Raw genomic sequence first — 230,686 nt, 5'->3', positions numbered from 1 at the left:
GTCCGGCTGTGGGACAGGATCTGGGAGGCAGGCAGGCCGCACGATCTCCGGGTGATCGGCCCGTGCCACATCCGGCGTATCGAGGCCGGCATCCTGTCCTGGGGCAACGACATCACCTACGACACCAACCCGTTCGAAGTGGGTTACGGCTTCGAGTCCACCTGGATGGTCGATCTGGAACAGGAAGCGGACTTCGTCGGCAAGGAAGCGCTGCGCCGGATCAAGCAGGCCGGCATCAGCCGGAAACTCGTGGGAGTCGAGATCGGCGGCCCTGGCGTGGGTAGCTTCAACGACGGATCGATGATCGACGTGTTCGCCGTGTACGACCCGGGCGGCGCCCGCATCGGTGACGTCACCTCCGCATGTCACTCGCCTCGGCTGGACCGCAACATCGGTTACGCGATGGTCCCGGTCGGCTACCAGGAGATCGGCACCCGGCTGCTCGTCGAAACCCAGCACGGCATGCAGGACGCCGTGGTCGTCGAGAAGCCCTTCCTGGACCCGACGAAGGACATTCCCAAACGCCTCGAGCGCGAAGCCGCGCCGGCCTGACCGGGATACCCGTCCGATGAGTACCCACGAGAGTGCACTGTTGCGGCACTACCTGCTGAACGCGCGATTCGAGGTGCTGCCGCTGCGTGGCGTCGTCGAGCAGGCGTCGGACCTGCCCGCGGGCAGCACGGTGACCGTCACCTCCTCGCCACGCAAAGGTACGGAGGCCACTTTGGACACGGCGGAACGGCTGGCCGGAATCGGTATGCGTGTCGTTCCCCACCTGGCCGCCCGAATGATCGAGGATCGGCGTGCACTCGAGGCTCTGCTCGATCGGACGGCCGGTCTGGGCATAGACGAGGTGTTCGTGGTCGCGGGCGACGTCGACAAGCCCGTGGGGGAGTTCGGTGACTCGCTCGCGCTGCTGCGGGCGATGACCGAACTCGGTCTCAGGCCCGCACGGGTCGGCATCACGGGTTATCCCGAACGGCACTCTTTCATCTCCGACAACGCCACGATACAAGCGATGAGCGAGAAGGCGCACCACGCCGACTACATCGTCTCACAGATCTGCTACGACCCCACAACCATCGCGACCTGGCTGCGATCGGTACGGGCACGTGGAATAACGCTGCCAGTCCACATCGGTGCCCCGGGTGTGGTGGACGCGGCGAAGCTGCTCCGTATCTCACTGAAGATCGGTCTCGGCGACTCGGTCCGCTACCTGCGGTCCCAGCATTCCGTCCTCAGCAGACTTCTCACCCGATACACCCCGGAGGAGCTGCTGACCCAGCTCACCCCGGCTGTTCTCGATCCTGCCAACCGGATAGCGGGATGGCACTTCTTCACCTTCAACGAAGTCAACAGAACTCGGGAGTGGAGCCACCAGCTCGCCGCCCGGGTACAGGAGGTGCCAGCATGAGTATTCCGTCCGACCTGGAGATATCCCGCGCGGCGACGATGCGGCCTCTTGACGAGATCGCCGCTTCGCTCGGCTTGGGGCCACACCTGCTGGAAAACTACGGGCGCAACGTCGCCAAGATCTCGCTGGACGCGGTCGGCGAGTTGGCGACACGTCCACGCGGCAAGTACATCGTGGTCTCCGCGATCACGCCAACCCCGCTCGGTGAGGGAAAGACGACCACCACGGTCGGTCTCGGTCAGGCACTGCGCCAGCTCGGCCGAAACGCCGCCGTGACGATCCGGCAACCGTCCATGGGCCCGACGTTCGGCATCAAGGGCGGCGCTGCGGGTGGCGGTTACAGCCAGGTGGTGCCGATGGAGGCGATCAACCTCCATCTCACCGGCGACATGCACGCGGTCACCGCCGCGCACAACCTGCTGGCCGCGATGGTCGGCAACCATCTGCACAAGGGAAATCGGCTCGGTCTCGATCCACATCGAATCACCTGGCGGCGCGTGCTCGATGTCAACGACCGCGAGCTACGGTCGGTGGTCACCGGGCTCGGCGGCAGGGCGGACGGTACTCCACAGCAGACCGGGTTCGACATCACCGCGGCGAGTGAGGTGATGGCGGTCCTCGCGCTGGCCACCTCGTTACGGGACATGCGCATGCGGCTGGGCCGCATCGTGGTCGGCTACACGCAGGACGGACTGCCGGTTTCGGCGGAGGACCTCGGCGCCGCCGGAGCGATGACGGTGCTGATGCGGGAGGCGATCAAACCGAACCTCATGCAGACGGTCGAGAACACGCCCGTGCTGGTGCACGCGGGCCCGTTTGGCAACATCGCCCACGGCAACTCCTCGATCATGGCCGACCTGATCGCCACGCGCGGCGCCGACTACATGGTCACCGAGGCAGGTTTCGGCGCGGACATGGGAGCGGAGCGCTTCTTCAACATCAAATGCCGGAACTCGGGCCTGGTGCCGGACGCCGCCGTACTGGTGGCCACGGTGCGCGCGCTCAAGGCGCATTCGGGCCGCTTCCGGGTAGTGGCCGGGCGCGACCTGCCCGAGGAACTGCTGACGGAGAATCCGGACGACGTCCTGGCGGGCGCGGCGAACCTGCGCAAGCAGATCGACAACATCCGGTTGCACGGCGTGTCCCCTGTCGTCGCGATCAACGTCTTTCCCACCGACCATCCCAGCGAGCACGACGTCATCCGCGCGGTGGCCGAGGAAGCAGGCGCTCGTGTGGCGACGAGCCAGCACTTCACCGGAGGCGGAAAGGGAGCACTCGAACTGGCCGAGGCCGTGATCGAGGCCGCCGAGGAACCCAGCCGCTTCCGGCTGCTCTACCCGGACTCGGCCGACCTGCGCACGAAGATCGAGACGATCGCGACGCGCGTGTACGGCGCGGCAGGCGTCAGCTACGAACGCTCGGCGGCGCGGGCGATCGAGGACTACGAGGCAAACGGATTCGGCAGGCTGCCCGTGTGCATCGCGAAGACACACCTCTCGCTGAGTGCGGACCCGAGCCTCGTCGGCGCGCCGACGGGCTGGACCCTGCCGGTTCGGGAAGTCAGGGCGTCGGTGGGCGCGGGCTTCGTCTATCCGATCTGCGGGGACATGCGCACGATGCCCGGTCTCGGCTCGCACCCCGCGGCCGAACGCATCGACATCGACGAGCACGGAGAGGTGACGGGGTTGAATTGACTGACATGGCTTCCGAGAACGGCGGATTGCGCGACTTTCTTGCCGAGGTGGCGGCGCCGACGCCCGCGTGGAGTGCGGGCGGGGTCGCCGCCGTCACCACCGCCGCCGCGGCAGGGCTCGTCGCCATGAGCGCCCGGCTGTCGGTCGAACTGCATGATGCGGGCGAACGGGTCGCCGAGGCGGAGGCGCTCGCCGCGCGTGCCATGGAACTGGCCGCCGAGGACGCGACGGCCTACCGCGAGGTGTTGACCGCGCAGCGCGCATCGGCGGCCGGAGACGTCACTGCCGCGCTCGCCCGCGCCGCGCGGCCACCGCTCGAACTGGCCAGGATCGGCGAGCGGGTCGCGCGCATGGCCGAGTCGCTGGCGGTTCTGGGTAAACCCGTCACTCGTGGGGACGTAGTCGCGGCCGCGCTGCTCGCAGCGGGCGCCGCACGCAGCGCGGCGGTGCTGGTCCGCATCAACCTGACGGCCGCGCACTGCCCTGATGACGACGCGATCGAGCAGGCGAGAAAGGCGGCCACCGCAGCGGATGACGTGGCAAGGGCAGCCGCGGGCCCCTGACGTTATCGGCGGATGTACCCGAGTTGCGTGGACAGTTCGGCCGCGCCGTGGCGCAGTTCGTCGACGATCCATTGAATCCGGTCGTGGGACAACCGGTAGCCGGGCCCGGAGGCGCTGATCGCCGCGACGACGCCGGTCTGTTGCCCGCGCACCGGTACCGCGACGGCGTGCAGACCGATTTCCAGTTCCTCGAAGCTGGTCGCGTAGCCGTCCTCGGTCACGCTCCGCAGAATCTCCCTCAGCCTGGCCGGGTCCGTCACCGTGTTCGGGGTGTACGCGGTGTGCTCGGCGTTGATGAGCCGTTCCCGCTCCGGTGCGTCGACAGAAGCCAGCAGCACCTTGCCGCTGGACGTGGCGTGCAGCGGCGTACGTTTGCCGATCCAGTTGTGCGCGGCAACCGCGGCACCGCCCCTGGCCTGACTGATGTTGATCGCTACCGAACCGTCCAGCACCGCGATGTTGACGGTCTCCCCGAGTATGTCGGCAAGCGACTCACACACCGGCGTACCCAGCTGTGCCAGATCGAGCTGGCCGGTCGCCGCGCCGGCGAGCCGGACAATGCCGAAACCGATCGAGAACTTGCCCCGTTCCCCCTGCTGCTCCACCAGGCCACGCGCCTCCAGCACCCCGACCAGCCGGGACACGGTCGACTTGTGCACTCCCAGTTCGATCGCGATCTCGGTGATACCGGCCTCACCTTTGTGCGCGAGCAACTCGAGGACGCTGATCGCGCGATCCACGGACTGCACGAGTGCGGGTGCCTTGGCACCGTCCGAGTTTCCCATGACGCAACACCCTAGTCGGTCGCGGAGGCTCGGTGCAGCGGCTGTGGCCCCGGGCGTCGCTTCGGCGGCGGGTAGCATCGCGCACCGGGTGAGGATCGGGGCTGGGGAGTAGTGGAGAGGTCTGTGTCGGAGCGGAATTCTGAAGAGCACAGGCTGGTCGCGGGCAGATACCGGCTGCTGGAGACGCTCGGCTCAGGGGCGATGGGCGTGGTGTGGAAGGGCCAGGACCAGCTGCTGCATCGCGACGTGGCGCTCAAGGAACTCGTGCTGCGGAACGTTCCGGACCCCGAACAGGCGACCCAGGCGAAGAGCCGTGTGATGCGTGAGGGACGCATCGCGGCCCGGCTGATGCACGCGAACGCGATCGCGGTGTTCGATGTGGTGGAGGACGGGGGCGTCCCCTGGCTGGTGATGGAGTACCTGCCGTCACGGAGTCTGGCGGACGTGCTGGCCGAGCGTGGCCGGCTGAGTCCTGGCGAGGCCGCCGCGATCGGCAGGCAGATAGCGGTCGCGCTGGCGGCAGCGCATTCTTCGGGAATCGTGCATCGCGACATCAAGCCGGCGAACGTGCTGATCGCCGAGGACGGGACCGCGAAGATCACCGATTTCGGGATCTCCCGCGCCGCAGGCGACGTCACCGTCACCGCGACCGGCATTGTCGCGGGTACGCCCGGCTACCTGGCTCCGGAGGTCGCCAGGGGTGACGACGCCGATTTCGCCTCCGACGTGTTCTCCCTCGGCGCGACCCTGTACCACGCGGTGGAGGGCAGGCCCCCCTTCGGTCTCGGCGAGAACGCCATCGCCCAGCTGTACCGGGTCAGTTGCGGGGAGTTCGATCCGCCGCTGCTGGCCGGCCCGCTGACTCCGGTGCTGCAGCGTCTGCTTGACATCGACCCGAAGGCACGCCCGGGAATGGCCGAGTGCGCTGCCGCGCTGGCCGCGATCCGCGACCAGGTACCGCAGGCGGCCCAAGGCGGGCACGCAGCGGTCGGCACGAAAACCGGCCCCCGCAGAAAAATCGCCGCGCTCGCCGCGGCCGTGGTCCTGCTCGCGCTCGGCGGGCTGCTGGTGGCCTGGCTGATCCCAGCCGACCCGGCCGAGCCGGGAGCCGCCGACCCGCCGCCCCCGGCCAGCAGTCCAACCGAACCGGGCGCGGAGACGACGAGCACGTCGGCGCAGGAGGAAACCTCGGCCGCACCGTCGTCATCCGTACTGGATCGAGCGAGTCGACTCGAGAAAGCCGTAGCGGACTACTACGGGCTGCTGCCCGCGAACCTGGAGGAGGCGTATGCCCTGCTCTCCGACGGTTTCAAGGCCGCACGTGCTTCGACTTTCGGCGACTACCAGGGCTTCTGGGGGCGGATGAGCGCCGTTGACGTGTCCGAGGTGCAGGCGAGCGGTGACAACACGGTCACGGCGACGGTCACCTACACCGAGGCGGGCGGCGGCACCCAAAGCGAACGCCACACCTACACGCTCGTCGAGCAGGACGGCCGATGGCTCATCGACAGCCAGACCCAGGGCGGGTAGCGGTTCGGCGATGATCGCCGGGACGCCGGCACACCGGTGTCGGCTCGTGGATGCGAGTAGTTGGCTACTCGCATCCATCCGGCCCGGCAGCAGCACCATGCGCAGATGGCGACACCGACGACGGCAGTCGAGACCGGACGGCCGACCGTTCTCACGGGAACGTGGTTGTTCGACGGCCACGAGATGAAGCCCGACGCCGTCGTCCTGATCGAGGGACGCCGAATCGTCGCCGCGGGACATGGCATCGCCCACCCGCAGGACGCCGAGATCGTCGACCTCTCGGGAGCGACCTTGCTCCCCGGCCTCATCGACACCCATGTGCATCTTGCGTTCGACGCGAGCGAGGACCCCGTCGGGCGACTGGCCGCGCTTGACGACACCGAGGCGTTGGCCGCGATGGCCGAGGCAGCCCGACTGGCGCTACGGGGCGGTGTCACGACTGTCCGGGACCTCGGAGACCGCGACTACCTTTCGCTGAAACTTCGCGACTCCGCATCGCCGGAGTTGCCGACCATCCTGGCCTCCGGTCCGCCGATCACGATCCCCGAAGGCCACTGCCATTTCCTTGGTGGCGTTGCGATGCCGGGCCTGGACGGCATCCGGGCCGCCGTGCGGGAACACGCCGAGCGCGGCGTCGACGTCGTCAAGATCATGGCCAGCGGCGGGCAGCTCACCCCTGGTTCCCGGCAGGACCTGGCACAGTTCAGTCCTGGGGAACTGGCGGCCGCGGTGGCGGAGGCGCATCGTCACGGGTTGCCGGTCACCGCGCATGCACACGGCACTGCCGCCGTGGTCGACGCGGCCACCGCGGGGGTCGACGGGCTGGAGCATGTCAGTTTCTGGAGCCTCGACGGTGTCGACGAACCACCGCCGGACACCGTTCGGACGATCGTGGACCACCAGATCGTCGTCGGGATGACCTTGGGCATGGCGCCAGCTGCCGGCGCCCAACCTCCGGTCGAGATTCTCCGGCGGTTGCCGCTGATGCTCGCCAACCTCCGGGCCCTGCGGGACGCGGGCGCGCTGTGTGTGGTGGGCACCGACGCCGGACTCGGCCCGATCAAACCCCACGACGTGCTCCGCCATGCCGTACCTCAACTCGGCTCGCTCGGCTTCGACCCCACCGAGGCGCTGCGCACCGTGACGGCGGTGGCTGCCCGGGTGTGCGGGCTGGCCGACACGAAGGGCATGCTCGCGCCCGGGTTCGACGCCGACATCCTGGCTGTCGAGGGGAATCCGCTGACCGATCCCGACGTCATCCACCGGATCCGAGCGGTCTTCGCACGCGGTGTCCGGGTGCGCTGACGCCGGGTTGCCCGTTCATCCCTCCTGCCGCTCACCCGGAATCGCCGCCAGCAACGCTTCCGCTCGGGGATCACCGACTGCCGAAGTGGCTCGAATCGCCCTGACGAGCGTCTTCGCACGGACCGAGCAGGTTTGTACCCTTGCTCCTATGGCGCGCGACTGGCCGTTGGCCGGGCGGGATGAAGAGCTGCGGTTTATCGCCGCCGCCATGCGGCCTGCCACGGGCACTGCCGGTCTCGTGCTGGCCGGGGCGGCGGGTGTCGGCAAGACCCGTCTTGCACGAGAGGCCTTGGCACTGGCCGGCGAGCGCGGCGCGGCGGTGCACTGGGTACTCGGAACGGCATCGGCAGGCGCGATGCCCCTCGGCGCGTTCGCAGGGGTGCTCGACGTTCACGGCGATCCCGCGCGGTTGGTTCGCCGAGCAGTCGAGACACTGGCGCCGAGTCCGGAGTCGGGGCCGGTGGTGGTCGGCGTCGACGACGCACATCTGCTCGACGACCTGTCCGCGATGGCGGTGCATCAGTTGGTCGTTCGCAGCGCCGCGACCGTGGTGCTCACCCTCCGCACGGGCGAACCCGCGCCGGATGCCGTTACCGCGCTGTGGAAGGACGAACACCTCCAGCGGCTCGAGATCCAGCCCCTGTCGGAGGCCGAGACGGCCGCACTGCTCGAGGCTGTCCTTGGCGGTCCGGTCGACAGCGGCAGCGCGGGCCGGTTGTGGTCGTTGACCGGAGGAAACGCGCTGTTCCTCCGGCACCTGGTCGACGGCGAACTCGAAGCGGGACGGCTCGGCCGGATCCAGGAGGTGTGGCGCTGGTCGGACAGTCCGGCGATTTCCGCGGAACTCGCCGAGATCGTCCGCAGGCAGATGGGCGAACTCCCTGGCCGGATGCACGATGTCGTCGACCTGCTCGCGGTGGGCGAACCACTGGACATCGGGTTGCTGACCGGGTTGACCGACGGGCAGGCGGTCGAAGAGGCCGAGGCCAGGCGACTGGTCCGTACCGACATCGACGGCCGCCGCTTTCAGGCTCGGCTGGCGCATCCGCTCTACGGTGAAGTGCGCAGGGGCGAGATGGGGTTGGTGCGGGCGCGGAGGCTGCGTGGCCTGATCGCTACCGCACTCGCCGACGACGGCCGCAACCCCGACGGTCCGGACGGCGTCGTGCGCCGTGCCGTACTGGCCCTGGACTCCGACCTCGAACCGGATCCGGCCCTGTTCGTCGCTGCGGCGCACCACGCGATTCGTCTTTTCGACCTGGCACTGGGTGAACGGCTTGCCCGCGCCGCGGTCGTGGCCGGGGGCGAGTTCGACGCGAAGCTGACGTTGGCCTACGCACTCTCGTGGTTGAGCAAGGGCGTTGAGGCAGAACAGATACTGTCCGAACTGGACGCTGCTGCGTGCGGTGCCGGTGCGCGCGCACGCGTGGCCATCCCACGAGCGGCGAATCTGTTCTGGACGCTGGGCAGAGCCACCGAGGCCGAAGCCGTGCTGAACACCGCTGCGTCAGAGGCACACGACGAGCACGGCCTGGCCCCGCTGGCCGCCGTACGCGCGGCATTCGACGCCGCCCTCGGCCGGCCGCGACCGGCACTCGACGCCGGAATGCGTGTGCTGGCCTCGAGCCCCACGAATGACCAGACCGTGATCATGGCCGCCTGCGCCGTCGTGGCCGCGGCCGCGGTGATGGGGCGGATCGACGATGTCCGCCGCACGGCGCCCGTCGGCTACCGAGCGGCGGCGCGGTCGTTCGACGCCGGCGTCATGAGTTTCGGCCTCGGCGACTTCCATATTCTGGCGCTGAGGTTGTCCGGGGACCTTCGCGAGATCGAACAAGTGGCGCGCGATCGCCGGATGCACAGCGCGGACGTGCCCGGGCCTGCGTACCTGATGGGCCTGGTGCTGCTGGGACAGGCCGCGCTGGCCACCGGGCAGGTGCGCACCGCCGCGCGCTGGCTGCGCGAGGCCAGGGCGGGACTGACCTCGGTCGCGGCGCACGAGTTCCGGTTTCGCTGCCGCCTGCACCTCACGCAGGCACTCGCGATGGCCGGGAACGCTGTGGCCGCACGGGCGGTGCTGGCCGAGTTGGAAGCGGAACGGCACCCTGCGTACACCCTCCTGGAGCCGGACACGCTACTGGCCAGGGCCTGGGTGGCCGCGGCGGAGGGTGCCACGACCGAGGCGACCGCGGCCGCGCGTGGGGCGGCCGCACTCGCACTGGACCGGGGTGCTCCCGCCTACGAGATGTTCGCCCTGCAGACGGCTGTCTTTTTCGGTGACCGCACCGTTGCTGGGCGGCTCGCGGAACTCGCGACCGTGGTACGGGGACCGAGGTCGCCCGCCGCGGCCGCACATGCGGCGGCACTGGCCGAACACGACGGCGACGCGTTGATGTCCGTATCGGCGCGGTGGGAGCAGATGGGCGACCCGCTGGCGGCCGCTGAAGCCGCGGCCCAGGCCGTGGGGGCGTACAGCCGCAGGGGGCTGCGGGGTTCGGCGAATACCGCTGCCGGGCGGGCGCATCACCTCGCTTCGATATGTGAAGGTGCGCGGACCCCCAACCTGGTGGCCGCCGCACGGCCGTTGCCGCTGACCGGACGCGAACGCGAGATCGTCACGCTGGTCGCACAGGGTCTGTCCAATCGGGAGATCGCCGCGCGGCTTGTCGTCTCGGTGCGGACTGTCGAAGGGCACCTGTACCGGGTCGGGAACAAACTGGGTGTCAACGATCGTGGTGAGTTCGCGGCGCTGCTCCACGGCGAGTGAGTTGAGAAGCCGGTTCGAGTAGCCGGTTACTCGAACCGAAAGCTGCCGAGCGCCACACACTCGACGGAACCGACCGATCTGTGCAGGAGTCAGCATGACCACGACAGCGCACTACAGCGGACCGGGCGAGGGAGCCCGGCTGCCCATGATCGACGGCGTTCACATCGTCAAGGTGAGCGCCGAGGACACCGGCGGCGTCTACGAGGTGTTCGAGGTACAGGCGCTGCGCGGCCCGGCCGCGCCGCCACACCGCTCTCCGTGGGCCGCGACCCTGTATCTGCTCGAAGGCGCTGTCACGGTGCAAGTGGAGGGCCGGGCTTTCGAACTCGCCGCGGGTGCCACGATCAGCATTCCGGCTGGCACCGCGAACACGTTCGAGGTCACCAGTGAAAGCGCCAGGTTCCTTGCGTTCACCACCGGGGACGGCGCGGGTGCGTTCTTCGCCGACTTCGCCCGCACAGTGCCGATCGACAGGCCCTTCGAGGAGATCATGCCGCTGGTACTCGCCGTCACCGAACGCAATGCGGTGACCTTCGCCGAACCGGCAGGCCGATGAACGGCCAACCGGGAACGGTGTTGATCACCGGGGCGGGCCGTGGCATCGGGCGTGCCACAGCGCAGCAGCTGGCCGCCTCGGGGTGGGACGTCATCGCCGGTGTCCGCGACGAGGTGGCGGGCAAGACGCTCGCAGCCGAGTCGCCACGGATCCGCCCGATCGAGCTGGACATCACCGTCGCGGAGCACCTGTCCCGGCTCTCGGACGTGTTACCGGGGCGACTCGACGCGGTGGTCAACAATGCCGGGATCGCGGTCGGCGGCCCGGTCGAGACAGTCGCGCTCGCGGATCTGCGTCACCAACTGGAGGTCAACGTCATCGGCCAGGTCGCGGTCGTGCAGGCAGTGCTGCCACGGCTGCGGAAGAGCCGAGGGCGAATCGTGTTCGTCTCCTCGGTCAACGGGCGGGTGGCGATCCCGATGTCCGGCATCTACAACGCATCGAAGTTCGCACTCGAGGCGCTGGCCGACAACCTCCGGGTCGAGCTGCGCCCGTGGGACATCCGTGTGGTCCTCGTCGAGCCGGGATGCATCGACACCGATCCGTGGCGCGGCATGCTGGATCTGCTCGACGGGGTCGTCGAGGACATGAGCCCCGAGCACCGCGAGCTCTATGCCATCCACAACGCCGGGCAACGGAAGCTGTGCGAAAAACTTCAGCGGCAGACGAAACCAGCCGCGACGGTCGCCACCGCCATCGAGCGCGCACTCACCGACCGACGCCCGCACGCCCGCCACCTGGTCGGGCGCGACGCCCGCGCCCTGGCAGCAATGCGAGCCGCACTACCGACCCGCACGCTCGATGCCATATGGGCACGGGGGCTGGGTCTGCCCTAGGTGGGAAATGGCAACAAGTACGCTGCCTGTCGCGATGCCGCTACTCGTGGGGATTCCACTTGGATGTACCGAGGTAACGATCACTCCGCTGATCTGGCGTTTTTGTCACACCGTTTGCGGGTGCGACTCTGACTGGTGTCGAAGAAGGCAGGTTGGCGACGCACACAAGGCCAATTTTCCATCTCGTTCGCCTGTGATGATGCTGATCGCGTCCGCGGCGATCACGCTGAGGGCATCTTCCACGCAGGAAGCCGAGCTGAACCATTGACGGACTGGGAATCCACTTTCTGCACCGCCGGTCCACGCGCGCAGATGCCACTCCTCTGCTCCTGACCCACGGCTGGCCGGGCAGCATTGCCGAGTTCATTGATGTGGTAGACGAGCTGGCAGATCCGAAAGATGCAAACGCGCCAGCGTTCCACGTCGTGGTTCCATCGCTACCAGGCTTCGGTTACAGCGACAAGCCAGCCACCACCGGGTGGGGAACCGAAAAGATCGCGGCCACATGGGTGGAACTGATGGGCAGGCTCGGCTACAGCAAGTTCGTAGCCCACGGCGGCGACTGGGGCGGAAACATCACCACGGTTCTCGGCGGCAGGTTCCCGGCACACGTTCTCGGCATCCACACCACGTTCGCGGAGGCACCGCCCGGATTGACCACGGGCGGGCTGACAGCGGTCGAGCGCAAGTGGACCGAGGAAACCCGCTATCTCTGGCGCCACCACGCAGCGTACGCAAAGCAGCAGGCGATTCGGCCGCAGACCATCGGCTACTCGCTCGTCGACTCACCGGTCGGGCTTCTTGCCTGGATCCTCGACAAGTTCGCCGAGTGGTCAGACACCGAAGACAGCCCGTTCGAGACGATTTCCAGAGACAGAGTTCTTGACGACATCACCCTGTACTGGCTGACGCGGACCGGCGCATCGGCGGCCCGCATTTACTATGAAAGCCACAACTCGGTCAATCCCGAACTTCGGGTCGACGTCCCGTCAGCAATCAGTATGTATCCCCGTGACATCGAGAAGTCTCCGCGCCCCTGGGCACAGGAGCGGTACCGACAGATCGTCCGATGGAGGTCGCCCGAAAGCGGGGGGCATTTCCCGTCCCTGGAGGTTCCCGAGTATTCGTCAAAGATCTACAAGAGGGCCTCGCGGCAGTGCTGGCCGCTAATCGGTGAACGCGGCCGGGTTCCGGCACTCAAGGCGCGACGGAGAGCCGGGTTCATGATGTTCTCGCGAGAGCACGCCACTAGGGAATTGGGCTCGCGTGGCGCTGGCGCGGTATGCGTGGCACGCGTCGGCTGGGCAGATCATGGGCGGTGTTGCGGAGTGGCTGTTGCTCGGGATCCAGCCATTCGGGTGGGATGAATTCGGGGGTGCCGTGGCGGATGCGGACGGTCCAGCCGGTGTGATGCAACTCCCGATGGTGGCGAGCGCAGACGAGGATCATGTTGTCCAGATCGGACAGTCCGTTGTCGATCCACGAGATCACGTGGTGAACCTGACACCACTTCGGGCCGCGTGTGCAGCCCGGCCGGACGCATCCCCGGTCCCGGATGGCGAGGGCCCGTCTCTGGGCCGGGGTGGCGAGGCGCTGGGCACGGCCGAGGTCGAGGACCTCGCCCTGCCTGCCGAGCACGGCGGGCAGCACCTTCGCTTCACAGCACCAGCGCCGGAGCTGACTGATCGAGGTGTAGCCGCTCGCATTCAGCATCGCGGTCTCGGCGCGCTGCTCCAACTCCGCGAGCGACACGGTCACCGTCACCACGGCGCGTTCGCCGCCGGCGGTGGGCAGATCGTCGGCGCGGGCGGTGCGATCGATGATCTCCGCCAGCGCGTCGCCCTGCCGCTGCGCGATACTGCGCCGATCCGGGGTGCCGTCGGCATCCGCCGGGTCTGGCTTGGCCAGCGGATGCAAGACGCCTTCCAGCTCCCCGGCGGACTCCGGATCCAGCTGGCCGGAGAACACATACTGCCCATCCCGGCGATACCGGCCGTAAAACTCCCGATACGGCCCCGCAGACCGTTCCCGATCCTTCGGCGGGGCGTTCTCCACATCCCAGTGGCCCAAGATCCGCTGCCCCACCTTGGCAACCTCGGTCGCGCTGGCCTGCCGACCCAGCTCCACCAAGGTGTCCTCTGTCGCGAGCCGCTCAACCTCGGGAAGAGCATCCGGCGCCTGGGCAAGGACCTTCTGAATCTCCCGCACCTGCGCGGCACCGATCTCCCCCGCCCGCAAAGCCTCCTCCACCACCGGCATCGGAGTCGTCGCCTGCGCCACCCGGGCCTTCGCCTCACCTCGAGTCAGATGCAACGCCACCATCAACAACGACACCGTCCCCGCATACCCCTGCGCGACAGCGGCACCCCGCTTCTCCGTCTCTGCAACAAGTTCCAGCATCCGCCCGTACTGCTGGCGCAAAACCTTTTCGGACTCGAGCAGCCCACCGAGCAGCTCCCCCTCAGAGAGCTGCCACGCCGGAATCACCTGCTCGTCAACGTCCACACCACCGACGCTACTCGAACACCCGTTCTACCGACGGGCAATGTCGACAAGCGGTCATTCCCGCTCGACAAGCGGCACCGGCCGATCACCCCGACAGCGCGCCCGCACCCGCCGCCCATCGCACTTTCCCGGGAAAGTGCGAGAGGTCAACCCCATGACCAGGGGCGGAGAGTCTCAAGCCGTGCACTTTTGCGGGAAAGTGCCACCTGTAGTTTTCGTGCGATCCGCCACCCGTCCCCCGGACAGAAAAAAGCCCCAGGCCTGTGGCCTGGGGCGAGTGCTCCCCCGGTTGGACTCGAACCAACAACCCTCCGGTTAACAGCCGAATGCTCTGCCAGTTGAGCTACAGGGGAACGCTGTTGTGCTGGCCTGGATCGCTCCGTCCCAACGAGAAATACTCTAACGCATCACCTATCGGCTCCTGTCAGGCACCCCCGGCTGTCCGCTCACGCGCACGCCACCGCCATGTGAGGGACAATGAGTAGTCGAGCACACGAGGACGAGGAGGGGTGCGGAGCATGAAGAAGTTCCTACTTGGCGCGGCCGTGGGTTACGTGCTGGGTGCCCGAGCCGGCCGAGGGCGATACGAGCAGATCGTGCGCAACTACCGCCGGATCACCGACCACCCCGCCGTGCAGGGCGCGGCCGGGGTGGCCAGGGCGAAGGTCGGCGAGAAGCTCGGCGAGAAGGCCCCCTTCTCCCGGCGCAGGCCGGTGCACAGCGGCAACGGCTCAGGTGGACGGGGTGAAGCCCAGACCACTCAGGCCTGAGAGGGCGTCTGGGAACGGTGGAATGCGTGATCGAGGTGATCTGTGGAACTCGGCCGACGCAGTCCCGCTATCGAGGCGACAGGGCGTCATGCAGCAGGACTGGACAGTGACTGGAAGCCAGAGCCCTGGCGACTCGATAGCGGACCCGAGTTCTCAGAAAGGCACTGAGCCACGACGAACACCCGGCGGAACGAGAACCACGTGGTGCCGTCCGCTCTCGGCGGATAGGCCTCGTCGAGCAGCGGGGCAAGGCGCTCGCGAAACCGCGACCACCCCTCATCGTCCAGCGCGGCTCTGACCGGGCGCAACGCGGTTCCACTGATCCACTCCAGCACCGCGTCGCGGCCGGTCAGCCGCTGCACGTACGTCGTCTCCCAGGCGTCCACCGCGCACCCCGCCTCGGCGAGCAGTTCGGCATACCCGATCGGGTCATCGACGGTGTCCTCCGCGCGCAACCCCGCCCCGGCCAGCGCGTCCGCCCACTCCGGCTGCTCGGCCAGCGACCGCACCAGCTCGTGCGACGGTGCCCGGAAGTTGCCCGGCATTTGTACCGCCAGCCACGCACCCTCCGGCAACTCCCCGACCCAGCGCCGGAGCAGCTCCCTGTGCTCCGGCACCCACTGCAGCACGGCGTTGCTCACCACCACGTCGGTATCCGCGCGCGGCTTCCAGGTCCGGACGTCGGCCACCTCGGCAGCCACACCGGCCGCACGGGCGGCCGCCACCATCTCCGGCGAACTGTCCAGGGCCTCGACCTCGGCACCAGGCCAACGCTCACGCAGCACCCCGGTGAGATGCCCCGGCCCGCAGCCGAGGTCGACCACCCGCCTGGGCGCCCTCGCGCCAATTCGCCCGATCAGGTCATGAAACGGCCGGGCACGCAGGTCGTCGTAGTCCAGATACTTCCCCGGGTCCCACATGATCGCCTCCCGTCATACAGTACGAGCGTACTGCAAACCGGCGTGCCGCGCGGCGAGTGCCTGCACTACGTCCGTGGATCGCTCATGCCGGCCGCCGCCTCCCTGGCGATCGCGGTCACCACCTCCGGATCCGTTCCCGGGTCGGCCCGCACCTGCAACACCACACCGTCGCGGCCCGGCACCTTGCGCACCACGAACCACGCGCCGCCACCAGCCAGCTCCTTGTGGTATCGGGAGCGGATCGAACCGTCCACCCGCTGTCGGATCAGCTTCGGCAGTGTCCCAGGACGCTCCAGCTCGAACCGGACCGGTGACCGGTCGGTCAGCAGGACGGCCGCACCGGCTCGGCCCGATTCCTCGGCCTCGGTGACCGTCAGTGTGCCCGCCGCCCAAGCGGCCTTGCTGATCAGGTGCCAGCCGATCCGGCGCACTCCCCCACCGTCGGGCACCCAGAGACCGAGGTGCGTGACGGCCACGTAGCCACCGTCGGCCGTCGCGGCGTGACCGACGACGTGCTCCTCCCGGTCCATCGCCTCCGTCAGCACCTCGGGCACACCGCCGCCGAGCAGCCGTCGAATCCACTCCATCGCGTCTATTCCATTCCGCCCATGGCCTGATCCCGCAACGCCTTGCGGTACTGCTCCAGCGCCACCAGATCACCGAAGAGAGCCCGGTACTCCTCGGCGGCCTCGATCGGGGACAGTCGCTGCAACTTCGACTTGATCTCCCCGATCTGCCTGCCGACCAGGTTCTCCTGCACCGCGGCAAGCACACCACTGATGTAGCGCACGTCGACCTCGCCCTCCCCCTGGGCCTGCAACGGTTCCACCGCCAGCTCGGAGAGCAGTGATCGGATCGTCCCCTGTGGAGCATGCGCCGACGCCGCGTCGATCAGCGCCGGCCCTGCCAGACCGCACGCCGTCCCGCCCGCCGCGAGCACCGACCGGTGCACCGCCACGTATGCCGGGTGCGTGAACGCCTCCTCGGGCAACGCGTCGTACTCCGGACCCGCGATCGCCGGCTCCTGCAACGCGGCCTTGAGCACTTCCCGCTGCGCTCGCAGCCGTGGGTCACCGGGCGGGGGGCGGGGGATCTCGTTCGCGTCCCCGGTCGCCGCGCTCTGCGCCGTCTGGGCGCGGCGCGGCGCGGTTTTGACGCCGCCACCCGCGGACTCCCGCACCCGGCGCACCACCATGGCCTCGTCCTGCCAGCCAACCCACCAGGACAGCTTCGCGGCGTACCCGTCCCGCTTGGCTCTGTCCTTGATCTGCGCCACCAGCGGCACGGTCTGCTGCAACGCCGCCACCTGGCCGTCGACCGAGTCGAGGTCGTAGTTGCGCAGGATGCTCCGGATCACGAACTCGAACAGCGGGGTGCGCCGGGCCACCAGGTCCCGCACCGCCGCATCGCCCTTGGCCAGCCGCAGGTCACAGGGGTCCATCCCCTCGGGCGCCACCGCGATGTAGGTCTGCCCGGCGAACGTCTGGTCCCCCTCGAACGCCTTCAGCGCGGCCTTCTGCCCTGCCTCGTCCCCATCGAAGGTGAAGATCACCTCGCCGCGGAACGCGTCGTCGTCCATCAGCAGCCGGCGCAGCATCTTCATGTGGTCCTCGCCGAACGCGGTCCCGGAGGATGCCACGGCGGTGGGGACACCGGCGGCGTGCATGGCCATCACGTCGGTGTAGCCCTCGACGACCACCACCTGGTGCCTGCGCGCGATCTCCCGCTTGGCCAGGTCCAGCCCGAACAGCACGTGCGACTTCCGGTAGATCGGGCTCTCGCTCGTGTTCAGGTACTTCGCCTGGATCGGGTCGTCGTCGAAGATCCGGCGCGCGCCGAACCCGACGACGTCACCGCCGAGGTCGCGGATCGGCCACAGCAGCCTGCGGTGGAACCGGTCGATCGGGCCCTGCCTGCCTTCCTTGCACAGCTGCGCCTTGTACAGCTCGGTGAGCTCGAACCCCTTGCTCAGCAGATGCTTGGTGAGCCGGTCCCAGCCGCCCGGCGCGAAGCCGCAACCGAAGGTCTTCGCCGCGACGGCGTCGAACCCGCGCTCGTTCAGGAAGTCCCTGGCGAGTTGGGCGTCCGGCGACATCAGTTGCTCGGCGTAGAACTCCTGCGCGATCCGGTGCGCCTCCACCATCCGGGTCCTGGTGCCCCGGTCGCGCTGCACACTGCCGCCGCCACCTTCATAGGTGAGCCGGAACCCGACGCGGTCGGCCAGCCGCTCGACGGCTTCGGGGAAGCCGACCAGTTCCATCTTCATGATGAACTTGATCACGTCGCCACCCTCGCCACAGCCGAAGCAGTGGAAGGTGCCGTGCGTCGGGCGAACGTTGAACGACGGTGTCTTCTCGTCGTGGAAGGGACACAGGCCCTTCTGCGCTCCCCCACCGGCGTGGCGCAGCGCCACGTAGTCCCCGACCACCTCGTCGATCCGGTTTCGGTCGCGCACCTCCGCGATGTCGCTCTCCCGGATTCGTCCTGCCACGGACCCCACTGTAGTGCGCGGCTCGTGTTCCATACTGCTGGCATGCGCCTCACCCAGGACCAGCTGGCCACCGAGTTCTCCACCCACCGCACACACCTGGTCGCGGTCGCCTACCGCCTCACCGGATCGGTGTCGGACTCCGAGGACGCCGTGCAGGAGTCATGGCTGCGTCTTGCCGCGCTGCCCGAGGACCGGCGCGGCACGATCCGCGATCTCCGCGCGTGGCTGACGACCGTGGTGGGGCGAATCTGCCTGGACCGGCTGCGCTCGGCGATGGTCCGGCGGGAGCAGTACGTCGGCCAGTGGCTGCCGGAGCCGGTGGTCGCACCGGTCACCGGCGCACCCGGTGAGGACCCGCTCGACATCGCCGTTCGCGACGAGGGCATGCGGATGGCCGCGATGGTGGTGCTCGACCGGCTGACCCCGGAACAGCGGGTCGCCGTCGTCCTGCACGACGCGTTCTCGCTGCCGTTCGACGAGATCGCCTCGATCCTCGGCTGCTCCACCGCCACCGCCCGGCAGCACGGATCGCGGGGACGGCGCGCGCTGATTGACGCCGAACCGCCACCGCGCGCGTCGATGGCGCAGCAGCAGGAAATCCTCGAACGGTTCGTCGCGGCGCTGCTCAGCGGGGACGCCCGCACCGTCGCCGAGATCCTGCACCCCGACGTGGTCCTGATCGGCGACTCCAACGGCAAGGCCAGGACCACCCGGCAGATCATGGCCGGGACGGACAGGATCATCCGGTTCTTCACCGGCCTGCTCCGGCAGTACCGGCCGGGAGCGTTCGAAGCTGCCCGGCCGGTACTGGTCAATGGCGACCTGGGGGTCCACATTTCCGCCGCGCCCGGCGGCGACGGCTACCACGATCTGGACAACCATGTGAACGCCTTCGCGATCCGCGACGGCCGGATCGTGGCGATCTACGACCACGCCAACCCGGACAAGCTGAGCCGGCTACCCCTCCCGTGAGCGTTCGACCGGCATCGGCACCAGGCACGCGTCACCCGAGGTGAATCCCTGGTCGGTGATGTCCAGCGCGCTGTTCATCCGCGCCCGCATGTTCTCGAGCGCGACGAGGTAGGTCAGCTCCAGCACGCCTGCGCGGCCGAACTCTCGTTCCAGCTCGGCGACCTGCTCGTCGGTCACCGTCACCGGGCTTGCCGTCATGGCGTCGGCGTAGGCGACCGCCAGCCGCTCCTGCTCGCTGAACGCGGGTGATGTCGCATAGTCGTCGATCGACTTCAGCCGCTCGATGTCCAGCCCCTCGTGCCGTTGCAGCATCGTCCCGAAGTCGACGCACCACGAGCAGCCGAGCCGCACGGCCGTCCGGTACACCGCGAGCTCCCGCACCGGCGCGGGCAGGGTGGTGGCCGCCTTCTCGGCCAGCAGCTCGTGCACGGCACCGGCGCGGAGCAGCCGTGGGTGGTGGGCCAGCACGGCGAACGGCTCCGGGACCGCACCGTAGCGCCTTCGTGCGATCCGGTACGCGAGTCGGACCAGCATGCCGGCTTTACGGACCGGTACCTGCGGAATTCGTGACATGTCGTCCTCCCGATTCTTCGAACGTCACCCCATGGACGGGACAGCGCGAGCAGACGTGACAGCAGCTGTCACGGACGACGGCCGCCACGAGGTGGTTTGATAGACGGCATACGACGACGGGAGACAGGTCCATGGACATGCTCAGCCGTCCTGCCGATTCCCGTCGGGGCAAACGGGCCTGGCTCGGTCGTGCCTCGCTCGCTCTGGCCCTGCTCAGCTGGGTGCTACCCGTCGGGGAGCTCGTCGTCGGGGCGATCGCCATGGTGCTCGGCCTCGTGGCGCTGTTCAGGACGGCGAACGAGCGCACCGACTGGGTAGCGGCGGCCGGCGCCTGTGTGGCCTTCCTGCAGGTGCTGCTGACGGTGATGCTGCTCGCCGCGGACGCCTACGGCTGAGCTCCATCCCCTTTCACGGTGGAGTGAGGTCCCGGACATCCCAGAACCAAGCACCGTCCACCAGCCGTCCCGGCCGTTCCAGCAGCAGGTCGAGAGTCTCCCTGAGCTCGTCACGATGGCGCTGCTGAGCGAGCACGATGACGTCGGCCCGCCAGAACCGCAGGTCCCGCAGCGCGGTGGACCGCTCCTGCGCACCGATCTCGGGGATCTCCCCGGAATCCGCGACCTCGTCCAGCAGCACCGACGTCTCCCGGCGGACCGCACCGTACGTGCCCCGCTCGGGATTGGCGCCCGGACCGACGAAGTACCCCTCAGCGAGCGGGAACTCCAGTCCCGAGCGCACCTGCCAGTGCAGGGCCTCCGCGTTCCCCGGATCGGGCAGCGGGGCGATGACCACGCACCCCCCGTCATCGACGTGGCCGCGCCAGGCTCCCTCGGCGAAGAACTCGGGCACCTCGGGACGTTGGCTGACCCGCAACTCCGTGGGCACGACGGGCAGGAGCGCGGTAAGCAGCGCAGAGAACCAGATCACCTGCAGTGGGATGCGCCACTCCGGCAGCCGGGGTCGCGCACCGAGCACACGGTACGTCGCCAGCGCGAGCAGAATGCCGATCAGTGGCACACACGCCAGCGCGAACCGGGATTCGAGCACGGACTCCAGCAGCGGCAGCCGGGCCATGCCCAGCCACGGACCGGGTATCGAGGTGACCGTGCCGTCGATGGTGAGCAGCACCCCGGTGGAGATCCAGGCCAGCATCCACATCGACACCGCGACCGCCCTGGCCACCGCGTCGCGCCACAGCCAGACGGTCACGAAGATCATCAACAGCACCAGCGGCCAGCCGAAGAACGCGTTCTCCTCCGTCCGATTGATCGACAGTTCGCGGGCCGTCTCGGGGTTTCCCGCGGCCGACTCCGTCGCGAACGCCGTGAAGGCCGCCACGTCGTTGCCCACCGGGCCGTGCTCCAGCGCACCGTAACTCTGCGGGCCCGCGAACTGCCACCACAACGGGAAGGCCACCAGCGGCAGGCACACCGCGGCCGCCACGCCGATCCCCTTCAGCAGCGGGCGGGCCATGTCCTCGACCCGCTCCGGACGCGCCAGCGCGAACGCCACCGCGAACACCACGAACGCGAACGTGGCGATCAGCAGCGGTTCCTCGCCGAGAAAGACCTGCCAGGTGCCGAGAAGACCCAGCCACACCCCGGTCCGCACCGGCCGGCCGCCCTTCGCCAGCCGGAGGACACAGCCCAGCATCAGCGGCAGCACGAACAATGCGGTGAAGTTGGGGTGCGCGTTCGCGTGCGAGATGATCGGCGGCGCGAACCCGGCGAACAGCCCGCCGACCGCGGCGGCCGTCCGCGAGTCCACCACGTGCCGGGACAGGACCCAGTACCAGGCGAAGGCCGTGGCCGCGAGTCCCCCGGTCAGCACCAGCGCCCAGGTCACCGAGGGACCGAACACCCACGTCACCGGCGCGAACGGGATGCCGATGCCGAGCATCACCGTGTTCGACATCAGGTTCACGCCGTCCGGGAAGTTCTGCAGATCGGAGAACAGCGGGTTCGTCCAGGACGACACGGCGTCGGCGGACACCGCGAAGAACCACTCCCACATGTTCTGGTCCTGCCCGCTGCCGGTCAGATACCCGTGCCGCGGATTCATCCACAACGGACGGTAGACGAGGAACGCCGTGAGCAGGCTGCCGAACAGCACAAGCCCGTCGCCCAGCAGGCCACGCACGACAGGATCGCGCAGCCGACCGCCCCGCTGCGACATCCGCTCCCGATCCGCCCGTATTCCAGGCACCACACGTCCTGTGGTGGCCTGGCTCACGGGCGGACGACCCTGGCGAGGAAGTAGATCGCGCCGGTCTCCACGTGCCGGACCAGCAACAGGAACGGGCGGTCCACCCGTACGGTGACGGGATCGCCTGCGGGCATCATCACCAGGCGCATCATCACCGCCGTCGCCGCCGCGCCCTCCAGTCCCTCCTCGTCCATCCGGAGCACCGCCTGGTGGACAACATCGGACACGAGCAGCCGGGGATCCGCGCTCAGTCCGCCGAGGTCGGCGTCCGGCTGGAACATCCGGCGCACACCGAGGGCTCGCAGTACCGCGGTGAGATCGCTGCGGACGTCCACCGACACTCTGGGCAGGGCGAGATGCACCAACGCCTCGCGTGCGCCCGACATCAGCTCCAGCAGGGTGTCGGCGTCCAGAGTGGACTCCTGCTCGACGAGATCACCGTCGGGCAGCAGCACCAGCGCCTGCGCTCCTCCGGCCGCTGGCAACGCCACCAGCTGCCACCCGTGCGCCGCGGCGTAGGAGAACCGCTCGGACTGGTGCATGGTCGGCACCTGGCGTGGCCCGCCCGGAGCGCGGAAGGGGGCGTCCACGGTCTCGGACTTCTGGAACGGGAACGACCACCCTGTGCGCAGATACAGCGCGTTGACCAGCGCCGCCACGGTATCCGGTGTCACCGATCCTGGAAGAAGCAATTCCGGGATGAGCTCGCGAGTGGTCTCCGAGACGGACTCGTTGATGAGTTTGCGCGCGGCCTCGGGGTCGTCGGCGAAGGGAGCGCTCGCTACCGAGCCCCCGTTCCAGCGGCTCAGCTCCTCGCGAAAGTCGTCCTCGACCGGCAGCTTGTCCCACGCCCACAGTGTGTTCGCGACCGCGAGTTCCGGCTCCTCCTCGCTGGCCGAGGGCGCGCGCAGCGCAGCCGCGTCGAGCAGGAGCTGGTCCTGCACACCGGCATCGGTCCCCGTGCCGGCCAGCAACGCGCTCAGCTCGTCGGCCGTCTCACCCCGTGCCCCCTTCGCCACCAGGCTCAGGGCAACGGCAGCCGAGTACGGCGAGAAGCACGTGTCCGCATCGGGCGCGGCCAGCTCCCGGTGCAGGGCAAGGGCGAACTCCAGATGAGCGTGTTCGGACTCACTGTCAGCCATCCCCCGACGCTACCGTGCCCCAGTGGCCCTCGGCTGCTCCCGGCTCGAGTTTGCCGTGCGGGCAAGGGACAGCAGGACCGAGACCGGGATGTGGTGCAGCGAAGCCAGCTTCTCATGCTCCAGGAGTCCGGCGGGCTTCCGGGCGAAGTGGCTGGGGCATGTCCGGCATCCTGCGAATTCGGTCCCCCGTCATCCCGTAGTGGTCGAGGAACGCCTGCCGCAGGTTCTCCGCGGAGCGGAATCCGCATCGGCGTGCGATCGCGGCCAGCGACAGTTCGCTCCCACGCACCAGGTGCACCGCGGCCTCGGTCCGGGCAGTCCGCACGGCGCGGGCCGGGGTCGTGCCGAGATGCGTGGCGAACAACCGGGTGAGATGCCTGGTGCTCACTCCCACCCGGGCGGCGAGCACCGGCGGGCTCAGATCCTCGGCGACCCGGGCGGCGATGTACCCGAGCAGATCCCGCACCAGCCGGTCACCGGGCGGTGGAGCGGACAGGAACATGCTGATCTGCGCCTGGTCGGCCGGACGGTGCAGGTAGGTCACCAGCTCGCGGGCCACCTCACGGGCCAGCGTGGGACCGTGGTCGTCCTCGATCAGTGCGAGGGTCAGATCCAGCGCGCTGGTGACCCCTGCCGACGTGTAGACGTTGCCGTCCCGGACGTACAGCGGGGCCAGATCCACTGCCACATCGGGGAATACCGTCGCCAGCATGTCGCCGTACCCCCAGTGCGTGGTAGCCCGCCGCCCGTCCAGCAATCCAGCGGCGGCCAGCACGAACGCTCCGGTGCACACCGACGCGATCCTCCTGCTCCGGGCGACCAGCCGTCGCACCTGAGTCAGCATCCGCACATCTTTGGCGGCCGCCTCGGTGCCGTTCCCGCCAACCACCAGGATCGTGTCGATCCGCCCGGTCACCGAAGCCAGTCGCCGCGCGCCCGCGAGCACGATCCCCGACGACGTCCGAGCCCCCTGCCCGCTCACCGTCGCCAGTTCGATCGCATAAGGCGGCGAGGCCCCATGGGAGTTCGCGACCTCCAGCGCTCCACTCGGACAGGCCACATCGAGGATCTGCGCGTCGTCATAGGCGACGATCACCACACGGCGTTTGGCCTCCGGATCCGAGCTGCCCACACCGAGAATCCTCGCAGACCGAAACACCGGCCGGACGAGTTTCGCGAACTCGGGGCGCTGGTGTCGGGTGATTCTGTTTCCTTGCTGGCTGCTGGGGAATCAGGTGGTGCGTCGCAAGGCGATGTTTTCGCCTCACTCGCCGGCGGGCTGCACCACGCTCACTGCCGTGCCCGATTCAACCATCGGTGCCGGTCGCGTGCAGGAGGCCCGGATACCGCTGTTGTATCCGGGCCGACGACAACACCGCGAGGCGCCGCCTGAGCCCCAGCAGACGTAAGACGAGCAGAATCACCCGACACTAGTGCCAGCCGGTGTGCCAGGAATGCCAGGCGTGGGCCTGCGCGTCGGTCAGCGAGGCGATCTGATCGATCACCACCCGCAACCGCGCCTCGTCGTCACCCGCCCGCTCCCATGACGGGTGGAACAAGGGGTCCAGCGCCTCTGGTGCCCTCCTGCAGAGCACGTCGACGAGCTCAGCGAGCATCTGCCGCTGCCCGTCCTGCATCGCCAGCCGTCGTGGATCACTCATCACGTACCGCAGTGCCAGCGCCTTGAGCAGCGCGACCTCGGCCTCGACCTGCTCCGGTACGCACAGCTCGGCTCCGTACCGGCACAGTGGTCCCGCGCCGTGCCCGGCACGGGTCTCGCTGACCGCCGCGGTGGCGAACCGGCCGACCAGCTCGCTGGTCAGGCGTTTGAGCGCCACCTGGGCGGCCAGTGAGCCGTCGTATCCCGGCCGGGCGAGGTTCGCGACCACCGGCAGCCGCGACAGTTGCTCGGCGGCCCCCTCCAGTGCCGAGACCGGTTTGGTGGAGAAGTGCTTGGCCGCCAGTTCGGCCACCGCGGCACGCTCACCCGGATCGGTCAGCACACGCAGCGAGATCCGTCCGGACAGCACGCCGTCCTCCACGTCGTGCACCGAGTAGGCCACGTCGTCGGCCCAGTCCATGATCTGCGCTTCGAGACACCGCTGCCGATCCGGCGCCGACTCGCGCATCCACCCGAATATCTCGGCGTCGTCCGGGTAGGCGCCGAACTTGACGGCATCCTTGCCGAGGCCCCTCGGCCAGGGATATTTGGTGGCGGCGTCGAGACAGGCCCTGGTCAGGTTCAGCCCCGCGGCGGCGCCGTTTCCGGCGAGCACCTTCGGTTCCAGCCGGGTGAGAATCCGCAGGGTCTGCGCGTTGGCCTCGAAACCTCCGCAAGCCTGCGCGGCGAGGTTCAGCGCGTGCTCCCCGTTGTGGCCGAACGGCGGGTGGCCGATGTCGTGCGCCAGGCCGGCCGTGTCCACCAGATCGGGATCCGCGCCGAGTTCCTCGGCGATGCCCCTGCCGATCTGGGCCACTTCCAGCGAATGCGTCAGCCGGGTCCGCGGCACACCGGTGACCTCGGTGCCCTCCCCAGGGCCCACCACCTGTGTCTTACCCGCGAGCCGGCGCAGCGCGGCGGAGTGCAGGACCCTGGCGCGATCGCGGCCGAACGATGTGCGACCGTCACCGCCCGCCCCCGGCAGCCCGGCCTCCTTGGCCGATTCCGGCAGCCACCGCTCCTGGTCGTGCGCGCTGTACTGGTCCACGCATGCCAGCTTAGAGGGCACAGCGGCAGCGAGACCTCGCCAACGAACTCAGCCGAGGCCTGCACCGCCGATGTCGTCGGCCGGATTCTTCGACAGCCGGTAGTACAGCAGGGCGCCGGTCTCCCGGAAGATGTACTTGGCCTGCGTTTCCCTGGTCTGCACCACGGGTCCGGTGTGCGTCGGTGAGCTCCAGGCCGTCAGCCCGAGATCGTTCGCCATGGTCCTTGCCCGCAGGGAGTGCCAGGGATCGCTCACCACCACCGCGCTGCCCCAGCCGTTCTCCCGAGCCTGCTCGGCCACGGCCCGCAGTGTGCCGAGGGTGTCCCGCCCCTCACCCACCGCCACCGTGGCCGAGGCGGGCAGCCCCTGCTCCTGCAGCCACCGCGCTCCGGCTTCGGCCTCGGTGTAGGCGTCACCCGCCTTGCTGCCGCCGGCGGTGACCACCATCGGCGCGACCCCGTCCTGAAACAGCCGCTGGGCATGCTCGAGCCGCGCCTGCAGGATCTGCGACGGCCTGCCGTTGTACTGGGCCGCTCCGAGAACCACGATGACGTCGGCCTCGGCGCGGTCGTCCACCCTGGCGACCTGCCACACCCGGAACGCGGTGCCACCGATCACGAGCAGCACGATCAGCACGGCACCGAGCACGGTTCGGCGAACCCAACTCGCGACGCCGGGTCCGTTCGTCTGTGTGAACATCACCCGCTCCACTATGGCAGCAAATCCGTGACGTATGCCTGCCGTCGCCGTTGCCTCGTCAGCAGCCGATGAGCCGCGCGGCCAGATAGGACTCCAGCTTGTCGATGGCCACCCGCTCCTGCGCCATGGTGTCGCGCTCGCGGACCGTCACGGCGTGGTCGTCGAGCGAGTCGAAGTCGACGGTCACGCAGAACGGCGTGCCGATCTCCTCCTGGCGGCGGTACCGCTTACCGATCGAACCGGCGTCGTCGAACTCGATGTTCCAGTGCTGACGCAGTTTCGTGGCGATATCGCGGGCCTTCGGTGTGAGGTCTGCGTTGCGCGACAACGGAAGCACCGCGGCCTTGATCGGCGAGAGCCGGTAGTCCAGCTTCAGCACGACGCGCTTGTCCACACCACCCTTGGCGTTGGGCACCTCGTCCTCGGTGTAGGCGTCGAGCAGGAACGCCATCATCGGCCTGCCGACACCGGCCGCGGGCTCGATGACGAAGGGCCGGTAGCGCTGTCCGGACGTCTGGTCGAAATAGGACAGGTCCACGCCAGAATGGTTCGAGTGCGTGGTGAGGTCGAAGTCGGTGCGGTTCGCGATGCCCTCGAGCTCGCCCCACTCCTGGCCCGCGGAGAACTCGAAGCGGTACTCGATGTCCACGGTCCGCTTGGAGTAGTGGGAGAGCTTCTCCTTCGGGTGCTCGTAGTGGCGCAGGTTGTCCCGGTTGATGCCCAGGTTCGTGTACCAGTCCGTGCGGAAGTCGATCCAGTACTGGTGCCAGGTCTCGTCCTCACCCGGCTCGACGAAGAACTCCATCTCCATCTGCTCGAACTCCCGGGTGCGAAAGATGAAGTTGCCCGGAGTGATCTCGTTCCGGAACGACTTGCCGATCTGGCCGATGCCGAACGGCGGCTTCTTCCGGGACGTCGTCTGCACGTTGAGGAAGTTGACGAAGATGCCCTGCGCCGTCTCCGGGCGGAGGTAGGCGAGACCTTCCTCGCTCTCCACCGGGCCGAGGTGCGTCTTGAGCATCATGTTGAACTCGCGCGGCGCGGTGTACTCACCGCGCGTGCCGCAGTTCGGGCACGGCACGTCCGAGAGGTCGTCCTCGCTGACCTCCTTGCCGGTGCGCTCGGAGTACTCCTCGGCCAACTGGTCCGACCGGAAGCGCCGGTGACACGAGGTGCACTCGACGAGCGGGTCGTTGAAGGCGTTGACGTGACCGGACGCGACCCAGACCTGACGCGGCAGGATGACCGAGGAGTCAAGACCGACGACGTCGTCGCGGCCCTGCACCATCGTCTTCCACCACTGGCGCTTGATGTTGTCCTTCAGTTCGGCCCCGAGGGGGCCGTAATCCCATGCCGACCGCGTACCGCCGTAGATCTCCCCGCTCGGAAAGACGAAACCACGACGCTTGCACAGGCTGACAACGGTCTCAATGGTGTTGGCGGGCACCCACGCTCTCCAGACATGCGGGAACGGTCATTTGACTACAAGGTGTCAGAGTATCCCGCCGGTCACACCGGCTCCGCGAGGGGACTGGCTAGTGTCCCGACACTAGGGCCGCCGCACGAGTTCCGCGGTGGCGATCCGGTTGTCGGAGTATCCGTCCGTTCCGCCGACGTAGTCACCACCACAGGTGACCAGAACCAGCCGGTGCGGGCCGTCCTGCCCGAACAACCGCTCGGCGACGGACGGCAGATCGTGCTTGTCGACCGTGACCACCTCGGTGATCCGGTAGGTCCACGCTCCGCCCTCGGTGTCGACCACCCGCACCTCCTGCCCCGGCCGGTTGCGCCACAGTTCGTCGAACGGCCCCTTCACCCGGTTCCAGTTCACGTGTCCGGACAGCAGGGCCGCGCCACGCTCGGCTCCGAGACCGGCACCCCACCAGGTGGCCTCCTCGAGGCTGTCCGGGATCGGCAGCGTGCCGTCGTCGGTCAGCTCCCGGCGCACCAGCCTCGCGGTTCCGCCCTCTGGCAGTCGGACGGTCCCCGGCCGCTGGACCGTCGCCACCGGGCGCTCGACGGTTGCCTCGGCCGTCGTCTCGGCTGCCAGTTCGGCACCTGTCGTTGGCACCGCGCGAACCGGAGCCGGGGGCGGCGGCTCGGGGGCGCCGAGTACGACCACACCCGCGAGCGTGACGGCTACCGCGAGCAGACCGAGGGCCGCGGCGAGCCAGGCTCGCCGTCGCGGGCGGCGAGTTCGTCCGGATTCGTCCGGTGTGGACGGTGACACGCTGTCGTCCATCGGGCGCTACTCGCCGTTCTGCCGAACCTGCTCGCAACCGCGACGACGAGCCGGGCGCCGCACCAGCAACGCCGCGGCACCGAGTACGAGGCCGGCCCCGACCAGCGCGTACCCGAGCGGCTCCTGGCCGGACTCCTGCACCGAGACACCGGCGGGGATCTTGATCGGGACGGCCGGCCGCTGCTGCGACCGGGGAGGGAGCGCGGCAAACCCGTGTGGCAGGGAGCAGCTGACGCCGCCGAAGACCATCCTGGTGCGCACCACCTTGCCGAGGTCCTCACCCTCGGCGTCGCGGAGCTGACTGATGATCTCGACGTGCCATCCCGCGGCGGCGGTGACGTCACCCCCACGCCACTTCTCCTGGCGCAGCAGCTGGTCGAACTCGGTCACCCGGCGAACCACCACGTCGGACGTGGAGTGCTCGTCGTCGGCGTCCTGCAGGTTCAGCGGCGCACCCAAGGGCAGATTTTCCAGGCGCAGCTCGGCGTCCCCCCGCGGCAGTTCGGCGGGCGCGAGTTCGCCGTCCTCGCCGAGTACCCAGAGCGCGTCGGCGGTGGTCTCGGCGGTCACGTCGTCGGCGGCGGCGCACTCGACGGCGCTGCGTGCGCCCTCGAACGCCAGCACGGTGCTCGCCACCGAGGAGCCCGGCGCGGACTCGGCACCCCCGGAGGGCTCGGTGGTCTCGGCGGTCGTGGAGTCCTCGGTGATCGTGGAGTCCTCGGCGGTCTCGGCGCGGAGGTCGCGGAGGGCGTAGTTGCTCTCGGCCACGGCGGCGGGCACCGTCGTGTCCCTGAGCGTCGCGACGATGTTGTGCTCCCGGCTGGTGACGCCGGCCGGGAACGGGCTCGCGCCTGGCTCGAAGCGGCCGAGGTTGATCGCGTAGTGCGGGCCGATGGCGTTCTTCTCGCCATCCGAGGCGGGCACCGTGGAGCGATCCTGGGATAGCTTCGAACCGCCCGGACTCACCGGCGAACGCTGGGTCTCGGTGATCACCGTGCCACCACCCTGCCCGTCCTCGCCCACCTTCACGGCCACGGCGTTCGCGAATGCGACGGGACCGGTCTCCGCGTCCACGGTGCGGACGTCTTGGGCGGCGGCGACACCGGGCACTGCCGCCAGGGCGAGGACAGCGGCGCAGCCCACCATCCTGATCACGGAACGAGTCATGTCTCCTCGGCTTCTGGTCCCGTTCGTGGGCGTACCGGATCGCGGCGTCCCTCGAACTGCTCCTTCAGTGCCACCCCCACCTCCGGAGTACGACGATGACACAACTCGGGGCCGCCTGGCCGGATCACGCGACAAACTTTCACCTCTGGCGAAGACCGGACTCCAGTTACGTGGAAATTCGGCCGGATGTCACCCGAATGGAGTAGCTCTGCCGTGGCAACGACACCGGGCTGGCGCGACGGGCGGGGCACTCACCGGCACGACACTAGGATGGAGTGACAACCCCCGACACCGGTCATCCGCTCGCGACCGCATCCGGGGTCTGAAACAACGGCTGGAGATCGAATGGCGACGGTGAGTTCGGAGACGGCAACCGGCGGGCTGCCGCCCGGAGAGGCGGAACAACACGTGCACCCGCCGGACCGCCCGACGTCTCCGCCCACTCCCCCACCCCCCGCGGAAGTGCTGACCGACGCCGGTGAGCTGCTGCGCGCGCTGGCGGCCCCCGTACGGATCGCGATCGTCCTGCAGCTGCGCGACGGGCATCGCTGCGTGCACGAACTCGTCGACGCGCTGGACACCACCCAGCCACTGATCAGTCAGCACCTTCGGGTTCTCAAGTCGGCCGGTGTCGTACACGGTGAGCGGCGTGGACGGGAGGTCGTCTACCGTCTCGTCGACGACCACCTCGCGCACATCGTGGTCGACGCGGTCACTCACGTACAGGAGGGCGGGCACTCATGAGCGGTCCCATCACCCGCGGCCATGCGCCGGTGCCGGGACGCAGGGCGACGAAGCAGCGGGCCGCGGTCGTCGAACTCCTGGACGAGGTCGACGACTTCCGCTCCGCACAGGAGTTGCACGACGAGCTGCGCAAGCGGGGTGAGGGTATCGGCCTGACGACCGTGTACCGCACGTTGCAGTCGCTGTCCGAGGCGGGCGAGATCGACGTGCTGCGCACGGACTCCGGCGAGGCCATCTACCGGCGTTGCTCCTCGCACCATCACCACCACCTGGTGTGCAGGCACTGCGGATACACCGTGGAGATCGAGGGCCCGGCGGTGGAGCGCTGGGCGGACAAGATCGCCGACGGCAACGGTTTCTCCGACATCAGCCACACCGTGGAGATCGTCGGCACCTGCGCCACCTGCCGCGCCCGCTACTCCTAATCCCCCTTCCCACATCCCCCCACCCCTTCCCGCCCCTCCCGCCCCCTATCCCTGTTCGTCACCTGGGCGCGTGGCCGGTTGGAGCGTCTGCAAGTACCACCATGCAAGATCGACATGTGCCTCAACCACTACCAACACATCGACGTCCCCCGCGTCACGCGGCGCTGCCACAAGACGACAGCACCGCCGGGTTGGTAGCGGTTGGCGGCGTAGTTGATCTTGCATGGGGGTACTTGCAGACGCACCAAGCTGCGGCCGGGTGGTGAGTTGGGGGTCAGAACTCGTAGGGGTTCTGGGGAGTGGGGATCTGGCGCAGGGACTGCAGGGTGAGGTCCGGGGTGTAGCTGTTCTGCCGGGTCGCCGTCCCCGGCACCACCTGCCCGGTGACCTCGATCCAGCTGTCCTGCTCCAGTCCGGCCAACTCACTCCCGCTGCCACCGGCCAGATGTACCGTGACCGGGAAGGCATCCGCCGCGCAACAGCTGATCACCATGCGGGCCAGCCGCGTCGAGCCACCGTCCTGCACGACGAAGCCGGACAGCGACACGGTGCGGCCGGTCAATGTCCCGTTCTCGTCCCAGCCCGCCCTTGCCACGAAGTCCGACACGGCGAGCGGGACGACCTCCTCGTCCGGCAACGGCGGGAACGCCGCGGCGTCCCGAGCCGCCGAACTCTGCGGTGCCCTGGCCTGGGTCCTGGTGACGGAGTCGGACCCGAGTGCGGGCGGAGCGACCAGGAACACCGCCAGCACCGGCACCATCAGCAGCCACGCGGCGCGCGCCGAGTGGTGGTGCTCGGCGCCGCAACCGTCCCCTGTGGACTCCGCAGCGGCCGCCGCCCGTGCCGCCAGCAGGTCACGCCCTATGGCGATCGCGCCGAGCGCGACCATGACCGCGCCTCCACCGATGACCCACAGCTGCTGAGACGGCTTGACGTAGCGCAGGTAGTCGCCGGTGAACGCGATCTTCAGCAGGGCCCCGCCCAGCAGGATCAGCAGGATGTTCTGCGTCTCGCGTCTCATCGGACACCCCCCAGTACGAGCCAGCCGGCCAGCACGGCACAGACGATCGCCACCACGAAGGTGACCGGCGCGAACCGCAGCGCGAACGACCTGCCGAACGTTCCCGCCTGCAGTGCGAACAGCTTCACGTCGATCGCGGGGCCGACCACCAGGAACACCAGCTTCGGCAGCAGCGGCAGCGCGCTCAGGGACGCCGCGACGAAGGCGTCGGCCTCGCTGCACAGCGCCAGGACCACCGCGAGCACGGCCATCACCAGGATCCCGAGCACGATTTGCTCGCCCAGCACGCCGAACCACTCGCCGGGCACCAGCACGCCCATCGCTGCGGAGATCAACGCGCCCAGCACCAGGAACCCACCCGCGTCGACGAGGTCGGCCCGCGCCGTCTCGGCGAAGGTGCGCCAGCGGTTGCCCACAGCGATATCCGGCATACGGCGCAGCGCCCGCTCGGCGATCCACTCGAGCTTGCCCCACCGCGCCCACAACCAGCCCATCACCATCGCGGTCGCGAGCGAGCCGAGGAAGCGGGCGATCACCATGCCGGGTTCGCCGGGGAAGGCGACCGCGGTGGCGACGAGCACCACCGGATTCACCGCGGGCGCGGCCAGCAGGAAGGTCAGCGCCGCGGCGGGCGCCACCCCCTGGCCGATCAACCTGCGCGCCACGGGGACGGAAGCACACTCACACCCCGGCAGCGCAACACCGGCCAGGCCCGCGACCCCCACCGCGGCGCCCTCCCTGCGCGGCAGCACCCTGCGCAGGACCCTGGCCGGGACGAAAGCCGCGATACCGCCGCTGATCAGCACACCAAGCACCAGGAAAGGCATCGCCTGCACACACACCGCGACGAACACGGTGGCTCCGGTACGCAGCGCGGGGACGTCCAGCGTCGACTGCAACCAGGTCTGACCGAGAATCGCGATCAGCAGGACCGCGCACAGCACCTCGACCGAGGTGATGCCGCGCCGTCGCCGGTCCGGCTCACCGGGACGTACAGCGACATCGGAAACCGTTTCCATTTGAGGCATGATGCCAGTCAGTGCCCGGTCTCGGCACCCGGCTCTCCTGCTTCGGTCCCGAGCAGGTCGGAACGGACCTGCGAGGCGGTCGACACGACCAGCATCAGCAGCGTGCCCAGCGGCGCGAGGTCCATCCCCTGCGCGGGAAACGCATAGCGCAGGGTCAGATCGATACCCCGATCGGTGTGGACGGTACCCAGTGTCCCGAACAGTCCCTGCCCCGCGCGCTCGGCGACCGCGGCGGACAGCGCCGGATCGGCGGGCAGGTCCCAGGCCACAACGCAGGTCAGGCTGAGCATCGTCAGCCCCTCCGCGAGCCGGGTCGCCTGCACGACACACGGGACGTCGGCGTGGGAGAAGGTCAGCGCGCCGTCGTCGTCCACATGGACTTCGAGGTAACGCTCGAGCGACTCCCGCGCCCTGGTAAGCAGGTCCGCGGTGTCCGCGGCTTCCGTGGTCATGATGCGCCCTCCGGGAACGGTGCAGACGTCGCAGCCGTCCTGTCGGTTTCAGTTGTCAGATCCAGCGCCGCACCGAAGCGACGGTCCCGTTTGGCGTACTCCAGGCACGCCCGCCACAGGTGCGTTCGATCGAAATCGGGGAACAGTGTGTCCTGGAACACGAACTCAGCGTAGGCCGCCTGCCACAGCATGAAGTTGGAGGTGCGCTGCTCACCGGAGGGACGCAGGAACAGGTCCACGTCCGGCATCTCCGGCTGGTACAGATATCGGGCGATCGTACGTTCGTCAACCTTGTCCGGATTGATCTGTCCGTCGGCCGCCAGCTGCGCGATCCGGCGCACCGCGTCGCCGATCTCGGCCCGGCCGCCGTAGTTGACGCACATGGTCATGTTCATCGCCGTGTTGTGCTTGGTCTTCTCCTCGGCGACCTGCAGCTCCTTGATGACACTGCGCCACAGCTTCGGCCTGCGACCCGCCCAGCGGATCCGTACCCCGATCGAACCGAGATAGTCCACCTGCCGCCGGATCGTGTCGCGGTTGAAGCCCATCAGGAAACGCACCTCGTCCGGGCTGCGCTTCCAGTTCTCCGTGGAGAAGGCGTACACCGACAGCCACTTGACGCCCAGCTCGACGGCCCCGCTCGCGACGTCGATCATGACGGCCTCGCCGCGCTTGTGGCCCTCGATCCGCGGCAGTCCGCGCTGGTTGGCCCAGCGGCCGTTGCCATCCATGACCAACGCGACATGCTGTGGCACCAACTCCGGCGGGATGTCCGGTGGCCGCGCACCGGAGGGGTGCGGGTCCGGAGCCCGCAGATCTCCTGGTGACACCACGGTCGTGCGTCCCCTGCGCCGCACTGATACCTCCTCGCCGGCGAACCTGAGCAATTGCCGACCCTACTTGCCGCTCACCGGCTCCTCACGGGGACGCCGTTCGTGGGCCCTGCGCTCCACGAAGGGCAGTGACCGTAGCTGACGCTCCAAATGCCACTGCAGGTGCGCCGCGACCAGGCCGCTGGCATCGCGCCGGGTGCCCTGCACGCTCTGCTCCGCGACCGTCCACTCACCATTCAGCAGCGACTCGAGCAGGACGAGCACCTCGGGGGCGAGGTGGACGGAACCGGCGGTCCTGCACTGCACGCACAGCGAACCACCCGCCTGCACATGGAACGCCGAGTGTGGACCGGGAGCACCGCACCGGGCGCATTCGGCGATAGCGGGAGCCCACCCCGCGAACGACATCGCCCGCAGGAAGAACGCGTCCAGCACGAGGGACGCGTCGCGCTCGCCCGCTGCCAGTGCGCGCAGTGCGCCGGTGAGCAGCAGGTACAGCTTGAGCGCGGGCTCGCCCTCCTCCGCGGCCAGCCGGTCCGCGGTCTCGGTGATGGCGCTTGCTGCCATGTAGCGCTGGTAGTCCGCCACCAGCGGCAGCGCGAAGGCATCGACCGTCTCCACCTGCGTGATCACATCGAGGGTGCGACCCGTGTAGAACTGCACGTCGACGTGACCGAAGGGCTCGAGCCTTGCCCCGAATCGGGAGGTGGTACGGCGCACGCCCTTGGCCACGGCACGCACCTTGCCGTGCCTGCGGGTGAGCAGGGTGATGATCCGATCGGCCTCACCCAGCTTGTGCACCCGCAGCACCACTCCGGTGTCGCGATAGAGACTCACCGCACCATCGTCCCACCTCGGGGTGACAGCCGGGCGCTCAGCGTGCCGCCAGAGCGTGTCCCGGCACCCTCGCTACTGCGGCGGGTACTGACCGCCGAAACCGCCAGGCTGCTGGGGAAACCCGCCCGGCTGCTGGGGGTAGCCACCGGGCTGCTGCGGCTGCTGCGGGTAGCCGCCCTGCCCCGGGAAACCGCCGGGCTGCTGCGGCGCGAACTGCTGGGGGTAGCCACCTGGCTGGGCAGGAAAGCCTCCCGGCTGCTGTCCGCCACCCGGTCCTCCTGGACCCGCGGGAGACTGGACCACCAGGGTCGACATGACCTTGTCGGAGAACGTCTGGCGCTTCTCGTCCCACAGCGGCCACAGAAAGCCGATGTAGCAGGCGAGGCCGTCCAGGGCGTGCGCGAGATCGCGGACGAATGCCATACCGGCCCCGATGGGCCGGCCGGTCTGCTCGCCGAGCAACCGGATGCCCACCACCCGCTTGCCCAACGACTGGCCGGTGTTCCCACCCTGGATCCACCTGTTGTAGAGCGCCCAGCCGAACGTGCCGAGGTATCCGATGCCCATCACGATGACACCGACAGTGGTCGAGCCCAGCATCACCAGCGCGCCGATCAGGATGACGACGAACGGCGGTGCCATGTCGATCAGGTATGCCCCGGCGCGCTGCCCCCAGCTCGCGAGTCCCTGTGGCGCTACGGGCGGTCCGCCGAAGGGCGGCTGACCGGGAGCGCCACCGCCGAAGGGCGGCTGCTGGCCGGGGAACTGCCCGGGTGCGGCGGGGAACGCGCCGGATGGGTGGCCGTAGGCGCCCGGCGCCTGCTGCCCCGGCGCCGGTCCCGGCATCTGTCCCGGCTGTGCCTGGAATCCCCCGGACGGCTGCCCGAAACCGCCGGGCTGCTGCCCGTACGACTGGGGCTCGTATGGATTGGTCATGAGTCTCCCCCTGCTATGCACACCCGGTTCTGCACCCTGGCGTGCAGGAGCGTACATCGTCGATCAACGCCGGGTCCGGAAGGTCGATTCGGCTCACACGCGGAGCTCGACGAACGGGGCGAACGGCAGGTTACGCACGACGAACCACGCGAGCAGCACCACGGCGAAGGCAGGCGAAGTCCAGCGCTGGTGCTGCCAGCCTGCCACCGGTCGCCCCCGCAGCCGGGTGAGCGTCCAGGTGAGCATTCCCCAGACGAAAAGCACCGCGGCGGGCACACCGAGGGCGTTGTAGTGCAGCGCCGCAGGCACGTCGGCGTGCAGCAGGCTGTAGACCATCCGCAGACCACCACAGGCCGGGCAGGTGAGACCGAGCAGTGCCTTGGTCGGGCAGACCGGGAGCGCGCCTCCCGGCGTCGTCGGATCTGCCCACAACACCACCGCGCAGCACCCCGCGAGCCCGGCCAGCGCCGCCATCGGCGGTCCGAGTGCACGCGAGCCGCGCCGGAGGTTGCTCGACAGAGTCGGCCGCTCCATGTGTCAGACCCGCAGCGCGAGGAACGGCGCGAAGGGCAGGTTGCGCACGACCGCCCACACCCCCACCACGACACCCGTGGCGAGCGGAGTCCAGCGCCAGTGCAGCCAACTCGCCACCCAGCTGCCCCGCAGCCTGCCCGCGGTCCACGCGATCGTGCTCCACGCGAACAGGACCAGCACCGCGAGGCTCACCGCGTTGTAGTGCATCGCGGCGGGGATGTCACCGTGCAGGACGCTGTAGATCATCCGGAGCGCGCCGCAGCCGGGGCAGACGATTCCGAAGAACGCCTTCGTCGGGCACGTGGGCAGGATCCCGCCAGGCGTCGTGGGATCGGCGAGCGCGATGACCGCGCATCCCACCGCCGCAGCCCCCACGACGCCCATCGGTGGCGCCAGCGCACTGAGTCGCGAGCGCCAACCCGACGCGGGGACTCCGGTGTAGACGCCTGCCGTCACGGCCCGGCGTCCCGCAGCGATACGCCCGCGATCACCAACCCAACCACGATGAACGCGATGTAGAGCAGCACGCCGATCCCCGCCACGATCGCCGACCACATCGCCCACTTCTTGGCGTCGTCGGCGGCCTTCATCGCCTCGCCGGGATAGCCCTGTGCCCACAGCGTCTGCACCTGGTTGGACTTCACGATCGAGACGATCCCGAGCGGAAGGCAGCACAGCACCGTGGACAGGATCGCCCAGACCAGATGGTTCTCCGGGGGCGGCCCGTACCCGTACCCGCCGTAAGTGCCTGGCTGACCGTACGGCCACGGCTGCCCCATGGGCCCTGGCCCCATCGCGCCCGGCTGCGGCCCCTGTCCGTACCCGCCGTAGGGGTCCTGCCCCCCGTAGTTCTGTGGGTACTGCGGGAACTGGTCGCTCACTGAACCTCCTGGTCCTGCTGCCGCGCCCGGTGTCCTGTCGTTACCCCATGTCCGAAGTCGACAGACCAAAGGTGAGCACTCCGGCGACCATCAGGATCCCATAGATGACGCCGGATCCTGATGTGAACCGACGAACCGTAGAGCATCACCGCGCTCGGCCGCGGCCGGGTTCCGGATCACGAGACCACATCGAGACCTGACGGGATGTCAGAAGCCGAGCCTGCGCAGTTGTTTGGGATCGCGCTGCCAGTCCTTGGCGACCTTGATATGCAGGTCCAGGTACACCTTGCTGCCCAGAAGGGCCTCGATCTGCGCCCTGGCCCGCGCGCCGACGTCCTTGAGCCGCTCACCCTTGTGGCCCAGGATGATGCCTTTCTGGCTCGGCCGCTCCACGTAGAGAAACGCGTACACGTCAAGCAGGTCGTCGCGGCCCTCGCGGGGCAGCATCTCCTCCACGGTCACGGCGATCGAGTGGGGCAGTTCGTCGCGGACCCCCTCCAGTGCCGCTTCCCGGATCAGCTCTGCCACCAGCGTCTGCTCGGGCTCGTCGGTCAGGTCACCGTCCGGGTAGAGTTGGGGCCCCTCGGGCAGCCGCTGGACCAGCAGATCGGCGAGGGTGGCGACCTGGTAGCCGTCCACCGCGGACACCGGCACCAGTTCGGCGAACTCCATGACATCCTGCAGCGCCATCAGTTGCTCGGCCACCCGCTCGGGGCCCACCAGGTCGGTCTTGGTCACGACGCCGATCACCGGAGTGCGCTTGGCGATCTTGGCCAGTTCCGCGGCGATGTACCTGTCGCCGGGTCCGATCTTCTCGTCGGCGGGAACACAGAACCCGACGACGTCCACTTCGGACCAGGTGGCGTGCACGACATCATTGAGCCGCTGGCCGAGCAGCGTGCGCGGCCGGTGCAGGCCCGGTGTGTCGATGAGGATCAGCTGCGCGTCCTGCCGGTGCACGATCCCGCGGATCGCGTGCCGGGTGGTCTGCGGTTTGCTCGACGTGATCGCGACCTTGCTCCCGACAAGAGCGTTGGTCAGGGTCGACTTGCCCGCGTTGGGACGTCCGACGAAGCAGGCGAATCCGGACCGGTGCTCTGGCTGAGTGCTCACCCGCAGCATTGTCGCCTATGGCCCGCGCGCCGACCCGGAGGGTTACCGGGCCCGCACGGAAACGGCCGTCAGTCGGGCCGCAGAACCTCCTGGACGGTGCCGGACGGGTCGGCGAGATAGATCGGTGCCCTGCCGCCCATGTCCCGCAGCGCGTGCACCGACGCCTGGTCGAACAGGGGAGTCTCACCGACGATGGCGGCCGCTTCGATGCCCTCGGCCCCGCTGGACACCGCGGCCGCGATCGCCGCCTGGATGGCGGTGAGCGAGAACGAAGGCAGCGCGATGTTGCACGCCGCGTAGGTGCGCCCGTCGGTGTCCCGGATGGCGGCGCCCTCCAGCGCCTGGGTACGGGCCCTCGCGGACCTGGCGAGGATCACGATCTTCTCGTCCTCCGGCCCCAGCTCGATCTCCGCCAGCTCCTCAGGCATGTTCGACACTCCTGTCCCGCTCGTCGTCGTCGCCGGTCCCGGACACGCGCATCCTGCGGCCGGCGATCCGCTCATCGTTGGCGTGCACCACGACCGTGGTGATCCGCATTCGGCCACGCCGGTCCTTGCCGCCCTCCGCGTGCAGCCGCAGGCCCTCGACCTCGGCCTCCGCACCGGGCAGTGGCACCCTGCCGAGCCGCTGCGCCAACAGCCCCCCGACGGTTTCCACGTCCTGTTCGCCGAGGTCCAGACCGAACAGCTCGGCCAGATCGTCGACACCGAGGCGCGCGGAGACCCGGACGGTGCTGTCGTCGATGTGCTCAACGGGTGGGCGTTCTTCGGTGTCGGACTCGTCGGTGATCTCCCCGACGATCTCCTCGAGGATGTCCTCGATCGTCAGCAGCCCCGCTGTGCCCCCGTACTCGTCGACGGCGATGGCCATGTGATTGTGCGAGACCTGCATGTCCTTGAGCAGCTCGTCGAGCCGCTTGGAGTCCGGGACGTAGCTGGCCGAATTCATCAGCTCGCCCACCGCCGTGGCCGAACCGTCCTCGGCCATGGAGGACTGCACCAGATCCTTGAGGTTCACCACGCCGACGATGTCGTCCACGGACTCGCCGATCACCGGCAACCGGGTGAACCCGGTGCGCAGGGACAGCGCGAGCGCCTGCCGGACGGACTTGGTGTTCTCGATCCATACGATCTCGGTACGCGGGACCATGACCTCCCTGGCCACGGTGTCGCCGAGCTCGAAAACCGAGTGGATCATCTCCCGTTCCTCGGTGCCGACGACCCCGCGCTCCTCGGCCAGGTCGACCAGCTCCCGCAGTTCGACCTCGGAGCTGAACGGACCCTCCCGGAAGCCCTTGCCGGGGGTGATGGCGTTACCGACCACGATGAGCAGCTTGCTCAACGGCCCGAGGATCGTGCCGAGCACGCGAACCGGGCCGGCCACCAGCAGGCCGACGCGGTACGGATGCTGCCGGCCGATGGTGCGCGGACCGACCCCGATCAGGACGTAGCTGACGACGACCATCACCACGGCGGCGACGGTCACGGCCAGTCCGTCCGGATTGATCCAGCGCAGGCACACCACGGTCACGAGCACCGTCGAGGTGAGTTCGCAGCCCATCCTGAGCAGCAACAGCAGGTTGATGTGCCGCCTGCGCTCGTCGACCACCAGCGCGAGCTGCCGGGCGCCGGTGCTGCCGAGCCGGACCAGTCCGTCCGCGCGCGCCCTGGACACGGTGCTCACGGCGGCGTCCGCCGCGGCGAACACCCCACCGAGCAGCACGAGCACCACGGCGACGACCAGCAGGGTTGCGGAAGGGAGCACGGTGCGGACCTAGTGACCCGGCGGGTCGGCGGGGCCTCCGTCAAGGCCCACCGTGCCGAGCAGACGGTCGTCGGCGCTGCGCTGTGCGTCCCTGCGCTGCGCGGCCAGTGTGGCGGCCTGGAACTCGGCGAGGATGCGCTTCTGCAGGCCGAACATCTCGCGTTCCTCAGTTGGTTCCGCGTGGTCGTATCCGAGCAGATGCAACACACCGTGCACGGTCAGCAGGTGCAACTCGTCGGTCAGCGAGTGACCCGCCGCATGCGCCTGATCCTTCGCGAAGGCAGGGCAGAGCACGATGTCCCCGAGCAGCGCGGGGGAGGACTCGGGAGCGTCCGGCCGCCGGGTCGACTCCAGCTCGTCCATCGGGAAGGCCATCACGTCCGTCGGGCCCGGCAGGTCCATCCACCGTTCGTGCAGGTCCTCCATCACCTCGAGGGTGACCAGCATGACCGACAGCTCCGCGAGCGGGCTGACTTCCATCTTGTCCAGGGCGAACCGGGCCGCGGAGACGATGGACGTCTCGTCCACCTGCACGCCCGACTCGTTGGCGATCTCGATACTCATCCGGTTACCGGCGGCCCTTCCAGGACTTGCCCGACTCCCGCGAGCCCTCGGCCACCTGCCACTTCTCGTAGGCGTCGACGATGTCGCCGACCAGGCGGTGCCGCACGACGTCCTGACTGGTCAGGGTGGTGAAATGCAGGTCGTCCACACCCTCGAGGATCTCCCGGACGACCCGCAGGCCACTGCGCTGCCCACTGGGCAGGTCGACCTGCGTGACGTCGCCGGTCACCACGATCTTCGAGCCGAAACCGAGCCGGGTGAGGAACATCTTCATCTGCTCGGGCGTGGTGTTCTGCGCCTCGTCGAGGATGATGAACGCGTCGTTGAGCGTGCGTCCGCGCATGTACGCCAGCGGTGCGATCTCGATGGTCCCGGCCTGCATCAGGCGCGGAATCGACTCCGGATCGACCATGTCGTGCAACGCGTCGTAGAGCGGCCGCAGGTAGGGGTCGATCTTCTCGTACAGGGTTCCCGGCAGGTAACCGAGCCGCTCCCCCGCCTCGACGGCGGGCCGGGTGAGCACGATGCGGGTCACCTGCTTGGCCTGCAGTGCCTGCACGGCTTTCGCCATGGCGAGGTAGGTCTTGCCGGTACCGGCCGGGCCGATCCCGAACACGACCGTGTGCTTGTCGATGGCGTCGACGTAGCGCTTCTGGTTCAGCGTCTTGGGCCTGATCGTGCGCCCGCGGCGGGACAGGATGTCCATGCTGAGCACTTCGGCGGGCGATTCGGAGCTGCCCGCGGACAGCATGCCGATCGTGCGGCGCACCATGTCGGGCCCGACCTGCTGCCCGTGGCTTGCCAGCGTCACCAGCTCGGCGAACACCCGTTCCGCGAAGGCGATGTCGGCGGGGGCGCCGGTCAGGGTCACCTCGTTACCGCGGACGTGCACGTCCGCGTCCAGCAACTCCTCGACGATACGGAGGTTCTCGTCCCGGGAACCCAGCAGCGTGAGCACCGCGGCGTCGGGAACGGGGAACTTGGACTGTGCCGGTGGAACTGCAGCCCCGGACGTCGGCTGCGGAATGTTCTCCGGGACGTCGTCGGATCGGGCGGCTCCACCCTGTGCGGTACCGGCCACGTGCGCTCGGGCCTGCTTTCTGCGCGTTCGCTTGTCGTTGTTCGGTATGGACGCCCTCGATGCTAGCGGTACCGGAGGTGTGCGCGCAGTCGCGTTCCCGGTGTCCTACCCGTCGCGCCGACCCGCGCCTCAGCCCTCGTGCCGGCCGAAGAACCCGAGCTGCTCGCCGCCGAGGACGTGGGCATGCACGTGGAAGACGGTCTGACCAGCGTCAGCGCCGGTGTTGAAGACCACCCGATAGCCGGACTCGTCGATCCCCTCGAGTTCGGCCACGATCGCCGCCGTGCGCAGTACCTCGGCGAGCAGTCCGGCGTCCGCGGCCGCGAGTTCCGCCACATTGCGGTACCGCTTCTTCGGCACCACGAGCACGTGTGAACTCGCCTGCGGTGAAATGTCCCGGAAAGCCAGCGTGGTGTCGGTCTCGTGGACGATCTCCGCCGGTATCTCCCTGGCGATGATCCGCTCGAACAAGTTCTCGGCGTCGCTCATGCCCGAAACTCTAGTGCCCCGCTTTCACGGGGATGCCCCGGAACGTAGAACGCCGCGGGGCGGTGAAGCCTGGGGGTCGCTCCACCGCCGCCGCGGCTCCGCCGGACCGAGGGGGGAGGTGTCCGGCGGTGACATCGACGCACCGGAACCAATCCCCCGGAGCGCCAAAACCTGCGTGGCGTCAATCGCCAAGGATAAACGCGTCGCCGGACCTGCGCCAGGATTGGCCCCCGATTGCGAGCAAATAGCCGATGCCACATCCGCCGTACGTCCGCGTTCGGTGGAGGTTCGCGGCTCAGCCGGGATCAGCGCCAGCGACTGCTGAGCACGCCGATCGCGCCGAGCGCGACGGCAGCCGCGGTCGAAGTCCGCAGGACCGTGTGCCCGAGCCGCACACTGACAGCACCCGCCCCGGCGAGCGCGGCGAGCTCCTCGGCCGTGATGCCGCCCTCGGGGCCGACGACGAGCAGCACCTCGCCTCGCTCGGGAAGCACAGCCGCGCCGAGCGGCCCCGCTGCCGCCGCTTCGAGCACCAGCGTGCGGGCGCTGTCGCGAACGCGGTCCACGAGCTCACGCGTGCTCACCGGCGCGAAGACCTCGGGCACCCACGCACGCCTTGCCTGCTTTGCCGCGGATCTCGCCGCCCCCCGCCAGCGTTCCAGTGCTTTGGCGCCGCGCGGACCGTCGTCCCAGCGAGCGACGCTGCGCGCGGCTCGCCACGGGAGCACGGCGTCGGCCCCCGCCTCGGTGGCGAGTTCCACCGCGAGCTCTCCCCTGTCCCCCTTGGCCAGGGCTTGCACGACGGTGACGGTGAGTTCCGGAGCGGGTTCGTGGCGCCGCTGCCGGATCTCGAGAACCAGCTCGGCGTCCCGGCCCGGCCGCGCCTCGACGACGACGCAGTCGGCCAGCCCGCCCGCGCCGTCGGAGAGCACGAGCCGCTCCCCCTGACGCAGCCGCCGCACGGTGGCGGCGTGCCGGGCCTCCTCGCCGCCGAGCACGGCCTCCGTGCCCTCCGGCAGCCGCGGGACGAGGAACACCGGCGGAGTGGCTCCCCCCGCCTCAGGCACTACCGGGACCTGGCGCGCAGCTTCGAGAAGAGCCCGCCGTGCTTGCTGCCGTTGCTGGCCAGCGTCGCCGACTCCTCACCACGGCGCTGCGCCAGCTCGCGCAGCAACTCCTCCTGGCCGTCGTCGAGTTTCGTCGGCACCACGACATCGATGTGCACGTGCAGGTCACCGCGTCCGTCGACCCGCCCGGAGGAGCGCAGCCGCGGCATGCCGAGCCCGGTCAGCACGAGCTCCGTGTTGGGCTGGGTGCCCGGCTCGATGTCGATGTCGTGCTCGCCGTCGATCAGTGTCTCCAGCGGCACTGTCGCGCCGAGCGCGGCCGTGGTCATCGGAATGCGGAAGTTGCAGTGCAGGTCGTTGCCCTGCCGGACGAACACCTCGTGCGGGGCCTCGTCGACCTCCACGTAGAGGTCGCCGGCCGGACCGCCGCCGGGGCCGACCTCGCCCTGGCCGGAGAGCCTGATGCGCATGCCGTCGCCGACGCCTGGGGGGATCTTGGCCGTGACGTCACGACGAGAACGCACCCGGCCGTCGCCGCCACACTGCCTGCAGGGATCGGTGATCACCTCGCCGAAGCCCCGGCACACCGGGCACGGCCGAGCGGTCACGACCTGACCGAGGAAGGAGCGCTGCACGGACTGGATCTCCCCCGCGCCGCCACAGGTGTCACACGTCGCCGTGGTGCCGCCCTCACCGGTGCCCGCACCGCGGCACAGGTCGCAGAGGGTCGCCGTGTCGACGGTGATCTCCCTGTCCACGCCGGTGGCGCACTCCTCGAGCGTCAGACCGATCCGGATCAGGGCGTCCGAGCCGGGCTGCACGCGGCTGCGTGGCCCGCGGCCACGACCCCCGCCGCCACCCGCGGCGCCGAAGAAGGCGTCCATGATGTCGCCGAGCCCGCCGAACCCGGCGAACGGGTCCCGCCCGCCACCGCCGCCCGCGCCGCTGTCCATCGGGTCCCCGCCGAGGTCGACGATCTTGCGCTTCTGCGGGTCGGACAGGACCTCGTAGGCGCTGGTGACCTCGCTGAACTTGTGCTGCGCGTCCTCGGAGGGATTCACGTCGGGGTGCAGTTCCCGCGCGAGCTTGCGGTAGGCGCGCTTGATCTCCTGATCCGACGCGTTCTTGGCCACCCCCAGGGTGCCGTAATAGTCCCTCGCCACCGTCTTGCCGTCCTCCTAGGTATTCGGGCGCATGTGATCCCCCGGCTACTTGCCGGACAGGATCTGGCCCACGTAATTGGCCACGGCGCGTACCGCGGCGATCGTGCTCGGGTAGTCCATCCTCGTCGGTCCGATCACGCCGATGCCGCCCAGCAGCATGTCGTCCATGCCGTAGCCGATCGACACGACCGAGGTACTGCGCATCTGCTCGTCCTCATTTTCCTCACCGATACGCACGGAGATGGCACCGGGGTTGCGGGCCGCGGCGAGCAGCTTGAGCATCACAACCTGTTCCTCGAGCGCCTCCAGCACCTGTCGCAACGACCCTGGGAAATCCGCGACGTTGCGGGTCAGGTTCGCCGTACCGCCGAGCACCAGGCGTTCCTCCGGATGCTCGACCAATGACTCCACCAGCACGGTACAGACCCTGGTCATGGTGTCACGCAACTCGGCGGGCGACTGGTCCGGCAGTTCGGCCACCTTCGCGGCAGCCTCCGACAGTCGCTGCCCGGCCAGTGTCGAGTTCAGCACAGTGCGCAGCCGGGAGACGTTGTCCTCGCTGATGACGTCGCCGAGGTCGACGGTGCGCTGGTCGACCCGGCCGGTGTCGGTGATCAGCACCAGCATCAGCCTGGCCGCGGTGAGCGGCACCACCTCGACGTGGCGAACCGTCGAGTTGGTCAGCATCGGGTACTGCACGATCGCGACCTGCCTGGTCAGCTGGGCGAGTAACCGCACCGACCTGCGCAGCACGTCGTCCAGGTCGATCGCGCCGTCGAGGAAACTGGTGATGGCCCTGCGCTCGGCACCGCTGAGCGGCTTGATCTCCGAAAGACGATCAACGAAAAGGCGGTAGCCCTTGTCCGTCGGTATCCGCCCCGCGCTGGTGTGCGGTTGTGTGATGTAGCCGTCCTCCTCCAGCGCCGCCATGTCGTTACGCACAGTGGCACTGGACACACCGAGGTTGTGCCGGTCCACGATCGCCTTGGAACCCACCGGCTCCTGATTGGAGACGTAGTCCGCGACGATCGCACGCAGGACTTCGAAACGGCGTTCGTCCGAGTTGGCCACCGGCACCTCCTGCGTCGTCAGACCTGCTGCGTACCTGACAACGAGTTTACGTACCGGTTGGTGCCCACGGCGGCGGGTGCAATCAGCCTGCGCCAGTGTGCCCCTTGCCGACCGCGGCGATGCTCTCGCCGAGAACGTCCAGGGCCTGCTCGGCCTCCTCGCCGGTCAGCGTCATCGGCGGCGCCAGGCGAATGACGTTGTTGTGCAGCCCGCCCTTGCCGACGAGCAGCCCGCGCTCGCGGGTGTGCTCCAGTACCGCGCTCGCTGTCGCCGGGCTCGGGTCGCTGCCGCCTGGCTCCACCAACTCGATCCCGATCATCAGGCCCTTGCCACGGACGTCGCCGACGACGTCCGTGCGCGCGCCGATCTCCCGCAGACCGGCGAGCAGCCGGTCCCCGAGCTTCGCCGCGTTGCCCTGCAGATCGTGGTCGAGCAGGTAGTCCAGTGTCGCGGCCGCCCCCGCGGTGGCCAGCGGATTGCCGCCGAAGGTGGAGATCGAGTTGGCGGTGAGGCAGTCCATCAGCTCGCCACGGGCCACGACACCACCGATGGCGAGGCCGTTGCCCAGCCCCTTGGCGAACGTCATCGCGTCCGGGGTGACGCCGTGGGCGCCGATACCCCAGAAATGCTCGCCGGTCCGGCCCCAGCCGGTCTGCACCTCGTCGGAGATCAGCAGGATCCCGTACTCGTCGAGCACCTCCTTGAACGCGGCGAACAGGCCGTCCGGCGGCACGTTGAATCCGCCGACGCCCTGGATCGGCTCGGCGATCAGCGCCGCTACGTCACCGGAGGTGGTGGTCTGCAACACGTCGCGCAGGTCCTGGACACAGGCGGCGATGTAGTCGGCGTCGGACCATCCCGCGAAGGGCCCCCGGTAGCGGTATCCACCGTGCACATGACTGACCCGCACCGGGGACAGCGAGGTGGCCGACCAGCCCCGGTTCCCGGTGATACCGACCGTCGCGAACGCCCTGCCGTGATAGGAGTTGCGCAACGCCAGGATCTGGTTGCTCCGGCGGTACTGGGTGGCCAGCATCAGCGCCGTCTCGTTGGCCTCGGTACCCGAACTGGTGAAGAAGACCTTGGCGTCCGGGATACCGGACAGTTCGGCGATCCGCTCCGCCAGTTCGACCTGCCTGCGGATGAGGTAGAGCGTCGAGGTGTGCATGACACCGGTATCGAGCTGGCTGCGGACGGCGTCGGAGATCTCGGCGATGCCGTAACCGATGGCGTTGGTCAGAATGCCGGCGAAGAAGTCGAGGTAGGTTCGGCCCTGCGAGTCCGTCACGTGCCTGCCGTGCGCACGGACGATCTCGATCGGCTCCTGGTAGTACAGCGCGAGCCAGTTCGGTAACACCGCCCGGTGCCGGGCCAGCAGTTCTGCCTCCGTCATGCGCCGTTCCCTTCGCCGCGAACCGCTTCCCGCCCCCTTCAGCGAGTTTTGCCGCAGCGGTCTCGGCGCCGCCACCGACAACATGTACGGACTACGGGTCGCGGCCGTACAGTTTGTGCCTGATCGATCCCGTGTCTCGAGAAGTGCGCGTACTCGCGACTCAGCAGCATGGAGGGTGTCGATGTACCCGACCGTCGCGGACGTGTTGGCCCTGCCGGTGATCCGGCACGGTGGGCCGAGGGTCGCCGCCGGGGCCGAAGGGCTGGACCGCAGCGTCCGGTGGGTCCACGTCGCCGAGGTCGCCGACATCGCCCACCTGCTCAAGGGCGGCGAACTCGTGCTCACCACCGGCATCGCGCTCCCCGACGACGAGGTCGCGCTCGCGGGATACATCGAGGAGCTGGACGCGGTCGGTGCCTCCGGTGTGGTCATCGAACTGGTGCGGCATTGGAACGACGTACTACCGCCCGCGTTGCACAAGGCGGCCGACCGGTACGGCATCCCGTTGGTGACACTGTCGCGCGAGACCCGCTATGTCACGGTGACCGAGACGGTGAACGGGCTGATCGTCGACAACCAGGTGGCCGAGCTGCGGGCAGCGGAACAGGTTCACCAGGCGTTCACGGCACTGACGGTGGCGGGTGCGGAACCGGACAAGGTGCTGCGGGAGGTCGCCCGAAGCACGGAGCTTCCGGTGGTGCTGGAAACGCTCTCCCACGAGGTGCTGGCCTACGACACCGCGGGAAGTGATCCGGGGGAACTGCTGTACCGCTGGCAGACCCGGTCGAAGGCGGTTCGTCTCGGCGAGCGCACGGGGTACCACCACGGCGCGGGTTGGCTGGTGACGATCGTGGGCGCCCGCGGCCGCGACTGGGGCAGACTCGTGCTGGTCTCCGCGGAACCTCCGCCACACCGGCACGTCGTGGTCGCCGAGCGCGCGGCGTCGGCCCTCGCGGTGTACCGGCTGCTCGCCAGGGAGGGTGAGAGCCTGGAACGACAGGCGCACCGGGCCGTGCTCGCCGAACTGCTCCGCCGTCCCGCACCGTCGGCGGAGGTGCTCGCGCGTTCCGCCGCGCTGGCCGTCGACCTGACGGGCAGACGGCTGATCGGGGTCGCCATCCGGCCGAGTCTCACCACGGCCGCTTTCCCCGCCCCGGTAGCCGCGGTCCAGCCGCTGCTGCGCGACCTCGCCGAGGTCACCGCCCTCGCCGCGCGGAGGGCACGGGTCTCCGCGCTGGTCGCCGATACCGGCGACAGCGAGGTCAACGCCCTTGTCTCACTGTCGCCGGGTGCGGACGCCGATGCGGTCCTGCGCAGGCTGGCTCGGGAGTTGCACCAACACAGAAGCACGGTGCCCGCCATAGTCGCGGTAGGCAGTGTGGTCGAGGCGGCAGGCGAAGCGGGACGCACGCTCACCGAGGCCGGGCACGTCGCGGGGGCCACCACGGCAGCGGCCGGAGCCACCGGGATCGCCGAGGGGCCGGAGACGTACTACCGCCTCGAGGACGTCCGGCTCCGCGGCCTGCTGCACCTACTGGCGGACGACGACCGGGTGACGGCGTTCGCGGCGCGGGAGCTGAGCGCACTGCGGGCCAGAGATGCGGTTACCGGCAGCAGACTGGTACAGGCGCTGCGGCACTTCTGCGTACACGGTGGGAACAAGTCGGCCGCCGCCGCTGCCGCACACACCTCGCGGACCGCCTACTACCAGCAACTCGCCCGGATCGAGCAGGTGCTGGGAGTACCGCTGGAGGATCCGGAATCGATGCTCTCGCTGCATGTCGCCCTGCTCGCCCTCGACGTCGAAGAAGGCAGAGCGGGCAGGAACGGCACCGAACCGGCCTGATTCCCACGATCGGGTAGCCAAAGTTCACTCGGGCGAGTCACACAGTGACCAGTACCTGGCTGCCGATAGACGAAGTATGCCTTTGTTCCCTTTCGAACCCCTTTCCGCTTGCGCTCTCACCCTGATGTGCATCGGAGGGCCGGTGACCCCCGCCGACTCGGCGCTCACGCTGACGACTCACGACGTCAACGGCAGCGCGAAGTCCGTCGTCCTGCACTGCGACCCCGCGACCGGGAACCACCCGTCGCCCGCCGAGGCCTGCGACGCACTGGCCGACGCGGACGGGGACTTCGAGGACCTCGAGACCCAGGAAGTCGCGTGCGCGTTGATCTACTCGCCGGTACAGGCGACCGCGCACGGACACTGGCGCGGTGACCCGGTCGTCTTCGAGACCGTCTACCCCAACGCGTGTGTCGCGGGCGCCGAGTCCTCCGGCGTGTTCGGCTTCTGACCGACGGGATCGACCCCACCGACAACCACAGGGGCTCCGGCCGCCACGGCTTCCGCAGCGGGCGACCGGAGCCTCTCTCTCTGCTGCCGGAACTCCAGCAGCACGGGCCGACGTTAGGGCGTTCGGGGCAGTATCGGAACGTTCCTTCGTCGTAAAACCGCAGGCCTGTCATATTCGCAATCGGCACAATGTGCGGTGACCGGGCCAATGGTGAACACTCTGACAGTGCCGCACGGACGGACTCGAGCCGAGTATGCCGTGATGGAGCCAGCCCAGGTTCGACACCCCGATGGTCGCATCGAGCTCACCGATGCCTCTTCGGTACACGGTAGCCAGTACTTCAACCACGAGCTCGCGCCAGTGCCCATCGAGAAGCGCACCTGGAGCACCTACAACTACTTCGCGCTGTGGATGGGGATGGCGCACAACATTCCCTCCTACCTGCTCGCCTCCGGCCTGATCGCCATCGGCATGAACTGGGCGCAGGCATTTCTCACCATCACCCTCGGCAACCTGATCGTGCTGATCCCGATGCTGCTCAACAGCCATGCGGGGACCAAGTACGGCATTCCGTTTCCCATCTTCGCCAGGGCGTTCTACGGGATCAGGGGCGCGAATCTCGCCGCGTTGCTGCGTGCGTTCATCGCCTGTGGCTGGTTCGGCATCCAGACCTGGGTCGGCGGTCAGGCGATCTTCGTCATCCTCGGCAAGCTCATCGGTCCTGAATGGATCAACGCCGCTGAGGTGTTCGGGCAGCCGTGGACAATGTGGCTGGGGTTCCTGGTGTTCTGGGCGTTCCAGATGGCGATCATCTGGCGGGGCATCGACGCCGTCCGCAAGTTCGAGAACTGGACGGCCCCTCTGGTAACGGTGGGCTTCCTGATTCTGCTGATCTGGGTCCTGGTGAAGGCAGGCGGGCTCGGACCGATCTTCTCCCAGCCCTCCCAGCTGGGCTGGGGCGCGGACTTCTGGAAGATTTTCGCTCCCTCGCTGATGGGCATGATCGCGTTCTGGGCGACGCTGTCGCTGAACATGCCGGACTTCACCCGCTTCGGCTCCAGTCAGCGCAAGCAGGCGATGGGGCAGATCCTCGGCCTGCCCACGACGATGTCGTTCATGGCGATCGTGTCGATCATGATCACCTCCGGCGGCATCGTGATCTACGGGGAGGCGATCTGGGACCCGGTGGAACTGGCCTCGCGCTTCGACTCGCCGCTGGTGGTCGTGCTCGCGCTGTTCGGTCTCGGCCTGGCGACGGTGTCCGCGAACCTGGCCGCGAACGTGGTCAGCCCCTCCTATGACTTCTCCAACGCGTTCCCGAAGCGGATCAACTTCCGCGTCGGCGGCCTGATCACCGGTGTCATCGGGATCGCCATCCAGCCCTGGCGGCTGATCTCCGATCCGAACATCTACATCTTCGCCTGGCTGAACTTCTACGGCGGGGTCCTCGCCGCGGTCGCAGGCGTGCTGGTGGCGGGCTACTGGGCGCAGACACGAACCCGGTTGCACCTCGCCGACCTGTACGCGGACGGGCCGCGGGGGCGGTACTGGTTCACCGGAGGGTGGAACTGGCGGGCCCTGGTGGCGACCGCGGTGGGTGCGGTGCTCGCGGTCGGCGGCGCCTACTCCGCGCCGGGCGAAGGCCCCTTCCCCTCCGACGGCCTGATCCCGCTGTTCCGGATGTTCTACGACTACAGCTGGCTGGTCGGCCTGGTCGCGGCATTCCTGGTGTTCCTGGCGTTCTCCCTGCCCACGTCCCGTGACGCAGACATGCACATCCCACAGGAGGAGACAAGTGAGCGAAATCGTGCGAGCAGGCCTGATCCAGCAGCGGTGGACGGGTGACAAGGAGTCGATGATCGCGAACGCGGTCGAGGCGATCGCCAAGGCCGCTTCGCAGGGTGCTCAGGTGGTGTGCCTGCAGGAACTGTTCTACGGACCGTACTTCTGCCAGGTGCAGGACACCGACTACTACTCCTACACCGAGGCGATTCCGGACGGACCGACCACGAAGCTGATGCAGGAGGTCGCCGAGCGCCACGGCGTCGTGCTGATCGTGCCGATATACGAGGCCGAGCAGCCCGGCGTGTACTACAACACGGCGGCGGTGATCGACGCCGACGGCAGCTATCTCGGCAAGCACCGCAAGAACCACATCCCCCAGGTGAAGGGGTTCTGGGAGAAGTTCTACTTCCGGCCCGGCAACCTCGGCTACCCGGTCTTCGACACCGCTGTGGGTCGGATCGGTGTCTACATCTGCTACGAGCGGCACTTTCCGGAGGGCTGGCGCGCGCTGGGACTGGCCGGGGCGAAGATCGTCTTCAACCCGTCGGCTACGAGCAGGGGGCTGTCGGAGTACCTCTGGCGGCTGGAGCAACCCGCGGCTGCCGTCGCCAACGAGTACTACGTCGGCACCATCAACCGGGTGGGCGTGGAACCACTGGGCGACAACGATTTCTATGGCCAGTCCTACTTCGCGGACCCACGCGGGCAACTGGTCGGCGAGGCGGCGTCGGACTCCGAGGAGGAGGTCGTCGTACGGGATCTGGACATGACCAAACTGGCCGAGGTCCGGGACCTGTGGGCGTTCTACCGCGACCGCAGGCCCGACACGTACGGGCCGCTGACCGAGGCATGAGAGGAGTCGCATGCGGACACTGATCTCCGGTGGGACGGTGCTCAGCAGCACCGGTGCCCACCAGGCCGATGTACTGGTGGACGGCGAGACCATCGCGGCGGTCACCGCGCCGGGGGTGTTCGGCGCTGATGTCAAGGGCACTGTCGACTCCGTGCTGGACGCCACGGGGAAGTACGTCATGCCCGGTGGTATCGACGCCCACACCCACATGGAAATGCCGTTCGGCGGCGCGTTCTCCCATGACACGTTCGCGACGGGCACCACCGCGGCGGCCTGGGGTGGTACGACCACGATCATCGACTTCGCGGTGCAGAAGAAGGGCACGTCGTTGTTGTCCACGTTGGACACGTGGCACGGCAAGGCGGACGGCAACTGCGCGATCGACTACGGGTTTCACATGATCGTGTCGGACGTCAACGACACCTCGTTGAAGGAGATGGAGACCTGCATCGACGGCGGGGTCACCAGCTTCAAGATGTTCATGGCCTATCCCGGTGTCTTCTACTCCACCGACGGCGAGATCCTGCGGGCGATGCACAAGGCCCGGGAGACCGGGTCGACAATCATGATGCACGCCGAGAACGGCATCGCGATCGACGAGCTCGCCGCGCAGGCCGTTGCCGAGGGCAGGACGGATCCGGTGCAGCACGGCCTGACCCGCCCGCCGGAGCTGGAGGGCGAGGCCACCTCCCGCGCGATCGCCCTGGCCAAGGTCACCGGCTCGCCGCTGTACATCGTGCACCTGTCGGCGGCGCAGGCCCTCGCGGAGGTCGCCCAGGCCCGCGACACGGGACAGAACGTGTTCGCGGAGACCTGTCCGCAGTACCTCTATCTGTCCATCGAGGACATGGCGAAGCCAGGATTTGAGGGCGCAAAGTACGTCGCGTCTCCCCCGCTGCGGGACAAGTCGCACCAGGCAGACCTGTGGCGCGGACTGCGGACCAACGACCTCTCCGTGGTGTCGACCGATCACTGTCCTTTCTGCTTCAAGGACCAGAAGGAACTCGGGCGCGCCGATTTCCGGGCTATTCCCAACGGGATGCCGGGGGTGGAGCACCGGATGGACCTGCTGCACCAGGGCGTGGTGGCAGGCGAGATCTCGCTCGCCCGCTGGGTCGAGGCGTGCTCGACGACCCCTGCCCGGATGTTCGGGCTCTATCCCCGCAAGGGAGTCATCGCACCGGGCTCCGACGCCGATGTCGTGATCTACGACCCAGCTGCCCGTCAGACACTGTCCGCCGAGACCCACCACATGAACGTGGACTACTCGGCGTACGAGGGCTTCGAACTCACGGGCCGCGTCGAGACGGTGCTCAGCAGGGGCTCGATCGTGGTATCGGCGGACGGTTTCACCGGCAGCACGGGCCACGGCCGGTTCCTGTCCCGCGACCTCTGCCAGTACCTCAACTGAGAGCCGGGAAGAGGCAGGTGCAGGAGATTCCCGCAGTGAGGACAGAACGCGCGCCCGCCGCTGGCCCGCTATCGCGGGGGCAGGGCGCTCTCAGGCCGGACCGGAGGTTCGCTGCGGGGTCACGCCTGTGCACGCGATCGCGGTCGCGCGTGAAACCTCGACTAACTAGGAGCGTGTGATGGATTTCGGTGTGGTGCTGCAGACCGATCCTCCCGCACGGGAGGTCGTCCGGCTGATGGTCGCGGCCGAGGAGCATGGGTTCAGCCACGGCTGGACGTTCGACTCCTGTGTGCTGTGGCAGGAGCCGTTCGTCATCTACTCACAGATTCTGGCCGCGACCTCGGCGATGACGGTGGGACCGATGGTCACCAGTCCCGGCCCGCGGGACTGGTCGGTGACGGCGTCGCTCTTCGCCACGCTCAACGACATGTTCGGCAACCGGACCGTCTGCGGGATCGGCCGGGGCGACTCGGCGCACCGGGTGGTGGGAAAGCCGCCGTCGACACTGGCGACCCTGCGCGACGCGATGCATGTCATCAAGGAACTCGCCGAGGGCAGGGAGGTGGTGCTCGGGGAAACCGCCGTGCGGATCCCGTGGGTGCGCGACGGCAAGCTGGAGATGTGGATGGCCGGCTACGGGCCGAAAGCGCTGCGGACGGTGGGCGAGCACGCCGACGGGTTCATCCTGCAGACCGCCGACCCCGCCATCGCGCGGTGGACCATCGGCTCGGTCCGCGACGCCGCGCGGGCGGCGGGACGCGACCCGGAGGGCATCACCATCTGTGTCGCGGCTCCCGCCTATGTGGGCAGCGACGTGGCCCACCAGCGAGAGCAACTGCGCTGGTTCGGCGGCATGGTGGGCAACCACGTCGCGGACCTGGTCTCCCGCTACGGAGAGTCGGGCCCGGTACCCCGCGAACTGACCGACTACATCGCCGGCCGGGAGGGGTACGACTACGCACATCACGGCAGGGCCGGGAACCCCTCGACCGATTTCGTCCCGGACGAGATCGTCGACCGCTTCTGCCTGCTCGGGCCCGCCGAGGCGCACGTGCAACGGCTGCAGGAACTGGCCGCCCTGGGGGTCGACCAGTTCTCGCTGTACCTGATGCACGACCAGCGCGAGCAGACCCTGCAGGCCTACGGAAAGGTGATCCCCGCCCTGACCTGAGTTGGCAGTTCCAGCGCCCGAGTTTGCAGATTCGGCGGAATCTCCGAACTACAATAGGTAGTATTACGCACTCAAGGAGAAAACCAGCCGGAAAGGCGCAACACATTCCACCGTTCGCCGTGGCGAAGTTAGATCATCCAACCCATTTATGTGACTATTTATTGCCCACGCAGTAGCGCGGACCGTAACATCGCCGCCGGTCACTTAGGTGATCTCGATGGAAACTTCCATCGTATTCTGCGCTAACTGGGGAGTTTGTCATATGAATCGAAGAGTTTTTGCTGCGCTCGGAGCCGCTGTCGGCCTGACCCTCGGCCTTGGAACGGCCGTCGCACACGCGGATTCGTCAACAGAAGCCTTCCTCGAGGGCGCTCCGTCGATCACGGTCTCCGCCACGTCCGCGTCAGGGGACTTCACTGCGGCGGCGGAATGTTACTTCCCGGTCGTTTCACCTGACCGGGGTGCACTCGTCTGTTTCAATCCGTACGGCGAACACCTGTATATCTGCGACAACGCTCCTGATGGGCACCACCCGGCTGCACGGTACTATCGCAGTGACAAGTCCGGGCTGAAGGTAAAGCACGCGGCCGTCAAATCGGGCAACTGCTACGACCACAACCTGTCGATCCCAGAATCCGGTTGGGTCAACTACCAGGCCTGCAACTACGAGAAGGACACCCGGCTCAGCTGCAGCTCGTTCTCGGGTCGCATTTCCGCGGGCTGACCCGGTACCCGGTCACCGCGCGATCCGTTCTGCGCGCGGTGACCGTGCCCGCGTTCTCCCGTCCACTATGGGCCGACGAGCGCCTGACAGACGAGCTGGCGCAGTCCTCAATCTGCCAACTCGGGCCACTACAACTGCGAACTCGCCCGTCGGATCTGCGAAGTCGGGCGCTGGAAGTGCGAAGTCATGCGGGGGTGGTTTGGCGTTCGGCGGCTTTCTCGGCGCGCCAGGCCTCGTCGGCCTTTCCCCTGCGCCAGTAGCCGGAGATGGAGAGCATGTCCTTGCGCACGCCGCGATCGTCGAGCAGGTGGCCGCGCAGGTCGCGGACGAGGCCGGCCTCGCCGTGGACGAAGGCGTGCACGGAGCCGGAAGGAAAGTCCAGCGCCCTGACCGCGGCCACCAGGTCGTCGCCCGCGGCGCGATGCAGCCACCGCACGTGTGCGTCGGCCTTGGTCGCCAGCGCCTGCTCCTCCGCCGCGTCCTCGACCAGGATCAGGGTCCTGACCTGCGCGCCGGGCGGCATCGCCTCGAGCGCCGCCCCGATCGCGGGCAGCGCACTCTCATCTCCCACCAACAGATGCCAGTCGGCCGCCTGCGCCGGGGCATACGCGCCGCCGGGCCCGACGATCAGCATCTCGTCCCCCGGCCGGACCGCGGCGACCCAGGGACCGGCCAGACCCTCGTCACCGTGGTAGACGAAGTCGATCGCCAGCTCACCCGCGTGCTCGTCGTAGTAGCGGACCGTGTAGGTCCGCATCCGTGGCCATTGCTCCCTCGGCAGTTCCGCCCGGATGCGCTGCATGTCGAACGGCTCCGGATAACGCACGTCCGGCACTGGGAACACCAGTTTCACGTAACTGTCGGTGAACTCGTTCGGCCGGAAGTCCGCCAGCCCGTCTCCACCGGCGACCACTCTGATCATGTGCGGTGTCAACCGTTCGGTCCGCAGCACCCGCAGCCGGGTCATCGGCCGGGCCTTGCGTGCTGGTTGCTCCGCCATCGTCGCTCCTTACGAGCCGGGTACATCTGAACTAAGGCTACCCTAATAAAGTCCTCTGGCATACAGGGGACCTGTGCGTCCCGTCCGCGGCCGCCTCACTCCCTCGCGGTGATCAGCGAAACCGGTGCGGCCCTGGTGGCCGACAGCGTGGTCCACACGCTGGTCAGGCCGACCACGACGAACGCCCCGGCGACCACCGTGGCCACGAGTGTCCACGGGACGGCAAGAACGGAGAACCCGGAGATCCGCCGCAGTGCGGAAGTGATCCCGACCATCGTCATCGTCGCGGCCACTCCACCGAGCAGTACGCCGATCGCGGAGACGGCCCAGGACTCGATCAGCGCCATCCGCACGACCTGGCCTCTGGTCAGACCGCTGACCCGTGCCGCGGCGAACTCCCTCCTGCGCTCCGCCGCCGCGATCACCACGGCGTTGATCACGGCGATCAGGGCGTACAGCCCGCCCAGCCCCATGATGACAGCGCTGATCCCGGCTTGGGTGTCCTGTTGTGCTGAGGCCGAGCGGCTGATCCACTCACCCACACTCGTCACCTCGCCGAACCCTCCGATCCGGATCCGCTCGGCGACGGCCGAAGCGTCGACGCCAGGGGCCACCCGGACCAGTGAGCGCGTCAGCCCTCCGGCGGTCTCCATGCCGGTCAGCAGACCCGCAGGCAGCAGAAAGTCCGCGCCACCGGTCATCGACGCGGGCAGCACCGCGACGATCCGCAGTGCGAGCATGCGGTCACCGACCTGTGCGTCAACGGTGCCGCCTAGGTGAAGGCCGCTCTCGCCACTGCTGCCCCGCCCGACCGCGACGGTTCGCCCGTGCAGGTCGTCCAGCGACCCGCTCTCCACCGTCTGCCGGTGCACGCTCTGGTAGGACGCGGGGTCGACCGCGAGCGCCATCGCGTTCTCGGTCTCGGTCTCCACCCCGTCGTCGTCGAACTCCGTACGGGTCAGCGACATCGGCACGCTCGTCTCGGCCGACACCACCGCCACGCCGGCCAGATCCGCCAGTTCCGCGGACCTGTCGCCACCGGACTCGACCACCAGGTCCGCCGCGACCGAACGCCGCTGCTCCTCCTCGCCCGTCGCCGCGATCGTGGACATCGCACCGAACTGCCCGACCAGAAGTCCCACCAGCACCAGCAGGGGCGCTGCCGTGGACGCACTACGCCGGACGCCGTCCCGCAGGTTGGCCTCGGCAAGCCCACCGAGGGTGCTGCCACGCAGTGCCAGTCCGAACAACCGGCCGACCAGCGGCACCACCAGCGGGCTGAGTGCGGACAGACCCACCGCGGCCGCCATCGCGGCGTTGATCGACAGCGGAATCGCGCCCTCCGGTCCCGCGACCCCTGCCACGATCACCATGGCCACCGCGCCACCCAGGAACAGCAGTCCGAAGAACCAGCGGGACGCGGTCATCACCCGCGTGGCCTCGCCGGTCTCCCTGAGCGCTTCCAGCGGGCGGACCTTCGCCGCCCGGCGCGACGCGACCAACACCCCGGCCAGCGCCACCCCGACCCCCATGCCGAAGGACACCCCGAGAATCCAGTCCTGCCATCGCGGCGTGAAGAACGCGGGCAGAAAACCCAGCTCGACCAGCAACCTGCTCTGCGCCCGCATCACCAGCAGCCCGAGGGGAACACCGGCACCGGCGCCGAGCACACCGAGCAGCAGGGCTTCCGACAGCAGCAGCCTGCGCACCTGTTTGCGCGCACCACCGACCAGCCGCAACAGGGCGAGGTCGCGACGACGCTGGGCGACGGTGAACGCGAACGTCGAACTGACGATGAATGCGGCGAGGAAGACCGAGAGCCCGAGAGTGATGCCGAGCAGCGCCATCGCCGCGGTGAAGGCGTCCTCGATCTCGGCGCGTTCCATGGCGGACACGCCAGCCGGAGCCTGCGCGGTCGCGGCCGAGATCAGGATCAACAGTGAGGACTGCACGAGGGCGACCCCCATGCACACGGTCACGATGGCGCCGATGAACAGCTGCCAGCGCTCGCGGAAGGTGTTCAGTGACAGGCGCAGCATCAGTTCATGCCTCCAGCCGGGCAAGACGTGCGGCGACCTCGGCGGCGGAAGGCGCGATCGCCCTGTCCACGATGTGGCCGTCGGAGAGGAAGACCACCGCGTCGGCGCTCGCCGCCGCTGCCGGGTCGTGGGTGACCATCACGATTGTCTGTCCCGCCGAATCCACCATGCCGCGTAACAGGCCCAGCACGGTTCTCGCCGACCCGGAGTCCAACGCTCCCGTCGGCTCGTCGGCGAACAACACGGCGGGCCTGGTGACCATGGCCCGCGCGATCGCCACCCGCTGCTGCTGGCCACCGGACAGCTCGCGGGGCCGGTGCCGCCGCCGGTCGTCGAGTCCCACGCTCGCCAGCACCGCCCGGACATCCTTTGTGGACACCCTTCCGCCACCGAGTTTCAGCGGCAGTGCGACGTTCTGCTCAGCCGTCAGCGAGCCGATCAGGTTGAAGCTCTGGAAGACGAACCCGACGCTCCCGCGACGCAACGCGGTCAGTTCGGCGTCGGACGCCGCGGTGATGTCCTGCCCGGCGAGCAGCACCTGCCCCGCACTCACCTGTTCCAGCCCGGCCGCGCAGTGCAGCAGCGTCGACTTTCCCGAGCCGGACGGGCCCATCACCGCGGTCCACGAGCCCGGCGCGAACTCGGTGCTCACCCCGTCCAGCGCCCGTACCCTGGCCTGTCCCGTCCCGTACTCCCGGCCGACCCCGCGCAACTCCACTGCCGCGGGTGCCCTGCTCCCCTGCTGTTCCCGGGTCATCCCCTTTGCCGCTGTCATGGGTCGATCTCATCGTGAATCCGGTGGCGGTTCACCAGCGCCAGCCCCCGAACCCGGGGTGGGGCTGTCCCTACCCGCGCCGGCCAGCGGTTACCACAACGGAACGGCGGCCGCGTACTGCGGGACGAGTTCGGCTCCCAGTGTCCGCTTCGTCTCCGACATCTTCTTGCCCAGGATCACCCCGCGCTTACCGGTCTCGACCGACCAGCGGACCGATTCGCCGTAGAAGTGGAAGTAGAGGTTCGGCCGCCCACCTGCCTCCACCGGCAGCGCCGACCAGGTGCGCATCACCGGCCACTCCGGATCGTCCAGGATCGTCGCTATCGCCAGCAGCCGACCCGAATCACGGTCGGCATAGCTCAGCACGAACACGTCCGGTTGCCGCAGCAGGCGCTCCAGATATCCGACGAACTGGGGCAGTGGAACGATCGGGACGTCCCGATGCTTGACCTCGTTGTGCCGGATTAGTTCCGCCACTTCCGCGGGGTCCATCGCCGTCCCCGGTGTGACCCGCACATCCAGCGTCTCGTCCTCCTCGACGGTGCGGAAGATCTTGCGCAGGTTCTGCCGTCGTTTCCTGGTCAGAGTGTTCATCCAGTCCTGCCGGTCGCCGAAGGTGTCGGTGCGCAGTACGGCGATGCTCTCGGTCTCACGAACCAGTCGAAACCTGCCGTCCACCGCGGACAGTCCTGACGACGGCACCTGCCGCAGCAGCAGGCAACGAAGCCCGCGGCCGAGTGTCTCGCGCATCGCCGGCACGTAATCGGTCAGCAGTTCGCGGCATCCGCCGCCTGCCGCGCCCGCGAACCACCAGCCCGGCAGCGAGCTCGTCCCCGGCGCCCGCACGTCCAGTCCGCCCCAGCTGCCACCGCGCTCGGAGGAGACGAAGCGATGCCTGCGGGTGCGCGAACCGACCCAGGCCGAACTCACGACGCCGCGTGGTGCCCCTTCCCCGTGCAGCACGGTGACGTACTGCGGTGTCCGCGCGCACCACGCCTGCACCGCCAGCACCTCCCAGGCCCAGTCCGCGCGCAGCCCCGCCCGCCTGCGCAGGTCCGCCCAGTACCGCGGTTCCGGGTCGACCCTCGGGTCCAGCACCTCGACCGCGGGGGTCATCGGCCGGCCACCGGACGGGGGACACCGACCGCGAACAAGGGGCGCGTGCGCAACCCCAGCGAGGCCTTCAGTTCGAGTCTGCCCCTGCCCGCTGCGAGCGCCTTGCGCCCGTCGGCGACGACCTGCTCGATCAGGCGGGCGTAGGAGTCGAAGTAGAGATGCTTGCGCCCGCCCGCCTCCGGCGGCAACGCCGCCCAGTGCTGGTACAGCGGGATGTCCGGATGATCCAGCAGGTCCGCGAATGCCAGCAACCTGCCGCTCCCGTCGTGATACGTCAGGGTCCGCACATCCTCCCTGCGAACCAGCGCGTGCAGGTACTCGGCGGAGACCGGGCTCCGGCTGTCGAACTTCGGCCTGCCGAGACGGTCGCGATGCCGGTTCACCAGTTCGGCCAGCTCCGCTCCGTCGAGATCATCACGTGCGGACGCGAATCGCACCACGATTCCGGCGTCCGCATCCACCTTGCGAACCTGACCGCGGATACTGTGCCTGCGGCTTCGCGGCAACGACGCGACCCAGTCGGCGCCACTGGCGAAGGTGTTCTCCAGCACCGCCGTGCCCATCGCCTGCCGAACGAGGCGGCCGCGCCCGCGTACGAGCGGCAGCGAGTCCACGGAGACGGAGCGGTACAACAGACCTGCACAGCCCACACCCGCCGCCCTGCAGAGCGCCCGTTCGCACGTCCGCAACACGTGCCTGAGGTCGGCCGGTTCCAGTCGGTCCGTCAGTGCCCAGCCGGGAAAGCCGGACAGCCACGGGTTGTGCACCTCGAGGAGACTGAGACCGCCACGGAACCGGACCAGGGTCGCCACGACCGCACCGAGCGCGCTGCCGTCGCGCCGGACCACCGCGATCCTGGTGGGCTGGCGCGCGTGCCGTGACTCGATACCCAGCAGGCCGAAGTCCCAGGACGCGTGCTGCGCGGTGGAGCCGCGCAACCCAGCCCATCCCGCCGGTTCTTCGTCGTATGCCGGATCGAGGACTTCCACGGAGTCGGCCATCCTCGCCCTCACCGACCCATCACCGGTCTCGGCACGGCGACCGACGTCAGGGACCTGGTGCCGAAACCCAGTTCTCCCTTGACATCCAGCAGCGTGCGGCCCGCGGTCAACTCGGCCCTGCCATGCTCGATCATGTGCCGCACACACCGTGCGTACGCGTCGATGTACAAATCCCCACGCCCGCCACTGCCGGCGGGAACCGCGGCCCAGTGGTGGACGGCGGAACTCACCGGGTGGTCGATCATCGTGTTGAAAGCCAGCAGTCCGCCGTTCCGGTCGCGGTACACGGTGGTCACGACGTCCCGGCGACGCACGAAGGTGTCCAGGTACGCGGCTGCCACCGGACTGCGGGTGTCCAGGTGCAGGCCGCCGACCCGCGATCGCTGCCCCTCGGCCCATGCCCGCGCATCCTGCCGCGCCCTGTGCTCGTTGAGCAGGACGGCCAGCTCGCGGCCGTCCAGATCGGTGCGTTGCGCGCCCGAGGTGACCTGGACCGTGTCGTCAGCGTCCAGGCGTTCGATGGCGGCACGAACGCGGGGAGACAGGGTGTCCAGCCAGTCCGCGAAGGAAGACCACCTGTTGCGCATCACCGCGGTGGGATCGATCTCCCTCGTCACCCGTCCACCGCCGCCGGCGGCGAGACCCACCTCGGGCGTCATGGCGCGGTACACCACCCCGACTGTGCCGATGCCGAGGAACCGCACCAGTTCGCGTTCGAACAGCCGTAGCGCCGCCTTGCGCGCCGCGGCGTCCACGGAACGGTCGAAGACGCCTGCCGGGTATCCACTGAGCAGGGGCAGATAGACCTCGGCCCACACGGGACGCAACCGGGTGCGTCGGCCGCTCGGTGACGGCGCGAAAGTCCGGCCGCGAAACGTTCGGCAGACCATGACGGAGCAGGCGCCGACCACTCGTGTTCCATTGTGGAGCACCGCGAGTACCGGCGGGTTGCGCGACAGCCACGCCTCGGTACCAAGGAGCTGATAGTCCCAGACCGGCGGCAGGTTCGCCCTGCGGCGGAAATCACGCCATCCCTCGGGCTCCCTGTCGGTGCGCGGGTCCACGATGTCGACGTTCATCGGCCCACCACCGGCCTCGGCACCGCGACACCGAAGATCGGTCGCGTCCGGAATCCCAATGAGCGCTTCACCTCATGGGGCCGGCGCCCGGCGGAGAGCTCAGCCGCGCCCCTGCGGACCAGGTGCCGGACAGCCCGCTGATAGCTGTCGAAGAACAGGTGCTTACGCCCGCCCTCGGCCTCGGGCAACGCGGCCCAGTGCTGCTTGATCACGCTGTCCGGATGGTCGAGCATGGTGTTCACCGCCAGTAGTTGTCCCTCGTCGTCGTGGTACGTGAGCGTGTGCACGTCCGGTCGGCGCAGAAACCTCTCGAAGTAGGCGCCGGAAAGCGGGCTCCGGGTGTCCAGCGGCGCCTTTCCGCGCTCGGCACGATGCCGGTTGATCAGCCGCGCGATCTCTGCGCCGTCGAGGTCGTCCCGTGCTGCTCCACCACGCACCAGCAGATCGGACGCGGACTCCAGTTCCCTGTGTTGTCTGCGCAGGCTCGCCCTGCGGCTCTTCGACAGCAAGGACAACCAGTCGTCGGGTGAGGAGAAGTCGTTGGCCAGCACCGCGACCGAATCGACCTCACGTGTCAGCCTCCCACGACCGGCGACGATTCCCGCGAGTTCTTGGTCGAGGGCGCGGTAGAGCACACCGAGCAGCCCGGCGCCGAGGCAGCGTGCGAGTTCCCGCTCGGCCAGTCTCGCCACATCCCCGCGCGCGGCCGGATCGAGGCCGGGGTCGAACACGACCCCCGGAAAGCCACTGAGCCAGGGCTGGTACACCTCGGCCCAGACCGGTCCCCGGATCCTCGGCCAGCGGGAATGCTGCTTCGGTGCCGACGCGTACCGCGGTTTTCGCCACGGGCGGCACACGAGAACCGAAAGACCGGCGACCACCTTGCCCGCGTCGCTGACCACGATCAGCACCGGCGGGTTGCGCGCCGTCCACGCTTCCAGCCTGATCAGCTCGTAGTCCCACACCGCGTGCAACCGCCACCGCCGCTGGAAGTCGCGCCACCCGGCGGGCTCCGGGTCCACTCGGGGATCGAAGACAGCCACGCCGGAGGTCACGTCAGCACAACCGGGGTTCCGTGCCGAGGGCAGGACGCCACCTTCCCCGCGACCCCGCCCGCGACGAGCACGTCGACCATCCTCGGGGACTCCTGGCGGAGCAAGGTCACCGCGAGACCGGCCCTGGTCGAGCGGACGTACACCCGGCGCCAGTCAAGGTGCCATCGTCCACACCGGTGGAACGCGCCGAGGTATCCCAGCTGTGGGTCGTGGATGAGCCCGTACGGCCCGCCGTCGAGTTCGGCGAGTGTGCGGTGGGGCACGCGGTCCAGCCGTTGTGGAAGGTCCGCGCGCAGTGCCGAGTCCAGCGCGGCCAGTCCCTTGTCCGGCCCTACGGCGACCACGCTGTCCTTACGTAGCAGGGCATTCGTGAGTTCCGTCATGGCGGGCTCGTCCGTGAGCAACGCCTCGGGGTCCAGCACGCACCCGCGCATACGCCCCCCGAGATCCGCGGGGGGAAGTGTCATCTCCGGGTCGGCGACGACGACGAGGGTGTCCCGCCGCAACGGTCGTGCGTGTGGCAGCACGCTGCCGAGGCCACGCACCGGGTCCGGCCGGGCAGCGCCACCCGCCAGCGGCACGAGATCCACCATCGCGCGAGCCGCGTCATCCGGGGTCACGGCTCCGTCGCGCGTGCCGGTTCTGCCTGGCACGAGAGTCGGCTGGGTCCGGCCGTCGAGCGCCCACCGCTCTCGATAGAACGGGACCGTGTCGAACGCGGACCGGACGGCACGACGGTATTCCGAGCGCCACAAAGCGCTCACCCCAGTAGTCCACATGCCGACCGAGTGTGCCAGCACAGGCGCCGAATTCGACCGCGCGCAGACGGAATCCGCCAAACACCCCACATCTTTCGGAGGGTGGCCGCCGCCGAACGGCGCAATTAACAACGAAAGGCTTCCCCTGACGGAGGGGGTCAGGCCTATAACTCTCGAATCGCTGCTCTACGTAGGCGCGACCCGCCTGCCTGAGATCGAACAAAGGATACCCATGCCTGGTCCACCACTACGCAGACACCCGCACCACACACAACCGCCCAATTCGGACACTGGTCGATGACCGATGCGACGGAGTCTCCTGCCCGCATCGGACTCACGGTGGTCATCCCGTGCTACAACGAAGTTGACAACATCGAACCGTCCTATCGGGAGATTCTGGCCGAGCTCGGCACCCTCGACCTGGAGATCATCTACGTTGACGACGGAAGCGTCGACGGGACGCTGGAGGTCATCCGGCATCTGGCCGAGTCCGACTCCCGCGTTCAGTTCATCTCCTTCACCCGCAACTTCGGTTTCGAGGCCGCATTCTCCGCCGGGTACCGGTACGCGAGCCGGCCGTGGATCCTGCACATCGACGCCGACCAGCAGTTCCCCGCAGCCGAGGCCAGGGTGCTCATCGAAGCGGCCGAACGCGGAAACGACGCCGTTTTCGGGGTTCGGACCAACCGGCAGGACCCGCTGCTGCGGCGCTGGGGCACCGCGGCCTTCCACTTCATCGGCCGCAGACTCCTGCGGATCGAGATCCCGGAGGGTGCGACCGCCTTCCGTCTGGTGCGGTCGGATCTGGCCCGCGAGATCGTGGATCTCCGCCTGCCCACCCCGTACTTCCTGGCCACCGTGCCCCGACTCACCAGTCGGTACACGACCGTGCCGGTCCGGCACCGGCCGCGTGCACGAGGTGAGTCCAAGGTGGGGTTCGGCTTTCTCAGCGCGCACGCCGTCGAGCTGTTCGTAGGCTTCAGCCGGAGACTCACGACCGCCGCGTCGTTCACCACACTGCTCAGCGGACTGCTGGCGCTGCTGCTCGCTATGGCCTCCGTGGTCGGCCTGCTGGGCGGCCACGCGGCCGCCGCGGCGCTACTGCTGTTGCTCACCGTCGTGTTGTTCACGCTGTCGCTCACCGTGCGTCACCTCGTGGTGCTCGGTGCGGGACAGGCGCGGCCACGACAGTTCTACATCCGCGAGTCGAGTCTCCCGGTCAGGGACGCCGATCGGCTGTGCGGGACACCGCGATTCCTGGGGGCAAGACCATGACAACCAACCCGAGAACAACACCGTCGCCGGGAGCGACGGGACCAGCTCTGTCAGCGCGCACACTGGTCGTACTCGGCGGCGCCGACGGATCCGTCAGTGTGTACCGCCGCGCTCGCGAACTGGGGTACCGCACCATCTGCGTCGACATCCGCCCCGGCGCACCAGGGGTCGAGGTCGCCGACGAATTCCTGCACGCCAGCGTTCGTGCTCCGGAGCAGATCGCCGCGGCGCTGGCGGGCCGCCGTGACATCGTCGCGGTGCTGTGCCCCGCCAGCGACGTGGGGCTGCCTGCCCAGGCGTGGCTGACCCGGTACTGGAACCTGCCGGAGCCACTGTCCGACGCCGCGGTGGCCGCCTCGACCGACAAGTCGGTATTCCGCGCGGTGTGCGACCGGCTCGGACTGCCCAGCTATCGGAGTGTGTCCGGTGTTCCCGGCGCCGAACTGCTCTCACGCGCACGCGAACTCCGGTATCCCACACTGGTGAAACCGGTCGACTCCTCCGGCAGCAGAGGCGTGGTGGCCTGCGCGGGTCCGGGTATGCTCCGCTCCGCGTGCACGGAGTCGATCGCGTTCTCGCCATCCGGCCGGGTCGTCGTCGAGGAGCATCTCGACGGCACCCATTTCACCATCGAGGCATTGGTCGCGGGCGGGGACATCATCTTCCACGCGGTCACCGAACGAACCATCACTCCCCCGCCGTTCTTCGTCACGTCGACACACCTGATGCCCGCGGCACTTCCGGCCGAGGCGGATGTCCGGCTGATACCGATGCTGGCATCGGTCTGCGCGGAACTCGGCTACCGCAACGGACCACTCACGCTGGACGCGGTGCTCGGGCACGACGGCGAGCTGTACCTGATCGAGATGGGCGCCAGGATGGGCGGCAACGGACTGGCCGAGCTGGTCGAGACGTGTTACGGCGTCGACCTCATGGAGGCCACGATCACCCTCGCGGTCGGCGAGGACGTGTCCCTCGATCCGAAGCCGCCGCTGCCGACACTGGTGCACATGCTGACCTCGGACCGCGGCGGCCACCTCTCGGCGGTGGACGGCGTCGAGCAGGTGCGGGCGATGCCGGAAGTGGTGGAGCTGCACCTGTTCGTCGAACCCGGCACCTTCATCCGCCCGTACGAGCAGGCGGGCTACAAGCTGGGCTACGTCGTACTCGCAGGCGAGTCCCCGACCCGGCTCTGGGCCGCCGAAGGCATCGTGCGTGGCGCGCTCAAGTTCCGGCTCGAGGAGCAGGACATGGCGGTACCACTTCCTTGAGTGCCTTCCTTCCCTACCCGCTCCGTGGACACGGGCGGCGTGCGCCTTCCCGGGTGCGGCGATGACGGGCACGGTGTCCGCCGCTCCGTTACGTCCGCTGATGATGCTGCGGTTGATCGCCGGGCGCGGGGCGTTCCGCCTCAGTGTGCAGGTGATGGCCGTGGCGCTCCTGGCGACCTGGGGCGCGGAGACGTACGGCCGGTTCACCAACGCACTGGGGCTGTGTACGTGGCTGGTGTTCCTGCCGACCGCGGCGGAGAAAGCGGCACTGAAGGTCCTGCCGAGGACGCGCCTGCTCTCCGCGCACGTGGCCGGGCTGGCATTGCGGATCGCCGCGGCACCGGTGCTGCTGCTGGTGTGTGCGCTCGCTGTCGCCCTGCTGGTGGCACCTTCGTCGACGGTCACGTTGTACCTGTGCGCGGCCACCTGGTCGGCGAGTACCGGCCTGTTGATGACGGTGTCCGGACTGCACCGGCTCCGCGGCAGGCCGGTGCTCGACGCCGTCGCGTTCGGGGTCGCCGCCGCGCTGGTGATCGGCGCGACGGCGACCGCCTGGTACACCGGATGGTCTCCGCGAAGCCATCTTCTGGTGCTGGTCGCCGGGATCGCAGTGATCATCGGCTGCACGGTGCACGCCCTGCCGCCTTCCTGGGTACGTCGGCAGGACCCGAGCGGGCGCAGGCTGCTGCCCGCGTTCGGCCGGAGCACCTGGTTGCTCGGAATCACCGAACTGCTCGACGCCGTCACCCTCTCGTCGATCTTCCTGGTGCTCGCCGTCGCGGGCCGGGTCACCGACAGCGGACCGTTCTACCTGGCACTGATGGCATCCAGCTTCATCTGCTCTTTCCTGCTGTACCAGCTCAAACTGCACCAGCCCGCCACCTCGGCCCGGCTACGCGGGCAGGGCGCGGCGGGCGGTCGAGAGCGTGCCTATGCCCTGCTCAGATCGGCCGAGTTCGCGGGACTGGCGTTCGTGGCGCTGCTGGTCTCGATGCTGGCGCTGCCCCCGACCCGGCAACTCCTCGTCACCGAGGCGACGGCGCAGGCGACGTTGGCGGAGTACCTGGTACTCGGCGTGCTCGTGCTGATCGAGATGGTCATGGCCATCGTGCTCATGTACGCGGGCTTCCTGCTGGAGAACACCAACAGCCGCGTCCTGACCATCACCTCGGGGGCCGCGGTGGTCCGGCTCGCCGCCACCCTGCTGTGCGCCGCGGCGCTCGTACCACCGCTGGGTGCGATCGGGGGGTTCTGCGCCATCGTGCTCGCCCTCGGCGCGGAAGCCGCGGCGCTGCGCCGGATGCTGCTGCGGCAGCACCCCGAACTGACCGCCCATACCCCTGTACGTGTTCGGAAACACTGAGAAAGACGGAGTCAGCCATGTACGTTCTCGGCATCAGCAGGGTCCACGACTCAGCCGCGGCACTCGTCCGCGACGGCGAGATCATCGCCTTCGCCGAGGAGGAACGCTTCACCCGGGTCAAGCACGACGGCGGCTTTCCCGCCGAGGCCATCGCGTTCTGCCTGCGTCAGGGCGGCATCAGTCTGGCCGATGTGGACCATGTCGCCTACTACTGGCAACGGTGGCAGGAACCCTGGCACGCGGCGAAGGTGTTCGCCCGGTACTTCCCCGGCACCCTTGAGGTCCTGCGCAACGACAACGGCGACGAGGGCGGACGTTCCGCGGGCATGCTCGAGACGCTGAAATCCGGCGGTGGCAAGGGAGTCGACGACTACCACGTCGGCGGGGCGCTGCTCGCCCACGTGCGGCGATCGTTCACCCTGCGGCGCGATGTGCGGGCCGCGGTCGGCCACACCGGGCCGACGAAGTTCGACGTGCATCTGGTGGACCACCATCGCGCCCACGCGGGCAGCGCCTACTACATCTGTCCTTGGGAGGAATCGGCGATTCTCACCCTTGACGGCATCGGCAGCGACGGCACGAGCACGTATCTCGCGCACGGCCGGGACAAGCGCATCACCGATCTGCGCAGGATCAAGTTCCCGCACTCGCTGGGCGCCATGTACGCGGGTGTGACCGGCTATCTCGGTTTCTATCCCACCAGGGACGAGGGCAAGATCATGGGGCTTGCCCCGTTCGGCAAGGACACCTACGTGGAGCAGTTCAAGCAGCTGATCCATCTCGATCCGGACGGCGGATTCGAACTGGACCTGAGCTGGTTCCGCCATCACACCACCGGTAAACACACGATGTCGCAGAAGTTCATCGACACCTTCGGTCCGGCACGGCCGCGCACGAAGGTGACGGCGGAGAACCCGGTTCCGCAGCACTACATGGACATCGCGTACGCCCTGCAGGTCACGCTGGAGGAGGCCGGGCTGCACCTGGCACGCTGGCTACAGCAGCAGACGGGGTCGACCCGGCTGTCCGTCGCGGGCGGAGTGGCACTCAACAGCGTCATGAACGGCAGGATTCTGCTGGAGACCCCGTTCGAGGAATTCTTCGCCCAGCCTGCCGCGGCCGACGACGGCTGCGCGCTGGGTGCCGCACTCGACGTGAGCGTCGGCAAGTACGGCAGGCCCCGGCCACGAAACGGCTTCACCTACACCGGCCCCGAGTTCACCGAGCAGGAAATGGAACTCGCGTTGCAGGACGCGGGAATCGAGTACCAGCGCGTCGACGACATCGCGGGACACACCGCGGCGAAGATCGCCGACGGCCTCATCGTGGGATGGGTGCAGGGCAGGATGGAGTGCGGGCCGAGGGCGCTCGGGAACCGTTCGCTGCTGGCGGACCCGCGCGATCCGGAATCGAAGACCCGGATGAACGAGAAGGTCAAGCACAGGGAGGCCTTCCGGCCCTTCGCGCCGTCGTGTCTCGTCGAGCGGGCAGGCGACTACTTCGTGAGCGACTACCCCTCACCGGTGATGCTGCTCGTTTTCGACGTGCTGGAGCATCAGCGCACCGCTGTTCCGGCCATCACCCACGTCGACGGCACCGCCCGCGTCCAGACGGTCAGCCGAAAGGACAACCCGCTGTACTGGGACATGATCTCGAAGTTCGAAAAGATCACCGGCGTGCCCATGGTGGTGAACACGTCGTTCAACGACAACAATGAGCCGATTGTGGCCACCCCGGCCGACGCGATCGCGTGCTTCCTCAAGACCGATGTGGACGCATTGGCACTGGGACCCTTCTGGGCGCAGAAACCATATCTGGAGGACGAGAACGAATGACGACCGAGCTGGACGCGCCCGTGAGCAGCGAGACGAACTGGGTACGGACGCTGTACCGCAACCGGGGCTGGCTCTGGGTGGTGCCAGCGATCCCCGCCGCGGCTGTCACCCTGCTGATCATGGTGGTCCTCCCACCGGATCAGACGTTGGACAATCTCGGTGAGTGGGCGTTCAAGATCAGCCCGTTCGTCCTCGCCGTACTTGCGGTCGCGCTGTTCCCCAGGGTCCGGTTCGGTCCCGCCCTGATCGTGCTGGCCGTGATCGCGTACATGGCCTATCTGGACACCGAGTTCGTCATGCGCATCCAGACCTACGGGCGGGAGGCCGACGTCGAGGGCTCGTTCCAGCCGATCTACCAGTTCGAACTGTTCATCACGACGTTCATCGTGCTGTTCGCGCTGATGGCCTACCGGCTCGGCGGCGCCCGCACCGCGACAGTGCTCAAGACCGGAATCGCCGCGGTGCTCATCGTGGTGTCAGGCCTGAACGACCTGACCTTCTGGGCACTCAACGACGTGTGGTCGGCAGGCTCCCGGCCGACGGAACTCAAGTGGGCCTCGCACATCATCGTGTTCCTCGGTGGGCCCCCGACCGTGCTCGCCGCCGTGATCTTCATGCTCGTCCACCTGGTCCTGGCGACCGCCGTGCTCGCGCTCCCCCTCGGCAAGTGGATCGACACCGCCCTCAACTCCCCCACCCCCTAGGGCTTGGAGTGTCTGCAAGTACACCCAAGCAAGATCGAAAAGCTCGTCAACCACTACCGAGCCACAGGGGCTTGGTGGTAGTCAGCGACGCGGATGATCTTGCTTGGTGGTACTTGCAGACGCACCATGGCTATGGGGGTGGGGGGTGTCCGGTCAGCCGGCCAGGCGCCGGACGACCCCGTCGGCGAGCAGCCTGCCCCGCGCGGTCAGTACCGCTCGGCCACGCGAGTCCATTGCGGACTGATCGAGCAGGCCCTCGGCCGCGGCGTCGCGTGCCGCCGCGATTCCGGACTGATCGAGCACGTCCAGCGACAACCCCTCGGCGAGCCGGAGTTCCAGCATCACCCGCTCCAGGTGCCGGTCCTCCTCGGTGAGCATCTCACGCCCGCCGACAGGTGACGCACCGGACGCGAGCGCCGCGGCGTACCGCGAAGGGTGCTTGACGTTCCACCAGCGCACGCCGCCGACGTGGCTGTGCGCTCCGGGGCCCGCGCCCCACCAGTCACCGCCTCGCCAGTAGCCGAGGTTGTGACCGCACCGCGCGGCCTCCGACGCGGCCCAGTTCGACACCTCGTACCACCGCAGTCCCGCCGCGGCGAGCGAACGGTCGATCTGCTCGTAGTACTCGGCGAGCATGTCGTCATCGGGGGCGGGCAACTCACCCCGGCGCACCCTGCGTGCCAGCGCGGTGCCTTCCTCCACGATGAGCGCGTAGGCCGAGACGTGGTCCACACCGGACTCGAGTACGGCATCGAGCGACGCCCGCAGATCTTCGGGACGTTCTCCCGGGGTCCCGTAGATCAGGTCCAGATTGACGTGCTCGAACCCCGCGGCGCGCGCCTCGGCCGCGGCGGCGACCGGTCTGCCGGGTGTGTGCACGCGGTCGAGGACCCGCAGCACGTGCCGGGCCGCGGACTGCATGCCCAGCGACACTCGCGTGTAGCCGGCGTCCCGGATTCCGGCGAAGAACTCCGGCGAGGTCGATTCGGGATTGGATTCCGTGGTGACCTCCGCGCCGGGGGCGATGCCGACAGCGTCGCGCACCGCGCCGAGCACCGATTCGAGACCGCCCGCACCGAGCAGCGACGGTGTCCCACCACCGACGAAGACGGTGTCCGCGGGTGGTGGAGCGCCGAGCACCCTGCCTGCCAGTTCGAGCTCCCGGCGCAACCCGTCCAGCCACGACTCCGGGGACGAGGCGGAGTCCAACTCGCCCGCGGTGTAGGTGTTGAAGTCGCAGTAGCCGCAGCGGGTCGCGCAGAACGGCACGTGCACGTACACGCCGAACGGCCGCGTGCCGAGCCCGGCCAGCGACTCGGCAGGCAGGGCGGATTCGGCGGGCACCACGGCGGAAGTCACCCTCCCAGTGTCCCCCAACGCCACCCCGCGACCGTCCGACGGGTGCCAGGTCGCGGGCAGGACGGCTACTCGCCCAACCCGGCCTCGTCCAGAAGAGTCGCCAGGTCGGCGAGTTCGGCCCGGGTCGTCAAAGCACCTCCGAGCAGCGGGACGTGCACCATTTCGGTGGCCTCGAACCGGTCTCGCAGGCGCCGCAGCACCTCCGCCTGCTGCGGCAGCCGCTCGGCCAGCACGCCGGTCTCGCCCTCGGGCACCACCCGGTTGACGATCAGGGTCCCCAGCCGCATCCCAGCGCCGGTCAGCGTGTCCGCCGCACGCAGCGTCTCGGCGAGCGGCAGGTGCTCCGGCACCAGCACCAGGTGCACCAGCGAGTCCTCGCGCAACCGCTCCCGCATCCACTCCAGCCGCCTGCGCCGGGCGTGCAGCCGATCGAGCAGCGGGTCTGGGGTCTCGTCGGCCCTGCCCAGCATGCCCGCGGCCATCCGGTCCACGGTCCTGGTCCGTTCCCGCTGCCGCGCCAACCCCTCCACCCACGGCGTGAGTAGGGCAGGCAGGCTGAGCAGCCGCACCATGTGGCCCGTCGGGGCGCTGTCGACAACGAGCCGGTCCCAGCGCGTGCCAACCTGCTCGACGAGGGCGGTGAGCCGGTCGAGCAGCGCGGCCTCGACGGTGCCGGGACTGTCGACTGCCCTGGCCAGGTGTCGCCGCACCGCGGGCAGCACCTCCCGGGGCAGTGCCTGCTCCGCGTCCTCGGTGATCTCGGCGACCCGTCTGCGCGCCTGTGCCTCGCCACTGACCTCCGCGGCCCACAGCCCCGTCGCCACCTCGCGGGGCTCCTCACCAAGCCGGGTGGCGAGCACGTCCCCGAGGGAGTGCGCGGGGTCGGTCGAGACGACGAGCGTGCGCTGTCCGCGAGCGGCCTGCGACATCGCCAGCGCCGCCGCCATCGTCGTCTTCCCGACGCCTCCCTTGCCGCCGAGGAACCGGATCGCGGTCATCGTGGACCGTTCCTAACAGCAGACACCGGGGTCCCCGAAACTCTCCCTGCCCATCCGCTGATGCCATTCGTGCAGATCGGCGACCAGGTACGGCACCAGGTCCAGGGTCTCGTAGGCAACCGGGTTGTCGACACCGAGCGACTCCAGCATCACCAGTGCCCGCAGGGTGTCCTCCTGCCTGCGGGCCTCGCGGCGCAGTCCCTGCCGCCACCGTGCGGTGAAAACGGCGTCGTGACCGCGCTCGATCGTGCGCCAGGCGCGGACGATCCGCGACCAGGCGCTCACGACTCCGTTTCCGACTCCTGTGCCGGCTCACCGCTGCGCGCACCGACCCACGCCTTGCGCAGTGCGATACCCGCCTCCACGATCAGCCACAGCGCGAGCACGAAGATGATGAGATCCAGTGGCGCGAGCACCCACTGACCTTCCTCCACGAAAGTGGCCAGGTTCAGGATCAGCGCCCAGGTGGTCATCGCCAGCAGGAACACCAGCGGGATCAGGATCGCGATCGGGTTGCGCCGGTTGCGTGTCACCCACACCGCGATCACCGCGAGCGCCAGACCCGCGGTCAGCTGGTTGGTGGTGCCGAACAGCTGCCACAGCACGCCGAAGGTGTAGCCCTTGTCTCCACCGCCGGGCAGCAGTGCCATCGCCAGCGGAACCGCCACAGCGAGCGCGGTCGCCAGCGTGACGTTGCGCGAGACGGACTTGACCCCGGCGATGTCGGCGATCTCCTGCACGATGTAGCGCTGGAGGCGGACGCCGGTGTCCATCGTGGTCGCCGCGAAGCTGATCACGACGATCGAGGCGAAGATGACGCCGATAGACACCGGGATCCCGAGGTTGCCCGCGAACGAGGCGATGCCGTTGACGAAGTTCGTGGTCGATCCGCCGGACGCCGTGGAGAAGTCGCTGTAGAGCGCGTTCCAGTCCACGGTGGTCGCCGCCACGCCCGCGGTGCACGCCAGGATCGAGCCGAGCGCGAGGGAACCCTCCCCCACCGCGCCGAGATAGCCGACGTGCCGCGCGTCGGTCTCCTTGTCCAGCTGTTTCGACGTCGTTCCCGACGACACCAGACTGTGGAAGCCCGAGATGGCACCGCACGCGATGGTGATGAACAGGAACGGGAACCAACTCGGCGATCCCTCGGGGGTGTCGTTCACCATCGGAGCCACGATGCGGTCCATGCCGATCGCGATGCCGAGCAGGATCACGCCGAGCGCGATGAACAGCTGGTGGGAGTTGATGTAGTCCCGCGGCTGCAGCAGCACCCACACCGGAATCCGGGATGCGACGAAGGTGTAGGCGAACAGCAGGATGACCCACAGGTTGCGCTCGGTGAACAGACCGTCCGCCGCCGCGACGCCTTCGAGCGAGATCGGCAGCAGCTGCCCGAGGAAGATCGACAGGTAGAGCACGATCACGCCGACGATGGACGGGATCAGCGCCGCGCTGCGGGTGCGGTAGATGTACTGCCCGATCCCGATGGCCAGCGGGATCTCCAGCAGGATCGGCAGGACCGCTTCCGGATACGCCACGAACAGGTTGCCGATCACCACGGCGAACACGGCGTTGACCAGCGTGAGCAGGAAGAAGATGATCAGCAGGAACAGGGCGCGGGCGCGCTTGTTGACAACTTCCTTGGCGAGGGTGCCGATGCTCTTCGCCCGGTGGCGCACCGAGATGGCGAGCGAACCGAAATCGTGCACCCCGGCCGCGAAGATCGTGCCGAGCACGACCCAGGCCAGTGCCGGACCCCAGCCCCAGAACACGGCGATCGCCGGGCCCACGATCGGGGCCGCGCCCGCGATCGAGGTGAAGTGGTGACCGAACAACACGTGCTTATTGGTCGGGACGAAGTCGACACCGTCGCGCATGCTGTGCGCCGGGGTGACGAACGCGGGGTCGAGCGCGTACACCTTGCGGGCGAGATACTGCGAGTAGTAGCGGTAGCCGAGGTAGAACAGGACGGCCACGACGAGGGCTACAACTATTGCGGGCATGTCGCACGCTCCAAGGACGGAACTGACACTTCTGACACCGTTGACAAGAGGTCTGACCAGCCGATCCGGCGCACCGTAACAGCCCGAAGATCGGGAGAGAAGAGCTGGAACGTGAACGAGTTCGATCAGTTATGGCGGCGCGCGCTGACCGGTGAACTCTCCTGGCTGAACGCCTCCGGGGAGCCCGCCGTCCTGCCGGTCACCCCGCTGACGAGCGGGCCGGACGGGGGCGCCTGCGTGGCGCTGCCGTACTCGAGCGCGGGCGAGGTCGCCGGGCTGCGCTCCGCGACCGAGGTTGCCTTCTCCGTGACGGACTCGCGATCGCTGCAGCGCGCCAGGGCAGGGCGGGCGGCGCTCGGCGATGTCGAGATCATCGACGACACCGAGGGCGAACTGTTCACCGTCGAACTGCTGCGCCAGGAACTCGTGAAGTACCCGCCCACCCGCACACTTGCCGACAGCCCACTGCTGTGCAGGGAGAACTGGTGGTGGCTGCCACGCATCATCGTTCGGCTGGAGCGGGTGCGCACAGAGCTGGAGCTGCCCGCCCGGACCAATCCGGTGACGCAGGCGGTGCTCGTGCGCGACGACGGCACGGGACTCACGCTGGACACGGTCACGGTGGAGCACGAACGCGCTCCGGTACGGCTGTCGCAGCTCGGCGGCAGGCCGCTGCGTGGCGACGGCGCGCCTTCGGTCGCGTGCGGCTATGACTACTCGATGCCGGACCTGGAACGGTGGGAGCGCTGGTCGCTGCGCGGTGCGCTGCGGGGCGACGAGCTGACGGTGACCCGCCGGTCGGGCAACCCGGACGCCGATCTCGCCCCGCTGTCCCTGCTGCCGCGCATCCGCCGTCAGCGGGCCCTGTCCAGGGACTGCCGCAGGGAACTCGCCGCGATCGAGCGTGCTCGGCGCGCCTGACCCGCGGGAAGTGCCGCCCGCGTGATGCTGCTCCCACCATGTGGATGGCGCTAGACCACTCAGTGGGCGCGTGGCAGTCTGACAACGTGACTTCCGCCGGTGTGCGCCTCGTGGCTCGACGACACGTCGATCTGCGCCGTGTGGCCAGCGCACTGTGCTCGGCGATGCGCTGAACCCCGCCGCCACTGCCACGATCTAGGACCGCAGGCGCCGGACGCGCCGCGACCGCTCCCACCACCGCTTCACCTGGGCGTTCTCGCTGCGCACGGCACCACCACAGCCCCGGAGGACGACGAATGGCCTCGCCGACACGCGACACCCCGAACGCCGGTCGCACCGCGCGTCCCAAACAGCGCCGCGGTGAGGGCCAGTGGGCGCTGGGATACCGCGAGCCGCTGAACCCCAACGAGCGTTCGAAGAAGGACGACAACCCGCTCAACGTCCGCGCCCGCATCGAGAACATCTACGCGAACGGCGGGTTCGACTCGATCGACCCCGGCGATCTGCGCGGACGTTTCCGCTGGTACGGCCTCTACACCCAGCGCAAGCCCGGGATCGACGGCGGCCGCACCGCGACGCTGGAGCCCGAGGAGTTGGACGACGAGTACTTCATGCTGCGGGTCCGCCTCGACGGTGGCGCGCTGAGCACGGAGCAGCTGTCGGTCCTCGGCGAGATCTCGCAGACCTACGCCCGCGACACGGCCGACATCACCGACCGGCAGAACATCCAGTACCACTGGATCCAGGTCGAGGACATGCCGACCATCTGGCAGAAGCTGGAGGACGCGGGCATGACCACGATGGAGGCCTGCGGCGACAGCCCCAGGGTTATCCTCGGCTCGCCGGTAGCGGGCATCTCCGCCGAGGAGGTCATCGACGGCACCCCCGCCATCGACGAGATCAAACGCCGTTTCGTGGGCGATCCGAAGTTCGCCAATCTGCCCCGCAAGTTCAAGACAGCCGTCTCCGGACTGCCGGACGTCGCACACGAGATCCACGACGTCGCGTTCGTCGGCGTGCACCACCCCGAGCACGGTCCCGGCTTCGACGTCTGGGTAGGCGGCGGGCTGTCCACCAACCCGATGATCGGTCAGCGCCTCGGCGCCTGGGTTCCGCTGGACGAGGTCCCCGACGTCTGGGAAGGCGTCATCAGCATCTTCCGGGACTACGGTTACCGGCGACTGCGCTCCCGCGCCCGCATCAAGTTCCTGGTCAAGGACTGGGGCGCGGAGAAGTTCCGGGAAACACTCGAGACCAAGTACCTCGGACGCACACTGATCGACGGCCCCGCACCCGAGGTCCCGGCACAGCCGCTCGACCACGTTGGCACGCACCGGCAGCACGACGGCAACTACTACGTGGGCGCGGCGCCCATCGCGGGCCGGGTGTCCGGGTCGACACTGCTCGCGGTGGCCAAGGCAGCCGAACGGGCCGGATCCACCAGGGTGCGGCTGACGCCGCAGCAGAAGCTGGTGGTGCTGGACGTGCCCGAGGCCGAACTGGGCAGCCTGCGCGGCGAACTCGCCGACCTCGGGCTGCAGACCGAGCCGTCGCCCTGGCGCCGTGGGGTCATGGCCTGCACGGGGATCGAGTACTGCAAGCTCGCCATCGTCGAGACCAAAGCCAGGGCCCACGAGCTGGTGGCCGACCTCGAACGCAGGCTGGCGGACATCCAGTCCGGTGTGGACGCCCCCGTCAGTGTGCACCTGAACGGATGCCCGAACTCCTGCGCGCGGATCCAGACGGCGGACATCGGCCTGAAGGGACAGATCGTCACCGACGCCGACGGCAACCAGGTCGAGGGCTTCCAGGTGCACCTCGGCGGCGGCCTCGGCCTCGACGCGGGATTCGGCCGGAAACTGCGTGGCCACAAGGTCACCAGCGCCGAACTGACCGACTACGTGGAGCGGGTGGTGCGCAACTTCGTCGAACAGCGTGCTGACGGCGAGCGCTTCCCGCAGTGGGTGGCCAGGGCCGACGAGGGTGACCTGAAGTGACCTCGCAACGAGCGGTTCCTTTCTACTGCCCGTTCTGCGGGGACGAGGACCTGCGCCCGGAAGAGAACGGCAGTTGGCTGTGTTCTTCCTGCAGAAGGGTTTTCTCGATCACCATGATCGGCCTGCAGCTTCCAGGAGGAGTTCGATGACGGCGGCCACTCGAAGCGATGAACTCAAGGCACTGGCGGAGCGGGCCTCCGTCGAACTCGCGGACGCACCGGCGGATGAGGCGATCCGCTGGGCGGTCGAGCAGTTCGGGGACGATCTGATCGTCGCCTCCAACATGCAGGACGCTGTCCTCATCGACCTCGCGACGAAGGTCAAGTCCGATGTGGACGTACTTTTTCTGGAAACCGGCTACCACTTCGCCGAGACGATCGGCACCAGGGACGCGGTCGAGACCGTCTACTCCGGAATCCGGGTGGTGAACGCCAAGGCCGAGCAGAGCGTGGCGGAACAGGACGCGGAGTACGGGCCGAAACTGCATGACCGCGATCCCGCTCAGTGTTGTCACCTGCGCAAGGTTGTGCCACTGCGCAGGACCCTGTCGAACTACTCGTGCTGGATCACCGGCGTGCGCAGGGTGGACGCCCCCACCAGGGCGAACACTCCGGTGATCACCTGGGACGACCGCAATGGGCTGGTCAAGGTCAACCCGATCGCGCCGTGGAGTGACGACGAGTTCCGCGATTACATCGACCGGCACGGAATTCTGGAGAACCCGTTGGTACACGCGGGCTATCCGTCGATCGGCTGCGCGCCCTGCACCGCGAAGGTCGCCCCAGGCGCAGATCCCCGCAGCGGCCGCTGGGCGGGCAAGTCCAAGACCGAGTGCGGTCTGCACGGCTAGAGAGGAACACATGACCACGCTCGAACCCGCCACCGACGCGGCCAGGGACAATCTCGCCGCGCTTGAATCCGAGGCCATCCACATTTTCCGGGAGGTCGCGGGCGAGTTCGACCGCCCGGTGATCCTGTTCTCCGGCGGCAAGGACTCCACCCTGTTGCTGCACCTCGCGATCAAGGCGTTCTGGCCCGCGCCGGTGCCGTTTCCCCTGTTGCACGTGGACACCGGCCACAACTTCGACGAGGTGATCACCTTCCGCGACGAGGTGGTGGCCAAACACAACCTCCGGCTGGTCGTGGCTAAGGTCCAGGACTGGATCGACGACGGCAGGCTGGCCGAGCGGCCGGACGGCACCCGCAACCCGCTGCAAACCGTCCCGCTGCTGGGCACGATCAGCGAGAACAAGTACGACGCGGTGTTCGGCGGTGGCAGGCGCGACGAGGAGCGGGCCCGCGCGAAGGAGCGCATTTTCAGCCTACGCAACGCTTTCGGGCAGTGGGACCCGCGCAGGCAGCGTCCCGAGCTGTGGAACCTCTACAACGGACGCCACCGCCCCGGCGAGCAGGTCCGGGTGTTCCCGCTGTCGAACTGGACCGAGGCCGACGTCTGGAACTACATCGCCCGTGAGGGCATCGAACTCCCGTCGATCTACTACGCGCACCGGCGCAAGGTCTACCTACGCGACGGAATGCTGCTCACCGAAGGTCCGTGGGGCGGCCCGCGCGAGAACGAGGAGGTGCGGGACCTGACCGTGCGCTACCGAACGGTCGGCGACGGCTCCTGCACCGGCGCGGTCGAGTCCACAGCGGCCACTGTGGACGACGTCATCGCCGAGGTGCTGGCGAGCAGGCTCACCGAGCGCGGTGCCACCAGGGCCGACGACCGGTTGTCCGAGGCCGCCATGGAGGACCGCAAGAAGGAAGGCTACTTCTGATGGGAGAGGTACAGCGATGAGCTCCTTGCTACGTCTGGCCACGGCTGGAAGCGTGGACGACGGCAAGTCCACTCTCGTCGGAAGACTGCTCTACGACACCAAGTCGGTGCTCGCCGACCAGCTCGATGCCGTGCAGCGCGCGAGCGTGGACCGTGGTTTGTCCACACCGGACCTTTCGCTGCTGGTCGATGGTCTGCGTTCCGAGCGGGAACAGGGCATCACCATCGACGTGGCCTACCGGTACTTCGCTACGCCCCGGCGCAGCTTCGTCCTCGCGGACACACCGGGACACGTGCAGTACACCCGCAACACGGTCACCGGGGCCTCGACGGCACAGCTGGCGGTGTTGCTGGTGGACGCGCGCAAGGGCGTCATCGAACAGACCCGCAGGCACGCGGCCGTGCTCGCGCTGCTGGGTGTGCCGAGGCTCGTGCTCGCCGTCAACAAGATCGACCTGATCGGCTACGACGAGGCCGCCTTCGAGGTGATCGCCAAGGAGTTCGCCACCCACGCAGCCTCGCTCGGCTACAGCGAGGGCAGTGTCCTGACGATTCCGGTGTCCGCGCTGCACGGCGACAACGTCGCGAGTTCCTCGGACAAGACGCCCTGGTACTCCGGTCCGACGCTGCTGGAGCATCTGGAGTCCGTGCCGGTGGCACCGGACCCGCACGACGCGGCCTTCCGGCTGCCGGTGCAGTACGTCATCCGGCCGAGGACGGCCGAGCACCCCGACTACCGGGGCTACGCGGGACAGGTCGCGGCGGGGACCGTGCGGGCAGGCGACGAGATCGTCGTCCTGCCGCAGGGCCTGCGCAGCACGGTCGAACGGGTGGACACCGCGGACGGGCCGCTGGCCGAGGCGGGTTCCGGCAGTTCCGTCACCGTCATCCTCGCCGACGAACTGGACATCGCCCGCGGTGATCTCATCGCCGCGGCGGAGCAGTGTCCGGTCGTCACCGACGAACTCACGGCAGCGCTGTGCTGGCTGTCCGCGAAGTCCCTCACCGTCGGCTCGAAGGTGCTGGTCAAGCACGGTGCGCGCACCGTACAGGCGCTCGTGGAGGATCTCCACTCCCGGTTCGACGAGCAAACTCTGTCCACTGTGGAGTCGCCGGACTCGCTGGAGCTGAACGAGATCGGCAGTGTCCGGCTGCGGCTGTCCGAGGAGATCCCGGTGGACGACTACGCGAGCAGTCCCCGGACCGGTGCGTTCCTGGTCATCGACCCGAAGGACGGCGACACTCTCGCCGCGGGCATGGTTGGCGACCGGTTCTCCGGGCTGGGTGAGCGAGCGGCGTGAGCGGGGCAGCGTCACTCCCTCTGGTCGCCGTCGCCCACGGCAGCAGGGATCCGCGCTCCTCCGCGTGCGTGCGTGAGCTCACTCGCACCGTGCGCACCGCGGCGCCGGACATCGAGGTGCGCACGGCGTTCCTCGATCTTTCCGAGCCGAAGGTCACCGACGTGCTAGCCGGGTTGCACGCGGAAGGCCACGAGGGCGCCGTGGTGGTGCCGCTGCTGCTCGGGAGCGCGTTCCACGCACGCGTCGACCTGCCCGCGCTGGTCGAACAGGTGACCGCGACCGCGCCCCGGTTCCGGGTGTCGGTCTCGGATGTGCTCGGCATCGACCAAGGGCTGGAGGAGGTGGCGATCGACCGGCTCGCCGAGACCGGCACGGATCTCACCGACCCGGGGCTCGGCGTCGTGCTCGCCGCGGTCGGTTCCTCCAACTCCGCGGCGAACGACGCCGTCGTTCGGCTGGCGCGCCGCTGGCAGGCTCGGCATTCGGTGGCGGGTGTGGCGCCCGCCTTCGCCAGTACCAGTCCCGGCGTGCCCGCCGCGATCGCTCGCTTGCGCGCCAGGGGCGCACGACGCTTCGCCGTCGCCTCCTGGTTCCTCGCACCGGGGCTGCTCCCCGACCGGATCGCTGCGCTCGCGGGTGACGTGGACCCCCGTATTCCGATCGCGGCGCCACTCGGCGCCGAGCCCCGGGTCGCCGACCTGGTCCTGCGGCGGTACCACCAGGTCACGAGCTCGGCCGTCCGCACCGCCTGACGTGCCCCCGGGGTGTCCCCAATGCCACATTGGGGACACCCTGCGGTTGTGCCAGAGTGACGCCCATGGCTGATGAACTGGTGCATTACGCGGTTGACGCCGGGGTGGCGACGATTACTCTCGACTCGCCGCACAACCGCAACGCCCTCTCCGCGCAGCTGCGCCGCGAGCTGCTCGCTGCGCTCGCCGCGGCGCAGGAGGACCACGCTGTCCGGGTTGTCGTGCTCGACCACACGGGCCCGGTCTTCTGTGCGGGGATGGACCTGAAGGAAGCTCGCGGCGCCGGAGCCGGTGACCAGGGCGTCAACGAATTCCCGCAGATCCTGGAGCGGATCTGGACGAGCCCGAAGCCGGTGGTGGCCAAGCTGGCAGGCCCCGCGCGGGCGGGTGGTGTCGGTATGGTCGCCGCCGCGGACATCGCCGTTGCGGTCACCGACGCCACCTTCGCGTTCACCGAGGTGCGCATCGGCGTGATCCCGGCGGTCATCTCGGTCACCGTGCTGCCGCGGCTGACCCCGCGCGACGCCCACGAACTGTTCCTCACCGGGGACACCTTCAGCGCCGAGCGCGCGGCCCGGATCGGCCTGATCAACTCGGCGGTGCCGGCCGAACAGCTGGACGACGAGGTGGGCCGTTTCGTGACCTCGCTGTCCCTCGGGGGCCCAAAGGCGCTCGCGGCGACGAAGGAACTGCTGCGGTCGGAGAAGGCGCCCAGCATGGCAGTGGCGTTCCAGCAGATGATCGAGACATCGGCCCGCTTCTTCGCCAGTGAGGAAGGCCAGGAGGGCATCACCGCCTTCGCGCAGAAGCGCAGGCCCAACTGGGTCCCGGAGAGCTGAGCCTGCCGGATCCGCCCGGTCAGCCGTCGGCGAGCAGTACGACCAGCCTGCGATTGACCGGGCGGTCGCCGTTCGGTGCCAGTGCCCGCTGGGCGTCGGAGAGCACGCCGTGGATCGCCAGGTACCCCTTGGGATCCGCACGCTTGAGCACGTCGGCGGCCACCCAGATCAGCACATGCTCGCCCTCGGGAAGCCAGGACAGATCGGTGAGCGAGTCGTAGAGCGCGTCGAGATTGCGGCCGAACCAGCTCGGAAAGGACAGTGCCGCGGCGATCGCGTCCATCGTGGACGCCTTGCTGGAATTGGCCCCCGTGTCAACCACATGCGGATACGCACCGCGTGCGCGAGCTCGTGCGACAAGCGTCCCGGCGTCGTTGTCCCCCACGGCACTCACCGCTGCGGGTCCACGACGACGAACGACGAGTAGTGGTCAGCCGTGTAGTACAGCTCGGCGGACTCGCCGGTCACCAGCCGGCGCGCGCCGCGGTCCTGGCTGCCCGGCGTCGGCACCGTGTACTCGTGGTAGTAATCAGGTTCCTTGAGTGGCAACAACTTCTCCCGATTTCCGAACACGCTCCCGTCCTTGCCCGGATACGGGAACGGGCCGTCCTGCTCAATCAACTCCCAGGTCTGCCGCGCCTCCTCCGGCAGTGCGGAGAGTGGCTCCACCCGCAGACCTGACTCGACGCCCGGCACAGTACTGCCGGTGTCCCCGGCTCCGTTTTCGGCCCCGACGACGTCCTGGATCAGCCAGCCACCGAGGACGAGGACCAGCAGACCGATCAACGCCGCGGTGATCCGCCTCCGGTTCAGCACCGCGTCACCCCGCCCTGTCCGTCCGCGCGTCGTCACGCGGAGTCGTGTTCTCGTCCCACCGGTCGGTGCCGATCCAGGTGGCGACCCGGTCGACGATCCGGCTCAGCAGCCACACCAGTGCCAGGCACAGCGGAATCAGCACCGCCATGACCAACACGAACTGCACGGGGAACCAGCGCTGCACGAGCCACAGCTCCAGCGCGTCCCACCACTCGGCCAGTCCATCGAGCACGAGTGTGAGCCTACGCCGGGGCTACTGCCAAACAGGTGACGGGCCGGTAGGTTGGCCGCATGTTTGCCGTGTACGCGAAGGAACCAAACCAGGACGACCCGCTGGCCTCGCTCGTCGTCGGCGAACGACCCGAGCCGGAGGTGCCCGAGGGCTGGGTGTCCGTCTCGGTCAGGGCGGCCAGCCTGAACATGCACGACCTCTGGACCCTGCGGGGTGTCGGCATCAAGCCGGAACAGTTCCCGATGATCCTCGGTTGCGACGGCGCGGGCGTGCTCGAGGACGGGACCGAGGTCGTCCTGCACTCGGTGATCAACGCCCCTGGCTGGCAGGGCGACGACACTCTCGACCCCAAGCGCACCCTGCTCACCGAGAAGCACCAGGGCACGTTCGCCGACCGGGTCGTCGTACCCGCACGCAACGTCCTGCCGAAACCCGCCGGCCTCTCCTTCGCCGAGGCCGCGACCATGGGAACCGCGTGGTTGACCGCCTATCGGATGCTGTTCGTCAAGTCCGGGCTGCGCCCGGGGCAGACGATGCTGGTGCAGGGCGCTTCCGGCGGTGTGTCCACCGCGCTGGTCCAGCTCGGCAGGGCGGCGGGAATGCGCGTCTGGGTGACCGGGAGGTCCGAGGAGAAGCGAGCACTCGCCGAAGGGCTGGGTGCGCACCAGAGCTTCGAGTCCGGCTCCCGGCTTCCGGAGCGGGTCGACGCGGTGTTCGAGACCGTCGGCAAGGCGACGTGGGGTCACTCGGTGCGGTCCCTCAAGCCGGGCGGCATCATCGTGGTCTCCGGCTCGACGAGTGGCCCGGACGCGAACGCGGAGTTGCAGCGGGTGTTCTTCCTGCAACTGCGGGTATCAGGCTCGACGATGGGCACCAGGGACGAACTCGCCGACCTGCTCTCCTACGTGGAACTGACCGGGATCCGCCCGCAGATCGGCGCTGAACTTCCCTTCTCCGATGCTGCTCAAGGGTTCGAGGACATGCAGCGCGGCGCCACGGCTGGAAAGATCGTTTTCCGTCAAAAATAGCTCTGACCAGCACAGACGCCTTGTTGACACCACGTCGATACCGGTTTGTGATCCACAACTTAGCGGGCTCGGCCGCAAGTTCTTGGCTAACCTGAATGGATGACCGCGAAGTGGCGGGAGGCATCGCCTGATCCGGCGAGCCACGACGAGGCCGACCCGGCCGAGGTACGGGTCGGCTACCGCCGCTATGCGGGCGTCCGGACCAGGGTGCTGGAAGTCGGCCGCGCCGACTCCCACCAGCACCACGGTCACACGGGCAGGCGGAGGGCCGGTCGGCTGACCGGCAGGCGCGCGGCCACCCGGCCGAGCGCGCCGCGGCTGGTCCTGCTGCACGGCTACTGCGACAACGCCGACACCTGGAACTCGGTGCTCGCTGAACTGGGTGCCGCGGGCCACAGTGCCATCGCCGTCGACCTCCCCGGGTTCGGTGAGGCGGAAGCACTGCGGCCCGGCCCGCTCCTGCCACAGCTGGACACGTTCACCGCGGCGATCGTCCGCGAGCAGTCCGTCCTCGGCAACGTGGTGCTCGCGGGCAACTCGCTCGGCGGCACCGCGAGCCTGCGGGCCGCACAGAACCAGCGGCTGCCGATCGCCGGGGTGGCCTCGATCGCCGCCCCCGGTCTCGTGGACTCCTGGCTGGTCCGCACCGTCGGCCGCTATCCGTTCCCACTGCGGCTGTACAACGCCCTGCCGGTGCCGGTGCCCGGCTTCCTCGTGCGCACGGTGGCCGAGCAGGTGGTCCCCCGGCTGCTCTACGCCGACAGTTCGGCTGCCGAACGCGAACAGGTCCGGCGGTTCGTCGAATTGTTCCCCGACTACCGATCCACCAAGACCCGGCTGGAGCAGGCAAGGCAACTGGTCGGCGAACTGGCGGACGCCTACCGGCTCGACGAGATCCAGGCACCCCTGCTCGTGGTCGCCTGCGGCAAGGACCGGTTGGTCAGCGCCGCCGCCGGCAGGCGGCTGCACTCGCTGGTGCCGCACAGCAGACTGCTGCTGCGGGAGGACTGGGGCCACTGCCCGCAGCTCGACGACCCGACCGCGATCGCGGAACTGCTCGCCTACTTCGCGGCGGGCGCACAGCGCGGAGGTCCCCAAAGCACTGGTGCCCTGCGTGGGGCGCAGCCGGTGGACATCGGCGAGGAGCGCGGCGCGGCCGGATAGGACCTGGCCAGGACGACGGGGGGTCAGCCGAGCACCCTGCGCCCACCCCGTTCGACCGCCTCCCGCGCCTGCTCCCGTAGCCGGTCGATGATCTCCCCGGCCGGGCCCGCATCGGCCAGTGGATACGTCTGCCCGGCCCACAAGGACATCGCCTCGGGGTCTCCCGCTGCCGCGGCGGCCGCCCTGATCGGCTTGCTGAGGTGATGGACCTGCGGGTAGGCGGCGGGGGCATGCGGCGAATGCTCGCGCAGGAACCGGTTGACCAGCCCTCGTGCCGGCCGTCCGCTGAACGCCCTGGTGACCGCGGTCTGCCTGCCCGCGGCACCGAGCGCGTCCCGATACGGCTGCGCGGTCCCCGCCTCGTCCGCACGCAGGAACGCGGTCCCCAGCTGTGCGGCGACGGCCCCAGCCACCAGCACGGCGGCAACGTCCGCGCCATGCACGAGGCCACCAGCGGCGACGAGTGGCAGGTCGGTCTCGGCCGAGATCAGCCGTAGCGCCGCGAGCAGACCGTAGAGCTCGCCGCCGGCCGGGTCCTGCGGGTCGTCGGTGAAGACCCCGCGGTGCGCGCCAGCCTCGAAGCCCTGGACGCACAACCCGTCCACCCCCAGCGCCGCGGCCTGCCGCGCCTCCGCCGGGTTGGTGACGGTCACCAGAACCTTGCTGCCCGCCTCGTGCAGTCTGGCCACGTCCTCGGCGAGGGGAGCGCCGAAGGTGAACGACACCACCGGGACGCCGCTGGCGACGACCAGATCGAGCTTCGCCGGGTAGACGTCGTCGTCCCAGCGAGGGGTTCCCGCCTCCACGCCCAGCCGCCGGGCCTCAGGGCCCAACCGCTCCGCGTAGGTGCTGACATTCGAGCCGGAGCGGACACCGGGGACGAACAGGTTGACCCCGAACTCCGCGTCGGTGAGGGACCGGGTCCGCTCGATCCGCTCGGCCAGCGACTCGACACCCAGATATCCGGCCGCCAGAAACCCGAACGCGCCTGCCCTGCCTGCCGCGGCGACCAACTCGGGCGTGGACGGACCGCCGGCCATGGGAGCGACGAGCACGGGGAAACGCAGACTTTCGAACATGCTGCACAGCGTACGAAGTGCCGCCACGCCACCGACGACCCCGCCCTCCTCACGCTACGTGGGGCAAGAACCCACCGGAATCACGGTGACGCTGCCGGCACTCACTCGTTCGAGGCCAGTCCGCTTCGTGATCGAGCAGCGGTGCTACTTCTTGCCCTTGCCCTTGTCCGACGGCGTCTCGGTGGACAGCGCGGCGACGAAGGCCTCCTGCGGCACTTCGACGCGCCCCACGGTCTTCATCCGCTTCTTGCCCTCCTTCTGCTTCTCCAGCAGCTTGCGCTTCCGCGAGATGTCGCCGCCGTAGCACTTGGCGAGCACGTCCTTGCGGATCGCCCGGATCGTCTCCCGCGCGATGATCCGCCCACCGATGGCGGCCTGGATGGGCACCTCGAAGTGCTGGCGCGGAATCAGCTCGCGCAGCCGGGTGGCCATCCTGTTGCCGTAGGCGTAGGCGTAGTCCTTGTGCACGATCGCCGAGAAGGCGTCCACGCCCTCGCCCTGCAGCAGGATGTCGACCTTCACCAGGGCGGCGACCTGCTCTCCTGCCTCCTCGTAGTCCAGCGAGGCGTAGCCGCGGGTACGGGACTTCAGCGAGTCGAAGAAGTCGAAGATGATCTCGCCGAGCGGCAGGTGGTAGCGCAGTTCGACCCGCTCCTCGGACAGGTAGTCCATCCCCAGCAGCTGCCCCCGCTTGCCCTGGCAGAGCTCCATCACCGAACCGATGAACTCCGAGGGTACGATCACCGTCACCTTGCTGAGCGGCTCGTGCACCTCGGCGATCTTGCCCGCCGTCGGCCAGTCGGACGGGTTGGTGACCACGTGCTCGCTGCCGTCCTCCATGTACACGTCGTAGACCACGTTGGGCGCGGTGGAGATGAGATCGAGGTTGAACTCCCGCTCCAGCCGCTCCCTGGTGATCTCCAGATGCAGCAGGCCGAGGAACCCGCAGCGGAAACCGAATCCCAGCGCCACCGACGTCTCCGGCTCGAAGGTCAGCGCGGCGTCGTTGAGCTGCAGCTTCTCCAGCGCCTCGCGGAGCACCGGATAGTCGGAGCCGTCCACCGGATACAGGCCCGAGTAGACCATGGGCTTTGGTTCGCGGTACCCGGTCAGCGGCTTTTCGGCGCCCTTGCGCTCGGAGGTGACGGTGTCGCCGACACGTGACTGGCGTACGTCCTTCACGCCGGTGATCAGATAGCCCACCTCGCCGACCCCAAGCCCCTTGCTGGGTTTCGGTTCCGGCGACACGATCCCGACCTCGAGCAACTCGTGTGTCGCGTTGGTCGACATCATCCTGATGCGCTCGCGCGGGGTGATCCGGCCGTCCACCACCCTGATGTAGGTAATGACTCCGCGGTAGGTGTCGTACACCGAGTCGAAGATCATCGCCCGCGCGGGGGCATCGGCCTCCCCGACCGGCGGCGGCACCTGCCGAACCGCCTCGTCGAGCAGTTCCCGGACGCCCTCACCGGTCTTGGCCGACACCCGCAGCACGTCAGTGGGCTCGCACCCGATGATGTGGGCGAGTTCGGCGGCGTACTTGTCCGGCTCGGCGGCGGGCAGGTCGATCTTGTTCAGCACCGGGATGATGTGCAGGTCTTTTTCGAGCGCGAGATAGAGGTTCGCCAGCGTCTGCGCCTCGATCCCCTGCGCGGCGTCGACCAGCAGGATCGCGCCCTCGCACGCCTCGAGCGCGCGCGAGACCTCGTAGGTGAAGTCGACGTGGCCCGGGGTGTCGATCAGGTGCAGAACATGCTCGTTGCCGTTGACCACCCACGGGAGGCGGACGTTCTGCGCCTTGATCGTGATACCGCGCTCGCGCTCGATATCCATCCGGTCGAGGTACTGCGCGCGCATCGCGCGCCCCTCCACGACCCCGGTGATCTGCAGCATCCGGTCGGCCAGGGTGGACTTGCCGTGGTCGATGTGCGCGATGATGCAGAAGTTCCGGATCTGCTCCGGCGGGGTGAAGGTGGAGTCGGCAAACGTGCGCGTCACTGTCACTCGCTGGTCCTCGCGTCGGGGTTGGCAGCCTTCATCGTCCCATGACCCACCCAGGTGACTCCCGGGGTGCTGCACAACGCCTCGTCCGGTACCGGAGCCGGTCCCGGGTTCGGGTCGGGGTCATCCCCGATGCGAGGCGTGCATGGCCGTGCTGTCCTCGAAGTATGGCTACCTCACTGCACGAAGTACTGGACAGGGCGTTCGGCCATCCACGTGGTCTGCTCGGCCGCGTCGGCGGGGCGATGATGGAACGGGGCAACGGGCCGACCGAGAGCAAGGTGGTCGAGGTCGCCAAACCAGGAAGCGACGAGACCGTGCTCGTCATCGGCCCCGGTCCCGGAGTCGGCCTCGACCTCGCCGCGGCGCGGGCACGTCAGGCCATCGGCGTCGACCCGTCCGAGGAGATGCTGCGGCGTTGCCGGCGCCGCTGCGCTGCCGCGGTCGAGGCGGGCACCGTGGAGCTCCGCACGGGCACGGCCGAGGCCACCGGTCAGGAAACAGACTCGGTCGACGTGGTGCTCAGTGTGAACAACCTGATGCTCTGGTCCGACCGATCGGCCGCGCTGGCCGAACTGCTGCGGGTGTTGCGGCCGGGCGGGCGGCTGCTGCTGTCCGCCCACGAGAAGTGGCTGCCGGTGCCCCGGCACGAACTGGTGCACGAGTTCGAGACCATCGGATTCACCGACGTCCAGAGCTGGACCTGGGATCCGCCGGGCAGGGCCGCGAGCAGAGCGGTGCAACTGCGGGCGGTGCGACCGCGTTCCTGACGGCTCTACCGCGTGTCGGCTCGCAGTGGGTGGTCCTCGGGGATCTGCACCAGCACGATCCGGGTGCCGTCCGGGTCGGCGATCCAGGCCTCGTCCAGCCCCCACGGCTCCCGCTGGGCCGCACGCACGATCGGGACCCCGCGCAGCGCGAGCTCGGCAAGGGTGTCCGGGAGGTCGCGCACCTGCAGCCAGAGTGCGACGTCGGGCCCGGCCCCCTGCTCACCTTCCCCGACGACCTCGAGAAAGCCCTGGCCGAGGAAGAAGACCGTCCCGACGGGAAACTCCCGGTAGACGGCGAGGCCGAGCACGTCGCGGTAGAACTCCGTGGTCACCTGCCGGTTCCGCGGTTTCAGCAGGATCCGGCTGCTCAGCACCTCCATCGGCGCCCCTCCGTCTCGTGTCGACTCCTACCTGGACCACCGTGTTCAGGCGAACGCGATCGCCGTGATCCCGGCGAGGACGATGCCCGAGCCGGCGATCCGGCGTACCGGCTCGGCCTCACCCAGTACCCGCCAGGCTGCCAGACCGCCGAGCACGATGCTCAGCTCCCTGGCCGGGGCCACGAGACTCACCGGCGCGATACGCAGCGCGAAGAGCACCAGCAGGTAGGCGACGGGCGAGAGCACGCCGACCAGCAGGACCTCCCTGCGGTGGGTGCGCCACAGCGTCGCGGTCCCACTCGCGTCCCTGAGGGCGAACGGAGCCAGCAACGCACTCTGCAACAGAGCGGCGGCGCCGAAATAGACCACGGGTGGCCCGGTGCCCCGGGCAAGGGGATAGACGACGGAGTGATCGCCGACGGCGTAACCCCGTTGCAGCACCACTCCGTAAACGACGTGCAGCAGCGCGGTCACCGTGGAAGCGAACAGCCAGGTCCACTGTGGAGATCCTGGGGTCTGCATCAGCACGACGATCGCCAGTGGAAGGCACACCACCGCCGAAACGGTGTAGTAGAGGAAGACGAAGATGGCACCGCCACCGGGCACCCGCTTGGCCGCCAGGTTCCATCCGGCGTGCACCACGGCGGCGCCGAGGACAAGGGCGAGAGCGGCGCCGGTCATCGCGCACCGCTCCCGTCCATGCCCCTATCCCAGCAGGGCCGACGCTCGGTATCCACTGAGAACCCGTGACGCGATTCTCAGACGCTCCCTCAGATCAGCAGCAGGGTCTTGCCGAGCGCACGACGGGATTCGATCGCCGCGTGCGCCTCGGCCGCCGCGCTCAACGGAAACGTCTGGCCGATCACCGGCCTGAGCCGACCCGCCGCGGCCTCGGCGAGGACCTGCGCGGTGAGCCGTGCGTCCTCCTCCGGGTCGAACTGCACGGCCTCGATTCCCCAGAGGGTGATGCCACGTCGAGCCGCCTCCTCGGCCTCGACGGGCGCGAACTCGCCACTCGGCGTGCCGTGCGCGGAGAACCTGCCGCCGTTCGCCGTCAACGCGAACGCCGCGGCACCCACCTGCCCGCCCGCACCGTCGAGGACCAGGTCCAGGCCCCGGCCGCCGGTGGCCTCCCGCACCCGCTCGGTCCAGTCCTCCTCGGAGTAGTCGACGACGGCGTCCGCTCCCTGCGCACGGATCAGGGCCAGCTTCCGTTCCCCGCGCGCCGCGCCGACGACCTGCGCGCCCGCGGCCTTGGCCAGTTGCACCAGCAACAGCCCCAGTCCGCCGCCCGCCGCGGTGACCAGCACGCGTTCCCCCGGTTGAATCCGGCCGCGCTCGGCCAGGGAAAGGGCGGTGACGCCGTCGTGCAGCAGGGCCACCGCCAGCCGCGGGTCGACCCCGGCGGGGACGCGGTGCGCCCGGTCGGCCGCCACCGCGACCCGCTCCGCGTACCCGCCGCCGCTCAGCCGCGCGATCACCGTCGTCCCCAGCAGTGCGGGGTCGGCTCCCTGCCCCGCCGCGACCACCTCGCCCACCACGCCCCCGCCGGGAACGTACGGCGGCTGCACCGGGAAGAACTCGCCCCCGCCGCCACCGCGGACCATCGTGTCGAGGAAGAGCACGTCCGCGGCGGCCGTCGCGATGACGACCTCCCCCGCACCCGCCACCGGATCAGGTAGCTGAGCCGCCGCCAGTACCTCGGGCCCGCCGAACTTCGTTACCTGGACCACCTGCATGTCTTCCGCCTCCATCGTGTCGTTCTCCCGCCACTCACTCTTGAACCTCAAGTAACCTGGAGGTCAAGGACTGGAAGCCAGGTCACATGCCCACGCCTGCACCCTGGTGGGGCGCGATGGTCGGATCGTCGCCGTGTAAGCTGACCGGTCGTTGCCGTGTGGCGTTCCGCCATGGAGGAAAACCCGCAGTCGCCGAACCGGCGGCCGGGGCCACAACAACGCGGCAGCCATCACCACCGTCGAAGAGGAGTACCGGCATGGCCAACATCAAGTCGCAGGTCAAGCGGATCAAGACCAACGAGAAGGCGCGGCAGCGCAACCAGTCGGTGCGTTCGTCGGTGAAGACCGCGATCCGCAAGTTCCGGGAGGCTGCGGCCGCCGGTGACAAGGACAAGGCCCTCGAGTTGCAGCGTGAGGCGTCCAAGAAGCTGGACAAGGCCGCCACGAAGGGTGTCCTGCACCCGAACCAGGCCGCCAACAAGAAGTCGGCGATGGCCAAGCGCGTCAACCAGCTCTGAGCGCACGCGGCTCCGGCCGCACAGTGAGCCTGGAAAGCTGCGAGGCCCCGGCGACTCGGTCGCCGGGGCCTCGCGCTGTTCTCAACGTCGTTCGCGCGCGGCGAGCACGTCCATGATCGCCCGCTCAAGCGCGTAGTCCGGACTCGCGGCCGCGCCCTTGACCTCGGCATTGAGCCGGGCGACCACGCGCATGGCTTCAGCGAGGCCGTCCTGCCCCCAGCCGCGCGCCTGTCCCTGCGCCTTGCGGATCTTCCACGGCGGCATACCCAGCTCTCCGGCCATCTGGTTGGGATTGCCCCGCCCCGCGCCCGCGACCCTGGCGATCGTGCGGACAGCGTCGGCGAGTGCGTCCGCGACCAGCACGTGCGGCACGCCGATCTGCATCGCCCAGCGCATCGACTCCAGTGCCGCCGCCCGGTCACCGCCCACTGCCTTCTCCGCGACGACGAATCCGGTGACGTCCGCCCTGCCGCGGTGGTACTGCCGTACGGCGTCCTCGTCCACGTTGCCGCCCGAATCGGCGACCAGCTGCGCTGCCGCGGACGCCAGTTCGCGGAGATCCGATCCCACCGCGTCGATCAGTGCGAGTACCCCGGCCGCGTCGATCCGCCCGCCCGCCGTGCGGACCTCATGACGGACGAAGGCCTCCCGGTCCGCAGGACGCGTGATCTTCGCGCATTCGGTGACCTCGGCCCCGGCCTTGCGCAACGCGGCGGGCAGTGCCTTGGCCGCCTTGCTGCGTCCACCGCCGGAGTGCACCACGACCAGCACGATGCCGTCGGCGGGCTGGGCGGCGTAGGACAGGACCGCGTCCGCGATCTCCTGCGACACTTCCTGCGCGGCCTCCAGCGCGATCACCCTGCCCTCACTGAACAGTGACGGACTGACCAGTTCGGCGAGCGCGGGCGCTGTGAGTTCGGACACGCGCATCCGGGTCAGGTCGGCGGTGGGATCGGCGAGGCGGGCGGAGGCGAGAGCCGCGCGCACCGCCCGCTCGATGAGCAGTTCCTCCTCGCCGAGCACGAGGTGCAGCGGGGCGGGGGTGGCGGCTGGGACGGTCACGCGCCGATCCTCCCATGTGCCGCCGACAACGGCCGGAAGCGGTTCCGCCGTGGTCCCGAAAGCTCCGCGACAGGAGGAAATGGTGACGCGTCTCCCGATCCCGTGGCAGGAGTGCGGACAGATGTCGTACGGTGTAGGCGAGGCAGGGCCCGCGCCCGCCGACAACCGAATACCGCTCATCCAGAGGGGCAGAGGGAACGGCCCGTTGAAGCCCCGGCAACCGGCGTCAGCCTGTCATCTCGATTCCGCGAGGTAGCTGACGATCACGGTGCCAATTCCGGCCCACATCGTGGGACAGATGAGGAAAGGACCTCGCGATGACTGCAGCCCTGGGATCGAAGACCTCCACCGGCCGTGCGCTCGACCTCGGCCCCGCCGTGGAACTGGTGTCCAAGGAAGAGGGACACCGCCAGCCACTGGCCCCTGAATTCGTCTCCGCCGAGGATTTCTCCCCCCTGGAAGTCGCCTACGACTTCGGCAGGATCCGCCGCGAGGACATCGAGTCCGGCCCCCGCAACATCTGGCGCTACAAGAAGTTGTTGCCCGTCCCGTCCAACGTGGAGGAGATCCCGAACACGGAACCGGGCTGTACCCGACTGGTCCGCGCCGACCGCCTCGCGAAAGCCCTCGGTGTCCGCAAGCTCTGGGTCAAGGACGACACCGGCAACCCCACGCACTCCTTCAAGGACCGGGTGGTCGCCGTGGCGCTGGCCGCGGCGCGGGAGTTCGGCTTCGACACCCTGGCCTGCCCCTCCACCGGCAACCTGGCCAACGCCGTTGCCGCCGCCGCGGCCCGCGCGGGCTGGGACTCCGTGGTGCTGATCCCGTCCTCCCTGGAGCGGGCGAAGATCCTCACCACCGCGGTGTACGACGGTTCGCTGATCGCGGTAGACGGCAACTACGACGACGTGAACCGGCTCGCGACCCAGCTCGCCGCCGACCGCGAGACGTGGGCGTTCGTGAACGTCAACGTGCGGCCCTACTACTCGGAGGGGTCGAAGACCCTGGCGTTCGAGGTGGCCGAGCAGCTCGGCTGGCGACTGCCCGAGCAGATCGTGGTCCCGATCGCCTCCGGCTCGCAACTGACCAAAGTGGACAAGGGCTTCCGCGAGCTCGGCGAGCTGGGACTCGTGGAAGCCAGCCCGTACAAGATTTTCGGCGCACAGGCCACCGGCTGCTCCCCCGTGTCCTCGGCATTCCGCGACGGTCATGACGTGGTGCAGCCGGTCAAGCCGGACACCATCGCCCGCTCGCTCGCGATCGGCAACCCGGCCGACGGGCCCTACGTCCTCGACGTCGTCAACCGCACCGGCGGCGCCATTGACGACGTCAGCGACGAGGAGGTCGTCGAGGGCATCCGGCTGCTGGCCCGCACCGAGGGCATCTTCACCGAAACGGCGGGCGGCGTCACCGTCGCGACCGCGAAGAAGCTGATCGAAGCGGGCAAGATCGACCCGGACGCCGAGACGGTGCTGCTGATCACCGGCGACGGACTGAAGACACTGGACGCGATCGAGAACCACGTCGGTCCTAAGGCGACCGTGCCGCCGAACGCGGATGCGGTGAAGGCAGCCCTCGGAAAGTAACGCGGGCACCGGGCCGGGATTCACCGGCCCGGTCCCCTGCGCACCACGGAGGGCCCGGTTTCGCCGGGCACCACCGCGGTGTCCCCGCTCGTGTCGGTGCGAGCGACCAGCGTTCCATCCCCCGTGAGTACCCGAAGGGTGCGCGGACTGGGATGGCCGTAGGTGTTGTCCGCACCGACACTAACCAGCGCCACCCGCGCCCGCACCGCACCGAGGAACTCCGGCAGGGAGAAGCGGCTGCCGTGGTGCGGAATCTTGAGTATCTCGGCCCGCAGATCCGTCTCCGCCGCCAGCAGATCGGCCTGCGCGGTCAGTTCGATGTCGCCGGTGAGCAGGACTCTGCCTGCCTCGGTCGTGGCGACCGCCACGACCGAGGAGTTGTTGATACTCGTCCCGTCCTGATCGGCGCCGGCTTCCGTAGGCGGAACGTATCTCGGGCCGATGACCTCGATGTCCAGCCCCGGCCAGCCGAACCGATCGCCGGTGGCGAGTTCGAGCAGCGGAACCTGGTGTTCCGCCGCCAGGTCCGCGACCTCCCGCCATGCCCAGTCCGGTGTCCGCCCCGGCCCGAGCGCGATCCCACCCACGGCCCTGCCCTCGAACACCGAACTGAGGCCGCCGATATGGTCGGCGTGCAGATGGCTGAGGACGATCAGGGGCACCCGGTCCACGTCGAGCCGATCGAGGCAGCGGTCCACCGGACCGGGCCGGGGCCCGGTGTCCACCACGACCGCGCGTCCCCGCTCCCCGGTCGTGAGTACGACGCCGTCACCCTGCCCGACATCACAGGCCACCACCGACCAGTCCGAGGGCGGCCATGTGGGCGCCACGACCCGGACCGGCACGACGACGAGCAGCAGCACGACCAGTGCGACCGCAAGCCCTGTCCGTACCGGCCGGTAACGCAACGCGACGACCGCCGTGGCGACCGTGAGCGCGGCGAGCAGACCACCCCACCAGCCCGACGGCCATGGCACCACGGCGCCGGGAACGGCCGCCGCCTGCCTGGCCACCAGAATCAGCCAGTCGACGCCGGGACCGGCGATCCGCACGAGCAAGCCTGCCCCGAACGGCCAGGGACCCGCGAGCACGCTCACCGCGACCCCGAGCACCGTCACCGGAGCCACCACAGGGGCGGCCAGCACGTTCGCCGCGACGGCGACAGCGCTGAGGCTGCCTGCCATGCCCGCCACGATCGGCGCCGTCACGAGAAACGCCGCGAGCGGCACGGCAAGGGCGGCCGCGACCACTGCGGGCACGCCCCTGCGGCGCATCCGCTCCGTCCAGCGCGGTGCCACGAGCACGAGCCCCGCCGTCGCGACCACCGACAGGGCGAAGCCGAAGTTCACCGCCATTCCTGGGTCGTGCAGCACCAGACCGACCACCGCGGCGGCCAGCGCAGGCAGGGCGGAACCGTCGCGACCGAGCGCCAGCGCGAGCAGCCCCACCGCGCCCATCACCCCGGCGCGCAGCACCGTGGGTTCCGGGCCGACGAGGACGACAAAGCCGACCAGCGCCACACCCGCAGCGCCGGCCCGCAACCGGGGCCCCACCCTCGCCGCACGCAACAGCAGCAGAATCGCCCCGCAGACAACCGTGATGTTGGCGCCGGACACCGCCGTCAGGTGGGACATCCCCGCATCGAGGAACTCCTGCTCCACCCGTACCGACAGTTGGCTGGTGTCGCCGACGACGAGCCCGGGGAGCAATCCCGCCGGCTCGTCCGCCAGCACCGAGGCCGCACGACGCAGGGACGCGCGCATCCTGTCGGCGCCGCGCTGCCACCAGGACGCGCCACTCACCGCCCCGGGCGGCCCTCGAACGAAACACACCGCGACCGTCAGCTCGGCTGGGCGAGCCTGCGTCAGTCCGCAGTGGACAGTGAACGACTGCCCCGGCAGCAGACCGGACCAGTGGACGGCATTCGCGATCAGCAGCACCCTCCCCCTGCTTGTCAGTGCGGCGCCGGCCCGCATCGCGGACTCCACCCGCACCACGACCAGCACCGACCTCGAACCACCCTGCTGCCCCGCGTAACCGGTGGAGCGCACCGGGCGCGGACGCTCGGCCACCTCCGCCCGCAGCACCACCTCCGCACCCTGGCCAGCGGCCACGCGCAGGGGATCCTGTTGCGCCCGCGCCACCTGGACCGTCACCAGCAGTGCCGCGACCACACCGCACACCGCCAGCGCGGCAGCCGCCGTGGCTGATCGCCCCGGCCGTTGCTCGCCGACCGACCTGCCCAGCCAGAGCGCGCCGAGCAGCGCGGCTGCCGAGCCGCACAGCAGCGCGGCCCACCACCCCCACAACAATCCCAGCAACGCCGCGAGCCATACGGCACACGCAGCGGGCAGCAGCCGGAGATCGGGGCCCGCCCGCGAGGTGTCCGCACGGCGTGTCCCGCTGTCGATCACCCCACACTCACCTGGTCACGCAGCCGCGACAGCCGCGTGTCCCCGATCCCCTCCACCTCACGCAACTGTTCCACCGAGGTGAACGCCCCGTGTTCGGTGCGCCAGTCCAGGATGCGCCCGGCGGTGACCTCCCCGATCCCGGGCAGGTCATCGAGTTGCTTCGCGGTCGCCGTGTTGAGGTCGATCTTCGCCTGCGCCCCGGGCGGACCTCCACCAACCGCTTCCATCGGCGGAGAGACCGGCAGGCCGACGTGGATCTGCTCGCCGTCGGTCAGCTTGCGCGCCAGATTCACCGAAGCCAGGTCCACTCCGTCCTGCGCGCCACCTGCCGCTTCGACGGCGACCGCGACCCGTGACCCGGCAGGGACGGTGACCAGTCCCGGCTCACGCACCTTGCCGACAACACTCACGACCACCGGCTCGTCCGCCTCGGGTTTGACGGGTGCACCCGATTCCGCCGGCACGGTGGCGCGTTCTCCGGCGAGCGGCAGTGGTGGGGGCGCCTCGGCGCCGGGACCGCCTCGGATCAACACCACGGCGAGCACCACCGCACTCAGGACACCCAGCAGCGCGGCGATGGTGACTCCCCGGCGTCGCCCCGGACCACGCGTACTCGCCATGGAGCCGGGCAGCCACCGGTCGACCATCCGGCCGAGCGCTCCGGAAACCGGTCCGTCCCGCTCTCGGTGCTCGCCGTGCTCGCCGTGCTCGCGACCCTGTCCGCGCTCGGCGGCCTCGGCCTGGTTCTTCAGGTGGAGGAGCCTGCTGTTGCTCGATGATTCGTTCGACACGAGGCCCACGCTAGGAAGCGGCGAAGCCGGGTGGACAGCCTCAATCCGGCAGGCTGTGGACAACTCGGTACCCGTGGACAACTCGCGGAAACGATAGGCACTCAGCGTCGGTCTGAGAATCCGTGACGCGATCGCGTCGCCAGGACGTGCCTCCGGCCAAGCGGGTTCATGCGCATGCTTACGGCGGCCAGTTCGGCTCTCACCGGCGCCGTCAGTCTCCCGCCGTGCGCTGGACCACGATCCCGAGCACGCCGGGCCCGGTATGCGCACCGATGACCGCGCCGATCTCGGACACGACACACCCGCCTGAGCCCGGCAGCCGGTCCTCCAGCCGGTTCGCCAGCTCCACCGCCCGCTCGGGTGCCGCGAGGTGGTGGACCGCCAGTTCGGGACTGCCTTCCCCGGCGGCCTCCACAGCGAGATCGACCAGTCTCGCCACCGCACGGTTCATCGTCCGTACCTTTTCCAGCGGCCGAATCTGCCCGTCGTCCATGCGGAGCACCGGCTTCATCGCCAGCGCGGTTCCCAGCAGGGCGGCGCCGGGACCGATCCGCCCGCCTCTGCGCAGATGCTCCAGTGTCTCCACCGCGAACAACGTCTCCGAGCGTGCCGCCGTCCGCACGGCGACCGCCTCGACCTCGGCGCTGTCCGCCCCGTCAGCCGCGGCGGTGGCCGCGTGCAGGGCCGCGAACCCGAGCCCCATGGCGGTGGTGCGCGAGTCGACCACCCGCACGATGTCCGGCCCGACCTCCTGCGCGGCGAGCACAGCCGCCTCCCAGGTACCGGACAGGTCCCGGGAAAGGTGGATCGAGACCACACTGTCCGCACCGTCGTCGAGAGCGGCTCGGAACGCCGCGGCGAACTCCCCTGGGGTGGGCCTGGAGGTCGTCACGATTCGTCGTTGCCCGAGCGCCTCGGCCAGCGCGGCGGGCCCCACGTCGGTGCCGTCGAGCGCCGCGATGCCGTCGATCAGGACGTGCAGCGGCACCACCCTGATGTGGTGGCGCTCGGCGAAGCCCTCCGGCAGATGGGCTGTGGAGTCCGTGACAACTGCGACCGGCACCAGCTCAGCCTACGTGCCGTCCCGGGTGAGCAGCGGGGTGATCAGCTCCGCCATGGCAGCGCCCACCGCCCGGTGCCCGTCCCAGCCCCAGTGCATTCCGTCCGGATTGCCGTGGCCGCCCAGCACGTGCGACCCGACCACGGTGGGCAGATCCAGCAGCGGCACACCCGCCGAACTTCCCCACTCCGTCATGGCGGCCGCCGTCCGGTGACGCACCGTGTGGACATAGCCGTAGGACGCGGCCCGGTGGACCGAAGGCAGCCAGCCCACGATCGGCAGTTCGGGACGCAGCACGCGCAGTGCGTCGACGGCCGTCCGCAGGTAGTGCACGGTCAGTTTGGTCGGCAGTACGGCAGGCCTGCCCCGCAGTGCGACGGCGAGCCTCGGCTGGGCACGCAGGTAGGCGCCGCGCGCGGTCCTGCGCAGCCCGGCGGGGCGCAGGTACCGCAGCCCGGTTCGCAGGTAGGTGGGCAGGGGCGAGGGAAGGGTGTCCATGCTGCCCACCGCGAGCACGACGACATCGGCGTGGTGCAGATCCGCCCAGACGCGCGGGTCGCCGGTGAGCGACCACCACGCGTCACGCGCCGTCCAGCCGATGCCGCCGACGAGGTCGGCGGAGCCGCCGAGGGCGCGGGCGGTCACGTTGGGCCAGAGATCCGGCTCGTCGGCCGCGTGCGCGCCGTCGGGACCGTGAAAGCTCAGCGAGTCGGCGAACACCAGGATCCGTGGTGAGGCACCCCGGTCCCCCACCGGCACTTGACCCTCTTCGGCTGTCGCGCTCATGTCCTAGCCGGTCATGCCGGCGTTGTACGCGTGCAGGCGCCAGGCGCCGTTTCGCAGCCCCAGTTCGACCCAGTGGCAGTTGCCGATGCCGCCGAGGACCGGCCAGCTCGCGACGGGCAGGCCGACCAGGCGCGCGGTGAGCGCGAGAATCAGACCCCCGTGGGCAGCGAGCAGGACGGTTTCGCTCGGCTCCTCGGCCGTGTGCAGGTCGGCTACGACCTCCACCGCCCGGTCGGCGACGTCGACGCGGGACTCACCCCCGGGCGGGGCCCAGGTGGAATCGAGCCGCCAGCGTTCCCGCTCGCCGGGCGAGCGTTCGTCGACCTCGGCTCCGGTCAGGCCCTGCCACTCGCCGAGATGTGTCTCCCGCAGGCGCTTGTCGATCCGCAGCGGAACGCCGATCGACTCGGCGAGGACGGTGGCTGTGTCGGTGGCACGGCGCAGGTCCGAGGCGATGATGAGATCCGGCTGGAACCTGGCGAGCGCGGGCACCGCGAAGCGTGCCTGGTTCCAGCCCACCTGGGTCAGCGCGGAGTCCAGGTGCCCCTGCATCCGGCCCGCGGCGTTGTAGTCCGTCTCGCCGTGCCGCCAGAGGACGAGGCGCCGCAACGTCACCGTTCCTCGTGCCCCTCGCCTGCCGACACCCCGTCACCCTGCTCCGGGCCGGGACCGAGGTCCAGATCCGGAACCTCGATGCGCGGGCAGTCCTTCCACAACCGCTCGAGACCGTAGAACGAGCGCTCCTCGTCGTGCTGGACGTGCACGACCACGTCCACATAGTCGAGCAGTACCCAGCGTCCCTCACGGGCGCCCTCACGCCGGACCGGCTTGTGCCCGGCCCCGCGCAGCTTCTCCTCGACGTTGTCGACGATCGCGCCCACCTGGCGCTCGTTGGGCGCGGAGGCGATCACGAACGCGTCGGTGATGACCAGTTGGTCGGACACGTCGAGAACGACGATGTCGCTCGCCTTCTTGTCCGCCGCCGCGTGGGCGGCCGCCGTCGCGAGGTTTCGTGCTTCGGCCGTCGCTGCCACAGTGCTCCTTCAGGTATTGATATGCCCCGAGCAGCCTACCCGTCCGCCTCCGGAGTCGCCCCGGCCAGGCTGTTCCCCGTCCGGGCGGTACAACTTGCGCTTGGCTATGTACCGGACGACGCCGTCGGGCACGAGGTACCAGACCTGCTCACCCCCACGCACCCGTTCCCTGCAGCCGCTCGAGGAAATGGCCATCGCGGTGACCTCGACCAGGCTGACCTTGCCGCTGGGCAGATGGTGGTCGTTGAGGTGGTAACCCGGACGGGTGACACCGATGAAATGCGCGAGATCGAAGAGTTCGTCCGCGTTACGCCAGGTCAGGATCTGTTCCAGCGCATCGGCACCGGTGATGAAGAACAGTTCGTCGTCGGGAAACTCGGCGTTCAGGTCCCGCAGCGTGTCCACCGTGTAGGTTTGCCCACCTCGGTCGATGTCGACCCGGCTCACGGAGAACACCGGGTTCGACGCCGTCGCGATGACGGTCATCAGGTAGCGGTCCTCGGCCTTGGTGACGACCCGGTCGGACTTCTGCCACGGCTGCCCCGTGGGCACGAAGATGACCTCGTCGAGGCAGAACCGGTGCTGAACCTCGCTGGCCGCCACAAGGTGGCCGTGATGCACGGGGTCGAAGGTGCCACCCATCACCCCGATGCGACGTGTCGACATGGTCCGAGCGTAGCTCCCAGAACACAGGGTGACCCGCCACGCCTGGTCGCGTAGCGAGGTGCCGCCGAGCGAAGCGAGGCCACCGGCAGAGCGCGTAGCTCCCAGAACACAGGGTGACCCGCTACGCCTGGTCGCGTAGCGAGGTGCCGCCGAGCGAAGCGAGGCCACCGGCAGAGCGCGTAGCTCCCAGAACACAGGGTGACCCGCTACGCCCGGTCGCGTAGCGAGGTGCCGCCGAGCGAAGCGAGGCCGCGGTATCGATCGTGTCGTCGAGGCAGCCGCGGCGAGGCCGGTCGGTGCGATGCGGTAGACGTGGACACGTGGACACCCAAACCCTTCGCGAACGCGCCGACATACTGCTTCGGGCACTGGCAGGTGCCGACGCGATCCTGCGTGCGGACCAGTGGACGGCGATCGAGGCCCTGGTGGCACAGCGCCGCAGGGCACTGGTCGTCCAGCGCACGGGGTGGGGGAAGTCCGCGGTCTACTTCCTGGCCACCGCACTCCTGCGGGAACAGGGCAGCGGGCCGACAGTCATCATCTCGCCCCTGCTGGCGCTCATGCGCAACCAGATCGCCGCCGCCGCCAGGGCAGGTATCCACGCCGCGACCATGAACTCCGCCAACGCCCAGGAGTGGGACGTGGTGCAGGCGCAGATCGCAGCCGGCGAGGTCGACGTTCTCCTGGTCAGCCCCGAACGGCTGAACAACCCCGATTTCCGGGACTCGGTGCTGCCCAAGCTCACCGCCTCCGCCGGTTTGCTGGTGGTCGACGAGGCACACTGCATCTCCGACTGGGGGCACGACTTCCGCCCGGACTACCGCCGGCTGCGGACACTGCTGGGGGATCTGCCCCAGGGCGTGCCGGTGCTGGCCACCACGGCCACCGCCAACGACAGGGTGGCCACCGACGTCGCGGAGCAACTCGGCATCGGCACCAGCGAATCGGGCACGGGGACCCTGGTGCTGCGCGGCCCGCTGGACCGCGAGAGCCTGCACCTGGCCGTCGCCTCGCTGCCGACGGCGGAATCGCGCCTCGCCTGGCTCGCCGACCATCTTGGCGAGCTCCCCGGTTCCGGCATCATCTACACACTCACCGTCGCCGCGGCCCAGGACGTGGCGAGTCTGCTGGCCGAGCGCGGCTACCCGGTCGTGGCCTACACGGGCAAGACGGATCCGGCGGAGCGACAGGCTGCCGAGGACGACCTGCTGGCCAACCGGGTCAAGGCGCTGGTCGCGACGTCCGCGCTGGGCATGGGCTTCGACAAACCCGACCTCGGTTTCGTGGTGCATCTGGGGGCGCCGTCCTCACCCATCGCGTACTACCAGCAGGTGGGCCGCGCGGGCCGCGGCGTGCGCCGCGCCGAGGTGATCCTGCTGCCGGGCAGGGAGGACGAGGAAATCTGGCGCTACTTCGGCTCCCTCGCCTTCCCGGAGGAGCAGCGCGTGACCGAGGTCCTGGACACGCTGTCGGCGGCGCAGCGGCCGCTGTCCACCGCGGCGATCGAACCGACGGTGGAGTTGTCCCGCTCGCGACTGGAGATGGTGCTCAAGGTGCTCGACGTCGACGGGGCGGTCCGCCGCGTGCGCGGCGGTTGGGAGGCGACCGGACAGGACTGGCAGTACGACGAACGCCGCTACGAGCGCGTGCGGCAGGCGCGTGCCCAGGAACAGCGCGCGATGCTGGGCTACATCGCCACCGAAGGCTGCCGGATGGAGTTCCTGCTCCGCCAGCTCGACGATCCGCACGCCGCGCCGTGCGGGCGGTGCGACAACTGCACGGGCAACAGGTGGTCCACCTCCGTGTCGGCCGAGACGGCGGACGAGACGAGACGCAGCCTGCAGAAGCCGGGTGTGGAGCTGACGTCACGCAAGCAGTGGCCGACCGGAATGGCCGCGCTCGACGTCCCCCTGTCCGGTCGCATTCCCAAGGGAGAGCAGGCGGCGACCGGCCGTGCGCTCGGCAGGCTGACCGACGTCGGCTGGGGCAACCGGCTGCGTGACCTCGTCGGCATCAGAGCGGAGGACGGGCCCGTTCCGGATCCGGTGTTCCAGGCCTGTCTCTCGGTGCTCGCGGCCTGGGACTGGACCGAGCGGCCCGTCGCGGTGGTGGGTGTCGCCTCGCACACCCGCCCCACGTTGGTGCAGGACCTGACGCAACGGCTGGCGCAGGTCGGCAAGCTCCGGTTCCTCGGCATGCTGGAGTCCGCGGGCCCACCGCCGCGACGGGCGAACAGCGCGCAACGGCTCGCGGACCTGTGGGGCCGACTGTCGCTGCCGGACAGCCTCCGGGCCGAGTTGTCCGATGTGAACGGTCCGGTGCTGCTCGTGGACGACGTGGTCGACACGGGCTGGACGGTCACCCTCGCCGCCCGCATGCTCCAGAGCGCGGGCGCGCCCGCGGTACTCCCCTTCGCTCTGGCCAGCGCCTCCTGACCCAGCCCCCGGCTTGGAGCGTCCGCAAGTACCACCAAGCAAGATCCACACCAGCGCTAACCCACTCCAAGTGAGCCGGCAGATCCCAGTTATCCACAGGTGGAAATTGGATCTGTCCAGGAGCGCCCTTCTCACCGAACAATCGGTGGGTGGACGAATGGATGGGGGATGTCCGAGAGTCGGACGGATTGATACTCAGAGACAACGCACTGCACGCCGGTGTCGACCCGGACCAGATCATGAAGGCACTGCGGACAGGACGGCTGCGGCGCCTGCAGCGCGGCATCTACATCTGCCGGGCCGACGAGGTCACGCCGCTCGCGCTGGCCCGGGCCGCGGTGCTGACCACTGGAATCGCAGACGCGGTTGCGAGCCATCACACGGCTGCCCGGGTGCACGGCATCCCGCTGCCCGACGGGCGAGGTCCGGAACATGTGACCGTGGCGCGGACGCAGCGCCGCATTCGCCGGAAGGAACTCGTGTTCCACAGCCGGGAGATGGACCTCGGTGACGTCGACGTCCACCGGGGAGTACCTGTCACCCGGCCACCGCGGACGTTGATCGACCTCCTCCCCGTGATCGAGGAGACCGCCGCGGTGTGGGCAGTGGACGACTCGCTCCGGCGGCGGCTGGTGGGTAGAACTGAACTGCTGACCGCACTGGACGCGAGACCCGGGGCACCGGGCGACGCACTGGCCCGTACCCGGGTCCTCAGCGCTGACGGGAAAGCGGAGTCACTCCTGGAGACGGCGGGTCGTCTCGCGCTGCGCAACAGTGAGGTTCCACTGCCCGAAGCGCAGTACCGTGTCGTCGCGCACGACGGCAGTGTCTTCTACCTCGACGGCGCCTACCCGGAGCACATGGTCGGGCTGGAGTTCGACGGGCAGGGCGTCCACAGTGAACCGGAGGCGCTCTATCGCGACCGCTGGCGGCAGAACCTGCTCGTCGCGGAGGGCTGGACCATCCTGCGGTTCACCTGGTGGGACATCATGCACGGCAAGGCAAGGTTCGTCGCGTCGGTGCGCTCGGCACTCGGTATGACGGCGCCCTGAGTTGGCGCGAGAAAAAGCAGTTGTTGATCTTACTTGGTGGTACTTGCAGGCGTACCTACCTGATGTGGGAGAGGGGGACCAGGTCGTCGGCGTGCACGACCTCGCGGCGCTGCTCCGCGGGGAGGTCGTGACTGGAGCGGCCGACCAGTTCCGGAAGCTCCATGGCGTCGAAGCTCACCACTCCACGCGCGACGACCCGCTGGGCGGCGTCCACCAGGTCCACGACGTCGCCTGCCTGGAAGTCCCCGTCCACTCCCGTGACGCCCGCCGCGAGCAGCGACCGCCTCCGGGTGAGCACCGCCTCGACCGCTCCGTGGTCGAGGTGCAGCCTGCCGGAGGACCCTGCCGCATAACCGAGCCAGAACCGACGGGCCGACAGCCTGGTGCCGGCCGGGGTGAAGGCGGTACCGACATCGGCGACGCCGAGCGCCTCGGCCGACTGCGTGGCGGCTGCCAGCAGCACGGGGATACCCGCGGCCGCCGCCGTGCGCGCCGCCGCGACCTTGGACACCATCCCCCCGGTGCCGAGCCCAGAGCTCGACATGCCCACCACTAGACCGTCCAGATCGGACTCCCCGGTGACCTCGGCCACCTTGCGGGTCGCCCCGTCCCTGGGGTCACCGTCGTACAGAGCGTCTACATCGGACAGCAGAACGAGGGCGTCGGCGCCGATCAGGTGAGCGACGAGGGCAGCGAGCCGGTCGTTGTCCCCGAACCGGATCTCCTCGGTGGCCACGGTGTCGTTCTCGTTGACGACCGGTACCGCGCCGAGCGCGAGCAGCCGGGAAAAGGTGCGCTGCGCGTTGCGGTAGTGCGCACGACGAACAACGTCGTCGGAGGTCAGCAGCACCTGGCCGACCGTGAGCGAGTACCGGCCGAACGACTCGGCGTAGGCGTGCGCCAGCGCCAGCTGCCCGACGCTCGCCGCGGCCTGCTGGGTGGCGAGATCCCGTGGGCGTGCCGCCAGCGCCAGCGGGGCCAGCCCGGCGCCGATTGCGCCCGACGACACCAGCACGAGCTGGGTGTTCCGGGAAATCCGGTCGGCGATGGCGTCCACCAGTGCGTCCAGCCGCGCGGTGTCCAGGCCATCGCCCGCCGTCGTCAGTGCCGACGAGCCGACCTTGACGACCAGCCTGCGTGCCGACGCGATCGCCTCTCGGGTGTCAGTCACCGGACTCCGCATCGCCCTCTTCCGTCCCGTCCCGCCGCATCCGGCGGGCTTCCTTGCGCTCGGCGGCGGAGATCCGGCTGGTGTCCTCGAGCCGGGCATCCGTTCCCCGGCCGGACATGTGCGCGGCCACTCCGGCCGGTGTGGACGGTTCCCAGTCGAACGTCACGTCGCCGATCGTCACCGGGCTGCCCGGCTGCGCACCCTGGCGGGCGAGTTCCTCCTCGACACCCAGCCGGTTCAGCCGGTCGCCGAGGTAGCCCACGGCCTCGTCGTTGCCGAAGTTCGTCTGCCGCACCCATCGCTCCGGGCGCGTTCCCCGCACGATGAAGCCTTCCGGATCATTCGGGTCGGACTCGACGGTGAAGCCGGAGTCGTCGACGGCAGCGGGTTTGAGAACGATCTTCGCCGGTTCCGGGGCAGGCTGTGCGGCTCGATACCGCTCGACGACCTGCGCCAGCGCGAACGTCAGTTCCCGCAGCCCCTTCCTGGTCGCCGTCGAGATCTCGAACACCTGAAAACCCCGTGCCTCCAGGTCGGGCCGCACCAGTTCCGCGAGTTCCGCGGCCTCGGGCACGTCCACCTTGTTCAGCACGACCACCCTGGGTCGCTCGGCGAGGTCCCCGCCCAGACTGGGGGTGTACCTCGCGAGCTCGTTCTCCAGCGCGTCGACATCGGACAGCGGGTCCCTATCGGACTCGTAGGTCGCGCAGTCCACCACGTGGACCAGCACCGCACACCGCTCGATGTGCCGGAGGAAGTCGAGGCCGAGGCCCTTGCCCTCGCTCGCCCCGGGAATCAGACCGGGAACGTCCGCCATCGTGAACACGGTCTCGCCCGCTTCGACGACGCCGAGGTTCGGCACGAGCGTCGTGAACGGGTAGTCGGCGATCTTCGGCTTGGCAGCGGACACCACGGAGATCAGCGAGGACTTTCCGGCGGAGGGGAACCCGAGCAACCCGACATCGGCGACCGACCGCAGCTCCAGCACCAGGTCACGCGCTTCGCCCTCCTCGCCGAGCAGGGCGAAGCCAGGGGCCTTGCGCGCGCGGGAAGCCAGCGCCGCGTTCCCCAGACCGCCGCGCCCACCCTGGGCCGCGACGAATGTCGTGCCCGCTCCCACGAGGTCGGCGAGCACCTCGCCGTCCTGGGTGAGCACCACGGTCCCGTCGGGCACGTGCATCTCCAGCGACTGCCCCGCGGCACCGTTGCGGTTGCTGCCCTGCCCCTGTTTGCCGTTGCCCGCTCTGGCGTGCGGCCGGAAATGGAAGTCCAGGAGTGTGTGCACGTTGGGGTCGACGATCAGCAGCACATCGCCGCCGTTGCCGCCGTTGCCGCCGTCGGGCCCACCCAGTGGCTTGAACTTCTCCCTGTGCACGGAGGCACAGCCATTCCCGCCGTCCCCTGCGGCCAGATGAATCACCGCGCGGTCAACGAACCGGGATGCCATGGTGTACCTCTCTCAGTATGGACAGGACAACGACTCTTCCCAGCCTGTCCTCAGTGGCTGTTGGCAAACACGCGTCCACGCCACGTAGCTCCAGTTCACCAACAGGCCCCTATACGACAACAAGGGGCGGGGCCGGATATGTTCCGGCCCCGCCCCTTGGTCAGGACTCTCGATAGAAGACCTGAGCTCAGGCTTCCGTCGGGACGATGTTGACCGTCTTACGACCACGCTTGGAACCGAACTCGACCGAACCAGCGGCGAGCGCAAACAGCGTGTCGTCGCCACCGCGACCGACGTTGACTCCGGGGTGGAACTTGGTACCACGCTGGCGAACCAGAATCTCACCCGAGTTCACGGCCTGACCGCCGAAGCGCTTGACCCCGAGCCGCTGGGCATTGGAGTCACGGCCGTTACGGGAGCTGGACGCACCCTTCTTGTGTGCCATGGCTGGTCAAGTCCTTACTTGTTGATGCCGGTGACCTCGACACGGGTCAGCTTCTGCCTGTGCCCCTGCCGCTTGTGGTAACCGGTCTTGTTCTTGAACTTGTGGATGCGGATCTTGGGGCCCTTGGTCTGCTCGACGACCTTGCCGGTGACCGAGACCTTCGCCAGCGCGTCAGCGTCCGTGGTGACCTCACCGCCATCAACGAACAGCACGGCGGGGAAGCTGTGCTCGGTCCCCGGGTCGCCCTCGAGCTTCTCGACCTCGACGACGTCGCCGACGGCCACCTTGTACTGCTTGCCGCCGGTCTTGACGATCGCGTACGCCGACACGGAAGTCTCCTGCTTACTCGACAATGGGTGGGGGCTTGCGCGGCCGTCCCACACGAGGCGGTCCGGGAGTCGCGCAATGCGGCCCGCTCTGTCGGCGGGCCGCTGTCCAGGTTACGGGGCCCCCGAAATGAGGGTCAAACCGGGGTGGCCGAAACCTGGGGTCAACTGGTTTCCGTCGCGTTGACCGGCGGCCCGGCCGGCCGGGAGGCCGCCCGCCTGCGTGGCCGCCTGCTGGTCGCCGGTGCGGCGGCAGCTGGCTCCGTGACAGCGGAGCCGGTGCTTTCGGCGTTCTGGACGCCCTCAGTGTGCTCGGAAACCTCGGAGACGGTTGAGCGCTCCGGCTCCCCGGCGGGCTTCGTAGCCGGTTCAGCAGGCTCGGCAGAAGTCTCCACGGCGGTCACAGCGCGTTCCGCGGACCCCGCCGGGCCAGCGGGCCGGACCGCCCTGGTCGGAGCTGCCGGCGGCTTCTCCGCCTGGACGGCCCGCTGCGGCTCAGCCGGAATCTCGGACTCCTCGGGTGCAGCGGCGGCGCGCTGCGCCGTCCCCTGCTCACCCTCCCCGGACGGCAGGTGGCCGTTGCGCGGCGAGTCGCCGGAAACCTGTGTCTCCCCCGCATCGTCCCCGCCCTTGGTCTGGGCCACCTTGGCGGCGCTGGCCATTGCCTGCACCGCCGTCACCACCGATTCACGCTGCTCGGGCGTCGGCCCCTGGGGGGCGGGTTCCGTGCGAGCAGGCTCCTGCGCCGCGGTGTCCTCGCCCTTGCCCCGGCCACGGGAGCGACGGGAGCCACCACCGTGCTGCTGGGCGCCACTTCCACCGCTACCGCCGTTGCCGCCGGTACCTGCCACCCGCTGTGGCTCGGTGGAGACGACGACGCCGCGGCCCTTGCAGTGCTCACAGTTGTTGGAGAAGGCCTCGAGGAGACCTGTTCCGACCCGCTTACGGGTCATCTGGACGAGTCCGAGCGACGTGACCTCGGCCACCTGGTGCCGGGTGCGGTCCCGGCCGAGGCATTCGGTCAGCCTGCGCAGCACCAGGTCCCGATTGGACTCCAGCACCATGTCGATGAAGTCGATGACGATGATGCCGCCGATGTCCCGCAGCCGCAGCTGGCGGACGATCTCCTCCGCCGACTCCAGGTTGTTGCGCGTCACCGTCTCCTCGAGGTTGCCGCCCGAGCCGGTGAACTTGCCGGTGTTGACGTCGATGACGGTCATCGCCTCGGTGCGGTCGATCACCAGGTAGCCGCCCGAGGGCAACCAGACCTTGCGGTCCAGTGCCTTGGTGATCTGCTCGTCGATCCGGTAGTCGGCGAAGACGTCGGCCTTGCCGACGTAGCGCTTGAGCCGGTCGGCCAGGTCCGGCGCCACATGCTGAACGTAGGAGTGAATGGTCTCCCACGCCGTGTCGCCCTGGACCTCCAGTTTGGCGAAGTCCTCGGTGAACAGGTCACGCACGACCTTCACCAGCAGGTCTGGCTCCTCGTAGAGCATGGTCGGAGCGCTGGACTTCTTCTTTCCGGAGTTGCCGCCCGCGCTCTCGATCTTCTCCTTGATGACGTCCCACTGCGCCTTGAGGCGCCGGACGTCGCGATCGAGCTCCTCCTCGCTGACGCCCTCGGAGGCCGTCCGGATGATCACCCCGGCGTCCTCGGGGACGATCCGCTTGAGGATGTCCTTGAGCCTGCGCCGCTCGTTCTCCGGAAGCTTGCGGGAGATGCCGGTGGCCCCGCCCGCGGGGACGTAGACCAGGAACCGGCCGGGCAACGAGATCTGCGTGGTGAGCCGGGCGCCCTTGTGACCGACCGGATCCTTCGTGACCTGCACCAGCACGCTGTCGCCGGTGGAAAGGGCCTGCTCGATCTTGCGGGCCTTGCCCTCGAGCCCCGCCGCATCCCAGTCGACCTCGCCCGCGTAGAGCACGGCGTTGCGGCCGCGGCCGATGTCGATGAAGGCCGCCTCCATGGAGGGCAGCACGTTCTGCACCCGGCCGAGGTAGACATTGCCGACAATCGACCCACTGCCCGACGAGGTCACGAAGTGCTCGACGAGCACACCGTCCTCGAGTACGCCGATCTGTGTCGAGTCACCCTTCTCGGCGACGACCATCGTGCGCTCGACCGACTCACGGCGCGCGAGGAACTCGGACTCGGACAGGATCGGGGCACGCCTGCGACCCGCTTCCCTGCCGTCCCGCCTGCGCTGCCGCTTGGCCTCCAGCCGGGTGGAGCCGCGCACGCTGCGCACGCCGTCACCCTTGCTCTCGCCCTTGCTCTCGCTTTTGCCCTCGCCCTTGCTCTCCCGGACGTGGACCACGGTGTTGGGCGGATCGTCCGGGGTGGAGCCGTCGGCGGAGTCCTCGCCACCGCCCTTGCGCCTGCGGCGGCGACGGCGCCGCCTGCTGGCCGAGTCGGAATCGGAGTCGTCGGCGTCGCCCTCGGCGGGGCCGTTGTCCCCGGCAGGCTGATCGCCGCCCTTGCGGCCCTTGCCCTGGTCGTCGCCGGAGGTGTCTTCGGCGGCGGACTCCTTGCCCGGCTTCTCGGACCGGCCGGACTTGTCGCCGCCCAGACCGGAGTCGTCCTTGCCGGCGGGAGTTTCTTCGCCGGTCTCCTGCGGTCCGTCCTCGCCCCCCTTGCCACGGCCGCGGCCACGGCGGCCACGGCGCCTGCGCCTGCGGCCACCGTCCGTGTCATCGCCGTCCCCGCCATCGGCGGTGTCGGCGGCGTCCCCGACCTCGGCGGGGCTCTCGGCCTCCACCTTCTCGACCTTGGCGGCCTTGGCCTGCGACTTCTTCTCCGGACCCGCAGCGCGCTCCGGACTCGCAGCGCGCTCCGGGTCCGCCGTCGTGGAGGCGGCAGGCTCGGGCGGCAGGAAGACCGGAGAAGGCGCCGCGAACACCGGGACGTGCGGCTTGCCCGCCGCCTTGCTCGCGGTGTCCGGCTCGGGCGAGCCCGGCCCCGCGGGGATCGGCGGCCGGGTAGCCGTCGGCGCAGGGGGTGGTGTCTGCTCAGCAGGTGCTTCCGGCGCCGCGGGCTGCTCCTCGCCGCCGCTCTCGATGGCGCCGAGCGATGCGGCGACACGCAGTGCGACCTCGCGGTGGACGCTCGACTGCGCGCTGCGGGCGGTCTCGCCCAGCTCACCCAACTTGACGAGCAGCTCCTTGCTGCTCGTCCCGAGCAACTTCGCCAGCGCGTGCACCCGGATCCTGTCCGGCAGCTCGGCCAGCGGACCGCTCGTGGGTGCGGCGGTAGTCCCGCCCTGGTTCTCGGCGGGAATCTCCGCGTTCGACATATGTCTCCTCCGCCCCCGGGCGCGTACACCTGCCGGCTACCGGCCGAGGCAGTTCCTCGACCCGGCACCGGCTGGCTGGACGCGGCCGCGCAGGGGCCCTTTCTGTTTTGTCCGCCGCAGTGGTACCGACAGCGGGAATCCTTGTCACTCTTGCCTCACGCCACGAAGGCTCCGGAACGTCCGGGCCGCCGGTGGCAGGTCCTCTCGGTGACGTGCTGGCCGGGCGCTGGCTTCTCGCCACCTCCCACATCGTCGAGCCGCCGGCACCCGTGGCGCTCAGCGGCGACGTCATGGCGCTCGTCCAGTGCGTCACCGGGTCGTCGCACCGGCATTCACCGTGTCTGCCACGGCGGCACCGGCCCAACGCCCGTCACCGAGTATCCCACACGAGGCGTCCCCTGGAGTGTGGTCGGTCCCGCAAGCGCCCCCGTCAGCGCTCCGACGTGCGCACGGAGCGCAACACGCGCAGTCAGATCCAGCTCACGGCGAGTGCACCGATCGGTGGCGCAGGACACCGGCCGGGGGAACTTCGCCGATTCGCTTGTCCACCCATCCCAGGGTGGCTACCGTGCGCCTCGGGGCAGACGACCGGCAGAAGCGGTAGCCGGTCTGCGCGACGTCTCATCCATGGAGGTCCACGGTGTCCGTGCTGCGGCTCACCACTGTGGCGATCGCGTCCGCCGCGGTGCTGGCCGGACAGCTGATCGCGGCGGGCGGAGCAGCAGGCGCAGGCGAGGACGCAGGCCGCTGCGTCGATGTCGGCCCGCAACTGCGCTACCTCGTGGTGTTCGACCAGGACACGCCCAAGGAGGAGGCCGAGCGGGAGATTTCGACCGCCTGTGGCCGCACCACCATCTTCTACTCCGCGATTTCGGTTGCCGTGGCGACCTCCCGCCAGCCCGAGTTCGCCGACCGGATCGGGCCGGGCCGCGCGTACAGCGCTCAGGCCGCCCGCGCGACGACAGACCGTAGCGGTGACGGCACCGCGAGTACACTCCGCGAAAGCCCCCGGGCAGCGGCGGCGAGCCTTCCCGCCGCCGATCGCACCTCCGAGCAGTGGAACCTGCGCATGATCGGCGTCGAGCCGGGAGCCGGCCCTTCGGGAAGCGCGGACGTCGTGGTGGGAGTTCTCGACTCGGGTGTCGACGCGAGCCATCCGGATCTTCGAGCGGCCGTGGCGCCCGATGTGTCGGCAGGTTGCCTCGGTGGAGTTCCGGTCACCGGCGAAGCGGCGTGGCTGCCCTCCAACTCCGCGCACGGGACACACGTCGCGGGCACGATCGCGGCGGCCGACGACGGTCAGGGAATCACCGGCGTCGCCCCCGGCACCCGCATCGCCTCGGTGAAGGTGGTCGACGACAGCGGTCACGTCGATCCCGAGGCGGCGGTGTGCGGCCTGATGTGGGCGGCCGAGCAGGGCATGAACCTGACCAACAGCAGTTTCTCCGTGGGCTCCTGGTCACCCTCCTGCCGCCCCGCCGACGACAGGGGGGTCGTGCACGAGGCCGTGACGCGCGCGGTGGAGCATGCCGAGGCGCAGGGCACCCTGAATGTGGCGGCAGCCACCAACGGCGGAGTCGCGCTCACCCCCACGGACGGGGACACGGACTCGGCCGCGTGTGAGGCACTGCCCGCGGGCCTGCGCACGATGGTCACGGTTTCCGCGGTGAGCAGGGACGGCGTGAAGGCGGACTACAGCTCCTACGGTCTCGGCGTCGTGGACCTGACCGCACCCGGCGGAGCAGGAGACGACTGCGTGCTGTCCACCGTTCCCGGCGGCTACGACTCGTTGTGCGGCACCTCGATGGCGGCGCCGCACGTGACCGGCGCCGCGGCACTGCTGGCCGCCACCGGACAGACCTCACCCGGCCCGCTACGCGACGCCCTCACCGAGCACGCGGAACCGGTGCCCTGCCCCGCGGACTACGACGTGACCGGAAACGGCTCGCAAGACGCGTACTGCGCCGGATACGCCGGGTACAACGGGTTCTACGGACACGGCATGCCGGATGTCAGCGCGACCCGGGCCACCGGCGACACCCGCACGGCCGGCTTCTCCCTGGCCCGCTGAACCGGACTCATCTCAGCAGCAGCCCGGCGAGCCTCCGCGACGTCGCGAACATGCCGATCGCCACCATGACCAGCAGGTACGCCACGTGCCCGATCATGCTGATGTCGAGTACCCCCACGGAGAGTCCGCGCATCAGCTCCACCCCGTGGTAGAGCGGAATGCACTGGACCACGACCTGCAGGCCGTCCGGGTAGACAGACAGCGGGTAGAACGTGGTGGAGAACAGGAACATCGGCATGATCGCGAGCTGGATGTAGTCGAACTGCGTCGGTGAACGCAGGAACGTGGCACAGACCATGCCGACCGAGGCGAAGGCCAGCGCGACCAGCAGTGCCACCGGGAGCATCAGCAGCGCCCACGGTGAGGCGATGAGTCCCATCGCGCCCATGACGGCGAGGAACGCGGTCGCGTAGGCGCCCCCACGCAGCACCGCGAAGGCAATCTCGCCGATCGCGATGTCGAGCGGCCCGATCGGCGTCGCCAGCATCGCGTCGTAGAGCTTGGCGTAGCGGAACTTGAAGAACACGTTGAACGTGGAGTCGAACACCGCGCCGTTCATCGCCGAGGCCGCCAGCAGTGCCGGCGCGACGAACGCGACGTAGGACATCGTCTGTCCGCCAGGGCCGGCCACGTCACCGACGAGCTTGCCGAAGCCGATCTGAAAGGCGAAGAGGTAGAGCACCGGCTCGACCACGCCGGAGGCGAAGACCAGCCAGAGCCGGGACGACACGAGCAGCGAACGCTCGATCAGCGCGCTCGCGCGGCCCGCGTACAGCCCGGGCGGGAGGATGCGCGGCAGCAGGCCGCGCCGGGGGGCGTCGGTGAGCGCAGGCAGGTCAGTGTCTGTCGGCAACCGCGCGTCACGATCGACTCGGCCAGCAGAGCGGCGCGGAGCGCCACCGTCTGGGTGGTGGCGGGAGACGGGCGGGCGGGGCTCGGACTCACGCACGAAACTCACCATCACGAGTTATGCGCCCCGCCTCGTCGCTCGTGGGCTTCGCCAAACACAGTGGCGCGAAGCGCTTCCGTTTGGGTGGTGGTGGGAGACGGGCGGGCGCTCTCGGGGGCACCATCGCCACAAAACTCCATTCATCGACAGGCACGTCAGACCATCAATCTCTGGTAGAACCGGTGCCGGGCGACTAGCGCCCCCGTGAGGAACACCGCGATCAGGAAGGCCAGGTGCCCCAACGCGGGCAGCGGGCCGAGTCCGCCGAGCGTCGCCCCACGGGCCAGTTCGTTGCCATGCCAGAGCGGAGAGATCCACGCGAGCGGTCGCAGCACCACCGGGATCTGCTCGACCGGGAAGAACGTGCCCGCGAACAACGTCATCGGCATCACCACGAACCGGAACAGGGACGCGAACCGCTGCCCCTCGTCAAAGGTTGACGCGGCCAATGCCATGACAGGTGCGGCGCAGGCGACACCGGTGACCACGCCGACGAGAACCACGAGCACGGCGCCCACGTTCAGCCAGGCGCCGAACGCCAGAGCGACCAGTGCGTAGACCACTCCGGAGAGCAGCAGCCGCATCGCCACCCAGAGGAGCTGGCCGCCCAGCAACTGCCCTGGCGTGATCGGCGTCGCGGTCACGGCGATGTAATTTTTCTGCCACTTGAAGCCGGACAGCACGGGATAGCTGGATTCGCCCACGGCATACTGCATCGACCCGGCCACGAGCATCGCGGGCGCGACGTAGTGCAGATAGGACAGTCCGCCCGTGGCCGCGCCGGGCTCCACCTGCGAGCCGAAACCCAGCCCCATCGCCGCGAGGAACAGCAACGGCTGCAGTCCCGACGAGTAGATGTTCGACTTCCAGTAGCGCCGGTACCAGGTCCAGTGCCCCTCCACCCGCAGCCAGGCCGCACGCCAGGAACCGATCACCGGCCGCTCCGGCGCCTCCGTGCTGGTCACCTCGCCCCCCCACGACATGCTCGCTCACACTCCACCCACACGACATGCTCGCTCCGCTGCGCGTGTCACGCATCTCGCTCGGCGGACAACTCCCAGCCCACTCCCCCACCGCTGCCGCCTCACTCGACCAGCGTCCTGCCGGTCAGTTTGAGGAACACGTCCTCCAGCGTGCTGCGGCGGACCAGGCTGGACACCGGCCGGAGGCCGCGGGCGTGGACCTGTTCCAGTGCGGACTCGCCTTCGGCCGTGTAGAGCAGAATCCGGTCCGGCAGCACCTCGATCCGATCGGCGAGATTCCGGACGGAGTCGGCCACACCCGCCTGCTCGCCGGGCGCGAAGCGCAGTTCCAGCACCTCACGAGTGGAGTACCGCCGGATCAACTCCGACGGCGAGCCCTCCGCTGCGATCCGGCCGCCGTCCATCACGACGAGCCGGTCACAGAGCTGCTCCGCCTCGTCCATGTAGTGCGTGGTGATGATCAGCGTGACGCCACGGGATTTCAGCCGGAACAACCGATCCCACAGCAGGTGCCGTGCCTGCGGGTCCAGGCCGGTGGTGGGTTCGTCGAGCAGCAGCAGTTCCGGGTCGTTGACCAACGAGCGGGCGATTGTCAGCCTGCGCTTCATGCCGCCGGACAACGGTTCGACCTCGTCGTCCGCGCGCTCGGACAGCTGGGCGAACTCCATCAGCTCGACCGCCTTCTGCCGGGTGTGCGCGCGGGACAGGCCGAAGTAGCGGCCGTAGACCTGGAGGTTCTGTCGTACCGTCAGCTCGTTGTCCAGGTTGTCCTGCTGCGGCACCACGCCCATCCGGGCCCTGATCCGCGGTCCGTCCCGCTCGGGGTCCATCCCGAGCACGGTCAGGTCGCCGTCGGAACGCGGCGACACACAGGCGATCATGCGCATCGTGGACGACTTGCCCGCGCCGTTGGGCCCGAGAAAACCGAAGGCCTCGCCCCGGCGAACCTCCAGGTCGATCCCCTTGACCGCCTCGAACTCCCCGAATCGCTTGACCAGGGCTTTGCCCTGGACGAGCGGTGCCTCATCGTCGGTGTGTCCGTCCACGATTCGCACCCTGCCATGGATCACCGACAGAAATCGACCGGATAACGGCGGCGGGGCAGAACCAGGTGCTGCCCCGCCGCCGGATCAGCGCGTCACCCGGATCGTCAGCGACCGGTGGGTGCCGTTGACCGTGACTTCCAGGTCCGCCGTCCCCGGTCGCAGCGCGGTCAGTGTGCCGGTCCGAGGATCGAACGCGGCGACGTAGCCGTGCGCCGGCCGGGGCTTGCCGCCCTTGGCCGGCAGCGCGCCGATGTACACCGAACGCCCGCCGGTCCAGTCCGCACTGACCGGATAGTCAACGGGTACCGGAGTGTCCCCCTGCAGCACGGTGGCGGCCACCTGTGCCGTGCTTCCCTTGGCCAGTGTCGTCGGGCCCTCGATCCTCAACTCGTCGACGTGCGCCCGGGTCTCGATCCGGAACGGGTCCGCCCGCCGGTCGGGGTCCACCCCGACCAGACTCCATCCCGTGAAGCCGCCGTCCTCGGGAGCGGCGGCGGGTGACTTGCCCGCGTTGCCGTTGATCAGGTACGGCACACCGTCCACCCGGGACAGATCGAACACCCCGGCGTGGGACGTGACCACCGCGGCCGGTTTGCCGGAGTCCTGCTCGAACTCGGTGAGCCACTCGGTCACCAGGTCTGCTTCCTTGCGGTCGGCCAGCTGTGAGTTCCCCGTCGGGCTCGGATCCTCGACGGGATGGTGCATGGCCACCATGACCGCGCGGGTCCCGGCGTCGTCCTTGGCGTCGTCCAGCGCGTCGCGCAGCATCCGCACCTGGTCGAAGCCTCCCGCACGCAGGCTGCCGCGCGAGGTGTCCAGCAGCACGAGCCGGACACCGCGCAGGTCCACCACGCGGTGTGTCTCGCCGAACTCCGCCGCGAACTCCGTGATCCCGTTGCCGCCATCGGCCTCGTGGTTTCCCGGCACGTAGTACCACGGCACGGCGTCGCCCAGTTCGGTGTCGAGAATCGATCTCGCGAGGTCGAAGTCCGCCTCGGTGCCCCGGTCAACCAGGTCGCCGTTGATGAGCACCACGTCGGGTTTCGCCGCCAACGCTTCACGCAGGGAGCGCCGTGCCTGCTCGACCAACGGTCCGTCCGGGTTGTCGGCGGTGAACTGCGCGTCGCTGACGACGGCCACCCGGACGCGATCCGCACCGGCCGTGCCGTCGGTGACGAGCGCCGGGTCGCGCGGCGACGGGTCGGCGGGCACCTCGACCGACGGTGCCACCGACACGGTCAGCTCGTCGAAGACAAGTCGACCCTCGTACTGCTGCGCGGGCACGTTCTCCACGGCGTAGAACCGGGTCAGCCGCTGCCCGTCGGGCAGGCCGTCCGGCAGCGTGGCCTCGACATACCGCCAGCCCGTCCAGTCCACGCTCAACGAGAGGTCCACAACGGACGCCACATTCGCCGCGTCCCGCAGTTCCGCCCTGAGCCAAGCGCCCTTGCCGTCTCCGTTCACCCACACACCCAGCTGCTGGGCCCCCGCGGGCAGCGCGAGCGGGGCGGTCGCGGTGACGTAAGCCGCCCGAGTGGCATTCGTGCCGGTGAGGCGGTAGTCCAGCGCCAGGCCCGCGCCACCCTCGCGGCCGGGGGCCGGGGACAACGCGGCGCCGACCACGGCCGGATACACGCTCGCGCGCCAGCCGCCAGGCCCGTCGAGCGCGTGCAGTGTCCGTGGCTCGCTGCCCACCGAGGCGGCGAGATGGGTGGTCAGCCCGCCCGCCGTCACCGAGATCACCGAAGCTCCGGACTCCGCGAGCGCCGTGACGGCGAACCGGTCGCCGTCGGGTTCGATCCGCACGACCGAGGGGTCGAACTCGAGCTTCACGTCGTCAGGTTCGATCCAGGTGCCGTAGCCGTCCGCGTCGTACCCGTACACCTGGAACTCGCCACGTGCACCCGCTCCGGACAACGCGATCTGCTCCGTGCTCGATCCGAGACGCACCGGCTTGCCGAGCACGGTCACAGTGGTCTTGCCGCGCACTCCCCGAGCGACCGCGTGGACATCGACCGTGGCACGTCGCGCCGGGTCGCGCTGGTCTGCGTGGGCGGTGAAGTCACCGCCGCTCACGGTGCCCCTGGATGGGTTCGTCGTGTACCAGAACGGACGGGACTCGACCGCAGCGCCGGTCTCGTCGTGCCCGCCGTGGACGAGGCCACGGGACAGTCCGGAAAGGACCCGCTCCGCGTTCTCACTGTCCAGGCGGGGACGCGGGGACAGACCGGTGAGGTTGCCGCTGCCGGGTTCGGTCGCGAATCCGAGACCGTTGGGCACGAGCCGCTCGCCTCCGTCCGAAGGCGAGTTGTGCACGCTCGTGGCCCGTTCACCCTGTTCCCGCGCGAGCAACGTGGACGATCCGCCACCGTCGAGGTTGAGGGCGTCGTCCGCCCCGAGCGACTTCATGTGCTGCGCGAGTTCGAGCTCGGTCATCCCCCTGCTGTCGGCCTGCCTGCCGTCGATGGTGGCCAACCACATCTTCGTGCCGTCGGCGGAGAAGCCGACCGCGGTCCTCGGGTGCGTGGCGACGTTGTCGACCTGCTGGATCTCCCCATCTCGGAGCAGCACGCGGTTACCCCCGACGGACACGGCGAGTTCCCCGGCGTCGCTGCGTGGCGCGTACTCCACACCGACCCGGTCGCCCTCGCTCAGTCCTGCGAGGGCATCCGCTCCCGCGTCGCGGGCGAGCAGAAGGGTGCTGCCCGCGGCGATCGGTCCCTCCGTGACGGAGTCGCGGACCGCGGCGACCGTCCCGTCGCGGAGTTCGACCTCCAGCACACTCCCGGCTCCCGTGACGGCTGTGCCGCGCGAAGCCGCGCCCCAGAGCGGGGTGTACACCCCGATCCCGCCCGCCGGGATCCGGGCGCCGTTGAAGTTCGTGGCACGGACCTCCGCGCCGCCGGGCAGGGTCACGGTCGCATCGAGGAACACCTCGGCGAGGCGTGCCGTGCCCTCCTTGGTGATCGAGGCGGTGAGGTTGTGTCCCTCGGCAGGCGCGGTCTGCAGTTCGCCTTCGTCCAACCCGACACCGAGGGGCGCCCCTGTGGCGTTGATGTCGAAGAAGTCCCCGTTGACCCCCGCGACCGCACCCGCGCGACCGGCCTGTTCGGACAGTGGGGTCCGGGCCGATACCGTGCCGGGGCTCAGATAGGTGGGGCGCAGTCCTTCGGTGCCGAGGTCGACTGCCAGCGTGTCGCCACGGATCCAGCCGTCGGGGTCGAAACGGTCGAACTCGGTCAGTGTCAGCCCAGGCGCGACCGGCGCGGTCGCGGTGTCGGTGACAAGCCCGCGCTCGTCATCGCTCGCCGTGGCGATCCGCGGCCGTTGGGCGACAGCGGAAACCGGCCCCTGTGCGTCCGAGGACGCCGCCGGAGTTGACTCGATGGGTGGCGGTCCGAGCGGCGCGGCGAGCGGGTCGGCCGCGGCCGGAGACAACGGCAGGACGAGGGCGATCGCCAGCAATGGCAGGGCGGCGACGCGTCGTGACTTTTTCACAGGCTTCCCCAGCATCGAGTTAATGTCTAGACCATTCAAGCGTGCCGAGGTCCCGAGCGGAAGACCTCGAAGTGAACGAATGGGGAAGAGTCGAATTCAGGCGGGATACGGCCGAGGCCGGCCGCATCGAAGAGATCCCTCGATGCGGCCGGCCTCGGCGCGGTTCAGTTCTGAACGGGAGTCCGCTGGTCGAACGGTCCGCGGTCGGGCTGGCAGACCGTGCCCTCGGCCGGCAGGGTGCCCTCGATGAAATATGTGTTGAGGGACTCGGCGATGCACTTGCTGTTGCCCAGCGCGCCGTGGCCGAACGTGTCGAGAGTCAGCAGGCGGGCGTTTCCGAGCAGCTTCGCCGTGCTCTGTGCGTCCTCGTACGGCGTCGCCGGGTCACCCTTGCCGTTGCCGACCACGAGAACCGGGTTGGCGGTCTCCCGGTCCCACGGGCCGGCGTAGTGGTCGCGGTCGTGCCCTGGCCAGGTGGCACAGGCCAGCGACAACCACGTCCAGTTCGAACCGAATCCCCGCGCCCCCCGGTCGGCCTTCCGGGCATAGCCAGACCAGGAGTGCGGATTGCCCGGGTTGCTCGAATCGGCGCAGAACACGGCCATGCCCTGCTCCGGGCCGGAGTAGCGGGCCTGCTGGTACCCAGGTCCCTGGACTGGCTCGGGCACCTGCACCGCGTCGGCCGCGGTCAACCGCGCGGCTGGGTCGATCGCGTCCGAAAGCGCCTGCAGGAACTCGGCGAGCGACGTCGAGGCGTCGGCACTGTAGAGCGAGCCGAGGGTGCTGCGCACCACGTCCTGGTAGGTGATCTCGACCTGCTCCCCACCGGACGAAGGAATGCTCACCGGCGCCTGACGCAGCCGGTCGAGAATCCGGTCGTACTTGTCCGCCAGATCGACCCCGGGTTCGTCGAACGCGCAGCGCTCGTCCCCGGAGCACGCCTCGAAGAAGCTCTTCAGCGCGTGCTCCGACCCGAGATGGCTGCCGAGACGGTAGGAGAACGGCTCGAATCGCTGAGCGGGGTGGTGACCGGTGGTCCATTCGACCGGGTCGAGTACGGCGTCGATGACCAGCGAGCCGACCTTGTCCGGGAACAGGTTGGCGTAGACGGAGCCGAGATGGCTGCCGTAGGAGATGCCGTAGTAGGACGTCATCTCCTCCCCAACCGCCTGCCGCAGCAGGTCCATGTCCCTGGCGACGTTCGCGGTCGACATGTGGTTGATCAGTGGCCCGGCGTTCTCCGCGCACAGCGCGGTGCCCTTGGCCGTGTCCTCGATGAGCTTGCGTTCCTGGGCGAGGGTGATCGGGAACTCCCCGCCCAGCAGTCGAGACTGGCTCCGGTCGGGGAAGCAGCGCAGCGGGGTGCTCGAGCCGATGCCGCGCGGATCGAACCCGACGATGTCGAAGCGTTCGTGGAGTTCGGGGGTGAGCTCGGGTGGGATCTGCCCCGAGCCACCCGGGCCGCCGGGGTTGTAGAAGATCGTGCCGAGCTTGCCCGCCTGGTCGGCGGCGGGCAGCTTGCCGAGGGCGAGAGTGATCCGCTGGCCGTGCGGGTCCCGATAGGACAGCGGGACTTCGGCCTCGGCGCACTCGTATCCCGGCGGGGCAGCCGCACACGGGCCCCAGCTCAGTTCGGGCACGGTTGCGCCGTTGGTTCCCTGCGAGGCCAACTCGCTACCAGTGGCCTGCGTCGACGTGAACACGCCGGTCATCAACGTGACAGCGGCCAGAACCGCTCCGGCGCGCACGAGAGAACGCCGCGACTTTCTCACCATCCCCGATCCCCTTCGGTAATCCATTACCAGCGAGGCCGACCCTAGCGGTCGGCGAGATCACCGCGCCAGGTCCGCTAGTCGGAAACCGAAAAGCCGCCATGACCACGTTGTGGCCATGGCGGCTTGCGTGCCCTGCGGTCAGAGCTCCGGGAACCAGAGCTTGAGCTCTCGCTCGGCCGACTCCGGCGAGTCGGAACCGTGCACCAGGTTGAACTGGGTCTCCAGCGCGAAGTCACCGCGCAGGGTGCCCGGCGTCGCCTTCTCCACGGGGTCGGTGCCGCCGGCAAGCTGACGGAACGCGGCGATGGCACGCGGGCCGTCGACTGCCAGCGCCACGACCGGGCCGGAGGTGATGAACTCGAGCAGTTCGCCGAAGAACGGCTTCTCCTTGTGCTCGGCGTAGTGCTCCTCGGCGACCGACCGCTCGACGGTGCGGAGCTCCAGCGCGGCGAGGGTCAGACCCTTGCGCTCGATGCGCGAGATGACCTCGCCCACGAGACCGCGCTTGACTCCGTCGGGCTTGACCAGGACCAGCGTGCGCTCACTCACGACGGTAACTCTCCATTCGTTTACTGCAGTTGAATGCGGCGAGCCTATCCATCGCCTCAGCGACGCTGCGGTCGCAGGGTCCTGGACCACAGCGAGGCACCGCTGCCATCGCGCAGATCCACCCGGAGTTCTCCCGACAACCCGTCGACGTTCAGTTCACCGAAATGCTGGAACCCGTCCATCGGCGAGGTGTTGGCCGCGGGTGGAGCATGGACGAAAACCGCCTCGGGGCCGAACGTGGGGTCCAAGGTGTTCGGGCCGAACGCTCCCGCGTTCAACGGTCCCGAGACGAACTCCCAGAACGGGTCGAAATTCCCCACGGCGGCCCGATCCGGCGAGTAATGATGCGCGGCGGTGTAGTGGACGTCCGCGGTCAGCCACACGGTGTTGCGCACCCTGCGACGAGTGATCTCCCGCAGCACCCAGGCGATCTCGCTCTCCCTGCCCGCCGGGGCGCCGGGCAGCCCGTTGGCGACGCCCTCGATGTCGTCGCCGTCGGGCACGATCAGGCCGACCGGCATATCGGACTGGATGATCTTCCACGTGGCCTTGCTCCTGGCGAGTTCGCGCACCAGCCAGTGTGCCTGCTGCCGGCCGAGAATCCGGCCGGGTTTCGTGCGGTCCGCGGTGTTCGGATCCCGGTGGCTGCGCATGTCGAGCACGAACACCTCGACGTGCGGCCCGTACCGGAAACTCCGGTAGATCCGGCCTTCGCTGTCCCGTCCGGGAGCCCCGTCCCCGAGCGGATGCCACTCCCGGAACGCGCGCGCCGCCCGTGCCGCCAGCACGTCCACCCGCTTCTCCGCGTACTGCGGCAGATCGAGGATCTCCCCCGGATACCAGTTGTTGACCACTTCGTGGTCGTCCCACTGCACGGACACCGGGACGGCCGCGGTGAAGGCACGCACGTTCTCGTCCAGCAGGTTGTAGGCGAACTGCCCCCGGTACTCGGCCAGTGTCTCGGCGACCTTCGCCTTCTCCGGCGTCACCAGGTTCCGCCAGACCCGCCCGTCCGGCAGGGTCACGGACTCGGCCAGCGGACCGTCGGCGTAGACGGTGTCACCGCTGTGCAGGAACAGGTCCGGCTCGCGGGCGGCCATGGCCGCGTAGGCAGTCATCCCGCCGATGTCGGGGTTGATGCCCCAGCCCTGCCCCGCGACGTCGCCGGACCAGACCAGCCGCACGTCACGCCCCCACACCGGAGCCGTGCGGAAGCGGCCGGTCACCGGCTCGCTCGCCACCCGTCCGTCGAGATCCACGGCGCGGACGCGGTAGTACACCTCACCACCGGGGACCAGACCGGGAAGCCGCACAGTGCCGGTGCCGTCGGTCTCCGGCGTCAGCAGAGGTCCCCGCACGAGACGGGCGCGGGCGAACGACGGATCGCGGGCGACCTCGACGACCATGCGGGACGGCCGGTCGGCCCTGGCCCAGACCAGGGCGGACCGGGTGGACACCTCGCCGGTCTGTACGCCGTGGGTCAGGACTGGACGGCCACCGCGCACCAGCGCGGGCGCGCCGAACGCGGGTGCCGCACCGAGCGCGCCCGCGGTGAGCACGCCCGCTCCGGCGAGCGCGGCGCGCAACGCGACGCGGCGGCTGTGTCGGTTGTGGTGGTCGGGGTGGGTCTGTTCGGTCATGCGGTTCTGTCTATCCCGTGCCGAAGACCGGTAGGCCAACTGGGGCTGTCGACCTGGTGAACCAGAGCGGCGGCACCGGAGCGGACTCCCCGAACAGTGCCGACCAGGCCGGAGCCATCGCTCAGGGCAGGTGCGCAAGCACGTTGACCACCGTGCCACTGGGGTCCTCCACAAAGAAGCGGCGCACGCCCCACGACTCGTCGGTGAGCGGGTAGACGATTCGTAATCCGCGCCGCACGACTTCGGCGTGTACCGCGTCAACCGTGGCCGCGTCGCCAACGTCGATCCCGAAGCGTGGTGGTGAGTCCTCCATGCCGAGTGGAAGTACGATCACCTGCCCCTCGGGACTGGTCGGATACTGCAGGCACAGGACCGGGTCTTCCATCGTGACCTCGAACCCGAACACCTCAGCGTAGAAGGCCCGGGACTCGGCAAGCTTGTTGCCGTCGGCGTAGGAAATGATTCTCTTGATCATCGTCACATCATCGCAGCCACGACCATCGCCGGTCTTGGAAAAAACGGACCTCCCTGCCCCGCAGGAGAAGTCCCGCACTTTCGCGGGAGGTGCCGGTTCAGGGATGGTGCGTCTGCAAGTACCACCAAGCAAGATCATCGGCACCGCCAACTACCTCCAAGCCTATGTCCACTCACGACACTTTCTCCGGGAAGTGGTTGGGGTGTAGGGGAATGTGATTGCTTCGTGCCGCTCGCCGAACCAGAGCCACCGTTCATCGACGGTGGGTGTTGAGGGAACGTGTGTTCGAGTAGCGTCGGTGGTGTGGACGTTGATGAGCAGGTGATTCCGGTGTGGCAGCTCTCCGAGGGGGAGCTGTTCGGTGGACTGCTCGAGTCCGAGAAAACTCTGCGTCGCCAGCTCGGGCGGATGTTGGAGTTCGTCGGCGAAGTCGAGAAGCGGGGTGTCGCTGTCGACCAGGGGTATGCGGGAACGGTGTCGTTGTTGATGATGGCCCTGCATCTGACCCGGGGTGAGGCGAAAGCGCGTCTGGCTCAGGCGACGACTCCGATGCCGCTGGTCGAGGAGGCTCTGCGGACCGGGGAGATCGGCGCCGCGCAGGTGCGGGAGATTCAGAAGGTCCTCGCCCAAGCACCCGACACCCTGCCCGAGGCCGAACGGCTCGCCACCGAGAACACGCTGGTCGAACTGGGGTGTCAGGCCGATGCCACTCAGGTCGCCAAGGTCGGGCAGCGGATCCTCGGGCACTGGGATGTCGAGGGCACGCCGCCGAAAGACCGGGAACATCCCCAGGGGCCGCATCGGGAGTTCCACGGCCGCTACCGCCGCGACGGGCAATACGTGTTCACCGGGCAGTTGGATCCGGAGTCGGCGGCCGAGTTCGAAGGCGTCATGCATCCGCTGGCGAAGCCCGACCCCGCCGACGCCGACGGCACCCGAGACCCGCGCAGTATTGCGCAGCGGCAGGGTGACGCCCTCGCGGAGATCATCAGCCGCACCGCGCGTGCCGACGACCTGCCCCTCACCGGCGGTGAACGCGCCGTGGTGACGGTGACAGTGTCGCTGGCCGAGCTGGAACAGCGCGCCGAGGCCGCGATGCTCAACGCAAGTGGCTACACCTCGATCAGCCAGCTCCGGCGGTGGTGCTGCGAAGCGAAGGTGCTGCCCGCTGTGCTCGGCACCCAGGGCGAGGTCCTCGACCTCGGTCGTGCCCAGCGTCTCGCCACACCGGCTCAGAGACGGGCCCTGGCCATCCGCGACCGGGGCTGCACCCGGCCAGGCTGCACACGCGGCCCGAAGTGGTGCCAGGTCCACCACGTGGTGTCGTGGATCGATGATGGACTGTCCGACCTGGACAACATGATCCTCGTTTGCGCGAAACACCACCGGGAGTTGCACCACACTGGCTGGTCGGCACGCATCCGCCACGGCACTCCGGAGTTCATCCCGCCCGAGTGGCTGGATCCGGAGCGGAAACCCCTCCGCAACTTCGCACACCATCCGCTCAGCCGACGCGGCCCGGACATACCCCGACAACGACAGGCAACCCCAGCACCCATACCGGCCGTAGTGTGGCGCTAGGCCCGCTTCTCACCGTGGGCCGCCGCTCGCACGAGCTGGGGTGGCTTCGGCCTGGAGCGTGACAGGAGACGCTGATGGGTTCGTTCGATGTGCCGCTGGATGACGAACGCACTCAGCTCGAGGCCTTCATCGAGGAGTACCGCAGTGCCATTGCGGCGACTCTCGACGGTCTTACCGAGGAACAGGCCCGCCGCCAGCTCGTGTCGTCGGCGACGACGCTGCTCGGGCTGCTCAAGCACGTCACCTGGATGCAGCGGGTGTGGTTCGAGGAGTGCGTCGGCGGCACCTCCCGCCGCGACCTCGGCCTGGTGCGGACTCCGGATGAATCCTTCCGGCTCACCGACGACGACACGGTCGCCTCGGTCACGGCAGCCCACCAGGCGGCCTGCGCCACGGCCAGGACGGCGGTCGCAGATCTGTCTCTGGACGCCGTCGTGACCGGGCACCGGGCCGGACCGCGCACACTTCGCTGGGTGTACCTGCAAGTTCTGCGGGAGCTGGCCCACCATTGCGGACACGCCGACATCCTGCGCGAACAGGTGCTTGCCGACTGAGAAGGCAGACCAGACCCTAAGGAGACTGCTGGCTGGGCAGCCTGCCCTCGGCCATCCTGCGTGCGACGTCTCGCCGCAGCCAGAACAGCCATAGCCAGAGTGCGAGGAACAACATTCCGATGATCGCGATCGCGGGAACGGCGACCACAAACGTCAACAGCGCCAGCTGCAACGCGATCACCGCAGGAATGGCCCACGGACGGCTCAGCAGACCGCACAGCACCAGCATCGCCACCGCGATGGCGATCACGGTCCAGCCCTGCCAGCTGGCGATGCCGCCACCCAGTTTCGCGACCACGGGCAGCGCCAGTGCCACCGCGATGGACTCCATGACCAGCGTGCCCGCCATGATCCCGCGGAAGGACTTCATCGGGTCCTTCACCGGCGGCTTCGCCGATGGCGGTTGCTTCGAGCTCGCGTCCTCTGCCTCGCTCATACCGGCTCCTTGCCGAACAACGTGCGCGCCTCACCTGCGAGGACGACCGAGCCGGTGATCAGCACGCCGCCCCCGGCGAGGGGTTCCTCGGGGTCGTCACCCTGTTCCACGAGTCCGATCGCGGTTTCGACGGCGGCGTCGACCGTGGGTTCGGCGGCCACCCGCTCTTCACCGAACACGGAGCGCGCCAGTTCGGCGAGTTCCTCCAGCGGCATGGCCCGAGGGGAGTTGCTGTTGGTCACCACGATGTCGGACACCACGGGTTCGAGGGCCTCGATGATGCCGCGCGCGTCCTTGTCCGCCATCACGCCGACCACGGCGGCGAGCCTGCGGAACGCGAACTCGTCGGTGATGGTGGTGGCCAGTGCGCGGGCACCGTGCGGATTGTGTGCGGCATCCAGCAGGACGGCGGGCGCCGCCCGGACGCGCTCCAGCCTGCCGGGGGTGGTCACTTCGGCGAAGGCCTCCCTGACCGCTTCGATGACCAGTTGGCGTTCGGGTCCCGCACCGAAGAACGCCTCCACCGATGCCAGAGCCAGCGCGGCGTTGGCGGCCTGGTGCGCACCGTGCAGCGGAAGGAAGATCTCCTCGTACACCCCGCCGAGCCCCTGCAGCCTGAGCATCTGCCCGCCGACCGCGACCTCGCGGGTGAGCACGCCGAACTCGCTGCCCGCCCTGGCGACCGTGGCGTCGACCTCCAGCACTCGTTCCAGCAGCACTCGTTCGACCTCGGGCTGCTGCTCGGCCAGCAAGGCCACACTGCCCGGTTTGATCACTCCGGCCTTCTCGTGTGCGGCACTGACGGCGTCCGGACCGAGGTACTCGACGTGGTCGATCCCGATCGGGGTGATGGCGGCGACCTGTGCGTCGGCCACGTTCGTGGCGTCCCACCGGCCGCCGAGGCCCACCTCGAGCACGGCGACCTCGACCGGGGCCTCGGCGAACGCGGCGAACGCCATGCCGGTGAGTACCTCGAACTTGCTCATCGGCGGGCCGTCCGGCTCGCTAGCCCTGTCCACCATGGACACGAAGGGCGCGACATCCCGGTAGGTGTCCACGTACTTCGACGCCGCGATCGGCGCGCCGTCCAGGCTGATTCGCTCGGTCACCATCTGCAGGTGCGGGCTGGTGTACCTGCCCACCCGCAGGCCCATCCGGGTCAGCAGGGCGTCGATCATCCTGGCGACGGACGACTTGCCGTTGGTGCCCGCGACGTGCAGCGCGGGGTACCCGGCCTGCGGATCGCCGAGCAGGTTCAGCAGGGTGGAGATCCGGTCGAGCGAGGGCGCGATCTTCGTCTCCGGCCAGCGCTCGTTCAGCTCGGCCTCGACCACGATCAACTCTCGCCGCGCCTGCTCCTCCAGTGCGGGGTCCTCCGCCACCGGCGCGTCCTCGGCCTCCGCCGAGTCCTCCGGGGCGTCCGGCAGCGGGCCGGCGATGAAGTTGTCCCCGCGGGTCAGCTCGGCGGGGAACTCGTCGTCGACCGGCTCGGAACCTGAGTCGTCGAACTCACCTCGCGGCACACACACTCCCAACTTCTGCCTGCTCACGGACGTTGGCGAGTCTACGTGCGAGTGCCGCACAGCTACGGGCCGGTACCGGCGGCCTTGTGCCACTGGTACCGGCCCGTACGACCGGGCACCGTCAGGGCGGGCCCTCCGGCGCGTGGTCGGAGGTCAGTTCGCCCTCCACTCCCTGTGGCGGGAGGAACACGTGCACGTGCCCGAGACCGGCCTCGATCCCGGCGACATCGAGCTGGCTCGCCGCGACGGACCACGCCACCACGGCGTCGTCGCGCAGCTCACCGGCCAGTGCACGCAGCTGCTGCGCCTCCGCGCCCTCGACGCGCAGTGAGACCGCGTAGGTCTCGACCGCTCGACCGAGGATCGTGACCGCACCGGCCAGGCCCGACCGGGCGAGATTGACCGCTGTCCCACCCGACGGCCGGTCCGCGAAACGCGCGGCGGCGGACTCGACCGCCGAACGCCACCGCTGTACCTCCGCGCTCGTCGCGACACCGGTCGCATCGCCGTCCAGCTCGGCGAAGCCGGAAAGGACCGGCAGCACATCCGTCCGCGCCTCCTCGGCCAGCCCGACCAGGTCACCGGTCAGTCCGGCGTCGCGTTCCCGCTCCGCCTCCTGCAGTTCGGCCGTTCGTTCCTGCAGCGCGCTGTCGGAGTCCCCCGAACTCCACAGCCCGGGCAGGACCAACGCGAGTCCCACCAGGACCAGGGCGGCGACCAGCCCGGCCGCCCCCCTCTTTCCGAGGCCGGGCAGCCGGTGCCGCGACGAGCGAACCCGTCGCGGCACCGGCCGGTGCGAGGATCGGCCCGGCATCCGACCTCGCGTCTTGGACGAACTCATCAGCCGCGCCACTGGCCGATCAGTTCCTCGGCATCGCGGATCAGGACCGACTTCGCCTGCTCGTCGTCGACGTTCCGCTCCGCTGTTCTGGCGAAGACGCCCATGGTGTGCACCGCAGCGCGCTCCACACCGTGGGCCACGAGCAACGTCGTCACCGCGAGCGAAGCCTTGAGCTGCTTCGACGTCTTCGCATCGATCCGGTCCTCGTCGGTGAACCTGTCGACGAGCGTGCGCACGTCCTCCAGCGAGGTTCCGACCGTGAACGTCACCGTCCGCTCCGTGACGTTGCCCGCCACGTCCGCGGCGGTGACCACGAGCGCGTGCTCGCCGAGCGCGATGGTGTGCAGCGGCAGCACAGCGCCGTTGTCCACCGCCTCGCCGTCGAGCGTGGCTCCGGTCGTTCCCGCACCCGAGGTCGCGTCCGCGGCCTCCCAGGCTAGTGTCAGATCGGCAGAGTCGCCGTAGCGAGTGCCGTCCTGCACACCGGACACGGTGAGTTCCGGCGCGGTCGCGTCGACCTTCACCTCGACGACGCCCGCTTCCTCGACGTTGCCCGCCTGGTCCGTGGAGCGGTAGTGCACTGTGTGCGCACCGTCTCCGGCGACCGCGAACGGTTCGGTGTAGGCAGTCCATTCGCCACCGTCCACCTGGTATTCGGTTTCGGCCACGCCGGAACCCGCACCGTCGTCCGCGGACAACGAGACCGCCGGAGCCGAGCGGTACCAACCGCCCGCACCGTCGGGCTCGCCCGGCTCCAGGCTCGCCGTGGTGACCGGCGCCTGCTCGTCCGCCTGTCCGGCACTGAGACGGAACCAGTCGAAGCCGACCGTCACCGGACCCGCGGTCTGCTGCGGTCCGACGGCCATCAGCCCGACCTTGGCCTCCGGCACGGCGTTCGTCACCGGCGCACCGACCGAGGTCCACTCCTCACCGTCGTGGCTGATCCAGCCCTCGTAGGAGTCGCCCACCTTGGCCAGACGCAGGTGCCACCAACCGCTCTCCGTGTCACCAAGAGCGATCGACCGGTTGCCACCGTTGCCGAACTGCCCTTCGTTCTCCGAGACGAGCTCGGCACGCAGGCTCTTCGCCGATCCGGCCTCGTTCACGGCGACCACGTCGAACTTGACGTAGTCGTCGTCGGTGCCGTGCACCATGAACCCGGCCAGCTGGTACCGCTCCACCAGCGGTGCCCGCATCTTCGTCTCCACGGTCCAGTCACCCTCGGGTGCCTGCTGCAGAACGAAGTTGGGCGGATCGTCGTTCGACCCTCCGTTGATGTCGGCGTTCACGGTGTCGATCCGCAGCTCGCCCTCCTCGACCCGCATGGTCGAGAGGTCGGGCCGCACCACCGCGTTCCAGCGGCAGCCGTCGAGCCGGTCGCCGTCGAACTCGTCGCCCGGCTCCACCTGCGCCCCCGTGCTCGAAGAGACACGGAAGTAGTCGAAGGACGCGTCGATCTCCGGCGCGGGCGTGTCGCCCTTCAGCGCGTAGAGGCCGAGCTGACCCTCCGCGACACCGTCGACCGGGTAGGAGTCACCGTAGGCGGTCCAGGTGACACCGTCGGCCGAGGTGTACGCCGTCAGCGACGTGCCGTCGCTCTCCATGCGCAGGTGAAAGCTGGTGCCGTCGGTCGCGAGGGCGCCCTTGCGGATCTCCCGCTGGCCTCCCGACTCCCGCACGAACTCCAGTTCCCGGCCCGAACCGTTGGACTGGACGTTCACCCTGGCGTAGTTGTCGTTGTCCGCCAGCAGCATGAGTCCGGCCTGCTGCCACTGCTGCGTCGCGTCGATCGTCACCAGTGTGGTCGCCGACCAGCTGCCACCCGGTGCCGCTTGCCCGACGAACGAGATCGGTCCCTGCGCACCTCCGTTGATGTCCCCCGCCGCGGTCGGCAGGGCCAGGTGACCGTCGGCCACCGTGTACTGCGAACCATCCGGGCGGACAGTGGTCCAGCGCTCGCCGTCGAGTGCATCGCCGGAGAACTCGTCGGACCCGGGCGTGAGGCACTCGATCGGGGGCGACACCTTGGGGGTCGCCACGATCGGGACGCTCGCCTGCTTGCTGCGGCCCGCGCTGTCGGTGACCGTCACCTTCGCGGTGTACTCCCCCGCCTCGGTGTACGTGTGACCGACCTGAGCACCGGACGCGGTGGCGCCGTCACCGAAGGCCCACTCGTAGGTGAGCGGCTCATCCCCTTCGGGATCGGTCGCCGTGGCGGTGAAGTCCACCTTCAACGGGGCGTTGCCCGTCGTCGGCGTCGCCTCCACCTGCACGTGCGGAGCCGCGTTGACCGCGACGCCCTTGCCGACGAACGACAGCGAATCGAGGTCGTACGGACCCGCCGCGGCCGAGCGGAACACCACGAACAGCTCAGTCGTGCTACCCGGGTCGGTGATGTTCACCGGCGGGAGCGTGACGTAGTTGTTCCAGCCACCCGTGTTCGGCACCTCCACCGTCGCCAGTACTTCCCCGTCGGGGGCGCCTGCGCGGAACTCGATCGAACCACCGTCACCACCGGACGAGGCCCGAACCGCGACCTGATCGATACCGGTGAGGTTCATCGGCGAGAACGAGATCCAGTCCCCGTCGCTGATGTCACCGATCCGCCTGCCTGCCTCCGCGCCGGCCTGCTCCACCACTCGGATGCCCGAGGAGTTGGTGAAGTACTCGGCCTGCTTGTGCTTCGGCTGCAGGATCGCCGTGTCCCTGCCCACCAACGGCGGCAGCTCGCCCGCGCCGTTGTCGGTGTAGCTCGCGTCGACCGAGTAGAAGATGTTCGCATCCGCGTGGCCATCATCCACAATGGTCTGGAACGTGCCCTCACACGCGTTGACCGGGTCCAGTGGGTGAGCATGCGCGTCGTGGCCGAGTGCCGGCTGCACCACGACCTTGCCGCAGTCGATCTCGCCGTCCTCGGCATCGGTCACACCCACGTCGAAGGCGATCTCGTCACCGAAGTCGAACATGCCGCCGTCCGGCGGTGCCGCGAGATCGACCACCGGCTCCGTGTTGCCCACCGTGACGGTCACGTTGGCGACCCCGGCCTTGCCGGTCTCGTCGGTGACCGTGAGCTGGGCGTTGTACGTGCCGTTCTCGGTGTAGGTGTGCGCGGGGTTGGCCTCGCTGGAGGTACCACCGTCACCGAACGTCCAGGCGTGCGTCAGTCCCGTTCCCTCGGGATCGCTCGATCCCTCGCTGGAGAAGGCCACCTCGAGTGGCGCGATTCCGGAGGACGGGGTCGCCGTCGCCTTCGCGATCGGCCTGCGGTTGCCCTGCGTGTAGTCGATCCGGTAGAGGCCGGAGTCGGGGTTGTCCCTTCCGTAACCACCGCCCCACTCCAGCAGGTACATCGAGCCGTCCGGACCGAACCGCATGTCCATCGGCGCGAGGGTCTCGACGCTGTCGAGCCACGGGGCGATCTCCAGCAGCGACCCCTGCTCGTCGAGGTTGAAGTTGAAGATCCGGTTCCGGGCCCACTCGTAGAAGAACGGCTTGCCGTCGTAGTAGGCCGGGAACTTCGTCTCCGACTCCAGTTCGGGGTCGTACCGGTACACCGGACCCGCCATGGGGGCCGCACCACCGGTCTCCAGCACCGGGAACTCCGCCGACTCGCCGTAGCCGTACCAGACGTCCGCGGCCTTGGCCGCGGGCAGCTCGGTCAGGCCGGTGTTGTTCGGCGAGTCGTTGACCGGGTTGGCACAGTCGAACTTCGCCCCCGAGGTGGACGTGGCGAAGTCGTAGTCGTTGTAGGCGATGTTGTCGGCGATGCAGTACGGCCAGCCGTAGAACCCGGGCTCCCGGATGATGTTCCACTCCACCTTGCCGTCCGGGCCCCGGTTCGGGTTGGCGCTGCGGGAGTCCGGACCATAGTCGGCCATGTAGATCGTGCCGTCGGTGTCGACGCTGAACCGGAACGGGTTACGGAAACCCATCGCGTAGATCTCCGGGAGCGTCTTCTCGGTTCCCGGAGCGAACATGTTGCCCTCGGGAATGCTGTAACCGCCCTCGGCCTCCGGGTGTACCCGGAGGATCTTGCCGCGGAGGTCGTTGGTGTTCGCCGAGGCCCGCTGGGCGTCGAACAGGGACCGCCCCTCGCGCTCGTCGATCGGCGCGTAACCGCTGGACTGGAACGGGTTGGTGTCGTCGCCGACGCCGATGTAGAGGTTCCCGTCCGGACCGAACGTCAGGTACCCGCCGGTGTGTCCCGGCTCCTCGAGCCTGGACGCGGGGATGTCGAGCAGTTTCTTCTCGGTGTCCGCGAGGATCGCGTTGCCCTCCACGTTGAACCGCGAGACCCGATTGATCTCGGCGTCGCCTGGAGGCGAGTAGTACAGGTAGATCCAGCCGTTGTCGGCGAAAGCCGGGTCGAAGGTGAGCCCGACGAGACCGTCCTCACCACCGGAGTAGACCGGCAGGTCCAGTGCGACGGAGGTGCTGCCGCTGGCCGGATCGTAGACCTTCACCTGGCCGAGGATCTCGGTGTAGAAGACGCGCCCGTCCGGGGTGATGTCGAGCGCGGTCGGCGCCTTGGTGTTGCTGTCCAGTGCCACCTTCTCGAAAGCATTGTCCACAGTGGCCGAGCAGTCGGCTTCCTCCACGCCTGCCGCGGTGCGGACACCGCCGAGCAGGTGCTCGACGAACAGCGGTTCGCTGTAGGCGCCCTGCGGATGCCCCATGGCCGTGGCCCAGACCCGCGCCGTACCCACCTCACGGCACCACGAGATCGGGTGGTCCGCACCCATCGCGTCGCCGCCGGGGTTGTACGTGGACTCGTCGGCGGTGACCAGGACGTGCGCCTTGCCGCGGATGTTCTGGTCGAAGTTGTACCACTCCTCCGCGCGCTCCCACCGGTCCGGCAGTCCCTTGGTGGACGGGTGCTGCCGGTCGGCGACGTTGGCGGTGCCCTCGAGCACGCCGGGTGAGTGCGAGGGCATGTGTGCACCCGCGTTGACCAGTTCGTCCCACCACGGGAACTCGGACTCGATCCCCATGTCCGTGGCGTTGTGGATCGCGGCGATACCACCACCGTTGTCCACGTAGGACTGAATGGCCTGGCGCTGCTCGTCGTTCTCCCAGACCATGCCCGAGGTCTGGAACATGATCACGACGTCGTAGTTGGCGAGGTTGGCGTCGGTGAAGACGGCGGAATCCTCGGTGTGGTCCAGCGTGAAATGGTGGTCGACAGCCAACTGCTCGAAGAGCGCGACGCCTGCGGGAATGGAGTCGTGCCGGTAGCCGGCTGTCTTGGTGAACAACAGGGCGTTGAACTCAGGATCCTGTTCGTGCCCGGGGTGCGCCTGCACCGCCGCCGGAACTAGTCCGAGCGCGACGAGCGTGGAGAGTACGACGGCGCCCACCCGCAGCAAGAATCTCTTGCGTGTGCTCATGGGTTCCTCACGTAAGGGGACTGGGAGGGTTCTTCGGCGTGCCGGCGCCGTACAGCAAGGAGCCTTCGATCAGGCCATATGCGACATCACCTCCCTGAGATGACGCAAACCGTTGCCGGCCAGCAGATCCTGGCTCTCGGCCAGCGGTCGCCAGATCGAGGCGGCCGTGGCGATGCTTCGGTTGTGTGCGGTGAACGACTCGATGCACAGCGGGCCGGAGTAACCCGCTTCGCCGATCGCGGTCAGCAGCGCGGACCAGTCGAAGTGATCCCGGCCTGGTGCTCCCCTGTCGTTCGCGCACACCTGGACGTGCGCGATCCGACCGGCGGCCGACCGGATCGCAGCGGGCAGATCGGTTTCCTCGATGTTCTGGTGATAGATGTCCAGCGCGATCCCGCAAGCGCTTTCTTCAAGGTCACCAAGACCACTCAGGGTCTGCTCAATGGTGTTGAACAGACTGGTCTCGTACCGGTTGAGCGGCTCGACCGCGACTCGGAGGCCCATCGAAGAAGCGTGCTCGAGCACGGGCGCGAGGTTCTCCCGCCACTGGGCGAGGCAGTCCGCCCGCTCCTGGTCGGTCATCCGCCAGGTGCGGCCCACCGACGAGTAGGCGGGGCCCGCGATGACCGGTGAGCCGACCTCGGCGGCGACGTCGAGACAGTGCCGGAGGTAGTCCTGCGATTCGGCGATCACCCTGTCGGAGTCCAGGACCAGCTCCCGGCCCGGTGGCATCACCAGCGCCACCGTGGCCGAGAGCCCGAGGTCCGACAGCAGCGTCGCCGCTGCCGCCGGATCCCAGTCACCCGGGTTCTCCACCGGCATCTCGATCACCTCGAAGCCGAGTTCGGCCACGTGCGGTGCGAGCATGCGCAACGCGGCGTCGTCGAGTGGCGAGGCCCAGACCCAGGTGTTGACCCCGATCGCGTGCCTGAACGTCACTGCCAGCGCTCCGGGTAGCCCGGCATGTCCTGGCAGCCGCACAGACCGTAGTGCAGCGGCGGCATTCCCGCGGTGAGGTACTGGTCGAGCGAACCCGAGTCGATGACCGGCTGCGGCAGGATCCACTCCTTGGGCACCTCTTCGCCGTTCAGGATCTTCAGCGCCGCGATGACCGGGGTACGCCACTGGTAGGTGGGGTAGGTCGGCGCGAGCGCGGTCAGGTTCTCGTTCTTCCACTTCTCCATGAACTGCTGCTGGTCCTCACCGGAGATCGCGGGAGCCTCGGCGCCCGCGTCCTCGAACGCTTCCAGCACCGCAACGGCGGCCGTGCCGTCGTCCATCCAGATCCCGTCGATCTGGCCTTCCCGCTGCAGGTAGTCGGAGACGACGCTCTTGGCCTTCGCGCTGTCGTTCTCGGTGAACTCGGCGCCGACCACCTCCACACCGCGCTCCTGGAAGATCCGCTCGGCCGCGGCCCAGCGGTGCTCCAGGACGTCCACGCCGGGCAGCACCCGCAGACCGAGCACCTTGCCGCCCTCGCCGACCTCGTCAGCGAGGAACTCGGCCGCGCTGGCTCCGAAGGCGTAACCGCCGATCGGGTGGATGAAGGTGACCGGGCAGTCGGTGTCGACGCCACGGTCGAACACGATCACCGGGGTGCCGGTGGCGCACGCCTGCTCGACCGCGGGCGTGAGCGTGGCGGTGGTGTTCGGTGACACGATCAGCGCGTCACAACCCTGCGAGGTCAGCGACTGGATGTCACTGATCTGCTTGTCGTCCTTGGCCTCGGCGTCCAGCACGGTGAAGTCGGAGATGCCGTCGTGCAGATCGGCCTCGGCCTGCATGGTCTTCCAGCCGACCTGGCGCCACGGGTTGTCCACCGAGGCGTTGGAGAAGCAGACCTTGTGCGGCCCGTCCTTGGCGTACTCGGAGGTGTCCACCATCTCCGGCTCCAGCGCCTGCTCCCACGGCTTGTCCGCGGGCCCTTCCGGTGTCGCGTCACGCAGAGCCAGTTGCCGGTCGTACTCCGCCTGGTCGAAGAACTCCGAGGCGTTGCCCGCGTCCTGACTCGACGACTCCCCAGCGGGGGCCGCCGCGTCACCATCGGCGGGCAGGTCGCTGGAGCACGCCGCGAGGGTCAGCAGACCCGCGGCGAGCACGGCGATGGTCACTTTCTTCATTCACTTCTCCTGAACATTTTGCGGAGCGAGAACCGGTTTCCTACCGAGGCATATGCGACGGCAGCGATGATGATCACCCCTTGTACGGCCGACTCGAGTCCACCGGAGACACCGAGCAGATTGAGCAGGGAGAACAGGGCTTCCAAGGTCAGCGCACCGGCCATTGCGGCCACCACGGAACCGCGGCCGCCGCCGAGGAGGACGCCGCCGAGGACGACCGCGGTGATGACCCGGAACTCCAGGCCCTCCCCCACCTGAGCCGAGACACCGGCGAAGCCACCCAGCAGGATCGCGGCAACGGCAGCAGACAGTCCGGAAAGGACGAACGCGAGGGTGCGGACGCGTTCGACGTTGCCGCCGCCGAGCCGGACGACGGCGGGATTGTCACCGATCGCCACGAGCAGGCGGCCTGTGCTCCCCCGCATGAACAGCACCGCGAGTGCCACGAGCACCGCGAGCACGAGCACCGACCAGGGCAGCTGGCCGATCAGCGGGACGTCGATCCCCTCCCTGCCGAGTGTCCGGAACGCCTCGGACAGCGCACCGCGTGGGGAGCCGCCGGTCCAGAGGAACACGGCACCGTCGAGCACCAGCAGCATGCCGAGCGTAACGATGAAGGACGGCACCAGCAGTCGCGTCGTGATGAGCCCGTTGACCAGCCCGACCAGCGCGCCGAATCCGAGGATGAACAGGATCACCCAGAGCGTCGCCGACTCGTCGCCGTCGATCAACCGCGCCGCGATCACCACCTCCGCGGTCACCAGCGACCCCACGGAGAGGTCGAAACCTCCGCTGACGATGACGAAGTACTGGCCGATCGCGAGGATCATCAGCGGCGCCGCGCGCTTGAGCAGCGCGAGGTAGCCCTCCGGCTCGCTGTAGGCGGCACCGGCGAACGCCAGTGCGATCAGCAGCACCGCGAGAACCGCGAGCACGGGCCCCGTGCCCTGGGCCAGTTTCGGGCGGAACGAGCGGGCGGGAGCAGCCGCGGTTTCCTTCGTGCGTGTCATGTCGTTTCCCTGCGTCATCGTCGCCCCCCTGGAAGCAGCCGCGTTCCCGACGACATCTGCCTGCGCGCGTACAGCGCCACCGCGACGATCAGGACCACACCGCGGACGACATCCTTGAAGAACGAGGAGACACCGAGCTGGTCGAACGTGGTGTCCAGCGAGGCGAGGATGAGGACACCGCCGATGGTTCCCGCGACTCCACCTCTTCCGCCTGCCAGCAACGTGCCACCGAGGACCACGGCCGCGATCGACTCCAGGTCGTACCCGGCGTCGGTGCCGACGTAGGGTGCGCCGGAACCCAGCCTGCTGGCGAGGAAGACGCCCGCGAGTCCGGCGAGGACCGAACAGAGCACGTGCGCTTTGAGCACGGTGCGATCGGTGCGGATGCCGGAGAGCCTCGCGACGTCCTCGTCACCGCCGACCGCATAGAAGTGGTAGCCACTGCGAGTCCTGGTCAGGTACCACCAGACCGCTCCGGCGATGCCGAACATCAACAGGGTGGAGATCGGCACTGGTCCGATGCGGTCGAACCCGAGATGCTGGAAGACCCTTGGCACCTGTCCTGCCGGACCGGAGTAGCCGTTCTCCAGATAGCCGCGGATGATCAGCGCGGTGCCGAGGGTGGCGATGAACGCGTTCACCTTGAGCTTGGTGACCACCAGGCCGTTGAAGAGGCCGATGGCCGCGGCGCAGCCGACCGCGAGCAGGACTCCCGGAACGATCATCCCGGGGTCGCCCGCCATCGTCTCCGCGGCGATCAGCGAGGTCAGCCCGATCAGGTACGCCACCGAGAGGTCGAGCTTGCCGGTGAGGATCACCATCGTCTGCCCGATCGCCACCAGGCCGAGCGCGGTGCTGCGAGTGAGGATGTTCTGGATCCCGCCCTGGTCGAGCAGCATCCCGCCCTTCGCCGCGACCAGCACGCTGCCCACGATCAGGACAAGGACCAGCGCCAGGTACACGGACACCGTGGGCGTGATCCAGTGGGTCCAGTGTGGACGTTTAGCGGCGGGCGACTGCGGCTGGGGATCGGAGCGGACTGCCGTGCTGCTCACGAAGCCTCCTGCATTCCGAGCGAATGCCCCGTCGCCAACGCCATCACCGACTCCTCGCTGGCACCCGCAGGCAGCTCGCCGGCCAGCTCGCCGTCATGCATGACCAGCACGCGGTCGCTCATGCCGATCAGCTCCGGCAGTTCGGAGGAGATCATCAGAATCGCCACCCCCTCGCGGGCAAGGCCGCGGAGCAGTTCGTAAACCGTCTCCTTGGCCCCCACGTCGATTCCTCGGGTGGGCTCGTCGACCACCAGGATCTTCGGCTCGACCGCGAGCCATTTGGCCAGCACCACCTTCTGCTGGTTGCCACCGGAGAGGTACCGCACGTCCTGCTCGCTGCTCCGGCAGACGACGGCGACCTCGCGGAGCAGTTCCTCGACCCCCCTGGCGCCGCGACTGCGACCGAACGCGGCCCTGCGCACCAACAGCATGTTGTCGCGAACCGACTGGCGCAGCGCGAGTCCGTCGCCCTTGCGGTCCTCGGTGACGTGCGCGATTCCGTTTCGCACGGCCGCGCGCGGCGAGCGGATGCGGGCCGGTGCACCGCCAAGTTCGAGAGTGCCGGTGGTGAAGGGCTGCACACCGCAGACCGCTCGCGCCACCGCCGAGCGACCCGCCCCCTGCAAACCGGCGAGCCCCACGATCTCGCCGGCACGCACCTCGAGGTCCAGGTTCCGGATCCGGTCGTTGCCCGCGCCGCGCAGGGCGAGTTTGACCGGGCCGGTCTCCGCTGCCGTCGCCCTCGCCGGAAAGAGCGATTCGAGCGGACGGCCGACCATGTGCTTCACCAGGCTCTCGCTGGTGAGCTCACTCGTCGGCGCGCAGGTCACCAGGGAGCCGTCCTTGAGCACGGTGATCCGAGCGCTGAGATCGAACACCTCGCGCAGCCGGTGCGAGACGTACAGGACCGCGATCCCACGAGCACAGAGTCGCTGGACAAGGGAGTAGAGCAACTCCACCTCGTGATCGGCCAGCGCCGCGGTCGGCTCGTCCATGGCGAGCACCCGCGCGTCGGTGGACAGCGCCTTGACGATCTCGACCACCTGCTGCTGCGCGACCGGCAGTCGCCGGACCTGGGTGCGCGGGGAGATCCCCTGCTCGCCGAGACTCTCGAACAGTTCGGCGGTGTCCGCCTCGAGACGGGCCCGGTCGACCTGACCCCGGCGCACCGGCTCCCGACCGAGGAACACGTTCTCGGCCACGGTGCGATCCGGCAGAAGCGTGAACTCCTGGTGCACGATCGAGATCCCGGCGGCCTGTGCCTCACGAGGGGAACCGAACGTCTGCTGATCTCCCTCGACCTCGATCGTGCCGCCATCCGGGCGATAGACCCCCGCGAGGACTTTCATCAGCGTGGACTTACCGGCACCGTTCTCCCCCACGAGGGCGTGCACCTCGCCGGGCCACAACTCCAGATCGACGCCGTGCAGCACCTCGACGCCGAGGAACTGCTTACGGATCGCACTCAACCGGACAGCCGGGCTGACACGATCGTGCGACGTGAGTCCAGTCACAGGCATGGCGGGGACATTACGGAGAGCTTCAGTGCGTGTCAAACAAAAGTTTGTTGTGGGCGCACAGAAATCGGGTGCGTGAAATCAAAAAGTTACCCGCAGACGCCGAAGGGCCACCCCCGCCAGCGAGATAGCGGGAGTGGCCCTGTCGGCACCACTGGCGCCGGAGGGGTCCGGCGCGAAGGAGCTCGGTCAGCTCTGCGGCATCGCCGCGAGCCGCGCCCCGATCCGTTCGATATCGGCCGCCGCGGTGTCCTTGCGTGCCCGGATCTTGTCGATCACCTGCGCCGGCGCCTTGTCCATGAAGGCCTGGTTGCCCAGCTTGCCCTCGGTCTGCTTGAGCTCCTTCTGCGCGGCGGCGAGGTCCTTCTCCAGCCGCTTGCGCTCGGCCACCACGTCGACCGCACCGGACAGGTCGAGCTCCACGTCGGCCACGCCGTCGGCGAGGCCGACCTCGATCGAGGCACTCGCCGAGAACTCGTCGCCGGGCTCGGTCAGCCGTGCCAGCGCCCGGATCGCGTCCTCGTGGTCCGCGAGCGCCTCGAATCCGCCACCGGAGAGGGTGGCCCGCACCTTCTGTCCCGGCTTGAGTCCCTGATCGGCCCGGAACCTGCGGATCTCGGTGATCAGTTTCTGCACGTCCGCCACCCTGGCCGCCGCCACCGGGTCCGCGTACGCCTCGTGCTCGGCGGAACGTTGCGGCCAGGACGCCACCACCAGTGACTCACCGCTGGTGAGGGCGACCCAGAGCTTCTCGGTGATGAAGGGCATGAACGGATGCAACAGGCGCAGCACCGTGTCCAGCGTGTGCCCCAGCACCGCCCTTGTGCCGTCGGCTGTCGGTCCCGAGAACTGGACCTTCGCCAGTTCCACGTACCAGTCACAGAGCTCGTCCCAGACGAAGTGGTAGAGCAGGTTGCCGATCTTGGCGAACTGGAAGGTCTCGAACAGCTCGTCCACTTCGGACACCACAGTGCCGAGCCTGCCGAGAATCCATTTGTCGACCTCGGTGAGTTCTCCGACGGGCGGCACCGGCCGGTCTACTGTGGCCCCGTTCAGCAGCGCGAACTTCGTGGCGTTCCACAGTTTCGTGCCGAAGTTTCGCGCGCCTGCGGCCCACTCCTCGGCCAGCGCCATGTCGCTGCCCGGGTTCGCGCCCCGCGCCAGGGTGAAGCGGGTCGCGTCCGCGCCATAGGTGTTCATCCAGTCGAGCGGGTCGATGACGTTGCCGCGGGACTTCGACATCTTCTTGCCGCCCGCGTCGCGGATCAACCCGTGCAGGTAGACGTGCTCGAACGGGACCGCACGCCGCTCCCCGTTGTCCTGCATCGCGTACAGCCCGAACATCATCATCCGAGCGACCCAGAAGAAGAGGATGTCGTAACCGGTGGACAGCACGCTGGTCGGGTAGAACTTCGCCAGTTCGGCCGTCGACTCCGGCCAGCCCATGGTCGAGAACGGCCAGAGGCCGGAGGAGAACCAGGTGTCCAGGACGTCCGGGTCCTGGTGCCAGCCGTCTCCCGACGGGGGTTGCTCGTCGGGGCCGACGCAGACGGTCTCGCCGTCCGGGCCGTACCAGACCGGAATCCGGTGCCCCCACCACAACTGGCGCGAGATCGTCCAGTCGTGCATGTTGTCGACCCAGTCGAAGTAGCGCTTCGCCAGCTCCGGCGGGTGAACCTTCGTGCGACCGTCGCGCACCGCGTCCCCCGCGGCCTTCGCCAGCGGCTCGACGTTCACCCACCACTGCAGCGACAGCCGCGGTTCGATCACCGTGTCACAGCGCGAGCAGTGTCCGACCGAGTGCAGGTAGGGACGCTTTTCCGCGACGATCCGGCCCTGCTCGCGCAGCGCCGCCACGATCGCGGGCCGGGCCTCGAACCGGTCGAGCCCCTCGAACGGACCCGGCGCGGTGATCACCGCGCGCTCGTCCATGATCGTCATCGACGGCAGCCCGCGCCGCCTGCCGATCTCGAAGTCGTTCGGGTCGTGCGCCGGGGTGACCTTCACGGCGCCCGTGCCGAACTCGGGATCCACGTGCTCGTCGGCCACGATCGGAATCCTGCGGCCGGTCAGCGGCAGCTCCACCTCGGTACCGATCAGGTGCGCGTAGCGCTCGTCGTCCGGGTGCACGGCGACGCCGGTGTCCCCGAGCATCGTCTCGGCCCTGGTGGTGGCGACCACGATGGCATCCGGGCCGTCGCCGTAGCGGATCGAGACGAGTTCGCCCTCGTCCTCGGAGTGGTCGACCTCGATGTCCGACAACGCGGTGCGGCAGCGCGGACACCAGTTGATGATCCGCTCGGCACGGTAGATCAGCCCGTCGTCGTAGAGGCGCTTGAAGATGGTCTGCACGGCCCTGGACAGGCCCTCGTCCATGGTGAAGCGCTCACGGGACCAGTCGACGCCGTCGCCGAGACGCTTCATCTGGTCCAGGATCTTGCCGCCGTACTCGGCCTTCCACTCCCAGACCCGCTCGACGAACTCCTCCCGGCCGAGATCGTGCCGGGAGCGGCCCTCCGCGGCGAGCTGGCGCTCGACGACGTTCTGGGTCGCGATCCCCGCGTGGTCCATGCCCGGCAGCCACAGCACCTCGTAGCCCTGCATCCGCCGCCGCCTGCACAGCGCGTCCATGACCGTGTGGTTCAGCGCGTGACCCATGTGCAGACTGCCGGTGACGTTCGGCGGCGGCAGCACGATGGAGAACGGCGGCTTGTCCGACTCCGCGTCCGCCGTGAAGTAACCCGCGTCTACCCAGCGCTGGTAGATCGCGGCTTCGGAGTCCGCGGGGTTCCAGTTGCCGGGCAGGTCGGTCTGCTGCTGGGTGCCATTAACCGTCACAGCAGGTAAGTCTACGAACCGCTCCCCGTCGCTTTCCGCTGGCACCGGGTCTCGCGTAAAGCGGCGCGAACCCGCAGGATGAGCGGGTGACTCGGAACGCGCCGGAAGACGATGTCGACGAAAGCCGCCTCGAGGTCGGCAAACCCAAGACCTGGGCGGCGGGGCTGCCCGGTGTCGCGGTGTCGCTGGCACGGGGCATGGAGCAGATGGGACCGGCCCGCACGCTCAGCACCCTGCGCCTGCTCAACCAGCGTGCGGGATTCGACTGTCCCGGGTGTGCGTGGCCCGAACCGCGCGAGGCCGACGGCGGGCACCGCGGGCCCGCCGAGTTCTGTGAGAACGGCGCCAAGGCCGTCGCCGAGGAGGCGACCAGGCGGCGGGTCGGCCCCGAGTTCTTCGCCGCCCATTCGGTGCGGGAGCTGGCGGACAGGACCGACTACTGGCTGGGCCAGCAGGGCAGGCTCACCCATCCGATGGTGCTGCACGAGGGCGCGACCCACTACGAGCCGATCGCCTGGGACGACGCGTTCGCACTCATCGCGGACAACCTGCGGGAGCTGGCCGACCCAGGCGAGGCCGTCTTCTACACCTCGGGCCGGACCAGCAACGAGGCCGCGTTCCTCTACCAGCTGCTCGTCCGGTCCTTCGGCACGAACAACCTGCCGGACTGCTCCAACATGTGCCACGAGTCCTCCGGCGCGGCGCTCTCGGCGACCACCGGGATCGGCAAGGGCTCGGTCAGCCTCGCCGACATCCACCACGCGGACCTGATCCTGGTCGTCGGCCAGAACCCGGGAACGAACCATCCGCGGATGCTCTCGGCGCTGGAGAAGGCCAAGGCGGGCGGCGCCACGATCGTCGCGGTCAACCCCCTGCCCGAGGCCGGGCTGATGCGGTTCAAGAACCCACAGAACGTCCGTGGCGTACTGGGCAAGGGACGTGCGCTGGCCGACGAGTTCGCCCAGATCCGGCTCGGCGGGGATCTCGCCTTCTTCCAGGCACTGGGCCACCTGCTGCTCACCTGGGAACGGGAATCACCCGGCAGCGTGCTGGACCGGGAGTTCGTCGAGCGGCACACGCACGGCTTCGACGACTACGCCGCGGTCGTGCGCGAGCTCGACTGGGACGAGGTGGACAAGGCCACCGGGCTGCCGCGTGCGCAGATCGAGCGGATAGCGCGGCTGCTGGTCCGCTCGGAACGCACGATCTACTGCTGGGCGATGGGCCTGACCCAGCACCGGCACGCGGTCGCCACGATCAGCGAGATCGCCAACGTCGCCCTGTTGCGAGGCATGATCGGGAAGCCGGGAGCCGGATTGTGCCCGGTCCGGGGACACTCCAATGTGCAGGGTGATCGCACCATGGGCATCTGGGAGAAGATGCCGGAGACGTTCCTCGCGGCGCTGGAACGGGAGTTCGGCATCCGTGTTCCCCGTGAGCACGGCTGGGACACAGTGGACTCGATCCGCGCGATGCGCGACGGCAGGGCCAGGGTCTTCTTCGGTGTCGGGGGCAACTTCGCCTCTGCGACCCCGGATACCCAACTCACCGAGCGGGCGCTTCGGTCGTGCCGGCTCACGGTGCAGGTGTCGACCAAGCTGAACCGCTCACACGTCGTGCACGGCCGCACCGCGCTGATCCTGCCCACGCTGGGCCGCACCGAACGGGATGTGCAGAGTTCCGGCGAGCAGTTCGTGACCGTCGAGGACTCCATGTCGGTCGTGCACAGGTCCCGGGGCAGGCTCGAACCCGCATCCGGGGATCTGCTGTCCGAGGTGGCGATCGTGTGCGGCCTCGCCGGTGCCCTGTTCGGCCCGGAGCACCCGGTGCCCTGGACGGAGTTCGCGGGTGACTACGACCTGATCCGCGACCGCATCGCCGCTGTGGTGCCCGGTTGCGCCGGCTACAACGAACGCGTCCGCCACCCCGACGGCTTCGTGCTGCCCCACGCGCCGAGGGACGCGCGCGAGTTCACCGGGACCGCCACGGGAAAGGCGACGTTCACCGCGAGTGAACTGGAGTATCCGGCGGTCCCCGAGGGCAGGTTGCTGCTGCAGACCCTGCGCAGCCATGACCAGTACAACACCACGATCTACGGCCTTTCGGACCGATATCGCGGTGTCGAGGACGGCAGGCGGGTGGTGTTCGCGCATCCCGACGACCTCGCCGAACTCGGCTTCGCCGACGGTGACCTGGTCGATCTGGTTTCCGAGTGGCACGGCACGGGGGCCGGGGATCGAAGAGCCACCCGGTTCCGCGCGGTGGCCTACCCGTGCGCCCGGGGGTGCGCGGCGGCCTACTTCCCCGAGGCCAACGCCCTGGTACCGCTGGACTCGGTCGCGAAGAAGTCGAACACACCCGTGTCCAAGTCCATCGTCATCAGGCTGGAGCGGTCAACGGGATAGCGTCCGCACCCTCAGCTGCCTGAGGCCATGATCGTCGGCACGAAGACGGCGACCATCACCGCCGCGGTGATCTCCTCGACCGCCTTGCGCATCGCGTCGGAGACCCAGTTGCCCTCGGCGATCTCCTTCGCCCTGCGCTGCACCACATCGCGGTCGTCCGCGGCGACGTCCAGCACCTTGTGCACCGAGTCCGTGGCCGTCAGCAGTGCGATGAGCGCGGCCGACCGCTCGGCGGGCCGCTCGCCGTCGACGAGAACCCGGTGCAGCGCCTGCCGAACGCCGACCTCGTGGTCGGAGTCGGTCGCGGGCCAGCGGGTGGTGGGGAAGATGCCGAGGAACCGGCCTTCCTCCTTGTCCAGGATGCCGCGATCGGCCAGTCCGGCGAGCAGCCGCGTCCTGAGCGCGTCGCGAGTGAGCGGGGAGAGCGCGTCCTTGGGCTTCTTGCCGTCGAGTTTCGCCACCTGGTCCAGCGCCTCGTCCAGCGCGGGTTCGCCGGTCGGCGTGGTGTCGAGGACCAGCAACCTGCCCGCCTTGCCCTCGTCCTCCTCCCCTGACACATCGATGCGGCCGGCCATCGCCAGTTCGATGAGCAGGGCCCCGGCGAGGGCGTAGTCGAGGTTGCTCACCCCCGACGACGCCTTACCGGTCTCGTCGTCAAACGCCAGCAGGATGAGATCCTCAGCAATCAGCATGTCCCCACCCTAGGGTGGATACGTTGCCCTCCGCAGGCCACTCGGTCGAGTGAAGCCGCCGACCGATGGTCCGCGGCAATCCCGGCCCGAGGAGCGAACGCGATGACGCAACGCACCGTGGATGTCTGGTTCGACCCCATGTGCCCGTACACGTGGATCATCTCCCGCTGGCTGCTGGAGGTGCAGCAGGTCCGGCCGGTGGCCGTGCGATGGCATGTGCTGAGCCTCGCGGTGCTCAACGAAGATCGCGAGGAGGATCCCGAGGGCGACCCAGACGGCTTTCTCTGGATGCCGGTGCGCCTCTGTGCCGCGGTGGCGCGGAAGTACGGTCAGGAAGCGCTCGGGCGGCTGTACACCGCGCTGGGCACCCGGGTCCACAACCAGGGCGAACAGCGGGACGACACCTTCCAGAACGCGTTGTCCGACGCCGGTCTGCCGCGCGAGCTGGCGGCGGTGGCGGACTCGACGGAGTACGACGACGCGGTTCGTGCTTCCCATGCGGAAGGACTCGGGCTGGTGGGCGACCATGTCGGCAGCCCGGTGCTCGCCTGCACCGACGAGGAAGGCAGGCGCATCGCGTTCTTCGGTCCGGTGCTCTCCACGATGCCCCGCGGCGAGCAGGCCGCGCGGCTGTGGGACGGGGTCCTACTGGTCGCGGGCACACCGGGGTTCCACGAACTCAAGGGCGGTCCCCACGAAGAACCGAACCTTGCCGACCTTCGCTGAAGCCCGCATCGGGACCGCCGCTACATCCGCAGGTGCGACGCCCCGTTGAGGTCGAGGATCGCTCCGGAGGCCCACTCGGCCGGACCGGAGGCCAGATACACCACCGCCTCGGCGATCTCACCCGGACTTCCGACTCGGCCGAACGGACTCTGCGCACGCAAGGCGTCCCCTGCCGGACCGGCGAGCCGGTCGGCCACCCGCTCGGTCGCGGTGAATCCGGGCGCCACCGAGGTCACCGCGATTCCGTGCGGCGCGAGGGACAACGCGAGCGACTGACCGAACGCCTGCAGTGCCGCCTTGCCCGCACCGTACGCGGGGTGCTCGGGCTCGCCACGGAAAGCACCACGCGAACCGACGTTGATCACCCTGCCGCCCACGGCGGCCGCGATCATCTTTCTGGTGACGCAGAAGGTCAGGTTGGCGGCGCCGAACACGTTGACCGCGAAGCTCGTCTCCCATGCGCGTTGCCAGTCCGAATAGGACGTTGTGGGAACCGGATGGGCATTGTCCTGCGTGGTCCCGACGGCGGCGTTGTTGACCAGCACGCACACCCCGCCCAACCCCTCCTCCGCCCGGTCGGCGACGGCCTGTGCACCGTCGGGTTCGGACAGATCACCCGGCACGAGCAGGTGCCCGCCCCCCGGTAGCTCCGACAGGGTCCGCCGGGCGGCGTCGGTATCGCTCCCGTAGTGCACGGCGACTCGGTCGCCGCGAGCGGCGAAGGCGAGTGCGACCGCACGGCCGATCCCCTTCGACGCACCGGTGACCAGCACACCGCGCGAGTCGGACTCCTCCGCCGTCATGTCGCGAAGATCTGTGTCTCGTCCCGGAAAGCCTTGAACTCCAGCGCGTTCCCGGCCGGATCGCGCAGGAACATCGTCCACTGCTCGCCCGGCTCGCCGGCGAACCGCTGGTAGGGCTCGATCACGAACCGCGTGCCCGCCGCCCGCAATCGCTCTGCCAGGACATGGAAGGCCTCGACGCGCAGAATGAGGCCGAAATGCGGCACCGGGACCTCGTGTCCGTCCACCGGGTTGTGCGCGGGCTCGCCCCGCGCACCCGGCACCACGTGGGTCACGAGCTGGTGGCCGTGGAAGTTCCAGTCCACCCAAGCGGTGTCCGACCGGCCCTCGGTCAGGCCGAGCACCTCACCGTAGAACTCGCGTGCCCGTCCGAGGTCGTCCACCGGAATGGCCAGGTGAAAACCCGGTCGATCGGTCATACTCGCTGTCCTCCCCAGGAATTCGTCGACGAATTCCCGCCGGTTGTCGGTCGCTCAGCGACCTGCTGCCCACAGCACCGCCGAGGCGACCTGCGCGTACGAGCCCTTCGGGTGCCCCCGGAAGAGCGGCTCCGTCCCGAACAGCACGGTACGCGTACCGCGGTCGGCGACGCCGGACGCCACCGCCGCCTCCCCGGCCGCCTGCTGCGGGCCGCGACCGCTGTCGTCCTCGGCCCAGTGCCCCGCGACCAGTGGGTTGCCCTCGCCGTAGACCTGTTCCGCACTGACGCGTGGGCCCAGCTCCGTGAACCAGATCGGCGAGTACACGAAGGCGTGGCCTCCGGTTCCGGCCGTCACGGACCCCTGGCCCTCGGCCACGGCGACCACGCCGTTGGCGTCCGCCCTGCCTGCGACGGCACGAACGTCGAGCAGTCCCGCCTCGCTGTTGAACGACGCGCCTGTGCGCCCCCTGGTGACGACCCCGCCGCGGGCCAGGAACGTGTCGACCGCGGTCCGGGCCTCGGGCGTCAGTCCGGAGTAGGACAACCCGCTCGACACGTAGAGCAGGTCGGTGCGGGCGAGGTCGAAGCCGCCGCTCAGCACCGCGGTGGACACCGGGCGAACCTCGAAGCCGAGCTCGCGGAGCACGGCGAGTTCGTCGGCCGCCGCCGCCGCGGCGATCACCGGCCGGTGCAGGAGCGGGCCGCGATCGCCGGGCGCGGCCCGGGTGAACTCGACGCCGAACCGGTCGGCTGCGGCCAGTGCGGCGTGGCGGGCCGCTGCGGGGACGACCACGGTTCCGTCGTCCTGCCGGTGCACCCGCAGGTCCTGTGCGAGCAGTGCGTTCAGCGCCTGCACGTCCTTGCCGTCGACGAGCCGCAACGCCATGTCCGCCCCTGGCGGCGCCGTCACCCCGCCCGTCGGGGCCGCTACCCGCACCGCGGTGAACCGTCCGCGCGGGGCCTGCTCGGCGACGTCCACCGTGGCACCCCAGAGCAGGCTGTGGCTCCAGCCGGATATGTCGTACATACGGGGAACATCGGTGGAGATGTCGGCGCCGTCGGCAAGGATCACGTTGGCCAGCCCACGCTTGGGCTGATGCATGTCGACGACGTACGAGCCCGCGGGGTAGTTCTCGCCGCCGAGCCGGAACGACCGCTCCGCCCTGCCGACCCGCACGTCATTGGCCACAAGGTGGTCCACCAGCCGGGCCGCCGCGGGGGCGGAACGTTGATCCTGCCCAGCGGGAATCACATAGGCGCGGGGGAACTCGACCGAGTAGCGGTCCTCCTGCCCGAACCCCGGGACGAACCCGTCGGGAATCTCCCGCGCGGGCTCACCTGCCCAGCCACGGCGGAACTGCTCGATCTGGTCGGCGATCAGCTCTCGCCGATTGTTCAGCGTGTAGTCGATCCCAGCCCTGATGGTCGCCTCGGCCACGTCGGTGTTGATGCCCGCGCGCCTGCGCAACTCCTCGGTGGGGAGTTCGTCGTACTGGGCGCGGTTGACCCGCAGCGGAACTTCGATGGTGTGACCGACCGCGCCGTGATACATCGAGTACATCGGGGTGAAGATCGGCGGCCAGTCGTCCCAGTCCCCCGGCTCGAAGTCACGGAAGGGAATGTCCGCCCCGCTGGTCTCCGGGTAGCCGAGCTCGCCGACCGCCTTCTCCATGCCGAGCGCGTTGGCGTAAGCGTGCTTGATGTAGAGGTCGTACTCGTAGTTCTGCCCGTGCGGTGGTGTCGCGGGCTCGATCAGCGTGGTGCCCGTGTAGCCGTGCTCGTCGAGCATCACCAGCGGCTGGGTGCCGATGACGACGTCGCGCACCGCGCGGGACTCCGGCTGGGTGGACGTGATGTGATCGCGGTTGACGTCGAAACCCGCCGCGTTCGCCCTGGTGCCCGCCACCCGTCCATCCGGATTGTTGGTGACGGTGAAATAGATCCTCGAACGCTCCAGCAGATGCCGGGTGGCGCGGTCCTTCGCGGTCGCCAACCGCTCGATGACCCGCAGGGCACCGTCGGTGCCCTCCCACTCGTCGCCGTGGATGTTCGCGTTGATCCACACCGGTGCCTTGTAGTTCCTGGCCAGCGCACGGTCGCGCGCAGCGGCCCTCGGGTCGTTCTCGATCAGCTCACGCCAGCGGTGCTGGCGCCGGGTCTCCGCCCGGCTCTCCGGAGCGGTGACGGTCACCAGGTACAGATCACGGCCGAGGGTGGATGTCCCGACCACCTCGACCGAGACCCGGTCGCTTCGGGCCTGCAACTCGTTGAGGGCGGGCGCCAGCGCGTGATAGGGGACGAGACCCAGTTTGATCGCCTTGTCCGACGGGTCCTCGGGGAACTCCCGCAGCGTGGTTCTGCGGGGATACCCCTGCTGATCACCCCAGTCGCGATTCTCGCCCACCCGCGCGGCAAGGCGGCGCGCGGGTGGATCGGTCGCGGCCACCCGGTTGCGGTCGGCACCGTTTCCCTGGTCACGATGCGTCGTCTCCGGAGGCGGGGCCGGTGGCGCCGCGGAGGCGGCGGGAAGCATGGCCCCGGACAGCGTGAGCAGCGCGACGAGCGCGAGGACAAGAGCGCGAGCTGAGCGGAAACGCGACACTGGCCACCTCCGGGTTCGGGCTGCGCCAAGTGTTTCGCCCGGCTAACAACATGGCAAGACCTTGTGTCGAACCGCGACCCGAACGGCTCAGTGCTCCGCCAACGGGTCGCACCGGACATCCGCAACTGGACGGTTCGGCTCTCAGGCGCCGAAGAGCTGGATCACCTTCCGTACGAGTTCGAACACGCCATAGGCGAACGGGAGCGCGACCCACAGCCACACGAAGACCAGCAACGGCGTCCTGCTGGTACCGGCCTGCTCGGAATCGGCCATCACCTCTCACCTCCGGTGCTCGCGACCGCGTTGTCGTCGGCCGGCTCGTGGAACTTCGAATCGACCGGGCGGACCAGTTCGTTCGCGACGAAGGCCAGCACCAGCAGGCCGATCATGATGTAGAACGACGTGCGATAGAGGTCCGGACCGCTCCTGCCCGCGGCTGACTGCGCGTCCGCTATGGCGTTGACGATCAACGGCCCGAGCACGCCTGCCGTGGACCAGGCGGTCAGCAGCCTCCCATGGATGGCGCCGACCTGGAACGTGCCGAACAGGTCCTTCAGGTAGGCCGGAATCGTCGCGAATCCGCCACCGTAGAACGACAGGATCACCATCGCGCTGAGAATCACGAGGAGCTTTGACGAGCTGCCGGTCAGCGCGATCAGCAGATAGAGCAGTGCACCGACGCCGAGGTAGATCCGGTAGATGTTCTTGCGGCCCAGCAGGTCCGATGTGGACGACCAGACGAACCGGCCGAGCATGTTGGCCAGGGACAGCAGCGCGACGAAGCCGGCCGCGGCCGCGGCGCCCACCGGAACCGCGGTGTCGGCGAAGAAGTCGGTGATCATCGGCGAGGCCTTCTCCAGAATCCCGATACCGGCCGTCACGTTGAAGCAGAGAATGATCCACAGCAGCCAGAACTGCGGGGTCCGTAGCGCGTTCGATGCCGAGACCTGCGCGGTGGTGATCAGTGCGCCGGATCGGGCGGCCTCCGGCCGGTAGCCCGCGGGTCGCCACCCTTCCGGCGGCACCCGCACGAGAAGCACGCCGACGGTCATGAACGCGGCGTACACCACGCCGTGTGTCGCGAAGCTGGCTGCGATCCCTCCGGTGGTCGAGCCGAAGGACTCGAGCATCCGGCTCGACCAGGGTGAGGCGATCAGCGCACCGCCACCGAACCCCATGATGGCAATGCCGGTGGCCATTCCCGGCCGGTCCGGGAACCACTTGATCAGTGTGGACACCGGTGAGATGTAGCCGATGCCCAACCCGATACCACCGACGACGCCGTAGCCGAACACGATCAGCCAGTACTGTGCGGTCGCCGCGCCGAGCGCCGAGATCAGAAAACCCGCGGAGAAGCAGGTCATCGAGACGAACATGGCCCAGCGCGGTCCCTTGCGTTCCACGGTGGTGCCGCCGAAGGCCGCGGACAGTCCCAGCATCACGATGCCGAGCTGGAACGGCAGTGCGCTCTGCGTCCCGGTGAGACCGAGCGACTCCTCCAGCGGGGGTTTGAAGACGCTCCACGCGTACACCTGGCCGATCGCCAGGTGGATCGACAGCGCCGCGGGCGGTATCAGCCAGCGACTCCACCCCGCCGGTGCGATGCTGTGAGACCGGTCCAGGAAACTGACAGCCATGCAGGCGCCTCCGTACGCTGGCAGTTGGTCAAGCCTTCAATCTATGCCGTGGACCACATGCTCGCATGCACGGGAGCACCGACGAAAGGAGCGATCATGGGTCGGCTCACAGTCCGGCGTCCGGTGCACCGGTTCTCCGCTCAGGGGCACCGGGTCCGGCCGGACACCCTCGCCGTCGAAGAGCCGATGGAGCTGCGGGTCGGTGGCAGTGCCCTCGCGGTCACCATGCGGACCCCGGGAAGCGATGTCGAACTGGCGCACGGCTTCCTGCTGTCCGAAGGTGTGATCGGCTGTCGCGAGGACGTGCGGGTGGCGCGCTACTGCGACGGCGTGGACGACAGCGGGCGCAACACCTACAACGTGCTGGACGTGGCCCTCGCGGCGCACGTTCCGCCGCCGCAGACAGGTGTGGAACGCAACTTCTACACCACCTCGTCCTGTGGTGTCTGCGGCAAGGCCGCGTTGGACGCGGTGCGGACGAAGACGCGCTTCGACCCGGCAGGATCACCGCTGAGCCTCTCCCCCGAGGTGCTCGCGGGTCTGCCGGACACACTGCGAGAGCGACAGCGGGTGTTCGCGAGCACCGGTGGCCTGCACGCGGCCGCGCTCTTCGACGCCGAAGGCGCGCTGCTGGTCGTGCGGGAGGACGTCGGCAGGCACAACGCGGTGGACAAGGCCATCGGCTGGGCGGTGCTCGAGGAACGGGTCCCGCTGTCGTCCTCCGGGTTGCTGGTCTCGGGGCGGGCCTCCTTCGAACTGGTCCAGAAGGCCGCGATGGCCGGGATTCCCGTGCTCGCCGCGGTATCGGCACCGTCCTCGTTGGCCGTCGAACTCGCCGAGGAGCACGGCATCACCCTGGTCGGCTTCCTCCGCGGCGAGAGCATGAACGTCTACTGCGGCGCCGAACGCATCGTTGGCGCAAACTGACCGACCAGAGGCACACTGGGTCGCAGAAGCGGCTGAGAAGCGAGCCGGTCGGCGAAGGCGAGGACCGCCATGGATGACCCGGTCGACAGATCGTCCACCATGGCCGAGCGAGAACCCGCGCGGCCGGGGCACAGCAGGCGTTCGCTGCTGATCTCCGGCGCCTCGGCACTGGGTGTGGCCGGTTTCGCGACCGGCGTCACCACCGGAACACTGCCTTTCGGCGCCGCCATGCAGCGCGCGCTCGGAGTCGCCTCCCCGTCGCCGGTCACCCGGCTCGGCCACACCCGGATCGAGCGGTTGTTCTCGCCCGCACGGGGACGGATGGTCGACCTCGTCACCACGCTGCCGGCCAGATCACCGCAGCACGGCCTGCCGATGGTCGTGTTCCTGCACGGGCTCAGGGGCAGCGCTCGCGGCGCGTTGCCCGGCGGGCTGCTCCAGCAACTCATCGGCGACATCGCGCGCCGCGGGGTGCCGCCCTTCGGGTTCGTCGCGGTCGACGGGGGCAACACCTACTGGCATGAGCACCATCGGGGGGACAACCCGATGGCGATGTTGCTCGACGAGCTTCCCGGTTGGCTGCGTGAGCGCGGCCTCGCAGGCACGAACGGTGCGCCCTTCGCCTGCGCCGGCACCTCCATGGGCGGTTTCGGGGCGCTGCTCTACGCCCGGCGCCGGGCCGAGCGCCGCAGCCCACCCGCCGCGATCGCCACGCTCTCGGCCGCCCTGCTGACCTCGTGGGCCGAGATGAGCAAGCGACATGCCTTCCGCGACCGGGCCGACTGGGCCTCGATGGATCCGTTGCGCAACATCGCGGTGACCCGAGGGATTCCCACCGGGATCTGGTGCGGCACCGAAGACCGCTTCATCGAGGGCAACCGGCGCTTCATCACACTGGCGCGGCCCGAGATCGGCTACCTCGCACCCGGCGGGCACAACGGCGCGTTCTTCCGCGCTGCCGTTCCCAGCCTCGTCCGGTTCCTGGGGCGCTGGGTTCCGGCACCCGCCTGACGCGCACGCGCCCTCGGTCACACTCGCAGATATGCCCGCACCATGGTGCTCCCCGGCTCGGAGTACACCCGCACCAGATCGGCGATCTGGTTGACCATCAGCAGACCACGGCCGCCGAGCTGATCCGGCCGCGCGGGCACCCGACCGGCGAGCGGGTCAGCGAGGTGACCGTTGTCGTTGACCTCGCAGACGACGTGATCGTCCTCCCGCCAGATCCAGAGCGCTCCGGTTCCACCTCCGTGCACCACGCTGTTCGCACTGAGTTCGGCGACGATGAGGGCCAGATCGTCCAGTAACTCGTCCCGCACGCCGAGCTCCGTGCCGCGCGCGACGGCGAAGGAACGCACGTCGCGCAGGCCGCTCAGATCGAACGCGGAACTCGGTGCGTCGGCGGGCCGGTCGAGGGCGAAGTTGTACTGCTTGATGATCCGGTCCGGATCGTAGGACGCGCTCGTCATCGAGCCGTCGTTCCTGATCAGTTCGGGATGGGTCGCCTCGGCGTCCTCGACGACCTCAGCCGCGAGTCCCACGGTGTCATAGGGACAGAGCACGGTGGCGGAACGCCCAGCGAATGCCCGGTTGATCAGCGCCTCGTGCTGGGCGCACGCGGGATATTCCAGTTCCGAGCGGCCTGGCCAGATGGGCTCGCCGATCACCCGCACCGCACCCTCGTGCTGGTTGGCGAACGCCAGCAGTACCCCAGGGATGATCCGGCCGGGATTCAGGCCAGCTTGCTCCATGTTCACCAGGTGAACGGATGCGGCAGCGGTTCCCAGTTCGGCTTTGATCAGGTCCAGATTGCCGCCGGGAACCGCGACCGCGACAGGCTCCCCTGCGGCAAGGCCGTCCAGTACGAATGGCACCGTGCCGGCCAGGTACTCGTCGCGACCTCGATAGAAAAGGGCCGGGTGCGAGAACGTTCCGGTTTCGGCGTTGCGAGCCGTCACTTGCTGTCCTCCAATGAGATCTCCGGGTCGGTTCTACCCCCTATCGAGGAAACACAAACCCGGAATCTGACCGGGACACCGAGCTGTGACCAGGCTCTCCCGCTGCCCGCACGGAGGGCAACCACAGAAATCACGGATAGCGACATGAGGGATGCCAGTTCAGTCGAACCCGCGCGCGATCACGCCGATGAGCCAGAACGCCACGGCAGTTGCGGAGACCAGCACGGTGGACCACAACAACAGGGACCGGTCGTTGTCCGCCGCCCTGGCCTTGTGCACGGCGAAGAAACCGAGACCCAGCAGCGGCAACGGCAGCAACGGCAGCAGCGACAGGCGGGTGAGCGTCGCCGCCAGGCAGACGACCGCCAGCACGGACAGCGCCACGACGGCGACCGTCCGCAGGACCGGATACCGCCGATGTGCGGCGGCGACAATGCGCTGGGCCAGCTCGCTGACCCCGTACACCTCGGTGCCGTTGTCCGAACCTGGTTGCCGCGTCATTCAGTCCGCCACGAGTCCAGAAGGCTCAGGCCGACTTCTCGCCACGCTCGCTGCGCTGCCGCCGGGAGGGCTGGCGCGAGACGATCGTCGGGTTCACGTTCTCCCGCACGGTCTGCTCGGTGATCACGACCTTCGCCACGTCATCACGACTCGGAATGTCGTACATCACCGGCTGCAGGACCTCTTCCATGATGGCGCGCAACCCACGGGCACCGGTGCCGCGCAGCACGGCCTGGTCGGCGATCGCCTCGAGCGCGGTCTTGGTGAACTCGAGTTCGACGTTGTCCATCTCGAAGAGCTTCTTGTACTGCTTGACCAGCGCGTTGCGCGGCTCGGTGAGAATACGGACCAGCGATTCCTTGTCGAGACTGGTGACGCTGGCCACGACCGGAAGCCTGCCGATGAACTCGGGGATCAGGCCGAACTTGATCAGATCTTCCGGCATGGTGTCGGTGAAGACGTCGCTCTCGTCGATCTCGGACTTCGTCCGGATCTCCGCGCTGAAACCGAGGCCACGCTTGCCGACCCGCTCGTTGACGATCTTCTCCAGCCCCGCGAAGGCACCCGCCACGATGAACAGCACATTCGTGGTGTCGATCTGGATGAACTCCTGGTGCGGATGCTTACGCCCACCCTGTGGGGGCACGGATGCCGTCGTGCCCTCGAGAATCTTCAGCAATGCCTGCTGCACGCCCTCACCGGAGACGTCCCTGGTGATGGACGGGTTCTCCGACTTACGGGCGATCTTGTCGACCTCGTCGATGTAGATGATGCCCGTCTCGGCGCGCTTGACGTCGTAGTCGGCCGCCTGGATCAGCTTGAGCAGGATGTTCTCGACGTCCTCGCCGACGTAACCAGCCTCGGTGAGGGCGGTGGCATCGGCGATCGCGAACGGGACATTCAGCAGTTTCGCGAGGGTCTGCGCCAGGTAGGTCTTGCCGCACCCGGTCGGCCCCAGCATCAGGATGTTGGACTTGGCGATCTCGACCGGCTCGTCCTTGGCGTCCTTCGGCCCGCCCTTGTCATCGGACTGGATGCGCTTGTAGTGGTTGTAGACCGCCACCGCCAGCGTCCGCTTGGCGTCGTCCTGCCCGATGATGTACTGCTCGAGGAAGTCGCGGATGTCGGCGGGTTTCGGCAGCTCGTCGAGCTTGACGTCCCCCGCCTCGGCAAGTTCTTCCTCGATGATCTCGTTGCACAGGTCGATGCACTCATCGCAGATGTAGACGCCGGGGCCGGCGATGAGCTTCTTCACCTGTTTCTGGCTCTTCCCACAGAAAGAACACTTCAGCAGGTCTCCGCCGTCGCCGATCCGTGCCATGACCGTTGACCTCGTCCCCTCCGGTGCACAAGTACACCTGACTGTCTCACCCACCCCCACCACAGCGCTACAGCACCATCGGCTGGGGGACTCACGCGCGCTTCCCTTGACGGTACCCGCCCGAGGCCCTCGTGGGGAGGACCTGGAGCAGGCGAGGCGAGGCGCGCCGGGGCAGACCCTAGACCAGAAGACCGGTGTGTGTCGTCCTCGACACACACCGGTCAGCGGATCCGGCCTGCCGGTCCCGGCGGCAGGGGCACGGCCCTACGCCGAGCCCTTGCGGTACGGCAGCACCTCGTCGACGATGCCGTAGTCCTTGGCCTCCTCGGCCGTCAGAATCTTGTCGCGCTCGATGTCGTTGCGCACGTCGTCGACCGACTTGTGCGTGTGCTTGGCCAGCGTGGTCTCCAGCAGCCGGCGGACCCGCTGGATCTCGTTCGCCTGGATCTCGAGGTCCGAGACCTGGCCATAGGTGCCTTCGGTGGCGGGCTGGTGGATCAGGATCCGCGCGTTCGGCAGCGCCCTGCGCTTACCGGGTGTGCCCGCCGCGAGCAGGACCGCCGCCGCCGAGGCCGCCTGGCCGAGGCATACGGTTTCGATGTCGGTCCGCACGAACTGCATCGTGTCGTAGATGGCCATCAACGAGGTGAAGGAACCACCGGGCGAGTTGATGTAGATGCTGATGTCGCGGTCCGGGTCCTCGTGCTCGAGGTGCAGCAGCTGGGCCATCACGTCGTTCGCCGACGCGTCGTCCACCTGCACGCCGAGGAAGATGATCCGCTCTTCGTACAGCTTGTTGTAGGGGTTGGATTCCTTGACCCCGTAGCTGGTGCGCTCGATGTACGAGGGCAGCACGTACCGGGACTGCGGAAGGTGTAGCTGGCTCATGAAGGTCTCCTTGTCAGCGCGATACCGGTCAGCTGCCCGCACCAGGGCGCGTTTCGCGCGTCAGAACGTGGTCCACGAAGCCGTACTCGCGGGCCTCTTCCGCGGTGAACCAGCGGTCCCTGTCACCGTCGGCGATGATCTGCTCGACGGACTGCCCCGTCTGCTCGGCGGTGATCTCGGCGAGTTGCCGCTTCCACTTGCCGAAGACCTCGGCCTGGATCGCGATGTCCGAGGCCGTGCCACCCACACCTGCCGACGGCTGGTGCATCAGGATCCGCGCGTGCGGCAGCGAGTACCGCTTGCCCGGCGTGCCCGAGGAGAGCAGGAACTGCCCCATCGAGGCCGCCAGCCCCATCGCGTAGGTCTGCACGTCCGGCGAGATCAGCTGCATCGTGTCGTAGATGGCGAAGCCCGCGGTCACCGAGCCGCCGGGAGAGTTGATGTAGAAGCGGATGTCCGACTCGGAATCGTCCGCGTCCATCAGCAGCAACTGCGCCGTGATCCGGTTGGCGACCTCGTCGTTGACCTCGGATCCGAGCACGACGATGCGCTCCTGGAGCAGTCGCTCGTACACCGAGTCGGTCAGGTTGAGTCCCGCGGTGCTAGTCCGCGCCTCGGGCATGTGCTGCATCACGTCTGCCTGCCTTTTCGCCGCCGTGGGCCCCGGAGTGCGCGACCCACTCTGCTGTCTTTCGTAACTGAGGATCTTGTACTCGACCTTAACGAACTTGGGCGGTGCAGAATGCCTGACACCGCCCAAGTTCGCTGAGAGCATTACCGATCCGTCGTTGTTCCCGCCGTCTCGGTGACGTCGGTCTCGTCCGCGTCACCCGATTCGGTCGCCTCGCTGGTGGACTCGGCCGTGGCGGCCTCCGTCACGTCGATCGCGGTGTCGTTCTCCTCGGCGCCGTCCTCCTTGCCGAACAGCTCGTCGAGGTCGATCGGCTCCCCGGCCGAGTCGGTGACGGTGGCACTCCGGACGATCGAGGCCAGCGCCTTGCCGCGGCGCACGTCGGCGTAGATGGCGCCGAGCTGGCCCGACTGCTGGGCACGCTGCACGTACTCGTCCGGGCTGACGCCGAAGCGCTGCGCCTGGTAGATGATCCGCTCGGTCAGCTCGGCGTCGTTGACCTGGACGTTCTCCGAGTCGGCGATGGTGTCCAGCAGCAGCTGGGTACGAACCGCCTTCTCGGACTCCTCGCGGGCCTCGTTCTCGAAGTCCTCGAGCGTCTTGCCCTCGGACTCGAGCGCCTTGGCGAAGGCCTCCTCGTCGTGGTCGAACGGGTGGATCGCGTCGTGCTTGCGGTTCTCGATCTCGCCCGCGACGACGTTCTCCGGGAGCGGGACCTCGGTGGAGTCCAGAAGCGACTCGAGGACCTTGTCCCTCGCCTGCACGCCCTGCTGCATCCGCTTGACGCGGCTGAGCCGCTCACGCAGGTCGTTCTTCAGCTCCTCGAGCGTGTCGAACTCGCTCGCGAGCTGGGCGAACTCGTCGTCGGGCTCCGGGAGCTCGCGCTCCTTGACCGACTGGACGGTGACGCTGACCTCGGCGTCCTTGCCCGCGTAGTCGCCTGCCACGAGCCGGGTGGTGAAGGTCTTGGTCTCGCCTTCGTTGGCCCCGATGATGGCCTCGTCGATACCGTCCACGAGCTGGCCGGAGCCGATCTCGTAGGAAAGGCCGGAGGTGGACGCGTCGGGCACCTCCTCGCCGTCGACCGTGGCCGAGAGGTCGATCGAGACGAAGTCGCCGTTCTCGGCTGGCCGGTCCACGCCCTTGAGCGTGCCGAACCTGGCGCGCAGCTCGTCGAGCTGCTCATCGACCTCGGCCTCGGTCAGTTCGACGTCGTCGACGCTGACCGAGATGCCCGTGAATTCGGGCAGGGTGATGTCCGGGCGCACGTCGACCTCGGCCGTGAACTCGAGCACCTCGCGGTCTTCGAGCTTGGTCACCTCGAAGTCCGGGCGGCCCAGCGTACGGACCTCACCGGCCTGCACGGCCTCCATGTACTTGGCCGGGATGACCTCGTTGACGACCTCATCGAGCACCGGGGCGCGGCCGATCCGGCTCTCCAGCACGCGGGCCGGGGCCTTGCCGGGACGGAACCCCGGGATACGCACTTGCTGGGCGATCTTGCGGTAGGCGCGGTCGAAGTTAGGTTTGAGTTCGTCGAACGGCACCTCGACATTGATCTTTACGCGCGTCGGGCTGAGCTGCTCGACGGTGCTCTTCAACGTTTTCTCCTCGAGCCGTGGCGGTGCTGTCTTGACAGAAAGCAATCGGATGATCCCAGGTCATTGTCCCAGTACAGGGGAACCCGGACTCCCCGAGTCTAGGACAATGACTCGGCAGCTCGAGCCCGGGTTGCGGTTGACGCGGGGTCGAGCGCTCCGGGGGACCGGACATCGGTCGTTCCCGAGCGTGTGACCTGCCCTCGGCCAGGCACTAGCCTTGGGCCGGTGCCCGCCACACTCGCGATCGAGAACTATCGGTCACTGCGGGAACTGGTGATCCCTCTCGGTTCGCTCACCGTCGTGACCGGAGCGAACGGCAGCGGCAAGTCGAGCCTGTACCGGGCGCTGCACCTGTTGGCCGACATGTCCCGTGGCGGCGCGGTGGCGGCGCTGGCTCGTGAGGGCGGGCCGATGTCGACTCTGTGGGCAGGTCCGGAGACGACCGGGCAGGCGGTCCGGGAGGGCGGACACCCGGCGCAGGGCACCATCAGGCAGGCACCGGTCGGTCTGCGACTGGACTTCTCGGGCAGCGACTTCGGTTACGCCGTCGATCTGGGACTGGCACTGGCCGAAACGCTGACGGGCCCCATACGCAACCAGCACGCGGCCGGCGAACCGGATACGTGCTGGTGATCGAGACTGATCTGTCGGGGTGACAGGATTTGAACCTGCGACCCTTCGCTCCCAAAGCGAATGCGCTACCAAGCTGCGCCACACCCCGATGTCCGCCACACCCTGGGCGGTGTGTGACCACCATAGCGGTACCCGTTAGGATGGTGTCGCACCCGGTCCTCCGGGAGCACGCGGGCGTAGCTCAATGGTAGAGCCCCAGTCTTCCAAACTGGCTACGCGGGTTCGATTCCCGTCGCCCGCTCCAGAGTTGAAGTAGCAGGTCAGAGACACGAAAAGCGGCAGGGCCCGAGCCAGGGCGCTGCCGCTTTTTCTGGTCAGCGGGCCAGTGCGGCGCTACGTGACTGACGCCGGCAGGCGGAGGTGACCGCTACGACGCCGCCTCGAGCCGTGGACCATTACGCCACGCGGCGGCGAGGTCTTGCATCGGCAGACCGAGCACCTCGCTGAGGCAGGCGATCGTGCCGAACCCGGGGGTCGGAAGCCGGCCGGTCTCGATCTTGCGCAACGTCTCCGGGGACATACCGGCGGTGTGCGCCACGTCACCGAGATCACGATCTGCTCGCGCCGCACGCAGCATCCTTCCGAGACGCCTGCCGGCCTCGATCTGTTCGGGCGTAAGCGGATTGCGGACCACGACACCAGAGTACGACTGGTATTTTAATACCGCTAGTGTTACGGTGGTATTATTATACCAATCGTACGACGTGAGGGTTCCATGATCGAGTTGAAGTCGCCCGCAGAGATCGAACGGATGCACACGACCGGGCAGTTCGTCGCCCAGATCCTGTCCGAGTTCAGCGAACTCGCAGACGTGGGCGTCAACCTCCTCGACCTGGAACACCACGTGCGCGGCCGGATCCGCCAACGCGGCGCGCAATCCTGCTACTGGGACTACGCCCCGTCCTTCGGCAACGGCCCGTTCCGCAACGTCACCTGCCTGTCGGTCAACGACGCGGTGCTCCACGGACTGCCCCACGACTACGCACTGCGCGACGGGGACGTCGTCACCATGGACCTCGCGGTGGGGATCGACGGCTGGGTCGCGGACGCCGCCCGCACCGTCATCGTCGGCACTCCGGCCGAGGACGATCTGCGACTCCTCCGCGCGACCGAAGAAGCGCTCGCCGCCGGCATCGGGGCCGCGAGGCCGGACAACCGGCTGGGCGACATCTCAGCGGCGATCGCGGCGGTCGCCACCGACTACGGCTATCCGGTCAACACCGAGTTCGGCGGCCACGGGCTGGGACGAACGATGCACGAGGATCCCCATGTCCCCAACACGGGCCGGGCCGGGCGCGGCCTCAAGCTCAGAGCGGGCATGACCCTGGCACTCGAACCCTGGTTCGCCCGCACCACCGACCGGATCGTCTACGACCCCGATGGCTGGACCATCCGCTCGGCCGACGGCTCGCGCACCGCCCACTCCGAGCACACGATCGCGATCACCGGGGACGGCCCCCTGGTGCTCACCCAACGCCTGCCACGCCACGCGGCCCCGGCCTCGGCGTGAGTTCGGCTGATCCGCGGCGAGCCCTCACTCCACCTGCCGGGCCGTGGCCAGCGCCCGTTCGGTCTCCCAGAAGGCACGCATCGATGCGATCAGACCGGACTCCCCCACCCGGTAGACGAACACGCCGTCGGTGTCGACCCGGTAGTTCCCCGGCAGGAACGTGGTGATCGTGCCGACGTTGGCCACCTCGTCGCCTGCCGCGTGCGAGTCCCGGATGACGAACTCGAAGCGCTGCACCTGCGCGATCGCCTTGTCCCAGAACGCGGAGATCCCCGCATGGCCGTGGTGCCCCTTGCCCTCTGGGTCGAAACCGGACGGGCCCACCGGATCCTCGATCACCCCGTCCGGGGCGAACAGTGCCAGCCAGTCCTCCTTCGCCCCGCTCGTCACCGCCTCCATCGAACGCATCGCGGCCTGCCTTGCCGGTGGCTGCTCGACATTCGTGTCCCAGCAGACGGTGATGGTCATTTCTCCAGCCCTTCAGAACTTGGCGATGATCTCGTCGGCGAACTTCCTGATCGAGTCCTTTTTAGACTGAAGATCGGCGTCGAATCCGAGCCCGTCGAAGACCCAGGGCATGGTGATCACGTCCGTCACACCGATCTCGGCCTGCTCGCGGTACCCGTCGAGTCCGAACCGGTCGACGCACACGGCCTGAATCTCGAACGGTTCCGCTGCCGTGCCCGCTTCGGCACGCAGCGTCCGCAGGCGTTCGATCGTCGAGCGCAGGTCGTCGAACTTCATCATCGCCGAGGCCCAGCCGTCGCCGACGCGAGCGGCACGCCGGAGCGCCACCTCCGTGTGTCCGCCCACGTAGAACGGCACGCGCGCCCGCGGCGCCGGACTCATTCGCAGCTTGTCGAAGTCGAAGAACTTTCCGTGGTACTCGACCATTCCGCCGTCGAGGATGAGCCGCAGGACCTCGATCGCCTCGTCGACCCGCTTGCCCCGGTTCTCATACGGCGCCCCGCACCACTCGAACTCCTCCGGCGACCAGCCGACGCCGAGCCCCAGACCGAACCGATCACCGGTGAGCGCCGCCACCGAGCCGACCTGGCGCGCCAGCAGCACCGGATTGCGCGAACCGAGCTTGAGCACCGACGTGTAGAACCGGATGTCGCTCGTCACCGCCCCCATCGCCGCCGTGGCCACGAGCGGGTCAGCCCAGGGCGTCTCCTCGTTCCAGAATCGAGCGCCGTCCGGGGTGTAGGGGTAGTCGGCCGACACGGTCTCGCTGTAGAACAGCGAATCCGGCAGCGCGACCGAGGCGAAGCCGCATTCCTCGGCCGTCGCGGCCAACTCCGTGAGCTGGTCCAGCGGGTTCATCGCGACAGACAACGTGAACTTCATGCCCTACCACTCCCGTCGACGCCCGGAGAACCACCGGCGCGCAGAACTATAACGTGTTCTAGTTTCGACCACCAGGGTCCGCCATGCGCGCACACGGAAGCGCATGGTGACGGACGCCACATCGTCGCCGTGATTCAGGTCATCCGGACCAACATCGAGAGCCGCCGAGGTCGCCCGAGCGCCGTGCAGGTCGAACCAGGAAACCCTTGCGGGAGAACGATTTCCCACTGTGACCAACCACATTCCTGAGCATTGGGCGAAGGTGGCAGGGTCCCCCGATCGCGTGGTTACCGTTTCGTTACCGCCGAGTCGTCGGAACGTTCGGCGGATGTCCGGAGACGTACAACCACGGAGGACACGATCGTGCCCACCTCTTCGCGCAACAGCGGGAAGGCCGCCCGCACCCTCGGCTCGGCCGGAATCGCCTGTGCGCTCGGCGCAGGAACCCTGCTCGGCCTGTCCGGTACCGCCTCGGCCGCCGTCCCGACCGAGCAGACCATGGACTCGGCCCCCTCCTCGGTCGACGAGGGAACGACCGTCACGTTCCGGGGCACGCTCTCCGGACTCGGTGACCGGCCACTGTCCGGCGAGGACGTCACACTGCAGTGGCGCGGGGGCCAGGGCCAGCCGTGGCAGGAGGGTGGCAGCGACACCACGAACGACAAGGGCGTAGCCGCGATCCAGGCCGACGTGGACCGCACCGCACAGTGGCGGATCAGCTACCCGGGCGATCGGCTGAACGACCCCGCCGCGTCCAAGCCGGTCACGGTGAAGGCCGAGCAGTCCATCGGTGAACGGCTCGTCGAAACGGCTGCCGCCCAAGCGGGCGAGTCGTACTCCTACGGCGCGTCGGGCCCCGACAGCTTCGACTGCTCCGGCCTGACCCAGTACGTCCACAAGCAACACGGGATCGACCTGCCCCGCACGTCCGGTGACCAGCGCGCGGCGCTGCCCGAGATCGCCAAGGACGACAAGCGTCCCGGGGATCTGATCTTCTTCGCCGACGGTGGCAGCGTCTACCACGTGGGCATCTACGCGGGCGGCAACACGATGTGGGCGGCGCCTGAGCCCGGTGACGTCGTGCGCGAACAGGAGATCTGGACCGACGCGTACACCGTCGGTCGCGCCTGGTGAGCCGCACGCGGGAACTGATCGCCTGCTGTCCTCGTTGTCCGGTTTCAGGGAGCCGAACAACCGGAGCGTGAACCAATGGGTACGGCGATCGTGTTGATCGTGCTGATTGCCCTCGTCGTGGTGGGCGGCGCCTACCTCGTGCGATCGCAGGCAGCCGCGAAACGGCGCAGGCTGGACGACGCGAAGGCCGAGGCGAGACGGTGGCTCGAGCGTCTCGGCGGCCAGGTGCTCAACCTGACGGGCACCGACACCGCATCCCAGCAGGCCATCGCCGACGCGGCGGAGCGCTACAACGCCGCCGGTTCACAGATGGAGCAGGCCGAAACCATCGAACAGGCACGGCTGGTGCGGGAGACCGCCCTGGAAGGCCTCTACTACGTCCGGGCCGCCAGGACCGCCATGGGCATGGATCCCGGACCGGAACTGCCGACCGACGCCGAACGCGAACGGGCGGGCGCGGTGACCGAGCACCGCTCGGTCAACGTCGAGGGCCAGACCTACGAGGCCTCCCCCGAACCGGGGCAGAACACGCCGCACTACTACCCGGGCGGCCGGGTGGCGGGTCGGCCGGTGCCCCAAGGCTGGTACAGCGAACCGTGGTGGAAGCCCGCGCTGGTGGCCGGGGCCTGGGGCATGGGCTCGATGCTGCTGTTCAGCGCGATGTTCTCCGGTATGCCGGGCGTGCCGGCAGAGGCGTCGATGGACTCAGCGGATGCCGGTACCGACGGCGGAGACATGGGCGACGGCAGCGACATGGGAGACATGGGCGGCGGCATGGACTTCGGCGGCTTCGACGGCGGCTTCTGAGCCGTCACGTCCATCCGGCTGGTCACCCCGGTTGACAGGTGGGGCACCAGTACAGGTTCCTGGCCGCAAGTACAGCGTGCTCAACCGGAGTTCCACAGACCAGACAGGGCTGCCCGGTGCGGCGGTAGACGTAGACCTCTCCGCCGTGCCGGTCCTGCCGCGGCGCCCGCCCCGTGGCCTCCGGCAGGTGCTCGTCGGCCACCGTGTCGATCCGGCCGGTGCGCACACCGGCACGCATGAGCCCGACCAGGTCGGCCCAGATTTCGGTCCACAGTGCCCGGTCCAGCGACCTGCCCGGCAGCATCGGCGCGACACCGTGGCGGAAAAGCACCTCCGCCCGGTACACGTTGCCGACTCCCGCGAGTACCGACTGGTCCATCAACAGTGCCGCCAGTGAACTCCGGGACCGCGAGATCCGCTCCCACGCCCGATCGGGCCGGGCGTCGCGGCGCAGCGGATCGGGTCCGAGCCGCGCCTTGATCGCGTCGATCTGTTCCTCGTCGAGGAGTTCACAGCGCGTCGGGCCGCGCAGGTCGGTCCAGTGGGCGCGCCCCACGAGGCGCATCCGCACCTGTCCTACCGGCGGGGTCGCCGGCAGCGGCGCCTCGGTGAACGCCCCGTAGAGACCGAGGTGCACGTGGACGGTGCCGTGCTCGCCGTAGTCGTGGAACAGGTGCTTTCCGTAGGCCTCGGCATCCCGCAGCACCTGTCCGTCCAGCACCGCGGCCTCCGCCGCGAACCGGCCCTGCGGGCTCGCGACCGCGACCTCGGTGCCCGCGTAGCGACGGCGGTGCAGCCGGGCCAGCCGGTGCAGGGTGTGCCCTTCGGGCATCCGCTCAGGCGCTGGGCAGCGGCGGCGGGGTACCCGTGCGCTCGTAGTCGAGCAGCTGGTCGACCCTGCGCACGTGCCGGTCCTCCGGTGAGGGCAGAGTCGCCAGGAACGCCTCGACGATCTCCGTGGCCTCATCGGCCGTGTGCATCCTGGCGCCGACACCGATCAGCTGGGCATGGTTGTGCTCTCTGGTCAGGCGGGCGATCTCCGTGCTCCAGGCCAGCCCGGCACGGGCTCCGGGCACCTTGTTCGCCGCGATCTGCTCGCCGTTGCCCGAACCGCCGATTACCACACCGAGGCTGCCCTCGTCGGCGACCACTCGCCGCGCCGTCTCGATGCAGAAGGCCGGGTAGTCGTCTGCCGCGTCGTAGACGTGCGGACCGACGTCGGTGACCTCGTGGCCCTGCTCGCGGAGGTGGGCGACAAGGTGGTTCTTGAGTTCGAAGCCGGCATGGTCGGCTCCCAGATAGACACGCACGGCGCGCAGTCTGCCATCCCTGTTCCCCGCCCCGGCGTCCGCCCGGCATCCTTGTGACGTGGACGTACTCGGGCAAACACTGCGGGACCTGGACATTTTCGGCCAGGGCGGCCACGACATCAGGCTGGAGTGGAGCGCCGAGGGCGTCGCTGCGCTGGCCGAGGAGTGCGCGGTCCTCGTCGTGGTCGATGTGCTCTCCTTCTCGACCACCGTCGACCTGGCCCTGATGCGTGGCGGCCGGGTGCTACCGACGCCGTGGGGCGATCGCGGCGCGATCGAGGCGGCTACCGCGGCCGGCGCTTCGCTGTACGACGACGATGGCCACGCTCTGCGGCCGAGCTCGGTCCTGCGCACTCCGCCGGGGGCACTGCTGGCGCTGCCCTCCCCCAACGGCGCGACCCTGTGCACGCTGGCGGCGGACACCGGCGCGAAGGTGTTGACCGGCTGCCTGCGCAATGCCAAAGCCGTGGCCGAGCTGGCACGGGCGGTGGCCAAGGGCGAGCCTGTCGGGGTGATCGCCGCGGGTGAGCGCTGGGGCGTGGACATCCTCGCCGAACCGGGGACGATCGGGCCGCTACGCCCGTGTGTGGAGGACCATCTCGGAGCGGGCGCGATCGTGGACGCCCTGATCGCGGCGGGCTTGCGGCGACCGTCGCCCGAAGCGGCGCAGGCGGCCCGCGCCTTCCGCGCTGCCGGGCCGGACGTGGGCGCCGTGGTGGCCGGTTCGGCCTCCGGCAAGGAGCTCATCAACGGCGGTCACGGCGGCGACGTCGAGCTGGCGATCGCGGTCAACCGCTCGGCGGTGGCGCCGTACCTGGTCGACGGGGCGTTCCAGGACGTTGCGGCACGATGAAACGGCGGCACGGCAGACTGGGCCGATGACGCACCGGCCGGGGCATTGGGTCGAGGTCGCCGATCGGACCTTCGCCCGTAGATACGCCGAACTGGACCAGACACTGGGGCTGGTGGTCGGCGACGAACACTGCCTGGTGATCGACACCGGCAGTGATGAGAGGTTCGGCGCCGAGCTGGCGGCCGCGGTCCGGGAGATCACCGCACTGCCGTGGACCGTGATGATCACCCACGCCCACTTCGACCACTTCTTCGGTACCAGGGCGTTTCTGCCCTGCCCGGTCTGGGCCCACGCGCGCTGTCGGGACGTCCTCGCGGACACCGCCGAGCAGACCCGCCGGGACTGGGCCGAGCGCTACCGCGGCGAAGGCAAGGCCGACCTCGCCGTCCTGCTGGAGGCGGCGGAACTCGTGCTCCCGACCGGTGTCTTCACCCAGAGCATCGAACTCGATCTCGGTGGCCGCGCCGCTGTGCTGCTACATCCCGGACCCGCGCACACCGACCACGACGTCGCTGTCCACGTTCCCGACGTCGGTGTGCTGTTCGCGGGCGACCTGGTCGAGCAGGGCGCGCCGCCGTCGGTCGGCTCCGACGCCCATCTCGCGAGGTGGCCGGATGCACTCGACCGGCTGTTGGAGCTGGGCCCGGGCACGATCGTGCCCGGGCACGGCGACCCCGTCGACCCGGAGTTCGTCACCCGGCAGCGCGACGCCCTCCGCGAGCGGCACGCCGCCGGGGACCCCGGGCGGTAATTCGTCGACGAATTCCGGCCTCAGTCGAAGTTCAGCTCGCCCGTCCGGGTCCGCTTGAGTTCGAAGAAGTCCTGGTAACCGGCGAGCAGACGCGCCCCGTCGAACACCTTCACCGCGTCCTCGCCGCGTGGGATCGAGGTCAGCACCGGGCCGAAGAACGCGACGCCGTCGATGTGCAGCGTCGGTGTTCCGACGTCCATCCCGACCGGGTCCATCCCCTCGTGGTGGCTCTTGCGTACCGCATCGTCGTAGTCGGCGGAGTCGGCGGCCTCGGCCAGTTCGGCAGGCGCACCGATCTCCGCCAGCGCCTCGACGACAGCCGTCTTGTAGTCCTTGTTCCCCTGGTTGTGAATGCGCGTGCCGACCGCGGTGTAGAAGTCGCGCAGCGACTCCTCGCCGAGCTTCTGGGCCAGCGCGACGGCCACCCGCACCGGGCCCCACGCCTTGACCAGCAACTCCCGGTACTCCTCCGGCAGGTCCTCCCGCCCTTCGTTCAGCACGGCCAGGCTCATGATCCGGAAGCGCAGGTCCAGATCACGCTGCCGCTCCACCTCGAGGATCCAGCGCGACGTGATCCAGGCGAAGGGACAGGCCGGGTCGAAGTAGAAGTCCACTCTGGTGGGTACGGCTGCCTGCTGACCGGTCGTCATCGCGTTCTCCCTGGTTGTCGAGTCCCGAGGCCGGGGTAAGGGCCTCCACAGCGAGCAACAGCCGTCGCGCCGCCCTTGTTCCCGTCCGCGCCACCCGTCGTCAGCACCGATCCGCGCATGATTGGATGCCAGACAACAGATGCAACCGACAACCGCTACCAGCAGCCGAGGTGCCCGTGCCCGCCCCAAATCTGACCCGTGAGCAAGCCTCACTCCGCGCCGAACTCCTGGACGTCCAGTCCTACGACATCGAACTCGACCTCACCGACGGCCACGGCGGCCCCGGCGAGAAGACGTTCGACTCGCGGACGACCATCCGGTTCACCAGTTCCCGGCCAGGTGAAAGCTCGTGGGTCGACATCGTGGCGGCTGGTGTCCGGTCAGCCACGCTCAACGGCACCGCACTGGATGTCTCCGGATATGTGGAGGACAACGGTCTCGAACTGCCGGACCTCGCGGAGTCGAACGAGCTCGTCGTCGAGGCGGACTGCAGGTTCATGAACACCGGTGAGGGCCTGCACCGGTTCGTCGACCCGGTGGACGACGGTGTCTACCTCTACACGCAGTTCGAGACCGCCGACGCGAAGCGCATGTTCGCCTGCTTCGACCAGCCGGACCTCAAGTCCGTCTACCGCCTCACGGTGCTGGCGCCGAAGGACTGGAGGGTCATCTCCAACGCGCTCGCCGCGTCCACGGAGGACGTCGGAGACGACGGCGCGGTGCGGACGGTCTTCGCCGAGACCGAGCGCATCTCCACCTACCTGGTCGCGCTGATCGCCGGGCCGTACGCGGAGTGGCGCGACACCTACACCGACGAGCACACCTCGATCCCGCTCGGCATCTACTGCCGCGCATCCCTCGCCGAGTTCATGGACGCTGAACGGCTGTTCACCGAGACCAAGCAGGGGTTCGGCTTCTATCACGATAACTTCGGCACGACCTATCCGTTCTCGAAGTACGACCAGCTGTTCGTGCCGGAGTTCAACGCGGGCGCGATGGAGAACGCCGGAGCGGTCACGTTCCTCGAGGACTACGTGTTCCGCAGCCGGGTCACCCGTTACGCGTACGAGCGCAGGGCCGAGACGCTGCTGCACGAGATGGCGCACATGTGGTTCGGCGACCTGGTGACCATGCGCTGGTGGGACGACCTGTGGCTGAACGAGTCCTTCGCGACCTTCGCCAGCGTCCTGGCCCAGGCGGAGGCGACCGAGTACAAGCACGCCTGGACCAGCTTCGCCAACATCGAGAAGTCCTGGGCCTACCGTCAGGACCAGCTGCCGTCCACTCACCCCATCGCCGCGGACATCGTGGACCTGCAGGCGGTGGAGGTGAACTTCGACGGCATCACCTACGCCAAGGGCGCCAGTGTGCTCAAGCAGCTGGTGGCCTACGTGGGCCTGGACAACTTCCTGTCCGCGCTACGGATGTACTTCACCAAACACGCATGGGGCAACGCGACGCTGGCCGATCTGCTCACCGCGCTCGAGGAGGCCTCCGGCCGGGACCTGTCCTGGTGGAGCGCCCAGTGGCTGGAGACGACCGGGCTGAACTCGCTCAGCCCGCGGTTCGAGGTCGGTGAGGACGGCGCGTTCACCTCCTTCGCCGTCACACAGACCGGCGCCAAGCCCGGCGAGGGCGAGCTGCGCACGCACCGCGTGGCCGTCGGTGTCTACGACGAGAACTCCGAGGGCAAGCTGGTCCGCACCGAGCGCGTCGAGCTCGACGTCGACGGTGAGCGGACCGAGGTGCCCACGCTGGTGGGGACAAAGGCGGGCAAGCTGGTTCTGGTCAACGACGACGACCTCACCTACTGCACGATGCGCCTGGACATGGGCTCGCTGGCGACCCTGGTCGACCGGATCGCCGACATCACCGAGCCACTCCCCCGCACGCTGTGCTGGTCAGCGGCATGGGAGATGACCCGCGAGGCCGAGCTGAAGGCGCGGGACTTCGTCACGCTCGTGATGCGGGGAGTCCACGGTGAGACCGAGGTCGGCGTGGTGCAGCGACTGCTGTTGCAGGCCCAGACCGCACTCAACTCCTACGCCGAGGAGAGCTGGGCCAAGCAGCACGGCTGGCCCGCCTTCACCGGCAGGCTGCTGGAGCTGGCCCGATCGGCCGAGGCCGGGTCCGATCACCAGCTGGCTTTCGTGAACTCGCTCGCCGGAGCGGTGCTGGATGACGAAGCGCTGACGGCCGTGGCCGGATGGCTGGACGGCTCCGCGCCGCTGAACGGGCTCACGGTCGACACGGACCTGCGCTGGCGGTTGCTGCACGCGCTCGTGGCGCATGGTCGCGCCGGCGAGGCGGAGATCGAGGCCGAGCAGGCCAGGGACGACACCGCGGCGGGGCGCAGGCACGCTGAACGCTGCCGCGCACTGCGTCCGACAGAGGAGGCGAAGTCGGACGCTTGGCAGCGGGCCGTGTACGACGACGAGCTGCCCAACGCCGTGAGCGACGCGCTCATCTCCGGGTTCGCCCACCCGGGACAGAAGCCGCTGCTCAGTGCGGGCGGCTACGTCGAGCGGTACTTCGCGGTCATCGACGAGGTGTGGCAGCGGCGCTCCAGTGAGCGTGCGCAGCCGACCGTGGTGGGCCTCTTCCCGGCGTGGGCGGTGGCGAAGTCCACGGTGCAGGCCGCCGACGAGTGGCTGAGCGGAGACCGCCCCGCCTCGCTGCACAGGCTGGTCAGCGAGGGGCGTGCGGGGATCGTCCGCGCGCTGGCCGCCCGTGAGTTCGACCAGAGCTGACCCTACGTGAAACGGCCCCCGAGGCCACTGGAACTCCAGTGGCCTCGGGGGCCGCAAGCCGGTTCAGGCCGGGTTTGGCCCTGCCTGGTCGGTCATCATCCGCAGGCCGCTGACGAGCCCGCCGATCAGGTCGCCCTCCTTGAACGACGCGACCATGCTCATCACCGCGAGCTTGGCAGCGCGGTCGGGCACCCGGTAGTGCGCGTCCTCGCCGGTCACCACCTCGACGACACGCTCACCGGGCGACACCGCGATCAGCACGGCCCGGGTCGCGGCCGGCCCGATGGACGAGTGCAGCGCCTCGGCGGCCTGCCTGCTGTCCTCGCCGAGCTCGCCGAGATAGACGCTGAAGTCCAGTCCGGTCTCGCGGCTCGACAGCGTCAGTGCCTCATCCAGCCGGGCGAGCTGCATGGGACTGAATGGGCTGGATGGAGTATCGAACTCGTGCATTTTGGCCTGTGAAACCCGGCCGCTTGCCGTAACGACGGCGCCCGGTTCCAAGTCGGCCTCGTCGATTCGGACCGCACCAGGGGAATGCGTCATCTCACCAGTTGCCACGAGCGCCTCCCTTTGCCGTCGTACCCGTACCGTCGGCAGCGGGCTGGATGCGCGACGTGCCGACGCCCTCCGGGTTGGCACTCCACCACTGCGGGGGGTGCTCCCACGGCTGACCCGGACGGTAGCGCTGCGCACCGGAGAACTTGGACCTCAGCGTGGCCAGGCTGACCGCGCCATAAATGGCGAGCGGGATCAGCGCGAAGACCAGAATCGTCTCGACCATATTCACGTCGCGAAGCGTAGCCGATCGGCCCGGCCGACCTCCGTGCACGGCACCTGCCCGACGCCGATCCGCACCTTTGTCCACACCCGACCGTGGGCCGCCGCAGAGGCCCCGTCCGCCGACTGCCACGCGACCGATCCCACGTTGAGGTGAAGCGCTTCGCGCGAAAGGTTGCAACTCAACGTACGGGCGGCGGCACACACCGACGGCGGCTTGTTCCCTGAGTGAAATGCTCGTAGTTTTTTCACCTGTACGGGCCTTGCGCCCAGCTCCCCATCCCTAATAAGTGACACACCGGTCCCGGGAGGACTCATCATGCTCATCGCCCAGCCCCCTACCCAGGCGATTGTCGACACGACTCCGTCACCCTCGGAGGCCTGTACCGAACGTGGCATCCGGGTTACGGCCGGTACGCGAGTCACCCGTGGCACCAGGGTCACCCGCGGCACGAGGGTCACCGCGGGGACCCGGGTGACCGCCGGTACCCGAGTCACCAGGGGAACCAGGGTCACCCGAGGCACCCGCGTCACCTGCGGGACCCGTGTCACCTGCGGAACGCGAGTCACCCGTGGCACCCGGGTCACCAGGGGCACGCGCGTGACCGCCGGTACCCGGGTCACCAGGGGAACCCGGGTCACCCGAGGCACGAGGGTCACCGCGGGCACACGCGTCACCGCCGTGCGGTCCGAGTTCGCGCTGGCCGCCTGAACCAGACAGTCCCGCGAGAGCGACAACGGGAAGCACGCACAACCCCGGGCACCTCGTTGAGCCGAGTGCCCCGGACGCACCATCGGCCCGCCCAGCCGCCGCCGTCGGCACCACAGCGGCTGGGCCGCCGAGGTCCGGTTCCTTCGACCCCGCTCGACTCGGGGTCTGTCCGAAACCTCGGGTCCGCGATCGAGCCGGCCGAGTTCCACAATCACCACGACCACGCAAAAACCAGACCGTAGATGTCCTGTCAGGCCGCAGGCACACCCAGGTACTGATGCCAGAGCGGATCCGACTCCGTCGAGTGCACCAGCAGGCGCCAGTGCGGTCCGTGCGGTGCCCGCGGCACCATCCGCAGCCGCCAGCCCAGTTCCGAGAGCAACTTGTCGGCCTTGCGATGGTTGCACTTCGCGCAGCAGGCGACGCAGTTCTCCCAGGTGTGCGGACCACCACGGCTCCGTGGCACCACGTGGTCGACGGTCTCGGCCCTGCCCCCGCAGTAGGCGCAGCGGAACCTGTCCCGGTGCATCAGACCTGCCCGCGTCAACGGAACCTTCGCCCGGTACGGTACCCGCACGTAGTTGCTCAGCCGGATCACCGACGGCACGGGAACGGCCACCGTCGCCGCGTGCAGCGTGAGCCCCGAAGGGTCACCGTGCACGACCTCCGCCTTGCCACAGATGACCAGCACGATCGCCCTGCGCAACGGCAGCGCTGTCAGTGGCTCGAACGTGGCGTTGAGCAGCAGAACCCGGCGTTTCCCCCACGACCCTGATGGCGCCGAGGAACCCGGTGCTCCAGGGTGGTGTGGCTCCCTGGTACGCCGATGCCCGCGAGGGATACGGCCGGAGCGGTGCGGCGGCCCGTTGGCATCGAGACCGCTGGTCTGCGGCCCGCCTGCCAGGGAAGACGTTGTCGAACGCAACACGACCTCGGGCGCCCACCCGGTCTCGACGAGACTCGGAGCGCCACGAGGGCTGGGTTGTCGGTCTGGCACTCGACCACCTCCACAGGTGCAGGCATAGTCGACCACAGATCACCCCTGGAACGCACGCGCGTTAGCTCACGTGTCACGGACAGTTCGGTAAATTCCGGTCGACGTCCCGCCTGTCGTCATCATCACCGTCACATCAGGCCCATACCCAAGCGAAGTACGGTTGTGTCGAGGCGTCAACGCCGTTCCCGAGAATCCACCACTGCGAAAAGGAGTGCGCCCCGCCGTGATCGAGTTGCTCAGCGAGCCACCGGACTGCATCAACGAGGCAGGCACCTGGTGCGCGCAGGTCTACTCGCTGACGAACAACCACTGGCTCGCGGGATCGGCGGACTGGCTCATCGCCAAGCCGCTGCGGATCCTGCTCATCCTGCTGGTCGCATTTCTCATTCGGCTGATCGTGCGCAAGTTGATCCACCGGGTGACCACGATCCCCACCGACGACTCCGGCCAACTGCCAGCCCTCCTGCGGCCTCTGCGCGACCGGGCACCGGACATGCTCGGGCCGCTGGTCATCGAGCGCAGGCGGCAGCGCGCGAGGACGATCGGTTCGGTCCTGAAGTCGGTCGCGACCTTCATCATCTATGGGCTCGCGTTCGTGCTGATTCTCGGGGAACTGGGGATCAACCTCGGCCCGATCATCGCCTCGGCCGGGATCGTGGGTGTCGCGCTCGGGTTCGGCGCGCAGAACCTCGTCCGTGACTTCCTGTCCGGGATCTTCATGATGCTGGAGGACCAGTACGGCGTCGGTGACATCGTCGACGTCGGCGAGGCGATCGGTGAGGTCGAGGCGGTCGGGCTGCGGATCACCACGCTCCGCGACATCAACGGCACGGTCTGGTACGTCCGCAACGGCGAGATCCTCCGGGTCGGCAACTCCAGCCAGGGCTTCGCCGTCGCGCTGGTGGACATCCCGCTGAGCTACAACACGGATGTGACTCGTGCCACTGATGTACTCGGCAGGGTCGCCATGGAGGCGGCGGCGAGCGACTCGATCGCTCCCGACGTGATGGAACCGCCGCAGGTGCTCGGCGTCGAAAGCGTGACACCCGAGGGCATCCAGCTGCGCCTGACCGTGAAGGTCCGGCCGGGCAAGCAGTGGGCGGTGCAGCGTGCCCTGCGCGCCAGGATCATGACCGCGTTGGAGGAAGCCGGCTTCCAGCCGCCGCTCGGCCGGTTCTACGTCAACCCCCAGAACGGCAACTAGCTCCCCAAGCCTTCCCCGTTCGCGACCCACCCACCACCGCAGGCAAGATGGAGATGTGGCAGACGTGACGAGCCAACCGGCAGATGCCGACCCGCAGAGCTTTTTCGAGGCCGTGGGCGGTGAGCCGACCTTCCGCAAAATCGTCGCCCGGTTCTATGCCGAGGTCGCCGACGACGAGGTGCTGCGGCCCCTCTATCCGGAGGAGGACCTCGGCCCGGCAGAGGACCGACTTCGGTTGTTTCTCATGCAGTACTGGGGCGGTCCGCACACGTACTCCGACCAGCGCGGCCACCCCAGGCTGCGGATGCGGCACGCCCCGTTCTCCATCGGTCCCATCGAGCGGGACGCGTGGCTGCGGGCGATGCGCATCGCGGTGGACGAGGCCGGGCTCGACGAGCCCTATCGGCAGCAGCTCTGGAACTATCTGGAGATGGCCGCCCACTCGATGATGAACAGCTGGACGTGACGGGTGCGACCGAGATCAGCATGACCGACAGCGCCTCTGAGAACCGAGCTGACCAGCGTGGACGCCCTGCCCGAACCCGCTCGGCCGAAGGCACGCTATCGCGGCGGCAGGGCGCCGATCAGCAGGAAACGCAGCCGACTCGAGAAGCAGCGCCCTGGCGAGGCGATCGCGCCGCGGGTTCTCAAACGGACACCGAGGCAGCTCGCCGCGTGCGCAGAACGGCAGAGCAGCCCACGGAGAAGCAGAACGCCCCGCAGTGGTGGCGGGACTGCGTCTTCTACCAGGTGTACGTGCGGTCGTTCGCCGACTCCGACGGTGATGGTGTCGGCGACCTGGAGGGGGTGCGCAACCGGCTCGGCTACCTGGAACTGCTCGGCGTCGACGCCCTGTGGCTGACCCCGTTCTACCGGTCCCCGATGGCCGACCACGGCTACGACGTCGCCGACCCGCGCGCCGTGGATCCGCTGTTCGGCGACCTGGCCGCGTTCGACGCCCTGGTGGCCGACGCGCATCGGCGGGGCATCAAGGTCACGATCGACGTGGTGCCGAACCACACCAGCGACGAGCACGAGTGGTTCGTCGCGGCGCTCGCGGCCGGGCCCGGCAGTCCGGAGCGGGACCGCTACATCTTCCGGGACGGCACCGGCACCGATGGGGCTGCGCCGCCGAACAACTGGGTCAGCGTGTTCGGCGGACCCGCCTGGACCAGGATCGCGGACGGACAGTGGTACCTGCACCTGTTCGGCTCGCGGCAACCGGACCTGAACTGGGCGAACCCGGAGGTCGGTGCGGATCTGGAACAGACGCTGCGGTTCTGGCTGGACCGTGGGGTCGACGGCTTCCGCATCGACGTGGCGCACGGCATGGCGAAGCCAGCCACCCTGCCCGACATGGACCCTCGGGCGGCCGGCGCCTTCGCGACCGGGGAGTTTTTCGACCCCAGGTTCGATGACGACGGCGTGCACGAGATCCACCGGATGATCCGCAAGGTGCTGGACGAGTACCCGTCGACCATGGCGGTCGGCGAGATCTGGACGATGAACGACGACCGGCTCGCCCACTACCTACGACCGGACGAGCTGCATCTCGGGTTCAACTTCCGGCTCGTCCTCACCCATTTCGACGCCGACGCCATACAGGCGACGATCGAACGTTCGCTCACCGCGGCCGCGACCGCGGGTGCGCCGCCGACCTGGACACTGTCGAACCACGACGTCTGGCGCCAGGTCAGCAGGTACGGCGGCGGCCGCCAGGGGCTGGACCGGGCACGGGCGATGGCGCTGGTCCAGCTGGCCCTGCCCGGCGCGGTCTACCTGTACAACGGCGAGGAACTCGGGCTCGGCAACGTCGATCTCCCCGACGAGGCGCTGACGGACCCCCGCGCCCTGCACGAGGACGCGACGGACCGGGGCCGCGACGGAGCACGAGTCCCACTGCCCTGGGAGGGCACCGAAACGCCGTTCGGATTCTCCGACACGGGCCGTTCGTGGCTGCCGGTTCCGGCGGACTGGGCCGAGTTGACCGTCGAGGCGCAACTCGAGGACACGGAGTCGACCCTGTCGCTGTACCGGCAGGCGATCGAGTTACGCCAGCAGCATCCGGCCTGCTCCGGTGACGAGGTGGAGTGGTACGGCGCCCCCGCGGGCTGCTTCGCCCTGCGCAGGCGGCCGGGCGGTCTGATCTGCGCGCTGAACACCTCGGCGTCCCCGGTCGCGCTGCCACCGGGCGAGGTGCTCCTGTCCAGTGCGCCGCTGCGCGACGGGATGCTGCCACCGGATGCGGCGGCCTGGCTGGTGTGACGGTGCTGACAGGGCAAACCGGATCACCCGGCCCCCGTCAGCGCCTCCCGTAGTGCGGCTGGCTCTGCGGGTTGAACTCGTCGTAGCGGACGGCTCTCGCCCGAGCTGTCCTCGGGTCGTGGATCGACAGGACGTCGAGGCCCTTGGTCAGGTCTGAGGAGTAGATGAAGCCGTTGTAGTAGTAGGCCGACCAGGAACCGCCGCCCACCCGTTCGGTCTCCGACAGCGGGCCACGCTCCCAGTAGGCGATCTCCTTCGGATTGGCCGAGTCGGTGAAGTCCCACACCGAGATGCCGCCCTGGTACCAGGACTGGACCATGATGTCGCGACCGCGAACCGGGATCAACGATCCGTTGTGCGCCACACAGTTCTCGGTGTCCGCCTGGTGCCGCGGGATCTTGAAGTAGCTGCGGAACTTCAGCTTCCGGTGGTCTCCGCGTCCGACGATGTCGTAGATGCCGTCGGCACCCCGTGTGGGACCGAACGTCTCGTTGCAGGTCGCGAGCCCACCACCGCCGAGTTCGTCGGTGAAGACGACCTTCGTGCCCTCGTTGTTGAAGGTGGCGCTGTGCCAGAAGGCGAAATTGACGTTGTCCTGGACCCGCTCGATGACCCTTGGCCTGAGCCGGTCCTTGATGTCGATCAGCACGCCGTCGCCCATGCACGCCCCGGCCATCAGATCCTTGGTCGGGTACGCGGTCAGGTCGTGGCACCCGGTGGTGGGTGCGCGTCGCGTGCCGTCGGGATTTGTGCCGCCGGCGTTGCCGCCGTCGGGAAAGAGCACCGGCGTCGCGACCACCTTTGCCCGCTCCGGCGCGCGCAACGACACCTCGATGATGGAGATCTTGTCGTGTGGCGGCTGGCAGTTCGGCAACTGCGGCGCTGGCGAGTAGGACGACACGTAGATGTAGACCGTCCCGCGCTTGCCTGGGACGAAGCTGTTGGTGTGCGAGCCGCACTCGGTGCGGATGGAGGACACGTACCGCGGTGCGGAGAGATCGCTGATGTCGAAGATCTTGATCCCCTCCCACGCGGCCGGGGTCGATCCGGGGACGGGCTCGCTGGTGCAGGAGTCGTTGCTCCGCGGGTAATCCGTGGAGAGGAACAGCAGGTCACCGTGCACGGAGACATCGTTCTGCCCACCTGGGCAGAGGACCTGGCTGACAATGCGGGGCCGGAACGGGATACGCACGTCGTAGATGACGAAGCCGTCGTAGTTCCCGACGATGGCGTGCCCGCCGGTGAACGCGATGTCGGTCCCGACCGCGTCAGCGTGGTCGAACGGAGGCTGCTTCGGCAGGTGTGCGATCTGGCGCAGGTTGGGACTGTGCACGATCTCGTCCACGCCGGGAATGCCGTCGGCGGCGCTGGTGCGCTCCGGCTCAGCCGTAACGGCAGGAGCGCCGACCACCCCGGACACGAACAACCCCGAGGCAGCGACGGCCGCGAGAAACGCACGGGAAAGTCGGTGAGTCCTACGAACGTCGCTCACGATGGCTGACTCCTCTCGACCGGACCGTCGGGCCGAGTATTCCGGGTACGGGATGCGGAGGAAAGCGACGAATGGGGGTATCCCGGCGGACTCCGGGACACCACTGATTGACTTTCACCGGTCCAGCGCTGTTCGCTGACCGCATGCGATTCTCCGCCCCTGTCACGGCATTGGGCTGCCTTGCCGTACTGGCGCTCGGCGGCTGCACCGGGTCCGAACCCGAGCCGTCCCCCGAGCCGCCCGCACCGGTGCTGGTCCCCGGAGCTCCCGGCGAGCAAGCACGGCTCACCACCGTGCCGGGACAGGGCGCCGAGCGGCAGGACGCCGCCACCGAGGCCGACATCCGCTACGTGACGATGATGATCCCGCACCACGAGCAGGCGCTCACGATGACCGAACTCGTCGCGCAGCGGGCAACCGACCAGCGAGTACACGCCCTCGCAGGGCGGATCGCGGACGCGCAGCAGGGGGAGATCGCGATGATGCGCGACTGGCTGTCCCGGCACGATGCGCAGGGCGGGCACGGCGCGCATGGTGAACACGGCGCGCACGCGCACGAACTGATGCCGGGAATGGCCACCCCGGAGCAACTGAACGCGTTGCGGGCCGCGAGCGGGGCCGAGTTCGACCGCCTGTTCCTCGATCTCATGATCGCCCATCACGAGGGTGCGCTCACCATGGCCGAGCAGGAACTCGCCGACGGCATACAGACGCGGGCGATCGAGATGGCTCAGGACGTCATCGCGGGGCAGATGGCCGAGATCGAGCGGATGCGGGCGATGCGGCAGTAATGACGGCAGGCGAAGGAGCGGACTCAGCCCCCGCCCGCGTCCATCCCGCCCACGTCGAACCCGCCGTCGCTCTCCTGTCCGGAGTCGTCCGCTCGTGCTTCGGCAAGCGCACCGGCGGCAAGCGCGCCGAATGCCGCGCCCTGGACGTACGGGGCGGCCTGTCCGGCGGAGCGGGCCACCGCGCGAGCTCGTTGCCACTTCTCCGGATTCGGGTCGGCGGCGACGATCTGCTCATCGTCGTCCTGCCCACCCACCGGGCGGTCCACGCGCCATGGCGTGTCCTCCGGCCGCACCGAGGCGAGAAAGTCCGCGGTCGGGTCCTCGTCGGGGCCCCGCTCCCCCTGGTGTCCCTCGTCAGCCGGCATCTGCTGCCTCCCGGTCGATTCCGCGCCCGGCGTCGTCCCGGAGCTCGGTTCGTCAGAACAATAGCGGCAACAGGGCGTGCCGGCGGCGAAGAACGGCGCCGTACCTGGCGTCCAGGCGCATCCAGGAGTCGGTCGCGGTCACCCGCACCACGTCACCGGGCACGGAGGAATCCACGAAGCCCATGCCGGACAACGCGAACAAGCACCGCATCGGCACCTTGATCTCGACGTCGTCCCCGGACACGGTGAGCACGGTCTGGTCCATCAGCGACGCGGGCGGGGTGCCATGGGGGCCGACGTGTTCCCGCGCCAGCGTCACCCCGCGGTCGGTGAGGTCGGCGACGACCGTGGCGGGCAGTTCGTCCACCGCCCGCCATGCCGTGGACGCGGGCAGTTCGGACTGCCACAACAGGTCGCGGGCGGGGCCGGGATCCATCCGCGCGCCGCCGGCGACGGTCAGCGCGGCGAGAAGCTCGTTCCCGGACACGGTCACGTCGGCAGGACTGACCTCCCCCTCGACGGACCGGGTGACCAGCACCTCGAAGGGAGTCGCCACCCACGCTTCCAGCCTGCCCCGGCCACGTTCACGCAGCCGGATCGCACTCTGCCCGTCCAACCGCACGGCGCGCGCCACGAACGCGGCCAGCGTGTCGCGCTCAGCCGGATCCGGGATGTGCAGCTCAGGCATCGGAACCACCTGATCCGTCCAGCCGTTTCCGGAGAAACTCGCGTTCGTCCTCACTGAGCCTGCGCGGGCGCCCGGTGCGCACGTCGTAGGGCGCGAGAGTTGTCTGCGCACTCACCGCCAAAATGTCCTTTTCAGATAGTCCATCACGGACTTCGTAGTCGAGCGTGAACGAGGCGAACCGCAACTCGCGCAACGAGATCTTTACCCGCAGTCCGGCACCCCGGACGACGACCGGAGCGCGGTAGTCGACCGAAAGCCGAACCACGACGATACCCTCGGCGAACCCGGGCAGGCCAGGGTCCGCGTTGTCGCCGAAGAGCAGCGGAACCCTCGCCTCCTCCAGCAGCGTCACCATGTTCGCGTGGTTGACGTGCCTGAACACGTCCATATCGGACCAACGAGGCTGGACCGTCGTGACATATCCGGGCACTAGCGGACCGTACTGCGAATCTGGCGGGCAGCCACCGACAGTGTCGCCAGGTCGAGCCTGCCGGACCGGTCGATCTCCTCGAGGGAGACCCTGGCCCGCGCGAGGCGCGAGGAGTTCGCCTGCTCCCACTGCCCGATCTTGTCGTCGACGCTGTCCCCCGGATCGCTGTGCTGCAGTGCGTCCAGCGTGATCGCCCGCAGGGACGAGTACAGGTCGTCCCGCAGGGCCAGCCGGGCCAGTGCGTGCCAGCGGTTGCCCCGCTCCAGCGCACTCACCGACGTGAGCATCTTGTCGATCCCGAGGTGGTCGGACAGGGCGTAGTACAGTTCGGCGGTCTCGTTCGGGCTGCGTTGCGCGTCCAGGCCGGCCTCCCGTTCCGCCAGTTCGGCGACCTCGGTGACATCGAGCAGGCCGTAGGTGTGCAGCAGCCCGGCGACGCGGTTGGCCACGTCCATCGGGACCCCCTTGCCGATCAGGTCCTCGGCCTTGCCCTGCACCGACTCGGCCTCGCGGCCGCGGAGCAGGTCGGGCAGTCGCGGCATGAGCTGACCGACGGTCCGGCCGAACCTGCTGATCTCGGCGCCGACCGCCAGTGGCTGGGGCCGGTTGGTGAGGAACCACCGCGCGGCCCGGTCGAGCACCCGCCGCGTCTCCAGCACCAACTCGTCGGCGACCTCGGTCGCCACCACGTTGTCCAGGGCGCCGATCGTCGACCACAGAGAGGGCAGGTCGTACACGCTGGTCACCACCGCGAAGGCCCGCACGGCGTCGGTCGCGGTCGCGTTCATCTCCTCGCTGAGCCGGAACGCGAACGAGATTCCCGCGCCGTCGACCACCTCGTTGACGATCAGCGTGGTGATGATCTGGCGGTGCAGCGGGTGATCCCCGATGGCGCCGGGGAACCGCTCGCGCAGCGGTTGCGGGAAGTACTCCCCCAGCCTGCGGGCGAACACCTCGGCGTCGGGCAGTTCGCTGTCGAGCAGCTCGTCCTTCAGGTCGAGCTTCACGTGCGCGAGCAGCGTGGCCAGCTCCGGCGACGACAGCCCCTCGCCCGCCTTGTCCAGCGCCTTGAACTGGGCCGCACTCGGCAGCGCCTCCAGCTCGCGGTCCAGCGCACCCTTCCGCTCCAGTGCGGCGACCAGCCGCTGGTGCACCGTGAGCATCGGGGCCGCGTGCGCCCTGCTGATCCCGAGCACGGCGTTCTGCCGCTGGTTGTCGGCCAGCACGAGATCGGCGACCTCGTCGGTCATCTCCTCCAGCAGCGCGTTGCGCTGTTCCCGTTCCAGCTCCCCTGAACTCACCAGCTGGTCGAGCATGATCTTGATGTTGACCTCGTGGTCGGAGCAGTCGACGCCCGCCGAGTTGTCCAGCGCATCGGTGTTGATCTTGCCGCCGGAACGGGCGAACTCGATCCGTCCGAGCTGGGTGAGGCCGAGGTTCCCGCCCTCGCCGACCACCTTCACCCTGAGCTCGGCCCCGTCCACCCGAACGGCGTCGTTGGCCTTGTCGCCCGCGTCGGCGTGGGTCTCCGACTCGGCCTTGACGTAGGTGCCGATACCGCCGTTCCACAACAGGTCGACCGGAGCAAGCAGGATGGCGTGCACCAGTTCGGCGGGTGACAGCTTCACCACGTCGTCGGCGAGCCCGAGGGCCGCCCTGACCTGCGGGCTGATCGGAATCGTCTTCGCGCTGCGCGAGTAGATGCCGCCACCCTTGCTGATCAGCGAGCGGTCGTAGTCGTCCCACGACGAGCGAGGCAGCTCGAAAAGGCGCCTGCGCTCGGCGAACGAGGCAGCCGGATCCGGCTCCGGGTCGAGGAAGATGTGCAGGTGGTTGAACGCCGCCACCAGCCGGATGTGCTCGGAGAGCAGCATGCCGTTGCCGAAGACGTCGCCGCCCATGTCGCCAATGCCCGCGACGGTGAAGTCCTGGCTCTGGGTGTCCACACCGAGTTCGCGGAAGTGCCGCTTCACGCTCTCCCACGCACCGCGGGCGGTGATCCCCATCGCCTTGTGGTCGTAGCCGACCGAGCCTCCTGAGGCGAACGCGTCGCCGAGCCAGAAGCCGTAACTCGCCGATACGGCGTTTGCGATGTCGGAGAACGACGCCGTGCCCTTGTCGGCCGCCACGACGAGGTAGGTGTCGTCACCGTCGTAGCGCACGACGTCCGGTGCCGGCACGATCGCACCGTCGACGAGGTTGTCGGTGAGGTCGAGCAGCCCCGAGATGAACATCGTGTAGCAGGCGATGCCCTCGTTGAGCCCGGCGTCCCGGTCCAGGCCCGCGTCACCGGTCAGGACCGGTGGCCGCTTGACCACGAAACCGCCCTTGGCGCCGACCGGCACGATCACGGCGTTCTTCACCGCTTGTGCCTTCACCAGCCCGAGGATCTCGGTGCGGAAGTCCTCCCTGCGGTCGGACCAGCGCAGACCGCCCCTGGCCACCGCGCCGAAGCGCAGATGCACGCCTTCCACGCGCGGCGAGTAGACGAACACCTCGAACTTCGGCCGCGGCTCCGGCAGATCGGGCACAGACGCGGGATCGAGCTTGATGGCCAGGTACGGCCGCCGGTTGCCCTGGTCGTCGGTCACCCGGTAGTTCGTGCGCAGCGTGGCAACGATGACCGCGGTCAGCCTGCGCAGGATCCGGTCCTCGTCGAGGCTGGTGACCCCGTCGATCCTGGCGTTGATCTCCGCGACCTGGGTGGCCACCTGCTCCTCCCGCTGCGCGGCCTGGGTCGAGAGGTCGAACCTGGTCTCGAACAGGCGCACGAGGGCGGTGGCGATGTCGGTGTGCGCGAGCACGGCGTTCTCGATGTACTCCTGCGAGTACGGACTGCCCGCCTGCCGCAGGTATCGGGAGTAGGCCCGCAGCACGGCCGCCTGTCGCCAGCTCAGCCCCGCGCGCAGCACGAGACCGTTGAAGCCGTCGACTTCGCAGTCGCCGTACCAGGCGGCGCCGAACGCTTCCTGGAACCGCTGCTGCAGATCCATCGTCGCGTGCTCGGTGATCTCGTCGAGCACGCGCTGCTCGATCCGCAGGCCGAAGTCGTAGATCCAGGAGCGCCTGCCGTCCTCGCGGTTCAGTTCGTAGGGCCGCTCGTCGACGACCTCGACGCCCATGCACTGCAGCACGGGCAACACCTTCGACAGAGTGACGCCCTCACCGAGCAGATACAGCTTGAACCGCCGCTCCCCCGCCTCGGCGCCGTCCGGCAGGTAGAACGACATCGCCAGATCGCCCTGCTCGCTCAGCGACTCCAGCTTGCGCAGATCGGCGAGCGCCTCCGCCGCGTCGAAGTCCTCCTTGTAGGCCTCGGGGAACACCCCGGCGTACCGCTGGCCCAGCTCGCTGGCCGACTCCTCACCGATCGCGGCCGCGCTCTGGGCGGCCCCCCTGCGCTCGGCGAGGATCGCCTCGACCATCCGGTCGTCCCACCCGCGCACGGCCTCGTTGAGCCGCTCCTGGATCCGCAGCGTGTCGGGCTCCACCCGGCGCGCGGGATCGGTGTGCACGGTGAAGTGGACCTGCGCGAGGACGGTCTCACCGAGCCTGGTGCCGTACTCGAGGTGCGTGCCTTCGAGTTCCTGCAGCAGCACCTCCTGCATCCGCAGCCTGGACCGGGTCGTGTAGCGGTCCCTGGGCAGGAAGACCAGGCAGGAGAAGAACCGGCCGTAGGGATCCGGCCGCAGGAACAGGCGGAGCCTGCGCCGGTCGGCGAGCGTGATGGCCCCGGTCGCGGTGGCGTACAGCGAGTCCGTGTCGGCCGAGAACAGATCCGCCCTCGGCCAGTTCTGCAGTACCTCGAGCATCCGCTGCCCGGAGTAGGACTCCATGGGGAAGCCGGCACGGTGGATGACCTCGCGGACGCGGCTCTGCACCACCGGGATGTCCAGCACGTCCTCGTGCAGCGCCGTGGTCGTGAACATGCCGAGGAAGCGGTGCTCGCCGGTGACCTCGCCGTGTTCGTCGAAAGTCTTGACGCCCACGTAGTAGGGATAGATCGGGCGGTGCACGGTGGAGGGAGCACTGGCCTGCGTGAGGACCAGCAGCTCGGGTGCGAGCGCCTTCTCGGCGGCATCGGGCCCCGCGGTCAGACTGCGGGCGGCCAGGCTGTCCTGGCGCAGCACGCCAAGCCCCGAAGCGAGCGCGGCGCGCAGGGCAGGCACCTCCTCGCCGCTTTCGGACTCCCGGATCAGCTCGTAGTACCGGTAGCCGAGGAACGTGAAATGGCCTGCCGCGAGCCAGCGCAGCAGCTCGGCCCCCGAGCACACCTCGTCGGCCGACAACGGCGGCGGTGAGGAGTCCAGACTCGCCGCGATACCCTGCGCCGTCTCGACCATCTTCTCGGTGTCCTCGACGACCTCACGCACATCACCGAGGACGGAGGTCAGGCGGGTCTCGAGTTCCCGCGCCCGCTCGGGGTCGGTGATCCTGTCGATCTCCAGGTACATCCAGGACTCGATGGACGAGTCCTGCGGCGGGTCGGCGACGTCCGCCGTTGGGTGGATCTCGCGCAGGTTGCCGGTCAGATCGCGGGTCACCACGACGATGGGGTGGACGATGCGCTGCACCTGCATGCCGGAGCGCGACAGCTGCGCGACGATCGAGTCGACCAGATAGGGCATGTCGTCCGTGACGAGCTGGACCACGGTGGCCTCGCGCGTCCACCCGTCCGCGGAGTTCGTGGGATTGACCAGCCGGACCTTGGGCCGTCCTGGCACCCGCTCCTGGGCGAAGTCCTGGTGCGAGCGCACGGCGCCGACCAGTTCCTGCGGGTGATCGTCCAGAATCTCCTCAGCCGGAATGTGCCGGTAGTAGAGACGGATCAGGTCACCGATCTCGGGTGCGTGCGCGGCTGCCGCCTCGACCAGCTCGTCCCGGACCTGTTCCGGGCTCCTTGGCCGTTGCTGCGTCGTCTCGTCCTGGTCCCCAGCGTCCTTGGCAGGGCGGGACGACACTCCAGTCGAGCTCATGTCAGGCAACTCTCCACTTCCTGGCACCACAATGTGCCGGTTCGGGCTCACCCTAACGCGGTTACAGGACACCAAATTACGCACCCGGCTACGACTTCGCCGGGTTTCCCACCAGCACACCGGATATCGGAAGACCGTGTGTTCACTCAGTCGTCGTCGCGGTGCCGGCCGTTGACCCGGCGTGCCTCGCCGGGTTCGTCCTGGTGCGATCCGAGGCGTTTGACCAGTGCCGCGGCGCTCGAGGTACCGGCCTGATGCTCGGCCAGCGCCCTGGCCAGCAACTCCGCGAGCCCGGCGCCTGGCGGCGGTTCCTCGGACGGGACGACGGCTTCGTAGGAGTTGTACGGGCCACGGTCGAACGAGTTGTCGTCATAGGCGCTGGTGAACGAGGTGCTGTAGGTCCCGTTCGGGTGGCCTGCGGCGAGGTCGGGACGCGAATCGTGACCGAGATCATCGGAATTGTCGTAGTCGTCACGGTCAGCGGCACGAGTGTCGCCAGCGCTCCCGGAATCGAGCGGATCGTCGGCGTACGCGGACGAGAGGGCCGCACCGAGGTCCTCCATCGGAGCAAGGGACGGCGGTAGCCGTAGCCGGGGCAGCCATTCGCCTGCGTCCGGTGCCGGTGACGGCTCGGCCGTCTCACGGGACTCCGTCGAGTACCCGGTGTCCGTTGACGGGGCGGTCTCCTGACCCGCGAGCCCCTTCGGCGTCTCGCTGTTCTCGGCACGCCGCCGCCTGCCGGTCGGCCGGTCCGCCGAAGGCGGGGGCGATGGCGGGGCCCACGGCGCTGGCGAGTCGGACAGCGCCGCCAGCGCGGACTCCGACAGCGCCGACAACGCCGACAACGCCGAGAGTGCCGACATCGACGATGTCTCGGACGCGGGCGACTGCGGTGGGTTCTCCGGGTCCGGGGTGTGTGCCGCCGAGTCGGCGGTCGGTGAGCTGTCGCGGGTGTCCCGGCCCATGAGGTCCTCTTCTCCCGCAGCGCGGCGGCGCCCCCCTTGCCCGCCCGCGGAGATGCCGAGGCGGTCCAGTACCGACCTGGCAGCGACCGAACCGTGCTCCGAGTCGTGCCGCGTTCGCGCCTCGCCCGCCGGCGACGACGACGCGGAGCGCTCCTCGTCGCCGTCGGTCGACCGGCGCCGACCTCCGGAGCTCCGGCCCGCCTCGGTGCGTTTCGCGCTGTGCCCGTTGTCCCGCCAGGATTGCGGGGCCAGCCGGTACCGGTGCTCCTCCTGCGGTGCCGGTCCGGGCTCGGACCGCGGCTCGGGCTCCGGCTCCCGGACGACGGCCGGTGCCGGGTCCGGTTTTGGTTTCGGAGCCAGCGCCAGTACCGGCGTGGCGGCCCGCGCCCGCTCCCATCCGGCGGACACCGCGTCCGGCCGCGCTGATCGCGCCCCGGACTGCTGCTGAGCGGGTGCGATCAGTTCGTCAAGATCTATCGGCTGCTGCTCACCCGTCCCGAACTCGCCGGTGAGCAGGGCGCAGGCCTGCCTGCGTGCCCTGCCGTGGACGTACTCGGCGGCCCGCGACCGGTGCAGGCAGCGGATCGCCTCGGCGGGGCGGTCGAGTTGTTCCTCGACGTTGGCGAGTTCGAACCACAACCGGGCGGTGAGGGCGTGCAGCCCGTGTCGTTCTGTGCTGTGCACCGCATCGCTCAGGAGCCTGGTCGCGGCGTCCCCCGAACCTGCCGGTAGGTACACCCTGGTGGCCACCGCGAGCCGGAGCCAGCCCGCGGGAGCCACGACGGCGGCGCGGTGGGGTTCGCTGAGAATCGGCTGCGCGAGTTCGAGCGCGGTGCCGGTGTTGCCGCGGTCGAGCAGCGCGCAGACAAGCTCCAGTACCAGCCTGGACCGGACCAGGCCGCCGTCGGCGCCCTGGTCGGGCAGGTCATCCAGCAGGCCGAGACCAGTTCGAGCCGCGTCGGCGGCACCCATGAGGTCGCCGTGTCGCCGTCGATGCCCGGACACCGCCACTCGGAGCAGCGCCCTGGTCAGCAACCTCGTGGTGTCGTCCAACGTCTCGTCCGCCTGGCACAGCCGGTCGGCCTCCAGCAGCGCCCGGTCCAGTTCGGGCTTGCGGCCGAGCTGTCCCATGCAGCCCACCAGTTGACAGAGCGCGGCGGCCCGCACGGCCGGGGAGAGCCCCTGGACCGCCAGCGCGGGGCGCAGCGCGGCGAGCCCGGTCAGCGGCTGGCCGACACTGCGGGCACTCAGTGCGAGGTCGGTGCGCAGCTGCGCCGCGATCTCACGCTGTCCGAGGTCCTCGGCGGCCCGGAGGGCGGCGACCGCCCTGCCGACCATCGGCGCCCGCATGCCCAGCCGCACGCTGGCGAGCACGACCAGACTCTCCGCCCGCACCCAGAGCTCGTTCGATCCGGACGTCTCGGCCAGGGCAGCAGCCCGTTCACCGAGTACCAGAGCCAACTCCGGAGCCCGGAGCCTGAGCCGAGTCGCCTGATCGAGCAGGTGCTCCACAGCCCCGGGACCCACCGTGTCGGCGGCGACGCCGGATGCGTCAACCCGCCGATCGGTGTAGGCACCCGATCCGGTGTGCTTGCTGGCTACCACAGGGACTCCGCTCAGTGTTGGCTCCGGCGTGCTCACTCAGCAGTGCTCAGGAGTACCACGATCGCGTCAGTCACGGGTGAGTTTGCGGTGAGTCACCCGATGCGGACGGGCCGCGTCCGCACCCAGCCGCTCGACCTTGTTGCGCTCGTAGCCCTCGAAGTTGCCCTCGAACCAGAACCAGGCTGCCGGGTTCTCGTCGGTGCCTTCCCAAGCAAGGATGTGCGTGGCGACGCGGTCGAGGAACCACCGGTCGTGCGAAATCACCACGGCGCAGCCCGGGAAAAGCTCCAGCGCGTTCTCCAGCGACCCCAGGGTCTCGACGTCGAGGTCGTTGGTCGGCTCGTCCAGCAGGATCAGGTTTCCACCCTGCTTCAGCGTCATCGCCAGGTTGAGCCGGTTGCGCTCACCACCGGAGAGCACCCCTGCCGGCTTCTGCTGGTCTGGTCCCTTGAAACCGAACGCGCTCACGTAGGCACGGGACGGCATCTCGGTCTGCCCGACGTGGATGTAGTCGAGCTTGTCCGACACGACCTCCCAGACCGTCTTCGCCGGATCGATCCCCGCCCGCTGCTGGTCCACATAGGACAGCTTAACCGTGTCACCGATCTTGACCGATCCGTCGTCGGGCTCCTCGAGCCCGACGATGGTCTTGAACAGCGTGGTCTTACCGACACCGTTCGGGCCGATCACTCCGACGATGCCGTTGCGCGGCAGGTCGAACGAGAGACCGTCGATCAACACTCGGTCGTCGAAGCCCTTGCGCAGGTCAGCAACCTCGACCACGACGTTGCCCAGCCGGGGGCCCGGCGGGATCTGGATCTCCTCGAAGTCGAGCTTCTTGGTCTTCTCGGCCTCCGCCGCCATCTCCTCGTAGCGATCCAGCCTGGAGCGCGACTTCGTCTGCCGCGCCTTGGCGTTCGACCGTACCCAGTCGAGCTCGTTCTTGAGGCGCTTCGCGAGCTTGGCGTCCTTCTTTCCCTGTACCTCGAGACGTTCGCGCTTCTTCTCCAGGTACGTGGAGTAGTTGCCCTCGTAGCCGACCACGCGCCCGCGGTCGAGCTCCATGATCCATTCGGCGACGTTGTCCAGGAAGTACCTGTCGTGGGTGACGGCGAGGACGGCGCCGGGGTAGTTGGCGAGGAACTGCTCCAGCCAGAGCACGCTCTCCGCGTCCAGATGGTTCGTCGGCTCGTCCAGCAGCAGCAGATCGGGCTTGGACAGCAGCAGCTTGCACAGCGCCACCCTGCGTCGCTCGCCCCCGGAGAGGTGCGTGACCTCTTCGTCCCCGGGCGGGCAGCGCAGGGCGTCCATCGCCTGCTCGAGCTGCGAGTCCAGCTCCCAGGCGTCAGCGTGGTCAAGCTCCTCCTGGAGCTTTCCCATCTCCTCCATCAGCGCGTCGCTGTAGTCCGTAGCCAGCTGCTCGGCGATCTCGTTGAAGCGGTCGAGCTTGACCTTGATCTCACCAAGGCCTTCCTCGACGTTTCCACGGACGGTCTTGTCCTCGTTGAGCGGCGGCTCCTGCAGCAGGATGCCGACCGTCGCACCAGGCTGGATGAAGGCTTCCCCGTTGCTCGGCTGGTCGAGCCCCGCCATGATCTTGAGAACGGTGGACTTACCGGCACCGTTCGGACCAACGACGCCGATCTTGGCCCCGGGGTAGAACGCGGTGCTGACATCGTCAAGGATGACCTTGTCCCCGACGGTCTTGCGCACCTTTTTCATGGTGTAGATGAACTCGGCCATGCTGGCGATCGTAGAGTGAGCTCGTCCACGCCCTGACGGCGGTCACCGTCGAAGTACCCGGAGGGTTGTTCAGAAGTCGGTAGACGGGGCCGCCCGGAGGGTGGTCGTGGCTGCCGACTGCAGGTGAGGCACGGGCACGACCGCACGTCGGCGGTGAACAACCCGACTTATGAATCAAGACACCGGCGTCACCGTTTCCTCACGGTGCGGCCACCCTGTTTTCCCGGGTGACCGCCGCTTCGGACACTCCAGCCGCCCCCGGCCCGGACCGCCGGACGAGTGCGCTGCAGCGGCTCAGGTTCGGGCCCATCGCGAAGGCCTCAAGCTCAGGTACAGCCCGAGACTGTCCGCCCACCTCGGCGTCCCCGGTGTACAGCCGGCCGGTGACGATCACCGGATCGCCCTTGCCCAGAGATCCGTGCACGCTCTCGGCCAGTGCCCGCCAGCACGACACCCGGACCGCGAGCTGCCTGCCGTCGACCCAGGCACCACTGCCGGAATCCCGCCGCCGCTCCGTGCTGCGCATCCAGAAGCTCGTGACGGACACCCCGCTTGAGAGTTCGCGTCTGCTCAGCTCGCTGACGACGGTCCCGATGACCGTGACCACCGTTTCCCCCATTGCCGATCCCCCTGTGTCTTATTCAAAGGTCGGGTTATTCACTGGTCCCTGTGTGAATGTCCCTCCCTGGTCCGTGTCTGAATGCTCGCGCTCGTCACACCACTGTCCCGCGCGGCGACGGCGAATCGGGAGATCACGAAGAATCTGTGGACAATCGCCGTCGTGCTGAACAACTCGACGGCCTGACCCAGGCGCCTCAGTCGCGCGGGCGGCCCTTCTGCGCGAGCTGCCGCAACATCGCGTTGTAGGCGGCGAGATCCTCGTCCCCGCTGGCGTCCGCCCGGCGATCGGACCGTTTCGCCTCGCGCTCGTCCGCCCTGGCCCACTGCACGAGCAGCGCGATCAGCACGAGCAGCACCGGCAGCTCACCGGAGGCCCATGCGATACCCCCGCCGAGACGCTGGTCGGTGAGCAGATCACCGACCCACGGCAGGTCGAGGGAACGGTAGAAGTCCTGCCCGATCACCGTCTGATCGCTCATCAGGATCACGCCGAAGAACGCGTGGAAGGGCATCGAAGCGAACATCATGCCGAGCTTGCCGAGGTGGGGAATCCGGCGCGGGGCCGGGTCGACCCCGATCACCGGCCAGTAGAAGACGTAGCCGACGAGCAGGAAGTGGGCGTTCATCGCCAGATGTGCCCAGTGATAGTTCAGCGCGGCGTCGAAGAGGCCGGAGAAGTACAGCACGTAGAACGAGCCGACGAACAGCACGAGCGCGACGATCGGGTTGGTCAGCGCACGGGAGACGGGCGAATGCACGAACGCGAGCAGCCACTCCCTCGGCCCCGGCGGCTCCTTCCTGCTCGCCGCGGGCAGTGCGCGCAGCGCGAGCGTCACCGGACCGCCGAGCACGAACAGCACCGGCGCGACCATGGACAGCAGCATGTGGTTGCCCATGTGCACGCTGAACATCGCCGGGGCGTAGCGACCGATCCCGGACGAGGTGGCGATCAGCAGAACGGCGCATCCGCAGATCCACGCGACGGTACGACCGACCGGCCACGCGTCCCCACGCAGCCGCAGTCTGCGTACACCTGCGAGGTACGCCACGGCGAGGGCGATCGCGATCGTGCCGAACACCAGGTCGAACCGCCAGTCGAACAGCAGCCGCAGCAGCGTGGGCGGGCCGTCGAGCACGTACCCGATGAGCAGTTCCGTGTTCGACGGCTGGAAGTAGACCTCCTGCGGTGGCGGTGTTCTGGCCAGCGCGGCCGCGAGGCCGATGGTCACGAACATGACCAGTGTCTCCACCGCGGCGAGCCGGAGCAGTTGTCCCCCGCCCGCGCCGTCGACCAGATCACGCACCCCGCGTTTGCGCTGCTGGTGCCCGAACACGCCCAGCACGACCAGGCAGACGATCTTGCCCAGGACCAGTAGCCCGTAGTCGGTGGTGAGCAGGTGCTGCGGCGTCACCCGCACGAGGGCGTTGATCACCCCCGAGACCGCCATGACGATCCAGCAGACAAGGGCGAGCCGGGAGAACCGTCGTGCGGCGAGTGTGAGGTGACTGCCCCTGCGCCAGCCCAGCGCGAGCAACGCGAGCAGGCCACCGACCCACAACGCCGCGCCGATGAGGTGGAACAGCAGACTGTTGGTGGCCAGATCGTGGGAGCCGCCACTGGCCGAATGCCCGGTCACCGCGACCGGAATCAGCCCAGCGACCGCCAGCAGGAACAAACCTGCTGTCCAGCCCCAGGTCAGGACCAGTTTGCAGCCCAGCGCCAGCAGCAACGCGATGGCCGCGGTGAACAGCCAGGCCTTCGGCTGCTCGATGGCCCCGACCAAACTGAGCAGCCGCTGCGGATCGAGTAGTTCCGTCACGGGCCTGCCCGCCGCGTCCGCCGCGCTGAAGAACGTCGAGGCGACGGCCGTCACGAACCACACCCACGCCGCGACACCCGCCGTACGGACCGCCGCATAGCCGTCGGCGCTGAGCACACCCGATCGTTGCGGGGGCACCAGGAACGCGGCCAGCAGCAGCGAACCGATGCACACCACGGCGGCGGTCTCGGCGAACACCCGGACGACGGTGATGCCGTACCGGGTCACGGCGCCGGGGTCGGTGAGACCGGCGATGACGTAACCGGCTCCGCCGGTGAGTGCGACGAGGGCGACCGCCAGCACCGCGGCGAGCACGGCGTTGACCGCGAGCAGCGGCAGGACACTGGACCGCGCCGCCCTGTCGCGTTGTGGTCGGGCCGTCACGGATCCGTCGGTGGGCACCTCATGAGGGTAGGCCGGACCCCGATGTGGCCGTCCTCTCCCCTGCCTGCTCCCTGCGCAGCGAGCGGGCGGCGGCCAGCGCGGCGGGAGCGATCAACGCGGCGACGAGCCCCACCACGACGAAGGAGTCCGAGAGCGAGGTCACCTGCGCGATGCCGCCGATCACCGGCGGCCCAGCGAGGAAACCCGTGTAGGCGACCGCGGTGACGAAGGCCAGCTCGCGCTCGCCGCCGCTGTTGTCGGCCCGCTTTCCCGCCTCTCCCGCGAGACTGAGCGCCACCGGGAACGAGGCCGCGAGGCCTGCCCCCGCGAGGACGAAACCGGCGAACCCGGCGGTGGGGACCGGGATCAGCGCGGCGGTGCACAGGCCGATCCCCGCACACAACGCACCTCCCACGAGCAGCCGGGTCGAGCCGATTCGTGCCTGGACCCAGGCCCCCGCGAGCCGGGCCACCACCATGGCGAGCGAGAACGCGGAGAAGGCGAGCGCGGCCGCGCCCTCGCTCATACCCTGTTCGCTCACCAGCAGCAGCGCGGACCAGTCCGAACTCGCGCCCTCCGCGATCGCCGAGCACAGCGCGACGACGGCGAGCAGCCACAAAGCCACGCGGCGAGCCGGAGCGGCGCCGCCCGCTCTCGGCGCCTCGGCCGAACGCCGGGTGTCGACGGCGATTCCCGGCACCGACCGGATCACGAGGGCGAGCACCACCAGCGCGGCCACGGCCGCGACCGTGAGGTGCCGGGCGGGCGTCCAGTCGCTGGCCGCGGCCAGCGCCGCGGCGGCCGAACCGAGCAGCGCTCCCCCGCTGAAGCCCGCGTGGAAGGTCGCCATGATCGGTTTGCTCAGCCGCCGCTCGACGACCACCCCTGCCGTGTTCATCCCGACGTCGAGCACGCCCATCGAGACACCGAGACCGGCGAGCGCGACACCCAGCGCGAACACCGACCCGGAAGCCCCGATCGCCGGGAGGACCAGGCTGGCCCCGATGGTCGACACGGCGACCACCGCGCGGGAGCCGAACCGTTCGATCAGCCTGCCCGACGCCATCGCCGCCACAAGCATGCCGATGCTCGCGCCGAGCAGGGCGAGGCCGAGCGCGCCGGGTTCGGCCCCGATCTGCTCGGCCAGCGCGGGCACCCTTGGCGCCCAGGAACCGAGCGCGGCACCGTTGATCGCGAACACCACGGTGACCGCGAGCCGCTGTGCGTCCACGAACCCTCCCAGAATTTGACGTGGATCTACTTCGACAGAATGTCTTAAGCGCTTCAGTAAGTCCATCCGTTTTGCCCGGGCCCGGCGGGCGGCGCACAAATAGCCCGGCTTGTGCGTGCGACTCCTAGACTGCGCGGGTGGGTGACTCGAGACGACGGCCGACGTTGGACGACGTCGCGGATGCGGTCGGGGTGTCCAGGGCAACGATCTCCAACGCCTACAACCGCCCGGACCAGCTGTCCGCGCCGCTGCGGCGGGAGATCCTGCGGGTCGCGAAGCGGCTGGGATACCCGGGGCCCAATCCGACCGCCCGCAGTCTCGCCACCCGCCGCAGCGGCGCTATTGCCTTCATGCTCGATGCCGGGCTGTCCGCCGCGTTCTCCGATCCGGCCCTGTCCATCACGCTCGACGCGCTGGCCGCCGAGGTGGACCCGGAAGGGCACGCTTTGCTGCTCATGCCGGGCGGGGACGACGGCGGCCCGCGCGCAGAACGAGTACTGGCCGCGCAGGCGGACCTCGCGGTGGCCTACTCGCTGGCGGACGGCGCACCGGCGCTGCGCGCGGTCCGGGAACGAGCGCTGCCGCTGGTCGTCATCGACCAACCCGTCGTGCCGGGCTCCGCGCGGGTCGGGATCGACGACAGAGGTGGCGCTGTCGCGGCGGCCCGCCACCTGCTGGAGCTGGGGCATCGGCGATTCGGGATCCTGTCGGCCCAGTGCCTTTCGACGCCGCGAGGGGGGCCGTTGACCACGCGGGAAGCGATGCGGTCTCGGTTCCGGGACAACCGGGAACGGCTCGCCGGATACCTGGAGACGCTGGCGGCCGCGGGCGTGCCCGCGACCGACGTGCCCATCTGGGAGACCTCGGGTCTGTCCAGGGAACAGGCGATGAGCGGCGCCGCGGCGCTACTGGCGACGCAACCGCGCCCGACGGCCCTGTTGTGCATGTCGGACGAACTGGCACTGGCCGCCCTGGCTGTGGCGAGGGAGCGTGGACTCTCCGTCCCCGCGCACCTCTCGGTGGCCGGATTCGACGACACGCCGCCCGCACGGTGGTCCGAGCCCGCCCTCACAACCGTCCGCCAGGATCTCGTGGACAAGGGCAGGACGGCCGGGCGGCTCTGCCTCGACCTGCTCGCGGGCCGGGCGCTGCCGAAGCCAACGGTGCTCGATGTGGAACTCGTGGTGCGCGCCTCCACCGGGCGGGCGTCGAAATAGCATCCTTCCGCCAACGGCACAACCATTTCCACCGAACTGTGGACAGTTCCCACCCTGGCGAGTGCGGCGAGACTACTTATCCACAGAAGTATTTTTGCGGGATGACATTTCCTTCCTCGTTCGCCACTGTTGTTTCCATACCGCTTGCAGCGGAAGAAACCACAGGAAAAACGGGGAGAATTCGATGAAGCAGCACACCAAGTCCCTCCGCCACCGGTTGCCGTGCGTCATCGTACTGACGGCGTTGACCCTGCTCACCGGGACGGGATTGGCCTCCGCGCAACAGCAGGAGCCGCAGGGCACCCCTCCCGGAATGGATTGCGCCCAGGGCGAATTCTGCATGTGGAGCGAGGAATTCCACAGCGGGGAGATCGCCCGGCACGACCTGCGGAACACCAATCCGGAGGAATGCGTGGCCCTCCCCGAGGAGATGGACGCGAAATCCTTCGTCAATCGGACCGACCGCTACGTGACCGTGTATCAGGATCGTGACTGCGCCACCGAGGGCGACTTCAGCACCTATCCGGGTGACGGGACGTTCGTGCCGCAGGCGCCGTTCGCCGTCCGGGCCATCCAGATCTGGGACTGACCCTGACGACCGACCCACGAGCCGGGCCGGTCCGCCGCCGACTCCTGGGGAAGCGACGCAGGCGGCCGACGGGCCCGAAAGGGATCGTGTCCCCGAGCACGGTCCCACCCGCGGACGCGGTGGGCGAAGCCGCCGCGTCCGCGGGTTTCCCCAGGTCCGGAGGCTGGCAGGAACCACCATCCAGCGCTGCCGTACCCCGGCGCGACATGCCGGCCGCCGGATCCGGAAGCGGGGAGTGAAACGATCCGCCGGTGCCGGACGATCAACTGATTGGTGCCGACTAAACTAGGGGCTTGCGGATGGCCACTGGCAGTCGGCAGCACTGGCCCTCGTAGCTCAGCTGGATAGAGCAAGAGCCTTCTAATCTCTAGGTCGCAGGTTCGAGTCCTGCCGGGGGCACACACAGGTCAACCGCCCACTCGGGCGGTCTGACCGGAACCCGGACAAGCCGACGGTCCATCAGCGGCCCATATCCGGTCAGCGCGTCCCGCTGTGCCGTTGATGCGGCCGTGGGCGAGATCGGGGAGCATTCCAACCCAGATCCACCCGCGTCCAGCGAGCTTGTTTTCTGTTTCGATTCCGCATCGATGCAACGTCGTTTCAGCATCCCCGAGCATTGCCGCGAACGTGCGAGAGTCGGTGGAGCCGGACGGCGGGTACCACTCAGCCTAAGTCCACAGTGGACGCGGTCACGGCTCCCCGCGGAAACCCGCACGCGGCCGGAAACCGCCGACCCGGCAATGCCGCAGGCGCATCTCCGGCTTCAGTCACCGATCGATGAACAGTCAGCTTTGTCTGTCCAGTTGCTTCGGCGGGGTGCGTCGGCGTCGAAGTTGGCGAGCCGACCGAGGCGCTCCATCCACTGTCCACAGTGTTCGAGCATCGCCGTCGCGTTGGTCTCCCGCAACCGCAGCAATCCGGAGATGATCTCGTATCGGCGGAAGCCACCGATGTCTGATCTGCCGTCGCAGCGACGCCATGTCGCCGGAATGTCGCCCGACCCACACCGCTACGCCGTACCGCTGCGAACCCGCTCACGCCAATCGCGACAGCAGTACCGTCGGCTCCGACCCGCCTCGACCATGCCCTCGGCGAACAACCGGGCGTTCTCCCTCGGGCAGATACCGGCGACCTCGGCGTCGGGGCCCGCTCAGTCCCGGGACAACGGGACGAGACGCGCGTCCGTGGTCCCGTTCAGCCAGGAGCACAGGACCTCGTTGAACAGGCTGACGTCTTCGATGTTCCAGACGTGGTGCATTCCCGACGCGAACCGCAACTGTGCCTGCGGCGCGACCTGGGCGAGCACCTTCAGGGAGCGGCGCACCGCCGCGTCCTCCTTCTCTCCCGCGATCGCCAGCAGTGGACCGGAGTAGTCGCCCGCGCCCGCGGGCACACCGCCCGCGTACACATCCGCGAACATCGCGGACGCGGTCTCGCGACTGACCGAAAGGCCGTGCGTGACATACCGCTCGCGAGAATCCTCCGGAAGCCTCATCGCCGCGGCAAGGGTGCGCCAGAACCACGGCATCCCCCACAGCGCCAGCTGCAGCCGGGCGACCACGCGCACCCCGGCGCCGGGCCGCACCAGTGGCGCTCCGGTGAGGAACGCCGAGCGCACCCGGTCAGGGTGCCTCGCCAACACACGCACCGCCGTCACCGCCCCCAGGGAGAGCCCGACGAGATCGAAGGGGCCGTCGACACCACGGGCGGTCACTCGTGCCACCACGTCGTCGGCCACCGCATCCAGCCCCGGCCAGTCCTCGCGGACCCGCTCCCCGAACCCCGGCAGGTCCGGCGTGAGCACCAGCCGGTCGGTCAGCACGGCCAGCTGCGGTTCCCACATCCAGTTCGCGACGTTGCCGCCGTGCAGCAGCACCAGTGGACGGCCCACATCCGTCTCGGGCCGGTGCACCTCGGGAAAGCCGTTCACGCGACCTCCTCCTCGACCGCGTCCAGCCAGCCGAGCTCGGTGCGCAAATGCGCGATGCCGTTGTCCAGCGTGGCAAGACGCAGCCGGGCGCCGCGGTCGAGCGCGGTGGTCTCGGCTCGCATCTGCTCAAGACGCGCCAGCTGGTCCTGGACCGCCGCGCGGCGCCGCGCGAAGAGCGACCGGAGGCCGTCATCGTCGAGGTCGGCACCGAAGAACACCCGCGCGAGGAACGGGTCACGTTCAACATGCCGCTCCGGCTCGCTCGCGAGCCACGCGGCGAGAGCCACCCGTCCCGCAGCGGTGATGCGGTGCTCCTGCCGGTCCGGTGCCCCCGATCCGGCCACCGTCTCGACCTCCGCGTACCCCTCATCGACGAGCCGGGCAAGGGTGCGATAGATCTGCGCCTTGTCCGCCGCCCAGAAGTGCCCCACGGTCGAGTCGAAATGCCGCTTGAGGTCGTATCCGGTCATGGGTGCGATGGCGAGCAGCCCCAGGATTATGCGTCCGAGAATCACTCGAACTAGTAGACACGTCCACTAGTAGACTTGTCACCCAGGTGGCTACGCGCGCGGTCATCGGTGGCCAACACCGCGGACCTTCGCGTGGACGAGTGGTCAGGCCACCTTGTCGTGGGTTGTGCGAGCGACCAGCGCCGCCAGGTCGGATACCACCCGCACCGGGCTCGGCTGCTCGTGGATCTCCGCCGCCACCACCCGTGCGGCAATTCCGTGCGCCGGGGTCGCCAGCAGCTTGGCGCAAGTGTCGGCCACCGCGGCCGGAGTGAGGTCGGCCAGCGGCAGGCGCAGCCCGGCGCCCGCGCGGACCACCGCGTCGGCGTTGTCGAGCTGATCGTCGAACTGCGGCAGGATCACCTGCGGACAGCCGACCTCCAGCGCGGTCAGCGAGGTGCCCTGGCCGCCGTGATGGATGAGCGCGTCGCAGGCCGCCACGGCGGGAGCCAGCGGCACGTACCCCACGTGCCGGACGGCGTCCGGCAGCGGCGGCCACATCGCGGCGATGTTCTCGGCCACGGCGACCACCAGCTCGAATCCGTACCCGGCCAACCGTTCCAGCGTCGGGACCACCAGGTTCTGCACACTGGCCGCGCCCAGTCGCGGCACCACCGTGCCCAGGGTCAAGCACACCCGCGGTCGCGAGCGCGGGCGGAGTGTCCAGTCCGGCACCCGTGCGTCGCCGTTGTACGACACGTGTCGCAGGCTCCGGTGCGTCCGCGCGTGCGTCAGCCGCAGGCTCGGCGGCCACGGGTCAAGCACCAAATCGGGTTCGGGCAGTTGACCGAGTACCGCTGCCGCGCCGGCTCGGTACTCGGTCAGCGGGGCCACTCCCCAGCGCAGCTCGACCCGCGCTACCCCGTGCGCCGCGGCGGCGACCGGCCCCGCGAACTCGGCACGCTCGCTCACGACGACGTCCGGCCCCCAGGACCGCACCAACGCCGACGTGCCGTCCAGACCACTCGCCGCGATCCGGCCGAACAACCTGCCATGCGCGAGCCGCCGCCGCGACAAGCTGTCGGACACGGCGTCGGCCGCGCCCAGCGCCACGAAGTCCGCCGACGGACCACACGGCACCGTCGGCAGGCCGGTGCGCACGACCGCGGGGACGAAGTGCTCGGCGGTCGCCACCAGCACCTCGTGCCCGGCCGCCCGGCACGCCCAGGCCAACGGCACGAGTGGGAAGAAGTGACCGGACAACCCCACGGTCGTGAAAAGGACCCGCATGAATGTCCGCTTACGCGGAACGGCCCAGCCGGAATTGCGAGGCAGCCATCGAGGCTGCCCGCGGCGCGGCCGGTAGTCGGGATAGGGTCGCTCGCCGACCGCCGGGACATTGCCGTGTGACCGGCCGGTCCCGGACTGTCGTCACACCGAGGCGCTCGTCGCTCATCGCAGCAATTCCTCCGGCTCGGATCGTCGGCTTCCCGTAACCCAATGCTTCTTTCCGGCGGACCGCGCCGCATCTCCTGATGTGCGAGCCACTGTCGTGATCACGTGCGGTTCGGCGTGCTCGGCCCATTGGCCTCGTACAGCCACAGCGTTTCTTCTACTTCTTTGCACTTGTCGTACCGGGGAAGCAGTCCTTGCTGCTCGGCCTCGGCGAGCGTGGGCGCCATCCGGTCTCGCTCGGAGATGATCGGCCGTACGTCCTTCGGCAGCGGCAGGCCGAGGTCGAGATCGAGCGGGAACAGCGCGAGCTCGTTCTCCGGGACATACTCCCCGGAAATCATGTACGACATCACCGTGTCATCTTGGAGGGCAACGAACACGTGCCCGACCCCGATCGGGAAATACACCGAACGAAAAGTCCGGGGATCGACTTCGACGACGTCCCACCTGCCGAATGTGGGTGACCCAACACGTATGTCTACGACGACGTCGAGGGCTGCTCCATGTGGGCAGTACACGTATTTGGCGCAGCCCGGTGGCGTCACGGTGTAGTGGATACCCCGGATCACGCCTCTACGGGACTGGCTGTGATTGGTCTGCGCCACGTTGAAGAGTCGTCGGCCGGTAGCCCGCCGAAAGTGCGTCTCCTGAAAAGGTGAAACGAAAAGACCGCGATCGTCGAGAGAAGCCTTCGGGGTGAGTTCAAGGGCGCCCTCGACTGAAAGCTCGCGGACCCGCATATCCGTTCACCCGGCGCTTCGGAGCGTACGTCGCTCGACGGCGGCAACGAGGTTGCGGGCGACTCGTCGCACGTCCGCGTCGGTGAGTGCCTGGTGCAGCGGCAGCAGCAGGGTGGTGACCTCGGCCGCATCGGTTCCCGGCAGATCGGCCTCCGCGCCGAAGAGCGGGACTTTGTGCAGTGGAGGATAGCGGTAGGTGGTGTAGATGCCCGACCGCAGCAGATCTTCGGCCACTACGTCGCGCAGGTCCGCGTCGAGCTGCACCCAGTAGAAGTAGTTGGTGGAGACGTGGCCTGCGGGGAGCCGTGGCGGGCACAGGATGTTCTCGGTATCGGCCAGCAACCGGTCGTACTCGGCCATGATCGCTCCGCGTCGCTCGATGAAGCCGGGCAGCCTGCGGAGCTGGACGCGCCCTATGGCGGCGGTGAGATCATTGCCGATCAGCCGCCGGCCGATGTCCTGGATGGCCTGGTCCCACCAGCGGTGTGGCTCATTGGCCGCGGCAGCGAAGGCACCTCGCTCGTCCAGGCCGTGGTAGGCCAGACGGTGAGCTCTGCGCGCCAGCGCGGCGTCCCGGACGTAGATCATACCGCCGTCTCCGGTGGTGATGATCTTGCGCGAGTCGAAGCTCCAGATTCCGATGTCGCCAAAGGTCCCGCAGGCCGTGCCGCCCACGCTCGATCCCACCGCGCAGGCGGCATCCTCGATCAAGGGTATCCCGCGCTCCTCGCACAGCGCGGAGATCGCCACGATGTCACCGGGCTGACCGCCGTAGTGCAACAGCATTACCGCCTTTGTTCGCGGAGTCAGAGCGTCCGCGATGTCGGCGACGGAAGGGTTGAGTGTGCGGGGGCGCACATCGCAGAAAACGGGGCGGGCGCCGCTGGCGGCGACGGAGTGGGCGTTGGCCGGAAAGCTCACCGAGGGCAGCACCACGTCGTCACCGGGTCCGATGCCCAGCAGTTCCATCGCGAGGTGCAGCCCGGAGGTGGCGGAGTTGATGAAAAGCACCGTGTCGGACGGCACGCCGATATGGTCGGCGAAATCCTCCTCGAATGCCTTGGTTCGGGGTCCGTATCCCAGCCAGTTGCTGTCGAACACCTCACTGACGGCCTCGAGCTCTTCGGCACCGACCTGCGGCTGAAACATGTTGATCATCGTGTGACCCTTCACGCGGACATCCGTTCCGGAACCTCGAGGAAACAGCCATCGGTGGGCTGCTCGCCCCGTTCACTTTCGGATCTACTCGGAAAGACGAGCTTGGCACAACGGAAACGGACGGACTTCCTTCGTCATGCGCAAAAAACCCTTCGGCACCGCCGTATCACCGTCTCCGGCGTCCGCCGCGCATCGCGCCGATGGCAACCGAGGAGATGCCTGGCCGGGCGAGTGGCGCGATCATGGCGTCATAGCTGGACCCGAACGTCAAGTCCGGGCTGCCGTCCCGGCGTGAACTTACGGAGAGCCGATGGAATACGGGCAGGATCACGCTGAACTGTACGATCTCGTCTTTCGCAGTCGAGGCAAGGACTTCGAGGCGGAAACCGAGAAGCATGCTCGCCTGATCCGGTCCAGGTTCCCGGCGGCGAAGAGTCTGCTGGACATTGCCTGCGGCACAGGCGCCCATCTTGCCACCTTCGCGAAGCTCTTCGATCACGTGGAGGGACTGGAACTCACGCCGACGATGCGGGAGGTCGCGGCGAAGAGGTTGCCGCAGTCCGTTGTCCACGCGGGCAACATGCTCGACTTCGACCTCGGCCGCACTTTCGACGCGGTTACCTGCCTCGGTAACGCGATCGGTGAGGTTCGGTCCGCCGACGAGGTTGCCGCAACTATCAGTCGGATGGCGGCGCATCTCGTTCGGGGCGGCGTCGTGGTCGTGGAGCCGTGGTGGTTTCCCGAACAGTTCATCGACGGCTACATCGGCAGCCACCTGGCCAGGGAGAACGGTCGCGTGATAACGCGCCTCAGTCACTCCACGAGACAAGGGGACAGGAGCCGCATAGAGATCCAGGCTATCGTCGCGGATGCCGCCGGTATCAGGGGTTTTTCGGACGTTCTCTCCGTAGGCCTTTTTTCTCGCGAACAGTACGAGACAGCGTTCCAGAAGGCTGGCTGCACGGTCGAGTTCGTGTCCGGCCTGCGACTCGGGGACGGGCGACCCACCAGTCCGGGAATTTTTGTGGGAACGCGCATGTGAGAACGTGGTCGGCAGACCTGCGTCTCACCGCGAACTACCCCTGCCGTCAGCCGTCTGACGCGGCCCGGACAAGGCGGTCACGCGTCCGGGCATCGCTCAGCAACGGCGCGTCGAACTCCCTTGATCCCGCGCGCACCGCGTCGAGCACACTGGAGAGAAATATCTGCATGCTGTCCGCGGCGTGCACACTTCTCGTGTGGCTCTCGCCAGAGGATTCGATTCGAATGTCGACCGTCATGTCGGGCGGTGCCGAAAAAGGGCGTGCGAGGTCGACGGCGATCCCTGGCCCCAGCAGCTGAAGAGAGTTCCGGTAGGCGGCGGTGAATCCGAACTGTCCGATGACCGTCCTTCCTCCTGGATAACCAGCCAACACACTGTAGGACGTTTCCAGACCGTTGGTGGTGCGGTCTCCCACGATGACGGTCACGCGGTCCGGTTCCGTGCCCCACAGAACCCGTCCCAACGACGCCATGTACGGGCCGGTGTCGAGCAGGGCACCCCCGCCGGCGGACCGATCGCACCGGAAGTCGTCCGCGGGCACGGGCGGGGTGAATATCGCTACGACCTTTGTGATGTCCGTGTCGAACTCCCGAGCGACCGACCGGACTTCCGGGTACATCGGATGAAACGAGTAACACGTCGCTTCGGCGAGGACGCGGGAGCGCGATCGGGCCAGCGCCACCATCTCCTCGGTCGTGTCCAGGTTCAGGAACCCCGGCTTGTCCACGACGACGTGGTGGCCCCGCTCGATCGCGCACCGAACCGCCTGTGCGTGTTCGCTGTTGATCAAAGAAACATAGACCAGGCCGGGATCCATGTCGTGGATGGCTTCACGCCAGTCGGCATGTACCCGCCCCAGCTTCGGGATGTGGCCGACAGCATCGGTGCCGGCGTGGGAGCTCGCGATGTCGATCGTCTCGATCTCGTCCATGACAGCTACGGCCGGCAACACACGGCGCCGCGCGAATCTCGAGAAGCCGATCAGAAGTAGTTTCATAGCCTTGGGGGTAGGTGGTCAGAGAAGACAGGCCATGAGGCTGCGTGCCTCGACATTGACGTAGTAGCCGGAGCGCATCAACCGGCCGAGCAGGCCGAGCGTCATCCACCGGTAGTTGTCCGGGGCTTCGATGTGATGGTCCTCCGGGATCTCGAGCACGAGGTGTTTTGTGTCCGCCCGGTGGAAACGGCCACCGTCCTCGGACTGCACCGAGTCCAGTCGTACGCGGGAAATCGGTGAGGTCAGGTACTCCACGAGCGGCGGAAGGTCCCGAGAATCTCTGCAGAAACCTGGCGCGATCTGTATCGTGGGGGCGAGTTCGAGCCGATCCGTGGTTCCCGGTTGGACCATCGCCTGGGTCAGGATCCGAAGCACACCCGACTGGCGCTGACAGATGAAGGCGACGAGGTTCCCGGGAACGGGTTCGAGCATCGGCTGCGACCAGGTGCCGACCTCCCGGCTGGTCGCCTCCACGGAGAGCCCGATTATCCGGAAGTAGCGGCCATCGCGGTGCCTGATGCTTCCGCCGTCGAAGATCCATTCGCTCATGTCCGGCAGACCGATTCGTCTGACATCCAGCGTGAAAACTTCCTTCTGGTCGATGAGCCAGGTCATCGCCGCGGCGAGGTCCACATCGGATCGTTCCAGGTTGTGTGATGCGATGGCCTGGGCATGGAACTCGTCTGCCGCGGTAAGCCGGTTGACCCGCAGATCGCCGGCCACGGCGTAGGAAATGCACGCGAGCACGGTGCGGGCGTTCATGTTCACGTTCCCGAGCGCGAGCTGGCGTCGCAGCTGACCGAGAGTGAGCCAGGTGAAGTCATCGCTTTCCGGGACTTCGTCATCCGGCGGGATCTCCACGACCATGTTCCGGTTTCGCTTGTGCAGGTACCAGGACGCGTGCTCCGAGAGCAGCCGGTCGACGAGGATACGTCTCCGGGTGCCTTTCAAGAAGTACTCCAGGTACGGCGTGGGCCGACCGCCGTGAATCCGCTGGTAGTTGCTCTGGGTGGCTTGCACCGTCGCCGCGTACTGAACCAGGCTGGTGTTGCCCGGCTCCATCTTCACCTGCATCAGGAAGTGATATACACCGTTGATCTTCTTGACCAGTATCCCCAGTATCCCGATGTCAGGCTGCACGATGATCGGCTGACTCCATTGTGGTGTCGGCCCGAAATTTGTTCGTACCGACAGGCCCTCGACAGTGAAGAATCGGCCTGAGGAGTGCACGAGGCGGTCGTTGACCTGCCACGCGGTCAAGGACTCCAACGGAACTTCGTCGACCCTGTAGCTGGCGGTGGCGAACCGTTCCTTGAGGAAGAAGTCAGGATCCTCTGTCTCCGCGCTGATCGTCGTCAGGGCCGACACCAGGAAGTCGTCAGCACGGCTTGTCGAGGTCGACATGGCGTCCCATCCCTTCACGCAGGCTCGGCGAGTCAGCCGTGGTCAGACCGTGGAGATCGACGGCAGTGGAAAGACCAGCTTGCCGCCACGCGCCAGGAACTCCTGCTCCCGCTCGATGAATCCCCCGCGATGGACCCAGGGGAGCACCAGTAACTGGTCGGGCCTGCGCGCCTTGGCCTCCTCCTCGGAGACGATGGAGATACCGGTCCCGGGGGTGCTGCATCCGTGCTTCTCCGCGCTGACCTCGCCGATACAGGGCAGGTCCTCGACACCGATCCCGCAGTACTGGAGGATCACGTTGCCTTTGGTCGACGCTCCATAACCCAAGGTCGACTTGCCCGCGGCCCGCGAGTCTTCGAGGAATGCCCGCAAACTGTCGCGGTGGTCGCGGACGCGTCGGGCGAAGTTTTCGTACGGGGCCATGGTGTCCAGCTCGAGGTTGGCCTCGAGCCGGCGGATCCGGTCGATCTCGGCAGTGTCGATCTTGTGCTGGGTGGGGTCCTTCACCAGGGTGACGCACAGGCTGCCGCCGTTGACGTCAGTGATCTCGGCCGTTGACACGGTGAGTCCCACGCGTTCGGCCATCCACTCGATCTGGCTCAACATGTAGTACTCGAGATGCTCGTGACAAATCGCGTCGTAGGCGGGAATCTCGAGCAGGGAGGCCGCGTAGCTCATCTCGATCATCCACACGCCGTCCTCGGTGAGGATGTCGCGCACCTCGGCCATGAACCCGAGCGGGTCGGGCAGGTCGTAGAACATCGCAATCGACGTAACGACTTTGGCCTTGCGGTCGCCGTACCGCGCGGCGAAGGACGCCTTCGAGAAGAATTCCGGAATCAGGTCGATGTCGTCGCGGTAGTACTCGCGCCATTTCTCACCGGTGGGATCGATGCCCACCCTGGTAAGGCCGTTGGCCGGGTACCCGCGCAGCAGTGTCGCGTCGTTGCTGCCGATGTCGAGGACCAGATCAGCGCTGTCCAGGTCGACCATCCCGGTGAGTACCTCGACCTTCCGGTGCAGGTGCTTGACCATGAAGGGACGGACGCTCGAGCGGTATCCGTAATGAACTCCGTACATGAGCGAAAGGTCGGCGGTGTGCCGCAGTTGCACGAGTCCGCAGCCACCCGGGCCGCACCTGACGAGCTCCAGCGGAGCGGTAGGCACGACCTGGCCGGGGCGAGGGAAGATGCCGGTCAGCGCCTGATTTCCAAGATCGAGCACGGACAGCAGGCGGGAGTTGCCGCAAATCCGGCACTCGGTGCACTCGGCGACGGCCATATCTTCGGCGATGATCATAGTGCCTTCCCGGTTGGATGCCATTCGAGCACGGCGGCTGACCGGCGGGAACGCTCGCATACACTCGCTACCGGAAAATCGCCGACGCGACACTCTGGGCACCAGTGTGGCCGTGAACACGGTCGCGGACACCTTCTGAATTGCCTGTTCGGAAATCGCTGACGCGTAGCGGGAACCGAATCAGCTGGCATCGGATCGACAGCGTCGGAACCGTCCAGGGAGGACACCAGGCCCGGCGGCTCGCGAGGCGCCAGTCAGCAAGCGATGAGTTGCCGCGCGCGAACGACGAGATCACCCTGGCTGAGGTGAACATGCCAGGTCCAGTCGGCGGCGGTCCCAGTCGCGGAGAGCGGATTCTTGGAGAAACCATGAGATGGCTGCCTACCGAGGACGAACCGCGGGTTGCCCTCATTGGACTCGGCTACGTTGGTTTGTGCCTTGCGGCCACACTTTCCCAGCGCGGCCTCAACGTCGTCGGCGTCGACACCAACCGGCGACTTGTCGATGAGCTGACCGCAGGCGACTGCCCGTTTGTCGAACCCGGGCTGGCCAGCCTCCTCCTCGCCGGCATGGCGGCGGACAGGCTGAGCGTGACGACCGACTACAGCGCCGTCCGGTCCGCCGATGTCGTGCTGATCACCGTTGGCACACCGGTGAACGACGACGGCTCGTTGTCCGAGGAGCAACTGCACGGCGCTTGTGCCGAACTCAGCAAGCACATCCGTCGTGGTCAGCTACTGGTGCTCAAGAGCACGGTCCCGCCCGGTACCACGGGTAGTCTCGTACTTCGGTTGCTGGAGCGCAGCGGCTTGACCGCGGGAGCGGACTTCGGGCTGGCGGTGTCACCTGAGCGCCTCGCTGAAGGCACGGCCCTGCACGAGCTGAAAACTCTTCCAATGGTGGTCGGCGGGTTCGACGCTGACTCCGCCCGTGACGCGGCGGAGTTCTGGCGGAGAGCGCTCGGCGTCGAGGTCATCGAGGTCGGCTCGCTGACCGCGGCCGAGATCGTCAAACTCGCCAGCAACTGGTGGATCGACCACAACATCGCGCTCGCCAACGAGCTGGCCAAGTTCTGCGCCCTCTACGGCGTGGACTCGCTCGACGTCATCGCGGCCGCGAACACGATTCCCAAGGGCGGTGGCAACGTCAACATTCTGCTGCCGAGCGTCGGCGTCGGCGGGTCCTGCCTCACGAAAGACCCGTGGATGGTGTGGCACTCGGCGCGAGAACGCGGGCTCGACATCGTCACTGCGCCGACGGGACGCGGGGTCAACGAGAGCATGCCGGAATACACCGCGCAACTGGCCTTCGACCAGTTGACCAAACTGGGCAAGGACCCAGCCGCATCGAAAGTCGCGGTAATCGGCCTCACGTTCAAGAACAACACCGGTGACCTGCGGGCGACACCGACCGAACACGCGGTCGCTGCGTTGCGGCGCGGCTGTGCCGAAGTCGCCCTGTTCGATCCTTTGGTCGATCGAGACGAGGCGGAGCGGCTGTTCGCGGCCCCGCTGGCGACCAGCGTCGATGAGGCTGTTCAGGATGCGGATTGCGTAGCGGTGTTCGCGTTACACCGGGAGCTGGCCGGAATTGACTTCGGTGCGCTACCGGTTGCCGACGGGTGCCTGATCCTCGATGGCCGGGCCTACTACTCGCCGGACCAGATCGCCTCGCTCCGGGCTCTTGGCTACCACTACTGCGGAGTCGGGCGATGAATGCCGCCAAGACCGTGGTCACCGGCGGTGGCGGTTTCATCGGGAGGCACCTGGTAGATCGGCTGCTCGAGGGCGGCGCGGACGTGACGGTTTTCGATGGAGGGCCGCCGAATCGGCCGGCGACTGCCGGGCATCCGAGGTGGGTGACCGGCGACGTGCGCGATCACGCGGCGGTAGGCCGCGCGATCACCCACGGAGTCGATGTCGTGTATCACCTGGCCGCATCGGTTGGAGTTGATCAGTACCTGGCCCGCCCGCTCGATGTGATCGACGTCAACTTCTCCGGCACCCGCAACGTGCTGGAGCGCGCGCGTGAAGTGGGCGCACGGGTTGTCGTCGCCAGCACCAGCGAGGTGTTCGGCAAGAACCCGGCTGTGCCGTGGCGCGAGGACGACGACCGGGTGCTCGGTCCGACGTCCGCCGATCGCTGGTCGTACTCCACCAGTAAGGCACTGGCCGAACATCTGGTCTTCGCCTTCGTCCGGCAGCACCAGCTGGAAGCCACGATCGTCCGGTACTTCAACGTCTACGGTCCTGGGCAGCGGCCTGCCTTCGTGGTGAGCCGCACGATCCACCGCGTGCTCAACCGCCGTCCGGTGGTGATCTACGACGGCGGCAGCCAAACACGATGTTTCACCTTCGTCGACGACGCCATCGACGCCACCATCCGGGTCGGCGCGGATTCTCGTGCGATCGGTGAGGCCTTCAATATCGGCAGCTCAGTCGAGACTCGGGTCGCCGACGTCGTTCCGTTGATCGTCGAGCTGGCAGGTGGGGGGACCACACCGATATCGGTGAACACCGCCGAACGACTGGGGCGCGGCTATGAAGACCTGTCACGCCGCATTCCGGACACCACGAAGGCGCGTGAGGTGCTCGGCTGGTCGGCCACGACATCGCTCCGGGACGGTCTGATCAAGACGATCGAGTGGGCTCGAGCCAGTGATTGGTGGCTCGCCCTGCCAGACGCCGGGGCGGCGTAGGCCCGAACTCCTGCGGGCCCCCTTCGCCAGGTCGGACCTGGCGAAGGGGGCCCGCACGGATTTCCTAACCGCGGTGCTCGCGGGTCAGCTTCTCCAGCATGGGAACGACTTCGTTGATGCTGGGAGTGCCGATCGCCTCGGTGCGCAGCCTGGCGGCGTTGCGGCCGAACGACGGATCGTCGAGTACCCGTACCAGCTGATCGCGTAGCAGGGCTGGGGTGAGCTGGTCCGCGTCGGCCACGTACACCCCGGCGCCGCGGTCCTCCAGACCGTTGGCCTGTCCGATCGGCCCCCACCACTTGATGTGCCAATAGGTGCCGGGAACGATCAGCTGCGGCACCCCGTGCTCCACAGCAGTGGCGAAGGTGCCCGGACCGCCGTGGTGCACGACGGCGGAACAGCTGGGCAGCAGCGCGGTCAGCGGCACGAACTCCACGGCACGGACGTTGTCGGGCAGCCGGCTCAGTGAGCCGAGTTGCTTGGCATCGAGGGTCGCGACCACCTCGACATCGAGATCGGCCACTGCTTCGAGCAGATTGTCCGACGCCGCCTCGGGGCGCTGAGCCTCACGATGTGAGAACCCCAGCGTGACACAGACCCGTCGGCGGGTGCGGGGTTCTTCCACCCAGCTCGGCACCGTCGCCGGGCCGTGGAACGGAACCTGCCGGAACGGCACGTAATGCAAACCGGCTCCGGCGGGATGGAAGACCCACGACGGCGCCGGGTCGACGGTCCACTGGCCGAGCGCCACCGACTCGTCGAACTCCTCGCCGTGGCGCTCGAGAATGGGCCCGAGCCACTGCTCCAGCGGGTCCGCGACGGCCTCGTTGCCGCGTTCCGTACGCAGTCGGCGCCACTCCGATCGCACCTGTGCGTGGGTGTCGACGCCCCATGGCATCCGCGCGTGGGCCGCACCGCTGACCTTGGCGGCCACCGGACCGGCGAACGCCAGTGTGTGCCAGATGACCAGATCCGGCCGCCACTGCCGGGCGTAGTCCACCAGGTCGTCGATGGCCGAATCCGGCGTCAGCATCTGGTAGAACTCGCTGACCAGGTGGTCCATCAGGCCGACCGGGTCGACCCCGCTGTACTCACCCTGGCGTGGCTTCGCACCGACGCCCGGTGCGGTGGCCGGCGCGAACGGGTCCTCCTGCGGCTCGGCTTCGGCCATCTGTTCCGCCAGCGAGTCCATTGACGGGCCGATGGGCACCGGGAGGAAGCCGATGCTCGCGACGTCGGCCGCCAAGTCGGGCTGGCTGGCGAATCGCACGTCATGTCCGGCCGTTCGCATCGCCCAGGCCAGTGGCGCCATCAGATACACGTGAGACTTGTTCATGCTTGATACGAACAGGACGCGCATGACTATGTCCTTCCAGGGATGTGAGCTCATGCCAGCCTCGCAGCGATTAATCGGAGCGGCATCTCCCGGATTGCCGCTCCGCCCCCTTACCGGCAGATCAGCGAAGCAACCCGCGGACGTCCCCCCACCCCGCGGCGATGTCGGCCTCAACCTGGTTGAGCCGTGCGGTGACGACCTGGTCGAACCCGTCGAGGAAGTACTCGTCGCCATCGAGCGGATCAATGGTGCGGCCGTTGGCCAGGTGGCTCCGCACGACGTCGGACAGAGCGGTTCCGGGCTCCACCCTGCCGGCGATGTAGCGGTGTGCGCCGGTGAGGCCCGGGAAGCCCGCCTCGCGATAGAGGTAGACGTCGCCGAGCAGGTCGATTTGGACACCTGCCTGGATATGCGCGCTCGGGCGCATCGATTCCGGGCGGAGCCTGATCAGCTCGGCGTCCGTCCCTGTCATGACGGCGTGCAAGGCATACCCGTAGTCGACATGCAACGAGGGGGCCCGCGCGCTGACCCGTTCGTTGAACGCACCCAGCGCGTCCTGCAGCTCCGCCCGCTCCGCCGGCGGCAGCTTGCCGTTGGGGCGGCCGCTGTAGTCCTCGCGGATATCGAGAAAGTCGACCGGGCGGTGCGGGGCGACCTCGTTCAGCTCGGCGATGAAGTCGGCTAGTTCGAGCAGCCGCCATGCCCGGCCGGGCAGCACGATGTAGCTGAAGCCGAGCCGCAGCGGATTCTCGCGCGATGCGCGCAGCCGCTGGAGGTTGACGAGATTCGCCTTGACCCGGCCGAAGGCCGCCCGTTTACCGGTGGTCTGCTCGTACTCGTCGTCGTCGAGCCCGTACATCGAGGTGCGCAACCTATGCAGGTCCCACAAACCCGGTTGCCGTTGCAGCGTCCGGTCGGTGAGCGCGAAGGAATTCGTGTAGAGGTCCATTTTGAACCCGCGACGGGCCGCACGGGTGATGAGACCGCCAAGCCCGGGGTTGGTCAGCGGCTCGAGACCTCCCGAGATGTACATGGCGTGCGGATTGTCCACCGGCATCTCGTCGATGACCGACGCGAACATCGCGTTGCCGCTGTCGACGGCGTCTTGCTGATAACGAGCGCCGGTCACCCGAACGCAGAAATGGCAGCGGAACATGCATGTCGGGCCGGGGTAGAGCGCGACGATATGCGGGTAGACCGCTCGTCGCTGGACGATGTTGTCGATCACCCCGGCACGCTCAAGTGGAAGTACGGTTTTCGACCAGTACTTCCCGGCCGGCCCGCCGAGGACCGCGGCGCGCAGTTCCGGCACTCGGGCAAGGGTGTCTACGAGGCGCCGGAAGGTTCCGCGGTCGACGGCCAGCTCCTGCCGGGCGGCCTCCAGGGTGGTGAACGGGGAAGCGCCGAAGATGCGAGTAAGCCGGTTCAGGAGACCCGCGTCACTCGCCACCTCGGGGCCGGGAATCGCAATCTCAGTCACGGGCGTCGTCCTTAGAAGTTGACACGATCATTGAGAGTCCTTGCGCCGGGACGTCACCTCGGTGCTGTGCGTGACGGCGAATCGGATCAGGGCGCAAACACGGCGGATGTCTTCTCGTGACACCGTCGAGCCACTCGGCAGTGAGATCACGCCGGCGACCAGCTTTTCGGTATGCGGCAGGCGAACCGGGCGGCGGGAGCGGTAGGGCTCGAGCTGGTGGCACGCGGGCGACCCGATCGGGGTGAGGGCGATCGCGTTCTCCGCCTTGAGCACGTCGAGGAGCAGATCCCGGGAAATACCCGTTTCGGCCTCGTCGAGTTCGATGATCACGTACTGGAAGTTGTTGCGCTCACGAGTCTCGTGGTTGAAGAAGGTGATCCCGTCGACCTCGTCGAGCTCCTCGCGGTACGCGTCGTAGTTGGCCCTGTTGTGCCGCACCGAGGAATCGAACGCATCGAGCGAGGTGAGGCCCATGGCCGCGGCCGCCTCGCTCATCTTGCCGTTGGTACCGCCCGCATCGCTGACGTGATCGATGCCTTTGCCGAAGTTGTGCAGTGCGCGGATCCGGTCGGCGAGGCGGGCGTCGTCGGTCACCACCGCACCGCCTTCGAAGGCGCTGACGACCTTCGTCGCGTGGAAGCTGAACACTTCGGCGGCGCCGAAGCCGCCGACGGTGCGCCCCGCCGACGAGCAGCCGATACCGTGCGCGGCGTCGAAGAACACCGGCAGCCCGTTGTCCGCCGCGACCTTCTCGAGTTCGTCCACCGCACACGTCCGTCCCCAGAGGTGCACGCCGATGACCGCCGATGTCTGCGGGGTGACCGCGTCCGCGATCGCCGCCGGGTCGATACAGCCGGTGGCGGGATCGATGTCGCAGAAAACCGGCTCGAGGCCGATCCACCGAGCGGCGTGGGCGGTGGCGGAGAAGGTGAGCGACGGCATGATCACCTCACCGCTCAGATCCGCCCCGTGCATGAGCAGTTGCAGCGCCACCGTCGCGTTGCAGGTCGCGACACAGTGCTCGACGCCGGCCAGCTCGGCGACCCGCTGCTCGAACTCCAGCACCAGGGGACCTCCATTGGACAGCCATTGGTTGTCCAAAGCCCAGTCGAGACGATCGAACAGGCGGGCGCGATCGAATCGGTTGGGCCGGTTGGTGTGCAGCGGAGTCAGGAACGCGGGGCGCCCACCGAACAGGGCAAGGTCCGCGACAACGTGCTTCACCACGTCCTCCCCGCTGCCGTCGGGTCACTCGGCCGCCGCGGATGCTTCACGGTCATGGGGACTCCTTGTCGTCGGTGGCTTCGACCACGGCTGACACCACGGCCGTCACCGCCTGTTCCGATAGGTGCGGACCGATCGGCAGGCTCAGCACCTCGTGCGAGAGCCGTTCGGTCAGCGGAAACGATCCGATCGGCCAGTCCGTGGCCGCGTACGCGTTCGACCTGTGCACCGGCACCGGGTAGTGCACGAGGGTCTCGACCCCGGCGGCAGCCAATCGTCGGTGCAGCTCGGCTCGCCGCTTTGAACGGATGACGAACAGGTGCCACACCGGACTCGCCCACGATGCCACCCGCGGAAGCAGCACATCGTCGATTCCCGCGAGCTCGGACAGGTAGCGGCCGGCGATGGCCGCGCGCCGGGTGTTCCACGCGTCCAACCGGGTGAGCTTCACGCGGAGGATCGCGGCCTGCAACTCGTCCAGCCGGCTGTTGGTGCCTCTGACCTCGTGCTCGTACTTGACCCGAGATCCGTAGTTGCGGAGCATTCGGATCCGATCGGCCAGCGCCGCGTCGGAGGTAACCACCGCTCCGCCGTCGCCAACGGCTCCCAGGTTCTTTCCCGGATAGAAGCTGAAAGCGACTGGTGAGCAACCGGATCCCAGCCGTTGCCCATGGCAGCGGGCGCCGGGCGCCTGAGCCGCGTCCTGGATCACGAGGAGGCCGTGCCGAGTCGCGACGTCTTCAATCGCCCGCATCGCGGCAGGATGGCCGTACAGGTGAACCGGAATGATGGCTCGGGTGCGCGGGGTGATCGCCGCCTCGATCCGGTCCGGGTCGAGCGTGTAGGTGTCCTCGGCCGGCTCAACCGGAACGGGTCGCGCCCCCACCGAGGACACCGCGAGCCAGGTGGCGATGAACGTGTGCGCCGGCACAATGACCTCGGCGCCAGGCCCGATGTCGTTGGCGCGCAGTATCAGTTCCAGCGCATCGCATCCGGTGCCGACCGCGACGCAGTGGCCACCGCCGCAGTAGGCGGCGAACTCGGCCTCGAACGCCTCCATCTCCGGCCCCAGGACGTACTGGCCGGACTTCATCACACGGTGATATGCCGCGTCGATGTCGGCCTCCAGCTCCGCGTTCGACGCGCTGACATCGAGGAAGGGAATGTGCACAGGTGCTCCTACGGCGCCGGATCTCCTGGTTCATCGTCGGTGCCAAAGGCGCGAGTGGCATCTCATGCTGTGCGACGTCCCTCCGCGTGCGACGAGCGTGCCGGTGACCGGGCACAGCATTCTCGAAGAAGACAGCGCGCCGGCTCCTCGTTATCCTCGAAGACACCTGGGCGAAGGAAAGCATATTCGCGGAAGCGTCGGCGAGTTCGGTCCTGATAATTTACAGCGCACTACGCAGCGGATAGCGTTCTTCGGAGAGGCCGGGAAACTGATGTACGACAGCGACATCGCCGATATCTGGGACGCGGTATATCGCGGCCGCGGCAGGAACTACCTGACGGAGGCCGAAGGCGTTGCGGAGCTCATCCGGCAGCGCCAGCCGGCCGCAGCATCGTTGCTTGACGTCGCTTGCGGCACCGGTGCGCATCTGAGCTGCTTCACGACCATGTTCGAGAACGTCGAGGGCGTTGAGCTGTCCGAGGGCATGCTCGCCGCCGGGCGTGCCGAGTGGCCGACCCTCAACCTGCACCAGGGGGACATGCGCACGTTCGACCTTGGTCGCCGGTTCGACGCTGTCACGTGCCTGTTCAGCTCGATCGGTCACGCGGCCACCACCGACGAACTCGACCGCACCGTCAACCGCTTCGTCGACCACCTCAACCCCGGCGGGGTTGTCGTGATCGAGCCGTGGTGGTTCCCCGAAACGTTCATCGACGGCTACGTCACCGGCGACGTCGTGCATGATGCCGGCCGGGTGATCGGACGCGTATCGCATTCCACGAGGGAGGCGGGCGCATCCAGGGTGAGCGTGCATTTCCTGGTGGCCGACGCCGAAAAAGGGATTCAGTACTTCACTGAAGAATTAATCATAACACTGTTTTCCCGCGAAGAGTACGAGCAGGCGATCTCGCGTGCGGGCTGTATCGTGGAGTTCGTCGAAAGCGGACCTAGAGGACGCGGCTTCTTTGTCGGCCACCGCGCGTCACCAGTGAATAATCCGACTGATGAACAAGCCGCCTGACATGTTTACTATTGACGAGGAGATTCGAGCGCGATGAGCACATTCGTATTGATCCACGGTGCCGGCGACGGCGGCTGGGCCTGGCATCTGCTGGTGGCCGAGTTGGCGGCCCGAGGACATGACGCCGTCGCCCCCGACTTGCCGAGTGAAGACGATTCCGCGGGGTTGGAGGAGTACGTCCAAACCGTGGTGGACGCCGTCGGTGACAAGAAGAACCTGGTCGTTGTCGGCCATTCCCTCGGCGGATTCACCGCGCCGCTGGTCGCCGACCGGCTCCAGGCCGACACGCTCGTCCTGCTGGCCGCGATGATCCCCGCCCCCGGCGAGTCGCCGAACGACTGGTGGTCCAACACCGGCTACGGCACCGCCGCCCGCGAACAGGCCGCTCGTGACGGCGGGCTGACCGGCAACGGCGACCCCTTCGTCGGTTACTACCACGACGTCCCGGTCGCGCTCGCCAAGGAGGCGATGCGCCGGGAACGCGACCAGTCCAACACCCCACTCGACCCGCCATGGCCGCTGGACGCGTGGCCGGACGTGCCGACCAAGTTCATTCTGGCCAAGGACGACCGCTTCTTCCCCGCCGAGTTCCTGCGCCGCCTGGCCAAGGAGCGACTCGGTGTCACACCGGACGAGATCCCCGGCAGTCACTGCGTCGCGCTCGGCCACCCGAAGGAGCTGGCCGAGGTCCTGGACAGCTACACGACCAACGGGTCCTAGCCAGCCGTTTCGGAAGGCACCTGTATCACCGATAACCTTTGATGGGAGAGGTATGCCTTACGTCGACTCCGCGCCTGTGGCGGACCAAGCAGTGGCCGAGCAACTGTTTGACGACGCCGTTCGCCGGTACAACGAAGCATTCGCCGACCGCGATGTGGATCGCTTCCTCCGATTCTTTCGGGAGGATGCGACGAAAATCGATTCCAGCGGCGAAGCCCAGTGGGACAAGAGTCAGATCGCCGATCTGTTCGGGGAACTTTTCAAGATGGACTTCGAGGAAACGGTCACGCCGGTGAAGAAGGTCGTCGACGGCGATACCGCACTGCTTGTCACCGATATCAAACTTGTCTCCAAGCATTTCGCGGAGCACTTTCTCACGGCCCTGACCTTCACGAACCGTGACGGCGACTGGAAGGTGCTTGCCGCGGCGAGCACGAACCTGCCGAGCTGATCCAAGGGCAATCGGGGAGACGTGGCACCGACCTGCTCGGTGCCACGATCGAATCTCCCGGAGCGCGCGCCTCGGGAATCTTCGCGCGGTATTCATGCCACTGAACGCCGCGACCAGGAGGGTTATTCACAAGCGAGTTGGCGGGGCCTGCCCGAAGGGTGGGTCGCGACGACTCGCTGCTGGTGAGGTGCGCGCAAGACCGCAGGTCGACCGTGAATAACCCGACTTATGAATAAGAGCCAGGAGGGTTACTCATGCGAGTCTTGTTCGTTGTGTGGCCGGGTGACACGCACCTCTTTCCGGTGACTCCGCTTGCCTGGGCACTGCAGAGCGCCGGACACGAGGTGCGCATCGGCACCCATCACGCCTTGGCCGAATCCATCACCTCGATCGGGCTGACCCCGATCGGCTTGGGAGACAAGGACGTTCTGCCCATGGGGCCGGGTAAGCCGTACCCCGAGGCCGAGTGGGAGAGGCTGGAGCGGGTGACCACGGCACTCGAGCTCGGCCCGGACGAGCGGGACACGTGGGACATCTTCACCCACTACCTGCTGCCGGGGGTGTGGGACTTCCTGCCACTGGGTCTCGGCGACGACCAGCCTCAGCCAGGGGTGGACGATCTGGTGGAGTTCGCCCGCGACTGGCAGCCCGACCTGGTGCTCTGGGACCCGCTCTACCCCGCCGCCGCCGTCGCGGCGGCCGCCTGCGGCGCCGCGCACGCGCGACTGTCACCCTGGCAGGACTACTGCGGCTGGACCCTCGATCGCTACAACGCGAGCGCGGCGGCGCTCGAGCTCGGTGAGCACCCGCTGGTCGCTGCCCTCCGGCCGGCGGCCGCCCGGCACGGGGTGGAGGTGAACGACGAACTGCTCTACGGCCAGTGGACCATCGACGGACTGCCCCCGGGCTTCCGGCTGACGACGACGGCGCGCGGTGTGCCGTTGCGGCTGATGCAGTACGCGGCCCCGACAGCGGTGCCCGAGTGGCTGCGGAAGCCGCCTGACCGCCCGCGGGTCGCCGTTTCGCTCGGCCTCTCCCAGCGCACCTTCATGTCGGAGGAGGACGACGGGTGGTCGTACCTCCCGGCCGTGATGCAAGCACTGTCGGAGCTGGATGTCGAGGTCATCGCGACCCTGAACGCGGTCCAGCTGGCCGGTCTGGGCAAGCTGCCCGCCAACGTCCGCGCGGTCGACTACGTGCCGCTGAACCAGCTGCTGCCGTCCTGCTCGGCCCTGATCCACCACGGCGGGCCGGGATCCTTCACCGCGGGTGCGGCGCACCAGGTGCCCCAACTCGTCATGGATTCGGCGGATGCGAGCATCGCCGAGAAGTTCCCCACGTGCAGCGCCACCGCGCGGTACGTCATCGAGCAGGGGGCGGGCCTGTCGCTCGACCTCAAGAAGCCGTCGGCGGACTCGATACGAGAGCGCATCTCGAGGGTCCTGGAAGAGCCGTCGTTCCGGGCCGGGGCCGCACGCGTGTACAACGACCTGCAGGCCATGCCCAGCCCGGTGGATCTCGTTCCGACATTGGAGCGGCTGACCGTTGAGCACCGTTCCCGCTGAGCACGACCTGGGCGACCTGGTGTCGGGGTGATCCTGCTCGTCCTGCGTCTGCAAGGAAGCAGGATCACCCGGCACCAGACGTCGCCCTATGAGAATTTCACGCCATACCGGTTGCATCGTCACTGGCTGTACGCGGTTGGACGCGCAACGATATGGACGAAGGTCGGCGAGCGCCGTCCGGGACAACACGCGTGTTCATGCACGGAAGGAGATCGGGCCATGTCTTCGGAGGCCGAACCCCAGTTGGGGGCCAGCGCGACCGGCCGGGAATGGGCCGGGCTCGCCGTGCTGGCACTGCCCACCTTTTTGCTTGCGCTCGATCTGAGCGTGCTCTTCCTCGCCCTACCCCACCTGAGCGCCGACCTCGGCCCGAGCAGCACGCAATGGCTGTGGATCACCGACATCTACGGTTTCATGGTCGCCGGCTTCCTGCTCACGATGGGCGGCCTCGGTGACCGCATCGGACGCCGCAAACTGCTGTTGATCGGCGCCACGGCGTTCGCCGTGGCGTCGGTGCTCGCGGCGTACTCCGACAGCGCGGTGATGCTGATCGCGACCCGCGCTCTGCTGGGTGTCGCCGGAGCCACTCTGATGCCCTGCGCACTGGCGCTGATCCGCACCATGTTCACCGACACCGCCCAGCGGTCGATGGCCATCGGCATGTGGATGAGCAGCTTCCTCCTCGGCGCGGCGCTCGGCCCGCTCATCGGCGGCCTGCTTCTCGAGTGGTTCTGGTGGGGCTCGGTCTTCCTGCTCGCCGTCCCGGTGATGGCATTGCTGCTGATCGTCGGGCCGATGGTGCTGCCGGAATCCCGCGACGCCGACGCGCCGCGGATCGACCTGCTCAGCATCGTGTTGTCGCTGGCGGCGATCCTGCCGGTGATCTACGGCAGCAAAGAGCTCGCCGTGGACGGCGTGGGACTGCCGGCACTGATCGCGATAGCCATCGGCCTGGCGTCCGGCGTCGTGTTCGTCCGCCGCCAGAACAAGCTACTCCACCCGCTGATCGACCTACGGCTGTTCTCCTCCAGAACGTTCAGCACCGCGCTCGCCGGCCAGGTGCTGATCGGCGTCATCTTCTCCGGCATCGCCCTGTTCCTCACGCAATACCTGCAGGTCGTCAAGGGCTTGTCACCCCTACAGACCGGCCTCTGGCTGCTGGTCCCGTCACTGGTCATGATCGTCGGGTCGCTCGCGTCCCCGGTCGTCGCGCAGAAGATTCGCCCCGGGTACGTCGTGGGTGCGGGCCTGATCGTGACCGCGACCGGCGGCGTGGTCCTCACCGCCGTCGGCCCGGAGTCAGGGCTCGCCCTGATAATTACCGGTTTCACCCTCGCGTACTTCGGCGGCGGGCCGATCGCCGTGCTCGCGACAGACCTGATCGTCAACAGCGCACCGCCGGAAAAGGCTGGATCCGCCTCAGCGATATCGGAGACCGGCGCAGAACTCGGCTTTGCGATGGGCGTGGCGACGCTCGGCAGCGTCGGTGCGGCCGTGTACCAGAGCCAGATGGGCGACCTGGGAACCGCCGTTCCCGCGGATGCCGCGGCGAAGGCGCAGGAGTCCATCGGTGCCGCCGCCTCGGCTGCCGGCGAACTCCCCGCCGCGTCGTCGCAGGTGCTGTTCGACACGGCGAGGGAGGCGTTCAGCTCGGCGGTCAGCGTGATCGGTGGGGTCAGCGCCGTGATCGCGGTTGGCCTGGCAGTCGTGATCAGCCTCATGCTGCGCCATGTCCGGCTCGGCGACGGGCAGGAAGGCGGCGACGCGCAGGCGGCGAAGGACTCCGGAAGCATGGACGACCTCGCCGAGCAACCGAACTGATTTGCACGCCCGCTGCGACCACGGGAGAGACAGCACTTCTCTGTGTTGTCTCTCCCGTGGTGGGCAGCAACCAAACATGAGGAGCGGAAGATGGCAGAACCGGAACCGGCAGCCGAGCAGCTGTCCAGCCCTGGCGGCGCGCCGCTGACGGCGCTCACCTGGGCTGACGCACGGACGCGGCTGGCCGACAACGGGGACTACCTGCTCGCGACATCCGGCGCGGACGGGCGGGTGCACATGGTGCCGGTGCTGGCCGTCTGGCTGGAAGGCGCCGTCTGCTTCGTCACCCGCCGACAGACCCGCAAGGCCCGTGACCTCGCAACGAATGACTACTGTGCCATCACTGTTCCCGGCCACGACGTCGACCTCGTGGTCGAAGGAACGGCGAACCTCGTCCGCGACGCCGCCAGGCTGCAACGAATCGCGGACCTGTACCCCATCAAGTATCCGTGGTGGCACCCATTCGTCAGGGAGGGCGAGTTCCACGATCCCGCCGACACCGCTCTGAGCGATCCTCAGCACGTCTTCGCGGTCGCGCCGAGGGTGGTATTCGCATTCGGCAAAGAGGAGGGCTTCAGCGCAACCCGATGGCGCTTCTAGCCCAGCCAGATGCCGGTCCGGCAGGTGAATGTCCTACCGTTCGTACTCGTCGTGCAGCTGCCACCAGCCGCACGCCGAGGTGTTGCTTCTGCCTGCGGGCTCTTCCCAGTCCTCCTGCCTGCCCAACGGCGTCAGGTCGAGGTAGACCAGCGTGCCGTTCAGCAGGTCCGTGCCGCGCTCGTAGGTGGAGTAGGTGTGGAAAACGTCCTCGCCGTCGCGCAGGAAAACGCTGACACCGGCAACTTCACCTTCGTACTCGACGCCCGCCGCCCGCAACTCTTCCTGGCTCGTGTAGTTGATTTCGACCGGCGCGACTGATGCGTCCACTGTGGTATGGAAGTCGTAGTTGAAGTCGGATTCCTGGGAGCTGTAGAACGGCATCGTCCAGCCCATGCGGCTACGGAAGGCGTCAAGTTCGGCGAACGGACTCCTGCTCACCACGACGAGCGTTGTGTCGCGCGCGTGCAAATGGGCCAGATGGCCGATGTTGTCGACGAGCAGGGAGCAACCGGGGCAGTGCGTCAGCATCATGTGGTAGACGATCAGCTGGCGGCGCCCCTCGAACAGCTCCGGCAACGTCACCTTACCGTTGGGCCCGTCGAAAACGTACTTCTTGTCCACCTTGACCATGGGCAATCGCCGCCGGTCGCTGTTGAGCTTGTCCCGTGCCCGGGTGAGCTTTTTTTCCTGCGCGAGCAGGTTCTTGCGCGCGGTCAGCCATTCCTCCCTGGAAACGACCTGTGGATATGCCATCCAATGACTCCCGATCTCGTCGTTCAGGTCCCGTGCCGCGAGGCACGAAACTACCGGTGTGCGGCCGTCAACCTCTCGAGCGTGGGGACGATCTCGCTCGGGCTCGGCATGGCGAGGTAGTCGTCGCGGACGCGTGCCGCTCCGATGCGGAACGACGGCTTGGCGAGAACATCGAGGATCTGCTTTCTGATCACCTCGGCCGAAGGGTTGGCGATGTCCACGATCGCCCCCGCACCGCGACTCGTAATGTACCGTGCCCCGACAATTGACGAGGTGTGTTTGGTCGCGCCCATCCCGCCTTCGTCGTCGGTGACAGCTTCCGCGACCACCTGCGGGTGATCGGTGATCAGCTGCGGCAGGCCCGCGGTGCACGATGCCGCGAGGGTTCCGCTGCTGCCGTGGTGGATGATGGCTGAACACGTCGGCAACAGTTGGTTGAGCGGCACGTAGTCGACGGTGCGAACGTTGCCCGGTACCTGCGAGACGTCGACCAGTTGCGTGGCGTTCAGCGTCGCGACCATCTCGATGTCGATGCCCGATGCCGCGTCGAGCAGTGTGGGGACGTAGTCCCAGCCCCCCTTCAGGAACTCCCGTTGGGAGACCCCGAGTGTGAGGGCCACCCGTGGGCGCTCGGCGCGGGACTTGAGCCAGCTCGGCAGCGGCGTCTGCCACGAGTACGGGATCCACCGCATTCCGACCGTGTTCGTGGTGGTGTGTAGCCGAGTCGGAACGGGCATCGGGTCGATCGTCCATGCACCGAAGAGCAGTTCGTCATCCACGTCGACGTGGTAGCGCTCTGCCATCGGCCGAATCGTCCCGGCCAGCAGATTCTCCAGCTCCACTCCGGTTCGGTCGGTGTGTGCCGCGAGCCTGTCGCCGAGCCAGGCCTGGTAGTCCTGTCCGTAGAGATGCCGCGCGTGAGCGGCGCCGCAAGCCTTGGCAGCCACCGCGGCTCCGGGCATGCACGGATCCCACAACACGAGGTCCGGCCGCCAGTTCCGGGTGAATTCAGCAAGATCATCCATTACCGGCAGTGGCTGCGATGGCGGCGCCTGGTACGGATTGAAGTCCCACGCCGCGGGAAGCAGGAACTGGGTCACCGTGTCCCACGGCTCACGATCGTCGAGTTCTCCGAGTAGCTCGTCGGTCATCCCGGCCATCATCTCCCGCTCGGCGGGGTATGCGCCGGCCGGACCGGTCGGTGGCGGCAGGTCGTCGCCGCCGAGGGAGACCGGTGTCAAACCGACCGACTTGGTGTAGGGGGCCAGGTTCGGATGGGAAGCGACACAGACCTCGTGCCCCGCGCACTGCAACGACCAGGCGAGCGGAACCATCGGGTACAGGTGTGCGGCCGCCGGCCAGACGACGAATACGACTCGCATCAAAGTCCTCCAAGATTCCGGTCGCCGTGGTGGTGGATGTCGGAGTGGCAGATGCCGGCGTAGGCGATGTCGATCAGTATGTGCAGCGGTATCCATGAAACCAGCCTCGACTGTTCGCCGAACCTTCCATCGTGCGCTGTCCGATCCGGAACGCAGGTCCGAACCAGGTCGTCCCGACCACGGCGCATTCTGACCAAGGGCGGGATCGGGATGCCGCATTTTGAAGGACGCCGGTTCTTGGCAAGGGATTCAGTATGGCACTAATGCTGGTTCCATGAATCGAACCATCCGAGACCGAATTCTTTCGTGAAGGAGGTGTAACCATGTGCGGAATTGCCGGATGGATTTCCTTCCAACGCGATCTCCGTGGGAAGACCCGGATCCTCGACGCGATGACCGACTCCATGGCCGTGCGCGGTCCAGATGATCGGGGCACCTGGGTGGACGAGCACGCCGCGCTCGGCCATCGCCGGCTGGCCATCATCGACCTGCCTGGCGGGCGACAGCCCATGTGCGTCGAAACGCCACGCGGCAAGATAGCGATGGTGTACTCGGGCGAGGCGTACAACTTCGTCGAACTCCGCGAGGAGCTGCGTGCGCGCGGCCATCACTTCACCACGAGATCGGACACCGAGGTCGTCCTGCGGGGGTACATGGAATGGGGCGAGGCCGTCGCGGAACACCTCAACGGCATGTACGGCGTGGCGATCTGGGACGCCGCGGAACGCAAGCTGGTACTGATACGCGACCGGCTGGGCGTCAAGCCCCTCTACTACTACCGCACCCCCGACGGCGTGCTGTTCGGTTCCGAGCCCAAGGCCATTCTGGAGAACCCGCTCGCCGAACGCGTCGTGAACACCGACGGCATTCGCGAGCTGTTCGCGTACATCAAGACCCCCGGTGACGCCTTTTGGCGCGGGATGCGCGAGGTGAAGCCGGGCACTGTGGTCACCGTGGGGCCGAACGGGTTACGTGAACACGTCTACTGGACCCTGCGAACGACCGAGCACACCGACGACCTGGACACGACGGTGGCTCGGATTCGCGAGCTCCTCGAGGACATCATGAGCCACCAGCTCGTCTCCGATGTGCCGCGGTGCATGCTGCTTTCCGGTGGCCTGGACTCGTCCGCGATAACCGGGATCGCGGCCAGGCAGCTTGCCGAGGCAGGGACGGCCCTTCGCAGTTTCTCGGTGGACTTCGAGGGGCGTACCGACAACTTCGTCAGTGACGCCGTACGGCCCGATGCCGACTCCCCGTTCGCCCACGAGGTGGCCGCGTGGGTCGGCTCCGATCACCAGGACATCATGCTGGACGTTGCCGCCCATGCCGACCCCGGGATCCGTGCCAAGGCACTGCGGGCCAGAGACATGCCCGGCGGCAACGGTGACCTCGACAGCTCGCTGTACCTGCTGTTCCGGGAGATCAAACGGCACTCCGCCGTCGCTATTTCCGGCGAGGCCGCGGACGAGGTGTTCGGTGGATATCGCTGGTTCTTCGATCCGTTGGTCCAGCAGGAGAGGCAGTTCCCCTGGCTGGTCCGCTGGCCGGAGTACTTCGGTGAAGACTCGCAGATCCTTACGCCACAGGCACGGAAGACCGTCGATCTCGACACCTATCTCCACGACAGTTACGCCGACGCGGTCAGTGAGATCGACCGGCTCGACGGCGAGAGCGAAATCGAGTGGCGGCAACGCAAGATCAGCTATCTGCACCTGACCCGCTGGGTACGAGTGCTGCTGGATCGCAAGGACCGCACCAGCATGGCCACCGGGCTCGAAGTCCGGGTGCCGTTCTGCGACCACCGGCTCGTCGAATACGTCTACAACACGCCCTGGTCACTGAAGACCTTCGACGGCAAGGAGAAGAGCCTGCTACGGGCGGCGGTCGCCGACCTGCTTCCCCCGTCGGTCCTGCGTCGGGTCAAGGCGCCGTACCCGTCCACTCAGGACCCGGGGTATGCCTCCGCGTTGCGCGACGGCGCCCGCCGACTGCTGGCCCGGCCGACGCACCCGGTGTTCGACCTGATCAGCTATGACTGGCTCAAGGGCGAGGTGCGGGACGGCGGCGCCCGAACCACCTTCGCCTCGCGGGCCCCGCTCGAAAGAGCTCTGGAACTCGCGATGTGGTGGGACACCTATTCGCCGGCGGTCGAGCTGTCATGAGTCCGGCGGACGGTTGCCCGTCGAATAACCCTCGGCCCGCACATCCCGCTCTTGAGTTCCCAGGAGGCGCATTATCAATGACCGCGGAAAACAGTGGCTACGCGACAGGAACCGTCGAAATCGTAAGTTACCAGGACAACCGACTGGGCCCGGCCGACCCGAGCGGGATCGAACTGCTGTACACCATCACCGAGTTTCAATACACCGGGGGAATGGATGGTCGTGGCTACCACGTCTACATCCAGCGGGTCCACTCCGACACCGGGCCGTTTCGCGTGATGGCCAGGGTCGTCGGCAGCCTCGGGGGCAGATCCGGCACCTTCGTGACCGAGGGAACCGGCACCCGGCGTCCGACCGGGCCCGTCGACGTGGACTGGCACATCGTCGAGGGTTCCGGAACCGGCGAACTGACCGGGGCGACCGGGTCCGGCACCGTGACCACGACCGATGACGGTGTGGTCAGATACACCCTTTCGTATCAGCTCCCGCAAGGACGATCCACGGTCACGTCGAGTTGGGGCGGCGGTTGAACATCGCCGCCGGTGCGCTGCTCACGTCCACGGCCGCCGGTCGGCCGGCATCGACAGATCTCCCTTTGCCGGTACTTCGTCGCGATATAACAAGAAGTAGCAGCATCAGAGATGCGACACGACACCCTTCGCCGGGACGATGACATCGTTGATTCACCAAATCGCCAGCAACGTCGTGTGACGCCGCAGTCGTGGGCGATGCCCGTCGCACCGAGCTGCCGCTTCCAATAGCGCATGCAAGGAGGACACATGTATGACTACGTGATCGTCGGGGCTGGATCGGCGGGCTGCGCACTCGCCGCCAGGCTCAGCGAGGACCCCGAAGTGCGGGTGTGCCTCATCGAGGCAGGGCCCGCTGACACCTCACCGAACATCCATGTTCCCGCGGCGTTCGCGAAGTTGTTCCGCACCAACCTCGACTGGGACTACGACACACACGACGAGCCGTTCCTCGACCGGCGCCGGATCTACCTGCCGCGTGGCCGCGTGCTGGGCGGGACGAGTTCGATCAACACCCAGATCTACATCCGCGGCAACCGGCTCGACTACGACGGCTGGGACCAGCCCGGCTGGGGCTTCGACGATCTGCTCCCCTACTTCAAGCGCTCCGAGGACAACGAGCGCGGCGAGTCGGAGTTCCACGGCACCGGCGGCCCGCTCACCGTCTCGGAGAACCGTTCGCGTAACCCGATGTCCACGGCGTTCGTCGACGCCGCGGTGGAAGCGGGCTTCGCGGCCAACGACGATTTCAACGGCGCGTCCCAGGAAGGGTTCGGCTACTTCCAACTGACCCAGAAGGACGGGCGCCGGGCGAGCACGGCCACCGCGTTCCTGCACCCCGCGCTGAACAGGCCGAACCTCACTGTCGAAACCAACGTCACGGTGCACCGGGTGCTGATCGAGAACGAGTGGGCCGTCGGTGTGGTTGGCCAGCGCCTCGACGAAGAGCTCACGATCCGCGCCGAGCGCGAGGTCATCCTCGCGGCGGGCGCCTACAACTCGCCGCAACTGCTGATGCACTCGGGCATCGGGCCCGCCGCGCTGCTCGGCCCGCTGGGTGTGCCGGTGGTCGTGGACCAGCCGCTGGTCGGCCAGAACCTCTCCGACCACACGCTGACCCCGCTGGTGTTCACGCACGAGCACCCGGTGAGCATGCTCGCCGCCGGAGCGCAGGAGAACTTCCAGCAGTTCATGGCCGAGGGCCGCGGACCGCTGACCTGCAACGGCCCCGAAACCGGTGGCTTCGTCCGGACCAGGCCGGAGCTGCCCGCCCCGGACGTGGAGTACCTGGCCGCACCGGTGATGTTCATCGACAGCGGACTAGCCATGCCGACCGCGCACGCGCTGACCTTCGGCCCTTCGATGCTCACCCCACGCAGCCGCGGCGCGGTCACCATCGCCTCCGACGACCCGACGACGAAACCGCGTATCCAGCACAACTTCTTCGCTGAGCCCGAGGATCTCTCGGACGCGATCGCCGCGCTGCGTATCGCACTCGACATCTCTCGTCAGGACGCGCTGCGGGACTACGCTTCGGCCCCGTTCCGGCCGCCGGCTTCCGAATCGGACGCGGACCTGGCCGAGTACATCCGCCGCTACACCCACTCGATCTACCATCCCGTGGGCACCTGCGCGATCGGCTCTGTGGTCGACGTCGAACTGCGCGTCGGCGGTGTCGGCGGCCTGCGCGTCGCCGACGCCTCGGTGATGCCGGTGGTCCCCCGCGGCAACACCAACGCCCCGACCATCGCGATCGCGGAGAAGGCGGCGGACCTCGTTCGCAAAGCCACCGCCTGAGTTCTCCCGCCAGGCGCCTGGAAACCCGGGCGTCTGGCGGACAACCGGAACAACGCCACGATCGCGCGGTTTCTGGTTTCAGGAGACATGGAGCAGCGAGGTCCCCGGCATTGTTGCCGGGGACCTCGCTGCCGACACGGGCACTCAGAGGTAGTGGGTGTTCGGTTCAAGACCGCAGAGGATGCGGCCGTAGAGCTCGAGGTTGGTGTTCGGGTGCATGACCGCGTGCAGATTCAACGTGCGGATGTCGCGTTCTATGCGCTGGATCGGCACCGAGCTGTAGATCGACGAGCCGCCGCTGGCCGTGCTCAGGATGTCGACGGCTTCCTTGGCGCGCTGGCAGGTGGCGCCGAGATCCAACCGGACGCGAGCGCGTTCCTCCAGCGTCCACTCCGCACCGGAAGCGGACTTGGCGTCCACCAGGTCCGCGGCGCGCAGTGCGTGGAACCCGGCCTCGTCGACCTTCACCGTGGCCTCCGCGACCTGGAGGTGGGTCAGCGGCGCCGCGGCCTGCTCGGTGTAGTCGGTATAGGTGATCTTGCGTCCTGGCAGCCGCTCGAAGAATGCCTCCTTGGCCGCCTTCGCGAGGCCCAGCACCGTCGCGCTCACGGTGGCGCAGGCGGTGGGCAGCAACGGTGCACGGAAGATCGGCGAGTCGGCGTTCAGGACCGAAGAGTACTGCTGGCGCAGCACCGGGCCCATCTTCAGCACCCGTTCGGCGGGGACGAACACGTCGCGCGCGACGGTGCTCACGCTGCCGGAGCCACGCAGGCCCGAGGTGTACCAGTCGTCGACGATCTTCATTTCCTTCAACGGGATCGCCGTCATGATCGGCTGGGGCCCATCGGCGTCGGGGTCGAGCAGGATCGCCGAGTTCGTGTTCCAGTGGCTTTGCTGGGCGCCGGAGTTGAACGTCCATTTGCCGTTGACGACGTACCCGCCCGGCACCGGCTTCGCCGTCGCCGTAGGGCTGAGAATGCCGCAGACACGCACGTCCGGGGTCGAGAAGATCTCGTCCTGCACCTCGTCGGGGAACAGGCAGGCGATCCAGGTGCTGATCGTCCAGACGCCCGCGGTCCACGAGGTCGAGCCGTCACCGCGGGCGAGCTCGGCGACAATCTCGGACAGCGTGCGAAGACCGACCTCGTATCCGCCGTACCGCTTCGGGATTCGCAGCCGGAAAAAGCCACTGTCGGCCAGTGCTTCGAGGGTCTCGGGATGCAGCCTCCGATTCTCCTCCGTCCAGGCCGCGTTCGCCTTCAGCAGCGGCACCAGGTTCGAGGCACGGCTTACGAGTTCCTGCTCCGTCGGTGTTTCGTTGGACTCCACAATGTACTCCTCGGACCGGTCGTCAAAGTATCTTCGAGAGTCTCAGCAAGCCGTCGCCGCCTGCGCCTCTTCCTTTGCGGACTCGTCCGGCGGCGCCAGCAACGCGAGTTCGGACAGACGGCGCCGAAGGTGCGCACGAAAGGAGACGCGGCCCTCACCAGTCGGGGCCACACTGGCGCCATGCCTACGCTTCCCGAGTTTCGACTGGAATCCTATTTCTCCAAGTGGGAGTTCGTCGCGCGCTATCACCTCACCGCGTCGGACGCGCAAACGGTGACGAAGGCCGAACTGCTCGCCATGGCGGGCGACGAAGATCGTGCTCGCTGGGAAGGCATGGATCTGGGTTACGGCGAAACCTACGGCCTGCCCGCGCTCCGCGAGGCGATCGCGGGCACATACGAGCACCTCGAGGCCGAGGACGTGCTCTGCTTCGCCGGCGCGGAGGAAGCGCTCAACCTCGCCATGCACGTCCTGCTCGACGCGGGCGACCACGCGATCGTCGTCACGCCGAACTACCAGGCGGCCGAGACCATCCCCCTGTCGATCTGCGAGGTCACCGGCATCGCGCTCGACCCGTCGAACGACTGGCAC

General features: G+C 68.5%; 206 protein-coding genes, 4 tRNA genes, 2 pseudogenes and 1 riboswitch (2 of these 213 only partly in view). Of the genes and pseudogenes, 79 read left to right on the top strand and 133 right to left on the bottom strand.

All coding sequences use genetic code 11. From position 1 onward, the window contains the following. The 4 genes in view from BM199_RS14280 to BM199_RS14265 are tightly spaced (at most 16 nt apart) and all read left to right on the top strand, a layout consistent with a single transcriptional unit that may run on beyond the window. Positions 1-552, top strand: the 3' end of a protein-coding gene (locus BM199_RS14280; protein ID WP_091673637.1) for a glycine cleavage T C-terminal barrel domain-containing protein. It extends 651 nt beyond the left edge of the window; only the last 552 of its 1,203 coding nucleotides appear in the window; its start codon lies beyond the left edge, outside the window; the stop codon is at positions 550-552. A 16-nt stretch (positions 553-568) separates the two neighbouring features. Further along, positions 569-1,414 (top strand): methylenetetrahydrofolate reductase, encoded by an 846-nt coding sequence (locus tag BM199_RS14275; protein WP_091673636.1) that lies wholly within the window; start codon positions 569-571, stop codon positions 1,412-1,414. Next, the gene (locus BM199_RS14270) at positions 1,411-3,108 is read left to right on the top strand and encodes a formate--tetrahydrofolate ligase (RefSeq protein WP_091673634.1); all 1,698 of its coding nucleotides are present in this window, start codon (positions 1,411-1,413) and stop codon (positions 3,106-3,108) included. The genes BM199_RS14275 and BM199_RS14270 overlap by 4 nt, the downstream gene beginning before the upstream one ends. A gap of 5 nt (positions 3,109-3,113) precedes the next feature. Next, complete coding sequence (locus BM199_RS14265; protein ID WP_091673633.1) at positions 3,114-3,671, top strand: cyclodeaminase/cyclohydrolase family protein; 558 nt, start codon at positions 3,114-3,116, stop codon at positions 3,669-3,671. Positions 3,672-3,673: 2 nt separating this feature from the next. Here the strand turns inward: BM199_RS14265 and BM199_RS14260 are convergent, their stop codons facing one another. Continuing rightward, positions 3,674-4,456, bottom strand: a complete 783-nt coding sequence (locus BM199_RS14260; RefSeq protein WP_091673631.1) for an IclR family transcriptional regulator — start codon at positions 4,454-4,456, stop codon at positions 3,674-3,676. A 123-nt stretch (positions 4,457-4,579) separates the two neighbouring features. Between BM199_RS14260 and BM199_RS14255 the strand changes: the two genes are divergently transcribed. The 5 genes from BM199_RS14255 to BM199_RS14235 all read left to right on the top strand — a co-directional run bounded on the left by BM199_RS14255 (position 4,580) and on the right by BM199_RS14235 (position 11,450). Next, entirely contained in the window at positions 4,580-5,986 is a 1,407-nt protein-coding gene (locus BM199_RS14255) for a serine/threonine-protein kinase (protein WP_245788356.1), read from the top strand. A gap of 105 nt (positions 5,987-6,091) precedes the next feature. Beyond that, positions 6,092-7,291 (top strand): amidohydrolase family protein, encoded by a 1,200-nt coding sequence (locus BM199_RS14250; protein WP_091673746.1) that lies wholly within the window; start codon positions 6,092-6,094, stop codon positions 7,289-7,291. A 148-nt stretch (positions 7,292-7,439) separates the two neighbouring features. Continuing rightward, positions 7,440-10,058, top strand: a complete 2,619-nt coding sequence (locus tag BM199_RS14245) for a helix-turn-helix transcriptional regulator (RefSeq protein WP_091673629.1) — start codon at positions 7,440-7,442, stop codon at positions 10,056-10,058. A 94-nt stretch (positions 10,059-10,152) separates the two neighbouring features. Next, positions 10,153-10,614: a cupin domain-containing protein gene (locus BM199_RS14240; protein WP_091673627.1), complete on the top strand. Its 462-nt coding sequence runs from the start codon at positions 10,153-10,155 to the stop codon at positions 10,612-10,614. Continuing rightward, the gene (locus BM199_RS14235; RefSeq protein ID WP_091673625.1) at positions 10,611-11,450 is read left to right on the top strand and encodes an SDR family NAD(P)-dependent oxidoreductase; all 840 of its coding nucleotides are present in this window, start codon (positions 10,611-10,613) and stop codon (positions 11,448-11,450) included. Before BM199_RS14240 ends, BM199_RS14235 begins: the two co-directional genes overlap by 4 nt. Positions 11,451-11,530: 80 nt before the next feature. Here the strand turns inward: BM199_RS14235 and BM199_RS34525 are convergent. Beyond that, a pseudogene (locus BM199_RS34525) lies at positions 11,531-11,720 on the bottom strand (hypothetical protein); the annotation flags it as partial. Here BM199_RS34525 and BM199_RS14225 point away from each other — a divergent pair. Then, positions 11,711-12,627 (top strand): annotated as a pseudogene (locus tag BM199_RS14225) (alpha/beta fold hydrolase); the annotation flags it as partial. The pseudogenes BM199_RS34525 and BM199_RS14225 sit on opposite strands and share 10 nt — an antisense overlap. Positions 12,628-12,698: 71 nt before the next feature. Here BM199_RS14225 and BM199_RS14220 read toward each other — a convergent pair. Next, positions 12,699-13,955, bottom strand: coding sequence for an HNH endonuclease signature motif containing protein (locus BM199_RS14220; protein WP_245788355.1), 1,257 nt, complete (start codon positions 13,953-13,955; stop codon positions 12,699-12,701). A gap of 280 nt (positions 13,956-14,235) precedes the next feature. Then, positions 14,236-14,308 (bottom strand) — tRNA-Asn (locus BM199_RS14215). A 165-nt stretch (positions 14,309-14,473) separates the two neighbouring features. Here BM199_RS14215 and BM199_RS14210 point away from each other — a divergent pair. After that, positions 14,474-14,725, top strand: coding sequence for a hypothetical protein (locus tag BM199_RS14210; protein ID WP_091673624.1), 252 nt, complete (start codon positions 14,474-14,476; stop codon positions 14,723-14,725). Between the two features lie 86 nt (positions 14,726-14,811). Here BM199_RS14210 and BM199_RS14205 read toward each other — a convergent pair whose 3' ends face one another. The 3 genes from BM199_RS14205 to dnaG all read right to left on the bottom strand — a co-directional run bounded on the left by BM199_RS14205 (position 14,812) and on the right by dnaG (position 18,169). Next, positions 14,812-15,645: a trans-aconitate 2-methyltransferase gene (locus BM199_RS14205; RefSeq protein ID WP_091673622.1), complete on the bottom strand. Its 834-nt coding sequence runs from the start codon at positions 15,643-15,645 to the stop codon at positions 14,812-14,814. Positions 15,646-15,710: 65 nt separating this feature from the next. Continuing rightward, the gene (locus tag BM199_RS14200) at positions 15,711-16,232 is read right to left on the bottom strand and encodes a hypothetical protein (protein WP_091673621.1); all 522 of its coding nucleotides are present in this window, start codon (positions 16,230-16,232) and stop codon (positions 15,711-15,713) included. 5 nt (positions 16,233-16,237) lie between these two features. Continuing rightward, positions 16,238-18,169 (bottom strand): DNA primase, encoded by a 1,932-nt coding sequence (dnaG, locus tag BM199_RS14195; RefSeq protein ID WP_091673744.1) that lies wholly within the window; start codon positions 18,167-18,169, stop codon positions 16,238-16,240. Positions 18,170-18,178: 9 nt separating this feature from the next. Between dnaG and BM199_RS14190 the strand changes: the two genes are divergently transcribed. Then, positions 18,179-19,108 (top strand): sigma-70 family RNA polymerase sigma factor, encoded by a 930-nt coding sequence (locus BM199_RS14190; protein WP_091673619.1) that lies wholly within the window; start codon positions 18,179-18,181, stop codon positions 19,106-19,108. Here the strand turns inward: BM199_RS14190 and BM199_RS14185 are convergent. Continuing rightward, complete coding sequence (locus BM199_RS14185; RefSeq protein ID WP_091673618.1) at positions 19,094-19,681, bottom strand: carboxymuconolactone decarboxylase family protein; 588 nt, start codon at positions 19,679-19,681, stop codon at positions 19,094-19,096. The genes BM199_RS14190 and BM199_RS14185 overlap by 15 nt on opposite strands. Positions 19,682-19,812: 131 nt before the next feature. Between BM199_RS14185 and BM199_RS14180 the strand changes: the two genes are divergently transcribed. Next, on the top strand, positions 19,813-20,076 hold the full coding sequence (locus BM199_RS14180) for a hypothetical protein (protein WP_091673616.1): 264 nt from the start codon (positions 19,813-19,815) through the stop codon (positions 20,074-20,076). A gap of 13 nt (positions 20,077-20,089) precedes the next feature. On the opposite strand, the gene BM199_RS14175 is transcribed toward BM199_RS14180, so the two are convergent. From BM199_RS14175 to BM199_RS14140, 8 genes are all read right to left on the bottom strand, one after another. Continuing rightward, entirely contained in the window at positions 20,090-21,856 is a 1,767-nt protein-coding gene (locus tag BM199_RS14175) for a glycosyl transferase (protein WP_091673615.1), read from the bottom strand. A 53-nt stretch (positions 21,857-21,909) separates the two neighbouring features. Continuing rightward, positions 21,910-23,028 (bottom strand): serpin family protein, encoded by a 1,119-nt coding sequence (locus tag BM199_RS14170; protein ID WP_091673613.1) that lies wholly within the window; start codon positions 23,026-23,028, stop codon positions 21,910-21,912. A gap of 112 nt (positions 23,029-23,140) precedes the next feature. Further along, positions 23,141-24,127, bottom strand: a complete 987-nt coding sequence (locus tag BM199_RS14165; RefSeq protein WP_091673743.1) for a GlxA family transcriptional regulator — start codon at positions 24,125-24,127, stop codon at positions 23,141-23,143. Between the two features lie 331 nt (positions 24,128-24,458). Then, the gene (locus BM199_RS14160) at positions 24,459-25,736 is read right to left on the bottom strand and encodes a deoxyguanosinetriphosphate triphosphohydrolase (RefSeq protein WP_091673612.1); all 1,278 of its coding nucleotides are present in this window, start codon (positions 25,734-25,736) and stop codon (positions 24,459-24,461) included. Positions 25,737-25,784: 48 nt separating this feature from the next. After that, positions 25,785-26,435 carry a YdcF family protein gene (locus tag BM199_RS14155; protein ID WP_091673610.1) on the bottom strand — a complete coding sequence of 217 codons (651 nt, stop codon included), beginning with the start codon at positions 26,433-26,435 and terminating at the stop codon, positions 25,785-25,787. Between the two features lie 58 nt (positions 26,436-26,493). After that, positions 26,494-27,882 carry a glycine--tRNA ligase gene (locus tag BM199_RS14150; protein WP_091673608.1) on the bottom strand — a complete coding sequence of 463 codons (1,389 nt, stop codon included), beginning with the start codon at positions 27,880-27,882 and terminating at the stop codon, positions 26,494-26,496. A 102-nt stretch (positions 27,883-27,984) separates the two neighbouring features. Then, positions 27,985-28,677, bottom strand: a complete 693-nt coding sequence (locus BM199_RS14145) for a class F sortase (RefSeq protein WP_091673606.1) — start codon at positions 28,675-28,677, stop codon at positions 27,985-27,987. A 6-nt stretch (positions 28,678-28,683) separates the two neighbouring features. After that, a complete protein-coding gene (locus BM199_RS14140) occupies positions 28,684-29,844 on the bottom strand; it encodes a hypothetical protein (protein WP_091673604.1) in 1,161 nt (386 codons plus the stop codon). A 345-nt stretch (positions 29,845-30,189) separates the two neighbouring features. Between BM199_RS14140 and BM199_RS14135 the strand changes: the two genes are divergently transcribed. Then, entirely contained in the window at positions 30,190-30,588 is a 399-nt protein-coding gene (locus BM199_RS14135; protein ID WP_091673602.1) for an ArsR/SmtB family transcription factor, read from the top strand. Beyond that, positions 30,585-31,013 (top strand): Fur family transcriptional regulator, encoded by a 429-nt coding sequence (locus tag BM199_RS14130; protein WP_091673601.1) that lies wholly within the window; start codon positions 30,585-30,587, stop codon positions 31,011-31,013. The genes BM199_RS14135 and BM199_RS14130 overlap by 4 nt, the downstream gene beginning before the upstream one ends. 274 nt (positions 31,014-31,287) lie before the next feature. Here BM199_RS14130 and BM199_RS14125 read toward each other — a convergent pair whose 3' ends face one another. From BM199_RS14125 to BM199_RS14035, 19 genes are all read right to left on the bottom strand, one after another. Then, a complete protein-coding gene (locus BM199_RS14125; protein WP_091673599.1) occupies positions 31,288-32,034 on the bottom strand; it encodes a TIGR03943 family putative permease subunit in 747 nt (248 codons plus the stop codon). Beyond that, positions 32,031-33,053: a permease gene (locus tag BM199_RS14120; protein ID WP_091673597.1), complete on the bottom strand. Its 1,023-nt coding sequence runs from the start codon at positions 33,051-33,053 to the stop codon at positions 32,031-32,033. The genes BM199_RS14125 and BM199_RS14120 overlap by 4 nt, the downstream gene beginning before the upstream one ends. A gap of 17 nt (positions 33,054-33,070) precedes the next feature. Further along, the gene (locus tag BM199_RS14115; protein ID WP_091673595.1) at positions 33,071-33,514 is read right to left on the bottom strand and encodes a hypothetical protein; all 444 of its coding nucleotides are present in this window, start codon (positions 33,512-33,514) and stop codon (positions 33,071-33,073) included. Continuing rightward, positions 33,511-34,371: an isoprenyl transferase gene (locus BM199_RS14110; RefSeq protein ID WP_245788354.1), complete on the bottom strand. Its 861-nt coding sequence runs from the start codon at positions 34,369-34,371 to the stop codon at positions 33,511-33,513. The genes BM199_RS14115 and BM199_RS14110 overlap by 4 nt, the downstream gene beginning before the upstream one ends. Before the next feature lie 39 nt (positions 34,372-34,410). After that, the gene (gene recO / locus BM199_RS14105; protein WP_091673593.1) at positions 34,411-35,184 is read right to left on the bottom strand and encodes a DNA repair protein RecO; all 774 of its coding nucleotides are present in this window, start codon (positions 35,182-35,184) and stop codon (positions 34,411-34,413) included. A gap of 72 nt (positions 35,185-35,256) precedes the next feature. Then, positions 35,257-36,120: an RDD family protein gene (locus BM199_RS14100; protein ID WP_091673591.1), complete on the bottom strand. Its 864-nt coding sequence runs from the start codon at positions 36,118-36,120 to the stop codon at positions 35,257-35,259. A gap of 93 nt (positions 36,121-36,213) precedes the next feature. Next, positions 36,214-36,654: a DUF2752 domain-containing protein gene (locus BM199_RS14095; RefSeq protein WP_091673589.1), complete on the bottom strand. Its 441-nt coding sequence runs from the start codon at positions 36,652-36,654 to the stop codon at positions 36,214-36,216. Between the two features lie 3 nt (positions 36,655-36,657). Continuing rightward, complete coding sequence (locus BM199_RS14090; protein ID WP_218160343.1) at positions 36,658-37,110, bottom strand: DUF2752 domain-containing protein; 453 nt, start codon at positions 37,108-37,110, stop codon at positions 36,658-36,660. Beyond that, complete coding sequence (locus BM199_RS14085) at positions 37,107-37,535, bottom strand: CD225/dispanin family protein (RefSeq protein WP_425425527.1); 429 nt, start codon at positions 37,533-37,535, stop codon at positions 37,107-37,109. The genes BM199_RS14090 and BM199_RS14085 overlap by 4 nt, the downstream gene beginning before the upstream one ends. Positions 37,536-37,742: 207 nt before the next feature. Then, on the bottom strand, positions 37,743-38,648 hold the full coding sequence (gene era / locus BM199_RS14080) for a GTPase Era (protein ID WP_245788353.1): 906 nt from the start codon (positions 38,646-38,648) through the stop codon (positions 37,743-37,745). A 68-nt stretch (positions 38,649-38,716) separates the two neighbouring features. Beyond that, on the bottom strand, positions 38,717-39,076 hold the full coding sequence (locus BM199_RS14075; protein ID WP_091673585.1) for a cytidine/deoxycytidylate deaminase family protein: 360 nt from the start codon (positions 39,074-39,076) through the stop codon (positions 38,717-38,719). Continuing rightward, positions 39,069-40,412 carry a hemolysin family protein gene (locus BM199_RS14070; protein ID WP_091673583.1) on the bottom strand — a complete coding sequence of 448 codons (1,344 nt, stop codon included), beginning with the start codon at positions 40,410-40,412 and terminating at the stop codon, positions 39,069-39,071. The genes BM199_RS14075 and BM199_RS14070 overlap by 8 nt, the downstream gene beginning before the upstream one ends. Positions 40,413-40,421: 9 nt before the next feature. Next, positions 40,422-40,976: an rRNA maturation RNase YbeY gene (gene ybeY, locus BM199_RS14065; RefSeq protein WP_091673581.1), complete on the bottom strand. Its 555-nt coding sequence runs from the start codon at positions 40,974-40,976 to the stop codon at positions 40,422-40,424. A gap of 4 nt (positions 40,977-40,980) precedes the next feature. Beyond that, a complete protein-coding gene (locus BM199_RS14060; protein ID WP_091673579.1) occupies positions 40,981-42,057 on the bottom strand; it encodes a PhoH family protein in 1,077 nt (358 codons plus the stop codon). Positions 42,058-42,186: 129 nt separating this feature from the next. Further along, positions 42,187-42,546: a histidine triad nucleotide-binding protein gene (locus tag BM199_RS14055; RefSeq protein WP_091673577.1), complete on the bottom strand. Its 360-nt coding sequence runs from the start codon at positions 42,544-42,546 to the stop codon at positions 42,187-42,189. Between the two features lie 305 nt (positions 42,547-42,851). Next, entirely contained in the window at positions 42,852-43,613 is a 762-nt protein-coding gene (locus BM199_RS14050; protein WP_091673575.1) for a 16S rRNA (uracil(1498)-N(3))-methyltransferase, read from the bottom strand. After that, complete coding sequence (gene dnaJ / locus BM199_RS14045) at positions 43,613-44,776, bottom strand: molecular chaperone DnaJ (RefSeq protein WP_091673573.1); 1,164 nt, start codon at positions 44,774-44,776, stop codon at positions 43,613-43,615. The genes BM199_RS14050 and dnaJ overlap by 1 nt, the downstream gene beginning before the upstream one ends. A 45-nt stretch (positions 44,777-44,821) precedes the next feature. After that, complete coding sequence (hrcA, locus tag BM199_RS14040) at positions 44,822-45,847, bottom strand: heat-inducible transcriptional repressor HrcA (protein ID WP_091673571.1); 1,026 nt, start codon at positions 45,845-45,847, stop codon at positions 44,822-44,824. An 82-nt stretch (positions 45,848-45,929) separates the two neighbouring features. Continuing rightward, positions 45,930-47,240: an aspartate aminotransferase family protein gene (locus BM199_RS14035; RefSeq protein ID WP_091673570.1), complete on the bottom strand. Its 1,311-nt coding sequence runs from the start codon at positions 47,238-47,240 to the stop codon at positions 45,930-45,932. 181 nt (positions 47,241-47,421) lie between these two features. On the opposite strand from BM199_RS14035, the gene BM199_RS14030 reads away from it, so the two are divergent. The 7 genes from BM199_RS14030 to BM199_RS14000 all read left to right on the top strand — a co-directional run bounded on the left by BM199_RS14030 (position 47,422) and on the right by BM199_RS14000 (position 55,481). Then, on the top strand, positions 47,422-49,086 hold the full coding sequence (locus BM199_RS14030; RefSeq protein WP_091673568.1) for a PucR family transcriptional regulator: 1,665 nt from the start codon (positions 47,422-47,424) through the stop codon (positions 49,084-49,086). A gap of 142 nt (positions 49,087-49,228) precedes the next feature. Further along, positions 49,229-49,537 (top strand): SSI family serine proteinase inhibitor, encoded by a 309-nt coding sequence (locus BM199_RS14025; RefSeq protein ID WP_245788352.1) that lies wholly within the window; start codon positions 49,229-49,231, stop codon positions 49,535-49,537. 261 nt (positions 49,538-49,798) lie between these two features. Continuing rightward, the gene (locus BM199_RS14020; protein WP_091673740.1) at positions 49,799-51,382 is read left to right on the top strand and encodes an NCS1 family nucleobase:cation symporter-1; all 1,584 of its coding nucleotides are present in this window, start codon (positions 49,799-49,801) and stop codon (positions 51,380-51,382) included. Then, the gene (locus BM199_RS14015) at positions 51,333-52,175 is read left to right on the top strand and encodes a nitrilase-related carbon-nitrogen hydrolase (protein ID WP_091673564.1); all 843 of its coding nucleotides are present in this window, start codon (positions 51,333-51,335) and stop codon (positions 52,173-52,175) included. The genes BM199_RS14020 and BM199_RS14015 overlap by 50 nt, the downstream gene beginning before the upstream one ends. A gap of 10 nt (positions 52,176-52,185) precedes the next feature. Then, positions 52,186-53,586 carry a dihydropyrimidinase gene (gene hydA / locus BM199_RS14010; RefSeq protein ID WP_091673563.1) on the top strand — a complete coding sequence of 467 codons (1,401 nt, stop codon included), beginning with the start codon at positions 52,186-52,188 and terminating at the stop codon, positions 53,584-53,586. A gap of 178 nt (positions 53,587-53,764) precedes the next feature. Further along, a complete protein-coding gene (locus tag BM199_RS14005; RefSeq protein ID WP_091673561.1) occupies positions 53,765-54,757 on the top strand; it encodes a TIGR03842 family LLM class F420-dependent oxidoreductase in 993 nt (330 codons plus the stop codon). A gap of 262 nt (positions 54,758-55,019) precedes the next feature. Next, positions 55,020-55,481: a hypothetical protein gene (locus tag BM199_RS14000; protein WP_091673560.1), complete on the top strand. Its 462-nt coding sequence runs from the start codon at positions 55,020-55,022 to the stop codon at positions 55,479-55,481. 184 nt (positions 55,482-55,665) lie between these two features. Here the strand turns inward: BM199_RS14000 and BM199_RS13995 are convergent, their stop codons facing one another. The 8 genes from BM199_RS13995 to BM199_RS13960 form a co-directional block, all read right to left on the bottom strand. Continuing rightward, the gene (locus tag BM199_RS13995) at positions 55,666-56,481 is read right to left on the bottom strand and encodes a siderophore-interacting protein (RefSeq protein ID WP_091673558.1); all 816 of its coding nucleotides are present in this window, start codon (positions 56,479-56,481) and stop codon (positions 55,666-55,668) included. Between the two features lie 95 nt (positions 56,482-56,576). Further along, positions 56,577-58,520: an FtsX-like permease family protein gene (locus tag BM199_RS13990; protein ID WP_091673556.1), complete on the bottom strand. Its 1,944-nt coding sequence runs from the start codon at positions 58,518-58,520 to the stop codon at positions 56,577-56,579. Between the two features lie 4 nt (positions 58,521-58,524). Continuing rightward, positions 58,525-59,295 (bottom strand): ABC transporter ATP-binding protein, encoded by a 771-nt coding sequence (locus tag BM199_RS13985; RefSeq protein WP_245788351.1) that lies wholly within the window; start codon positions 59,293-59,295, stop codon positions 58,525-58,527. Between the two features lie 90 nt (positions 59,296-59,385). Continuing rightward, positions 59,386-60,411 carry a GNAT family N-acetyltransferase gene (locus tag BM199_RS13980; RefSeq protein ID WP_091673553.1) on the bottom strand — a complete coding sequence of 342 codons (1,026 nt, stop codon included), beginning with the start codon at positions 60,409-60,411 and terminating at the stop codon, positions 59,386-59,388. Beyond that, the gene (locus BM199_RS13975; RefSeq protein WP_091673552.1) at positions 60,408-61,412 is read right to left on the bottom strand and encodes a GNAT family N-acetyltransferase; all 1,005 of its coding nucleotides are present in this window, start codon (positions 61,410-61,412) and stop codon (positions 60,408-60,410) included. Before BM199_RS13975 ends, BM199_RS13980 begins: the two co-directional genes overlap by 4 nt. Before the next feature lie 8 nt (positions 61,413-61,420). Further along, entirely contained in the window at positions 61,421-62,491 is a 1,071-nt protein-coding gene (locus BM199_RS13970) for a hypothetical protein (protein ID WP_091673550.1), read from the bottom strand. Then, positions 62,488-63,546, bottom strand: a complete 1,059-nt coding sequence (locus tag BM199_RS13965; RefSeq protein ID WP_091673548.1) for a GNAT family N-acetyltransferase — start codon at positions 63,544-63,546, stop codon at positions 62,488-62,490. Before BM199_RS13965 ends, BM199_RS13970 begins: the two co-directional genes overlap by 4 nt. Beyond that, entirely contained in the window at positions 63,543-64,325 is a 783-nt protein-coding gene (locus BM199_RS13960; protein WP_091673739.1) for a hypothetical protein, read from the bottom strand. The genes BM199_RS13965 and BM199_RS13960 overlap by 4 nt, the downstream gene beginning before the upstream one ends. A gap of 276 nt (positions 64,326-64,601) precedes the next feature. Here BM199_RS13960 and BM199_RS13955 point away from each other — a divergent pair, with 276 nt between their 5' ends. From BM199_RS13955 to BM199_RS13935, 5 genes are all read left to right on the top strand, one after another. Next, positions 64,602-65,579, top strand: a complete 978-nt coding sequence (locus BM199_RS13955) for a glycosyltransferase family 2 protein (RefSeq protein WP_091673546.1) — start codon at positions 64,602-64,604, stop codon at positions 65,577-65,579. Continuing rightward, positions 65,576-66,850 (top strand): ATP-grasp domain-containing protein, encoded by a 1,275-nt coding sequence (locus BM199_RS13950; RefSeq protein WP_091673738.1) that lies wholly within the window; start codon positions 65,576-65,578, stop codon positions 66,848-66,850. The genes BM199_RS13955 and BM199_RS13950 overlap by 4 nt, the downstream gene beginning before the upstream one ends. Positions 66,851-66,911: 61 nt before the next feature. Next, the gene (locus BM199_RS13945; RefSeq protein ID WP_091673544.1) at positions 66,912-68,213 is read left to right on the top strand and encodes a hypothetical protein; all 1,302 of its coding nucleotides are present in this window, start codon (positions 66,912-66,914) and stop codon (positions 68,211-68,213) included. A 17-nt stretch (positions 68,214-68,230) separates the two neighbouring features. Next, entirely contained in the window at positions 68,231-70,048 is a 1,818-nt protein-coding gene (locus BM199_RS13940) for a carbamoyltransferase family protein (protein ID WP_091673542.1), read from the top strand. Beyond that, the gene (locus BM199_RS13935; protein ID WP_091673540.1) at positions 70,045-70,752 is read left to right on the top strand and encodes a hypothetical protein; all 708 of its coding nucleotides are present in this window, start codon (positions 70,045-70,047) and stop codon (positions 70,750-70,752) included. Before BM199_RS13940 ends, BM199_RS13935 begins: the two co-directional genes overlap by 4 nt. A 153-nt stretch (positions 70,753-70,905) precedes the next feature. On the opposite strand, the gene hemW is transcribed toward BM199_RS13935, so the two are convergent. The 4 genes from hemW to BM199_RS13915 all read right to left on the bottom strand — a co-directional run bounded on the left by hemW (position 70,906) and on the right by BM199_RS13915 (position 75,112). Beyond that, complete coding sequence (gene hemW / locus BM199_RS13930) at positions 70,906-72,111, bottom strand: radical SAM family heme chaperone HemW (protein ID WP_177242617.1); 1,206 nt, start codon at positions 72,109-72,111, stop codon at positions 70,906-70,908. Positions 72,112-72,176: 65 nt separating this feature from the next. Then, complete coding sequence (locus tag BM199_RS13925; RefSeq protein WP_091673537.1) at positions 72,177-73,109, bottom strand: ArsA family ATPase; 933 nt, start codon at positions 73,107-73,109, stop codon at positions 72,177-72,179. Positions 73,110-73,121: 12 nt separating this feature from the next. Further along, positions 73,122-73,394, bottom strand: a complete 273-nt coding sequence (locus tag BM199_RS13920; protein ID WP_091673536.1) for a cory-CC-star protein — start codon at positions 73,392-73,394, stop codon at positions 73,122-73,124. Continuing rightward, positions 73,391-75,112 (bottom strand): carbon starvation CstA family protein, encoded by a 1,722-nt coding sequence (locus BM199_RS13915; protein ID WP_091673534.1) that lies wholly within the window; start codon positions 75,110-75,112, stop codon positions 73,391-73,393. The genes BM199_RS13920 and BM199_RS13915 overlap by 4 nt, the downstream gene beginning before the upstream one ends. A 111-nt stretch (positions 75,113-75,223) precedes the next feature. Here BM199_RS13915 and BM199_RS13910 point away from each other — a divergent pair, with 111 nt between their 5' ends. The 9 genes from BM199_RS13910 to BM199_RS13875 all read left to right on the top strand — a co-directional run bounded on the left by BM199_RS13910 (position 75,224) and on the right by BM199_RS13875 (position 82,702). Further along, positions 75,224-76,033, top strand: coding sequence for a hypothetical protein (locus BM199_RS13910; RefSeq protein WP_091673533.1), 810 nt, complete (start codon positions 75,224-75,226; stop codon positions 76,031-76,033). 38 nt (positions 76,034-76,071) lie between these two features. Beyond that, positions 76,072-76,206 carry a putative leader peptide gene (locus BM199_RS35200; protein ID WP_425425526.1) on the top strand — a complete coding sequence of 45 codons (135 nt, stop codon included), beginning with the start codon at positions 76,072-76,074 and terminating at the stop codon, positions 76,204-76,206. A gap of 123 nt (positions 76,207-76,329) precedes the next feature. Then, positions 76,330-78,030, top strand: a complete 1,701-nt coding sequence (locus BM199_RS13905) for a nitrite/sulfite reductase (protein ID WP_091673531.1) — start codon at positions 76,330-76,332, stop codon at positions 78,028-78,030. After that, the gene (locus BM199_RS34520; protein ID WP_091673529.1) at positions 78,027-78,179 is read left to right on the top strand and encodes an eL43 family ribosomal protein; all 153 of its coding nucleotides are present in this window, start codon (positions 78,027-78,029) and stop codon (positions 78,177-78,179) included. The genes BM199_RS13905 and BM199_RS34520 overlap by 4 nt, the downstream gene beginning before the upstream one ends. Then, complete coding sequence (locus BM199_RS13895) at positions 78,176-78,880, top strand: phosphoadenylyl-sulfate reductase (protein WP_091673528.1); 705 nt, start codon at positions 78,176-78,178, stop codon at positions 78,878-78,880. The genes BM199_RS34520 and BM199_RS13895 overlap by 4 nt, the downstream gene beginning before the upstream one ends. 10 nt (positions 78,881-78,890) lie before the next feature. Then, the gene (gene cysD, locus BM199_RS13890; RefSeq protein ID WP_091673526.1) at positions 78,891-79,811 is read left to right on the top strand and encodes a sulfate adenylyltransferase subunit CysD; all 921 of its coding nucleotides are present in this window, start codon (positions 78,891-78,893) and stop codon (positions 79,809-79,811) included. Positions 79,812-79,827: 16 nt separating this feature from the next. Next, positions 79,828-81,111 carry a sulfate adenylyltransferase subunit 1 gene (locus BM199_RS13885; RefSeq protein WP_091673524.1) on the top strand — a complete coding sequence of 428 codons (1,284 nt, stop codon included), beginning with the start codon at positions 79,828-79,830 and terminating at the stop codon, positions 81,109-81,111. Continuing rightward, positions 81,108-81,863 carry a sirohydrochlorin chelatase gene (locus tag BM199_RS13880; RefSeq protein WP_091673522.1) on the top strand — a complete coding sequence of 252 codons (756 nt, stop codon included), beginning with the start codon at positions 81,108-81,110 and terminating at the stop codon, positions 81,861-81,863. Before BM199_RS13885 ends, BM199_RS13880 begins: the two co-directional genes overlap by 4 nt. A 65-nt stretch (positions 81,864-81,928) precedes the next feature. Continuing rightward, positions 81,929-82,702, top strand: a complete 774-nt coding sequence (locus BM199_RS13875; RefSeq protein WP_091673520.1) for an enoyl-CoA hydratase-related protein — start codon at positions 81,929-81,931, stop codon at positions 82,700-82,702. A gap of 19 nt (positions 82,703-82,721) precedes the next feature. Here BM199_RS13875 and BM199_RS13870 read toward each other — a convergent pair whose 3' ends face one another. The 3 genes from BM199_RS13870 to BM199_RS13860 are packed head-to-tail and all read right to left on the bottom strand — an operon-like array spanning position 82,722 to position 83,750. Next, positions 82,722-83,087: a barstar family protein gene (locus BM199_RS13870; RefSeq protein ID WP_091673737.1), complete on the bottom strand. Its 366-nt coding sequence runs from the start codon at positions 83,085-83,087 to the stop codon at positions 82,722-82,724. A gap of 5 nt (positions 83,088-83,092) precedes the next feature. Continuing rightward, positions 83,093-83,518, bottom strand: a complete 426-nt coding sequence (locus BM199_RS13865) for a guanyl-specific ribonuclease (RefSeq protein ID WP_091673518.1) — start codon at positions 83,516-83,518, stop codon at positions 83,093-83,095. A 4-nt stretch (positions 83,519-83,522) separates the two neighbouring features. Then, positions 83,523-83,750, bottom strand: coding sequence for a hypothetical protein (locus tag BM199_RS13860; protein WP_091673516.1), 228 nt, complete (start codon positions 83,748-83,750; stop codon positions 83,523-83,525). A 59-nt stretch (positions 83,751-83,809) separates the two neighbouring features. Between BM199_RS13860 and BM199_RS13855 the strand changes: the two genes are divergently transcribed. Then, positions 83,810-84,778, top strand: a complete 969-nt coding sequence (locus BM199_RS13855; RefSeq protein ID WP_091673514.1) for a quinone oxidoreductase family protein — start codon at positions 83,810-83,812, stop codon at positions 84,776-84,778. Between the two features lie 99 nt (positions 84,779-84,877). Then, complete coding sequence (locus BM199_RS13850; protein WP_091673513.1) at positions 84,878-85,942, top strand: alpha/beta fold hydrolase; 1,065 nt, start codon at positions 84,878-84,880, stop codon at positions 85,940-85,942. Positions 85,943-85,965: 23 nt separating this feature from the next. Here BM199_RS13850 and BM199_RS13845 read toward each other — a convergent pair whose 3' ends face one another. Beyond that, on the bottom strand, positions 85,966-87,021 hold the full coding sequence (locus tag BM199_RS13845; RefSeq protein WP_091673736.1) for an NAD(P)H-dependent flavin oxidoreductase: 1,056 nt from the start codon (positions 87,019-87,021) through the stop codon (positions 85,966-85,968). 144 nt (positions 87,022-87,165) lie between these two features. Beyond that, entirely contained in the window at positions 87,166-89,025 is a 1,860-nt protein-coding gene (lepA, locus tag BM199_RS13840; RefSeq protein WP_091673511.1) for a translation elongation factor 4, read from the bottom strand. Positions 89,026-89,189: 164 nt separating this feature from the next. Between lepA and BM199_RS13835 the strand changes: the two genes are divergently transcribed. After that, positions 89,190-89,792 carry a class I SAM-dependent methyltransferase gene (locus BM199_RS13835; protein ID WP_091673510.1) on the top strand — a complete coding sequence of 201 codons (603 nt, stop codon included), beginning with the start codon at positions 89,190-89,192 and terminating at the stop codon, positions 89,790-89,792. A gap of 5 nt (positions 89,793-89,797) precedes the next feature. Here BM199_RS13835 and BM199_RS13830 read toward each other — a convergent pair whose 3' ends face one another. The 3 genes from BM199_RS13830 to BM199_RS13820 form a co-directional block, all read right to left on the bottom strand. Then, entirely contained in the window at positions 89,798-90,172 is a 375-nt protein-coding gene (locus BM199_RS13830) for a VOC family protein (protein WP_091673508.1), read from the bottom strand. 45 nt (positions 90,173-90,217) lie between these two features. Beyond that, entirely contained in the window at positions 90,218-90,853 is a 636-nt protein-coding gene (locus tag BM199_RS13825; protein ID WP_091673506.1) for an EamA family transporter, read from the bottom strand. 89 nt (positions 90,854-90,942) lie between these two features. Next, positions 90,943-91,962, bottom strand: coding sequence for a zinc-binding dehydrogenase (locus BM199_RS13820; protein ID WP_342741711.1), 1,020 nt, complete (start codon positions 91,960-91,962; stop codon positions 90,943-90,945). Positions 91,963-92,168: 206 nt separating this feature from the next. Here BM199_RS13820 and rpsT point away from each other — a divergent pair, with 206 nt between their 5' ends. Beyond that, entirely contained in the window at positions 92,169-92,429 is a 261-nt protein-coding gene (gene rpsT / locus BM199_RS13815; protein ID WP_091673504.1) for a 30S ribosomal protein S20, read from the top strand. 81 nt (positions 92,430-92,510) lie between these two features. On the opposite strand, the gene holA is transcribed toward rpsT, so the two are convergent. After that, positions 92,511-93,491, bottom strand: coding sequence for a DNA polymerase III subunit delta (gene holA, locus BM199_RS13810; protein ID WP_091673503.1), 981 nt, complete (start codon positions 93,489-93,491; stop codon positions 92,511-92,513). Between the two features lie 173 nt (positions 93,492-93,664). Further along, positions 93,665-93,796: riboswitch (SAM riboswitch) on the top strand. 12 nt (positions 93,797-93,808) lie between these two features. Here holA and thrC point away from each other — a divergent pair. Beyond that, positions 93,809-95,077 (top strand): threonine synthase, encoded by a 1,269-nt coding sequence (gene thrC / locus BM199_RS13805; protein WP_091673501.1) that lies wholly within the window; start codon positions 93,809-93,811, stop codon positions 95,075-95,077. A gap of 20 nt (positions 95,078-95,097) precedes the next feature. On the opposite strand, the gene BM199_RS13800 is transcribed toward thrC, so the two are convergent. The 7 genes from BM199_RS13800 to nadD all read right to left on the bottom strand — a co-directional run bounded on the left by BM199_RS13800 (position 95,098) and on the right by nadD (position 101,828). After that, positions 95,098-97,491: a ComEC/Rec2 family competence protein gene (locus BM199_RS13800; protein ID WP_245788350.1), complete on the bottom strand. Its 2,394-nt coding sequence runs from the start codon at positions 97,489-97,491 to the stop codon at positions 95,098-95,100. After that, positions 97,488-98,282, bottom strand: coding sequence for a ComEA family DNA-binding protein (locus BM199_RS13795; protein WP_245788349.1), 795 nt, complete (start codon positions 98,280-98,282; stop codon positions 97,488-97,490). Before BM199_RS13795 ends, BM199_RS13800 begins: the two co-directional genes overlap by 4 nt. Before the next feature lie 211 nt (positions 98,283-98,493). Beyond that, a complete protein-coding gene (locus BM199_RS13790; RefSeq protein WP_091673500.1) occupies positions 98,494-99,345 on the bottom strand; it encodes a DegV family protein in 852 nt (283 codons plus the stop codon). A 9-nt stretch (positions 99,346-99,354) separates the two neighbouring features. Next, positions 99,355-100,128 carry a diglucosylglycerate octanoyltransferase gene (octT, locus tag BM199_RS13785; RefSeq protein ID WP_091673498.1) on the bottom strand — a complete coding sequence of 258 codons (774 nt, stop codon included), beginning with the start codon at positions 100,126-100,128 and terminating at the stop codon, positions 99,355-99,357. A 3-nt stretch (positions 100,129-100,131) separates the two neighbouring features. Next, positions 100,132-100,743 carry a histidine phosphatase family protein gene (locus BM199_RS13780; protein WP_091673497.1) on the bottom strand — a complete coding sequence of 204 codons (612 nt, stop codon included), beginning with the start codon at positions 100,741-100,743 and terminating at the stop codon, positions 100,132-100,134. Then, positions 100,740-101,162 carry a ribosome silencing factor gene (gene rsfS / locus BM199_RS13775; RefSeq protein WP_245788348.1) on the bottom strand — a complete coding sequence of 141 codons (423 nt, stop codon included), beginning with the start codon at positions 101,160-101,162 and terminating at the stop codon, positions 100,740-100,742. Before rsfS ends, BM199_RS13780 begins: the two co-directional genes overlap by 4 nt. 9 nt (positions 101,163-101,171) lie before the next feature. Then, positions 101,172-101,828 carry a nicotinate-nucleotide adenylyltransferase gene (nadD, locus tag BM199_RS13770; RefSeq protein ID WP_245788347.1) on the bottom strand — a complete coding sequence of 219 codons (657 nt, stop codon included), beginning with the start codon at positions 101,826-101,828 and terminating at the stop codon, positions 101,172-101,174. Positions 101,829-102,148: 320 nt separating this feature from the next. On the opposite strand from nadD, the gene BM199_RS13765 reads away from it, so the two are divergent. Both BM199_RS13765 and BM199_RS13760 read left to right on the top strand, forming a co-directional pair. Further along, positions 102,149-104,263 carry a RecQ family ATP-dependent DNA helicase gene (locus BM199_RS13765; protein ID WP_091673495.1) on the top strand — a complete coding sequence of 705 codons (2,115 nt, stop codon included), beginning with the start codon at positions 102,149-102,151 and terminating at the stop codon, positions 104,261-104,263. Positions 104,264-104,412: 149 nt separating this feature from the next. Beyond that, entirely contained in the window at positions 104,413-105,315 is a 903-nt protein-coding gene (locus BM199_RS13760; RefSeq protein WP_091673493.1) for a PDDEXK family nuclease, read from the top strand. A 55-nt stretch (positions 105,316-105,370) separates the two neighbouring features. On the opposite strand, the gene proB is transcribed toward BM199_RS13760, so the two are convergent. From proB to BM199_RS13735, 5 genes are all read right to left on the bottom strand, one after another. After that, positions 105,371-106,498: a glutamate 5-kinase gene (proB, locus tag BM199_RS13755; RefSeq protein WP_425425525.1), complete on the bottom strand. Its 1,128-nt coding sequence runs from the start codon at positions 106,496-106,498 to the stop codon at positions 105,371-105,373. Beyond that, positions 106,479-107,933, bottom strand: coding sequence for a GTPase ObgE (gene obgE, locus BM199_RS13750; protein ID WP_091673489.1), 1,455 nt, complete (start codon positions 107,931-107,933; stop codon positions 106,479-106,481). Before obgE ends, proB begins: the two co-directional genes overlap by 20 nt. A gap of 187 nt (positions 107,934-108,120) precedes the next feature. Next, on the bottom strand, positions 108,121-108,378 hold the full coding sequence (rpmA, locus tag BM199_RS13745; RefSeq protein WP_091673488.1) for a 50S ribosomal protein L27: 258 nt from the start codon (positions 108,376-108,378) through the stop codon (positions 108,121-108,123). A 14-nt stretch (positions 108,379-108,392) separates the two neighbouring features. Then, entirely contained in the window at positions 108,393-108,707 is a 315-nt protein-coding gene (gene rplU / locus BM199_RS13740) for a 50S ribosomal protein L21 (protein WP_091673486.1), read from the bottom strand. A gap of 161 nt (positions 108,708-108,868) precedes the next feature. After that, the gene (locus tag BM199_RS13735; protein WP_091673485.1) at positions 108,869-111,997 is read right to left on the bottom strand and encodes a translation initiation factor IF-2 N-terminal domain-containing protein; all 3,129 of its coding nucleotides are present in this window, start codon (positions 111,995-111,997) and stop codon (positions 108,869-108,871) included. A gap of 640 nt (positions 111,998-112,637) precedes the next feature. Between BM199_RS13735 and BM199_RS13730 the strand changes: the two genes are divergently transcribed. Next, positions 112,638-114,068: a S8 family serine peptidase gene (locus tag BM199_RS13730; RefSeq protein WP_091673483.1), complete on the top strand. Its 1,431-nt coding sequence runs from the start codon at positions 112,638-112,640 to the stop codon at positions 114,066-114,068. A 7-nt stretch (positions 114,069-114,075) separates the two neighbouring features. Here the strand turns inward: BM199_RS13730 and BM199_RS13725 are convergent, their stop codons facing one another. From BM199_RS13725 to BM199_RS13690, 8 genes are all read right to left on the bottom strand, one after another. Then, complete coding sequence (locus BM199_RS13725; protein WP_425425524.1) at positions 114,076-114,921, bottom strand: ABC transporter permease; 846 nt, start codon at positions 114,919-114,921, stop codon at positions 114,076-114,078. Between the two features lie 251 nt (positions 114,922-115,172). Then, complete coding sequence (locus tag BM199_RS13720; RefSeq protein ID WP_091673480.1) at positions 115,173-116,000, bottom strand: ABC transporter permease; 828 nt, start codon at positions 115,998-116,000, stop codon at positions 115,173-115,175. 101 nt (positions 116,001-116,101) lie between these two features. Beyond that, the gene (locus tag BM199_RS13715) at positions 116,102-117,055 is read right to left on the bottom strand and encodes an ABC transporter ATP-binding protein (RefSeq protein ID WP_091673732.1); all 954 of its coding nucleotides are present in this window, start codon (positions 117,053-117,055) and stop codon (positions 116,102-116,104) included. 75 nt (positions 117,056-117,130) lie between these two features. Continuing rightward, the gene (locus tag BM199_RS13710; RefSeq protein ID WP_245788346.1) at positions 117,131-120,544 is read right to left on the bottom strand and encodes a phosphodiester glycosidase family protein; all 3,414 of its coding nucleotides are present in this window, start codon (positions 120,542-120,544) and stop codon (positions 117,131-117,133) included. A 164-nt stretch (positions 120,545-120,708) separates the two neighbouring features. Further along, a complete protein-coding gene (locus BM199_RS13705) occupies positions 120,709-122,319 on the bottom strand; it encodes an alpha/beta hydrolase (protein WP_245788345.1) in 1,611 nt (536 codons plus the stop codon). A 138-nt stretch (positions 122,320-122,457) separates the two neighbouring features. Beyond that, on the bottom strand, positions 122,458-122,868 hold the full coding sequence (gene ndk, locus BM199_RS13700; protein ID WP_091673477.1) for a nucleoside-diphosphate kinase: 411 nt from the start codon (positions 122,866-122,868) through the stop codon (positions 122,458-122,460). 56 nt (positions 122,869-122,924) lie between these two features. Further along, positions 122,925-124,508: an alkaline phosphatase D family protein gene (locus BM199_RS13695; RefSeq protein ID WP_091673475.1), complete on the bottom strand. Its 1,584-nt coding sequence runs from the start codon at positions 124,506-124,508 to the stop codon at positions 122,925-122,927. Between the two features lie 121 nt (positions 124,509-124,629). Then, positions 124,630-124,983 (bottom strand): VOC family protein, encoded by a 354-nt coding sequence (locus BM199_RS13690; protein WP_091673473.1) that lies wholly within the window; start codon positions 124,981-124,983, stop codon positions 124,630-124,632. 303 nt (positions 124,984-125,286) lie between these two features. Between BM199_RS13690 and BM199_RS13685 the strand changes: the two genes are divergently transcribed. Continuing rightward, the gene (locus BM199_RS13685) at positions 125,287-126,564 is read left to right on the top strand and encodes an HNH endonuclease signature motif containing protein (RefSeq protein WP_245788344.1); all 1,278 of its coding nucleotides are present in this window, start codon (positions 125,287-125,289) and stop codon (positions 126,562-126,564) included. Positions 126,565-126,638: 74 nt separating this feature from the next. After that, entirely contained in the window at positions 126,639-127,118 is a 480-nt protein-coding gene (locus BM199_RS13680; RefSeq protein ID WP_091673471.1) for a DinB family protein, read from the top strand. A gap of 16 nt (positions 127,119-127,134) precedes the next feature. Here BM199_RS13680 and BM199_RS13675 read toward each other — a convergent pair whose 3' ends face one another. The 10 genes from BM199_RS13675 to BM199_RS13630 all read right to left on the bottom strand — a co-directional run bounded on the left by BM199_RS13675 (position 127,135) and on the right by BM199_RS13630 (position 143,845). After that, on the bottom strand, positions 127,135-127,554 hold the full coding sequence (locus BM199_RS13675; protein ID WP_091673470.1) for a DUF4233 domain-containing protein: 420 nt from the start codon (positions 127,552-127,554) through the stop codon (positions 127,135-127,137). Beyond that, positions 127,551-129,014, bottom strand: a complete 1,464-nt coding sequence (gene folC / locus BM199_RS13670; protein WP_245788362.1) for a bifunctional tetrahydrofolate synthase/dihydrofolate synthase — start codon at positions 129,012-129,014, stop codon at positions 127,551-127,553. The genes BM199_RS13675 and folC overlap by 4 nt, the downstream gene beginning before the upstream one ends. Positions 129,015-129,198: 184 nt before the next feature. Continuing rightward, positions 129,199-129,864 (bottom strand): hypothetical protein, encoded by a 666-nt coding sequence (locus tag BM199_RS13665; RefSeq protein ID WP_177242615.1) that lies wholly within the window; start codon positions 129,862-129,864, stop codon positions 129,199-129,201. A gap of 53 nt (positions 129,865-129,917) precedes the next feature. Next, complete coding sequence (locus BM199_RS13660; RefSeq protein ID WP_091673465.1) at positions 129,918-135,305, bottom strand: ThuA domain-containing protein; 5,388 nt, start codon at positions 135,303-135,305, stop codon at positions 129,918-129,920. Between the two features lie 69 nt (positions 135,306-135,374). After that, on the bottom strand, positions 135,375-136,244 hold the full coding sequence (locus tag BM199_RS13655; protein ID WP_218160342.1) for a sugar phosphate isomerase/epimerase family protein: 870 nt from the start codon (positions 136,242-136,244) through the stop codon (positions 135,375-135,377). Further along, positions 136,241-137,425, bottom strand: a complete 1,185-nt coding sequence (locus BM199_RS13650) for a substrate-binding domain-containing protein (RefSeq protein WP_091673463.1) — start codon at positions 137,423-137,425, stop codon at positions 136,241-136,243. The genes BM199_RS13655 and BM199_RS13650 overlap by 4 nt, the downstream gene beginning before the upstream one ends. Beyond that, the gene (locus BM199_RS13645; RefSeq protein ID WP_091673461.1) at positions 137,422-138,435 is read right to left on the bottom strand and encodes an ABC transporter permease; all 1,014 of its coding nucleotides are present in this window, start codon (positions 138,433-138,435) and stop codon (positions 137,422-137,424) included. The genes BM199_RS13650 and BM199_RS13645 overlap by 4 nt, the downstream gene beginning before the upstream one ends. A 14-nt stretch (positions 138,436-138,449) precedes the next feature. Continuing rightward, a complete protein-coding gene (locus tag BM199_RS13640) occupies positions 138,450-139,490 on the bottom strand; it encodes an ABC transporter permease (protein WP_091673460.1) in 1,041 nt (346 codons plus the stop codon). Continuing rightward, on the bottom strand, positions 139,487-141,010 hold the full coding sequence (locus BM199_RS13635; RefSeq protein ID WP_091673458.1) for a sugar ABC transporter ATP-binding protein: 1,524 nt from the start codon (positions 141,008-141,010) through the stop codon (positions 139,487-139,489). The genes BM199_RS13640 and BM199_RS13635 overlap by 4 nt, the downstream gene beginning before the upstream one ends. A 186-nt stretch (positions 141,011-141,196) precedes the next feature. Further along, positions 141,197-143,845 carry a valine--tRNA ligase gene (locus BM199_RS13630; RefSeq protein ID WP_091673456.1) on the bottom strand — a complete coding sequence of 883 codons (2,649 nt, stop codon included), beginning with the start codon at positions 143,843-143,845 and terminating at the stop codon, positions 141,197-141,199. A gap of 86 nt (positions 143,846-143,931) precedes the next feature. Between BM199_RS13630 and BM199_RS13625 the strand changes: the two genes are divergently transcribed. Further along, complete coding sequence (locus BM199_RS13625; protein WP_091673455.1) at positions 143,932-146,250, top strand: FdhF/YdeP family oxidoreductase; 2,319 nt, start codon at positions 143,932-143,934, stop codon at positions 146,248-146,250. Between the two features lie 11 nt (positions 146,251-146,261). Here the strand turns inward: BM199_RS13625 and BM199_RS13620 are convergent, their stop codons facing one another. Next, positions 146,262-146,942 (bottom strand): GOLPH3/VPS74 family protein, encoded by a 681-nt coding sequence (locus BM199_RS13620; RefSeq protein WP_091673453.1) that lies wholly within the window; start codon positions 146,940-146,942, stop codon positions 146,262-146,264. Positions 146,943-147,044: 102 nt separating this feature from the next. Between BM199_RS13620 and BM199_RS13615 the strand changes: the two genes are divergently transcribed. Continuing rightward, positions 147,045-147,668 (top strand): mycothiol-dependent nitroreductase Rv2466c family protein, encoded by a 624-nt coding sequence (locus tag BM199_RS13615; RefSeq protein WP_091673452.1) that lies wholly within the window; start codon positions 147,045-147,047, stop codon positions 147,666-147,668. Between the two features lie 20 nt (positions 147,669-147,688). Here BM199_RS13615 and BM199_RS13610 read toward each other — a convergent pair whose 3' ends face one another. From BM199_RS13610 to BM199_RS13595, 5 genes are all read right to left on the bottom strand, one after another. After that, positions 147,689-148,471 carry an SDR family NAD(P)-dependent oxidoreductase gene (locus BM199_RS13610; protein ID WP_091673450.1) on the bottom strand — a complete coding sequence of 261 codons (783 nt, stop codon included), beginning with the start codon at positions 148,469-148,471 and terminating at the stop codon, positions 147,689-147,691. Then, a complete protein-coding gene (locus BM199_RS13605) occupies positions 148,468-148,890 on the bottom strand; it encodes a VOC family protein (RefSeq protein WP_091673449.1) in 423 nt (140 codons plus the stop codon). The genes BM199_RS13610 and BM199_RS13605 overlap by 4 nt, the downstream gene beginning before the upstream one ends. Positions 148,891-148,944: 54 nt before the next feature. Next, a complete protein-coding gene (locus tag BM199_RS13600) occupies positions 148,945-151,494 on the bottom strand; it encodes a M14 family zinc carboxypeptidase (protein ID WP_245788343.1) in 2,550 nt (849 codons plus the stop codon). A gap of 141 nt (positions 151,495-151,635) precedes the next feature. Further along, positions 151,636-151,767: an MFS transporter small subunit gene (locus BM199_RS34910; protein ID WP_281245695.1), complete on the bottom strand. Its 132-nt coding sequence runs from the start codon at positions 151,765-151,767 to the stop codon at positions 151,636-151,638. After that, on the bottom strand, positions 151,767-153,131 hold the full coding sequence (locus tag BM199_RS13595) for an L-lactate MFS transporter (protein ID WP_091673447.1): 1,365 nt from the start codon (positions 153,129-153,131) through the stop codon (positions 151,767-151,769). Before BM199_RS13595 ends, BM199_RS34910 begins: the two co-directional genes overlap by 1 nt. Positions 153,132-153,227: 96 nt before the next feature. Between BM199_RS13595 and fdhD the strand changes: the two genes are divergently transcribed. Then, entirely contained in the window at positions 153,228-154,058 is an 831-nt protein-coding gene (gene fdhD, locus BM199_RS13590; protein WP_091673445.1) for a formate dehydrogenase accessory sulfurtransferase FdhD, read from the top strand. 69 nt (positions 154,059-154,127) lie between these two features. Continuing rightward, positions 154,128-155,069, top strand: coding sequence for an alpha/beta hydrolase (locus BM199_RS13585; RefSeq protein ID WP_091673444.1), 942 nt, complete (start codon positions 154,128-154,130; stop codon positions 155,067-155,069). Between the two features lie 17 nt (positions 155,070-155,086). Here BM199_RS13585 and BM199_RS13580 read toward each other — a convergent pair whose 3' ends face one another. From BM199_RS13580 to tig, 6 genes are all read right to left on the bottom strand, one after another. Then, on the bottom strand, positions 155,087-156,016 hold the full coding sequence (locus tag BM199_RS13580; protein ID WP_091673442.1) for an anti-sigma factor RsbA family regulatory protein: 930 nt from the start codon (positions 156,014-156,016) through the stop codon (positions 155,087-155,089). Between the two features lie 159 nt (positions 156,017-156,175). Further along, positions 156,176-156,517, bottom strand: coding sequence for a hypothetical protein (locus tag BM199_RS13575; RefSeq protein WP_091673441.1), 342 nt, complete (start codon positions 156,515-156,517; stop codon positions 156,176-156,178). Between the two features lie 25 nt (positions 156,518-156,542). Continuing rightward, positions 156,543-157,838, bottom strand: coding sequence for an ATP-dependent Clp protease ATP-binding subunit ClpX (gene clpX, locus BM199_RS13570; RefSeq protein ID WP_091673439.1), 1,296 nt, complete (start codon positions 157,836-157,838; stop codon positions 156,543-156,545). A 264-nt stretch (positions 157,839-158,102) separates the two neighbouring features. Continuing rightward, positions 158,103-158,726, bottom strand: a complete 624-nt coding sequence (locus tag BM199_RS13565; RefSeq protein ID WP_091673437.1) for an ATP-dependent Clp protease proteolytic subunit — start codon at positions 158,724-158,726, stop codon at positions 158,103-158,105. 28 nt (positions 158,727-158,754) lie between these two features. Continuing rightward, positions 158,755-159,360 carry a ClpP family protease gene (locus tag BM199_RS13560; protein ID WP_091673727.1) on the bottom strand — a complete coding sequence of 202 codons (606 nt, stop codon included), beginning with the start codon at positions 159,358-159,360 and terminating at the stop codon, positions 158,755-158,757. A 140-nt stretch (positions 159,361-159,500) separates the two neighbouring features. Continuing rightward, positions 159,501-160,958: a trigger factor gene (tig, locus tag BM199_RS13555; RefSeq protein ID WP_091673436.1), complete on the bottom strand. Its 1,458-nt coding sequence runs from the start codon at positions 160,956-160,958 to the stop codon at positions 159,501-159,503. A 225-nt stretch (positions 160,959-161,183) separates the two neighbouring features. Between tig and BM199_RS13550 the strand changes: the two genes are divergently transcribed. After that, complete coding sequence (locus BM199_RS13550; RefSeq protein ID WP_091673434.1) at positions 161,184-161,591, top strand: AAA family ATPase; 408 nt, start codon at positions 161,184-161,186, stop codon at positions 161,589-161,591. Positions 161,592-161,605: 14 nt separating this feature from the next. Here BM199_RS13550 and BM199_RS13545 read toward each other — a convergent pair. Then, positions 161,606-161,679, bottom strand: a tRNA-Pro gene (locus tag BM199_RS13545). 82 nt (positions 161,680-161,761) lie between these two features. On the opposite strand from BM199_RS13545, the gene BM199_RS13540 reads away from it, so the two are divergent. Next, positions 161,762-161,835, top strand: a tRNA-Gly gene (locus BM199_RS13540). Positions 161,836-161,958: 123 nt separating this feature from the next. Here the strand turns inward: BM199_RS13540 and BM199_RS13535 are convergent. Further along, positions 161,959-162,225: a helix-turn-helix transcriptional regulator gene (locus BM199_RS13535; protein WP_091673432.1), complete on the bottom strand. Its 267-nt coding sequence runs from the start codon at positions 162,223-162,225 to the stop codon at positions 161,959-161,961. A gap of 81 nt (positions 162,226-162,306) precedes the next feature. On the opposite strand from BM199_RS13535, the gene map reads away from it, so the two are divergent. Continuing rightward, the gene (gene map / locus BM199_RS13530; RefSeq protein WP_091673431.1) at positions 162,307-163,101 is read left to right on the top strand and encodes a type I methionyl aminopeptidase; all 795 of its coding nucleotides are present in this window, start codon (positions 162,307-162,309) and stop codon (positions 163,099-163,101) included. Positions 163,102-163,125: 24 nt separating this feature from the next. Here the strand turns inward: map and BM199_RS13525 are convergent, their stop codons facing one another. Both BM199_RS13525 and BM199_RS13520 read right to left on the bottom strand, forming a co-directional pair. Next, positions 163,126-163,569 carry a nuclear transport factor 2 family protein gene (locus BM199_RS13525; protein ID WP_091673429.1) on the bottom strand — a complete coding sequence of 148 codons (444 nt, stop codon included), beginning with the start codon at positions 163,567-163,569 and terminating at the stop codon, positions 163,126-163,128. 12 nt (positions 163,570-163,581) lie between these two features. Next, complete coding sequence (locus BM199_RS13520) at positions 163,582-164,451, bottom strand: TIGR03619 family F420-dependent LLM class oxidoreductase (RefSeq protein ID WP_091673427.1); 870 nt, start codon at positions 164,449-164,451, stop codon at positions 163,582-163,584. A gap of 363 nt (positions 164,452-164,814) precedes the next feature. Here BM199_RS13520 and BM199_RS35090 point away from each other — a divergent pair, with 363 nt between their 5' ends. Together BM199_RS35090 and BM199_RS13510 are read left to right on the top strand one after the other, a co-directional pair. Then, positions 164,815-165,585 (top strand): C40 family peptidase, encoded by a 771-nt coding sequence (locus tag BM199_RS35090; RefSeq protein WP_342741710.1) that lies wholly within the window; start codon positions 164,815-164,817, stop codon positions 165,583-165,585. A 75-nt stretch (positions 165,586-165,660) separates the two neighbouring features. Further along, positions 165,661-166,392: a hypothetical protein gene (locus tag BM199_RS13510; RefSeq protein WP_091673425.1), complete on the top strand. Its 732-nt coding sequence runs from the start codon at positions 165,661-165,663 to the stop codon at positions 166,390-166,392. A 22-nt stretch (positions 166,393-166,414) separates the two neighbouring features. Here BM199_RS13510 and BM199_RS13505 read toward each other — a convergent pair whose 3' ends face one another. Next, on the bottom strand, positions 166,415-167,224 hold the full coding sequence (locus tag BM199_RS13505; RefSeq protein ID WP_091673423.1) for an Fpg/Nei family DNA glycosylase: 810 nt from the start codon (positions 167,222-167,224) through the stop codon (positions 166,415-166,417). Between the two features lie 4 nt (positions 167,225-167,228). Further along, positions 167,229-167,702 (bottom strand): ribose-5-phosphate isomerase, encoded by a 474-nt coding sequence (locus tag BM199_RS13500; protein WP_177242614.1) that lies wholly within the window; start codon positions 167,700-167,702, stop codon positions 167,229-167,231. A gap of 58 nt (positions 167,703-167,760) precedes the next feature. Between BM199_RS13500 and BM199_RS13495 the strand changes: the two genes are divergently transcribed. Both BM199_RS13495 and BM199_RS13490 read left to right on the top strand, forming a co-directional pair. Next, positions 167,761-168,555, top strand: coding sequence for a 2-phosphosulfolactate phosphatase (locus BM199_RS13495; protein WP_245788342.1), 795 nt, complete (start codon positions 167,761-167,763; stop codon positions 168,553-168,555). Positions 168,556-168,580: 25 nt separating this feature from the next. After that, positions 168,581-169,306: an MBL fold metallo-hydrolase gene (locus tag BM199_RS13490; RefSeq protein ID WP_091673420.1), complete on the top strand. Its 726-nt coding sequence runs from the start codon at positions 168,581-168,583 to the stop codon at positions 169,304-169,306. Positions 169,307-169,326: 20 nt separating this feature from the next. Here BM199_RS13490 and BM199_RS13485 read toward each other — a convergent pair whose 3' ends face one another. Further along, positions 169,327-169,956 (bottom strand): mycothiol-dependent nitroreductase Rv2466c family protein, encoded by a 630-nt coding sequence (locus tag BM199_RS13485; protein ID WP_091673418.1) that lies wholly within the window; start codon positions 169,954-169,956, stop codon positions 169,327-169,329. A gap of 176 nt (positions 169,957-170,132) precedes the next feature. Between BM199_RS13485 and pepN the strand changes: the two genes are divergently transcribed. Beyond that, complete coding sequence (pepN, locus tag BM199_RS13480; protein ID WP_091673416.1) at positions 170,133-172,706, top strand: aminopeptidase N; 2,574 nt, start codon at positions 170,133-170,135, stop codon at positions 172,704-172,706. A gap of 63 nt (positions 172,707-172,769) precedes the next feature. Here pepN and BM199_RS13475 read toward each other — a convergent pair whose 3' ends face one another. Together BM199_RS13475 and ctaJ are read right to left on the bottom strand one after the other, a co-directional pair. Beyond that, a complete protein-coding gene (locus BM199_RS13475; RefSeq protein WP_091673415.1) occupies positions 172,770-173,264 on the bottom strand; it encodes a DUF5130 family protein in 495 nt (164 codons plus the stop codon). After that, entirely contained in the window at positions 173,251-173,493 is a 243-nt protein-coding gene (gene ctaJ, locus BM199_RS13470; RefSeq protein ID WP_091673413.1) for an aa3-type cytochrome oxidase subunit CtaJ, read from the bottom strand. The genes BM199_RS13475 and ctaJ overlap by 14 nt, the downstream gene beginning before the upstream one ends. A gap of 309 nt (positions 173,494-173,802) precedes the next feature. Between ctaJ and BM199_RS13465 the strand changes: the two genes are divergently transcribed. Then, positions 173,803-174,195, top strand: coding sequence for a hypothetical protein (locus BM199_RS13465; RefSeq protein WP_091673411.1), 393 nt, complete (start codon positions 173,803-173,805; stop codon positions 174,193-174,195). A 250-nt stretch (positions 174,196-174,445) separates the two neighbouring features. Here BM199_RS13465 and BM199_RS13460 read toward each other — a convergent pair whose 3' ends face one another. Beyond that, on the bottom strand, positions 174,446-175,192 hold the full coding sequence (locus BM199_RS13460; protein ID WP_245788341.1) for an HNH endonuclease: 747 nt from the start codon (positions 175,190-175,192) through the stop codon (positions 174,446-174,448). 223 nt (positions 175,193-175,415) lie between these two features. On the opposite strand from BM199_RS13460, the gene BM199_RS13455 reads away from it, so the two are divergent. The 3 genes from BM199_RS13455 to BM199_RS13445 all read left to right on the top strand — a co-directional run bounded on the left by BM199_RS13455 (position 175,416) and on the right by BM199_RS13445 (position 178,661). Next, positions 175,416-176,396, top strand: coding sequence for a mechanosensitive ion channel family protein (locus BM199_RS13455; RefSeq protein WP_091673410.1), 981 nt, complete (start codon positions 175,416-175,418; stop codon positions 176,394-176,396). Between the two features lie 64 nt (positions 176,397-176,460). Further along, positions 176,461-176,862, top strand: a complete 402-nt coding sequence (locus BM199_RS13450) for a globin (RefSeq protein WP_091673408.1) — start codon at positions 176,461-176,463, stop codon at positions 176,860-176,862. Between the two features lie 209 nt (positions 176,863-177,071). Beyond that, positions 177,072-178,661 carry a glycoside hydrolase family 13 protein gene (locus tag BM199_RS13445; RefSeq protein WP_245788340.1) on the top strand — a complete coding sequence of 530 codons (1,590 nt, stop codon included), beginning with the start codon at positions 177,072-177,074 and terminating at the stop codon, positions 178,659-178,661. 37 nt (positions 178,662-178,698) lie between these two features. Here the strand turns inward: BM199_RS13445 and BM199_RS13440 are convergent, their stop codons facing one another. Continuing rightward, entirely contained in the window at positions 178,699-180,153 is a 1,455-nt protein-coding gene (locus BM199_RS13440) for an LVIVD repeat-containing protein (protein ID WP_177242613.1), read from the bottom strand. A gap of 143 nt (positions 180,154-180,296) precedes the next feature. Between BM199_RS13440 and BM199_RS13435 the strand changes: the two genes are divergently transcribed. Further along, positions 180,297-180,944, top strand: a complete 648-nt coding sequence (locus tag BM199_RS13435) for a DUF305 domain-containing protein (protein ID WP_091673721.1) — start codon at positions 180,297-180,299, stop codon at positions 180,942-180,944. A 23-nt stretch (positions 180,945-180,967) separates the two neighbouring features. On the opposite strand, the gene BM199_RS13430 is transcribed toward BM199_RS13435, so the two are convergent. The 9 genes from BM199_RS13430 to BM199_RS13390 form a co-directional block, all read right to left on the bottom strand. Then, positions 180,968-181,309 (bottom strand): hypothetical protein, encoded by a 342-nt coding sequence (locus BM199_RS13430; RefSeq protein ID WP_091673406.1) that lies wholly within the window; start codon positions 181,307-181,309, stop codon positions 180,968-180,970. Positions 181,310-181,361: 52 nt separating this feature from the next. After that, positions 181,362-181,997 (bottom strand): DUF8010 domain-containing protein, encoded by a 636-nt coding sequence (locus BM199_RS13425; RefSeq protein WP_091673404.1) that lies wholly within the window; start codon positions 181,995-181,997, stop codon positions 181,362-181,364. Further along, the gene (locus tag BM199_RS13420; protein WP_091673403.1) at positions 181,990-182,385 is read right to left on the bottom strand and encodes an acyl-CoA thioesterase; all 396 of its coding nucleotides are present in this window, start codon (positions 182,383-182,385) and stop codon (positions 181,990-181,992) included. Before BM199_RS13420 ends, BM199_RS13425 begins: the two co-directional genes overlap by 8 nt. 41 nt (positions 182,386-182,426) lie before the next feature. After that, positions 182,427-187,403 (bottom strand): NAD-glutamate dehydrogenase, encoded by a 4,977-nt coding sequence (locus BM199_RS13415; RefSeq protein WP_091673401.1) that lies wholly within the window; start codon positions 187,401-187,403, stop codon positions 182,427-182,429. A gap of 146 nt (positions 187,404-187,549) precedes the next feature. After that, positions 187,550-189,973, bottom strand: a complete 2,424-nt coding sequence (locus BM199_RS13410) for a hypothetical protein (protein ID WP_245788339.1) — start codon at positions 189,971-189,973, stop codon at positions 187,550-187,552. Between the two features lie 66 nt (positions 189,974-190,039). Beyond that, positions 190,040-191,716, bottom strand: coding sequence for an energy-dependent translational throttle protein EttA (gene ettA / locus BM199_RS13405; RefSeq protein ID WP_091673399.1), 1,677 nt, complete (start codon positions 191,714-191,716; stop codon positions 190,040-190,042). 199 nt (positions 191,717-191,915) lie between these two features. After that, on the bottom strand, positions 191,916-192,335 hold the full coding sequence (locus tag BM199_RS13400; RefSeq protein ID WP_091673398.1) for a single-stranded DNA-binding protein: 420 nt from the start codon (positions 192,333-192,335) through the stop codon (positions 191,916-191,918). Positions 192,336-192,531: 196 nt separating this feature from the next. After that, positions 192,532-194,559: a bifunctional copper resistance protein CopD/cytochrome c oxidase assembly protein gene (locus tag BM199_RS13395; protein ID WP_245788338.1), complete on the bottom strand. Its 2,028-nt coding sequence runs from the start codon at positions 194,557-194,559 to the stop codon at positions 192,532-192,534. A gap of 1 nt (position 194,560) precedes the next feature. Then, entirely contained in the window at positions 194,561-195,772 is a 1,212-nt protein-coding gene (locus BM199_RS13390) for an MFS transporter (RefSeq protein ID WP_245788337.1), read from the bottom strand. 164 nt (positions 195,773-195,936) lie between these two features. On the opposite strand from BM199_RS13390, the gene BM199_RS13385 reads away from it, so the two are divergent. The 3 genes from BM199_RS13385 to BM199_RS13375 all read left to right on the top strand — a co-directional run bounded on the left by BM199_RS13385 (position 195,937) and on the right by BM199_RS13375 (position 197,977). Then, entirely contained in the window at positions 195,937-196,989 is a 1,053-nt protein-coding gene (locus BM199_RS13385) for a LacI family DNA-binding transcriptional regulator (RefSeq protein WP_091673394.1), read from the top strand. Between the two features lie 184 nt (positions 196,990-197,173). Further along, the gene (locus BM199_RS13380; RefSeq protein WP_091673393.1) at positions 197,174-197,578 is read left to right on the top strand and encodes a peptidase inhibitor family I36 protein; all 405 of its coding nucleotides are present in this window, start codon (positions 197,174-197,176) and stop codon (positions 197,576-197,578) included. 325 nt (positions 197,579-197,903) lie between these two features. Then, a tRNA-Arg gene (locus tag BM199_RS13375) sits at positions 197,904-197,977 on the top strand. A gap of 751 nt (positions 197,978-198,728) precedes the next feature. Here BM199_RS13375 and BM199_RS13370 read toward each other — a convergent pair. From BM199_RS13370 to BM199_RS13350, 5 genes are all read right to left on the bottom strand, one after another. Beyond that, complete coding sequence (locus BM199_RS13370) at positions 198,729-199,508, bottom strand: alpha/beta fold hydrolase (protein WP_091673391.1); 780 nt, start codon at positions 199,506-199,508, stop codon at positions 198,729-198,731. Beyond that, entirely contained in the window at positions 199,505-200,023 is a 519-nt protein-coding gene (locus tag BM199_RS13365) for a PadR family transcriptional regulator (RefSeq protein ID WP_091673390.1), read from the bottom strand. The genes BM199_RS13370 and BM199_RS13365 overlap by 4 nt, the downstream gene beginning before the upstream one ends. A gap of 99 nt (positions 200,024-200,122) precedes the next feature. Further along, positions 200,123-201,247 carry a nucleotide disphospho-sugar-binding domain-containing protein gene (locus BM199_RS13360; protein WP_091673388.1) on the bottom strand — a complete coding sequence of 375 codons (1,125 nt, stop codon included), beginning with the start codon at positions 201,245-201,247 and terminating at the stop codon, positions 200,123-200,125. A gap of 266 nt (positions 201,248-201,513) precedes the next feature. Continuing rightward, positions 201,514-202,152: a dTDP-4-dehydrorhamnose 3,5-epimerase family protein gene (locus BM199_RS13355; RefSeq protein WP_091673387.1), complete on the bottom strand. Its 639-nt coding sequence runs from the start codon at positions 202,150-202,152 to the stop codon at positions 201,514-201,516. A 6-nt stretch (positions 202,153-202,158) separates the two neighbouring features. Then, positions 202,159-203,310, bottom strand: a complete 1,152-nt coding sequence (locus tag BM199_RS13350) for a DegT/DnrJ/EryC1/StrS family aminotransferase (RefSeq protein WP_091673718.1) — start codon at positions 203,308-203,310, stop codon at positions 202,159-202,161. A 310-nt stretch (positions 203,311-203,620) separates the two neighbouring features. Here BM199_RS13350 and BM199_RS13345 point away from each other — a divergent pair, with 310 nt between their 5' ends. Then, positions 203,621-204,352, top strand: coding sequence for a class I SAM-dependent methyltransferase (locus BM199_RS13345; RefSeq protein ID WP_091673385.1), 732 nt, complete (start codon positions 203,621-203,623; stop codon positions 204,350-204,352). A 46-nt stretch (positions 204,353-204,398) separates the two neighbouring features. Here the strand turns inward: BM199_RS13345 and BM199_RS13340 are convergent, their stop codons facing one another. The 3 genes from BM199_RS13340 to BM199_RS13330 are packed head-to-tail and all read right to left on the bottom strand — an operon-like array spanning position 204,399 to position 208,052. Continuing rightward, positions 204,399-205,349, bottom strand: a complete 951-nt coding sequence (locus BM199_RS13340; protein ID WP_091673384.1) for a Gfo/Idh/MocA family protein — start codon at positions 205,347-205,349, stop codon at positions 204,399-204,401. Positions 205,350-205,367: 18 nt separating this feature from the next. Next, positions 205,368-206,753, bottom strand: coding sequence for an NDP-hexose 2,3-dehydratase family protein (locus BM199_RS13335; RefSeq protein ID WP_091673382.1), 1,386 nt, complete (start codon positions 206,751-206,753; stop codon positions 205,368-205,370). 42 nt (positions 206,754-206,795) lie between these two features. Further along, entirely contained in the window at positions 206,796-208,052 is a 1,257-nt protein-coding gene (locus tag BM199_RS13330) for a class I SAM-dependent methyltransferase (RefSeq protein ID WP_245788336.1), read from the bottom strand. A gap of 368 nt (positions 208,053-208,420) precedes the next feature. On the opposite strand from BM199_RS13330, the gene BM199_RS13325 reads away from it, so the two are divergent. Both BM199_RS13325 and BM199_RS13320 read left to right on the top strand, forming a co-directional pair. Next, positions 208,421-209,767: a nucleotide sugar dehydrogenase gene (locus BM199_RS13325; protein ID WP_091673381.1), complete on the top strand. Its 1,347-nt coding sequence runs from the start codon at positions 208,421-208,423 to the stop codon at positions 209,765-209,767. Next, complete coding sequence (locus tag BM199_RS13320; RefSeq protein WP_091673379.1) at positions 209,764-210,750, top strand: NAD-dependent epimerase/dehydratase family protein; 987 nt, start codon at positions 209,764-209,766, stop codon at positions 210,748-210,750. Before BM199_RS13325 ends, BM199_RS13320 begins: the two co-directional genes overlap by 4 nt. Positions 210,751-210,814: 64 nt before the next feature. Here the strand turns inward: BM199_RS13320 and BM199_RS13315 are convergent, their stop codons facing one another. From BM199_RS13315 to BM199_RS13300, 4 genes are all read right to left on the bottom strand, one after another. Continuing rightward, positions 210,815-212,110 carry an activator-dependent family glycosyltransferase gene (locus BM199_RS13315; protein WP_091673378.1) on the bottom strand — a complete coding sequence of 432 codons (1,296 nt, stop codon included), beginning with the start codon at positions 212,108-212,110 and terminating at the stop codon, positions 210,815-210,817. Between the two features lie 97 nt (positions 212,111-212,207). Further along, positions 212,208-213,566, bottom strand: coding sequence for a dTDP-4-amino-4,6-dideoxy-D-glucose ammonia-lyase (gene desII, locus BM199_RS13310; protein WP_091673376.1), 1,359 nt, complete (start codon positions 213,564-213,566; stop codon positions 212,208-212,210). 27 nt (positions 213,567-213,593) lie between these two features. After that, positions 213,594-214,790 (bottom strand): aminotransferase class I/II-fold pyridoxal phosphate-dependent enzyme, encoded by a 1,197-nt coding sequence (locus BM199_RS13305; RefSeq protein ID WP_091673716.1) that lies wholly within the window; start codon positions 214,788-214,790, stop codon positions 213,594-213,596. Between the two features lie 52 nt (positions 214,791-214,842). Continuing rightward, entirely contained in the window at positions 214,843-215,961 is a 1,119-nt protein-coding gene (locus tag BM199_RS13300) for a DegT/DnrJ/EryC1/StrS family aminotransferase (RefSeq protein ID WP_091673374.1), read from the bottom strand. A gap of 103 nt (positions 215,962-216,064) precedes the next feature. Between BM199_RS13300 and BM199_RS13295 the strand changes: the two genes are divergently transcribed. The 6 genes from BM199_RS13295 (at position 216,065) to BM199_RS13270 (ending at position 222,139) form a co-directional block, all read left to right on the top strand. Continuing rightward, positions 216,065-216,982 carry a class I SAM-dependent DNA methyltransferase gene (locus tag BM199_RS13295; protein ID WP_245788335.1) on the top strand — a complete coding sequence of 306 codons (918 nt, stop codon included), beginning with the start codon at positions 216,065-216,067 and terminating at the stop codon, positions 216,980-216,982. 33 nt (positions 216,983-217,015) lie between these two features. Further along, positions 217,016-217,702, top strand: coding sequence for an alpha/beta hydrolase (locus tag BM199_RS13290; protein ID WP_091673371.1), 687 nt, complete (start codon positions 217,016-217,018; stop codon positions 217,700-217,702). Positions 217,703-217,754: 52 nt separating this feature from the next. Continuing rightward, positions 217,755-218,153 carry a YybH family protein gene (locus BM199_RS13285; RefSeq protein ID WP_091673370.1) on the top strand — a complete coding sequence of 133 codons (399 nt, stop codon included), beginning with the start codon at positions 217,755-217,757 and terminating at the stop codon, positions 218,151-218,153. A 254-nt stretch (positions 218,154-218,407) separates the two neighbouring features. After that, a complete protein-coding gene (locus BM199_RS13280) occupies positions 218,408-219,718 on the top strand; it encodes a nucleotide disphospho-sugar-binding domain-containing protein (protein ID WP_091673368.1) in 1,311 nt (436 codons plus the stop codon). A 219-nt stretch (positions 219,719-219,937) separates the two neighbouring features. Beyond that, positions 219,938-221,539, top strand: coding sequence for an MFS transporter (locus BM199_RS13275; RefSeq protein WP_091673367.1), 1,602 nt, complete (start codon positions 219,938-219,940; stop codon positions 221,537-221,539). A gap of 90 nt (positions 221,540-221,629) precedes the next feature. Then, positions 221,630-222,139: a pyridoxamine 5'-phosphate oxidase family protein gene (locus BM199_RS13270; RefSeq protein WP_091673365.1), complete on the top strand. Its 510-nt coding sequence runs from the start codon at positions 221,630-221,632 to the stop codon at positions 222,137-222,139. Between the two features lie 33 nt (positions 222,140-222,172). On the opposite strand, the gene BM199_RS13265 is transcribed toward BM199_RS13270, so the two are convergent. Together BM199_RS13265 and BM199_RS13260 are read right to left on the bottom strand one after the other, a co-directional pair. Next, positions 222,173-222,892: a DUF899 domain-containing protein gene (locus BM199_RS13265; RefSeq protein WP_091673364.1), complete on the bottom strand. Its 720-nt coding sequence runs from the start codon at positions 222,890-222,892 to the stop codon at positions 222,173-222,175. A gap of 50 nt (positions 222,893-222,942) precedes the next feature. Beyond that, positions 222,943-224,274, bottom strand: a complete 1,332-nt coding sequence (locus BM199_RS13260; RefSeq protein ID WP_091673362.1) for a nucleotide disphospho-sugar-binding domain-containing protein — start codon at positions 224,272-224,274, stop codon at positions 222,943-222,945. A 323-nt stretch (positions 224,275-224,597) separates the two neighbouring features. Here BM199_RS13260 and asnB point away from each other — a divergent pair, with 323 nt between their 5' ends. From asnB to BM199_RS13240, 3 genes are all read left to right on the top strand, one after another. Next, complete coding sequence (gene asnB, locus BM199_RS13250; RefSeq protein ID WP_091673359.1) at positions 224,598-226,439, top strand: asparagine synthase (glutamine-hydrolyzing); 1,842 nt, start codon at positions 224,598-224,600, stop codon at positions 226,437-226,439. A gap of 77 nt (positions 226,440-226,516) precedes the next feature. Beyond that, positions 226,517-226,969, top strand: coding sequence for a DUF3224 domain-containing protein (locus BM199_RS13245; protein ID WP_177242612.1), 453 nt, complete (start codon positions 226,517-226,519; stop codon positions 226,967-226,969). Positions 226,970-227,218: 249 nt separating this feature from the next. Further along, the gene (locus BM199_RS13240) at positions 227,219-228,766 is read left to right on the top strand and encodes a GMC family oxidoreductase (protein ID WP_091673356.1); all 1,548 of its coding nucleotides are present in this window, start codon (positions 227,219-227,221) and stop codon (positions 228,764-228,766) included. 144 nt (positions 228,767-228,910) lie between these two features. On the opposite strand, the gene BM199_RS13235 is transcribed toward BM199_RS13240, so the two are convergent. Then, positions 228,911-230,095, bottom strand: coding sequence for an acyl-CoA dehydrogenase family protein (locus tag BM199_RS13235; protein WP_091673355.1), 1,185 nt, complete (start codon positions 230,093-230,095; stop codon positions 228,911-228,913). Between the two features lie 180 nt (positions 230,096-230,275). On the opposite strand from BM199_RS13235, the gene BM199_RS13230 reads away from it, so the two are divergent. Then, positions 230,276-230,686: the 5' end (the start) of an aminotransferase class I/II-fold pyridoxal phosphate-dependent enzyme gene (locus tag BM199_RS13230; protein WP_091673714.1), read on the top strand. Its footprint extends 729 nt past the window's final position; only the first 411 of its 1,140 coding nucleotides appear in the window; its start codon is at positions 230,276-230,278; its stop codon lies beyond the right edge, outside the window.

Origin of the sequence: Amycolatopsis marina (assembly GCF_900111885.1) — a bacterium.
GTDB lineage: Bacteria > Actinomycetota > Actinomycetes > Mycobacteriales > Pseudonocardiaceae > Amycolatopsis > Amycolatopsis marina.
This window is presented reverse-complemented; position numbering and strand designations above follow the sequence as displayed.

Coding starts and splice junctions, on each gene's coding strand:
- BM199_RS13325 (WP_091673381.1), top strand. CDS start 208,421: ATGAGATGGCTGCCTACCGAGGACGAACCGCGGGTTGCCCTCATTGGA.
- BM199_RS13995 (WP_091673558.1), bottom strand. CDS start 56,481: ATGGCGGAGCAACCAGCACGCAAGGCCCGGCCGATGACCCGGCTGCGG.
- BM199_RS13510 (WP_091673425.1), top strand. CDS start 165,661: ATGGGTACGGCGATCGTGTTGATCGTGCTGATTGCCCTCGTCGTGGTG.
- map (WP_091673431.1), top strand. CDS start 162,307: ATGATCGAGTTGAAGTCGCCCGCAGAGATCGAACGGATGCACACGACC.
- BM199_RS13360 (WP_091673388.1), bottom strand. CDS start 201,247: ATGCGGGTCCTTTTCACGACCGTGGGGTTGTCCGGTCACTTCTTCCCA.
- BM199_RS13885 (WP_091673524.1), top strand. CDS start 79,828: ATGAGCTCCTTGCTACGTCTGGCCACGGCTGGAAGCGTGGACGACGGC.
- BM199_RS13290 (WP_091673371.1), top strand. CDS start 217,016: ATGAGCACATTCGTATTGATCCACGGTGCCGGCGACGGCGGCTGGGCC.
- BM199_RS13415 (WP_091673401.1), bottom strand. CDS start 187,403: ATGAGCTCGACTGGAGTGTCGTCCCGCCCTGCCAAGGACGCTGGGGAC.
- BM199_RS14125 (WP_091673599.1), bottom strand. CDS start 32,034: ATGAGACGCGAGACGCAGAACATCCTGCTGATCCTGCTGGGCGGGGCC.
- BM199_RS14130 (WP_091673601.1), top strand. CDS start 30,585: ATGAGCGGTCCCATCACCCGCGGCCATGCGCCGGTGCCGGGACGCAGG.
- BM199_RS13615 (WP_091673452.1), top strand. CDS start 147,045: ATGACGCAACGCACCGTGGATGTCTGGTTCGACCCCATGTGCCCGTAC.
- BM199_RS14135 (WP_091673602.1), top strand. CDS start 30,190: ATGGCGACGGTGAGTTCGGAGACGGCAACCGGCGGGCTGCCGCCCGGA.
- BM199_RS13705 (WP_245788345.1), bottom strand. CDS start 122,319: ATGGTGAGAAAGTCGCGGCGTTCTCTCGTGCGCGCCGGAGCGGTTCTG.
- BM199_RS13620 (WP_091673453.1), bottom strand. CDS start 146,942: ATGCTGATTGCTGAGGATCTCATCCTGCTGGCGTTTGACGACGAGACC.
- BM199_RS13245 (WP_177242612.1), top strand. CDS start 226,517: ATGACCGCGGAAAACAGTGGCTACGCGACAGGAACCGTCGAAATCGTA.
- BM199_RS13335 (WP_091673382.1), bottom strand. CDS start 206,753: ATGTCGACCTCGACAAGCCGTGCTGACGACTTCCTGGTGTCGGCCCTG.
- BM199_RS13690 (WP_091673473.1), bottom strand. CDS start 124,983: ATGATCAAGAGAATCATTTCCTACGCCGACGGCAACAAGCTTGCCGAG.
- rpmA (WP_091673488.1), bottom strand. CDS start 108,378: ATGGCACACAAGAAGGGTGCGTCCAGCTCCCGTAACGGCCGTGACTCC.
- BM199_RS14175 (WP_091673615.1), bottom strand. CDS start 21,856: ATGTCGCAGCGGGGCGGTCGGCTGCGCGATCCTGTCGTGCGTGGCCTG.
- BM199_RS14095 (WP_091673589.1), bottom strand. CDS start 36,654: ATGGAGCGGCCGACTCTGTCGAGCAACCTCCGGCGCGGCTCGCGTGCA.
- BM199_RS14180 (WP_091673616.1), top strand. CDS start 19,813: ATGGACATGCTCAGCCGTCCTGCCGATTCCCGTCGGGGCAAACGGGCC.
- asnB (WP_091673359.1), top strand. CDS start 224,598: ATGTGCGGAATTGCCGGATGGATTTCCTTCCAACGCGATCTCCGTGGG.
- BM199_RS13430 (WP_091673406.1), bottom strand. CDS start 181,309: ATGCCGGCTGACGAGGGACACCAGGGGGAGCGGGGCCCCGACGAGGAC.
- BM199_RS13660 (WP_091673465.1), bottom strand. CDS start 135,305: ATGAGCACACGCAAGAGATTCTTGCTGCGGGTGGGCGCCGTCGTACTC.
- BM199_RS14270 (WP_091673634.1), top strand. CDS start 1,411: ATGAGTATTCCGTCCGACCTGGAGATATCCCGCGCGGCGACGATGCGG.
- BM199_RS13260 (WP_091673362.1), bottom strand. CDS start 224,274: ATGCGAGTCGTATTCGTCGTCTGGCCGGCGGCCGCACACCTGTACCCG.
- BM199_RS13830 (WP_091673508.1), bottom strand. CDS start 90,172: ATGGAGGTGCTGAGCAGCCGGATCCTGCTGAAACCGCGGAACCGGCAG.
- BM199_RS13975 (WP_091673552.1), bottom strand. CDS start 61,412: ATGGCCGACTCCGTGGAAGTCCTCGATCCGGCATACGACGAAGAACCG.
- BM199_RS14265 (WP_091673633.1), top strand. CDS start 3,114: ATGGCTTCCGAGAACGGCGGATTGCGCGACTTTCTTGCCGAGGTGGCG.
- BM199_RS13505 (WP_091673423.1), bottom strand. CDS start 167,224: ATGCCCGAAGGGCACACCCTGCACCGGCTGGCCCGGCTGCACCGCCGT.
- BM199_RS14210 (WP_091673624.1), top strand. CDS start 14,474: ATGAAGAAGTTCCTACTTGGCGCGGCCGTGGGTTACGTGCTGGGTGCC.
- BM199_RS13575 (WP_091673441.1), bottom strand. CDS start 156,517: ATGACGCGGCAACCAGGTTCGGACAACGGCACCGAGGTGTACGGGGTC.
- BM199_RS14200 (WP_091673621.1), bottom strand. CDS start 16,232: ATGGAGTGGATTCGACGGCTGCTCGGCGGCGGTGTGCCCGAGGTGCTG.
- BM199_RS13720 (WP_091673480.1), bottom strand. CDS start 116,000: ATGTCGTGGGGGGGCGAGGTGACCAGCACGGAGGCGCCGGAGCGGCCG.
- BM199_RS13520 (WP_091673427.1), bottom strand. CDS start 164,451: ATGAAGTTCACGTTGTCTGTCGCGATGAACCCGCTGGACCAGCTCACG.
- cysD (WP_091673526.1), top strand. CDS start 78,891: ATGACCACGCTCGAACCCGCCACCGACGCGGCCAGGGACAATCTCGCC.
- BM199_RS13650 (WP_091673463.1), bottom strand. CDS start 137,425: ATGAAGAAAGTGACCATCGCCGTGCTCGCCGCGGGTCTGCTGACCCTC.
- BM199_RS14115 (WP_091673595.1), bottom strand. CDS start 33,514: ATGACCACGGAAGCCGCGGACACCGCGGACCTGCTTACCAGGGCGCGG.
- BM199_RS13970 (WP_091673550.1), bottom strand. CDS start 62,491: ATGAACGTCGACATCGTGGACCCGCGCACCGACAGGGAGCCCGAGGGA.
- hydA (WP_091673563.1), top strand. CDS start 52,186: ATGCGGACACTGATCTCCGGTGGGACGGTGCTCAGCAGCACCGGTGCC.
- BM199_RS13635 (WP_091673458.1), bottom strand. CDS start 141,010: ATGCCTGTGACTGGACTCACGTCGCACGATCGTGTCAGCCCGGCTGTC.
- BM199_RS13315 (WP_091673378.1), bottom strand. CDS start 212,110: ATGCGCGTCCTGTTCGTATCAAGCATGAACAAGTCTCACGTGTATCTG.
- BM199_RS13845 (WP_091673736.1), bottom strand. CDS start 87,021: ATGTTCGAAAGTCTGCGTTTCCCCGTGCTCGTCGCTCCCATGGCCGGC.
- ybeY (WP_091673581.1), bottom strand. CDS start 40,976: ATGAGTATCGAGATCGCCAACGAGTCGGGCGTGCAGGTGGACGAGACG.
- BM199_RS13400 (WP_091673398.1), bottom strand. CDS start 192,335: ATGGGGGAAACGGTGGTCACGGTCATCGGGACCGTCGTCAGCGAGCTG.
- BM199_RS13280 (WP_091673368.1), top strand. CDS start 218,408: ATGCGAGTCTTGTTCGTTGTGTGGCCGGGTGACACGCACCTCTTTCCG.
- BM199_RS13915 (WP_091673534.1), bottom strand. CDS start 75,112: ATGCCCGCAATAGTTGTAGCCCTCGTCGTGGCCGTCCTGTTCTACCTC.
- BM199_RS14205 (WP_091673622.1), bottom strand. CDS start 15,645: ATGTGGGACCCGGGGAAGTATCTGGACTACGACGACCTGCGTGCCCGG.
- BM199_RS14250 (WP_091673746.1), top strand. CDS start 6,092: ATGGCGACACCGACGACGGCAGTCGAGACCGGACGGCCGACCGTTCTC.
- BM199_RS13565 (WP_091673437.1), bottom strand. CDS start 158,726: ATGAGCCAGCTACACCTTCCGCAGTCCCGGTACGTGCTGCCCTCGTAC.
- BM199_RS14185 (WP_091673618.1), bottom strand. CDS start 19,681: ATGTCACGAATTCCGCAGGTACCGGTCCGTAAAGCCGGCATGCTGGTC.
- BM199_RS13465 (WP_091673411.1), top strand. CDS start 173,803: ATGCTCATCGCCCAGCCCCCTACCCAGGCGATTGTCGACACGACTCCG.
- BM199_RS13275 (WP_091673367.1), top strand. CDS start 219,938: ATGTCTTCGGAGGCCGAACCCCAGTTGGGGGCCAGCGCGACCGGCCGG.
- BM199_RS13825 (WP_091673506.1), bottom strand. CDS start 90,853: ATGACCGGCGCCGCTCTCGCCCTTGTCCTCGGCGCCGCCGTGGTGCAC.
- BM199_RS13980 (WP_091673553.1), bottom strand. CDS start 60,411: ATGACCCCCGCGGTCGAGGTGCTGGACCCGAGGGTCGACCCGGAACCG.
- BM199_RS13525 (WP_091673429.1), bottom strand. CDS start 163,569: ATGACCATCACCGTCTGCTGGGACACGAATGTCGAGCAGCCACCGGCA.
- clpX (WP_091673439.1), bottom strand. CDS start 157,838: ATGGCACGGATCGGCGACGGCGGAGACCTGCTGAAGTGTTCTTTCTGT.
- BM199_RS13585 (WP_091673444.1), top strand. CDS start 154,128: ATGGATGACCCGGTCGACAGATCGTCCACCATGGCCGAGCGAGAACCC.
- BM199_RS13875 (WP_091673520.1), top strand. CDS start 81,929: ATGGCTGATGAACTGGTGCATTACGCGGTTGACGCCGGGGTGGCGACG.
- BM199_RS14240 (WP_091673627.1), top strand. CDS start 10,153: ATGACCACGACAGCGCACTACAGCGGACCGGGCGAGGGAGCCCGGCTG.
- rpsT (WP_091673504.1), top strand. CDS start 92,169: ATGGCCAACATCAAGTCGCAGGTCAAGCGGATCAAGACCAACGAGAAG.
- BM199_RS13835 (WP_091673510.1), top strand. CDS start 89,190: ATGGCTACCTCACTGCACGAAGTACTGGACAGGGCGTTCGGCCATCCA.
- thrC (WP_091673501.1), top strand. CDS start 93,809: ATGACTGCAGCCCTGGGATCGAAGACCTCCACCGGCCGTGCGCTCGAC.
- BM199_RS13285 (WP_091673370.1), top strand. CDS start 217,755: ATGCCTTACGTCGACTCCGCGCCTGTGGCGGACCAAGCAGTGGCCGAG.
- BM199_RS14120 (WP_091673597.1), bottom strand. CDS start 33,053: ATGGAAACGGTTTCCGATGTCGCTGTACGTCCCGGTGAGCCGGACCGG.
- BM199_RS13425 (WP_091673404.1), bottom strand. CDS start 181,997: ATGCCTGAGCTGCACATCCCGGATCCGGCTGAGCGCGACACGCTGGCC.
- BM199_RS13340 (WP_091673384.1), bottom strand. CDS start 205,349: ATGAAACTACTTCTGATCGGCTTCTCGAGATTCGCGCGGCGCCGTGTG.
- BM199_RS13345 (WP_091673385.1), top strand. CDS start 203,621: ATGGAATACGGGCAGGATCACGCTGAACTGTACGATCTCGTCTTTCGC.
- BM199_RS14235 (WP_091673625.1), top strand. CDS start 10,611: ATGAACGGCCAACCGGGAACGGTGTTGATCACCGGGGCGGGCCGTGGC.
- BM199_RS13675 (WP_091673470.1), bottom strand. CDS start 127,554: ATGAGCGAGGCAGAGGACGCGAGCTCGAAGCAACCGCCATCGGCGAAG.
- BM199_RS13855 (WP_091673514.1), top strand. CDS start 83,810: ATGTTTGCCGTGTACGCGAAGGAACCAAACCAGGACGACCCGCTGGCC.
- octT (WP_091673498.1), bottom strand. CDS start 100,128: ATGAGCGCGACAGCCGAAGAGGGTCAAGTGCCGGTGGGGGACCGGGGT.
- BM199_RS14190 (WP_091673619.1), top strand. CDS start 18,179: ATGCGCCTCACCCAGGACCAGCTGGCCACCGAGTTCTCCACCCACCGC.
- BM199_RS13420 (WP_091673403.1), bottom strand. CDS start 182,385: ATGGACGTGTTCAGGCACGTCAACCACGCGAACATGGTGACGCTGCTG.
- BM199_RS13330 (WP_245788336.1), bottom strand. CDS start 208,052: ATGATCATCGCCGAAGATATGGCCGTCGCCGAGTGCACCGAGTGCCGG.
- BM199_RS13680 (WP_091673471.1), top strand. CDS start 126,639: ATGGGTTCGTTCGATGTGCCGCTGGATGACGAACGCACTCAGCTCGAG.
- BM199_RS13595 (WP_091673447.1), bottom strand. CDS start 153,131: ATGGCTGTCAGTTTCCTGGACCGGTCTCACAGCATCGCACCGGCGGGG.
- BM199_RS13950 (WP_091673738.1), top strand. CDS start 65,576: ATGACAACCAACCCGAGAACAACACCGTCGCCGGGAGCGACGGGACCA.
- BM199_RS13320 (WP_091673379.1), top strand. CDS start 209,764: ATGAATGCCGCCAAGACCGTGGTCACCGGCGGTGGCGGTTTCATCGGG.
- BM199_RS14260 (WP_091673631.1), bottom strand. CDS start 4,456: ATGGGAAACTCGGACGGTGCCAAGGCACCCGCACTCGTGCAGTCCGTG.
- BM199_RS14245 (WP_091673629.1), top strand. CDS start 7,440: ATGGCGCGCGACTGGCCGTTGGCCGGGCGGGATGAAGAGCTGCGGTTT.
- BM199_RS13605 (WP_091673449.1), bottom strand. CDS start 148,890: ATGACCGATCGACCGGGTTTTCACCTGGCCATTCCGGTGGACGACCTC.
- BM199_RS13695 (WP_091673475.1), bottom strand. CDS start 124,508: ATGACCGAACAGACCCACCCCGACCACCACAACCGACACAGCCGCCGC.
- BM199_RS14100 (WP_091673591.1), bottom strand. CDS start 36,120: ATGACCAATCCATACGAGCCCCAGTCGTACGGGCAGCAGCCCGGCGGT.
- BM199_RS13895 (WP_091673528.1), top strand. CDS start 78,176: ATGACGGCGGCCACTCGAAGCGATGAACTCAAGGCACTGGCGGAGCGG.
- BM199_RS13355 (WP_091673387.1), bottom strand. CDS start 202,152: ATGCGGGTCCGCGAGCTTTCAGTCGAGGGCGCCCTTGAACTCACCCCG.
- BM199_RS14155 (WP_091673610.1), bottom strand. CDS start 26,435: ATGTTCACACAGACGAACGGACCCGGCGTCGCGAGTTGGGTTCGCCGA.
- BM199_RS13850 (WP_091673513.1), top strand. CDS start 84,878: ATGACCGCGAAGTGGCGGGAGGCATCGCCTGATCCGGCGAGCCACGAC.
- BM199_RS14020 (WP_091673740.1), top strand. CDS start 49,799: ATGGAGCCAGCCCAGGTTCGACACCCCGATGGTCGCATCGAGCTCACC.
- BM199_RS13905 (WP_091673531.1), top strand. CDS start 76,330: ATGGCCTCGCCGACACGCGACACCCCGAACGCCGGTCGCACCGCGCGT.
- BM199_RS13240 (WP_091673356.1), top strand. CDS start 227,219: ATGTATGACTACGTGATCGTCGGGGCTGGATCGGCGGGCTGCGCACTC.
- BM199_RS14075 (WP_091673585.1), bottom strand. CDS start 39,076: ATGCCTGAGGAGCTGGCGGAGATCGAGCTGGGGCCGGAGGACGAGAAG.
- BM199_RS14145 (WP_091673606.1), bottom strand. CDS start 28,677: ATGGACGACAGCGTGTCACCGTCCACACCGGACGAATCCGGACGAACT.
- BM199_RS13955 (WP_091673546.1), top strand. CDS start 64,602: ATGACCGATGCGACGGAGTCTCCTGCCCGCATCGGACTCACGGTGGTC.
- BM199_RS14170 (WP_091673613.1), bottom strand. CDS start 23,028: ATGGCTGACAGTGAGTCCGAACACGCTCATCTGGAGTTCGCCCTTGCC.
- BM199_RS13735 (WP_091673485.1), bottom strand. CDS start 111,997: ATGTCGAACGCGGAGATTCCCGCCGAGAACCAGGGCGGGACTACCGCC.
- BM199_RS13935 (WP_091673540.1), top strand. CDS start 70,045: ATGACGACCGAGCTGGACGCGCCCGTGAGCAGCGAGACGAACTGGGTA.
- BM199_RS13645 (WP_091673461.1), bottom strand. CDS start 138,435: ATGACACGCACGAAGGAAACCGCGGCTGCTCCCGCCCGCTCGTTCCGC.
- BM199_RS13945 (WP_091673544.1), top strand. CDS start 66,912: ATGACGGGCACGGTGTCCGCCGCTCCGTTACGTCCGCTGATGATGCTG.
- BM199_RS13270 (WP_091673365.1), top strand. CDS start 221,630: ATGGCAGAACCGGAACCGGCAGCCGAGCAGCTGTCCAGCCCTGGCGGC.
- BM199_RS14035 (WP_091673570.1), bottom strand. CDS start 47,240: ATGACGGAGGCAGAACTGCTGGCCCGGCACCGGGCGGTGTTACCGAAC.
- BM199_RS34910 (WP_281245695.1), bottom strand. CDS start 151,767: ATGGCCGATTCCGAGCAGGCCGGTACCAGCAGGACGCCGTTGCTGGTC.
- BM199_RS13485 (WP_091673418.1), bottom strand. CDS start 169,956: ATGACGACCGGTCAGCAGGCAGCCGTACCCACCAGAGTGGACTTCTAC.
- nadD (WP_245788347.1), bottom strand. CDS start 101,828: ATGTCGACACGTCGCATCGGGGTGATGGGTGGCACCTTCGACCCCGTG.
- proB (WP_425425525.1), bottom strand. CDS start 106,498: ATGCGGAGTCCGGTGACTGACACCCGAGAGGCGATCGCGTCGGCACGC.
- BM199_RS13985 (WP_245788351.1), bottom strand. CDS start 59,295: ATGACAGCGGCAAAGGGGATGACCCGGGAACAGCAGGGGAGCAGGGCA.
- BM199_RS35200 (WP_425425526.1), top strand. CDS start 76,072: ATGTGGATGGCGCTAGACCACTCAGTGGGCGCGTGGCAGTCTGACAAC.
- BM199_RS13925 (WP_091673537.1), bottom strand. CDS start 73,109: ATGACCGCGATCCGGTTCCTCGGCGGCAAGGGAGGCGTCGGGAAGACG.
- BM199_RS14055 (WP_091673577.1), bottom strand. CDS start 42,546: ATGAGCGACGCCGAGAACTTGTTCGAGCGGATCATCGCCAGGGAGATA.
- BM199_RS13380 (WP_091673393.1), top strand. CDS start 197,174: ATGAAGCAGCACACCAAGTCCCTCCGCCACCGGTTGCCGTGCGTCATC.
- BM199_RS14030 (WP_091673568.1), top strand. CDS start 47,422: ATGTACCCGACCGTCGCGGACGTGTTGGCCCTGCCGGTGATCCGGCAC.
- obgE (WP_091673489.1), bottom strand. CDS start 107,933: ATGGCATCCCGGTTCGTTGACCGCGCGGTGATTCATCTGGCCGCAGGG.
- ettA (WP_091673399.1), bottom strand. CDS start 191,716: ATGGCCGAGTTCATCTACACCATGAAAAAGGTGCGCAAGACCGTCGGG.
- BM199_RS14275 (WP_091673636.1), top strand. CDS start 569: ATGAGTACCCACGAGAGTGCACTGTTGCGGCACTACCTGCTGAACGCG.
- BM199_RS13435 (WP_091673721.1), top strand. CDS start 180,297: ATGCGATTCTCCGCCCCTGTCACGGCATTGGGCTGCCTTGCCGTACTG.
- fdhD (WP_091673445.1), top strand. CDS start 153,228: ATGGGTCGGCTCACAGTCCGGCGTCCGGTGCACCGGTTCTCCGCTCAG.
- BM199_RS14000 (WP_091673560.1), top strand. CDS start 55,020: ATGAATCGAAGAGTTTTTGCTGCGCTCGGAGCCGCTGTCGGCCTGACC.
- dnaG (WP_091673744.1), bottom strand. CDS start 18,169: ATGGAACACGAGCCGCGCACTACAGTGGGGTCCGTGGCAGGACGAATC.
- BM199_RS14005 (WP_091673561.1), top strand. CDS start 53,765: ATGGATTTCGGTGTGGTGCTGCAGACCGATCCTCCCGCACGGGAGGTC.
- BM199_RS13610 (WP_091673450.1), bottom strand. CDS start 148,471: ATGACGGCGGAGGAGTCCGACTCGCGCGGTGTGCTGGTCACCGGTGCG.
- BM199_RS13940 (WP_091673542.1), top strand. CDS start 68,231: ATGTACGTTCTCGGCATCAGCAGGGTCCACGACTCAGCCGCGGCACTC.
- BM199_RS13990 (WP_091673556.1), bottom strand. CDS start 58,520: ATGCTGCGCCTGTCACTGAACACCTTCCGCGAGCGCTGGCAGCTGTTC.
- BM199_RS14140 (WP_091673604.1), bottom strand. CDS start 29,844: ATGACTCGTTCCGTGATCAGGATGGTGGGCTGCGCCGCTGTCCTCGCC.
- BM199_RS13350 (WP_091673718.1), bottom strand. CDS start 203,310: ATGATCAACATGTTTCAGCCGCAGGTCGGTGCCGAAGAGCTCGAGGCC.
- BM199_RS13490 (WP_091673420.1), top strand. CDS start 168,581: ATGACGCACCGGCCGGGGCATTGGGTCGAGGTCGCCGATCGGACCTTC.
- BM199_RS13265 (WP_091673364.1), bottom strand. CDS start 222,892: ATGGCATATCCACAGGTCGTTTCCAGGGAGGAATGGCTGACCGCGCGC.
- BM199_RS13960 (WP_091673739.1), bottom strand. CDS start 64,325: ATGTGGACTACTGGGGTGAGCGCTTTGTGGCGCTCGGAATACCGTCGT.